Raw genomic sequence first — 230,686 nt, forward strand, 5'->3', positions numbered from 1 at the left:
AGATTAATTTTAATAAAGTAGTTTTTGTAATTATAACTACACTGTTATTTAATTAGGTAAATTTAAACTTCATAAATTATATAAACGTACAAAAAAACAATTGAAAACAATTACGGAAAACCATATTGCAATAAGATCTTTGTATTGTTGAAGTTTTCCTATGTTAGAAATCTATATAAACTTTCGCTTTTATTTTTTTGCAACATGCTTTTACTACGGGAACGTATTGTTAGTCAAATGGTAGTAGCAATTAAATTCTTATGTTATAATTAATTACAATATTAAATCAAAAGATAATTTACAATTTAACGGGATAACAACTCCAATTATATTATGTTTGCTTTATGAGTAATTTTAACCAGATAAACCTTTTAGTGCAATTTTAATGGAGTGGATTAATACAACATTTGAAAAGGAGATGCAAAGAATTATTAGAGAACGTGGCAATGGCTTAAATCATTTGATTGTAGATTTCGAGTCTATTAGAAATGCCATGTTAACTGATAATTTTTTTTCAGAAATTAAAGGTACCGAACCTGATCTTTCAGATCATAGTGACAGACATATTCGCGATGTTTTAGATAAAGCTTACATGATCATTGGTCCCGAAGAATTCAACAAGTTTCATGAATATGAAATTTATTGTTTAGCATTGATGATTCTTTTTCATGATGTAGGCAACATTTTTGGTAGAATTGGACATGAAGCTCAAGCGAAGATAGCAGAAGTTTATAATAAATATCGACCCCATATTAATTACAGGGCGGAGAGAAGAATAATACTAAGAGGGGCAAGCGCACATGCGGGAACTAACAAAGCGGGGAGTAAGGATACGCTTAGAGATTTAAGCAATGGGGATGAAAATATAGATTCAATCCCAATAAGATTACTTGAACTCGCTGCAATTTTAAGATTCGCTGACGAATTAGCAGAGGGAAAGCAAAGGACATGTACTTTTTTAATTGACACAGGAAATTATTCTGCGGAGAGTTCGATTTATCATCAGTATGCTGAGATTACGAGTATTGCGCCCGATCGTAACATGGGACGTATTTCTATCACTTATGATATTGATATATCTAATGAATTTGGAGAAGAAGAAAGGGAAAATTTAAAGGAATTATTAAAGTTCACTTATAGAAGAGCTTACAAGCTTGATGAAGAAAGAAGATATACTAAAAATTATTCATCCGTATTAAAAGCATTCAAATATGTGTCAATTGTATACAATTTTACAAGAGATGGAATACCTATAGATCTTGATCTTAAAAAGATTGTTTTTGAAGACCTATATCCAATTCCGGGCGAAGTGAAAGAAGATATAATAGAGTCAGCAGAAAAATTGATAGTGAAAAAAGACGATGACTACGAAATAGAAAAATTAATCTCATCATTAATCATAAAATAATCTGCTATGAAAAATCCTTTTATTTTTGATCGTCCTAATACTATGGATGTGGATGAGTTTTTACAATATTATATTAAAGATCATACCTACACGAGATTTCTAGAATCAACAAGAAATATTATTCTCATAGGTGTGCGAGGTAGTGGTAAGACCTCGACATTAATGTATTATTCATTTCCAGTTCAAATAAAAAATTCTCAAAACGAAAACAAATTTTCTGTAATAGGAATTCATATTCCTTGTAAAAATGCTTTATTTAATAAAAAAGAATATTTATTATATTCTAAAGAAAGTAAAAAGTATATTGTTGTAGAACATTTTTTATGTATCAATATTATTACAAGTTTATGTGAAACCTTCCTGAATACATACGAATATCTGGAGATTGACAGATCGGTAGAGTTACAGATTATTCAGAATCTTGAATTTATTTTAGACTGTGAATTTTGCGTCGGAGATAATATATTTGAAAAATTAAAACTTTACACGAGTAGAGAATCGTTGAACAGTCAAAAGAAATTGAATGGAGATGACTTCGAAAGTTTTATAAATTTTTCTTTTTCTTTTAATAATACTGTAATACCTGTACTGGAACAGTTACGAAAGATCGATAAGCTTAAAAATGCGCATTTTTCATTGTTATTTGATGACATGCAAGATTTGAGTCAAATCCATAAAGAAATAATTAATTCATGGATTTCATATAGGGATAATAAATTGTTTTCTTTCAAAATCGCTACTGCAGATATAAAGTTATTTTTACTAACATCCGCCGGAGGAGTTATATTAGAAGGTCATGATTTTATTAAAATTGATCTTACTAAAAGCTTATACAGTAAAGATTCTGAATTTGCTAAATTTGCTAAAGAAGTTATAAATAATAGATTAAAAATTTCAGGTATAAATGTTTCAGTTGATAAATTTCTTCCAATTAGTGCAAAATTTGAAGAAAATTTAATTAAAGGGAAAGAACTAGCATCTGTACAAGCAAAAATTAAATATCCGAACCCTACTGGTACACAGGTTGCAGATTATGTTACTAAGTATGGAAGAGCTATCTCTTTTAGAAGAAATGCAGGAGAAAACCTGCCTCAATATTCTGGAATAGATACAATTATTGACATTTCTACAGGCGTAATTAGAAATTTGTTAAGTCCGTTATACTATATGTTTGAGAAAGAGATTTCCAACAGTGTAGACCAAAATGTAAAGCTGATTAGAAGTTCTACACAGGCAGATATAATAAAGAAAACAAGTGAAGGATTTTGGCAAAAACTTAAAAGTATAGATTCTGAAATTGATAATTGCTCAACGGAACTTGCAAATGCTATTAATAACCTTTTTGACAATTTAATCTCTTATTTAAAAAAACGTCTTAAGGACGAAACTATTTCTGAACCAAGGGCTTTAAATTTTGTTATTACTAATAGCAATGAGGAACTTGATGAAGAAGTAAAAAGAATATTAGAGGTGTGTCTCCGAAGTACATTGTTATATAGAAGATTAGCTAATAATAAATCTACGGGCAATAAGCAGTATCTGTATGTGCCAAATAGACTATTACTTCCTACTCATGGATTAGATCCCCACGGGCAGTATTCATATTTTTCAATAACTGCTTCAGACTTTCTGGCTGCTGCCTATAAAAACAAACCAATTCCTTTCTTCAACGAAGATCCTAATGAATCTCCAGATCAATTAATTCTTGACTTATGACAATAAATAAAACTTTAATTACCGTATTAGGATGGGAAGAGAGATATTTCAGTAGTAATGTCACTATTTTGGAAAATTATAATATTGATAAAATCATCTTAATATGCTTTCAGGACTATTTTTCAATGAAAGATATGCAGGTGAATTACGATAAAACTATTTCGTTGGCAACAGATAGAGATATTGAATTAAAAAGTATTGATTTGCAATACGGGGATTCTATTAATAATTGGACTATATTAGAAACTTTCTTTATTCCCACCGATGAAAATTATCTTCTGAATATTACTACCATCCCAAGAGACACGATCTGGACTTTATTTTTCTTTTTAAAGCGAACATCTTCCTATATTTCCTATGCTTATTTCAAGCCTTTGAAATATAGCGATACATGGCTTACAAGGAATCACAAGAATCCAAGACTGCTTTTTAAACATTCTGGTCTTATTGATCTTCATAAGGATTTGGCTTTATTTATAATTAGTGGTTTTGATCTTTCCAGATTGGATCAAATAATAGCATTTTATGAACCTCATAAAGTTTTGATATTTGCCCAAATGGGAGCTCAATTTGAAAATTTACAGCGTAATAATAATTTTAATGATTATATACAAAATCATGGTGGCGATATCGAAATTCTATCTATTGATAGCTATAATGTGGAAAGTTCAAGTGAACTCCTGACATTTAAGTATAATGAATTGAAAGATAAATATAATGTTGTCATAGATTCTCAAGGACCTAAAATTTCATCCCTAAGTGTTTATAATGCTTATATGTCATCTGATGGCGCAATTGCATTGGCTTACGTACCAGTTAAGGATTTTCACAGCGAATATAGTTCAGGTATTGATAATGATTTAATTGCGGGAGATTTTTATATAAAATAGATTACTATTTACAAAAGTTTTGGTAATATGGGATCGTAGGGGATTCATTATATTTTTTTAGAATTTATTTAATTTTCCAAAAAAAAAGGTTTGTAATAATTTGGATAAGTCTCCATCAATGAATAAGTATTAACTAATTTAAAATAAAAATATGCCAACCACAGGAAACTCTTATATTGCAACTTTGAAGAATACTCATTTTAGATGGGGGCTTTTGAGATATACTTCGTCAAGACCAAAAATTAGAAACGAAGGTTTTATTCCAATACCTATCAAGTATGCTAAGTTATTTAATATTACAAATAAGGACGGGTTACGTTTAGGTCACAGCAATATCTATAAATTTAGTACTAACGATGGCTTTTTAAAAGATCTAGAGTTAAAAGCATCAGGTAGTTCAAAAAGAGGCGATATATATGCTAAAAACTTGCACGGGAATGGAAACCTAAAGCTACTTGGTACTTGGTTTGTGCATATTAAGGCGCAAGTTGGTATGCAAATTAATGTTGAATTTATAAGTCCCACAGAAATTCTCTTGACTAAATTATAATTCTATTTTTCGATTTTTTATTTATAAATTGCACCTTTAATTAAGAGAAAACGATGATGGTAGCAGAAAAAATAAGTATTGAAGAATTTGATACTAAAAATTATCCAACAAAATTAGTCGAACCTTTTGACCAAGCTCTAATAACACACTATTTGCATAATTATAGAAATGGGATTGCTGGACACTATAAGAAAGATGCAGTAAAAGTTTTAAATAATTTTGTTAAATATAAACAGTCTACAGAAAACGTTAATTTAGTGACAGAAGATGCTTTGCAACAGTTGCTGTCTGAAGTTGAAAATGTACCATTTCCAACACCCGAAAAATATACTTTTAAGTTTATCGATCTTTTTGCAGGAATCGGAGGGTTTAGGTTAGCAATGCAAAATGTCGGAGGAAAATGTGTTTTTACTAGTGAATGGGAGTTAAGTGCTCAGAAGACTTATAGAAAGAATTTTGGAGAAGTTCCTTTTGGGGATATAACAAATCAACTAGTTAAGGATTATATACCACAGGAATTTGATATTTTATGTGCGGGTTTTCCTTGTCAAGCTTTTTCCATAGCAGGAAATCAGAAAGGTTTTGCTGACACAAGAGGAACATTATTTTTTGATATTGAGCAAATTGTGCTCAAACATAAGCCAAAAGTAGTTTTTTTAGAAAATGTTAAGAATCTAGTTTCTCACGATAAGGGAAATACCTTTAAAACTATTATCGACGTTCTGGAGCAAAAACTAGGTTACAAAGTTTTTACAAAGATCTTAAATTCAATGACCCATGCAAATGTTCCTCAAAATCGTGAAAGGATTTTTATAGTGGCTTTTGATCCTCATCAGGTAAAAAACTTTGAGAATTTTAAATTTCCAGAAGAAATTAAATTAACAAAAACAATTCACGATATTCTTGAAAAAGGAAAACAAGCAGATAATTTATATTATAACAAGGATCACCGTTATTTTCCGGAACTTGAAAAAGCAATGATTTCAAAAGACACAGTATATCAATGGCGTAGAGTCTATGCAAGGGAAAACAAAAGTAATGTTTGCCCAACTCTGACTGCAAATATGGGTACAGGAGGGCATAATGTTCCACTTATAAAAGACGATTTTGGAATTAGAAAACTAACTCCAAAGGAATGTTTCTTATTTCAAGGTTATCCCGAAACTTATATATTGCCGAACTTGGCAAATAGCAAATTGTATATGCAAGCAGGTAATTCTGTAACTACAACTTTGATTGAGAGAATTAGTAGGGAAATTTTAAGCGTTTTATGAAGTCGTTCGCAGAAATAGATACACAACAAAATGGAAACTATTTAAAGTTGCTTTCTGCTGTTTCAAAACTTTCTGGATTGTTTAGTGAAAGTGCTGTGCCTTTTATAAATTATCGTGTTGCTGAAAATATTTTTTGCAGAAGCTTTCAAGCTGGAAATCTCTCTCGTTCAGATACGGCTTTTGATGCGAATTATAATTCTGTCGGGATTGGATTAAAAACGTTTGTTTGCAATGGTAATTCAAGCACAGAAAAGGTTGCAGAATTTAATTCATTATCAAGAACTTTAAAAGATTTTAAAGGAAAAGATCTTGCTTTGAAACTTGGAGAATTTAGAAATGATAGAATAGATCTAGCAAATCGTATTTATAATATTGAAAGTTCATTATATCATATTGTTGCTCGAAAAGAAAAAGAATTATTGTTGTACGAGACAGATTACAATGCAATAGATATTGCTAATATTCATTCCATTAAAGAAAATAAAGCTGGTTTACAATTCGAAGATGGAATAAATTTATATTCTTTCAATTATTCTAAAAGTACGCTTTATAGAAAGTTTATAATTCCTCAAAATGTATTCCGGTTACAAGTTGATATCATTGAAGATCCTTACTCATTGTTACTTGAGTTATTTGAAGAGAATAAAGATTTAAAATCTGCAACTGACAGACTTGTAAAGGGTGAAAATTATGTGATTTTACCACTTTACGGCATAAATAAAGGAGAAAGATTTATTTTTGAAAGAAGTGGTCTAAATCAATGGAATGCCAATGGACGGAAGAGAGATTTTGGAGAAATTTACATACCAATACCTGCGGAATTACACCAAAAGTATCCAAATTTTTTCCCAAAACGTGACCATGAATTTAGTTTGCAAATTCCGACTGGTGAAATTTTTAATGCAAAAGTTTGTCAAGAAAATTCAAAAGCTTTAATGACAAATCCTAATAAAGCGTTGTCAGATTGGTTACTGCGTAGAGTTTTGGAACTAAAAGAAGGTGAGTTGGCAACAATAGAAAAGCTTGATGCATTAGGTTTTGATAGTGTCATAATTACAAAAGACGAAAATGATAATTTCAAGATAGATATAATGAAAACAAATTCGTATTCTGAATTTAGGATTTAAACGTTTTTGTTAGTTTCAAGGATGATGATTATACATTATTAATTTATTAGAGAATCTACAGATCATTTTCAAATTATATAAAGATTTTTTTCTTTCATCTTTTCAAATGGCTGAATGTTAGCTTTGAATAAATGCCTTTGGGGTGTTCAATATATTGCACATGTCAATTTTTATAATTAAATTTGTAGGGTATAATATAAGAATAATTAAACATAAAAATCAGACTCTATGAAACCAAGTAAGGAAGGACAGATTGTGAAATTTCATACTCCGTTAGATCATGAAGATCCTAGCCAGTTATATGTGGTTTTGGAGATTATTGAAGATGGTGAAAGATCTAGAGCAAAAGTTCAGGCGCTTAATACAGGACTGAAGTTTGCTCCCGTGAATATGATAAAATTAATAGATTTGGAAGTAACTCAAGTGGATAATAGTGATTTGATAGGGCATAAAGTAACCATAAATAAAGCGGACTATTCACAAATCCAAGGAAGAGTAATTAAAGTCAGTGAACAAAAAGCAGAATTAAGCCTATCCGTTGTGGAAAGAGGTGTAGAAACAAATGTTTTGGTTACCGTTATTGATAATAATGGCATTGAACACATTGGAACGTTATTTATTGATCAGGAATAAATATTAATTATCAATTTAAACTTTCAACATGAGAAAAATGATAAATGAAGACAAATTGAAACATCCATACTACAAGCTCATGGAATTACGCGGTGATGCATTAGAAGCTGAATTAAATTCTTGGTCTAGGTTAGATTTGGTAGAATGGCTTTGTTGGAATGATCGCAATGGTGTATATAAGGATGAAGATTCCCTAAGAGAATTTGGTAATATTGTTAGCAGAGTGGAGGCTATTGAAATCATATCAAGACAAATTATAGAAGCATGATTATGATGAATGATAAAAGTACTGAGGTTATTAATCCTAAGTTTAAAATTCATGTCCATGATTGTCGCTCAACAATAGGTGATGAGATTAGAAAGATTCGTGAAAAAAAAGGATATAGTCAGGAGCATTTAGCCCACATGATGAAAATAAGCAGGACTACTATCTCTAAAATTGAAAATGGTAAGTTTAATTTCAGTATAGATTATCTTTCAAAATTTTCATGGTTTTTGGATTTCAACATAACAATATCGCCATTTAATGATGAGAGTTATTGATAACATTTAGTTTAAATTTATTTGTTAAACCTAATTTATTATAGCTTTTCATTTTTAGAATCTATTATTGCCTTTTCAATTATTAATATGCAATCTTGCAAATTTTTTTTTACAAAATTACTCCAAAATCTAATTACTTTCCATCCGTTTTCAATAAGATATTGATTGACTTTTTTGTCCCTTGATATATTACGTTCAATTTTGGGAATCCAATATTCCAGATTAGACTTTATTTGATATTTTTTTTCCTCCCAATTAAACCCATGAAAGAACTCGCCATCAACAAATATTGCTATCTTATATTTTGTGAAAGTCAAGTCAGGTTTTCCGTAAATTGACCTATTGTTTTTTCTATAGCGATAGCCCTCATGCCACAAAGCTTTGGCAAGAAGGATCTCTTCCTTAGTATTCTTGCTTTTGATAGCTCGCATAATTTTACTTCTTACCTCTTTAGAGAACTTGTCCATTTGAAAGATTTTAAAAACATACTAAATTTACGATTTAGACTTATAAACTCCAATTAAAAGAAGTACATATTGAGAAGGTTTTTCTATAATATGATTTTAATAGAAATTTTTGTTCTTTCCGTTTATAAGACTAGAATTAACATAGATAGGTCTGGTTGCTTGTAATATTTATGTAATAAAATGATTTAAGATTGAAAATGCTATTCAAAACTGTTTCTGTAGATGTCAAAACAGTATTCTTCAAAACAGAGCCAACACATAAAAGTGTAGTGGGGAAGACGATGCGTATTTTTTACAGGCTCGCCAAGTGAATCCTCGATTTCTTCGCGGATGTTTTCCAAATCATCAAGATTTTCGATATAGAATTTTTTACAGTCCACGTGGTAAATAAATTCGCAGATCATACCGCTCATGCACCCGCCATTCTGCAAATCCTCCAAAAAGGATTTGAGCTGTTCTTTTTTCTTTCCATCATACGATCCTAAATCGGACAGGATTATTTTATTGAATGCAGAGCATACTTCATACTGTTTGTACATTGATTTTTCCAAGGCTTTCATAACTCATTTCTTAGGCTTATACATTGTTTATCGGGATATTAGAAAGGGAGGTCGTCAGGTTCTTTTTCGGAACTTGCTTTAGCGCCTTTACTTATCTCAGGGGTCTGTTCCCTGTCTTTGGCAAATGCAAGGATTTTAATATGGCTGGTATGAAAGGTCAGAGCACCGTGCGCCTCGGAATCACTGCCGATATATACATTCAGACCAATGCGACCGAAAAGTTCTACAAGTGCGCCTTTTTTAAGCCATTTTGCTGATTTGGAAGAAACCTAATAAGAGCAGTTGATGTAGGTAGTAATTTTTTTCAGCTCTGTGCTGTCTTTGGGTTTATAGCTGTCGTTGACAGCTATGGTAAAGTTTACAACCTCACGGTTTTCTTTTAGTTTAAAAACTGAGGCATCTTTTACAATTCGTCCTGTAATTTCCATGACATTTAATTCTTAGTGAATACTTAATTTTAAGTTCTCTTCCACCGTTTGCGCCAAATGAATTTTTTCAAAAGAAAAAACGGGAAAAAAGAAAGCACAAGTAAAGTGTCCGGATAAGGAAGCCGGAGTGCTATAAGTCCCGAAGGGCGGCGAGAGCCGTTATGCGCATGCAGGTGACGGCGGGCACTACTTTAGCTGCCCTTTTAACCCGTTTTGAATGAAAATCAGACTATACTTTTTAAGCCTTTTGAGATTTTCAGCTAATAGTAGTACCTTAGCTAAACACAAGAAATCCCAATCAATGGAACCGCATCACTATATCAGACTCTCAGCGCTTAATGACATGATCCATGATACGATCAGTGCACGTTTTGCCTCGCAGCGTTTCTGGGTACTGGCCGATATCACCAATCATTCCTATAAGGCAGATAAAAAGATCCATTATTTTGAGCTGGTCGAGAAAGCGCAGAACGGCAATGCGATAACAGCCAAGATGATGGGCAAATCATGGGGAGGGGGAGCCGTTCGTATTGAGGAATTTGAAAAAAATACAGGACAGACCTTTACCAACAACCTGCATGTTCTTGTACAGGTGAGTGTGGATTATCACCCCTTATACGGTTTGTCTGTGAGCGTTCTGGATATCGACAGCAATTTTATGCTGGGTATCTTAGAGCAGCAGCGAAATGCCACCCTTGAGCGTCTGGTAAAGGAAAATGATTATATCCAGAAAGTGGGGGATGGTTACTCGACGTTTAACAGCCGGCTTAAACTTCCGGCAGTAATTCAGAGAGTGGCTGTAATTTCTTCGAGCAGTTCTGCAGGGAATGAAGATTTTCGCCACACGATGCAGCATAATGATTTTGGGTATGTTTTCCAGATAGATGATTATTATACCGTTGTGCAGGGAGATAACAACGCCAAACTATTCTTAAATAAGCTCATTGAAATCTATAGTACTGGAATACCATATGACGCTGTTGTCATTAACAGGGGAGGGGGCTCACAGTCTGATTTTCTTATTTTTGACAACTATAATATCGGAAGGGCAGTGGCCAAGTTTCCCATTCCGGTCATAACCGGTATAGGACACCAGAAAAATGTCAGCATAACCGACCTGATGGCCCATACCCATACCAAAACACCAACCAAGGCGGCAGAGTTTATTATTGCCCATAACCGAAGTTTTGAGCAGCATATTCTATCGTTACAGCAAAATATTTTAATAAAATCACAGCAGCTTTTTCATGGCTATTACAAGGAACTAAACGAAATCAAAAATGCCGTTTCCCGTAATGTTAAGGAACTTGTGCAACTGCACGGAGAAGAGCTGACGCGAACCAACCAGCGAATTATCAGCAGTTCAAGAGCTGTTTTGTATGGACATCAAAAAAGGCTCATTTTAACTGCACATCAAGTGGTACAGAGTCCCAAATTGCTGTTCCAGCAGAGGAAAAATGATATAGTACATATAAAAAACACTATAAGGAATTCTACAAACGAGTATCTTCGCCGGGAGAAACTTACGCTGGAACACCACCAGAAAAGTATCACGATGATGTCCCCTCAGAATATCCTTCGCAAAGGATACGCGATTGTGAAAGTCAATCAAAAAATCATCAGCAATGCCAAGAATATAGAAGCCGGGCAGGAGATAGAAGTAATACTTAAAGACGCAAAACTAAAAAGCACCGTTAAAGAAAAAATACAATACGATGGAAGAGAAACTGACCTATGAGGCGGCCCTGGCAGAGCTGACAGCCATTTCAAAAGAAATAGAAAGTGAAACAATCTCGGTAGACGAACTGGCTTCAAAGGTGAAAAGAGCATCAGAGCTTATTGAGTTCTGCCAGGCTAAGCTTAAAAATGCAGAGGAAGAAGTAAACAAGATTATTAGCAGGATGGAAAACCCTGAGAACTGATAAAAGGGATATACTACAAATAAATTCCCTCCATTTGCAGCTATATAACCCGATTAAACAGGAATATTTAAAGAACAAATTTTAATATTCAATTATATATGACTCTTACTTTATAAAGTCCCCATTACACCCGTGGGAATTTCTTATGTCTTTAAAACTCTAAAAGACAGCAAGATCTGTTATGCTTCTTTTACCTGCCGAAAGGTAAGGTTAATCCTTGGAAGTACGTCCCGGGCTGTTTTGGGAACCTGATGTTCCCAATAGGTGTTAGTGCTGCCTGCCATCAGTAAAAACGTCCCGTGATGCAGGGGAATTTCTATTGGCGGAATATGTTTTAGGGTTTTGTGACGCAGACGAAACAAACGTGTCTCCCCGAAAGTCACTGAGGCTATGTTCATATTCTTGTTGCTGCTGGAGGTTTTGTCGCTGTGCCATCCCACACCGTCGCTGCCATCCCTGTAAAGATTAAGCAGTACAGCATTAAAAGTAATTTGGGTTTCTTTTTCTATACGCTCCCTGATTTGAAGCAGTTCTATTGGCCAGTTGGGATCTGATTTTCGCTCGGGCCTGCTGGTCTGTCCATACCATGAAATCATTCTGGGAGCCGTAACGACTTTGTCGTACATCGGCATTTCATATTCCCTCCATCGCGTACCATGATATAAAACATTATAATAATAATCGGATTCTTCCTTACTGAAAAAATTATCAATCAGCAGAAGATCAGCATCAGGGACGTCAAATATTCTTTTGCCGCCTCTGCCTGATGAAAAAATTTCGGTGTCATCAAAAAGCATCATTTTGGTAAGTTTTAATTAAACAAAATTTATAAACCAAAAGGCAAAAAAAGACTTTCCTAATTGCCCATTTTGAGCCTTGGCAGGTTGATTTCATGTTCTTGGGGATAAGGCTGTCGGTCGGTCATGCTGACATCTTCGCGAATCTGCCCATGAACTTTAAACTGCCTGTCATCGGAGTTCGAATACCGAGGATCGGCAATAAAAGGCATCTTGGCCATTTTGGTAACAGTAATAGTTGGAAAGTGATAATCTACTTCAACATTACCCAGCAGGAGATAACATCCGCCTCCCTGAAATGGATATTTTGCCAGACTATCAGTAAAATGTGCCGTATCGAACATCTCACCTTCTGCATCGATCCAGGTGCCGAAATACATAGCGCCCATTTTGGTAGGCACATGTTTTCTGGATATCAAATAGGCCAGCATACGTACTGTTTTTTTATGGTGTTTCAAAAGGTCTTTTGCCATTACATCGCCGCGGAATTTGGTCTGCAGCAGATCAAAAGGGGAACAGGAAACAGGGAAGCTCAAAAGCTCAATTTCGTCAAAGGCATCTTCAAATTCGGAACGTTCCAGTTTCGGAAGTTCGTATTCCTTGACAGGCTGCTGAATCAGCATCAGGTTTCTGTTCTCAGGTTTAAAATTCACCAGTATAAGGCGGGCTATGACCAGCAACTGATTTTTTGTTTTACCTGTAAAACTAAATGCACCGATAAAGATTAAAATCTGTATTCCCTCAATGCCTATTGGAATACGGTTGATAAAATCTTCCAGTGATTTATATTCCCCATTATTCTCCCGTTCGCTCTGTATGTGCAGGGCTATTTTTGATTCCAGGCTCTGCAGGTGCATAAAACCCAGGTAAACATCTGAGCCGTAAAGGGTAGTTTCAAACTCGCTTTTGTTCACGCACGGATTGTGAATGACAGCCCCTGACATTCTTGCTTCATGCACGTAAACCTCTGTACGATAAAAACCGCCCTGATTGTTGATCACTGCCACCATGAACTCAACAGGGTAATGCACTTTCAAATAAAGGCTCTGATAGCTTTCAACGGCATAGGAGGCAGAGTGTGCTTTGCAGAACGAATATCCGGCAAAGGATTCTATTTGACGGTATATTTCCTCGCTGAGTTTTAGAGGATGCCCTTGAGCGGCACACGATAGAAAGAAATTATCCTTTACCTTTTGCAATGCGGCTTTGGAACGTCCTTTTCCTGACATGGCACGGCGAAGGATATCCCCATCTTCTGCCGGCAGTCCTCCGTAATGAAGGGCAATTTTGATCACGTCTTCCTGATAGACCATAATCCCATAGGTTTCTCCAAGCTGCTGCTCAAAGACAGTGTGGAAGTACTCGAATTTATCGGGATGGTTGTGACGGAAAATATATTCCTTCATCATCCCGGACTGCGCTACACCGGGACGTATAATTGAGGATGCTGCTACAAGTGTTTTGTAATTATCACATTTAAGACGGCGCAAAAGTCCTCTCATGGCAGGACTTTCTATATAAAAACAGCCGATAGTCCTACCAATCCCCAAAAATGCATTGCAGCTGGCCTCATTTTTTGAAATAGACGTGTCGCGTATATTGAGCCTAATACCACGGTTTTTCTCAATCAGCTTCACGCTGTCATCAATGTGGCCGATACCTCTCTGGCTTAAGATATCGAATTTTTCAAGACCGATATCTTCTGCAATGTGCATATCGAAGAGTACGATTGGAAAACCTTTTGGGGGCATTTCCAGCGGCGTATAATTGGTAATAGGCTCTTCGGAGATCAGGATGCCGCAGGAATGCATGCTTCGCTGGTTGGGATATTTTTCCAAAAGCATCCCATATTCCTGGACCTGTTTCACTACTTTATTGGTCGCATGAAGTGTCATCGGGTTTTTGGCCAGTACATCGAGTTCTTCCTTTGGAAGCCCAAAAACTTTTCCTACTTCACGGAAAATGGAACGGTATTTAAATTCGACGTTTGTCCCGCAGAAAGCCACGTGATCGTATCCATATCGTGAAAAGATATATTCCAATATGACATCCCTTTCCTTCCAGCTCCAGTCAATATCAAAATCAGGAGGGCTTTTTCGGTTCAGGTTTAGGAACCTTTCAAAATATAAATCAAGTTCCAATGGACAGATATCGGTAATACCCAAACAATAGGCAATGATGCTGTTGGCACCGCTTCCCCTTCCAATATGAAGGAATCCCTGAGAGCTACTAAAGCGGATGATATCCGCTGTAATGAGAAAGTAGCCGCTAAATTCCAGCTGATCAATTACTTTAAGTTCCTTAAACATACGGGATTTGGCCTCTGCATTATTTTTACCATAACGCCATTCAAGGCCCTGCTTTGCAAGGGAGGTTAGAAGGGTCATGTCGTCCCTCTTGCTATTGGTGTAAAATTTCTTGTTTTTGGGTGTTGTAAAATCAAATTCAAAATGGCACTGCTCAATTATCTTTTGGGTATTTGCAATAATATTCGGATACTGCTCATAACAGTTCAATAATCTTTCCGGAGAAACCATGATTTCTGAATCTTTGCAGTAATCATCCGCGGAAAGCCGTGATAAAATCAGGTTCAGGTCTATCGCCCTGAGTATTTTATGCAGGTTATATTCCCGTTTGGTACGGAAGGTAACCGGCTGGAGAATCACCATTTTTTCCTGCCTGTTTTTCCAATCTGACAGCACAAGTTTTGGCAGCTGTTCGGGGCGGATTCCAATAAATTCGTTTTCAGTAAGTGAGACAGGAGCATTCTCCAGAGGATAAATTACAAAAACATCCGAAAAACAAGGTGCCGAGAGAGGAAGCGAAGTTTTCTCATAATTATGGCTTGTCAAAAAACGATTCATTTCGGCAAGGCCTGATGCATTTTTCGCCAGTCCAATATATCGAAGTTCATGCTCTGAGCGAAATTCCATTCCCACTAAAGGTTTTATCCCTGCAGCATCGCATCCTTTTATAAAATCATAAATACCCGTTACCGTATTAATGTCGGTAAGAGCTATAGCGGTAACCCCACAGGCAGCAGCATGTGCAATTAATTCCTCAAGAGGAATAGTGCCATAACGCAGGGAGTGGAAGGAATGACAATTGAGATACATTTTACTGGGATTTACGTTTTAAAATTTCATTTTTATTGTTGGGTTTAAACGTTGCCCCGGCGCAGCGCATCACAGCATCAAAACCATAGCGGCTTTTCATTTTATCCATGGCCTGGTAAAGTGCGAGCATTTCCTCAGTGTCCTGAAAAAGATCGATCTGATAGGTACCGCGAACCAGCCCACTGAACCTTACCCCGATAAGACGGAGCCTCATGCGGCGCTGGTATAATTTTTCAAAGAGATCGGTAACGGTCTGGGTCAGGATATGATCTGCTGAGGTATACTGGACACGGCACTGTTTGGTCTCGGTATCAAAATTGGCATAACGGATTTTAACGGTAACCGTTGAGGTCAGCCACTCTTCAGAGCGAAGCTGAAAGGCCAATTTTTCCACCATACCCAATATTACCCTTTTGAGTTTTGGAATATCGATTGTATCCTGAGAAAATGTATGTTCTGTAGATATGGACTTTCTTTCGGTATAAGGCTCTACGGGATTATGATCTATGCCATTGGCTTTTTTCCAGAGTTCGGACCCGTTTTTACCAATCATCTGCTGAAGTACCTCGCAGGGCATCTCCGAAAGGGTTTGGATTTTACGTATACCGATTCGGGACAGTAATTGAAAAGTTTTGTCGCCCACCATTGGTATTTTTTGAACTGACAAAGGATTCAGGAACTGCTGTACCAGATGTTCCGGTATTTCGAGGTTCTGTTTTTGTTTGCCTTCTCCTGTACCGATTTTTGAAACAGTTTTATTGATGGAAAGCGCAAAGGTGAGTGGAAGGCCTGTTTCTTTGATTATGGTCTGGGCAAGCTCGTTTGTCCACTTGTAACTCCCATGAAATTTGTCCATGCCGGTAATGTCCAGATAAAATTCATCAATACTTGCTTTTTCCACCACAGGTGCTTTTTCCTGGATAATTTCGGTAATATCATGAGACAGTCTGGAATAAAGTTCCATGTCTCCTTTCATGATTTTGGCCTGCGGACAGAGTTTCATGGCCATATGGATTGGCATGGCGGAGCGCACTCCAAAACGGCGTGCTTCATAAGAGCATGATGCCACAACACCTCTTTCACCACCTCCGATGATAAGCGGTATTCCGTTTAATTCGGAATTTGTCAGTCTTTCGCAGGATACGAAAAACGTATTCATGTCGATATGTACAATTGATCTTCCCATATTCCTCTCATTTTTATACGAGACAAAATTAGTACGGATGGTAACAATTTTTAATTTTAATGTGTTATAAATAATAACAAAATTAAAAAACTCTTATTTTTCACTACTTATAAAATGCTGAAAAAATGAGGTCTGGAAGCTTTATTCAGAATTTACAGCATCCTAAACTAATTGATGAATTTCGTTTTGTAATACAAATATTCTTAAATACAATTACAGCTTTTTTTTACTTATTAATGTTTTGTAGCGTTCAGAAAGTGATTTTTTAAGAGAAAATATTTATATTTGTAGATTACTTGTTCCACGAAAGTAACTGATCATTTTGATTTACATAGGCTGAATGTTTTTGAAATAACACTTACAGTTTTAAATTCAATTTTAACTGTAATTAAAAATTAGAAATCATGTTAGAACAGCAGAACGCACAAAGGATGATTTATATGGCAGACGATGATGAGGATGACAGAATGTTATTTCTCGATGCAGTGCATGATTTAAATCTTCCTGCTTCTGTAACAGCTGTCGAGGACGGGATGGAACTTCTCGATAAACTTTCACAAGCTGTAAAACATCTCCCTGAAATGATTTTCCTTGATATCAATATGCCACGCAAAAATGGGTTTGACTGCCTTGAAGAAATTCGAAGCACGAAAGGAGATTTGAAAAAAGTAAAAATTATTATGCTTTCTACCAGCAGCAATCCTGAGAATATTGAACTATCCTACGCGCTTGGGGCTGATTTTTATGCTGTTAAACCAAGTACCTTTGAAGGATTAAAAAATCTTCTGCAGAAAATTTTTGAAATAGACTGGAATAGCGTTAAAAAAAGTGATAAACAATTCCTTCTGGCCTGATGCCAGTGTAGGGTTTGTTTTTTTTTCTACCACGGCGATAAAATTTAGATTTTCTTCGTTTAAGAATTTTGTTTTTTAATTACTAAATGAACTAAAGCCGGATCATTCAGAAGGCGTTCCATTTCAGAATTTACCAGTTCACTTATATCCTGTTTTACCTGCATGTAATTTCTCTGTATCATGGAATTGTCAATTTTGCGGACAGGAGCAATATCCTGATAAGAATCCTGTTCTTTTTTAAGAGCATGATGATCATTTATTATATCGCAGTGCAATGCTTTAAGCTCAATTCTGCAGTTCGGGTCATCAGCCACAATGCCGACAAATTCACCTGAACTTAAGGTTGAAATTTTGGATGCCGGGACGGCTGATTCCAGTTGTTTTGATCTGCTGATAGACGTGTCTGAACTGTTAATGGACAGACTTTCCCTGTCCTGCATTATTTTTCCAAAACGCTCGGATAACTGCTTTGCTGTATCTCCGGTGACCTGGCCGCTAATAATATTTCCGGTGATGTTAAGTATTACATCTGCCTGTTCACGTCCGTAATCTTTACGAAGCTGGCTGAAGTCCTGGATTCCAAGACAAGTACTAACTTTATTGCTTCTTGCCGTAGCAATCAGGCTGTCCATATTGTTTAGATAGATGGTTGGAAATTCATCAAAAATAAGACTGCTTTTAAGTTTGCCTTTCTGGTTGACCTGTTTGATAAGTCTGCTGACAAATAAAGACAGTACCGCTCCGTAGGTTTGGACCTTCTGAGGGTTGTTTCCCATACATACTATTTTAGGCTCCAGCGGGTTATTAATATCAAGTGTAAAATCATTTCCAGACAGTACATAATAAAGCTGTGCAGAGGAAAGTCTTGCCATGGAAATTTTGGCAGAAGCGATTTGTCCCTCCAATTGCTCCATAACGTCCTGTAAATAAGCGCTGACAAAAGGATTGATAAGGACCTCGATCTCTTTTTCGGTTCTCAGCAGTGTAAAAAGACTGTCATAATCGGTCTGCATCAGCTCAATTACATGAGGCAAAGTGCAGAATTCGCCGTCGTTACATTTTCTTAGATACCAGATTACGGCAGTTAGAAAATTGATAGGGGATTCCACAAAAAAGTCTCCCTGTTTTTTTATCCACTCCCTATTGAGTCCAAGGAGAATTGTGCGAGCAGATTCAGCTGCATCGGTTATATCAATCATGGATTTTGGATCAAGAGGATTACAGCGATGAGAGCGGTTCAGATCGTCAAAATTGATAATATAAAATTTCGGCTCAACTGCATACAAATGCTTGTATTTCTTCCATGTATTCCATGCAATAAGTGTCAAATCATCAAACTTAAAATCATAAATAAACATACTGAACTTTTTGCGTATATGCTGGGTTATGATATGGCGGATGACAAAATAGGATTTACCAGAACCAGGTGTCCCTGCCACTAAAATGCCCCTGAAAGGATTTATGATATTAACCCAGCTTTTTCTAAGTTTGTTTTTTAAGTAATACTGCGCTGGCAGGTTAACTGAATATTCATTTTCAAGGAGTCTCTCTTCCTGTGGAAAAGTTTCATTTTCCTTATTAAAAATATCATTGGAATTCAGCTTGCGGTAAATTAGTCTTGAGAGCAGTGTGCCCCCTCTTAAAATAAAAAGATAACCGGTGCAGACTAGTGTCGCATACACCAGCATTTTGGTATCAATTTCCAAATTCAATATAAAAATAAACCTTGATGCGAAGTATATAAAAAGCCCAATAAAGATAAAACCTAATGCCGTTTTATGATTGAGTTTTTCATTTTTCCTCCCTTTTGCACCCAGAAGGGAAATGAGCAAAAGCCCGAGTGCCAACAGTTTTGATTTACTGAAAGTTTTGAATAATCCAGTATGATATATATTAGACAGAATATTGTTCGTAAGACTGCTTACCAAATCCCATTTTTTAAACGCTTCATATCCGTAATAATAAAAATGGATTCCTAAAATGCAAAGGCTCATCAGCCTTGTCATATCCAAAATTTTTCTAAGTGCCTGTTCATTTTCTCCCGTCTGCATAGTTAGATTTTTTTAATGTTACTGATTATCTGACTGACCTTTTCTTTTTCGTTTTTTGCGTTTGCTTTTTAATTCTTTCGGAATATATTCACCATTATATTCCGGCGATATAATACTGTCAATTATTTTCTGTACCTGCTCTGCCGAAATAAATGATATGGCATTTTTAGTACTTTGAAATTCGTTGTGCTCTGAATTGTTTAAAGCCTTATTCTCTGATTTTATGACTACATCTTCGCATCTTTCCTGTATTGCTTTTGCCGCATATGAGATACCCAGCGTGCTCCCGTTAAAAATGCATTTTGAAGTGTGATCTATATAGGTGATGCCATATAACAGACCTTCAGTATTTTTTCTCATAACCATATTAATGCCTTCACTTCTTAGAATCTTATCGAGCTTTTCCAGAGATATTTTTTTGTTTTTTAGAAATGCAAAATCAATACAGTTTTTAATTCTTTTCATATGAGGCAAGCGCATTTTTTTATTTGCCTCAAATCTTAATTCGAGATTTTTCAAAGTTGGTTTCAAGTAGAAACTGCTTGCTTTAATTGGTACTCCGACTGGTCTTTTCTGCTCATCCAGAATTTGATACATGAGTCCTTTATGCTGATACATTTTGGATCCCTCTAAACCCCGCTCAGCCGAAATGTTATATAAATTCAAAACTGCATTAAGCTCTCCAATTGTGGTGAATTTATAGTTCGGAATTACATAATTTAAAACTTCCGAAATTGCTTTTTTGGAATCTGAATCTCCGTACCGTATCTTTTGAATGGCAGATGTTATCTGCTTTGCATCATTACTTATCTTTTTGCTTTCTGCAGGAATTAAATTGAAATCTTTTTCAATTTCCCGACGTGCATTCTCAGACTGATTCTTTCCGATATTCTGCATGTCAATTCTTTTCCCATCAGACTTTACTTTTATACTGACAATATGGATGTGCGGGTGACCTGCGTCATAATGCCTGTAAACCAAATAAGGCTGGAAACCAAAACCAATTTTTTGCATATAAACCTGTGCGATTTCAATGAGTTTTTCATTGGTTAATTCTTTTTCAGACCGATCAAAATTAAGTGAGATGTGTACACTATTCCGTGTCACATTTTTGTTTAATTCCAATTGTTTTAGAAGCGTTTTTAATTTTGCATCCAAAGTCAAACGAGCCAGATCTATTGGATAGTTTCTTTCACCGATACACTCTGCTTTTCCAAGACTGACTTTATTTTCATTATAGTTGAAAATACTTCTTATGGAATGTCCTGTATTTATGACTGCAACCATTTTTCAAAGAATATCTGCATTTGTTTTTTGATCTCGTTTATCGAATTAAACAAGATTTTTTTCTCTAGTTCAAAGGTTAAAATCCATTGTTTAAATTCGGGAATCTGATTTAAGGTATGTAGTTTTTTTACAGCCTGATTAAAGTTGTTTCCAATTGGATTTAATTGATTTTTTAGCATAATCAGCTGTGCCATTAAATCATCAAGCGATTCATTTCGGTACTTCAAAACAACCGGCTCATGCAACAGGTTTTTCCGCGCAAAATCACTGAGTCTTGGACAGGTGGATTTTTTAAAACGATTTTGTATTAGTTCAAATTCCCCGTCTGTTAATCTTAGATGAATCCACTTTGTTCTGTTTGTTTTCTGCTCTTTCATTGTATATCCTTTTCATATTTCTTTCATGTGATATCTTATAATTTCCCTGCCTGCGAGTTTCGAGCTAAAAGGCAGCAAGATATCGGTTGTGATACAACCGGACATCTTGCAGATTGCAGCAAGGCGTGGCAATCTTACTGAGTCTATGTAAAAACTCAGACTTCCTTCAAATATTCAGACGAATTTATGCAGGAAAATCGAATGCATCATATCATAGGTAAATTTTGCTTATGATGCTTTAGTCAGTCATTGCTAACTTTAGACTTTGATTTATTAATTTAAAAAAGCTGAAATTATGAGTACAAAGAATTATGCAGCCAAGGTGTTCGATACTGTATTGAGCATCCCGGGCATGAGTGAGCCAGTGAAGATTGATCTAAAAATTTCACGCAAAAATGTACTGCTGTTATGCCACTTTATCGACAGGGGAGTGTTGCTTGAAAAAGATGAAGGAAGTCTTATGGGTAGCATAGCAGAGGAGGAACTACTCGAACTGAAAAATGTTTCACAAGAATGTCTTCAGAAGGCTGGACTTGTGGAACTCAATCAAAAGCTTTTGACTTTTATAGGAGATTGAAATTCTTAAGTAAAGAGAAGCTTTAAAATTGAAAATGCTTTACGAATTTTTAATCTGTAAAGCATTTTTTATTGCATTCTATCCGAAAGTAAATTGGTATGGTTTTGATACTTTTTGGTTTGTTTTTGATGTTTTTTCTTTCAATTTAAGGTTTTAATTTTGTGTATGCTTTTTAAGAATGGTTTTTTAGCTTATAAAATAATTAATATTCAATATTATGAACATTCGTCCTCATATAAGAAATCTTATTATTGAAATCATCTGTCTTCTATTTGTACTGTTATTCGTTTATGCAGCAACAAGTAAACTAATGGATTTTCAAAAGTTCAAAATTGAGTTGGGTCAATCTCCCCTTTTGAGTGCGTTTGCAGAATGGTTTGCTGTTCTTGTTCCCACAGTTGAATTTATTATATGTACGTTGTTAATTATACCAAAGTTTAGGATTATTGGGCTGATTTCTGCTTATGGATTAATGGTAATGTTTACGGCCTATATTTTTATTATTTTAAATTATACATCGTTTGTTCCCTGTTCCTGCGGAGGAGTTTTGGAAAAACTAGACTGGAAATCACACATGATTTTTAATCTGGTATTTGTTTTTCTAGGTTTTTTAGGAATTCTGCTTTACAATCGAAGTACTAAAATGAATAGTTCTTTAATGAAAAATAAAAGCTTGGTTGTCATTTTATCTACCGTAACAATAAGTGGTATTGGGATAGTATCGACATTGTTTATGCTTTCTGAAAATATTGTACATTATCATAATAGACTTATCAGACGCTTTCCCCAGCATCCGATACTAAAGACAATTGATCTGGATCTTAAAATGAATTCGTATTACATTGCCGGACTAGACAATTCTCATATTTACTTAGGAAATTATTCAGCTCAGCTATCAATGATGGTTTTGGATTCCAAGCTGGTACAGACCAAGGAAAAGATGATAGATATAGATCGAAAAGACATTCCTTTCAGAGGTGTGAAAATTTTGGTGCAGCCTCCATACTTTTTTGTAGTGGATGGAACAGTACCATGTATTTTCAGAGGCCAGGTGTACGATTGGAAAGCCAGGATGATTCATCAAGGAGGAGAATATTTTGGAAATGCCCTAGCAATTGATTCTAGTAAAATAGCTGTTAGTACCACTAGTAAATTAAACGGTGATACAGTCTTGGGACTTATAGAAATGGGGGAAACGAACAAAACCATTTTAAATCCTGACATACTGCAAAAACAGGTGGACGGAGTCTTTGATACTGACGGACAGCTGGCATACAGTTCCCATATGAAAAATATCATTTATCTGTATACTTATCGTAATGAGTTTACGCTGGCGAATACTGAATTAAAAATCAACTACAGAGGAAATACGCTTGATACTATTTCAAAGGCACAATTACAAATTGCAAAGGATAAAAAACGCCATCAGAGAACTTTTGCAGCACCTCCATTGTATGTCAATAAAAGTAGTGCGGTTTATAATAATCTGCTGTTTGTAAATTCAGCTATCCCAGGAAAATATGAAGATGATCGGGTGTGGAAATCGGCCAGCATAATTGATATTTATGATCTTGAAAAAAGAAGTTATGTTTTAAGCTTTTATGTTTATAATATCAATGGAAAAAAAATGAAAAGTTTTGCGGTACAAAATGACAAATTGTATGTACTGCTGGGTGATTATATTATCCAGTATCATTTGGACTCTCAAATCACTTCCAACTATAATAATTCAGTTACAAACAATCTATTGGCCAAATAGCAGGAAATTGATCGAAAACCTGTAAAAAAGAGTAGATCATTAACCCTATTAATTACTATTATTATGAAAACAAATGTTTTTAAAATCGTTTTGCCAATGGCAGTGGTTGCACTGGGATTGGCTGGTGCTGCCAGCACAAATATGATGGCAAAAAATAAAGCGGCTTTTGCCGTTCAAGGCTACAGACAAGTCGCGACACCAGATAAATGCGCTATTGATCAGCAGTGTTCTAATAACGGAAATTACGATTGTCTGGCGAGTGATAATTCTACCCAATTATTTGAAAAAATAGGTAATAATTGTGATGTGCCGCTTAAGAGAAACACTCCTTAAGTAAATTATTTTAACTGATGCCGCCACCTAGATTTTACGTGGCGGCATTTTATTTACAGTGAAGGAAATTCTTATCGATTTGCATTCATCCAATCCTTACGGTCTCCATTTTTCAAATAATAGTCGAACCATTCCAAAATCCGGTTGGTCAGATCTTTCCGATTTTGCTTTTGATCTAACTGATGACCTTCGCCGGGATACACCAGTAAGGTATGTTCTTTATTTAACCTTCGCAGAGCCAAATAAAATTCCATACTTTGAAAAGAATGAATGTGTCTGTCGTTTTCTCCTGTCCAACCCAGTAAAGGTGTTTTTACATTTTGTGCCAATAAAACAGGTGAGTTTTTCAAGTAACTTTCAGTATCTTCGTACAGTGATTTTCCAATCCGAAGCTGGTCTTTCTCAGCGCGGTAGAAATCGGGTCTTTTAGAAGTCCCACTCACATACAAATAACAGCTTACTAGATCAGTCCAGGCAGCACCAGAAACTGCGGCCGCAAAGCGATCTGTCTGGGTGATAATGAGATCGGTTTCATAGCCTCCGAACGAATGTCCCATAATCCCAACCTTGGCGGGATCAACCATGCCCATCGTCACTACTTTATCAACAGCAGAAAGCACACTTTGCGTAACGGATTGAGCTAAATTTCCAAATTTATACTGAATATCTGGATACAGTATAAAATAACCTTTCGCTGCGATATGATTAACGTTAAAACCATCAGGGGAGAATTCGGAAGGGTTTTCATAATCATTCAAATAGGCAAACTGTCGCTCGTAAATGTGCACTAGCAAAGGATACTTCATCCCTGCCTTGTAATCGGCAGGATAAAATAAAATTCCTTTTGTTTTAACTCCATTCACGTCATATTCGATGGGCTGGTTTTTACTCCAATAAAAATGCTTCTGCTGGACATTACTTTGTAGAATTTCCTTTTCTTTTCCGTCAAACAGCATTAGGCGTGGTGGCGACTCAAAGTTCTGCTCTAAATACAGGTAAATATCTTTGTTTTGCGCTTTAATAAGTTGATTTATTTTTTTGTTTTTCCAGACAATCTGCGACAGTCCTGTTTTAGCATTCCATCTGAATAGTCCTGAATTCCCGGTGTCCTTATTTACTGCTTCTATTATAAAACCTTTTTCCAAATCTAGGAAACATTTTTTCGACTCTGTGTCACTGCCGTACATTGGATCGGAACTGAATTCCCTTAACCTGAATGTTATGTTCGTCTCTCTTTCCTTTGTGAGTCTTTTTGCAGTCTGCCCGTCCAACGGCATCAGCCACAGATCAAATCTGTCGTAGAGAATAACGCTTCCATTTTTAGTCCAGCCGCCAATGCCGTAGGGTTGCTTTTCGTCAGGTATATTATTGTCTTCCCTAAAAAAAGATTCGGAAATCTGATGCGTTAGATTAGTATGGGATTCTTTCTGAATATCGTATACCCACCAGTGCCCATCCTTCACGTAACACAAGTATTTCCCATCGGGCGATCCTGCGGGCTTTTTTTCGGAGGTATATTGTTTTACAATACATTTTTTCAACCCAGATTCAAGATCAAGTATGTATAAATCATAAGGACCAAAAAGATTATTTTGGGGCTCATAAGCTGTTCGATCATAAATAAAGGCATGGCGGTAATCGGAACTTAAAAAACCTTGTGTCAGTTCTTTGTCCTGAATGGGCAGAACTACGTTTTGTTCCACCGACCAGCTTGCCATTTTATCATAATATCGGATGTCTCCATAAGATTTCTTGTAATCAAATAAAACCCTGTCATTTGCATTCCAAATTTGCACGGCATTGGGATCAATCTGGGTTTTATCACCGCCTTTATTTTTTAGCCAGAAAATCAGGCGCGTACCATCTTTGGAAAGTATCAGACTGCTTGCCTGATTATCAGAAATAGTCATATCCGACGGAAAGCCTTTAGCGGTCGTAGGATCTAAAGCGTAAAGTTTTTTTAGTTTTATGTCGTAAGTATAAAGTAGCATGTGTTCAGCCTCATTTTTAATGAAAGCCACATGATTTTCTTTCCATGCCAGACTTATAAAAGGCGATTTACTTGCCTGTAAGATTGTTTTTTTTACAATTTTTCCTTTTAATTGAAATACCCCAATGCTACAGTTATCTGCGGATTTAGTACTGTATAAAATACCGTTTCCGGCAGGATCAAAATGCCAGTTTGTTACTTCCATTATACTATCCTTTAAGTTGCCGGAATCATCAATAATTTCAAGATTGTATTTGCCATCGGAACGCTTTAAAATAAGCACTGTGAATCGGTGGTCAGCTGAAAATCCCAGTGCTTGACCATGAGGAATTTTTCTCAGCAAGCCTGAGCGCAGGTTTTGCAGTATTAATGTATCACCGGTAATACAGCCAAATTCAAGCTCGGCATTGAATCGACCATCCCTTCCCAGCGGAAAAGCATACCTTTTGCCTGTAGTATTGTGCTGTACAAACAACGTGTCTTTCCTAGAAGGATATTGCAATAGATATTCACTCCAATTGCCATACTCTGACAAGTTTCGAGGTATCAGGTTACTCCACAACTTATAATCTTCAGGAGTTAACAGTCGCTTTTGGTTAGCCTGTCCCAATGAAGAAGGACAGGTTACTAACCAAAACATGAAACAGGTAAACCTGATAAAAAGACTTTTATTTGACAATCTAATATCCTTCATTTTGCGGAGAGAGATTTGGGTTTAATAGTAGCTCTGATTCGGGTAATGGCAGGAATTGATTACTGCTTTTCCATTGCAGTTTCTGCGGAGTTAAGGTGTTATCCAGTAATCCTGCTCTTTTAAGATCGAAAAATCGATGGCCGAATTCTGTAAAAAATTCAAGTTGTCTCTCTTTTAGCACTGCATCAATAATCTGAGGTGCACTAATGGCGGTCGTATTCTGAAGTCCTGCCAAATTACGTGTTTTGTTTAGGTCTTCCTTAGCGCCGATAAGGTCTCCGGCCTGTGCACGCGCCTCAGCCCTAATAAGATATTGTTCAGCCATTCTCAATACTATGGAGTATTCCATTGAAGTGCTGGTATTGGTGGCAAGCTTGTATTTGTAGGCATGATACCAAATGTTTGTCCCATCAGTTATACTCTTAATCCAATGTGTTTTACGCAGATCATTACTGCTAAAATTGCTGTATAATGTAGTGCTGATCGCCATTACTGGGGGAGGAACTTGTGAAAAATTGAAAACATTCCCCTCGTAGGTATTAGTTCCATCGGTAGCAGGCATTAATTGCCAAATGGTGGAGAGACTTTCTTTTTCAAATAAAGAATCGATCGAAGATGGCCATACGTACAGATCGGTTTGGTTCAATACAGCAGAAGCGGCGTTGGAAGCCTCTTGCCACTGTCTGAGATATAAGCAAACTCTTGCTAGAAGAGCTTGTGCTGCTCCTTTGTTTGGTCTTATCCTGTTACTTCCGTTATAGGCTGGCGGCAAAAAATCAATCGCTTTTTGTAAATCATTTTTAAGATTTTCATAAACCTGCGTTTCTGGCATTCTTTTCACAGAACCGTTAGCCCTGTAGTCAGTTGTACTGATATATGGAATTGGACCAAAAGTATTGACCAGATAAAAATGTATCAGGGCACGTACAAAAAGCGCTTCACCAGTAAGCTGCTGTTTATCAATTGCCTCTAGAGTTTTGGATAAAGCGACACCTTCCAAAACAGCGTTGGCGGCATAAATCTGACTATAGCTGCTGTTCCACCACTCCGAAATTTCCGAATCTGACGCCAGAATTGAATTATTGTAAAAATTTGCCTGTCCGGTTCCTGATTGACCATAATAGGTTAGCTCATCAGTATACAAACCAAATTGGCTTCCAGTGCCAGTGCTTTTGCCTGTAAGAAGACCGTTTTCCCTGATTTTGGAATAAATATCGATCATGGCTGCATTGGCGGTCTCTTTAGTTTCAAATACAGCTCTGGCGGTAAGCTGTGAAGACGGCAGTTCTACTTCAGTAAAATTGTCACAGGCATATACCAGTTCCAAAAAAATAACGAACAGTAGAAATATGTTTATTTTATATTGAGGTATTTTCATGATAAGAGGATTAAGATTAGAAAGTAAACTGTATGCTAGTACTGTAAATTCGTAGCGGTGGCAAATAGCCTGGCGTAATAAGTTCTGGATCAACTCCCTTATATTTGGTGAAGATTAACACATTCTGACCCTGCAAACTGAGTTTACAATTAAATTTTTTTGTCCAGTTTAGCGGTAGATCATAGGAGAGGGAAATGTTTTTCAATCGAATAAAGGAAGCATCACTAATAGCAGCATCACTCTGGGAAAGTCGTGCATTGGAAGCCCTAAGAACCGGACTATTGGTGCTGTAATATTGATATGGTCCCATATCACCTGATTGTTGCCAGTGATTGGTTACGGCACTTGCCTGATTGAACATGGTACCTGGCATTGATGCTCCAAAATTTTCATTGAAATTTTCTTTTTTTACAAACTGAAATAAGAAATCCAATGTAACATTTTTGTATTTAAATTGGTTTTGAAGCCCGCCATAGTATTTTGGGTTCAGGTTTTTAATGGTTGTTTTATCATCCGCTGGTGACAATATCCCATCGCCGTTCACGTCTTCAAACGTGTAGGCTCCTGAAACTTGGTCAAGTCCCTTATAACGATATACTTTAATTATATTGGTTGGTTCACCGATGACATATTGGTTTTTATAAGTTGAGGCCTCTAGTCCGGGAAAAGACAGCAGTTTATTTTTTGCAATGCTTATATTAAAGCTGGTACTCCATGTAAAATCGTTTTGTTTTATGTTCAAGGCTCGAATTGTAAATTCCAAACCGCTATTCTGTACTTCTGCATCCAGATTCGCTTGGAGGGTGCTAAACCCAGTCGTTCCTGCTAATGGAACCCCAACAAGCTGATTGGATGATCGATTACGATACCAAGCCAAAGTGGTGAAAATGCAATCGTTTAGAAATCCGGTTTCTAGTGCCACTTCTAATTTTCGATTAGTTTCCCAGCCAAAATCAGCATTGTAAAGCCTGGTTGGTTCCATACCCGAGATTCCCGCGTAGTTTTGACTTGAAGTACTGTAAGTATCTAGATACTGATAATCGCCAATTTGATCGTTTCCGCTGGTTCCGTAACTGGTACGCAGCTTTCCATAGCTTAAAAAAGGTAGATTTCGTTTGATGAGACTTTCATCGCTAAAAACCCATGCAGCTCCAATTGCCCCAAAGTTGGCAAATCGTTTGTCGGAGCCAAAACGGCTTGAACCATCGCGTCTACCAGTGAAATTAAAGAGATATTTACCAAGAACATTGAAATTAACTCGGGCAAAAAAGGCATTGTATCGATATAGATTTTCATCAGATTTTAAAACAAGATAGGTTGATGCTGAAGCAGGATTTTCCATCAAGCTGTTACTGGCAAACCCTCCTGCATAGCTATTAAACTGATTTCCTTTTTGCTGTTGAAAAGTAGTTCCTGCGAATGCTTCTAATTTTACTTTTCCGATGTTTTTGTTCCATACTAACTGAGGTTCAACGATCCAAGAACTGCGCACAAGATCATTGGAGTAAACACTTGAGTATTCGCTTCCAGCGCCATAGGAAGGATTGTAAATAGTGGATGGAGAAAGTGTCAGCTGTTTCTGGTTCAGGTTTGTATACCCAAAGCTGCTTTTAACGGTAAAACCTGTGCCCAAATCATACGAAAGTAGTGCATTGGCAAGCAGGTCATTTGTGTTCCCTTGAATTTTCCCCTCTAGTCTGGCTAAAGGATTCTCAAAAGTATTGTTCTCCCAGTTTAAATTTCCGTTTTCATCGTATAATGATGGCGCATTGGGAGCCATGGTTAGGGCGTTTCTGGTAATGTCAACTGAAGGCAGACTACTGGATTGCAGAGTGTATGATGCGGAGATGTTGATACGGAACTTTTTATTTGCTGATTCATGGCTGACATTTAAATGTCCACCACCTTTGATGTAATCAAAATTCCCTGGGAACACGGTAGTTTCTTTGCTGTAATTCCCACTCAGCAAAAATTGCGTCTGCTCTGAACCGCCAGTTAGTGCGCATTGAATATTGGTATACGAAGCTGCACCTCCTATAAGTTCTTTTTGCCAGTTGGTGTTACGGTTTTGGTCCCATGTTCCGTTGACATCATATGCCGATGAAGGGTAATTGACTATACCATCGTTTGCGAAAGCTTCACGACGCATGTTAAGATAGGTAGGAGTTTCCATAACATCTAGAAAACGGGTGACATGACCAATACCTCCTGCGTAGGTAGTTGTAAAGCGGGTTTTACCTATTTTGCCTTTTTTAGTGGTAATCAAGACTACACCATTTGCACCACGTGAGCCATAAATGGCGGTTGCATCAGCATCTTTTAATACTTCGATATTAGCAATGTCAGAGGGATTTATGCTGTTTAATGGGCTATTTTGTATAGGCATATTTCCTGATGTATACCTGCTTCCGATGGTCTGTGAAGAATAAGGAACTCCGTCAATAATATACAAAGGGTCATTTCCCTCTGCCCTAAGACTGTTTTGTCCGCGAACCTCTATGGTAAAACCACCTCCAGGCATCCCGGTATTCTGAATTACATTCACACCCGCCATTCTTCCCTGCATGGTTGCCACAACATTAGTGACAGGCTGTGTTTCAATATCTTTGGAGGTAATCCGGGCAATACTCCCCGTACGGTCGCGTTCCTTTACGGAATAATAACCAGCATTTACCCGGACCTCCTGTAGCGTAGTTGTATCATATTCCAGCTTAATGTCAATTTTAGTGCTGTTGTTTACTGCAATAAATTTAGTTTTGAATCCTATAAATGAGACAATCAGTGTATCCTTAGCTAAGGCATTTATTGTGTACTGTCCATTAAAGTCGCTAATGGATGAATTATTAGTTTTACCCTTTATCGAAATTGTTACGCCAGGCAGAGGATTTGAGCCATCAGTTACAGTTCCGTGTACCTGATTTTCCTGAAAAAATGTATTATACCGATCTATATTTCGGCCAAATGATGATGAAAAAGAAAAAAGAAAGCCTATAAATATTAGGCAATAAAATCCCTTTCCATCCTTGAAGAATGAAAAATAATTCATAATATTGGTTTTGGTTAGTTAAATTGATTTTGATTAGCTAAGGTCCTCTTCGCTAGTTTGGTCGCTGCCGTTGAGGGCCAATTTTATGCTTAATTTTTAAGCAAATTTGATTTTAATTCACAGGCATTTTTTTTGGTTAGTATACAGTTACTAATGCGATAGAAAAATAATGAAGGATTTGCGATGAATAGGAAAGAGGAGTTAAAGTAAAAAAGGCGTAGAACTCAGCTTAAACGATTCAGAGGTACTGGTATACCTTACGCACGAATAAGTGAGCCCACGCCTATGACGTGAGCATCTTACTTATCATCTCGTGCGTTAAAAATTACCAGTTTTCTGAAACGAGATTCAAAGCGAATGCTTCAAATATTTTAATTGAAGAGTCGCAAAATTACATTTTTGAATGTATTATTTGTGACAAATATAACAAAATATTCTATTCGATACAAATTTGTATCGAATAAATTAATCTTTTTTCTCAATTTTTACTAAATGGAAACAACAAGTGAAATAGAGTTAAATTTAATTAATCTGCAGATTGGTTGTATGCTTCGATTGGGTAGATTAAAACAAAATTTTTCTCAACATACACTTGGACTCAAAATAGACTACAGTTCAACGATGATCGGAAGAGTTGAGCGTGCTGAAAGTATTAGTGGATGGGATAAGATTTATACGATAAGTCGTTACTTAAAAATAGACTTTAAATCTTTATTTGTCTTAAAAAGTTTGGAATCGCTAATAGTGATTGTTGAAGAATCGTTTAACTTAGAGGCTAAATTAACACAGGAAAAAATTGATTACTATAATATTCTAAAAAAGACTTTAAGAATTCAATTTGATTTGCTTGAAAAGGAACGTCAGACCAATAAATAAAAAAGCCTTCATTTCTGAAAGGCTTTTTAATTGAGTATGTAGCGATTATTTTTTAGATTCCTCAATAGAAACTTTTCTAAACTCTTTTAAAAGTTTTTCAATTTCCAAAGAAGATTTACGAGCTCGAGCTCCAGCAGCTTTAACTCCTTTTTCCGATAGAGAATCAGATTCAGTTTTGAATGTTTCAATCTCTGCATTAATCTTTGCGATTAGATCTTTCATATTGTCTTTTTTTTTAATTACGGCAGCAAATGTAAAAGTTACAGATTAAAACGAGTTCAAAAAAATGAATTATTTGCTTATTTGCTCGATAAAAAAATTAACTGGCATTTGGGTCTTTTGCCTGAACGCAAGAGCAAATTGCTGCGTACTGCTGAAACCAGCCATTTCTGCTAAAGCTGAATTAGTATATTTTCTTGCCATTCTATCATTCTTTAGTAATTCTATTATATAATCTATTTTTAGGTCATTAATATATTCTACGAAACGTTTTCCTTTGTAATGTGAAATTACTTTGTAGAGATATTTTGAGTTGGTATGTAGCATTGAAGCGACCAAATTGAGGCGAAGATCTTTTCCTAGAAACTTTTTAGAATCTTCAAAATTCTGTAATGCATTTAAAATAGAAGTAATCGTCTCGAAGGGTATATCAAGTATTACTCCTTTCTCTTTTGTCGATTCTTTTGTATCTTGAGGTTTGGTGTTTAATTCAAGTATAAGTTCATCAAATTTCTTTTTATAAAACTTTTTATTCTTTTGATGCCTGTAGTTAAGATAAAAAGATACAGTAAAAAGTACCAATATAACCCCCGCAAAAATTAAGTCATAATGCTTTTCCTTTGCAAGTTCTTTATGAATCTGCTTATTTTCAGTTTGAATTTTTTCTTTCTCAATTATTAGTTCTTTGGTATCATAGCTCTTATGTATTTTAGTCACAAGATATTTGTACGTATTATTTAATATTGTATCTGCTCGGAGTAGCTGGTCGATGTAGTACAATTGCTTATTGAGATCTTTTTTATTTTTGTAATAACTAATTAAAAGCTCGTATGCCTCACGAAGATCAGGTCTTATATAGTTTTTGTCTTGAAAAACCGAATCAACTTTTACTAAATAGGGAAGGGCTCTCTCTTTATTTTTTACTGCCCAAAAACTCTTACCGATATAAAAGTAACCTACTGTTTCATTAGCAAAATCTCTATTGTCTTTTACTTTTCCAATAACTGATTCTATTTTTGACACTGCTAGATGATAATTCTTTTTGAAATATTCATTAATTCCATCCGAATGAATAAAATAGATCTCCATGTCAGGAATTCCCATAGATTTGCCTTCACTAATCCCCTTTCTATTAATATCAGAACACAGTCCGTAATTTCCAATTCTGTTGTAGCACACTCCAATTGAATGAAGTGTGTTGAGATAAGCTGTGGTATTTTCAATTTTGAAGTAGACTAAGCAATCATTAAATAATGAAATGGCTTCGTCATAAAACCCAAGATAGTATTTGATTTGAGCCATATGATATTTTACCTTATTGATAAGATATTTATCATCTGAACCAGAAATATAGCTATTTGCCTTAATGTAATACTGGAAAGCATTCTCATAATCTTTACGACCATAATACACTATTCCTTTTGAGAGATATGATGAGCCAAGCATAGTATTGTCAGCTGATCTTTTAGCACTGTAAATCATGCTATCTGCGTAAATTAGGCGTAATTTTTCAGGAGAATGATGAAGAATATTTTGGTATGCATAAATTATCTGTTTCCAGTTTTTTTCTCTTTTAGCTTTATGTAGATAACTGAAGAGATATACAGACGCTTTCGAACTGTCTTCTCGATACTTATACAATTGATCGTCTAGGTAAGTATAAGTTTTATATTTTAATGAATCAGTTGATTTTAATTCTCTTTTCTGTGCAAAACCGAATTCAGAATAAAAAACACAAAACAGCATTACAAATATTAAATTTTGTCTCATACGGGCGATATTTTTTAGAGATATTTCATTGTGATTTAATGAATCCTGAAGAAAATTTGCCACTGCAGGATTATCTTTCTAAAGCCATTTGTAAAAATAGGTTAAATAGTTGAATGTTAAGGAATTGTTATGTTAAAATGAGGTATGGATTTCCATGAAATCCATAGTGTAATTTCATGGAAATCCATACACAATGGCTTGCGCAAGGCTTTTTTACGAAATAGATTTGCTCCGAATTCAAAGGCAAAATGTTCAGCAAGGTGCTGAATTAAAGTTCTGCCAATCCGGATGAAATGGACTGGGGTAATTCCCGCTCACCGTCAAACTATTGAGAAATGAAAAGTTTTTTATTAATGAGCATGACCGCTTTTTTGGTATTTTCATGTTCAGCTGACCAAGATTATAATTCTGAAATTGTGAACACTGTGGTTCCAAATGCAAATGAAAAAGGAATAAATGCTTTTAATAAGTTTAATCCTTTTGAACAGACAGGTATTAATTTTTACAATGACCTTGATTTCTATGTTTCTAAATATGGATATCCAAGCTCTAATGAGCACTTAATTGATCAAGTATTCTTTTTACTGGCTAAACGCGGAGATAGTAAAATGACAGGTAAAAGTGTCATTACTATAACACCAGAATTGATATCATTGATTTTATCAGATCCTGAAGGAAAACTTGTAGAAATTATTAATGACTCCGATTTGAGTATAGCTGTAAAAACAAATTTAAATGAATTTGTTGCGGATTTAATTAGTAGAGCGCAGGATGATTATGATGAGGTATATGAACACATCGTATCATATGAGGCAGCTGTTGTGGTTGATTCAATTTTGGAAGAAGATGAAAAAGATACAATTTTAAAAGTTTCATCAATTTCGAGATACTCCCTATATGCCGAGGCTAGACAACGTGATCCTGATTGGAAGACATCAGTGACAAACAGGCCGTCAGTTCCCTTCCTGAAAGAGAACCAAATGACATATATTAATCTGACGGTTCTTTTAAACGCAATCAAATAAAATTGAATAGATTATTAAAATCCTATTAGAATGAAACTGCGAAGCATTTTATTTCCACTCTTGATTTTAGTAAATCTTATAGGTCTCTTTTTCATCATAGGTCTTTTTACCTATGATGAGATGGAAGCCGAAAATCATAATGTATTAAGTTTATGGAACAACCTTAGAATTTCTGCATATGTTCTATATGTAATTACTCTTTCCAATCTTTATTTCTTTTTTTTTCTCATAATTAGAAGGAAATTTAAAGATTAAATACTTGGATACATCTTAAAAATGATAAAATTAGGATAATGTTAAAGAATTTAATCAACACGAAACTGCAAAACCTTCCTATTGACGGATTCGATATTCACCTTATTAAAAAGTATGAAAAAGTCACTAATAGTGTAGATGAATTTAAGTCTGAAAATTTAGCCTTTTTGCTAATAAGATCAGGAGGATTTAAATTAAAACTTGAAGACGTTATTCAAGATTTGTCAGCACGAGATTTAATTATAATTCCTAAAGACTCAGATTGTAATATTCTTGAAATTCACGATAAACTGCAGATTTATATAGTTACATTCTCTTCAGAGTTTACGGTTAAAAACTGTCTCAAAAAAGAGCTAATCGACTCGTTTTACTTTTTTATAAGGAAAGAAACAATGAAAGCATCACTGAATGAAAACGAATATTCAGTTTTGTCTCTTATTTATAGGCTGGTATATTATGTAAATGTGAATGCACATAGAGAGGGATATGAAAGTGAGCTACACCGCATAAGTTTAAATTTATTCCTTTATGAACTTAAAGTTATTTATACGAAGTATGTTGGGAATTCGATGCCTAAGTTCACTAGAAAGGAAAGTATTGTTATGGAGTTTTTGACAATATTGTCAATTCACTATAAAAAACAGCATCACGTTCAATTTTATGCAGGAGCTCTTTTTATCACTCCAATTTATTTAAACAGAGTGGTAAAAGAAATTACCGGCAAAAGCGTCAAAATATTAATTATAGAGGCACTTATAAGCGAGGCTAAGATTCTTCTGGAAGATGGTCAGCTGAGTTTGGTAGAAATATCAGAAGAACTGGGATTCGAAAGCCTGTCAATTTTTAGGATATTTTTTAAAAAGTACACTTCTTTATCGCTTTCTGATTATCGATCTAATTCTTTTGAAAAATTCAAAGGCAGCTAGTGGTTGATGTAATTATCGAAAAAAAACTATGCTATGATGAATAATATATATCCATTAGAATGGTTTGATTCTTTGATACTGCAGACTTTTGATCCATTAAGCATGAATATTGACAGTTTGACTGATAATGATATAGCAGTTATTTCTGAGAATATTTCCAAGGAATCTATAAAAATACAGGTGCATATAAAAAATGAAGTTTTTTCATTAAAGAAGAAACGACATATACGCGTCACAGTCAGGCAATATCATTCAACACTAATTTTTCTGCTGGACAGTATTATGGAAAATCGAACGGAAAAGGTCATTCAATCTGACAAAATACGGAAGCTTGCTGATCTTCTCATTTCAAACCTGGATTATCTGATTTCTTTCATCGAGGATAGATTCTCTTATTATTTGAGCCTAGATGAAAGAGTTCCAATTACCTATCTTATGGTTTGCAGAAAGGAACTAGCATTAAAACTGCAAAGAATCAGTAAAAGGAATTTAAGTTCTGAGTCTGACAAAGTAACAATCAAGCGAGTTGTAAAAATAGTACAGAATGCAATTGAAGCAGAAAACGGAAAGAAACTAACTTATCGCCGGATCCTTTATTTCCGGGAGCTTTTAAAGCTGTTAGATGAACATAATGATGATATGGAAAATCTTTCCATTTTCAGTCCTCTTGATGAACTTCTAATCGACCATAATTTTAATTCGGTGCAATATATTTCAATTCTAACAGAAAGAATGACCGAACAGATTTACAAAACCGAGAAACAATCTTCCAAATTAAACCTGCTTCTGCTATTTTTCAAGGATTTCAAACAGCTTCACTCAAATGTGAAAATAACGTTCGATGCAAGCCATCAGAACATTAAGGATGTTTTGGAGAATTGGTTTGTATCAGAAATTAGTTTCCTTCAAAACCGAGATGAAATTGAAGCTCAAGATATTTCATCTTCTAAAAAAAATGGCAATCCCTCGCATCTTGCTGACCAAAATAAAATCCAATGCACCCTTTCTTCTGATCAAATGGGACTGATTTTGAGAGCAACCGATGAAACACGAATATTGAAAGCAAGATCAATGAGCCTAATTTTTAAAACGATTGTCCCTTATCTGTCCACGCCTTTTAAACGGAATCTATCGTATCAATCCGTCAGAAGCAAGTCCTACAATCCTGAGGAAAAGGATAAAGAATTTGTTATTAAAACATTAGAGAAAATTATCAAACATATAAAAGAATATTAATTTAATTATTGAGATTATGAAAACATTATTAAAAATAATACCAGTGCTTTTGTTTCTTATTATCTCCTGCCAGAATAAAGAATTGGATTTTAAAACTGCGGAAAACTTGATTATTAAAAAATACAAATATCCATCTGTTATAGATTTTGAAGTTTTTTGCAGTGATCCTATTCATGCAAGAAGAATGCTGGATTCGGGACTGGAAGAAAAAGGTCTTGTCAAGATAATGAAGACAAGAGAATTTAAAGATCGTGAAAAACCGTTGATCGAATTTACAGCCTTATCAAAAAACTTTCTGCTTGAAAGGACTTTAGAAGAAAAAGAATGTAAAATACAGAAGGTGAAGATCGGATCAAAAAGTTTTGATAAAATCATCCAGATAACTGCAGAAACAAACGATAAAAGAATGGCTGTTGCCGAGTACATCGTAAAATACCACATGAATGAGTTTGGGGTGTTATGGCCAGACCTTCCTGCTGAAAAAAAAGAAAAAGCATATTTTATATTCTCTGATAATGGCTGGCACCTTATTGAGAAGAAAGATGCCGAACTTATGATACTTAAGAAAATTATGGAAAAATAAATATCTAAAAACAGCAAAAATCAGCCTCCTACTAAGGAGGTTTTTTTATGGATTTAAATTAATGCCCTTTGCTTAGCTCTTAATATCATTGAGAGGTACAGGGGTACAGATGGGGTACAGAAAAAGTTGTACTTGTAGAAGTTTTATTTCCGAAGTTACTTTGGAATGTAAAATAAACCATAATTGTTCTTACTGGTTTATTCATAGTATGAGATGATGTTGAATGATAAATGAAAAATGCTATGTTAAATTCTATTTCATGGAACAGTTACCTAGTGGCTGTTGTTACTCTATTAGTTTTGTGGTATCTGTATACAGGCTTCCGCTATTATTATTCTGAAATAAAGCAGATTCTCTCGGGCAGAAAGAAAATTGGTTTTCCGTCATTAGGAAAAAAAACAAAAAATGATTCCTTGCCTTCTTCTGACCAGGAAGATGGTAAACCTACAAATCTCAATGAAGCATTTCAAGAATCTTTTGCTACACTTGATGAGGTTAAAGAACTGTCAGCAAGACTGACTGGGGCCGTTTCAGAAAGCGCCGAACTGGGCCGTCCAAAGCAGGAATTCAATAATTACATTAGATTAATAATCTCTGAATATCCTTATGTGAAGATCTCTTCCCTACGCGGCAATGTGAATAATCTGCTTGCTTACGAAACGAAAAAGCACCCGGAACTGCTTCTCACTTCAAATGAGGCAGACAAACTATGGGAAGAAAATAATTAAATGATAGCAGAGGAACTTTCCCCGTCCGCTCTAGTGCGGTATGGTAAAATGTGACAAGGAGAATAGATGATGCGACGGCGCTGTTCCTCTGCTTTTTGAATTAGTATTAATCTTTAAAATGATGTACGATGTTGAACGATGGACTAAAGTTAAAGCGTTTTTTTAAAACAAACAAGTTATTAGTAAGCACTATTCTTCTGCTTTTAATAATTCAGGTAAATGCTCATGCCCAAGATGGTGTTGCCGGAATCAATGAAGCCAACCAAAAGGTGAGAAGCTATTTTGATGCAGGCACAGAACTTATGTATGCAGTAGGAGCAATACTCGGACTCATAGGAGCGGTGAAAGTATATCAGAAATGGAATGCAGGAGATCCCGACACAGGTAAAGTGGCAGCAGCATGGTTTGGAAGCTGCGTGTTTCTGGTAGTAGTTGCCACTGTGATCAAATCTTTCTTTGGAGTTTAACCAGCATTAAAATGAGCAGTATTTATCAGATTAACAAAGGAATCAATCAGTCAATTGAATTTAAAGGCTTGAAAGCCCAGTACATATGGTATCTGGGCGGGGGTGTCGTGGGACTTATGATTGTTTTTGCAGTGCTTTTCATAGTCGGCATTCCATCTCTTGTCTGTGTCGCTTTAATTGGTACGGCAGGAACTGTGATGGTGATTAAAATTTATAAAATGAGCAGGCAGTATGGTGAATTCGGCATGATGAAAGCTTTAGCTGCGAGGCAGCTTCCTAAATGTGTTAAGGTGCGTAGCAGGGCAGTTTTTATTAAGTGATAGTTGTATAACGTTATATAGATGGAGGTGGATTATGAAGGTCTTAAATTTATATGCCGGAATCGGCGGAAACAGAAAAAACTGGGATGACGTATCGGTTACGGCAGTTGAGCTGGATCCTGGATTGGCAGCATTGTACGCGCAGAACTTTCCAGATGATAGAGTGATTGTAGGGGATGCAAACCAGTATCTTTTGGATCATTATAAAGAATTTGATTTTATCTGGTCATCACCGCCGTGCCAGTCACATTCCTCTTTCCGCCAGAATATCTGCGTGAGATTCCGAGGCACTCCCGCTGTATTTCCCGATATGAGGCTGTATCAGGAAATATTATTTCTGAAGCATAATGCCGAGTGTTTATGGGCCGTTGAAAATGTCAAGCCTTATTACACTGCGCTTATCGAACCTGATGCTGCTCTGCAGCGTCATCTTTTCTGGTCCAATTTTCAGATTCCAGAATTAGAAATAAAAACAGTGATTAAAATACGTCACGCACAGATTCCTGAACTTGAAGAGTCGTTAGGTTTCTGCTTAAAGGGTTCCAATATTTCAAATAAAAGGCAGGTGCTTCGCAACTGTGTGGACCCAGATCTTGGGCTCCATATTCTAAATACCGCCAGAAGTCTCTATATGAAAAATGTGAAGATTAGTAAAACTAGGAAAAATGGAAAAGGAGTTAGATGATGTTTTACCGATTATGGACGTGCAGCATGACTGCATTTTATCAAAGCAGGGTGATATAACAGTGGTTTTTAAGGCGGATCTGCCGGAAATTTTTACAATGTCGGACCAGGAATATGAGGCGTTTCACCAGTCATGGATAAAGGCGATAAAAATTCTGCCGAAGTTCACAGTTTTTCACAAACAGGACTGGTTTTTAGAAAGCAGCTATAAAGCGGACTTTGATAATGAAGACAGCAGTTTTTTAACCAGAAGCAGTGAGAGATTTTTCAATGAAAGACCATTTCTGGATCATTCATGTTATATAATGATTACCAAGAAACCAGCAGGAAGAAAAAGTTCCAGTTCGTTATTTTCTAATCTTATAAGAAATAACCTTGTACCTGATGAAACACTCAATATGCAGTTCCTTCAGGACTTCATTGACAGTACAGGCCAGTTCAGAAGGATTATGGAAGACAGCGGGTTCATTAAGCTCACAAGACTTCGAAATGATGAGCTGAAAAGCCAGAGCAGAAAGACAGGTCTTATGGAAAAGTATTGTTTTCTATCAGATAATGAAAATTCGTATATCTACAACGATCTCAAGTTCTCAGACGGGATGCAGATAGGGGACAAGCACACCCAGCTTTTTATGCTTGGAGATGCGGTCGATCTACCTGCTCTGTGCGGTTCAAGAATCAATTTTGACCGTTACTCAACAGACAAAACAAAGTTCAGTATCGGATTTGCTTCAACACTCGGCCAACTGCTGTCCTGCAATCACATATACAACCAGTATATTTTCATTGAAGATTCGCAGAAAACAATCCAGAAACTGGAGAGCAAAAGATTAAGACTTCAGTCATTGTCTGCTTACAGCAGAGAAAATATGATTGCAAGGGACGCAACTAACGATTTTTTGAACGAAGCTATCGCACAGCAGCGCCTGCCTGTGAAAGCGCATTTTAATGTTCTTGCGTGGACATCGGAAAAGGAAGAACTTAAAGACATAAAAAACAAAGTGTCATCTGCTCTCGCGCAGATGGATGCGGCGGCTAAACAGGAGACAGTTGGAGCTCCGCAGATTTACTGGGCGGGAATTCCCGGAAACGCAGCAGATTTTCCGATGAATGATGCTTTTGACACTTTTACCGAGCAGGCTGTCTGTTTTCTGAATATGGAGACCGGCTACCGATCCTCACTGAGTCCCTGCGGAATACGTCTTGGAGACCGCCTGACGGGAAAGCCTGTTCACGTGGATATCAGCGATGAGCCCGTGAAAATGGGAATTTGTACTAACCGAAACAAGTTTGTCTTAGGGCCTTCTGGAAGCGGGAAATCCTTCTTTACCAATCATATGGTCAGAAGCTATTACGAACAAGGAACTCATATTGTCTTGGTAGATGTTGGGCACAGCTATAAAGGCTTATGCGATATGGTAAACGGCTATTATTTTACCTATGACGAGAAGAACCCGATTCGTTTCAATCCATTTTATATCGGGGAAGGAGACAGTCTTGATACCGAGAAAAAGGAAAGCATCAAAACGCTTTTGCTGGCTTTGTGGAAGAAAGATGATGAAACGTTTAACAGAAGCGAATATGTGGCTCTTTCCAATGCCCTGCAGCTGTATTTCGAAAAACTGGATAAGGATGAATCCATCTATCCTTGTTTCAATACTTTTTATGAGTTTTTAAAACAGGAGTTTGTAACAGTTCTTCAGGGTGATAATGTAAAAGATAAGGATTTTGATGTGAATAATTTCCTTTATGTGCTTCGCCCTTATTACAGCGGCGGAGAATTTGACTATCTGCTCAATGCAACTGAAAATCTTGATCTGCTAAAAGAGCGCTTTATTGTATTTGAACTGGATAACATCAAAGACCATCCGATTCTTTTTCCTGTAGTGACCATCATCATCATGGAAGTATTTATCAGCAAGATGAGAAAACTGAAAGGCATACGAAAAATGATTCTAATTGAAGAAGCATGGAAAGCTATTGCAAAGGAAGGAATGTCAGAATATATCAAGTATCTTTTTAAAACTGTGCGTAAGTTCTTTGGCGAGGCAATAGTGGTGACACAGGAGGTTGAAGACATTATCTCTTCACCCGTAGTGAAGCAGGCAATCATCAACAACAGCGACTGCAAAATTCTGCTGGACCAGAGCAAGTATCAGAATAAGTTTGACCAGATTCAGGAACTGCTTGGGCTGACTGACAAGGAAAAAGCTTTGGTGCTTTCGGTGAATAAAGCAAATGATCCTTCCAAGAAATACAAGGAGGTTTTTATTTCTCTCGGAGGAATGCTGTCTAAGGTATACAGGACAGAAGTATCTCTGGAGGAATATCTTGCCTACACTACAGAGCAAAGCGAGAAAGTAAAAATGAATGCCTACGTCCAGAAATTTGGAGGAGACATCAAAAAAGGTATTGCCGCTATGGCGCAGGAATTAAGACACGGAACTTAAATTAGTAGAAAAATGAAAATTAAAACTCTTACATTTTTAATGTGCTTCTTTTTAGTAAGCATGCCTGCAAGACCTGCCGAAAAGACAGCAGCCCTGCCGATATTGGAGATTGTAAAAGCAGTAACTAAGAAAGTAATAAAGGCAATTGATCTGGGGATCCAGAGAATGCAGAATAAGACCATCTGGCTTCAGAATGCACAGAAGCAGATTGAAAACATGCTTTCAAAACTGAAACTCGATGAGATTTCGGACTGGACAAAAAAACAGCGTGATCTTTACAAGGATTATTACGACGAACTGCAGAAGGTAAAATCTATTATAACCTATTATCAGAGAATTAAAGAAATTTCAGAAAAACAGACCCGCCTGATTGCCGAATATGAAAAGGCCTGGAATCTTTTTAAAAGAGACGACCATTTCAAAATCTCTGAACTTGAATACATGGAAAAAGTGTATGAGGGAATTCTTGGAGAAAGCATGAAAAATGTCGACCAGATATTTTTAATCATAGAATCTTTCACCACGCAGATGAGCGATCTGAAAAGACTCGAAATTATAAATACAGCAGCAGATCAGATAGATTCAAATTACAATGATCTGAGACTTTTTAACCAGCAGAATGTACTGCTCAGCCTCCAGAGAGCAAAAACAGATGCTGATGTAAATAAAGTGAAACAATTTTACGGAATTCCGTAATCAACTCTAAAACTAATGAAAAAGATAATAATGCTTCTTGTGTCTGTATTTTTATCTGCATGCCAGCTTCAGGCTCAGCAGGCAAAACAGAAAAGGATGCTGCTGCTTCAGATAGCAGCCCTGAGAACTTATGTGGATTATGCTGCAAAAGGTTATAAGGCAGTTAAAAGCGGACTTAACTTTATATCAGATGTAAAGAAGGGTGAAGTGAACCTGCACAGCGATTATTTCACATCACTGGTATCCGTTAATCCCAAAGTAAAAAAATATGGCAGGGTGGCTGAAATAATCACTCTTCAGATCGAAATTTTTAAGATATATAAAAATACTTTAGCAAGCCTCCCTCAGGATGATTTGTTTCACGGAAATGAACTTGAATACATTGAAAGGACTTTCAGGCGTCTGGTGAACAGCTGTGATGACAATCTTGATTTACTGCTTCTTATCACAACCAGTACTTCACTTGAAATGAAAGATGATGAACGTATTGAACGCATTGATAAGCTTTATGAAGCTGCGCGGGAAGATTATTCTTTCTGTAAAAAATTCAGCGGTGAGATTAAACTTCTGGCATTATCAAAAGCAAGAGAAAAAAATGATGTCAAACAAGCCGAAGTTCTGCTTGGCTTATAAAATAACAAATCATGAAAAAGATACTTATATTTTTTGCAATGCTATTTCTGTTTTTTATGCCTTTTACTGGAAAGGCACAGTCAGCTGAAATCCAGCAGCTTATTTTAAATATCGAAAAGCTGTCGCAGTTTAAAAAGATATTAAGCGACATGAAAAAAGGATATGATATTCTCAGCGGAGGGTATAAGGCCGTCAAAGATATGTCAGAGGGAAATTTTTCACTGCATAAGACTTTCCTGGATGCCCTGATGCAGGTCAGCCCAGTTGTAAAGAATTACAAAAGAGTCGGGGACATTATCGACTATCAGTTTACACTTATGAGGGAAAGCAGAAAAGGGATAGACCTTATCATTAAAAATGAAAAGTTCAGCCGTCAGGAAATCCAGTATTTTGAAAAAGTGTATTCTAATTTAAGCAGGGAAAGCCTCAGAAATTTAGACGAACTGACTTCCATCGTAGCAGCTGATAAACTCCGAATGAGTGATGACGAAAGGCTTGCAGCTATAGATAAGATATATGAAGATATGCAGCAGAAGGTGCTGTTTCTAAATGATTTTAACGGATCAACATCAGTGCTTGCGCTGCAGCGTTCTAAGGAAGCTAATGATGTGAATGCGATGCGGAACAGTTATCGGTTTAAAAATTAACTCTGCCTTATGATAAATATTTTCAAATCAGCTGTATTAGTATTAATGCTCTTTATGTTCCCTGAAACAGTTTCTGCACAGGGACTCGGAGATAATATCGGCAGTCTTCATGCAGTTCTGGAACAGCTTTACGATGAGATGATGCCACTTTGCAGCAATCTGATTGGAGTCGGGCAGGGGCTGGCGGGATTTGCTGCAATTTTCTATATCGCTTCAAGAGTCTGGCGTCATATTGCCAATGCGGAACCGATTGATTTTTATCCGCTCTTCAGGCCCTTTGTGATCGGTTTCTGCATTATGATTTTTCCTTCTGTTCTGGCGCTCATAAACGGGGTCATGAAACCAACAGTTACTGCCACAGCTTCTATGGTTGAGGGGTCAAACAAAGCAATCGAAGTGCTGCTGAGAGAAAAAGAAAAAGCAGTCAAAGAAAGCGCACCCTGGAAAATGTATGTTGGAGTGCTGGGCACAGGCGACCGCGACAGATGGTATAAATACACCCATGACGGTGCAGATCCTTCAGATGAAGGACTTATGGAAGGAATCGGAAATGATGTAAAATTTGCAATGGAGAAAGCGTCATATAGTTTCAGGAATTCTGTAAAGGAATGGGTTAGCGAAATTCTGAGAATTCTTTTCGAAGCTTCTTCATTGTGTATTGATACGCTCAGAACATTCCAGCTTGTGGTGCTGTCCATTTTAGGACCTCTGGTGTTCGGTATTGCAGTCTTTGACGGATTCCAGCATACCCTGACAGTCTGGCTCGCAAGGTATATAAACATTTATCTTTGGCTTCCCGTTGCCAACATTTTCGGCAGCATTATCGGGAAGATTCAGGAACAGATGCTGAGGCTGGATATCTCACAGATTAATACTTCGGGAGATACTTTTTTCAGCAGGACCGATATCGGATACTTAATTTTCATGATTATAGGAATTGTGGGGTACTTTACTGTGCCTTCCGTTGCCAATTATATCGTGCATGCATCAGGAGGAAGCGCATTGGGACAGAAATTGACAAGCCTGTTTGGCGGATCAACTTCTACTGTGATTGGAGGTGCTGCCACTGGAGCAGGAATGGTAATGGATTCAATGGGAAATGCAGCAGGCAGAATGAGCCAGAGCATGTCATCTTCAGCAGCTGCGTCGCCTTATTTTGAGGAAAAAGGAAATTACATGAGCGACAAGCTCAAGGGAAACTCTAAAAATTAAAAGCACTCGATTATGTTTAGTAAAATGAAAAATATAGATACTGCTTTTCGTCATATAAGAGGATTTACCATGCTGGTTATCCTTTGCTGCGCTGCCATAACCTCTTATTCTATTTATAAAAGTTTCAGCTCCGTTGCTTTAATGCAGGACAAGGTTTATATCCTCGCAAATGGAAAGGCGCTTGAGGCATTTGCATCAGATCGTAAGGATAATGTACCTGTTGAAGCAAGGGATCATGTCAGGACATTCCATCAGTTTTTCTTCAGTCTTGACCCGGATGATAAAGTAATTAAAGCCAATGTTACCAAGGCCTTGTATCTGGCTGATAATTCTGTTAAACGCATATATGATGATTTAAAAGAAAACGGATATTATTCGGGAATTATATCAGGAAATATAAGCCAGACTGTTATTGTAGACAGCGTCCGCATTGATATTAATGAATATCCCTACCGCTTTAAATGCTATGCCCGGCAGAACATCATAAGGACAACAAGCATATTGAACAGAAATCTGATTACAGAAGGAAGGCTGCGAAATGTTTCAAGGAGCGATAACAATCCGCATGGTTTTCTGATTGAACGCTTCAATACTCTTGAGAATAAGGATTTGGGAACAGTAAACCGAAAGCCATGAGAAGTCTGATGCGAAAACAAAGACAGAATGTAAAGTCTTCAAGGTCATATTTGATGATCAGATTCTGGTGGGTAACAAAAATGAATAGGCTGACTAGAGACCTTTCAAATTCACAGCTTAAGTTTTCAGTAATCATTTTTGCGGCCCTTGGAACGATTTTATGTGTTTATAACGCATTGAGCGGTTTTCTGTCAGAAAGTCAAAAATCAATGAACATTGATGCAGTAAAAGTGCTTAAGCCTGCTTATAGTGATGAGGGAGGCCATATGCATTCTCTGGATCTGCCATTTAACAAATATGCTGAGAGATCCAATATAAGTAGATATATTGACAGTGTGATAAATGCAGCAGACTTAATCGATTTATCTAAAAATCAAAATTCCAACGCTGAAGATTTTAGCATCAGTCCGAAGCTCAAGTCAACTAATTCATCTAACTATAAAAAATAAGATTATGGAACATAAAACACTTTCAGCCAGAGAGAAAAAGAATCGCAGTATGATGCTGGTTCTTCCACTGCTTGTTCTTCCATTTATAACCATGCTTTTCTGGGTGCTTGGAGGAGGCAAAGGACCAGAAAATCCAATTTCAGGAACTGAAAAAAAAGGATTTAATATGCTGCTTCCAAATCCAAAACTAAAGGAAGATTCCAGTTTGGATAAAATGAGCTATTATGACCAGGCATCAATTGATTCGATAAAACTGCAGGAACAAAAAAAGAAAGATCCTAATTATTCGGTTGGTGCGGAAGATAATGATAATCTTGAATCAAAACGGTTTTTTGATACGGATGAGGCTGCATGGAATGATAAACAAAACGGACTGAAAACAGACTATCTAAAACCAGAGAATGAAAAGAAGATGTACCAGAAACTTGAAGCGCTCCAGAAAGCTATTGCGGAGCCTCCAAAAGAATATCAGAGCGGTCAGGATATGAGGGAATTTCAGTTCCAGAAAATGCCTCACGGTGAATCAGCCGAGTTGAAAAATCTTGAACAGCTCATGGCAGCCATGAGTGCTCCTTCTCAGCCTGATCCTGAACTTGCCCAGCTTGGCGGCATGCTGGAAAATATTCTGGATATCCAGCACCCAGAACGTGTACAGGAAAAACTGCGTCAGAACTCAAAGCTTCAAAAAGGAAAAGTTTTTTCAGTGAACAGAAAAGCTGAAGAGCAAAACCTGAGCTCTCTTCAGACCAACAAAGTAAATTATGAGCAGTCAACAAATTCATTTTATTCGCTTGATGGTGAAATCAACGATGAACAAAATCAGAACGCAGTTGAGGCAGCTGTTCATGAAACGCAGACGATTGTCAACGGTTCTATTGTAAAAATCAGACTTGCAAGTGACGTTTTTATCAATGGCGTACTAATTCCAAAAAACAGTTTCGTTTTTGGGACAGCGTCACTTAAGGGAGAAAGGCTTGAAATAAAGATCAATACCATAAAATACCATAATTCCATTTTCCCGGTTGAACTATCCGTCTTTGATATAGACGGCATTAAAGGCATTTACATTCCTGGAACCATAAACAGGGATGTAGCAAAAGCATCCGCTGACAGGTCCATGCAGAGTATTGGACTGGCAGGAGTCAGTGATTCTTGGGGAGCCCAGGCAACAGGAATGGGAGTGGAGGCAGCCAAATCACTTTTAAGCAGGAAAGTTAAGCTGATAAAAGTAGCAGTCAAGGCAGGTTACAAAGTGCTTCTCTACGATGAAAAAGAAAAGAATGATCAATAACTTTAAACTAAAAGAAAATGAAAAATTTAATGACACTAATTATCACATTTATTTTTCTGGCAGTTTTTCCAGTTTCTGCACAGTACGATGCTAAAGCCGAATTTAATAATATACAGCTTAGCTATTCAAAAACTACAAGTATTTTATTTCCTTATGCAGTAAAAAGCCTGGATATAGGAAGCCGTGATGTACTGGTGCAGAAAGCTAAGGGAGTGGAAAATATTCTGCTTCTCAAAGCTGGAAAACAGAATTTCCAACAGACTAACTTAACAGTTGTAACTTCCGATGGTAAGCTTTACAGTTTCATTCTAAACTTTGATGATCTGTGTCCAACATTAAATGTAGATGCAAGATTACGGATTGGCGACGATAAATCGCTTCTGTTTTCCCTTGAGAACGAAAACCAGAAAGAAATAAAAGAATACGCACTGCTTGCATTATCCAAGAAAAATAAGGTCAGCGGACTGGGTTCGAAAAATGCAGAAATTGAAATTAAGGTTGACGGCATTTTTATTCATCAGGACGTGTTGTACTTCAGAGTGTTTTTAGGGAATGATTCGAGGATTAATTACGATGTCGACCAGCTTCGTTTTTTTATTCGAGACCAGAAAAAATCGAAAAGAACTGCAGCTCAGGAAATAGAAATGACACCACTTTTATGCACTGGAGACTTTAGCAGGATTGCCGACAAATCTGAAACTACAGTAGTTTTTGCCTTATCTAAATTTACTATACCGGAAAAGAAGAAATTCACAATGCAGGTCTTTGAGAAAAATGGAGGCAGGCATCTGGAACTTAACATAAAAAACAGGCACTTGGTTAATCTTGAAATACTGGGTAACCTATAATCAGTACTAATTTTAAATGTGAATATCATGAACGAGAAAAATGTACAGTATCTGAAAGACCAGTTAAAATATACTGGATTCGGAGAAACTTTTGATGCTGAATTAAGAGATAATATTCAGAAAGGGGATAAGGATTTTAAATTGATGCATACTGGTATTATGAACAATGGTGTCCCTAACAAAGATACAGTCACCGTTGAACTGAATTTTAAAAAGTCCGACCAGAGCGATATGTATTTTTTTAATTCCTATCAGGTTAATCTCCAGAAAGAAGATAATAAGCCGGGATTGGAACAGACTTTTTATATTAATAATGACAATACCAGCATTACTCTCAAAGAGGCGTATAATTTGATGGAGGGCAGATCGGTCAATAAGGATTTAAAGAATAAGGACGGTGAAGCCTATAATTGCTGGATCCGTATGGACTTCAAAGAAAGTGATGACCGTGGAAATTTTAAACTTCAGCATTATCATCAGAACTATGGATATGATCTGGAAGCTTCGCTGGAAAAGCATTCTATAAAAGAACTTCTGACTCCACAATACAAGCAAGATCTGATGAACTCTCTGAAAAAAGGCAATCTGCAGTCCGTAACTTTTGTTGTAGCAGGAGAGGAGAGAAAACAGTTTGTGGAAGCTAATCCCCAGTTTAAGACAATTAAGGTTTATGATTCTTCTCTGCAGAGAATAAATGACCGTGAAAGCAAGAACGAGAAGCAGTCACAGTCCAAAGGAAAGAGTGCAGACCTAGCTGACAATGCCGATGAGAATTCTTTGAAAGAAAAAAAAAGTAATTCCCGTTCAAAAAAAGCGGGCAGATCGGTTTAAGGTGCTTAAATAAATTAAAACTGAGTTATGTCTTCTGAAAACAATCGAGTAGAAAATGAGATAAAAGTCTGGCAGTCCAAGGAAGAAAAATTAAAATTTATTTTTCAGAACAGCCCGAATATAGAACGCTCTTTTGGCATAGAGAAACTGAAATTTTTTAAGATGCTGCTTTTTAAATATGAAAAGACGAAAGCCGTAGATGAAAAAATAACTCTCAGGTTTCTTAAGCATGAATATAATAAATTGAAGCATCAAGTTTATCCCAATATAGTTGTTAGGCTTGTAAATGAAGCGTTTAGTGCTGTTGCTTTTCAAAGGATAGATAAGAGAGATTATCTTAGAGATCTGGAATTAAACAAGAAAACTTTAGAGGAACAGCTTATAAAATGCGGTTTTCATGAGGCTTATGGCAAAGTATTGGCGAATATGCAGGAACAGCTGTTAAATTTTACTGTTCCTGTTTCTTATCACATCTCAGAAAATGAGCGGCTTGAACATTCCCTGAAATTTGTAAAAGATGCGCAAGGGGCCTACCAATTTGATGGATTCAGATCAATTCTTCATACAGATTCATCGCCATCCAGTCGCAGCGTTCACTACTTTAAGAATGAAAAATCTGAAGACTTTAGTGCAGCTGAAGCATACGAAATGCTTGCGGGAAGAGCAGTTCTAAAAAGCGGAACATGGAAACAGTTTAACTTCAACGACAGGGATCTTAATGACAATTATAGAATGCATGAATTTCCAGAATCGTATGGATACAATGTAAGCGATGCTTTAAGGACTGTTCCTCTTAAAAATGATGACTATGAGACATTCGAATCCCTGGTCGATTCTTTGAAAAAGGGAAAGAGGGAAGAAGTTGCTTTTATGATACAAGGGAGAGAAATGAAGGTTTTTTTGGAAGCAAATCCACGGTTTAAAACCTTGAATTTTTATAATGACAGAATGCAGAAACTTAGTCTGGCAGAAATTAAAAGCGGCTGTAAAATTAGCCCGCTGCTGAAACCACAGCACAATATTGAGACTCAGACCGCAAAAAAATCTCATCATATGTGATGTTTATTTATCTTATAGAGTTATGGAAAATCTTAAGCTTTTATCGGGATTTTTTCAGGCAATTGAAAATGATTTCAGAATCAGCACAACTCACATTGCAATTTTTGCCGCCCTGCTTCAATTTCGCGCAAACAGGAATTTTATAAATCCAATTCAGGCATACAGTATTGAAATCCAGAATATCGCTAAGGTTGTATCTCCAAAAACTTATCATAAATGCATGCGCGAATTAGATGATTACGGTTATCTTATTTATGTCCCGACAAAGAATAAGAACAAAAGAAGCAGTGTTTATTTTTATCTGGAGTAAGCTTTGCGGCAATTTTTTTGGAATGACGATGATCTTTTTAAGTATATGATTTAATTTTTTGTAACGCATTAAGCCGGTATTTTATGGAAGAACTTATAACAAAAGACGATTTAAGGCAGTTTGGACTTTTAATGACCGATACAATCCGTAATGCGGTTTCGGAAGCTTTTAATGCAGAAAATATTGAAAGGGAATCTGAGTGGCTGAAAAGTAAGGCTGTCCGCAGGATGCTCGACATTTCTGCCGGATCTGTTCAGACTCTTAGAACATCACAAAAAGTACGTTTTAAGAAAGTGCTTGGATCCTATTATTACAATAGAGAAGATATTCAAAAACTTTTTAGGGATGAAAAAGACTAAGAAATTAAAAGAAAGCAATATCATGGAATATCTTTCAGTTTATATTGCTGATCCAAAGCTTAATGTGTGGCATTTGTCAATTTTAACGGCAATATTAGGATTGGGTTACAGACAGGGGCAGGGTAGGAGGATACAAGTCAGCCGAAGTAAAATTATGGAAATGGCGCATGTAAATACACTACCCACTTATCACAAATATTTTAAACAGCTGCAGGATTTAGGTTATATTAAATACAGCCCGTCTTATCATCCGGGTTATAAAAGTGTAGTTAAACTATATAAAAAGAGGCTATCTCAGAATTGTTGAGATAGCCTCTTTGATTTTAATTACCATCTAAAAGCAAGTTTCAAGAAGTTATGTTGTATTTCTTTTTAATTACCTGGATTTCTTTTTCAAGTCTTCCGAGAACCGCTAAATCTGGTTTTGAAATCTTGGAAGCGTTTTTGTTCAGCTTTTTATTCAGAATTGACATTTCACGACCGATTGTAGCCTGCTCAGTTATAGCATATGCCTCCGTCTGTTTTACCGATGCATGACCCAGCAGTTCTTTAACTACATTAATAGGGACGTTGTTATTTAATGTCACAGTGCTTCCAAAAGTACGGCGGGCCATATGCGTGTTTAATGTAAAAGGAAAGCCGCACAAGACTGCCACCTCTTTTAGATACTCATTCATTTTCTGGTTGGATGAAACAGGAAGCACGGTTCCACGCTGGATACACAGCGGGTGCTCTTTATATTTTTCAACTATTTTCAGTGCTTGGGGAAGAAGAGGTACATTAAATGATGAGTTTGTTTTCTGCCTTTCGGACATAATCCATAGATTTCCATCAATGCCTTCTTTGATATCAGTTTTCTTTAATTGATAAGCGTCTATGTAAGCCAGGCCAGTGTAGCATTGGAAGACAAATACATCCCTTACGACATTGAGCCTGTCAGTTGTGAAATAATGACTTTCAAGTTCGTACAATTCCTGTGCGGTGAGTGGTTTTTTTACCAGTTTTGTTTTACGTCCCTTAAAGTTCTTAAATGGGTCCTTGGTGATTAATTCCTTATCAATGGCGCGGATTACAATCTTTTTGAAATTTGCAATATACTTTAGGGTTGTGTTGTTGCTGCAGTCGCGTACAGTTCTAAGGTAAAACTCGAAGTCCTTTACAAACTCGAGATTCAAATCCGCAAATTCAAGATCGTGCTTTTTTAGCTTGAATTTTATAAAAGCAGTCAAATGGTTTTTAGTAATGGTAAACCGGTCAAGGGTGCCTTTTGCATAGCCTTTTCCAAGAAGTGCCTCCATTTCATCATTATGCTTTTGAAATTCTTCGAGCACCTTAATCTTTGGCGCTGTCCTTCCCAGAACCTCGTCCATAATTTTCTCAGCGGTTATGGTTTTGCCGCTGTACATCATTTCGGTTTTGATTTCATTGATTTTTAAAGTCAGCGAATCCAAAAAGAAGTTCAGCGACTTTGCATCTTCCTTTGAGCCGACCGCTCTTTCGAACCTTTGATCCCATCGTGTATTATCCCATTTTCTCTTAGTTGAGCTTTCCTTACGGATACCGTCAACAGTTATTCTGAAATATACGATCCATTCTTTACTTTCTATTTTGGGTCTTTTTAAAAAGAATCCCAAACCAAAACTGCTTTCCAACATAATCCTACTTTTTAAATTAATAAATGTAGAATAATATTACTATCAAATCAAGTCGTTAATCTCGTTAACCCCTATGATATAAGGGATTTTAGCTGTTTCTGGTGCACTTTTCAGCGCGCCGGAAAGTGCACCGATTCTGCACCTTTAATTTTGTGAGGATTTATAAATATTGAAAACAGGCCTAAAATAAAAAAAACCTGCAAATCGTTGAATTTGCAGGTCTTCAGACATTTTTTGTGGCTTTTTAAAAAGAATGAAAACTTTAAGTTTTCCGCCTTTTAGGCCTTTCCGTGGGGAGAGCAGGATTCGAACCTGCGAAGTTTTCACAGCAGATTTACAGTCTGCCCTCGTTGGCCGCTTGAGTATCTCCCCGATCTCAGCGTTAATGCGCTTTGTTGTTCTAAGCGGTTGCAAATATATAAACGTTTTTGATGTTTACAAACAAAAAACGCACTTAATTTTAAGTTATTTTAAAGTTATTTTTTAATTCGTTGGAATTGAATAAAATAAAAAAGATCCAATTGTGATATTTGTTTGAATTATTTTAAAAAATAAGATTATTCCTAGGTGATGATTATGGTTTTTTTGTTTTTAATTCTGGGATTCTTAGTTCGCAGCAACGACTTTTGCTGGTAAAGCAAGAACAAAAGTTTAGAAAATGTAGTGTAAATTGTTGCAATTTATTTTACAAAAATATTTTGATGAGTATGTTTTAGTTATAATGTCTTTTAATAATAGTTTTTTAAAGCCGCTATTGCATTATTTTAATAAATGCGAAATAAGTAGAGCCAGATTCATTTTAATTAGCATAAGCGTCTTTATGCTTAAAAAACTAGAACTCTATCTGATTCCAAGTTGTTTCAATTATTATAAAACAAAAAAAAATCTCCACGAGGGAGATTTTTTTATTTCATTCTGAAAATTATATTATTTAGCTAAAAGCTCTAATATTTTTGCTTTCAATTCAGGGCCTCTTAAGTCTTGAGCAACCACTTTTCCTGACGCATCAAGAATAAAAGTTGCCGGAATAGATTCTACTCCATATTGTTTAGCAATTGGCTCTTCCCAGAATTTTAAGTTAGAAACATGCGTCCATGTTAAACCATCTTTTGCGATAGCTTCAGTCCACTTGCTTTTTTCTTTATCTAAAGAAACACCAATAATATTCAATCCTTTTGAGTGTAGTTCTTTATATATTGCTACAACATTAGGGTTTTCCTTTCTGCATGGTCCACACCATGAAGCCCAGAAATCAACAATAGTAACTTTGCCTAAGCTTTCTTTAAGCGAAACTACTTTTCCTTCCGGATTAGGAGCTGAAAAATCTGCTCTTCAGTTTGGGCTACCAACAGGAGCTGCTGACGCACCAACTGCAGGCATTTTTGCTTGACCTAATTTTGCTTTAATTTCTTTTCCAGGAGTACTGTTTTTCAAAGACTCATCTAAAGCATTGTATAAGCTTTCAGTCTTTTTAATATCAGCAGTTGGATCAGCAACCATACTTTGAATAATCAAAGCAGAGATGTAAGCTTTTGGATGACTTTCAGCGTAAGCTAAATATTTCTTTTTAGAGTTTTCCTGAACTTCAGTTTGTAGCGTCATGTATTGTTTCATCAAACCATTGATAGTTGCTGTATCTTGAGCTTGTTGAGCTTGTTGCATTTTTTGAGTGTTCTTTTTCTGAAAATCAACTAAGCTTTTTTGAGTTTTAGTTAAATCCTCATTGAATTTTACATACTCATCATTGTTGTAAGTTCCAGAAACTTTAGATTTATGAATACTATCTTTATCAATAGCAATAGAAATTTCTCCTGTTTCTAATATAAACGGAATTGGTCCGTTTGCACCCTGAAGGATCAAAGTATGAAAAGCTGGTTCAGTTACTTTTCCTTTTATTTCGAATTTTCCGTTTTCAACTTTTACTGTGTCAAGAGATACTGCCATCTTTGTAGTAGGATCCTGACCTTGAAGAATGATTGTTTTTCCGTTTTCAATACCTGTTGCTGTTCCTGTAATTAGGTATTCTCCGTCTTTAACTTTGCTGCATGAAATAATCGCTACAGAAGCAGTTAGTAAAAAAAGTATTTTTTTCATTATAAAAAATTAATTAGTTAATTGATTTGTGCAACAAAAGTATCTAAAATTATAAAACATACAGAATTTTGTAACCTAAAATTTTGTTATAGTTTTTTTTAGTTTAATTCGCATCTAATCAGCATGTTTATTGACTTGATTTGATTTAAAACTCTTAATTATATTGTTATTATGAATCTAAATAGATAATTTTTTAATTTATACGCATAAAAAAAGCACTCTTTTAAGGGAGTGCTTTTGTAAATATTTTGGTATAAATCTATTCTTGATTTGTTTTCTTTCTCCAGGTAAAAGAGTTTAGAATGTGTCTTTTTGCGAATCTTCCAGGAGAATCAGCATTTACCATTTTTACGTAAGTTGCTTTAGGAACACTGATGTATTCATAAACACTTCCGTTAGAAAAATCGATGATCAAACGACCTTCAACAAATTTATAATCTGTAATTGATGAAGTTGCGATAGTCTCTGTATATTCCGGTAAATTTGCTTTAATCGTCTCAGGATTAATGCTTACCAAAAAGTGATAAGCTTCAATGATAGCTTTACTTTTTTCTTCTGCTTCTTTCAAACCTGCGTCATCACCTTGAAATTTATCAGGATGAGCTTCTTTCATCGCATTACGATAGATTGTTTTTAAATCTTTTAACTCTGCAGTTTTGTCTACGTTTAGTAACTTGCGGTATTCAACTATTTTTTTCATAAATAAGGTAACTACTTGTCTATTAGTTTGAAATTGAAATTAATTGTTCAAAAGACAAATTTTTTGCAAAGGTACACTTTTTTTTAACTTTTTAGTTTTGAACCAAAAAATATTCGAAAAATATGTAAAATATTGATTCTGAATACTAAAAAGAATATTTGTATTCGTTTAATAATAAGGAGCTATTTCCCGCTATCCGTTGCAATCTTTTATGCTGAACCCCAGCACAAAAGGATTTCCACTTCTATCGGGGCTAGGTTTCAGTATTCATGAGATATTTAGTTTTTAAAAGTTTTTACCACAGAGCACACCAAGTTTTTTTATGCATAGCTTTAAAAATAAACACAAAGTTCACAAAGCTTTGTATTGAACCAGCTTTGCGAACTTTGTGTTTTTAAACGTAACATGAGATAAAAATCTTGGCGTTCTTTGCGGTAAAACTCTCATTTCAACCCGAAACCAAATATATTTTACTGCAAAGCACGCAAAGTTTTTACTCTTAAAAAATTTTATATAAACGCAAAGTTCGCAAAGCTAAGTATTGAACCAGCTTTGCGAACTTTGTGTGTTTTAAACATAACATGAGATAAAAATCTTAGCGTTCTTTGCGGTAAAACTCTCATTTCAAACCGAAAGCAAATATATTTTACCACAAAGCACGCAAGTTTTACTCTTAAAAATTTTTATATAAACGCAAAGTTCGCAAAGCTAAGTATTGAATCAGCTTTGCGACTTTGCGTTTTTTAACGTAACATGAGATAAAAATCTTAGCGTTCTTTGCGGTTAAATTCTCATTTCAACCCGAAACCGAATATATTTTACCGCAAAGCACGCAAAGTTTTTACTGTTAAAAATTTTTATACAAACGCAAAGTTCGCAAAGCTAAGTGTTGAACCAGCTTTGCGAACTTTATGTTTTTTAAACGTAACATGAAATAAAAATCTTAGCGCGCTTTGCGGTAAAATTCTCATTTCAAACCGAAAGCGAATATATTTTACCGCAAAGCACGCAAAATTTTTACTCTTAAAAATTTTATATAAGCGCAAAGTTCGCAAAGCTAAGTATTGAACCAGCTTTGCGAACTTTGTGTTTTTTAAACGTAACATGAAATAATAATCTTAGCGCGCTTTGCGGTAAAATCTCATTTCAAAACCTGAAACAAAATCTTATTTATCCTCAGATTTTTGATTGGCCTTATGAAAGTTTTTAGATTTCTTAGGATATTTATCATAACTAATATCACTCGGATTTTCTATAACAGATTTAATAGTAATCAATTCACCTAAAGTATGGTTAGCGTGTGCGATTTTATAATCTAAAAGATATTCACCACAAAAATAATTGTTGTTTTCATCTTTCTCCATGATGCCGGTATAAACCCCTTTTTGCAACATTTTTTCTTGTGAATCTTTAGACATGACTTTTTTATTTTAAAATTGAAGGTACAAAGTTAATCAATTTATGTTTGTTTTAGGGAGTTTTAGACAATCTGAGTATATTTGCACATGCAAAAAAACTTCAAGCCACATCCTAATTCGTTCAAAAATACGTTTTGTGTTTTTCATGAAGTGCTGCCAAATGAAATAGAAGGTTTAAAGAAACAGTTTGAAAGCAAAGCCGGAAGTACCTATTATTATACAGAAACCGGAATGTATCGCGTTTCAAATCATTGGGGAAGACTCGCAAACAGTAAATGGCGTTTGGTCGCACGTGATCCTGAAACTGAATCAAAAACTAAAATAGGTTTTGCAGGCTGGAACGAGTTTTATCCGGATAATGCCGAAGAAAAGTTATATTATATTGAAGCCGATTTTGACAATAATACTGTAACGTATCAGCATAAAAAGAATCCGAAATATGATGGAAAACCTGTTTTAAGAACGAGTATTGAAACCACCAAACGAATCAAACAAATCAGAAATCTGCAACAATTAACTTCATGGGCAAAACATTTTGATTATGAAGATATAGATGATTTGCGAAAACAAATAATCACCGAATTGATTTACAGCGAGAAAACTTTAGACGAAATTAAAAGAGAAATATAATGGGACGCAACAACGAAAGGAATATCAAAAAGCACAACGACAAATTGCACAAAGCCCAAAACAAAGTAAAGCAGGCTGAAATTGCAAGAAAAGAAAAGTTGAAAGAGATTATTAAAAAGTTCAACGAAGACAAAAAGGAAGAAAAATAAAAATAGTTTCAGGTTTCAAGTTTTTTTTAGTTTCTGGTTTTCGAACTGAATAACTTAAAACTTAAAATTTACCGCAAAGCTCGCTAAGAATATATTATTGATTATGTATGGAATGCAAAGTTCGCAAAGCTTTGTATTGATCAAGCTTTGCGAACTTTGTGTTTTTTATAAGACCTTAGAGATTAAAAACTTTGCGCGCTTTGCGGTAAATTCTCATTTCAACCTGAAACTTGAAACGTGAAACAAAAAACAACAACAATATATTATGAATAAGTTCGAAGATTTAAAAGTAAGTGTACAGGAAATTATAGATTTAATTGCTGCAAAAAATAATAGAGAAGCTAATAACAAATTGCTTGAAGTAAACGAAACTTTAGACGAAATGTTAGATCATGCTGAAGAAGACGAAGACTTAAGAGAAATAAGCAGATATCAGGTTTTATTGAATCAATTACACGTTAAAATTAACGGCGAAGAGCAAGTTGATGGAGAATAAAAAATGCTTTTGTGATACTGGTTTGCTGTTTAAAGACTGCTGCGGATTGTATCTTGAAACCAATCAAAAAGCACCAACCGCTTTGGCTTTAATGCGCTCGAGATATTCGGCTTATGCAATACATAATGCCGATTATCTTTTAGAAACAACCCATGTTTCTGAACGAAAATATTATTCGAAAGCAGAAATTTTAAAGTGGGCGACAAGCAACAAATGGCAAAAACTGGAGATCTTAAGTTTTACCGATACTACAGTCGAGTTTAAAGCTTATTTTCTGGATTTAAACAATCAGCCACAAGTTCATTATGAGTTTTCGACCTTTAAATCCGAAAATTCTGCCTGGTATTACGTTGACGGAAAGTTTGAGTAATTAATATACTTCTGGCTAATTTGGGCTAATTTTATTCAAATACTTTAACTAAAAATTAATAAACGTTTCTTTTTTCGTAATTCTAAAATAGCGTAATTTTAGAATTATGAAAAACGAATTTAAAAAAGGTTTTTATTTTAAGACATACGAAGCCCCATTTCAGTCTCCGTTTGATAAACTTTTTGGGATTTTCAAAGAGCTGATCACCCATACTTCGGGCGATTTTGATGAAGCTATAGACTGGCTTCGGGAGTTGGATAAAGAATATAAACTTACCGACGAAAACTACACAATCGATGATTTTATCGAAGATTTAAAAAAGAAAGGTTACATAAAAGATGAGGTTAAAGAAGATGGAACTGGCGGTTTTGGAATCACTGCTAAAACAGAACGTGCCATCAGGCAACAAGCTTTGGATCAAATTTTCGGAAATCTAAAACGTTCCGGAGCAGGAAATCACAAAACAAAACATGCCGGAAATGGAGATGAACACACCGGAGAATTTCGGGAGTTTAATTTTGGAGATGGTTTAGAACGTATTTCGCTGACAGAAAGTTTACGAAATGCACAAATCAATAACGGAGTAGAAAGTTTCATGCTGACCGAAAATGATTTGGTGGTCGAAGAAACGCAATACAAAGCTCAAATGAGTACAGTTTTGATGATCGATATTAGTCACAGTATGATTTTGTATGGTGAAGACCGAATCACTCCGGCCAAAAAAGTAGCAATGGCTTTAGCCGAATTAATCACAACACGCTATCCAAAAGATACGTTGGATATTTTGGTTTTTGGAAACGATGCCTGGACAATCCCAATTAAAGATTTGCCGTATTTGCAAGTCGGACCGTATCATACTAATACCGTTGCAGGACTTCAATTGGCAATGGATATTCTGCGTAGAAAACGAAATACGAACAAGCAAATTTTCATGATTACTGACGGGAAACCAAGTTGCGTTCGCGAGCGCGATGGTTCGTATTATATGAACAGTAACGGACTCGACGAATATATTGTAGAAAAATGTTATACTCAGGCGCAACAAGCTAGAAAATTACATATCCCGATTACAACCTTTATGATTGCAAATGACCCGTATTTACAGCGTTTTGTCAATCATTTTACCGAAGCCAATCAGGGAAAAGCATTTTACACCGGACTAAAAGGTTTGGGCGAAATGATTTTTGAAGATTATGAAACAAATAGGAAGAAACGTGTTAGATAGTTCTTTTAGTCTCAGTCTCAGTTTGCAGCTGTCACGCTGAGCGGAGTCGAAGCGGTTTTTGACAACGCATATTCTAGAGACGCACAGCATTGCGTCTTTCGCAAAGTTGCCAAATGGTGATTTGTAAATGAATTTTTAGACATCGCATATCCGTAGAGACGCACAGCGGTGCGTCTTGTCACAGTGAAGACTGCTGTGCGTCTCTACGGAAAAAATAATAAAAACAACAAAATAGATATTTCATAAAAATGGAAATAAAAAACATAAACACATTAGGTCAATTAAAAGCCGAAGGATATAAAAGTATAAGTATCAAAGATGAATTGCGAAATAATCTTCGTGAGAAAATAAAATCGGGAAAACCTGTTTTTGAGGGCGTTCATGGTTTCGAAAATACTGTAATTCCAGAGTTGGAACGCGCTATTTTGTCTCGTCATAATATTAATTTATTGGGACTTCGTGGTCAGGCAAAAACCAGATTGGCTCGTAAAATGGTAGAATTATTAGATGAATATATTCCGTTTGTTACGGGATCAGAAATCAATGACGATCCGTTAAATCCAATTTCTCGTTTTGCAAGAGATCTTATTGCAGAAAAAGGAGATGAAACCCCAATTTCATGGTTGCATAGAAACGAACGTTTCTTCGAAAAATTAGCAACTCCGGATGTTACCGTTGCGGATTTGATTGGAGATGTCGATCCTATAAAAGCTGCAAATCTTAAATTATCGTATGCAGATGATCGCGTAATTCACTTTGGGATGATCCCAAGAGCGAACCGTTGTATTTTTGTAATTAACGAATTACCAGATTTACAAGCCAGGATTCAGGTTGCGTTATTTAATATTTTGCAAGAAGGTGATATTCAAATTAGAGGTTTTAAATTAAGAATGCCGCTTGATATGCAATTTGTATTTACAGCAAATCCGGAAGATTATACCAATCGCGGAAGCATCGTAACACCTTTAAAAGACAGAATTGGTTCTCAAATCTTAACGCATTATCCTGAAAGCGTTGCAATTGCAAGAACTATTACAGAACAGGAAGCGAAGCTGGATGAAACACAACACAAACTGGTTCATGTGCCAGGTTTGGCTAAAGATATTCTGGAGCAAATAAGCTTTGAAGCTCGTGAAAGTGAATATATTGATAATAAAAGCGGAGTAAGTGCCAGAATGAGTATTACGGCTTACGAAAATTTAATGAGTACTGCAGAACGCCGTGCCTTAAAAGCCGGAATTGATAAAACGACGCTGCGTTTGTCTGATTTTATCGGAATCATTCCTGCCATTACCGGAAAAGTAGAATTGGTTTACGAAGGAGAGCAGGAGGGAGCAGCTTTTGTGGCACAAAATCTAATTGGCTCTGCGATTAAAACATTGTTTCCAACACTTTTACCTAAGATTGAAAAACTGGAAAAACCAGATGCTAAAACACCATATTCTGATTTGATAGAATGGTTTTTTGCCGAAAGTGGTTTTGAATTATTAGATGATGCGTCTGATGAAGAATATCAAAACATATTAGATGAAGTAACGCCTTTAGATACTTTATTAAAAAAATATCAGCCACAATTAGATAAAAAAGATCAATATTTCATGAAAGAATTTATTTTATGGGGATTGGTAGAATATAAAAAATTAAGCAAAGATCGTTTTGCACAAGGACATCAGTTTAAAGATATGTACGGAAGTTATATTAGTAAGTTGTAAATTATTAATTAATTTTCATATACCATATATCAAACCCGACAGGTTAAAAAAACCTGTCGGGTTTCTTGTTTTATTTTTCGTGTAGTTTGTCATCTCGACGCAAGAGAGATTACACCAGTAACTCTACAAAGACTGACTATTTTGATTGTGTCCCGAAGCTTCGGGATAGTGTGATTTCTCATTCTTCGAAATGACAAGATTGTATCAAACCCGACAGTTTTTTTTAACCTGTCGGGTTTATTATTTTATAAAAACCCCATTGCTATTTTTATTTCATCTACCTTGCTACGTTGGCTGCATTTGCAGTTTTCCCAAAACAAAAATGGAAAATAGTTTCGAAGATTTGATTGCGAGTTATATTGAAAACAAAGTTGGAATATCGGAGCATTTTTTAAGCCCTGAGCTGGCAAATCATTTAAAACAAAATTTACTCGATTTAAACGAGAAAAGTTTATTGCAAGCAGCAGGAATTGGCAATTCAGAGAAACTTTCTTACGACGGGGCGATCAGGAGCGATTCGATATATTGGTTAGACAAAAAGCATAATAATGTATTTGAAAATGAGTTTTTTGATAAAATTGATGCCTTTATTCTTTACCTGAACGAAAGCTGTTATACCGGAATTACCGGTTACGAATTTCACTATTCCTTATATGAAACCGGAGATTTCTACCTGAAACATTTAGATCAGTTCAAAAATAATCCAAGCCGAAAATATTCCATGATTAGTTATCTTAATAGTAATTGGCAGGAAAGCGACGGGGGAGAACTGATGATTCATCAGGAAAACAACAATCAGAAAATATCACCTACTCAGGGTAAAACAGTTTTCTTTAAAAGCAACGAATTAGTGCATGAAGTGCTGGTTACGCAAAACACGAGAATGAGTATTACAGGTTGGCTAAAGAGTGATTAATTTTTAGAATATAGAATATATAATATAGAAGATAGAATATAGAGGATAGAAAAAAGAGAGTTTAACCGCAAAGAGCGCTAAGATTTTTACCAGTATTACGTTGAAAAAACACAAAGTTCGCAAAGCTAGTTCAATACAAAGCTTTGCGAACTTTGTGTTTTTGTTAAACTGCTTAATTAAAAAAAATCTTAGCGCGCTTTGCGGTAAAATCCTCATTATAAGTATTTTTAAATCTAAATAAGTTTTTTTTTTAAACAATTATTGAATTTTATATTGATATATCAATTATATTTGCATCAAACAAAAAGATATGAAAATTGAAAATCCAACCGGAACAGCTCTTTATTCAATAGAGAAAGCAATCAAGGAATATCGAAAGCTGGCACAAAAAAATATTAGCAAAGTTGTAAAAGATATTACAGTAGATCAATGTCTGGTATTAATTATACTAAATGATAATCAGAATATTTCTCAAAACGAATTAGCGAATCTTGTATTTAAAGACAATGCTTCAATTACAAGAATGATCGAATTAATGGTTAAAAAAGATTATTTAACCCGAACCATTCATATGGAAGATCGAAGAAAATTCAATCTCAAAATTACCAATAAAGGGATAAAAACGCTTGAACTAATAGAACCGGTTATTCAAAATAACAGGCAAACAGCACTTGATGGTTTATCGTTAGAAGAAATAACATTATTGGACAAAACACTCCAGAAAATAATCATTAATTGCAAAAATAAATAGCATGAAATCAGGATTAACTCTCATTGTATTGTTAGTATTTACTTTTGGATATTCACAAAAAGAACTTAGTACGAAACTAGAACAATACATGGACGCACAATTTGCCATTAACGATTTTAGTGGCACCGTATTGGTTTCTAAAAACGACTCGATATTGCTTAAAAAAGCATATGGCTTTGCTGATTACGAATGGAAAGTAAAAAATGAAATAGATTCGAAATTTAGTTTGGCTTCGGTTTCAAAGCAATTTACGGCTGTTGCCGTTTTGCAATTAGCAGAAAATAAAAAACTTTCATTAGATGATCCTCTTAGTAAGTATTTTGCTGTTTTTCCTAAAGGAGATAAGATAACTGTAAAGATGATGTTGACTCACAATTCAGGATTAGAAATGGATTATGACGAATTGTATTTGACAAAAACTGATCTCGATAAAGATTCGGTTTATACGTATCTGGCAAGAAAGCCTTTATTGTTTGAACCAGGCACTAGTACAGCTTACAGTAATATTGGTTATTATTTATTGGCGCGCATTATCGAGAAAGTATCCGGACAATCCTATTTAGTATATTTAAAGCAAAATTTATTTGATAAAGCAAAAATGTACCATTCAGGAGTTTCAACAAATGATGTAATAGTCGATAAAATGACTCACGGATATTATTTTAACGATAATAAATTAGTAAAAAATCCGTACATCAACTGGAACTTTAATCTGGGACATGATGGTATTTATTCGACTGTAGAAGATTTAAATTTATGGAATAAGGCGCTTTTTGAGAGTCAGATATTATTATCTGAAGAATCAAAAAAGAAAATGTTTACGTCCTACAATGAACAAAATTTTGGTTTTGGAGTTATTATTAATCCTTTTTACAATCAAAATCATCAGCTAATTGCGCATGACGGAGGTTTTTTTGGTGCCATGACTTCATTTAATAAATTTACTGAGGATAAAGTTTTTATTACAGTTTTATCCAATAACCAATCAAAATCATATTATATCGCTTATGGTCTCGCCGGAATATGTTTTGGGAAAGAAGTCGAGCTTCCGTACAAACACATTCAAAAAGTGATAGATACTAAAGTTTACGATCAATATGTTGGGGATTATGCAGATATCAAAATCCTGAAGAAAGATAATAAGTTGTATTATAATGATTATGATATCGAACTGCTGCCGGAATCTCCAACGAAATTTTTTCGCTCAGATAATAACAATACTACATTGGAATTTATTAAGAATAAAAAAGAAAAAATTATGCAGCTCGAAATAAAAAAGGCTGGAATAAAAGAAATAAAAAATAAAACCAAAGGAGTTTAAACACTATTTTTGTGCTCAAAATTTGATACTATGTTATTTCTTGTTTTAAGTATTTTGTGCAGTGTAATTGTTGGCGTAATTTTCAAAATAACCAGAAAATACAATACCAATCCCATACAAATTGTAGCAGTTAATTATTTGATTGCACTGGCACTTTGTTATTTTACTTTTAGTCCAAATCTGGCAGAAGTCAATTCAAATTCACCCTGGAACATTTACATAGCCATTGGCGTTTTATTACCTTTTGTTTTTCTTTCTCTGGTCGCTTCGATAAAGCATATTGGGATTGTAAAAACTGATGCTGCCCAACGCTTATCGCTGTTTATACCCATACTCGCTGCATGGCTTATTTTTAAAGAAGAATTTAATAGCTATAAAGTAGCAGGGATTATAATTGGTTTCCTGGCGTTGCTGTTTATTTTAAGAAAACAATCTGAAAACAAAGAGAATAAATGGTTATATCCTGCCGCTGTTTTAATTGGGTTTGGAGTGATTGATATTCTTTTTAAACAAATAACACTTTATACTTCTTTGCCTTACCCAACATCTTTATTTGTTGTTTTTTGTATTGCTTTTGCTGTAGCAATTTTAATTGCTATTTATGAAATTGCTGTCAAAAAAGTAAACTTAGAACTTAAGAATATACTTTTTGGAGCCTTGGTCGGAATCTTTAACTTCGGAAATATTCTCTTTTACTTAAAAGCGCATAAGGCTTTTGCCGATAATCCATCGACTGTTTTTGCCGGAATGAATATGGGAGTTATCATTTTAGGAAGTTTTGTTGGTTTGCTTTTTTTCAAGGAGAAATTATCAAAAATCAATTTTATCGGAATCTTTTTAGCTCTTATTTCTATTATTTTTATTGTTATATCACAATTTAAATAATTTATTTAACCTCATAAATCCTTAGTTTACAGGTGATTTTGTGTTATTTTTAATAATATTGAAAATAAACTCGACTAATTCTATAGAATTTATAAATTATATTTATAGATTTGCAGTAACAATGAAAAACTATAGTCTAAATATCATCCCGTTTATGTGCAGCTTCACGATGTGTTGCATGAAGAACGATGCGATGAGATGGCGTTAATAGAGAAAGTACTTGTTAGTTATTTTTTTTTTAGCCTTTCATGCACCATGAAAGGCTTTTTTTTAGAACTATTAAAAAAGGAATGAAATGAGATCAAATAGAAATACGAATATTATGATGCAATGCTGCCTTATGAAAATTCCATGTTGCAGCTGTAGCAATTATTAAAAATGATAAAAGCTTCTTTACAACTATCAAAGGAACTTTTAATGGATCAATTTCTAAACCCAATAAACCCAAATTTTAAAAAATATATATCATGAGTACAGAATTAATAAAACAGAATCCTTTTCAGTCAATGATTGATCGTTTTAATATCGCTGCAGATATTTTAAATTTAGATGAATCAATCAGGCAGAAACTACAACGACCTGAAAAACAAATTGTAGTTAATTTTTCTATTACGTTAGACAACGGAAAAGAACAAAATTTCGAAGGATATCGAGTGATTCACAATACAGCTTTAGGCCCGTCAAAAGGAGGAATTAGATATGATAATGGCGTAAATCTTGATGAAGTAAAAGCCCTTGCTGCCTGGATGACCTGGAAATCTGCGGTAACAGGAATCCCGTTTGGAGGCGCAAAAGGAGGAATTATTTGTGATCCAAGAACGCTTTCTAAAACAGAATTAGAAAAAATTACCAGAGCATATACCAAAGCTTTATCAGATATTTTTGGACCAGAAAAAGATGTTCCTGCACCGGACATGGGAACCGGGCCAGACGAAATGGGCTGGTTAATGGATGAATTTTCAATAGTTCACGGTAAAACAATTCACGCCGTTGTAACCGGAAAACATTTGCATTCAGGAGGATCTTTAGGCAGGGTAGAAGCAACCGGAAGAGGTGTAAGCATAATTACTTTACTGGCACTTCAAAAATTAAAATTAAGACCTGCAAGATCCAGCGTTGCAATTCAGGGTTTTGGTAATGTAGGATTACATTCGGCTTTGTTTTTATTCGAAAAAGGACTAAAAGTAGTTGCTGTAAGTGATGTTTCTGAAGCTTTTTATAATCCTGACGGATTGAATATTCCGGAATTAATCTTGTATTATAACCTCAATAATAAAAGTATCAAAGGATATCCAAATTCAGTTGCCATCAAACATGAAGACTTATTATTGTTAGATGTCGATGTATTGATTCCGGCTGCAAAAGAAGACGTTATCACGCAAAAAAATGCTAATGAAATACGGGCAAAAATTATAGTTGAAGGGGCAAACGGACCTGTTTCTTCTGATGCGGATCAAATATTACACAACAATAATGTTCTTGTAGTTCCTGATATTTTAGCCAATGCGGGAGGCGTTACGGTTTCTTACTTCGAATGGCTTCAAAATTCGCTTTTAGAATCCTGGAGAATTCACCAGATTAATACCCGTTTAGAGGATATTTTAGAAAAAGGTTTTGAAACTGTTTTTAGAGTTGCAGCAAAACATAACGTAACGCCGCGTATTGCTGCCTATATCATTGCTTTGCAAAAAGTAGCCGACACACAATCTGTAAAAGAAGTGGCTCTGGATACGCCAAAGTTTAAGCAGAATTAATTAGAGAGAAATTTAGAACGAGATTATTTTCATTGATTGGTATTATTCTGAAAGGGAAAAATAATATTAATCAATGAAAATATCTTTTCGTTTAAGTCAGAATGAGTTATTTATAATTTTTTACAAATCAAAAAAGTAATTTTTAAAAATGGAACATATTAATTTTCTTGCCTTCGCAATGCCAGCTTTTTTTCTTTTCTTATTTTTAGAATATAAAATAGCGCAATGTAGTAAGAGACCTGAAATTTTTAATTATGAAAGTTCGGTTTCAAATATTAGCATTGGTATTGCAGAGCGATTGATAAATTTATTTATAGCCGCAAGTTTTTATCAATTGTATTATTTGATCTATAACAACTATAGAATTTTTGATATTCCAAGTAATGTTGTTGTTTGGTTTGCCTTGATTCTCGCTACTGATTTTGTCTGGTATTGGTATCACAGACTGGGTCATGAAGTTAATTTTTTCTGGGCAGCGCATATTGTACATCATCATAGCGAAGAGTTTAATTTTACTGCTGCAGCCAGAATCACAACTTTTCAGGCAATAGTAAGAACCGGGTTTTGGTGCGTGCTTCCGTTAGTTGGTTTTCATCCTTCTATGGTAATTACGATGCTTATTGTTCATGGTGCTTATTCCTTTTTTACACATACACAGCTTATTGGTAAAATAAAATGGTTAGAATATGTTTTTGTAACACCTTCGGTTCATGGAGTTCATCATGCTTCTGACGAGAAATATTTAGATAAAAATTATGGCGATATGTTTACTTTTTGGGATCGTCTTTTTGGAACTTTTCAGGAAGAAGAAGAAAGACCAAAATATGGCTTAACACATCCGCTAAAAAGCTACAGTTTCTTGTGGCAGCACTTTCATTATTATTTTGAAATCTACGAATTATGGAAACGCTCTGAAGGTTTTAGTGCTAAATGGAAAGCCATTTTTGGAAGTCCCGCTCACATGGATCAGGATATTAGGCCAATATTAGAAAAACGTTTCCTGCAAGATAAAGAGAATCCGCATCAAAGGCTTCGCTTCAAGAATTATCTCTACATTCAGTTGGGATTATGCACGTTGTTTCTAACTGTTTTTACTTATTATTTTGACTATTTAGAACTAATTGATAAGATGTTTGTTTTATTTATTATTCTAATTACACTTGTCAATTGTGGTGCTTTGCTAGAACAGCGAAAATGGATTTATTACCTCGAATACGGACGCATTTTTATTGTTACAACCTATTTGTTATACCAGGAAAATCTAATTTCATTTTTCTTTGTTCCGGTTGCGATTATGATTTTTGCTGAGCAGTTATTCTCGTTAAGTACACGTTATCAAAATGTAGTTCTTCAATTAGAAACTTCGGAGTAAAGAGTAAAGAGTAAAGAGTAAAGAGTAAAGAGTAAAGAGTAAAGAGTAAAGAGTAAAGAGTAAAGAGTAAAGAGTAAAGAGTAAAGAGAAAAGAATAAAGAATACAGTTTTTGCCACGAATTACATCAATTAATTATCTCAATCCTATAATTTGAGAAAATTAGTGTAATTCGTGGCAAACTTTTTTATTTTTTAAATTGTCTTAATCGCCATAATCTTCTCTTCAAAAGTATCTTTAAAGTCTGATTTGCTTTTGATTCTGGTTTTATAGGTATAAATTGTAGCTACAGAAAGTTCGAGAAATTCAGCCATTTGACTGCTATCCTGAATTCCTAATCGATACAAAGCAAAAATGCGGAGTTCAGTATTTAAAAGTTCTCCTTTTTTTACCACACATTTATGATCATTTGGAAATAAATGATTAAAATCAGTCACAAAAGTTGGAAACAATTTCAGGAAGATTTCATCAAACTGATGAAAAAGGTTCTCCCGTTCTTCCTTCACATTATAACGCTTTAAACTCGCAATAACTTCATCTGTTTTTTTGGTGATGATTTTATGTAGCGTACTTTTCTGGATATGATCTATTTTGTTGATAAAAGCCGAAGTTGCCTTGATAAAATAAGTAATATATTCTTCTTTAATCGCATTTGCTTCACTCAGGCTAATATTCATTTCCTGAAGCTGCGCGTATGACGATGCCATTATTTTTCGGGCTTTATTTTTTTCTTTTAATTGTTTGAAAATAATAATCGAAAACAAAATAATAATCAATGTTAAGATCGTTAATAGAATAATGATTTTTTCGAGTTTATCGTTTTTGTCTTTTACATTATTTAATTGCGCTTTCTCGATAATGGGCAAAATAGAAGATATTTCAATTTTTCTATGCCTTGCATTATAGAAAGTCGCATCATCCATGGCAATATTAATATACTCATTTGCTTTGTCTAAATAACCCATTTTAAAGAGTTCATTGGCTAAGTTTCTAAGCGCAACAGTTTCTTTAGTCGCATTCTTAACATCGGCAATAGCGGCAAGAGCCAGATATTGAATCGCTTTTTTTGTATATCCGCGTTCTGAATAGATGTAACCAAGACTAGAAGTTGCAATTCCGTAATAATCCGGTGGTAACTTATAGTTGTTAATCCAGTAACTAAATGCAAATTCAGCACCGCGCCAATCTTGTTGTTTCAGGCGTTTTAAACTTTCTGCTGCCCAATATTCGTTTGTATTCGTACCAATTAATTCTAAAGCTTTTTGCAAGAAATGATTTCCTTGTTGTACATAGTGAATATTAAAACGCTGATCCCGGTTATAATCGGCTAAATCATAGTAGGCACGTGCTTTTATAGAATAAAATTCGAATTTATTTCTCTGGTCCAGTTTTTTATCATCAATAACATTCAAAGTATCAATTGCTTCCTTGAAAAGCCCGGAAGACAGCAATACAAAACCTTCCTTGATTCGGCTTTTAGCCAGATATTTTGGTTCTTTCAAAACAATGGCTTTGATTTTAGCCTGTTCTAAATAGTAATATGCCGAGTCATATTTAAAAGATTTATACTCTTCAAATAACAGCATATAATTCTCATAAAGATGTTCGTTGTTCTGGCTTAAAGTAAACTTTGAGACATTTTTTTTTAAGGCTTCTATTTTACGATATTTCTGTTTTAAGTAAATATCCTTTTTTAGGAGTACTTTATCTAATTCTTCCAGAACAGGATTTGTCTCCTTCGCAGTCAGAGAAAAACCTGCAATGAAAAAATATAGAATTACTATTCTTCGCATGTTTTTGATTTGGTTTAGGGGTAAAAAATAGGTTTAAGTTCTGTTGTGTTAATTCGTTTTAAATACAAAATTAATTGAAGAGCTGATGATTAGCAACTTTTAAAAATTCGGGCAGTTTCATTTCTGGATCTGTCTGGAAAAGCGGAAATAAAGGGTGAAAGTGGTTTTGAAATGTTAAAAGTAGTCTAATAACTTGCAATTATACAATAAAAACCAATTAAATATATGTATAGTGAAAAAATATTCTGCTTTAATTTACATATTGTCATTTTTACCATTATTTACATGCTTTTTTTATCTAAACAGCGTCTTGATTTTTGCTTCTGTAAAAATATTTCAAAATATTGATTTTCAATTATTTAAATCTGAAATTATGCAGATTATATCTTGATTTTTTACAGATGGTTTTTTTTAGATTTATTTAACATCTAGTTTCGTGCTGTCCTTTTGAAGGATAAAAAAAACTAACAAAAACCAAAATTTTATGAGATGTAAAAGTATTTACTGGTTAGCTGTCATGATGTGTTTGTTTGCAATTTCCTGCGATAACACAGAAGATGGCAGCTCCGTTGATCCAATCACTATTTATGAGAAAGTAAATGGAAATTGGGGATTAACAAACTTGAAAATGGTCGATGACTTTGCAAAAGCAAACAAGATCGAGCCAAGCGAAGAAAACTTGAGTACGTATTTTAACTACGAAGATTTTAAAATAAAATTCAATGTAGACGAAAAGAACAATCCAACAAGTTATGAAGTTACAGGCAATGTTCCTGCTTTATTTGCCCCAAAAGGATATTGGCAGTTAAGCTCAGACTTTCAGCCAACAAATCCCGGTAACGCTATAAAAATCTACTTGTATAGCGATGCACAAAAAACGCAAAAAACCGATGAGTTAAGATTATCATCAGTTCCGGGCAAAACTGGAGAGATGGAAATCCAGTTATCACGTACTTCCGGCGGAGCAGCGTTTATATCTTATGTATTTAAATTAAGTGCTATTAATTAAAAAGTAATATGAAGCCGCTGTGATTCTGTGTTGTAAAAAACGGAATTATAAGCCGCGAGCCATATTCCGTTAAAAATAAATATTATCTACGTATGAAAAAATTTATATATACAATTATACTTTCCCTTATGCTGGCTCCAAATTTTTTGCAGGCGCAAGAAACTGCAGGAGCTGTGGGGAGTATGTCATCATTTCCTGTAGTGTACAAATATGATGAAAAAGTAACCTGGTTTTTTGATTTGTCCGCAACAACATTTGCTGAGAATGAAGAGGTTTACATGTGGATCTGGTCACCATCTGAACCTGATGCGGGACATTGGGAAAACTCATCTGATTTTGCCAAACTAACGCATGTAAAAGATAAAATCTGGAGTTTTACATTGACCCCAACAGAATATTTTTCTAAAACTGTAGCGCAAATTGCTGCAAGTGACGGTTTTTGGTTTCGTTTAAAAAACAAAAACGGATCAAAACAAAGCGAAGTGGCGAATATGACTTATACTGATTTTTCTTCCTTTTACACGGCTAATGAGCTGATCAGAGCTTATCCAACCAAACCAACAATTGATAAAGGTGTAAGCATTTTGTTTAATGCTAATCTGGCTCCGGGATTTGCAGGAGCAACAAGTGTGCACATACACAGCGGACTAAACGATTGGGATGTTCAGCAAATGTATGAAGCTTCGAAACCTGAAATTGCAGAAAAAACAAAACTAAAAGATTTAGGAAACGGTTTTTATAAAATGGACTTAGTTCCTAAGGATTATTATAATACACCGGACGGTTACGTGATGGAAAACCTTGTTTTTTTAATGGTAAAAGACAATTGGGCAGGCACAATACCGGATCAGGTTTTATATGCGGGAGCTTATGTACCGCCACCGCCACCGGTTTTTGGATTTTTCCCTTTACAAATTAGCCAAAAAGATTTTCTTGGCATGTCCAGAAAAAATAATGAGTCGGGTGTAAACAAATTAATCTACAAGATTACAGCCGGAAGCAAAGTAATTTCTGGTGAGTTTACCGGAGGAACGGCTGAGATAAAAGGATTTGTCAACTTGGTTTCAGAGCTTAAGGATGTTCCAAATTTAAGTGAAATACATGTTTTGGTAAAAGACAATAAAGACAAAACAATTTCGGACACTACAATCCCTCTTAAAACTTTAGACAAATAATTCAAGATTAAATTAAACATCAATTCTAATGAAATGAGCATAACCAAAATTGGTCATAATAGGCTAATAGTGGATGTGCGAATTACATATGACCGATAAAAAACAATAAATAACTACATATGAATAGTAAAAATAAAAAAATAGTCCTGCATCAAATGTGGACTACTAAAAATGTGGTATTCATGATTTTCATGCTTTTTCTTTCGGCAGGAATGTTTGCTCAGGAAAAAAAGCAGGTATCAGGTACCGTTTATGATAATACAGGAAGTGTATTGCCGGGAGCAACGGTAATCGAAGTTGGTACTAAAAACGCAACCACTACAGATTTTGACGGTAAATTTTCGTTATCTGTAGCCGTAGGAGGTTCTATCGAAGTTTCGTTTATTGGTTCAACAAATCAAAAAGTTCTAATAACGGCAGCTACAAAACCTAATATTGATGTTCGTTTGCAAAATGACGGTTATATGCTTGCAGAGGTTCAGGTAGTTTCTGTAGGGTACGGAACACAAAAGAAATCAGATTTAACAGGAGCAATTTCAAGTGTAAAAGCAGATGATTTAGTAAAAGGAACAATATCTTCTACAGAGCAGGTTTTACAAGGAAAAGTAGCTGGATTGAATATTATTCATCCTTCTGGAGATCCTTCTGCAGCTTCAACGATTCGCTTGCGCGGAGGAACATCCTTAACAGCAAGCAACAGTCCGCTTATCGTGGTTGATGGTATTGCCGGAGTCGACATTAATATCGTTCAGCCATCAGATATTAAATCTGTAGATGTGCTAAAAGATGCATCGGCTACAGCCATATATGGTTCAAGAGGAGCAAACGGGGTTATTATCATTACTACAAAATCCGGTACAAAAGGAGTTTCTGTTACTTACAGCGGTTTATCAAGCGTAGGTTATGTAACGGATAATCTGGATCTTTTATCTGCAAACCAATGGAGAAATTATGTGCGTTCTACCGGAAATAAAGATGCTGTAGATTATGGCGGAAATACAAACTGGCAAAAAGCATTGCAGCAAACAGCTATTTCGCAATCGCATACTTTGAGTATCAATTCAGGAAAAACTGATAGTGGTTTCAGAACTTCACTTTCTTACCTGAATAATGAAGGCGTTATAAAATCTACGGGACTTGAAAGATTAAGCGGAAATATTAATGCATATCAATATCTTGGAGATAATAAAGAGGTGAAATTTGATATGGGTTTATTTGCCAATGTTGACAAATGGCATCCGTTAGATTACAGGATTTTTGAACGTTCTTATAATCTAAATCCAACCATTCCGGTTTATGATGCAAACGGAAAATTTTCATCTGTTTCAGGAACGCTTTACGAAAATCCTGTTGAAATTTTGACCAACAGAACGGTTGATAACGAAAGACACAGATTGTTGGGTTACTTTAAAACAGAAGTAAAATTTTTAAAAGATTTTCTTGCTGTAGCGAATATATCTTATGAACACAACGCGGTAAAAGGAAGTACTTACAAACCAAGTTATGCTGTTCTGGAAGGAATTACAGAAAACGGTTATGCTCAAAAAACATATGCAGAGTTTGCAAATGCACAAGGAGAATTGTATATAAATTATAATAAAGTAATTGATAAACACACTATTGGTGCGCTTGCCGGATATTCTTATTTAGAGAATATTTATGAAGGTTTTGGAGCACAACGAAGTGGTTTTGTTACTGATGCTTTTAGTTACAACAATCTTGGTGCAGGATATAATTACCGTTTAGGCGATGTGTATTCTTATAAAGGAAAATCGAATTTAGTTTCATTTTATGCACGTGCCAATTATTCGTATGATGGGAAATATTTGCTAACCGGTACGGTAAGAAGAGATGGTTCAAGCCGTTTTGGAGAAAATAATAAATGGGGAACATTTCCATCTGCTTCTGTGGCCTGGAAATTGTCAAGCGAAGAATTTATGAGTAACACAAAAGGCTGGCTGGACAATCTTAAATTTAGAGTTGGTTATGGAGTTACAGGAAATCAGGACGGAATTGGCGAATACAAATCGCTTTCGATCTTAGGAGTTGGAAATGATAGTTACTATGATCCAACTACAGGAACATGGAGTTTGGCATATTCACCAAAACAAAACCCGAATCCGGACTTAAAATGGGAATCAACAAAACAACTAAACATTGGTGTAGATTTTAGTTTATTCAACAGGATTACAGGTTCATTCGAATATTATTCTAAAAACACAGATGATTTATTGTATACTTATGAGGTTCCTCAGCCTCCGTATTTAGTGGGAACTATGCTGGCAAACGTAGGTGAAATGTCTAATAAAGGAGTTGAACTTACATTGAATGCTGACATCATAAAAGGCGATAAATTCTCGTGGAATGCTAATTTAACTTTAGGACACAACGTTCAAAAAATCGAAAAATTATCAAATCCAACTTATAAAACGGATGTTATTTACAGCGGTTCGCTCCACGGATTAGCAGGAATGTCCGGACAATATTCTCAAATTATTGCCGAAGGTTATGCTGTTGGAACTTTCTGGGGTTTTGAAAGTGCCGGACTTGGAGCAGATGGTAAAATGTTGTACTACAATGCTGCCGGAGAAAAAGTACTGGATAACGCTTTGGTCGATGCTGATAAAAGAGATTTAGGAAATGTACAACCGGATTTGACAATGGGTGTTGGAATGAATTTTTCTTACGGAAATTTTGATCTTGGCGTTTCAGGATACGGAATGTTTGGTCAAAAAGCATTGAATGCAACAAACATGATGCTGAACGATCCTAACAGATTACCAACTTTTAATGTTCCGGATGATTTTCTTGGCAGCGGCATAACATCTGCACCAAAATATTCTAGTTATTGGATCGAAGATGCTTCATTCTTCAGGCTTCAAACAGTTTCAGTAGGATATACTTTACCTTTAAAATACAAAAGCTCAAAACTTAGAATTTATCTTATGGGAGAAAATCTTGCCGTATTTACAAGTTACAAAGGTGTAGATCCTGAGATTGGTTTAAATGCACAAGACGGAATTAATCAAACCGGAAAATTGGATGAAACTGGCTTAGCAGCTCCGGGAATCGACAGATATAATAATTATCCTAGGCCAACAACAATTTCTGTTGGATTAAATTTTACGCTAAACAACTAAGCGATTAACTCAAAAATATAGAAAATGAAAATCAAAATAACAGCGGCAATATTAATGAGCATGCTTTTTACGATATCATGTACCAATTTAAATGAAGATTTATATGATAAAGTTGAAGATGGAAATTTTGGAAACACTCCAAAAGAAGTTGATGCATTAGTTGGCGGAGCTTATTCCTCCTTAAGAGGGTTTGCAGATGGAATCTCTAATAATTATCCAACCTCTGAGTATGTGTTCTTTTTAAACGAAACCGTATCAGACGAAGCCACAATCCCAACAAGAGGTACAAACTGGTACGATGGCGGTCAATATCAGGATGCACAAAAACATACCTGGAAAACAGATAATCGTTTGATCCTTTCGGCTTGGCGTTACAATTATACCGGAATCGCCAAGATCAATTCGATCATTTATCAGGTAGATAAATCATCTTTGACAGATGCGGCAAAAGCACCAATTTATGCAGAGTTAAAAGCATTAAGAGCTTATTATTACTATAATCTTCTGGATTTATTTGGTAATGTGCCAATTGTAGTAAATTTTGAAGACACCTCTTTGCCATCAAATTCTACCAGAAAGCAAGTATATGATTTTGTTGAAAAAGAATTACTGGATGCTATTCCGCATTTAAATTCAAGTATTGTGTATTCTAAATTTACAAAAAACGTAGCCTATTCTTTATTAGCGAGATTGTATCTAAACTCAGAAGCTTTTATTGGTACAGCGCGTTGGCAGGATTGCATCAATATGTGCCAGAAAGTTACAGGTTATACTTTAACGCCTGACTTTTTTGCCAATTTTGCGACACAAAACGAAAAGTCACCAGAGATAATATTTGCAATTCCTTACGATCAAAAAGCAGGAACAGTAGGTAATTATATGAACTCAATGTCTTGTCATTACCTGCACAAACTGACTATTTCTGCCGGAGGAAATGACTATCCGTGGAGTGCGAACGGAATGTGTGCACAACCCGGGGTTTACTCGGCTTTTGCTGAAACAGATAAAAGAAGAAAATGTATGGTTGCGGGCGACCAAATTAATCTGGCTACAGGTCAGGTTATTGTAATGGATAACGGGGAACCGCTTACTTATACAGAAGAAGTGACAAGTGTTGCTGACGCCAAAGAAAATCAGGGAGTTCGTTTAGGAAAATACGAAATGAAAGCCGGAGAACAATGGGAACGTGATCACGATTTTGTCTTGATTCGTTATGCTGAAATTTTAATGATGCAAGCCGAATGTTACGTTCGCTTAGGATCTGCAGATTTGGCAAAACCTTTTTTACAACAAATTACAGCACGTGCCGGAGAAGAAATGCCTGCAACAATCGATCTTAATTTTATAGATAAAGAATTGCTTAAGGAATTTACTTTTGAAGGAAGAAGAAGAACTGATAACATTCGTTTTGGAACATTCTTTCAATCCTGGTGGGAAAAAGGACCAACGGAGAAATACAGGGCTATTTTCCCAATCCCGAGCACCGTTTTAACGACCAATAAAAACCTGGTACAGAATCCTGGGTATTAGGTTATTGAATGTCAGTCTTCTATGTTGGTTAGTCGTAGAAGGCTGACATATTTTTAAATATATTTAATTCAACAGAGCTGTATTTGTGAAAAAAATATTTAACACATAGAAACATAGAATTTTTTTATTTACAAAATAGAATGGAAAAAGAAACTCATTTCTTACACATAGCTATGTTTGTTCATGCAAGTGAAACGCCTTTTTTCTAAGTTTTAAAAGCTATGTGTCTATGTGTTAAAATGATTAAAAAAAAATGTTTCATGCAGATTTTACAGATTAAAGCAGATCCAATTTAGATTTAGTTATAATTAATCTGCGCGAAATAATAGAATCACACTGTTAGGAAATAAAATAAGAAATCCTTTTTAATCCTGTAATCAGTGGCAAAAAAAGAAGAATATCACAAGCCAGTCATAAAGTAAATTATACATCAATATGAAAAGATCTATCACATTATTGTTTTTTGGGATCCTGAATATTTTAGTCGCCACAAGTTGCAGCAGCGATGACAAAAATTCTGATAAACCTACAGAACCGGAAACAATTGAACCTATTGCGATTGAAAAAACAAATAGCACCAAAATTTATGTTCATTATATGCCTTGGTTTGAAACCAATGAAAGTAGTGCCGATAAAAAATGGGGATATCACTGGACAATGGCCAACAAAAATCCAAACAACATTGGCGCAAACAATCGCAGGGAAATTGCGTCTTATTATTATCCGCTAATTGGTCCTTATCATTCAGGCGATAAAAATGTGATCGAAAATCATTTACTATTGATGAAATATTCAGGAATCGATGGTCTTTTGATCGATTGGTATGGCACTTTTGATGTAAACGATTATCGAATGGTAAAAGAAAATACAGAAGAGCTTATCGCCATGCTCGACAAAGTAGGATTAGAATATGCAATTGTTTACGAAGATCGATTTTTGCCAAATGTCGTAAATGCAGGAAAAGCAATTTCGGTTACCGGAGCTGCAAAAACCGATTTAGCCTATTTGCAGAATAATTATTTTGATGATAAAAATTATATCAAAATAAACGGAAAACCATTGCTGCTTAATTTTGGACCAATTGTATTGCAAACACCTGCCGAATGGACAAACGTTTTTAATACGCTGACCACAAAACCTACTTTTTTAACCCTTTGGAATGAATCTGCAGATGCAGGAGATAATGCCTCCGGAGAATATGCGTGGGTTTATAAAAACAATAGCTATCTGACTAATTTCTATACCAATAACAAACCAAAATCAGCTGTTGCAATGGGAAGTGCTTATCCGGGTTTTAAAGATTTTTATGCCGAAGGTGGAGGCGGAGCTGCAATAGGATGGACAATAGAACACAATAGCGGAGCAACGCTTGATGAAACACTTTCTCTGGCTAAAAATGCGAATTTAAATTACCTGCAACTCATTACCTGGAATGACTTTGGAGAAGGAACAATGTTCGAACCAACAGCAGAATTTGGTTATACTTATATTGAAAAAGTAAAAGCATTTGCGGGCGTAAAAAGCACCGAAAGTGTTTTTCCGGATATAAGTGCAATGTATAATCTGCGAATACAAAAGAAAGGCAATGCCGATGCCCAGAAAAAATTAGATCAGGCTTTTAATTATTTTGTTTCCATGCAGCCTGCAAAAGCAAAACAGTTACTAAACGAAATTAAATAAGAGTTGTAATTAATACAATTAAATAATGAAAAACATAAAATATAGATACTGTCTAATTGCTTTAGCATCAATTTTACTATTTGCCTGCAGTACTAAAAAAACATACAAAATAAGTTCTCCCGGAAAAAATGCCGAATTAATTTTTGAGTTAACTCCTTCAGGTCAGCCTCAATATAGTTTTGCAGCAAACGGAAAATCAGTTATAGAACCATCATTGCTGGGATTTGAGTTTAAAGGAATCCAGAAAATGACAGAAGGTTTTGAAGTGGTTTCCACCGAAGAAAAAACAGCAGATGAAACATGGGAACAACCTTGGGGTGAATTTAAAAAAGTAAGAGATCACCACAACGAATTAATTGTTCATTTGAAAGAATCAAAAGGAGAAGAACGTCTGGTAGATATTATTTTCAGGATTTTTGATGATGGGGTAGGTTTTAGATATGAATTTCCAAAACAGCCAAATTTAAATAAAGTCGAAATATCAAATGAGATTACCCAGTTTACTTTTAAATCTGAAAATGATGTTTGGTGGATTCCCGTACATCGCGAAAACAGTTATTACGAAAGTACGTATCGCAAAACAGCTGTTAGCAAAACAGATACCATAAATACACCGGCAACTTTTGAAACTAAAGAAAAATTATTTGTGGCGATTCACGAAGCCAATTTAACTGATTTTACTTCAATGACGTTATTAAAAGTAAATAATAAACAATACAAAAGCGAATTGGTGCCTTGGGCAAATGGAGTAAAAGTATATGCAGAAACTCCGTTTAAAACACCATGGAGAACAATTATAGTAGGTAAAACTCCCGGAGATGTGGCGACATCTACGATTATGCTGAATCTAAATGAACCTTCAAAAATTGAAGATCTTTCCTGGATTACGCCTTCAAAATATATAGGAATCTGGTGGGGAATGCATCTTGAAAAATACACTTGGGGACAAGGACCCAAACATGGAGCGACGACTAAAAACACAAAAGAATATATAGATTTTGCAGCAAAAAACAATTTCGACGGTGTTCTTGTAGAAGGCTGGAACGAAGGTTGGGATGGCGACTGGACGGCTGATGGATCATCGTTTAGTTTTGTAAAAGCATATCCTGATTTTAATCTGGAAGAAATTACAAAATATGCCGCTATTAAAAATGTTCGTTTAATTGGACATCACGAAACTGCGGGTGCGACCAAACATTATGAAAGCCAGTTAGAAGATGCTTTTAAACTGTATCAGAAAATGGGTGTAAATACCGTAAAAACCGGTTATGTAAACAAATATTTAGATAAAAAAGAATGGCACGACAGTCAATATGGAGCACGTCATTACAGAAAAGTAATGGAAACTGCAGCTAAATATCATATCATGATCGACAATCATGAACCTATAAAAGGAACTGGATTACAGCGTACTTATCCCAACTTTATGTCGCAGGAAGGCGGAAGAGGGCAAGAGTACAACGCATGGTCTGTTGATGGCGGAAACACACCGGAACATTTAACCACTTTGCCTTTTACCAGAATGCTTTCAGGACCATTTGATTATACACCGGGGAATTTTAATTTTGATTATAAAACACCATCCGGAGCCAGAGTTCAAACGACTTTAGCAAACCAACTGGCATTGTACGTTATTATTTTTAGCCCCTTGCAAATGGCTTCAGATTTGCCGGAGAATTATGTAGATAAACCGGAATTTCAGTTTATAAAAGATGTTCCGTGCAATTGGTCAGATACTAAAGTTCTGGATTCTAAAATAGGAGAATATACGACAATTGTGCGTAAAGACTGGGATGATAAAAACTGGTATTTGGGATCTATTACAAACAGTTCTGCAAGAGATCTTAAAGTAGATTTATCATTTTTAGATAAAGGAAAAGAATACGAAGCCGAAATTTATGCAGATGGAGCAGGAGCAAATTACAAGACAAATCCATATCCGGTGACAATTTCAAAACAAAAAGTAAATAGTAAAACGATACTGGATCTTAAGTTGGCAGCTGGAGGAGGAACAGCTATAAAATTTACCCCAATACAAAAATAAGTTAGTTCGTTTATTTTGAGTTAAGTTTAAGTTTGAGTTTTGACCAATAAACCCGATGTCCTGAAAAAGATATCGGGTTTGTTATTTTATTATTTCAAGTTTAAAGTTTCAGGTTTCAAGTTTATGACGAAGACCTTTTCAACTTAGAGCCTTAGTAACTCAGAACCTTAGCACCTTCAAAAAAAAATCAACGCTTGTTATAATTAATATGTCCGCCAAAAGTATATGCTGCGGCTAAAGTTGGACCGTTATATCCCCATTTTAAAAAACCATTGAGTCTGTTTTCTACAGCATCTACTTTAAAGTTAAGTCCGGTATATCCGGCAGTAAGGCTAAAGTTTTTGTGTACATTGTATAAAAGAGAAAGATTATAGCTGATAATTCGTCCGTCGATATCATCGATTTTCAGGGCGAGATAATTAGCATTTACATACAATCCAAAACGTTTTGTTAGTACAAATTCACCCCAGATTCCAACATCTGGCAAAGGAGCGGTGAAATTAAAATTATCTTTATATTCAGCACTTGCCTGATTAGCATTAACGCGTAAACCCACATCTGTAAAAAGTACATGTGCACCAATTAATAAACCGGCTTGATACTTTGGCTTTGCTAAAAAAGCATAGCCATAGGCAATTCTCGCAATCTGAACATCAAAAAAGGCCGTTACACTGGTGTTTATATTATACGTATGTTCTCCAAAAGTAATCTCTTTTTGAAGCGTTTTTGTAGAACTTCTGTCTAATGAGAAATATTCAAAACCTAATCTGGATCTTTTTGAAATACGCCAGTCAAATGTTGCCATAAAAGAAACACTTGATTTCGAAAACCCCAAATCGTCTTCAAGGTCTATTTTGGTACCTCTGTTTCCGTTATTTGTTCCCACTTCGATTTCAGTATTATTAACAGGGAAAAAAGCTCCGGCAGTTACTCTAAAACGTCTGTCATGCCATGGTAAATCAGTTGCGTCGTAATCCTGAAAGTCTTCTGAAACATCACTTTGTAAAGCCGGGAGAGATTTATCCAGTGGAATTTCAGCAGTAACCTGGGCCTGAATTGTCAAGGAAAAAAGGGAAACTATCAAAAAATAAAATAATTTTTTCATGAGACTTATTTTTAGATTTATTGATAAATTTTTAACAATTAAAGTTAACAAAAAAATCATTCATTTCTGTTTTTTGATTCCTTTATTTAATTAAAAATATCTGAATATCAATAAATTATGTATTTTGTTAAAATTAGTTGACATGTCACTCTTTTTTGTAATTTTGTTTTATGAAAGAAACAGAAACAGATTTAAATGCATATAAACAGGAGATGTCAGAGAGTTTTTTCTTTCAGATTCACCGTATAAAACGTGCTATCTTTCGTCATACCAATGCATTAATGAACGAAGCGGGTATTACTTTACAATTAGAACAACTCCCGTTGATTATGATTCTACAAAATAAAAGTCGTTCGCAAAGAGAACTTTCGGATGTTACAATGCGGGACAAATCGTCTATTTTAAGAAGTATAAATGCCTTAGAAAAAAAGGATTTGGTTGTGGTTAAAAAGGATAAAAGCGACAAGCGAAAAAATATTGTAAGTCTTACAGAAGAAGGAATTGATTTGGCAAAAAATATTAGAATTTTAATGAAGAGGGCAGAAGATGAGGTTTTGGCTGTTTTCTCAGTCAAAGAAAGAGCAGAAGCTTTAGAAACAATCAAAGGTTACGCCGATAAATTAGATACGCTTTAATTAATAAAAAAAAAGGTTGCCACAAATTTCACAAATTATCCCGAATCTTTACTTACGGCATAAATAAGCAGAAAACGAATTAGTGAAATTAGTGAAATTGGTGTAATTAGTGGCTAAAGAATTGAATAAAAAAAGGTTGCCACAAATTTCACAAATTATCCCGAATTTTTACTTACAGCATAAATAAGCAGGAAATGAATTAGTGAAATTGGTGTAATTATTGGCTAAAGAATTGAATAAAAAAAGGTTGCCACAAATTTCACAAATTATACCGAATCTTTACTTATGGCATAAATAAGCAGAAAACGAATTAGTGAAATTGGTATAATTAATTGCTAAAGAATTGAATAAAAAAAGGTTGCCACAAATTTCACAAATTATCCTGAATATTTACTTCCTGCAAGAATAAGCAGAAACTGAATTAGTGAAATTTGTGTAATTAGTGGCTAAAGAAAAATTTACAAAATGAACAAAAACGAATTATTAGAAGGTCCAATACTTTCTTCATTATTAAAATTGGCAGTTCCTATTATGATTGCCAATTTGCTACAAGCCGCATATCAATTAGTAGATGCTTTTTGGGTTGGTCGTTTAGGCGGAGACGCTGTCGCAGCGGTATCTGTAAGTACACCCGTAATTTTCCTGACGATTGCTCTGGGAACTGGGCTTGCAATTGCCGGATCGATACTTATTGCACAATATTTTGGAGCAGGACAACAAGAAATGGTCAATCATGTGGCGGCACAAACCTTACTGATGGTAATTTCGGCTTCGATCGTTTTATCGATTATTGGATATTTTCTAAGTCCGTATTTCCTGCAAATTTTAAAGGTCACTCCTGAAGTTTATAAAGATGCTTTGGGCTTTATGCAAATTGCATTTATCGGTCTGGTTTTTAGTTTTAGTTTCATGATTTTTCAATCGGTAATGCGAGGCGTTGGTCGTGTTACTTTACCGGTTTATATTGTATTGGGAACAGTAATTCTGAATTTTGCGTTAGATCCGCTGTTTATTTTTGGGTGGAAATTTATTCCGGCAATGGGCGTAAAAGGAGCAGCTTTGGCTACTTTATCGACTCAGAGTTTGGCGATTATAATAGGATTTGCTATTTTATTTAGAGGTAAACATGGAATTCACTTGCAGCTAAAAGATTTTAAACCGGATTTTAAGCATATTAAAAAAGCGTTCAAAATTGGTTTTCCTTCCTCTATCGAGCAATCCATGCGTGCAGTTGGATTAACTGCGATTACTTTTTTGATTGTACATTTTGGAACTACAACTGTGGCTTCTTACGGAGCAGGTTCAAATTTGATTCAGCTTGTAATGATTCCGGCTTTGGGACTTTCTATGGCGATTGCAACTTTGGTAGGACAAAATATTGGCGCTGGAAATATGCTTCGTGCCGGAAAAATAGCAAAATTAGGCGCGTATTTAGGTTTTGGATTATTAACCGGAATTGGCTTAATTGCTTACGCTTTTGCGCCACATTTAATTGCTTTTTTCGTGCCAAACGAACCTTCTGTAATTGCAGGCGGAACAACTTTTTTAAGAATCACTTGTCTTTCCTGGGGATTTTTAGGACTTCAGATGTGTTTGTTAGGTGTTTTTAGAGCGGTTGGTAATACAACATTGCCTATGATTTTGACACTGGTTTCGCAATGGGTTTTACAATTTCCGCTGGCGTATATTTTATCACATAATACCTCTTTGGGACCAATTGGTATTTGGTGGGCTTTTCCAATTTCGACTGTTATAACTGCAATAGTGACGATGCTTATTTATGCCAAAGGCGACTGGAAAAAAGAAAGATTATCCGGTAAAACAAATAAACTGATTGATAAAGTCGAAAAAGAAATTGTAAAAGAAGGATTTGAATTGAAATAGATTTCAGGTTACTAAAATGAAATAAAAAAGTAGAGACGCACAGCAGTGCGTCTTTTTTTTGTGAAATACAATCACAATATTTTTGCAATAGATCTAGCGGAAACCTAAAGTCGCGTGAGGGATAGAAGCTGGCTACCGAAGTAGCGCGGATAGCCCGACAGCATGCCAATAAAAGGGCGAATAAGCGCAAAGTATTTTTGCCCTTTTATTGGGATGGTGGCACGCCCAAATGATCAATTGATTTTTTGATATGTTATTGATTTTTAAATCTGATTTGTTATATTTGAAAGTAAATTCTCAAAACAAAACATGGATAAAAAATTAAAACAATACTTTGTAAAATCTTTCGTAGTGTTATTATTGATTCATTTAGGCTATTTTTTATATGGCTTTTTCATGTTCGAAGGAATCGCAAATACCAATAGTTATTTTGAGTTTTACAGGTTTAAGTTTTATGATGATGTATCTATTTCGCACTTTTTTATAACGGGTTTATTTTTGCTTTTCTTCTTGATATTCTTGCTGAGAAACTATTACGATCATAATTATTCTCACCTTAAAGCAATTAAAATTAGCTTTATACTGTTATTAATTTCCTTTTTGAGCTTGTCATTTTTTGTGAGTTATAGTTTTGGTTTAAATGCAAAGCTGAGGTCAGAATTGCCTGAATCTGATTTTAATAAGGACAAAACCCTTTTGAATGTTCTAAATCCGTTTTTGTATAATTATACATCTTATAGTTCTGAGAAGTTATTTAACCCGGTAAATGTTTTATACCCAAAACCTTATCCGATTATTGAGGTTGCAGATAGTACTTTTAATGGTCAATATTATGAAGTTAATCGTGAATATTACAGCATTGATACGTTAAGGGTTTTAACGACTGATTTGTATAAAATTTCGAATTCGATTTTATATAAAATAGGGTTTGATCAAAAAGAAATTACGGAGAGAATAATCAGGAAAAATATCATAAAAGACAGTACCGAACTTATATACAAAGGCATGCAGGTTCATCCTGATTATGATGATGATATTTGCATATTTCTGGAAAACAAAGAATTATTTAGTGCTATAGATGGAATTCCAATAGCCAAACAACAATATAGTAATGCCGTAAAAAGGTATAAATTATTGTATCAGTTTAAGAAAGATTCCTTACAAACCAACTTTCAGAGATTAGATACTTTATTAAAAAAATACAAAATACAGACTTATTTGAATCCTAAAGATTTAACTAAAGATGTTGAATTGTATAAAAATACCGATAAATCGCTGAACGAGATTAGAAATAATTTTGACAGGGAAGCTTTGACAGAAAAATTTGCCATGCTTAACAGATTGTTTTATGAACCCAATTATCTTCACCCATCAATTATTGAGATATTTTTTGGCGTAATAAGTATCGTTTGGTTGCTTCTGTTCCTGATTTATGTATTGTTTAATTACAGAAAAAAAACAAGAGCAAGTCAAAATTAATTTTTGAAATTTAAACCCGGTTATAATCGGCTCTCCAGTGTACGATTGCTTTTTTAATGGCATCGCCTGTCAGATTGTTTTTTAGCGCATCTTCAAGAAGCGGTAATAATTCATCGTCTGGCGCAAAGCGTAAAGCAAATATTTGATCATCTGTTAGTTTGTATTCAAATTCTTCAAATCTTTTTCCGGTCAGGGTAAAATAACGGTAACGGAGTTCGAGCCTTACAATGCGGTTTTGAAGAATTAGCGCATAATGCTGACGTAACATAAAGGCAAGGCAAAACAAGAATATAAAACCAACGCTTATAAAAGCCCAAATTAATGTATCGTTTGTAGTAAAAGCAAAGTAAATACTTGCGGCTAAGAAAATTGTTAAAACAGGGTAGTAGACAAAATGATGCGGATTATAAAATCGTATATGATTGTAATAGGTTTGAATTTTCATAACTTTTTTGTTTTTTTATTGGGGGATTAAAAAACAAAAGCTACCCTAAAAAAATAGAATAGCTTTTTTTCCAAAAATAAACTAACATAACCAATGTTCTCTTTATAATTAAACTTATTCAAAGTTCTCTTAGTAATATCTATATTTTAAAAAAAGCCTCAATTTCATGATTATCCTTTTTCATGGCTTTAATTTGATATAGTAAAATTAGTTAGATTGTAGGATTTTATGTTATATTTTAAAATACAAATGTTATAAAATTTCAATATCTGTTATAAATAACTAGCAATGATCTTCCATTCGTCTAATTTAGATTGGTAACTTTTACTGGCATTCGCCGGACTTGTAGAGGGTAAAGTTATAAGTTGATAAGGATTTTCTAAATGAACATACTTCTTGAAAAATGCTGCTGCTTTTTGTCCGTTGAATGCTATTGTTTTGATATTTGGATGTTGTTTTAAAAAAGTTTCAAAATCATTTGCGATCTCGTTTTTTATAGCACTGTCTAAACTGCCAACCCTGTCACAAAATTGAAGAACATCCCACACGGCAATTTTGTTTTTTTGCAAAAGGGCTTTTCTTGTTTCATAATCTTTCGTGAAATCTTCTTTAAGAATTGTAAACATAAATTTCCAGAAATTATTCTGGTTGTGACCATAATATTGATTTAGTTCTAATGACTTTGTTCCCGGCATTGTGCCCAGAATCAAAATGTTAGCGTCATTATTAGATATAGGTGAGAATGAAAAACTTTTCATGAAGCATTGAATTTGTAATACAGGAAGGTAATAATTTTAAATGTTAAAATCATAATGCAGAAGTAATTATAAAACAATTTCGAAAAATTATATAACATTTTTCCTGCATCATTGGGCGAACTTTGAACCGTAGATTTTATAAATCCGTTACCACAAAACGGACTTTGTTTTTTTATAAATCTATATAAAATAAAGTAGAATTTAAATCCTTGCAAAATGAAAATAGTTACTATAAATACAGAAAAAACTCAAAATATTTTTGAAGAGTTAAATACAAACTTTGGAGGAAAGGTAACTTTTGATTTAGACGAGTATACGCTTGAAATTAATAATAGTTTTGCAAAAGGATCGATTATTGGTGCCTCTTTCAACGATAATATATCATATGTGCAGTTCGACATGACTTTTTCTGTAGATGTTCGAATGGATATTATAAATGTAAAATCGTCACCAATATATTTTGCTTATTGTTCTAAAGGAAATTTATCACACAGTTTTGGTGCTACAGGCGAAGAAAGATCTTTTAAGACTTTTCAGACTGCGATTGTAACTTCAAAAGAAAGTCAGGATAATATTTTGTTTTTTGAAAAGAATATGAACACAAAATTTACTCTGATTATTGTGGGAACGCAAAATTCCGTACAAGACCAAATGCATTCCTTAAATCAAAAAGTAAAAGAAACTTTCTTTGAAGATAATGTTGCTCAGGATTTCTTTTATGTAGGTTCTTATAATTTGAAAATTGCAGAAAAAATAGAACAATTAAATGCCGTTACACAAACCGGAATCGTTAGAAATCTTTTGAAAGAAGGAATTCTAAGAATTATTCTGGCAATGGAAATCCAACAACATACAGACGATCAATGCGCCTTCTCTAAAGATACAAACTGTTTGACTTTAAGAGAAATGGAAGAAATCAAAGAGCTTTCTGAAGCTATAAAAGCCAATCCGGAAGAAGCTTTTACTATTAAATCGTTAAGCAAAAAATCAGGTTTATCGCCAAACAAACTACAAGAAGGTTTTAAACTGATTCACAATAGAACCGTAAATGATTATATCACCCATATGAGGGTTTTAAAAGCCGAAATTCTAATCAGAACTTCCGACTTAAACATCTCAGAAATTGTTTACTGTATTGGTTTTACCAGTAGAAGTTACTTTTCGAAAATATTCAAACAAAAATTCAACTGCAGTCCAAAAGAATATAAATTCAATTTGAATCCGTTGGCAATAACAGCTTAGTTTTTAAGTTGCTAAGGTAATATCCCGAAGCTTCGGGACTGAGTTACTAAGTTTTTTAGATTTAAGGAGCAAAAGATATAAGGCAACAAAGGTTTCCTGTAGAGGCGCACAGTAGTGCGTCTTTTTTTTGTATTTAATTTTTTTAGGAGTTATTTCCTGCTATTCGCTTGTATCTTTTTATTTTTAAAGAAAAAATAAAAAGGATACCGCTGCTATCAGGGCTAGGGCTCTCGTTTTTATAAGATATTTTTTGAATTTTAATGAGTTTAGTAAAAGAACCTTTGTCCCTTTGCAACTCTGTCCCTTTGAACCTTTCAAAAAAATTATTTGCTCACAAATAATTTTTTAAATACATTTGCATAACTAATTATGTAATTAATTATATATGGAATTTTATAACAAAGTAGGTAAAGTGGCTTTAGGAAGTCGTTTACGCTTAATGACAGCAATTATTACTGATGATGCTGCAAAAATATACGAATCATATGGTATGAATTTTATGCCAAAATGGTTTCCGGTTTTTTATACCCTGATGGAAGAAAAGGAAATTACCATAACAGAAATCGCTGTTCAAATTGGTCATTCGCAACCATCTGTAAGCAAGATTGTTCAGGAAATGATTGCTGCCGGATTGATAGAAGAAAGACTAAAAAGCAATGATAAACGCAGGAATATCGTAGGTTTGACCTCTCAGGGACTGGAATTTGCTGAAGAACTCAAATTGCAACTAAAAGATGTTGAAGCGGCAGTTGATGGTTTAATAGCTGATTCTACACACAATCTTTGGGCTGCACTTGAGGAATGGGAATTTTTACTAGAGCAAAAAAGTTTGTTTAAAAGAGTCAACGAAGAAAAGAAAAAACGCGAAAGCCACGATGTGCAAATCATAGATTTTGAACCTCAATATCTTGACGCCTTTAAAGCATTAAACGTAGAATGGATTTCGACTTATTTCGAAATGGAAGAAGCAGATTATAAAGCGCTGGATAATCCTCAGGAATATATTCTGGACAAAGGCGGGAAAATTTTTGTGGCTTTATATCGCAACGAACCTGTGGGAGTTTGTGCGCTTATAAAAATGAAGAATTCAAATTATGATTTTGAAATGGCAAAAATGGCTGTTTCACCAAAAGCACAAGGTAAAAATATTGGCTTTTTATTGGGTCAGGCAATAGTAAATAGTGCAAAGGAAATGGGAGCAGATAAAATATATCTGGAAAGTAATACAATCTTAAAACCGGCGATTAACCTGTATTACAAATTGGGTTTCCAGAAAGTATATGGCTTGGCAACGCCTTATAAACGCTGCAATATTCAGATGGAGTTGGTTTTATAGATTCTAAGGAACTAAGTTGCTAAGGTTCTAAGTTTTTTTACTTAGTAACTCAGAACCTTAGCAACTTAGCACCTTTCCTCAAAACCTTTCCTCAACGCCCAAAGCGATAATATTCCAGATCCTGATTCTTTTTATTATTAATCGAATCCATTATAGAATTCATTCCTATAACACTAAAAGTAATTCCGTTTCCTCCAAAACCCAGAACATAATGTTCATTTTTGTTGGGATCTGCTTTGCCAAAATAAGGTAAACCATCTTTGGTTTCTCCAAAAGTTCCAGCCCAGGAATAATCAAGTTTAAAATTAATTTTCGGAAATTTTTTCTTAAAGTGTCTTAACAGATATTGCTCTTTTTTATCTAAAAGTTTATCTCTTTTTTTAGCATCTTTAAAATCTTCATCGCCGCCGCCCATTATAATTCGGTTATCTGTAGTTATCCTAAAATAGAGATAAGGAGAAGAAGTATCCCAGAAAATGGCATTTTTAAAAGCAGTTGGTATCGCATCCAGACTTTCTGAGGCAATTACAAAAGTGCTTTTTAAGTCGACCACTTTCTCGGCTAATGTTTCGGTACTTTCGTAACCGCTGCAATGAACAATATGTTCTGCTGTAATAGTAAATTTGTTTTCAGTATGTGCTATAGATTTTCCTTTTTGATTTTGGATTGAGGTTACATTCGTGCGGTCAAAAACCTGCATTCCCTTTTTTTTACAGTAATGAATTAAATCATTAGCCAGTTTATACGGATCCATAACGGCCGCCGTTTGAGATTCTATCGCAGCAACTGCATTTAATCCCATTTTTTCAAGATGCCATCTTTCGAGCCAGTTTACATCAAATCCGTTCTCTTTCCGGCATTTATATTCGTTTCTTAAAAACGGAATATCCTTTTTTAAGGAGCAATAATAAATACTTTTTTTAAACTCGAACTGGCAGTCGCTTTTTATAGTGTCTATAATAGCCCGCAAATCAAAAATGGCTTTTTTTCCGCTTTTATAACTATCAACGGCACAATCTACTCCACGTATTTTTATCAGTTCATGCAGAGAAACGTCAATTTCATATTGAAGCAAAGCGGTACTTGCAGCAGTACTTCCGTTTGCAATGTCGCGACGGTCTACTAATATTACTTTCTTACCTTCAGTAATTAACTTGTAAGCTATTAAAGCTCCGGTTATTCCTCCTCCAATAATTAGAATTTCAGTAGATAGATCTGCATTTATAGACGGATAACTGTATTTCATGGCGCTTTTTAAGGGCCAAAAAGTTTCAGATGAGCGTAGTTTCATTTTTTAGTGATATTTCGAGTGCGTAATTTGGTTCTGTTTTTATCTTTACGTTCATGTAATTCATGTGCTTCTGCAATAGAGTGCGAGCTTCTGATGCTTTCGTCTTTCTTGGCAAGCTCACTAAGTCTGTGATAATATTTTTGTACGATAATCATTTCTTCTTCGGTCATACTTTCAATATCTACCAGACTATTACTAGAATATTCGTTTGAAGCTACTAACTCATTCAATTTTAACTGAATGGCAAGTGAATCTTTATTTTGCGCTTTCTGTATCAAAAAAACCATCAAAAAAGTAATAATTGTAGTTCCGGTATTAATAACCAGTTGCCAGGTTTCTGAGTAATCGAAAATAGGACCTGAAACTGCCCAAACCACAACAATTAAAAAAGCACCAATAAAAGCGGTCGTACTTCCGGCAGCTTTAGAGACATTAGTGGCAAATTTTTCAAAAGCACCGCTGCCTTTTGTTTTTTTTGTTTTCATTTTACTTCCCTTTTTGTTTACTTACTTTTTCTTTCTTAATTACTTTATTATTTTTTTCGTCGTAAACAGCATCTTCGATTTTGGTACCGGTTTTACTAAATATTTTAATCTTAGGATCGGTATGAGTTCCGGTAATAACAATTGGAAAACCAATAATACCAAAAGGTGGTAATCCCAATCGCATTCTTAAATCTAGCAATCCGTCGAAACTTGTAGTTCCTTTTATGGTAGGTTTAAAACTGGCAACACTAAAAGTGAAATCTTCAATATGGATCAAATTATTATCTATAGTCGAGTTGATTTCGATTCCTTTCAGGTTAGGATCATCTAAGCCTTTTTGTCCGGTTTGGGAACTAATTCCGTCAAATAATTTTAATCCTTTGATTTTTACATCTCGCAGATTCAATTTTCCGCCACCTTCCAGAGAGGCGTAAATAGGACTCATGTTTCCGTCTAAGTCGCCTTTTATTTTATAATCGACAGAAATTATTCCCTGTGCTTTTTCTGCCGCCGTAACCATATCATGAAACATAGGAATCTCTTTGTAAGCTCTTTGAACACTAAAATCTTTAGCTGTAAAATGAGCATCAAAATTCGCAGATGTTGGTGATTCGTCTTTATAAGCAGCGTCAATTCCTAAAATGCAATCAATGATATTAAACGTGGTATTTTCTAAATAAAAACCTCCTTTATTGATTCCTATTTTACCGTTTAGTTTATTTAAAACCAATCCGTTATATTCTATTTTATCTGCATTTGCCGTAAGTGCCACATTTAGGTTTTTGGGTACAATGACAACTCCGCTCATTTTTGGATGATCTTCTTTGGCATATTCTACTTCAAGATTTCTATCTGTATTTTCCCCTTTTTTAAGCGCCATAAATTCATCGACATTAATCAGTTTTGATTTCATGTTGAAGTTACCGCTCAAAGTTCCGTGTGATTCCAGAAAGTAATTAATGGTGTTTAATAAATATCCATTAATATCAAAATCTGATTTTCCGTAAGTAGCATTGAATTTTTCGAACCACATTTTTTCATTTTGAAAACGGAAATTTCCTTGTTTGATAAAAAATGATTTCGGAAAAAGCTCTGATGTTGCTTTGATGTTTTTTAGTATAATCGTTCCCCGATTATCCAATTTATCATATTGTCCGTTTGTGGCGTAGCTTTGTTTTCCTTTCAGCGAAAGATCTGCTTTTGCATAACCCGTTACATCAAGACCTTTTTGAGAAAAAACCTGATAAATACGTCCCACATTAAGTTCTCCTTTTATTTTTGCATTATAAGCTAAATCACTAAAATCTGATAATGTAGCATTTACATACATTGGATTTCCTTCAAAAACAAATGATGCGGGAGCAACGGCAACAATCAAATCTTTGAATGTTCCTGCTTTGTTAAGCACATTTGCAACAAATGTAATATCTGTAATTGGGTTAGGATACGAGTCGGTTTTTAGCCAGCCATTGTGTAATGCAATTCCGCCAATTGTTTTAGGAAATAATTTTTTTGAAGTACTAAAAATACCTTTTGCCTGAATATTCGTTTTTAGAATTCCTTTTAAGTCAATAGTTGACAAGCCCAATGCAGCATCAACTGTAGCTAAGTCTAGTGCACCTTTTACGCTTGCATCTACTGTCATTTCGTTAAAACCTTTACTGCGCAGATATGCCGTGAAATAATCTTTTTCTCCTACTTTAAATTTAAAAGTCTGTAGGTTAATTAAAAGCTTTTCGACATCAAGTGAAGGCAAAATAGCATTTAGATTCATCTGAAAATCAGTTAACGGCGCCGGCGCATTTTGATAATTGATAGCACCTTTATCAATTTTTAGATTAAAAGCTAAATCCGGTTTTAGATTTTTGGCAACATTATAATCTCCTTTAAAAGTGAAAAGTAAATCACTGTTACCGGAGATTTCGGTTTCATCCATCCAGGTTAAATATTCCGGAGGCATAACAGAAAATAAATCTTTTAAAGTCGTATTTTCAGATGCTGCTTTGATATTTATTTTATATCCGTCTCTTAAAATTGTAAATAATCCGGTAAACTTTAAAGGTAATTTGTTGATTTTTAACTCGTTTTTTTGAAGTATAAACGAAAGTGCATGTGTATTGATTCTGGTAATTAAATCAGCACGGACTTCTTTTTTTCTAAGATAAGCTGTTCTGTCGTAATAAAAATCGACATTATCAATTTGTGCATCAGTATTTAAGTCAAATATATCTTCGCTTAAATTTCCTTTTCCCACATAATTGAATCCTTTTGCATCAACAAGAATTTTTGCAGAGCGATCGTTGTATTTTATATGACAATCCTCAAGGTCAATTCGTTCTAATCGAATAGCGGTTCCTTCTTCGGGCGCATTGGGATCCTCTGGTTTTTTGTCACGATCTTCAGGAGCCACATAAATATTATAATTGGCTTGTCCTTTTTGGTTGACCATTATATTAATTAAAGCTTTGGAAACGTATAATTTATTGATTTTTACTTCGTTGTCAAAAATCAATCTTTTTAGGTTAATACCAAAAGCAACTTGTTCTGCTTTTAGTAATGTATCATTGCTAAACGGCGCTGATCCTGTCATTGACAAATCATCAAGCGAAACCGTTAACGAAGGAAAATGTGTAAAAAAAGAAAGTCGGGATTTAGAAAAATCCAGCTTTGTATCTAAACGTTCATTGGCAATTTTTTTAACTTCTGCAGCGACAGTTCCGGGAAATAGTAACGGAATCAAAAATAGTAACAGCAAGATACTTGCTATTACTATTCCGGTTACTTTTAATATTTTTAGGCTTATATTTTTATATGAGTTTTTCATATCATTGGCTTTAATGTGTTATTATTTGCCTTTTTCTGACTGAGCTTTTTTAGCGTCTTCCTCTTTTTGTTTTTCCTGCTTTTGCTTTTCTTTATCGGCTTTTTCTTTTTCTTCCTTTGCTTTCTCAGCTTTCTCTTTCTCAGCTTTTTCTTTTTCTTCTTTCGCTTTTTCAGCTTTTTCCTGCTGTTCTTCTTTTTTCTTTTCTTTTTCTTTCTCTTTTTTCTTAAAGTATCCTTTTAGTAAAAAGTTACTTTTTGCAGCTTCCATATTTTCGCTGAAACCTTTAGTACCGGATTCTAAATTAGAAAGTGTGTTAGAAACGCTGTTTGCCATTTTATCATCACGAACCAATCGTGCCAATGCACCATTTCCGGTATTCATACTATGACTAAAAATCGCAAGTTCATCTGTTATTACGGCAGCGTTGTCAACACTTTTCTTTACGCTTTTCATTAAATCCTGCATTTCGATTCCGTTTACAGATGCAATTGCGCCACCATTTTCTATCACTTTTGTTGATTTTACACCAGGAGAAATAGTTAGTACTTTGTCGCCCATTAAACCATCAGAACCAATACTTGCGCGGGCATCTGTTTTAATAAATTCGCGAACTTCATCTTTTATGACCATTCTTACTACAACAGAAGAATCGTTTATTAATTGAATTTCTTCAACCGTTCCGATATTGATTCCTGAAAAACGAACATTGTTTCCCACCTCTAAACCGCTTACGGTTTTAAACTGTGATGTGATGTTGAATGTTGAGCCAAATAGATTTTTTTGTTTTCCAATAAAATAGATTGCCATAATAAAAAGCAATAAACCTATTGTTACAAACATCCCTAATTTCCAAGTATATCCAGATTGCTTATCCATGATTTCTAATTATTTATTTTTAGTATTATTGAAAAAAAGAGCGAACCCATTCGTCTTCGTCTTTTTCTAGTTCTTCGTATGTTCCTTCTGCGTGTATAACTCCGTCTTTTAAAACCATAATTCTGTCAGCTGTAAGTTTTGCACAAGCCATATCATGAGTAATAATGATCGAAGTCGTTTTGCGTTTATGTTTTATATCGAGAATTAACTCGCTTATTTCTCTTGATGTTATGGTATCTAATCCCGTGGTAGGTTCATCGTATAATATGATTTCCGGTTTAAGGATTAAAGTTCTGGCTAAGCCAATTCTTTTTTGCATACCGCCGGATAATTCAGATGGCATTTTATCGATTGCATCACTTAATCCTACATTATCCAGGGCTTCCATTACTTCACTTTCAACTTCTTCCGGAGTTAAATCTCTTTTATGTTTTTTTAATGTAAAAGCCAGATTTTCTCTAACTGACATTGAATCGTATAATGCACCACTTTGAAACAAGAATCCAATTCGTACTCTTATTACATTAAGTTCTGGTTTACTCAGGTTTAATACATTTTCATCAAAGACTTTTATTTCGCCCTTATCAGGTTCAATTAAACCTACAATACATTTTATTGTAACAGACTTTCCAGATCCTGATCGTCCCAGGATTACTAAATCTTCTCCTTTGTTTACTGTAAGACTAACACCTTGCAGGACTTTGTTGTCTTTGCCAAAAGTTTTATGCAAGTCTTTGATCACAATTATTGGATCTTGCTTTTTAGCCTTTTTAACGGGTTCTGTATTTTCTTTTTCCTTAATCATCTTAAAAAAATAAATCGGTTATTTGAACAGCGACCATATCAATAATAAAAATGGTTAGCGAAGCTGTAACAACAGCTGAATTAGCTGCTTTACCAACACTTTCAGTTCCATTAGAAGCATTAAAACCTTTATAACAACCAATCATTCCTATGAAGAATCCAAAGAAGAATGTTTTGACTGTTGCGGGAATTATATCTAAAAATTCAAGTGATTGAAGAATTTGTGTCAGATAACGATAAAAGTTTACGTCACCATGAATATTAATACCAACATATCCGCCAAGAATACCAACTGCATCTGCAAAAAATACTAAAATAGGAACCATTAACGTACACGCTAAAATTCTGGTTACTACTAAATAGTTATACGGATTGATAGCGGAAACTTCCATGGCATCAATTTGTTCTGTTACTTTCATAGAACCTAATTCGGCACCAATTCCTGACGAAATTTTTCCTGCACAGATTAGCGCTGTAATTACTGGCGCAATTTCTCTAATCAATGATAATGCTACCATTCCTGGCAACCATGATTCGGCACCAAATTTTACCAAAGTTGGTCTTGACTGAAGTGTCAGTACCAAACCCATAATAAAACCGGTTATAGCAACAAGCGGCAAGGATTTATAGCCTATAACATAACATTGTTTCAAGAACTCTTTTGTTTCATAAGGCGGTACAAAAACCTCCTTAAAAAACTGCTTTGCAAACACGGTTGCATTTCCTATTTCTGAGAATGTATTTTTTAGAGTAAGTATCAAAATACTATAGTTTTAAGTTAAAATCTAATGCATCAAAACCAACTGTTTAGAAGGTTGTATACCCCTTGATTATTATAGATTAAAATTACTTTATAACTACAGAAAAAATCTTACACAACTTTTTTACATCTTTATATAATTAACATAATTGAACACAATAATTATAATAAAGCCACGTTGCGACGAAAGTGTTAAAAACAAAAAATCCCTTTTAGAAAGGGATTTTTAGGGTTCAATAATAGTATATTTAGTCAGTGTATATGTTTATGAGTTGATGGCAATTCCTGATTTAGGTTTATTTATCGGAATAACTTTTATCTCAGCTATTTTAAGATTTTCCATTAATAATCGTGCTGTTAAGAAACAAACTGTAGATTCTGCACCCTGGTTTAGATTTACGTTATCTTTTTCAAGTCCGTCATAACCTCCTCCGCTAATTGGGTTGTACATAATTTGTCCTAAATGATTTTTTCCTAAAAACCAGTTAAAGGCAGTTTTCATTTTAGATTTGTATTCCGGAGTTCCAAATGCACTATAAAACGAATTTAAAGTATGAATCGTGTAGGCAACATCAATTGGCTGTTCGCCATATGGGTGTACTTCTGCTTGTGAGTCTCTGTGCAACCAGCCATTATTAGAAATTACTTTAAAGTTTTTACCGTTAAACATTTTAGACATTAAAAAGTCAAGTGAGTCTAATGCTACTTTTTTATAAATAGGTTTATTGGTCGTTAAGTAAGCAAATAACATAGATTCCGGTAAAATTCCGTTTCCGTATGTCATATAGTTTTCAAACCATTTCCAGTCATTAGAAGCGTTGATTTCATAATTAGAAAGCAATTTAGCATTCAGTTTATTAATAATCGCCGCAACATATAAATTAGGAACAGCAGTATGATATAAGTATAATCCTTTTGTTGCAAAGCCAATAGAACGTGGCGACTGAATATTTTCTGCCCATTTTAAGGAATTCAATAAACATTTAGAAGCTTTTTTGGTAATCGCTTCCGGCAAAATGTTTGCGTTTGCAACCACAGTTCCCAAAGCCCAAATTGCTCTTGCATTTGAATCCTCTAAATTTACTTCGGCATTTTGTTCTACATGCTCACGGTTTTCCTGATCGACATAATTGATGAAATCTCCTTTTGGCTGCTGACAACGTAAAATAAAATCTAAATAGATTAAAATATAAGCTAAATCTTCTTTGTTCTGAGTTAGTTTATAATGCATACAAACGGCAATTAAAGCGCGTGCATTATCATCTAACGTATAACCTGATTCTAAATCAGGAACTGAGATTTTGCTAAACTGAATAATTCCTAGATCAGTTGTCATTCTTTTAATATGTGCCAATTGAATAGAAGGGTAGCTGAATTTTATTTCAGATGGATTATCAATCAATTGTTTGTATGTATTCATGTGCGTGATAGCAGCGTTTTCCCAAGATGAAGCGCGCATTTTTCTAAAAGCATTAATTCCCATTTCTTCTCTTAGATTATCATCTGAAAGTAATTTGATGGCAGCATCAGAAAATTGATCTACATTTCCAATATCAACTAATATTCCTGAATCTGGTGTAAGAACCTCTAAAGTATGCGGAATTTTTGACGCAACAATAGGGCAGGCACAACTCATTGCATAAGCAAAAGTGCCGCTTACTGCCTGATTTGGATCTTTTGAGGTAAATAAATAAACATCTGTCGCTTGTAGATATTCTAAAAGTTCATTTGTATCCAGATATTCATTTATAAAACGTACGTGATCTTTTAAATTTAAATCATTAACAATTCCTTCCAGTTTATCACGATAAGCATCAACGCCGTCAACAATTAAATTTGGATGTGTTTTGCCAATGATTAAATAAAGTGCGTTTGGCGTATTTTCGATGATTTTTGGCAAAGCCTGTAAACCTGTTTCTATATTTTTTCCTTCTCCTAAAAGACCAAAAGTTGCTAATACTTTTCTATCCTGGATATTGAATTTTTCTTTTGCTTGTTGTGGCGCTTCATAAATTACAATATGAGTTCCGTGAGGTACACAAGTAATAATTTCGTCTTTGATATCATAATCTCTCATCAAAATTTCTTTTGACTGGTTGGTCATCACAAAAACCGAATTGCTATAAGAAAGAAGCAATTTTACGAATGTTTTTAATTCGTTGTTCGGATTTGGGATCACGCTATGAAAAGTATAGGTAACCGGTTTTTTAATTACATTTAAAAAATCTAATAAGTAATCTCCATAGTTACCTCCAAATAAACCAAACTCATGTTGAATATGTACTAGTTTTACCGATTCGTCTTTATTGATTTCTTCGGCAACAAGCGTATATTCTTCTTTTTCTTTTGTGTTTAAAGTATAAGCTTGTGTAGCATTTGCTTTTGGTTTATCAACCAATTCGCAAATCTGACAAGTTATAGATTTACCAAAAACATCTGTAATTCCTTTTATGGTATCCTGCGTATATGTTGCTATTCCACATTGCGTTGGAGGAAATGTAGATAGAAAAACTATTTTTGATTTATTTGAGATCGTTTTCATTAGATTCTTTTTTATTTCAGTTATAAGTCGTTTTGGTTCAATGAGACTATGAAGTGAATTTTACCACTATTTATGGTCATTTTCATATCTCTAATAATATTTAGATAAAATTACTTTAACGATAAAGGCATGATTAATCCAATCGATCAAAAAATTGACTCAAAAGCATTTATGTGGGAATTTTGTAACGAAAAGGATGAATTATAAAAGTAACCCAAAATTTTGATTTATAGTTGATTGCGATAAAAAATTAACGTTTAGAGTCAAACGTTTTTGTACGAATTAAGGAACTTTGAGTAACAAACAAATCAGACTTGTAAAAAAGTCATTTATATAAATTAAAAAATCAGGATTATGTTAAGATGGACAGTCACATTTATAATTCTAGCTATAATAGCCGGAATTTTTGGTTTTGGAGGAATTGCTGCCGGAGCCGCTAGTATTGCAAAAGTTTTATTCTTTATATTTTTGGTATTATTCGTAATCTCATTAATTACAGGAAGATCAAAAGTTTAGCAATTATTCGTTAACCACATAAAAAGCGACCTCGTACTTTAATACGAGGTCGCTTTTTTTATTTATTTCAGGTTTTTAAATCGTAACTAAATTAATTAACGAAAAGAATAATGTTTTCTGGTAATCGATGCAATTGGAAGCCCTATACAAAACATTAAAATGAGTATTGATAAGAGTAGGGGAAAGTCTAAATGTTTTTCAGGTAAAAGCGGAAATACGATTGGCAGTACAATTAGATTCATTACAATCCAGACAAAAATTCCGTAGAGAAATCCTGACATTATAGTGTTCTTTTTAAGAAACGGGAGATACGGATAAATGATAAAGTAGAACCACGCAAAACTAAAAGCAATTATATAATGAAGTCCAAGCCCGTACCACGCCATTTGTGATCCTGCCGTATAAGCATCTTTTTTAAAAATACCACTTGCTATAGATTGTAGAATCTTAATGGCGGTAGTTTTTTCCAGTATTACAGCATAAACTATTATGGCAGCAAGAATATCAAGTGTTCCTGCTATTAAGCCCGATAAAAATATAGTTTCGGATTTTGATTTCATCTATATAATTTTAATGTTCTGTAATTTTATAATGTCGTTAGATAATGGTTGATTTTATGCAGCTGATTGGTATGTCTTTGAGTATGTACAAGGGCAAAATTAATCCATTCATAAATTGTAAAATTTTCAAAACCGGGCACATTAAAATCAAGACAGGTTAAGGTTAAATCGTGATTTTGTGATGCGTCAAGCAAATCAGATTCTATTTTAAGCAGCGATAAAGTCAGGGAGTTTTTATTGTAGTTCTTAATTTCGGGTTTTAAGAAATCCGGAGCATCCATTTTACTATTAAAATTGAGAAAAATAGCTTCAAGTTCTTTTACATGTTCGTCGTATTTGCGAATTGTTTTTTTAGTTTGTCCCGAAAACAATTCAGGATAACCGGAATTTCCCAGTATAATATGCTGTACAACCTGACCGGGAGTCCAACTTCCTTTAAACGGAACTGTATTTAATTCTTCTTCAGAAAAAGAAGAGATGATTTCGTTTAGTTCTTTAAACGTTTCAACAATATTTTTTTGAAGTTCAGTTTTCATTTTGTTGATTTTTTGAAATTGAAATTAGGGACTCACAGATGTTATCCACCATACATTTCCAAAAGGATCCGTTACACCACAGGTTCTTCCGTAATCCTGATCGCTTAATTCCATGAGATTTGTAGCACCATTTTCTAATGCTTTCTTATAAGTTTCGTCAGCATTAGGCACATAAACAAAGAGGTTGGCAGTTTGCTTTGTCCAGTCTTTTGTTTCGTCTGTAACCATAATTGTGCTTCCGTTCAGGGTAATTTCGGCATGCATAACAGTTCCGTCATCGCGTAAAACTTGTTGATTAGAATCTTTTGAATCGAAAACTTTTTTTGTAAAGTCGATAAATTGTGCGGCACCTTTTAAAATTAAATAAGGCATTATAGTCTGATGTCCTTCTGGTAAATTCATTTTTTATTGTTTAATAATTAGCACGATAAATTTACAATTTTAATTTTAATAATTTAAAAATCAGATAATTGTGTTTTTTTTGCTTATAAAAGAACTTCGCAATGAAAACCATGAGCGTTAAGAAGGTCAATGATTGTTTTATTTGAAATTGACACACTATGAATTCGCAAAATCTTATCACAATCTTCCAAATCAAAATTAATTGAACTGTTTGGAAAATGCTCAAGAAGTTTCTCGACAATCATTTTCGATTGTTGTACTTCCTGAACATTTGTTTTAAAAACTTCGATCATCATTTTGATAAATTTATAAAGCAATATTTTTATATCGCTCAATTTTATGATAATAAGTATAGGAGATGGCAAGGATTACCAAAAATATCAGCGGAAAAAAGGATTGAAAATTAACGCCGTCAACAGCTAGATGACTTATACAGGCAAATATAAAATCAAAACCAAATCCCGCATAAGCCCACTCTTTTACGTTTTTAGGAATCTGTGGAATGACTAATATCAATACGCCTAAAATTTTAAAAACGACTAAAGCGTTACCAAAATATTCAGGATATCCTAAATGTTTGATTCCCTCTTTTGCCATTTCACTCTGCGAAGTCAAAGCTGGCATAACCCCTTCGAATAAAAAAATAATAATAGTAGTAATCCAAAAAATAATTTTTGCTTTTTTCATAGGTTTGTTTTTTTAAATGGTTATTGGTTAATGTATTACAAACTTACAAATGTTATTTTTTGTATGGAATAGTTATTTGCGACTATTTTAAGGTCATTTAGGACAAAGTGAGGAAGATTTGTAGTTTTAAGAGAATAGAGTATAGATGCAAGATGCAAGATTTTGGAGAAGTTTGTCATCCTGAGGAACGAAGGATCACACTAAAAGCTCCGTAATCTGGATCTAATCTTTGTAGAATCCCGCGTGAGATCCTTCGTTCCTCAGGATGACAAGATTGCGGTTAGCTATAATAAGTAAAATAAAAAACCCGTTTTTATCCGCGCTTTCGAAAAGCGAATCCGTGTCATGCGCGTACCATTTTACTCGGTTTTCAAAATATAATTTTTAATGATAAATAAATCTTCAAAACCTAATCTGGTGTAGATATCTTTTCCCATTGCTGATGCTTGCAATAAGGCATATTCCGCTTTTAGATCTATAGAAAGATTAAGGGCAAATTTCATGATTTCTTCTGCAAAGCCTTTTCTGCGCATTTCAGGGATAACGCCGACGCCATGAATTCCGATGTTGTTTTTAGTCTGAAAAAGCATAAAAGTTCCAATAGGCTGATTTTCGTAATAAACCAGGTAGAAATGAACATTATTGTGATTGTGAACCAGGATTTCTTTGCTGATTACATAGCCAAAGGCATTTGGATATAAATCAGACCAGATTTTGGCATCTTGTTCGTTATCTATTTTCTTAAAGCTAAGTGTATTTTGAAGCGTAAATTCCTGATCTAATTTTAAAGCCATTGCAACTTGTTCGGTTTTTAAGGCAAAACCATATGCTTCAAGTATTTCATAAGATTTTGTTCCGAAGATATCCCAATACGGTAAAACCAAACCCGAATTGGATTGCATGGTTTTGATAATATCCGGCAGATTATTTTTTGTAATATCGTTGCGAAGCCACAATTTATTAGGCCAGCCTGAATTTTCGATTTTACAATATTCGAAAATATCATTTTTATGATAGGATAGGAAAGGAGTTCCTACGGTTTTCCAAAAATCGGTAAGGTTGTTAATATTGTCTTCGATGAGGTTTGTATTTTTCATTTTGATGCAATTGAGAGACAAAGATAACTTTAGGTTTTATGACAAACCTTTACATATGTTGATTTACAAATCTTTTTCGAGCGTTTTTCTAATCCGGCTTAATTGTGTTGGCGTGATTCCTAAATGCGATGCAATATGGTGTAATGCAATTCTCTCTGAAATATCAGGATGTTTCGATAAAAGGTCCAGATATCTTTCAGTTGCGTTTTCCATGACGATGGAGATTTCTCTTTGTTCTTTTTCGATTACCCAGTTTTTTTCTAAGTAAGCAATGTAAAAGTTTTTTAAATCATCATTATCAAAAATCAGTTCTCTGTATTTTTTATAATTAAGATGGATTAACGTAGCATCTTCGAGTGCTTCAATTGCAAAATCAGAAGGCGTTTGCTGTATTAATGAAGCGGTTGAACCTGCAAGATCTCCTTCGAGAAAGATGTTTTTGTTGTAAATATTTCCTTCTCTATCAGTTATAAAAGCTCTTAAAGCGCCTTTTGCTATAAAGTAAATTTCTTTTGCAATTTGTCCATTCCTTAAAAGTAGATCTCCTTTTTTTACAACTTGAAACTCGGTTATGCTTTCTATTAATTTCCAGGATTCATCAGAAATAGGAGCATAACTTTCAAATTTCAATTTTAAATCTTTGAGATATTTACTTTGTTCAGCTACCATTTTGAGTAATAATTTTTCACGATCAAAAGTATTTAATTGTGATGGATTTTTCATAAAAAAAAACCGCTAAAAACTTAAAAGTAATCTAGCGGTTAAATCAAAAAGGTTTTATACGTTTAAGTATAATTTTTTATTTCATTACAGCATTAATCTGCATAATGATAAATACTTTTCTTAATTGTATTTTTTATTTTTTCGAGCGTCACTTCGGTTACACCGCCTTCATAATTCATAGTAAGAGCAACTTTATCTTTAGTAATTTCATAATCAATTGAGATTAGTCCATTTTTATTTACTTCAACAGATTTATTTTCGGTTGGAATCGTAGTTAAATAAAACTCAGTTTCTTCTACTTCTTTGTTTTTTATAATATTTTGATACGCTTTATCAAGATCTGTACTTGCTATTATACATTCTCTTCCGGCTCCCATTTCTACTTCGATATCCTTGCAGTCTTCTTTATCTTTTAGCTCTTCTGGTTTTTCTTTTTTTATTATGGAAACTGCAGGTACAGGTTCTTTTGTTGCTTTTAATTCTTCTTCCGAATTATTTTTTTTACAGTTTGTAAAGAATAAAGCTAAGAGTGCAATGCATGCGATTTTTTTCATGGGGCTAATTTTATTAGGATTGTTTTATTTGTAGAAATGGTATTTTTCGTTCTTAAAAGAATTTGATCAAAAATAAAAAAATAAACTGAGATAATGGTACGCGGATGATACGGATTCGCTTTGCGAAAGCGCGGATATTCGCGGATTTTTTATTCTCAATCTTGTAAAGGATCGCATTAGAAATACGCAAATTAAATCGCTAATCTTTGTAGAGTTCCGTGTGTGATCCTTCGTTCCTCAAGATGATAAGATTGTGGGTAACTATAATGAATAAAAGAAAAAATCGGTTTAAATCCGAGTTTTCGCGATAGCGAATCCGTATAATCCGCGTGCCATTTCAACAGCATAAAAAAACGCTGTAAAACCTAAGTCTCACAGCGTTTTCATCTCAAAAAATAAATAATTAACGGGTAACGGGTATTATTTCCAACCACCGCCCAATGCACGATATAAATCGGTATTGGCAGATAATTGCTCTCTTTTTATGTTAGCCAGTTCCAGCTCACTTTGCAATAAATTTGCTTGGGCAGATAAAACTTCAAGATATTCTGCCATACCATTTTTGAATAACAAATTGGCATTTTTGATGGCTTGTTGCAACGTTTTGACTCTTTCTTTTAGAAAAGATTCTTGCTGTTGCAATTTTTCAACTTTTACCAGAGCATCAGATACTTCGCTAACAGCAACCAGAACTGATTGTCTAAAACTTATAACTGCTTTTTCTCTTTCGGCAACAGCAATATTATATTGCGTTCTTACTTTTTTGTTGTTTAACAATGGTTGTGTTAAACCTCCGGCAACGGTTCCGAACAATGAAGCTGGAATGTTGAACCAACTACTTGTTTCGAACGAGTTTACTCCGCCTTGAGCGGTAATTTTAAGTGACGGATACAAATCGGCTTTTGTGATTCCAACATTTGCGTTGGCTACTTTAAGCGCTAATTCGGCACTTTTTACATCCGGTCTGCGGCTTACTAATGAAGACGGAATTCCGATTGCATTATTATTTTTAACTTCCAGAACACTTAAACGTGTTGTTCTTGTTTTAGAATTTGGGAATGATCCTGTCAGAACGCTTAAAGCATTTTCCTGAATGGCAATGTTTTGTTCTAATTGTGGAATCAATTGTGCCGAAACTAATTTTTGTGCCTCGGATTGTTGAATTCCTAATGAAGTTACCTGACCAGCATCGAATTTTAATTTAATGATATTTGTTGTACTATCATTTAGTTTTAAATTTTGTTTGGCAATTTCTAATTGTGCATCTAACATTAAAAGATTGTAATATCCTTTAGAAACATTGGCTACAATATTAGTCTGCAACGCTTTTTTAACTTCTTCTGATTGAAGATAACCTGCATAAGCGCCTTTTTTCTGATTACGGATTTTTCCCCAAATATCAGCTTCCCAGGAAAGTGAAGCTCCGGCAGAATAGTCGTCAATGTGTTTTTGACCTAAAGCCTGATTCAGGTTCATTCCTGTAAAACTATTGTCAGACGGATTGCTTGTACTTGCGTTTACGAATAAATTTGCCTGAGGAACATTTCCCCATTTAGATTGTGTAAATCTGTATTGCGCAATTTCGATATTTTTAGTAGCAATCTGTAAGTCATTATTTCTGGCTACAGCACTATCGATAAGCTGAATAATATCTTGTTCTGTAAAGAAATTTTTCCACTCCAAATCTCCAATACTCGTAGTATCTTTTGAAACCGATGCACTCCTGAAATTTTCAGGAAATGCATCTTTTGGAGTTTCAATATCCTTCGAAACTTTACAGGATATTATTGTGGTGATCAAAATAGCGACCATCACGATTTTGGTTATATAATTTTTCATTTTATAGGTTGTCATTAAATTTCTGTACAAGTATCTTTTCTGGTTTCAAGATCTCTTGAGATTTTATAGGATATGTATCCAATGCCAATTATAATGGCTACGAGGATTGTCGTTATATAGTTTTCCATTTTTATTTTTCTTCGTTATGAATTACGGCTACTGGTTTTCCAGAAACCTTTTCTTGTAAATATTGGAAGATGATGAATAAAACCGGGATAATAAATAATCCCAATATTACTCCTGATATCATACCTCCGGCGGCACCAATACTAATAGAGTGGTTACCTTGTGCTGATGGACCTTTTGCGCTCATCATTGGGATCAATCCCACAACAAATGCTAATGATGTCATGATAATTGGTCGCAAACGTAGTTTTGCAGCATCGATTGACGCTTTTACTAATGCCTGACCAGATTTTCGTTTCTGTACCGCAAACTCCACAATTAAAATGGCATTTTTGGCGAGCAGACCTATAAGCATTACCAGTGCAACTTGTACATAAATGTTGTTTTCGATTCCAGTTAATCCAATGGCAACAAATACTCCAAAAATACCTGCAGGAATTGATAAGATTACAGCCAATGGCAATATGTAACTTTCATACTGTGCAGCAAGTAAGAAATAGATGAATATCAAACACAGTAAGAAAATCGTTGCTGACTGACCTCCGGACGAAATCTCTTCACGAGTTTGTCCTGAAAATTCAAAACCATAACCCGCAGGTAATTGTTGTGCTGCAACTTCCTGTATTGCTTTAATGACATCTCCGGAACTAAATCCTGGTTTAGGAATTGCATTGATCGAAATCGAATTAAATAAGTTGTATCTCGAAGCGGTTTCTGAACCATAAATACGGGTTAGTTTTACTAAAGTATTTATTGGTACCATTTCGCCTGTTTTGTTTTTTACGAAAACCCGGTCAATTGATGATGGGTCAGCTCTGTCAGCGATATCTGCCTGAACTACAACTCGGTAATATTTACCAAATCTGTTAAAGTCAGAAGCTTGCGCACTACCAAAATAAGTTTGCATGGTTTGTAAAATGTCTTTTACTTTTACGCCTAACTGATCTGCTTTTTCATCATTAATATCCAATTGCAATTGAGGATAATCGGCTTTGAAAGAGGTAAACGCTACAGCAATTTCAGGACGTTTCATCAATTCTCCGATGAAGTTTTGAGAAATTCCGCTAAACTTATCCAGTTTTCCTCCGGTTTTATCCTGAAGTACTAAATCTAAAGCTTCTACGTTACTAAATCCGGGAACGGTTGGGAAACTAAATACGAAGAAACTTCCGCCGGAAATAGCTCCAAGTTTACCACGAACCTGATTCATGATTTCATCAATGTTTTTAATATCTCCACGATCTTCATTTGGTTTAAGCAATACGAAAACAACTGCAGAAGATGGGCTTGTAGAATTCGTCAATAAGTTGAAACCTGAAATCGCTGTTACAAAACGAGATGCATCTAAACCTCTTAATGTGTTTTCAGCTTCGGTCATTACTTTTTGAGTTCCGTCAAGTGATGTTCCAGAAGGTGTATTTACTGCAATGGCAATAAATCCTTGATCTTCTGTAGGGATAAATCCTGCAGGAGTTGTTTTTACCATTACTATAGTTGCTACAGTAATTAAAGCCAGACCTCCTAAACTTAACCATTTTCTACGGATTAAAAATTTCAAACCTCCAACATAACGGTTGGTTAGGGAATCAAAACTTTTATTGAATCCGTTAAAGAATTTTTCTTTAAATCCTTTTTTCTGATACGTTGCATCACCGTGTGCTCCGTGATTGTCTTTTAAGAATAATGCAGCAAGTGCAGGACTTAAAGTTAAAGCGTTTACGGCCGAAATTACAATTGCAATTGCCATCGTAAAGGCAAACTGACGATAGAAAACTCCTGTTGAGCCTTCCATAAAACCAACCGGCAGGAATACGGCAGCCATTACCAGCGTAATCGAGATAATAGCACCCGTTATTTCGTGCATTGCTTCATGAGTTGCTACTTTTGGAGACAAATGTTTGTGCTCCATTTTAGCATGCACGGCCTCGACGACCACAATGGCATCATCGACCACAATACCAATCGCCAGAATTAATGCGAAAAGTGTCAATAAGTTGATCGAAAATCCAAATAACTGCATGAAGAAGAACGTTCCTAAAATTGCTACAGGTACAGCAATAGCCGGGATTAATGTTGATCTAAAATCCTGAAGGAATATAAATACTACGATGAATACCAATATAAACGCTTCAAGTAAAGTATGCTGAACTTGCTCTATAGATTGATCTAAGGCAACTTTTGTACTATAGAAAATGTTATGTTTTATTCCGGTTGGGAAATCTTTTGAGGCTTTAACCATCAATTTGTTGATCGCAACCTGAATATCATTTGAGTTTGAGCCTGCTAACTGGATAATACCAATTACAACTCCTTTTTTACCATTTAAACGGGTTAAACTGTTATAAGAGTAAGCACCAAGTTCTACTCTCGCTACATCTTTGAGGCGAAGTACTGAACCGTCAGGATTAGAACGTATAGCAATGTTTTCATATTCTTCAGGTTTAGTTAATTTTCCTTTGTATTTAATAACATATTCAAAAACTTCTTTACTTCTCTCTCCAAATTTACCCGGAGCAGCTTCCAAACTTTTATCCTGAATCGCGCCCATGATTTCGTTTGGAGTCACTTTGTAAGTAGACATTTGCGTTGGGTTTAACCAAACACGCATCGAGTAATCTTTTACACCTCCAAAAATACTGGCAGAACCAACTCCTGGAATACGTTTGATCTCCGGAATAATATTGATTTGTGCATAATTGGCAACAAAAGTCTGATCGTATTTTGACTCATCATCGGTATACATACCAATTGCCATAATAAAACTGTTTTGTTGTTTTGCAGTAGTTACACCTTGTTGCACAACTTCTGCTGGTAATTGGCTTGTTGCCTGAGCAACCCTGTTTTGTACGTTTACCGCAGCCTGATCTGCATTTGTTCCTAATTTAAAGAAAACTGTAATAGCAAGAGATCCGTCATTACTGGCTGTAGAACTCATATAAGTCATGTTCTCAACACCGTTTATAGACTCTTCTAATGATGGCGCCACAGAACGTAAAACCGTTTCGGCGTTCGCTCCCGGATAAACTGCCGTTACCAAAACCGATGGCGGCGCAATATCAGGAAACTGTTGTAAGGGCAACTTCGTAAGACCAAGTATACCTAATATTACCAATAAAATGGAAATAACGGTTGCCAGTACAGGTCTTTGTATAAATATTTTGAACATTTTCGTAAAAATTATTTTTTATTAATTATTTGGGCAACTTTTGCAGGTGATGATTTTTCTGGCTGAATTACTTGTCCGTCCTGAAGTTTATCGATACCGCTTAATACAATTTGGTCACCAGATTTTACACCGTCTTTGATTAAGTAGTTTGTACCACTTTTTCCAATAACCGTGATTGGCATTTTAGCTACTTTGTTTTCTTTATTTACTGTGAAAACAAATACTTTATCCTGCATTTCTACCGTAGCAGATTGAGGAACCAAAAGCGCATCATCATGTTGAAGACCTAAACGAATTTTTCCTGTGTTTCCTGAACGTAAAGTCCCGCCAGTATTAGGAAAAGTCGCTCTTAAAGTAATTGCACCTGTAGTTTTATCAAATTGACCGTCTACCATATCAATTTTTCCGGTTTGAGGATAAGCGTTGTTATCTGCCAAAATCAAAGTAACCGGAGGTAATTTTTTTAGTTTATCACCTAAACTGTTTCCGGCGTATTGTGCTTTAAAGTTGATGAAATCTGTTTCGCCTAAAGAGAAATAAGCAAAAACTTCATGAACATCAGATAAGTTTGTTAATGGTTCAATATCGCTTGCAGAAACTAAACTTCCTTGTTTTTTAGGTAATCTGCCAATATAACCACTCACTGGAGCTGTAACATTGGTATATCCCAAATTAATTTTAGCAGATCCTACCATGGCTTTTGCCTGTTCGATATTTGCAGCAGCAATTTTTTGTGAAGCCTTCGCTGTTTTTAACTGATAATCAGAAACTACCTTGTTTTGTACTAGCGGCGTTAATTTGTCAATTTCTAACTGAGCGTTTATCAAAGCAGCTTCGGCAGCATGAAGATTTGCCAATGCATTGTTTAATTGTTCACGAAACGGACGCTCGTTTATTTTAAATAAGGTCTGACCTTTACTTACATAAGCTCCTTCGTCTACAAAAACTCTTTCAAGATTTCCGCTTACTTGCGGGCGAATTTCAACATCTACAGTTCCTTGTATAGAAGCTGGATATTCAGCATCTGTAGTAGTGTTTTCGCTTGTTACAGCTAGAACTGGTAATAATGGGGGAGCCGGAGCTGCAGGAGCTTGTGACTTATCTGCACAACTGCTTAGCACTAGTGCCAGAATAAAACTGGTTATAATTACATTTTTCATTTTAGTATTGGTTTTAATTTGTTGGACATTCTTGTTGTTTAAAAATTGTGGTATTATGGCATTCTCAAAATTCATATTTAATTATATTAAATTATCTAACGTTGTTAAGTAAATTGGTACAGAAATCCATATAATGATGCCTTCCAATTCTATTTCATAATTGGTATTAAATTATTTATCACTGTTAAGTAAAATAGAAAAAAGCTTCTGTATTACTGTATTAAATTTTCTAACAGCGTTAAGTAAAGCAGTAAAAAAATAGTTGCTAAATTACTTCATTAAATCATTTACCACTGTTAAGTTAAAATGAAATTTTTTTTATTGTATTGATTTTATAATTCCTCCAATCGCATCTTTTAAGATTTGATTGTTAATAGTTTCCATTATTTCACTTTTGTTAATGATATTTATGGCGATCAAACCATGAATAACAGAAAAAAATGTAAAATATTTTTGCTTGATAACTTCATCAGTAGGATTGCTTTTTTGCATGATCTCAGCAATTACCGAAGTAAATAATTTATAAGGTCTTTCCTGAGCTGAACATTGTTGTGAGCAGCAATTCATTTGTACACCAAACATTACCTGATACATTTCAGTATCTGTAAATGCAAAATCCCAATACGCCATCCACATGGCTTCTAATTGTTCTTCCGGCTTTTCAAATTTATCACGGGCTTCCTGCAGTTCTTTTGCTAACTTAATAAAGCCTTTTCCAGTTAATTCATTTAAAATTGCTTCTTTATTCGAAAAGTATTCATAAATGATTGGGGCAGTATATTCAATCTTATCAGCAATTTTTCTCATACTCAGACCTTGCCATCCTTCTTCTTTGACGATAGCATAAGCAGCCTCAAGAATATTAGTTCTTGTCTCTTCTTTTTGTCTTAAAATTCGATCTTTACTTGCCATTTTTAATGAGTATTAAATTGTTTAACACCGTTAGGCAAATGTATGGCGGTTTTTCTAATTATGAAATGAAATTATCATAATATTTTCTTATTGTTGTATAGACAAGTATTAAAAACCGCCAAAAGCCTTTAGTTATAAGGAGTTTTGTAATTTGATATTTTTTGAGGAGCAGATCATTTTTTGTATTCAAGATCATTTTTCCCGCTCTTCACTATATCTTTTTATGGTAAACCCTACCATAAAAAGGATGCCGTTTCGATCGGGGCTAAGCGAGAAGTTATTTTTTTTATGAGATTTGTAGTTTAATAAAGCGATAAATTTCCAGAGTAATTATACATATTGTAGGCTGAATTTTAATCTGATTAAATTATATTGGTTGCGCCCAAAATGATGCTGGATTAAAATCCAGCCCTACAAAATAATTCGAACCTACAGCTCTCTTTTTTATCTGAGATTAAAAACACAAAGATTTTAAAATTCCGAAGGAATGATTCATATTGTAGAGCTGGACTTTAGTCCAGTTTTAATATAAAGTTGCATTAGGAAACCCCATAAAGAGTATTTATTTTCTCATTTACACCATTATAATATGGAGTTTCAATTCCGTGCTTAATGGCGTTTTCAATCACATAATCTACTAAAAATTGTTTCTCGGTTTGATTGTGGTTTTCAAAATCCAATTGTAACGATGATTTAGATTCAAACGGAAATTTAGTCAACAAGTCTTTAGCCGTTTCAATATCTTCGTTTGTTAAACCAATATTGTTTTTGCTGTCAAGTGAATGAATTTCTTTCATCATATTTTCCAGAATGTGCATTAGATTTTGATCTTCAAGAAGTTGACCAAAAGTAACTTTATAAGCAGAAGTTATCGCAGCAACTGGCGCAACAAACAAATATTTCTTCCATAATATTTCGTTGATATTAGCAATATACGTAATGTCTAAACCTCCGGCAGTTAATAAATCAATTAAGGTTTTGTTTTCTTTTCCGCCAACGAAAATTTTTCCAGGTCCGCCAATGTGTTGTACATGTCCGGGTTTCTTTACATTCGAAGCTACATAAATGCAGCCTTCCATAATGAGACCAACTTCAGGTAACGTTTGTCTAATTATTTCTTTGGCATTTACAACATTTTGCAAAGTGATTATGATTGTTTCATCGTTTATACAATCTTTATAAGTCGATAAAATACTGCTTATCGAATAGGATTTACAGGTAAGGATTAATACATCCAGAATTCCAATTTCTGTTGGATTATCTGATACAAGATCCGGAAATATAGTTTCTGTCGTGCCTTTAGATTCAAATAATAAACCATCGTTTTGAATCGCTTTTTTTATTTCACCTCTACAAATGAATATAATTTTAGTGTCACTATTTTTATATTTTTTAGCCAATGGAGCACCAACAAATCCGCCGATTCCACCAAGTCCAAGAATTCCTATTTTTGTTGTCTCTGAGTTCATATTGTAGTATTTTGGGTTCTAATTTCTGCTGCAAAGTAAATAGGTTCAGGATCATTAATTGATGTAAAAATATAGGTTATATTTGTAAAAATTAAGGATTATGAAAGACACGTTTTTTATTTACAAAGATTTCGAAATTTATTCTGTCGAAGAACTTACCTGGAAGAAAGAACTTCACAGGCATAATTTTTTTGAATTGTTATATATCGAATACGGAACGGGCAATCATATCTTAAATTCAATTCCTCACCACTATAAACAAAATGATATTTATTTGCTTACGCCAAAAGATTATCATTCTTTTAAAACACTTGAACCAACGAAGTTTCATTGCCTGCGTTTTCTGCCTAATTTTTTTTCGAACAAAAAAGAGATCGAAGAAATCGAGAAGTTGTTTTATTACCACAATCAGACCAATGGAAATTTGATTTTTCTTGAAGACGATAAAGCTTTCTGCGAAGTACTTATTTTAAAAATACTAGAAGAAGTTGATAAGCAAAAAGGACAAAACGAAATTATAATCAAAAGTTTGATGATGTCGCTTATCCAGATTATTCGAAGAAACACTAATATAGATAATAGCAATTTAAATATTCAGACAACCGAGGTTTTGAAGATTGATACTATTTTAAGTTACATTAGGTCAAATATCGCTAACCCGCATTTGTTAAAGAAAAAAGAAATGGCGAATCATTTTAATGTTTCTATCCATTATATAGGAGAGTATTTTAAAAACAATTTGAATATTACGCTGAGGGATTATATAGAGCAGACAAAACTGAAAGTGATTACCGAAAAACTGAGCAAAAGCAATTTGACTTTTTCAGAGATTAGTAATGATTTGGGGTTTATTGATAGTAGTCATTTTAATAAATTTATGATGCGAAGTACCGGAACTTCTCCATCTCAATTTAAAAAATCCCTTAGCATTTCATAATAAAACTATGCGTCTATTAAACTGGACTGAAGTCCAGCTCTACAATATAGGATGAGCCTTTGGCTCTTATTTACAAGCATAAACACATAAATCGTAAAATTCCGAAGGAATGATAAATATTGTAGAGCTGCACTTTAGTCCAGATTTATGATCAATGATGTTTTTAATGTTTATTTTACAAAATCCATTTCGACATGCTCAATTCCGGCATCGAGAAAATAATTCTCAGTTTGTCTGAATCCGTTTTTGATATAAAACTGACTTGCATTTACCTGAGCGTAGAGATAGACTTTTTCTTCGTTTTTTAGATCGTCTAATATTTTCAATAAAATAGCTTCGCCAATTCGTTTTCCTCTAAAGGAGTTTAAAACAGCAATTCTTTCAATTTTTGCACCTTTTTCCATTTTACGGTATCGCGCCGCTCCGGCTGGTTCTCCGTTTACCGTTGCTAAATAATGTACCGCAACTTCATCATCCATAGATTCGCGTTCTTGCGATACATTTTGTTCTACCACAAATACTTGTTTTCTAATTTCGAATGCAATTTCTATTTGTTTTTGATTGTCGACTTTCTCGACTATAATAGTTGTATTACTCATTTTGTTTTGACGTTTGATATTCTGGATTTGTAGTAAAAATAATTTACGTACAAATATATGTAGTTAACTACATATATTCAAAATGAAATTTGATATTTAAGTTTTTTTTATAACCAATTTGAGTAATAATTGTTTTCCGGAGCAGAAAAATTTCATTCAGTATAAGTTTAGTCCCGCTGTACACTATATCTTTTTCTGTCTAAAAAAAGCCAGAAAAAGGATGCCGTTTCCATCGGGGCTAGAAGAGAGGTTTAGGGATTTAATCGCATTTTATACAGATGCTTAATAAATGTCCCTAAAACAATTAAACTGATTTATTCAATTCAGTCAATTGCATAATTTTGTATTATTACAAAAAAAAGATGAAAACGATAATAGCTTTAAAAGTTGCAATTGTTACGATAATGATGCAACAATCGGTACAATCTCAAGAGGTGAAAAAAGATACAAAAACACCAGAAGTAAAATATAGCATCGAAAACTGTGTCAATCATTTTGACTTAAGTAAAGCAACAAAAACAAAAGTTGGTTATCAATATTGGTTCGCAGATAAAAACTTTACTCAGGAAAACACGCTTAAGATAAGTATAGTAGAACCCGGGAAATCAACTCATGCACCACATCATCATGAAGAAGAAGAACTTTTTTATATTCTGGAAGGTAAAGCGCAATTTTATCTTGACGGAAAAACAGTTACAGCCGGTCCTAATACCAGTTTTTATTGTCCGCCAAATGTCGAACACGGAATTAGTAATGTTGGCGATACAGATTTGAAATATTTGGTTATCAAAAAGGATTTGAGATAATATTTTCTATACAAAAAGTGGTTTTATAGTACTATATTTCTGGAATAGCCCCGATGGAAACGACATCCTTTTTCTGGCTTTTTAGACAGGAAAAGATATAGTGTACAGCGGGAGTGTATTTGTAATGAATACAATTTATTTGCTCTTGAAAAATCAAAATAAAAAAAACACCTCTAAACTTTGCTTTTAAAGGTGTTTCTAAAATTATTCGTTATTTAGTAAATAAGCTTTATTACTTTACATAGTTTGGTGAAACACAAGTTTCCCAATAGCTTACAATTGTTTTTATGGTTTTTTTAATTTCTTTATAATCCGTAGGTTTAACAAAAAATCCCTGAATTGATTTTGAATAGGCGTCAACAACGTGTTTTTGTTCTGCGCTGGTAGAAAAGAACAAATAGGGGATCGACTTAAGTCTTAAATCCTCGTTTTCATGAATTTTATCCCGCAATTCCATACCACTTAGTTTTGGCATATTGATGTCAGAAAAAATGATAAAAGGTTCTACTTGTGTAGAGGTTAAGTATTCTAATGCTTTTTCGCCTTCGGTAAAAAAGATAATTTCATTTTTATAATCAAGCTCTTTAAAAACATCAGTTAAAATGTCCTGATCATCCAGATCGTCTTCGATTATAATAATTGGTCCGCCTTTGTTCATTTATATTTTTTATAAAGGTAGCTGATTAATATTAGCTATTTAATGTTTTCGTAAATAACTGATAATCATAAAAGCAAAACACCTTTAAACATTATGTCTAAAGGTGTTTTTGAATTAAAATATAGTAGGATAATTATGAATCTAATTTGCTGGTATCTTTTTTACGATATACCAAATAAAATACCTGAGGCAAAACGGTTAATGATAAAAACATACAGGTAATCAAACCTCCAACAATCATGATGGCAAGAGGTTTTTGAACTTCAGATCCCATTCCGGTAGACAATGCTGCGGGTAATAATCCTAAAGATCCCATAAGGGCAATCATAACAATAGGACGAATCCTGCTGTAAATACCGTCTGAAATAGCTTCTTTTAATGGCATTCCGGATCGCATATTTTCTCGAATCATTCCAATGAGGACAATACTGTCAATGGCGCTGACTCCAAACAGAATGATAAAACCAATTCCGGCTGATATTCCAAACACAGTTCCTGTTGCCCATAATGATAAGAAACCACCAATAAAGGCATATGGCATGGCGCTAATCGCAACCAATGTATCTTTGAAATTACCAAAGTTAAAATACAAAAGACATAAAATCAAGATCAATACCACTGGAACAATCATTGCTAATTGTTTCGATGCTCTTTCTTTACTCTCAAATTCTCCGGCCCATTTCATTATATTCTCTTTAGGAAGTTTTACTTCTGCAGCTACTTTTTTCTGTGCTTCATCGATTGTACTTCCCAAATCTCGGCCTTCGATACTAAAACCTACGGCAATATATCTACTGTTTCCTTCGCGATAGATAAATGTTGGTCCTGTTTTATATTCTACGGTAGCAATTTCTTTTAAAGGAACTTTTTTGCCATTCATAGTCGGAATCAGGATATCTTCGATTTTTTCTTTTGAGTCACGATATTCTTTTTCGAAACGTAACGTGATATCAAATATTTTTTCGTCGTCGTAAAATTTCGTTGCCGCTTGTCCTCCAATCGTCATTCTGATTACGGCTTGTGCATCTGCAGTTGTAATTGCGTAACGTGCCATTTTTTCGTCGTCAAGCTGAATTCGTAATTCCGGTAAACCAATGTTTTTATAAACGTTGATATCTTCAATTCCTTTTACATCTTTGATCGATTTGGCGACTTTTGCTGCCATTGCTTCCAGTTGAAAAAGATCATTTCCGAAAATCTTTATTACGAGCGGACTTTTTACTCCGGCAACATATTCTTCGACATTATCCTGAATAGGCTGACTAAACCCAAAGCCAATTCCGGGATAAACGTCGAGTTCTTTTTTGATTTCGGCAATCAATTCTTCTTTACTGATGTCGCGTTTCCATTCGTCCTGATGTTTTAATTCGATATGTAATTCGATATTAAAAAATCCGGTTGGATCTGTTCCGTCATTTGGTCGTCCGGTTTGTGTCAGGACAAATTTTACTTCTTCGAATTTCCTTATTTTGGCTTTCATTTCTTTTGTAAGTCTTACCGCTTCATCAAGATTGATGCTGTTGGGTAAAGTGGCTCTCACGTAAATTGCTCCTTCATTCAGCTTCGGAATAAATTCTGAACCATAAAAAGCAAACTTTGCACAACATACTGCCAGTAAAACAAGGAAACCATATAAGGTTGCTTTTCTATGTCTGGTACTCCAGTTAAAAAGTCTAAAAAGATTTACTCTGAAGAAACGCGAAATCATATTTTCTTTTTCGACAATATTTTTTGTCAACATCACTTTACACATTGCCGGAACATAAGTAAGCGATAGAATCAATGATCCTAATAGCGCATAACTTAGGGTAAAGGCGAGGGGAGAGAACATTTTTCCTTCTACTTTTGTAAATGAGAAAATAGGCATCAGGGCAACGATTAAAATAATCAGGGCAAAGAAAATATAAGTCGCTACACTACCCACACTTTTCTTGATAAGTCCCATTTTGCTCATGCTGTTAAAGCGTTCCATTCCTACCTTATGCGCTTTCTTTTCGAGCGATACAAAGACTTGTTCGACAATAACCAGTGTTCCTTCGAGCAATAGTCCAAAATCCAGCGCTCCCATAGAAATTAAGTTCGCAGGTAATCCCTGAATTCTCAACATTATAATAGCAAACAAAAACGAAAGCGGAATCACAGAAGCAACAATCAATGAGGTTCTCCAGTTATAAAGAAAAATAAACACGATTAACGATACCAATAAAATCCCTTCTACAAGGTTTTTAGTAACGGTTTTTACAGTTGTATCAACCAATTTTGTACGGTCGATAAACGGAACTATTTTTACATTATCCGGTAAAACTCTTTCGTTAAGTTCTGTCAAACGATCCTTAAGTCTCTTAATTACTTCACCCGGATTTTCTCCGCGCAGCATGACTACAATACCTTCTACAACATCATCATCACCATCTAAACCTACCTGACCTAATCTTGGTTTGGCAGATATAGAAACTTCGGCAACGTGTTTTACCAATATTGGCGATGAACCTTTGGTTTCTATCAAAATATTACCAATATCTTCTACTTTATTGATAAGTCCAACACCTCGTACAACATAAGCCTGATCACCACGCTGGATCACGTCTCCACCAACATTTACATTACTTTTTGATACGGCTTCGTAAACATCTAGTGCTGAGAGATTATAATTTTCAAGTTGTGTGGGATTGATTTTTATTTCGAATATTTTTTCTTCTCCACCAAAACTTACTACGTCAGCAACACCAGGAACTGAGATTAGTTCTCTTTCGATTACCCAATCCTGAATGGCTTTGATTTCGCGTATTGGCAAATCACTTTTGATAACATATCTGAATATCTCGCCCGTTGCTCCGGATGGCGGTTCAATATCTACATCTGCACCTTCCGGAAGATCTAATCCGTTAAGGCGGTTTGAGGCATATTGTTGTGCGTAAAAATCCTCTACATCATCATCAAATAATACGGTTACCACAGATAATCCAAAAAGCGAAATAGAACGTACTTCGGCTTTTTTAGGAATCGTATTCATTTGTTTTGAAATAGGAAGTGTGATGAATTTCTCTACTTCTTCGGCACTTCTTCCCGGCCATTGCGTAATGATTCTTGCTCTTGTATTGGTTACATCCGGGAAAGCTTCGATAGGCGTGTGGATATAGCTAACTATTCCGGCGACTAGTAGTATGGCTGTCAGGAAAAAAACTATAAGGGAGTTTTTTAACGAGAAAGCAACCAGACCTTGTACAAATTTTTTCATGTCTTGTCTTGTATTTATCCGTTTTTAGGGATAATTAGTTTTTTAATCTTTCGTGAATCAGCAAGTGATTTTTGGTAATAACCATTTCACCTTCTTTAACTCCTTTATTAAAATAAATCCAGTTGTTGTTTTTTATTACCGGATTAATTTCTCTGGTTTCGATCGTACAATCGTCTTTGTAAATCAGGATATAATCACGATTATTATCAAAAATGGCTGCTTTTGCAGGAAGAGAAGCCAGCATTTCGCCGCCAAGGCTTTTATCGATAATAATATCTGCCGTCATTCCTGGTTTTAGCTTTAAGTTTTTGTTTTCCATTACAATTCTTGCTTTTAGAACATGTTCGTCAGCATCAAAAACTTTGGCAAGCATGGCTATTTTTCCTTTAAAAATTTCACCCGGATAAGCTGGAGTAGTAACATCTACAAGCATATCCTGAGTTACATTTTTCAGGTTACTGGTATATACGTTTACCAAAACCCAGATTTCTTTAAGATCAGAAATAGTAAAAAGAGGTTCGCTTCCTTCTGTAATCTGCATTCCGGGGCTAATATTTTTTGCTACAATATAACCTTCAGTTGGGGCTTTGATCTGAAAAACCGCTCTTTCGCTGCTGGCACTAAACATGGCAAGATTTGCTTTTACATTTTCAAGAGAAGATCTTAAAACATCTAATTCGCTTTGTGCCTGCAAAAGGTCTTTTTGAGAAGCGATTCCGTCCTCAAACATCGATTTGCTGGATTGTAACTGACGTTGCGCAACAGAGATCTGAGATTGCAATGATTTACTTTCTGATTGCATGCTGTTTAGTTCTGTACTTTTTATTTCTGCCAGAACTTGTCCTTTTTTTACATAATCACCAAGAGAGAATGTAGTTTTTGTAATAATTCCTTCTACAAGACTATTAAATTGCACAACATGGTCGTTGTTATAAGTAATGTTTCCGGTAAGGTTTATAGATTCGCTAACGGCACGTTTTTGTACTGCTTCGATTGTAATTTTTTCTTTTAATTCTTTATCAATACAAAATTTTTCGTCTTTTGTATCTTTGATTTCTTCTTTTTTGCCACATCCGTAAACGAGCATTAACCCAAGTATTGGGATTAAAATAAATTTCTTCATTGTATTTTTTATTATTTTCAGAGAATGTGAGTAGTATTTTCAGTTAAGATTTAATTAATTTCTTCACCGGCGATATAGCGCAATTCTTCCAGGTTTTTATTCAGATCTTTTTTAGAGTTTATCAATATTGCTTTGTTTTCAAGATAGGCGTCTACAAAATCAAGATATTCTAGCATACTTGTGTTTCGCTGCATAAAGTTTTTACGATAGCTTTCGAGAAGTTTATCCAGATCAGTTTCGTAATTGGCATCGACACTTTCGTATAATTTTTTGGTAACAATCAGGTCTTCATAAGCTTGTAATACTTCTGCCTGTACACTTATTGTTTTCTCTTCGGTCAATAATTTGCCTTGGTCGATGGCGACTTTTGCGGCTTTTATATTTCCTTGATTTCTACTAAAAAACGGAAGGTCTAAAGAAAAACCAAGTCCCACAAAGTCATTCATCGTACTTGCACCACGGTCATAGCTAATACCAAGAGTAACATCTGGTGTTCGCATTGCTTTTTCGTATTTGTATTTGTTATCGTTATAGTCATTTCCCAGTTTGATAACCTTCATATCTGGTCGGTTTTCTACTGCCGAAGCCATAAGATTACCTAAATTGATATTGTCGATATTTTTTTGATCGGGAACAAAACCTTCATCCGTAAGTTTGATGAAACTTGTTGCAGGCAGATTCATTAAGACTTTAAGTTCTTTTTGGAGTGCGTTATTTTCTTTTTGCAAATCACTTATTTCTTTCAGGAAATTAAGTTCAGATGCTTTTAGCCTGATATATTCGCCTCTGCCAATATTGCCTTGCGAAACCTGATTGCTATATCCTTTTAACATGGTTTGCATCGACGAAACTTGTTTTTTATAGATAGCTCCTTGAGCCTGATTGTATTGCAGTTCAGTAAGATTACCTCTAAACTCAATTTTTAGATTACGCAAAAAGGTTTTAAAGTATTCTTTGGCGATATCTACGCCAACTTTTTCCATGGCAATCATCTTTTTTCGTTTTCCGGCAGTCTGAACAAGCTGTTCAAGTTCTGCGGTAACCTGAGTTGTTTTACCAAAATTGCCCCACAAAGCAGGAACTTCTCCCGCTGTAGCATTATGCCAAAGATTGATTTCGCCGATTGTAAGTGTAGGATTTGGCCATAATTTTGCCTGAATAACTTGTGCATCAGCGATGTCGATGTTTAGTTTTTCGGAAATTATAGAAAGGTTCTTGTCCAGAAATAAAGCCTCAGCCTGAGTTCGGGAAAGAACAATAGTATCGTTTATTGTTGCATTTTGTGCCACACTTTTGTGTGATACAATAACGAGAAGGGTTAGAAGTATACGTTTCAAATTAAGGTGTTTTAATATGATGCAAAGCTACCTGCGGCATATTAAGTGGTAATTTGATGTGTATTATAAAGCGGTTAGAGCAACATTAGAAAACGATTAGAGTTTAGGAAATAACAACGTAACCGTAGTTCCTTCGTCTTTTTTTGAAGCAATCGCAAAATCAATATTATTTTGTTTAAAGATAATGTTCGCCAGAGAAAGCCCAACGCCGCTGCCTTTTATATGGTTTACATTTTTGCCCCTGTAAAAAGTTTGTTTGATAAATTTGAGGTCTTCTTTTGTAATTCCCGTTCCATGATCTTCGATCACAATTTTAAGCTGATTGTCTTGTTGCAGTAAACTTATCTTTATAGGATTTCCGTTAGAGTATTTTACGGCATTTTCTATAATATTGTATAAGGCAATTTTAATTTCGTTGCTGTTTCCTTTTATCGAAAGCAGTTTATCATTCTCGATTTCGATCGCAATTTGTATCTGGGAATTCTTTAGCCTGTAAACATCCGGTAATTGATCGTTGATATCCCAAACCAATTCATCGACCCTGAAAATTTCAGTAAGTTCAGTATTGTTCCTTAATCCCGAAAGCATCATAAGCGTGTTCATAGTATCTTCGATCTGATATACATTCTCTAATACTTTTTCAGACATTTCTTTATATTCAGCACTTGTTCTGTCTTTTTGGGCAAATACCTCCAGATTTCCGGAAATTGCAGTTAAAGGCGTTTTAAATTCATGCGACACATAATTAATAAAATTCTTCTGAATGATAAATGTATCCGAAAGTCGTTTAAACAAATTATTATACGTCTCAATCAATTCCTGAATATCATCTTTTGTATTAGGCGAAACAATATGGCGATCCAGCGACGAAGCTTCGATCTCATTTACCTGATTAATAATGTTTTTTATAGGACTGTAGGCAAGATTCGAAAGCAAACGGCTCACAATATATATAATGATTAATCCGCTTAATAAAACCAGAATCATAATAATCAACAATCGATTGGTAATGGTTTTAAATTCCTGATCATTTTTTTTAACGAAAACCACAAAATCTCCCTGATTGTCATGGTAATAACTTCCAAAATAAAAATGATGATTTGATTTAAAATTCAGCTTACGGTTCTTTCTTATATAATCCAGCTTTTCTGCATTTATATTTGCATCTATCTGTTTTTCGCCATATACAATCTGATTTTCCTTGTTGTAAACGCGCGTTATAATCTCAAGTGAATTTTCTTTGAATTGCTGACCAATTATCAAATGTTGATTTTGAGGTAATTCATCTTTTTCAAGATAGAAAATCCCCGTCAGCAAACACGTTTTTTGAAGTTCGTTGTAAATAATTTTTTCAGAATAACTGTAGAAAGAAAAATAAGTAATCACCGAAGCAATAACAAATACAATGCTAAAAGTAAAAGAAGATATTAAGGTAAACCTGTTGCGTATTTTCATAACTATTCTTTAAGCATATATCCCGTTCCTTTTATGGTATGGATAAATTTATGGTTTTGCTCGATTTTGTTTCTCAGATAAGAAATATATACATCGACCACATTTGTATTATTATCATAATTAATGCCCCAAACAGCGTTTAAAATCTGCGTTCTTGACATTACCTTATTTCGGTTTTCTAATAAAAAAAGTAACAGTTTATATTCTCTTGGCGACAAATCTATCAGCGTATCATTTTCTGTAACCTTATGTTCTTCAGGATTTATGGTCAGACTTCCTAAAGTGTATAAGGTTTCTTCATTATCATAATTAAATTTTGTTCTGCGCGTCAAGGCGTTTACTCTCGAAATTAATTCCTTAAAATGAAAAGGTTTAACCAAATAATCATCGGCGCCAGAATCCAGCGCATTTACCTTATCATCAGTATCGCTCAGAGCGCTAAGCATTAATATAGGAGTATGAATTTTCTTGAAACGCATTAATTTCGTTAGCTGAATACCATCAATTCCCGGAAGCATGATATCCATCAGGATAATATCCCAGGTATTATCCTGAACTAATTCTCTTGCAATCTCACCAGTTTCAGCCAGATGTACCGTAAAATTGTTTTCTTCCAGACCTTTTATAATAAATTCGCTAATGCGTTTATCATCCTCAATGAGTAGAACATTCATACTTAAAAATCTAAGATTATAATAGTGGTTTTTGTATTGATCAGGAAGTGCTAATAAACTAAAGTTGAAATTGCCTGATAAATCTTTTTAAAGAGAAACTCAAAAATAGCAATTAATTATTGCAATTGCTGTTAAAATTGAATCTTAGAAAAGAGGAGGTTTAATCAAACTTATTATAATCTAATATTCAATCATTTTTTGGATAACGTTTCTAATACCTTTTCCAGATTATCAATACTCATTTTAAAGCCTTCAGAAAAGCCCATTTCGATCATCTTTTCTAAACGTTCCAGAGATTCATTAAAAATAGCAATATTCACTTTTGTAATGCCGTTTTCTTCGCTAAAAGTATGATCCCAGTCAGAACCCGGCAATTCGCGATTCTCGTCTTTATCAGCAAAAGTATTATACATTTTAAAGTTTGTTTTTGGCGTAATCGAAGTATATTCCTGAACCGCCCAGCGCTCAAGACCTTCCGGACTTACCATGGCGTAGAATCTTTTTCCGCCAACTTCAAAATTCATATATTTTGTTCTGGATGACCACGGTTTTGGCGCAACCCATTGATCCAGAATTTCCGGTTTTGTAAAAGCGTCCCAAACCAAACCAAGTTCTGCATCAAACTCTCTCGTTATATATACCGTTTTTATGGCTTTGTCAACGGTAAAATCAAATTTCAAATCTTTTTTCATTTTTTCTGATTTTTAAGTGTTAATAGTATTTCGTCAAGCTGATTAAATTTGGTTTCCCAGATCTCCCTAAATTGGTTAATCCATTTATCGATCTCTTTCATTTTTTCGATTTCAAGCGAATAATAAATTTCCCTGCCTTGTTGTTCCTGTTTTATCAAGTCACATTCTAAAAGCACCTTAAGATGTTTAGAAACAGATTGTCTGGTTGTGCTAAAATTCTCTGCAATGGCATTTGGAGTCATTGCATGCATTGCAATCAAGGTAATAATAGATCGCCTTGTTGGGTTGGCTATTGCCTGAAAAATGTCTCGTCTCATAATGTTTCGTTTTAATTACGAAGCCAATTGGTTGCGAATATACGTGCAACTATTTGGTTTCGCAAATTTTTAAGCAATTATTTTAAAAAATAATATATATAAGAACTTTAATTATAGTGTTTTAGAGGTTTATTTCGGATTGGATTGCTAATGAATTTAGATATTTAAATTCTATCCAAATGTCTACGAACTCAGGAAAATTCACCTTTAAGTATATTTTGCTTTCTGAAAGACTTTCTGAAAAAGGATTTTTAAAGTTGAAGTTTTTTTAGGAGCTATTTCCCGCTGTACGTTCCAATCTTTTGTGCCGAACACCGGCACAAAAGGATTTCTACTTCCATCGGGGCTAGGACAATAGGTTTCATGAGAGAGATTTGTATTTCATCAAAGAGTATTTTTCATGTTAATCATTTTAATTTTTTATATTTGAGAATAACACTGTATTAATTGTAAGAAAAAGAAGATTTTTTAGCTATATTTGTTTTTCCTATTATTACGACGTTACGGCTAAATGAAATTTGCCCTTGTATTATGTGTACAGTATCGGAAACGACTGTAAATGCTGTCGTAAGCATTTAGGACACTAATATACAAGGGTTTTATTATTCCTAATTTTTACGACATTATGAGTGCAAACACAATTTCCAAAGAAGCCCAAATCAGGCTTATGAATTTTTTCAACAACACAATCGATCCACAAGAAATGGCTAAATCGATAAGGCAAGTAAATTATGTTCTTGCTTTAGGAGCTTTAAGACAACATGCAACCCTGCAAAATGAAATGGACAATTTACAAAACAGCTTTTATTGGCTAAATGAATTAGCTGAGGTTTTAAATCCTTATCTGGATGTAGAATAGAATCTTTAGAATTATTAAATAATGTAAAAACCTCGATTTTATAAGTCGAGGTTTTTTTTGTTAAGTACATTATTATTTAGTTTTCATCCTATAAAATAATTAAGCAATTTGACATCAATCTTATATAATTTTAGTTTATTTTTTCATATGAATTTGAAATTCAATTAATTAACTTTTATTAAAGAAAGGTTTAACATGTTCGGTTTTCGCTGGCTGTCTGAAATTATTAATTTTAACTAAATCAAAATTAATAACATTTTAAATACTTAAAATTATGAAAAAGAATATAGCCATATTAGCCACAGACGGTTTCGAAGAATCAGAATTATCATCGCCAAAAGCTTATCTTGAAGAGCAAGGTTGGAATGCAGATATTATCAGTTTGAAATCAGGAACAATCAAATCCTGGAAAGACGGTAATTGGAGCAACGAATACAATGTTGATGTAGTATTAGATCAGGCAAATGAAGCCGATTATGATGCTTTGGTTCTTCCTGGAGGAGTTATAAATCCTGATTTATTGAGAAGAGAAGAAGCAGCAGTAAATTTTGTACGTTCTTTTTTTGAAAGTAAAAAACCTGTAGCAGCTATTTGTCATGGACCACAAATTCTGGTAGATGCAGATGTTTTACAAGGTCGAAAAGTAACTTCGTTTTTCTCAGTTAAAAACGATTTAAAAAATGCCGGAGCCCAATGGGAAGACTCAGAAGTAGTCGTAGATAATGGATTAGTAACCAGCCGCAACCCGAATGATTTACCCGCTTTTAATAAAAAAATGGTAGAAGAAATTAAAGAAGGAAAACACGAGCGTCAAACAGTGTAAAAAGATATTTTTATTTATCAAGTTACAAAAAATGCAAGATCAATTTTGGTCTTGCATTTTTTTTGTTTTTGCCAGTTTAATTATTTATGCTGTGTGAAGTCTCCTGAATTCATACACGTTACAATGAGACATTGCAAATCTAGATAGGAATGGAATATAGGGATGTGTACAAAGTCGGGAGACTTAGCACAGCTTGGTTTTAGATAGATGCATTTTTGGTTTGTAAATTATATTGTAGTTGTATTTACTATTTTTCTTATGTTTGTTGCACCAAAAATATACTATGACAATAGCCGATTTAATTAAAGATTTTATTGATTCTACCAAAGAGAGATTAAAAACTCCAATATCAGGTGCATTTTTATGGTCTTTTATAGTTTATAATTGGAGACCAATTTTTTTGTTAATTTTTTCAGATACTTCTATTGAAAACAAGATCGTAGTAATTAATTATGAATATTGTTCTTTTTGGGCAATATTTTGGCCTTTAGTTATTGCAACATTTTATACCTTATTAATTCCTAAAATCATGTTACTTATTGATATCGATTAGCTCCCACTAAAAATGAAAGAGTTACAAAACGTTATCAAGCGAAAAAACATGAAGTTAAAGAAAAAACTAGTGTTGCTAAGGAAGAATTTTTGTTAAAAAGTGAAGAATCTGGAAATCAAACAATACAAGAATTTATGAGCCAAATAGATGCTCTTAAAGAAAACAATAATAGTTTACAGGATAGTATTAAACAAATTAACGAATCAAATAAAGTTACGGTGGATGGTCTTAATAATTCACTTAAAGTTGCAAAAGAAGCTATGTCTGAAAAGGAAACTCAAATTACTAGATTAAGAAGAATAAATGAAATTGTATATGAGAATGGATCTAATATTCATATACAAGATGACGATGTATTGGAATATAAAAGTCTTGTCAAAAGAATTTTAAATAATTCAAAACTTGAAAAAGAGTTGCTTTCTAATGTTTTAAAAATTTCAGATACTTTATCAACAAAGGATTTTATAACTATTGAAAAAATTAAGGTTAATACTAAGAATGAAATATTGGTTGGTGATCTGGATGATTTTCAAGCATTAGACAATTTATATATTAAATCTGTAGTTGCACGAATAATATCTCATAACAAAGTTACTTATCTTTTTACTGAAGCTGGAGATATAATTTATAATATGTTTTTAACCAAAGTAAAAGTATCGCAGCAAAAGCTTTAAAAACAAATAAATAACCTTTTTTATGGATAGAGTTCTTTTTTGTTCATATTTGGAATGCTCTAGCCGGTCTGTAGATTTGTGAAATAAAGGTTATATTAAATACTCTTTAATCACTCTCAGTATTTCCTTAATATTTGAGACATCATTAGTTCCATGCTGACTTACTCTGCTGGCGCGAGCATCTTATTCGTGCGCTCAATCTACATCAATAAAGCTAATTTTCATGAAGTAAATATCTTTTCAATAGACTATTTTTTATTTAGAATAGGTTACTAGTCATATGTTCACGAGCGAGACGCTCGCGCCAGCAGGGGATTATAATTCATTCACTGTTTTTCTTACTTCATCATATCTAAATGTTATATGATGTTTTTTTACATTCAATATTGTATCATTATTTTCATCAATTGATCCATATACAAAAACGTACAACCCTACATTAATGTCATTTAATTGATCTTTTAAATCTGTAAGTGCTTTGTTAAATAGTACGTTATAGTTGTTTTTTAGCCTTGATAAAACCCATTTAGACATTGATTTTTTATCAATTTTTATTGAATAATTTGAATAACTCTGCATTGAGTTTTTTGATTCATCATTATCTTTAAATCCAAGTAACTTAAAAAAAACGCTGTCGGGATATTTATCAAAAACATCTTGATTTACTTCTGATAATCTTATTCTGCCATAAAATATTCTATCATTTTGCAAACTTGATGGATCCGTATGATTTTCTATACGTTTGAAAAAATATCTATATTGGATTTTATTACCATTTATTTCGATTTGAACATCCCTATTGTATGGAAATCCTAAATACCAATCAACTATTCGATCGATGCTTTGAACTCTGTTTTTTTTATCAAATCTGAGGTTTTCACCATCAAACTCATACACTTTAGTTATCCCTCCAAGACCAGTTATTCCCTCATCATCATTATTTTTTGCTTGTGATGTTTTTTTTTCTTCTGCTTTACTATCATCTTCATTCAAATTAAAAACTGAAGGATAACCAATTTTCTTAATCTCTGTTTTATTTAATTTTCCACCTTTGCCTTTTATATAGAGATCATTTAAAATTGCGTATTCGCAAGTTTCGATATGTTCTTGAGTTCTATATTTTTTAAAATGAGGCTTTCTATGATTTCTTTTTTTTATACAACTTGGTGCCATTCGCACGGAACATTTTTCGTCAATACAAACAAATTCGAGTTCTTTATAGTTTGGATAAAGTTTAAGTAGAGTATCAGCCATAACAATTTCTTGAGTACTAACAATTCTTGCTCTATTCATAATTCAAAAATTTAGTTGGTTTTTTACATAAAATCTAATTTGTAAATTTGCATATATGCAAGATAAATCTCCGCTTGCTGGCATGAGCTTGTCGTTTATGAATGGAATCTTATCTTGCCAAAAAGATTTGCATACTTAGTCATAGAAATAAATTATTATTTGCAATCAAATAATTATATAAATTATTTAATTTTCTTAAGAACGGTAAGCAATTTTGGAATTTTGTCAACTTGTGTTTCTGTCCAGAAAGTATAGTTCAAAATCTTATCGTCGTCATAACTATTTAGTTTGATGCTAATTCTTCGATCTTTTTCATAAATAAAATATGACAAGGTCATTTCTTTAGCTTTAAAAATAAACTCGGAAGATTTGTCTTTGAATTTTAAGTCTAAATTTGGAATTACGTTATCTTCTACAATACTTATAAATTCTTCAATTTCATCAATTCCAATCCAAGCCGTCTTACGAACATCCGGATTCTTAATATACATATCCAATTGCAAAGCATTAGTTTTTGTACCTGATTTTAAATCAATAACTTCTATTGGATAAAAAATTACAGATTCTCCTATTCCTGATCTAAACTCTGCGGTTGTATTCCAGTCTTTATTAATTCTTGTAAATTGTGTTTTATCAATTAATATTCGAGTTGATGATTCGATATTTTCTTTTTGAGAATAAGTTAAAAACGTTCCAAGAAGTAAAATTATTGATAATAGATTTTTCATATTTATTTCCTTTTAGTTATTCAATACAAATATTGCAATTAATAATCAGGCACTTTACGGAAATCCATAATCCGTAAAAAAAAATATTTTGAACAAGTATAACAATGAATAAAAATTAAATACCCCGTAATTATACGTGTTTTTATTTCCTTGGAAATTAAATATGTGATGAAGACCTGATTTTTAGCCCTGATAGAAGGGAAAATCCTTTTTTATTGTTTTTCACAATAAAAAAGATTGGAATGATAGCAGGAAATAGCTCCTTAAAAAATCTAAGAGTTTTCATTTAAGTAAAAGTTTAAAAGAATATAACCGCAAAGTCTGTCATTTCGGGGAACGAGAAATCTTTGCAACTAACTCCGCATGTAAAATCGCCAATCTTTGTCGAGCTACTTGCGAGGATTTCTCCTGCGTCGAAATGACAATATTGGGTTACTTTGCGATTCAAGGGATTAATCCCGAAGCCTCGGGACCTTGTTACAAAATGAATCATTAGAACGTAATTTTATAGAGAGTTCCGGAGGAACGTACTATATTGTAGGGATGGATTTTAATCCATTCTACGCATGCAAAATCGTCAATCTTTGTCGAGCTTCTCGCGAAGATTTCTCGTGCCTCGAAATGACAAAAAAATGCTTAATCGTTACTAAAAAAACTTTGTGTCTTAGCGCCTTCGTAGCAAAAACAAAAGCATTAAAAAAAGGACGATACTATATCAAGTATCGTCCTTTAAGGTGAATTTAATTCACATTCTAAAATTAGATTTCAGAATGCCGCATTAAGCGTACAGTTTTTGGTAATCACTAAAAATGAAGACTAAACGCAGGTTATTAATGCCGATATAGTATGAAAACAGTCTAATTTTTATTAGACTGTATTGAATACATAATCGGTATTATTCGTTTATGATATCGCCTTCTTTAGTTTCTTCGCTGGCAATTTTCACCAGTTTATCTTTCAGGTTCAAATCTCCGAAGATTTCAATTTTATCGTCGATTTCTCTTCCTCTTTTTACGTTTACTCTTGTTGCTTTGTGGTCGATCACTTTAATTACATACATACCTTCAGCAGAGCTCACCAATGCCGATTTTGGAATTACAAATGTGCTGTCTTTTGCGTTAAGCGGTAAAAGCACTTCGGCAACCATTCCTGGCAAAAGATCTTTTTTGGTATTAATAACGTCCATTTCTACACGCTCAGAACGTAACTTTAAATCTAATGCTCCAGACATTCTGGTAATTTTAGCTTTAAAATTTTCAGGCAATGATTTTACATTAAAATTCATTTCGTCGCCCTCATGTAAATATCCTGTGTAAAGCTCAGGAACAGAAACCGCCAAACGCAATTTATCCTGCTGCTGAATCGTCAATAAAGGCAAATCAGATCCTTTTCCTGCCGGACCAACAAACGTTCCTAAGTTTACGTTTCTTGCTGCTACAACTCCGTCAAAAGGAGCACGAATTTCAAGATAACCTCTCATAATCGACACTTCTTTGTGTGCTGCAACTGCGGCTTGATATTGTGCGTAATCTGAGTTTTTCTTTCCGTTTGCCATTTCTAAGTCATTTTTAGAAATAGTTCCTTCGACTTTGCTCGTTTCATACAAACGGTTGTAAGTACTTTTGCTTGTCGCATAAATGGCTTCCATTGATTTTAGTCTTGATTCGGCAGCAGCCAACTGAGAGCTGATTTCCGGTGCTTCAAGAACGATCAAAAGCTGTCCTCTTTTTACTTTGGTACCAATATCTACTTTTAGCAATTTTACAAAACTGCTTACTTTAGCATATAAATCTACTTGTTGAAAACCAGTTAATTCGGCTGGTAAACGCAACTCTGTCGTTAGTTTTTCTTTCTCTAAAGAAATGGTTTCTGTTTTAGGTTCAATTTCTGCAACAGGAGCTTCTTCTTTCTTAGAGTTACAACTAGTTAGAAAAAATACGGCTACAAAAAATAATGCGGTCGATTGTATAATGTTATTTTTCATTTTTTGGATTTAATGATGAGATATAATGGATGCTTTCTTCGTCTTCAGGATCTAAGGAAACAGATTGTGTTGTTGTTTTTTCTTGTGCCCATGCAAAGATAAGCGGCAGGATTAGCAATACGGCAAAAGTCGAAAATAATAATCCGCCAATTACGGCTCTACCTAACGGAGAAACCTGATCGCCGCCTTCGCCATGACCAATTGCCATAGGCAACATTCCGGCAATCATCGCAACAGATGTCATGATAATAGGACGAAGCCTTAAAGCCGCAGCTTCACGTGCCGATTCTAATGCATTACCATTTCGTTTTCGAAGTTGTTCAGCATTCGTAACTAATAAAACGGCATTTGCGATCGAAACCCCAACAGACATGATAATACCCATATACGATTGTAAGTTTAGCGTAGAACCTGTAATAGTAAGCATTAATAAAGCGCCTAAAACTACTGCCGGAACTGTTGTTAAAATCACTAACGAAACCTTGAACGATTGGAAATTAGCGGCTAACATTAAGAAGATTACAAAGATGGCAACCAATAATCCGACTTGTAAACTGCTTAATGTTTCAACCAATACCTTACTCATTCCAATTGGGGTAATAAACAAACCACGTGGTAACTCTCCCAATGAACTAATTGTTGCATCTACATCTTTTACTGCCGTACCTAAATCTGTCTGGCTAATGTTTGCTGTAACGGTAATGTATGGCATAGCCCCTAAATTGTCATTTTCACCACTTACAAATCCGGGTGTAATTTTTGCAACGTCGCTTAAAACCGGACGAAGCGAATTTCTTAATACCGGAATTTCTCCAATATCGGTTTTGCTTTTCATCTGGTTTAGCGGTACCTGAACCTGAACATTGTATGATAATCCGGCTCTTTCATCGACCCAGGTATTTTTCTCTGTATATCGTGATGATGAAGTCGACGCAACTAATGATCGTGATATATCGTTCATGTCAACGCCCAGTTCAGCTGCACGGGTTCTGTCGATATCAATATTCATTGCCGGATAATGAATGGGCTGACCAATTTGTACGTCTCTGAAATAAGAGATTTTCTTTAGTTTCTCTACTATCTGAGTTGCATATAACTCATTTCGTTTCTTGTCTTTTCCGGCAATACGAACTTCGATTGGAGTAGGAGATCCCTGGCTCAAAACTTTATCCGTCAATTCGATTGGCTCAAAAGAAAGTTTTACATCCGGAAGTACTTTTTTAATTCTCGCTCTAAAGTCATCCTTAAAGTCATCCATATCCGTATGATATTCTTTTAAACTCACCTGAAATACTGCTTCATGCGAACCTGCCATGAACAAATAAATTGGGTTAATCGAGAATAAAGATGGGTGTTGTCCCACATAAACAGACGAAATTCCGATATGTTCTTTGCCCACCATTTTTTGCAATTCTTTCAAAACAATGATTGCTTTTTCTTCGGTACGTTCTAAACGGGTTCCGTCGGGAGCGCGCATTCTTAATTGAAACTGACTTGAGTTTACTTTTGGGAATACATCTTTTCCGATGAAATTAATAAAGAGAACAGCCAAAAGTGTAATTCCGATAAGGTAAACTAAAGCGGTTAATTTTTTATAAGGAAATAATCGATCCAGCGTTCTCATAAAACGGATTCTGAAACGCTCAAAAGCACCAATTTTTCCGTTGTTATTAGTATCTACTTTTTCAACATATCCTTTTTTCTGCGTAATCAGGTCTTTTTCAGATTCCGGTGTTAATCCGCAGGCATTAAATTCTGCTTCATCATCCGTAATAGTAGGTTCATGTTCGTGTTTTTCATGTCCTTTCATCAGCCAGTTTGCCATTACAGGCACAAAAGTCTGAGAAAGTAAAAAAGAAATAACCATCGAGAATCCAATTGCTAAAGCCAATGGCAAGAACAACGCTCCCGGAATACCAACCATTGTAAAAGCTGGTGCAAAAACTGCCAAAATACATAGTAAGATCAATAATTTTGGCAAGGCGATTTCCTGACACGCATCCCAAATGGCGAGCGCCTTGGGTTTGCCCATATCGAGATGCTGGTGAATATTTTCGATTGTTACCGTACTTTCATCCACTAGAATACCAATTGCAAGAGCTAATCCGCTTAAAGACATTAAGTTGATCGTTTGTCCGAATAATTTTAGAAATAAAACCCCTGATATAATCGAAATTGGAATCGTTAAGATTACAATCAAAGCCGCACGTTTGTCGCCAAGGAAAAGCAATACCATTAATCCGGTTAAAACCGCTCCGATAATACCTTCTGTAATCAAACTTTTTACCGAATTAATCACATAAACGGACTGGTCAAATTCATAAGATAATTTTACGTCTTCCGGTAATGTACTTTGAATTTTAGGCAACTCAGCTTTTAATTTCTGAACTACATCCCAGGTCGAAGCATCTCCGGCTTTTGCAATACTAATATAAACCGAACGTTTTCCGTTTACCAAAGCATAACCCTGCGTAATATCGGCACCATCTTTTACAGTGGCAACATCACCTAATTTTAAGTTTTGAACACTTCCTTTAAATAACGGAATATTCTCAAAATCCTTAACTTCTTTGATCGTATTATTGGTTGGTGTAATGTAGTTTACATCGCCCATTCTCACGTTTCCTGACGGCGCCGTCTGGTTGTTGATACGAATCGCTTCTACAACCTGATCCGGCGTCATATTGTGCGAACGCAATAAATCCGGATCTACGTTAACCTCAATAGTTCTTGGGCTTCCGCCAAAAGGAGCCGGCGATAATAAACCGGGAATCGAAGTAAACGAAGCACGAACATAAACGTTGGCTAAATCCTGCAATTCGTTGTTTGAGCGTATTTTACTGCTCAAAACCAATTGACCAATTGGAAGAGAAGAAGCATCAAAACGAATGATAAACGGAGGTTGGGTTCCCGGAGGAAATGCTGCCTGAATCCTGTTCGAAAGTGAACTTAATTCGGCTGCAGCCTGCGCCATATTTGTGTTTTCATAATAGGTTAATTTCATGATCATTAACCCTTGAATATTTTTGGTTTCTACCGATTTTACACCATTGGCAAACGGTAAAATGTTGACATAAGTCTTAGCAAAATAAGCTTCCATCTGGTCTGGCGTATAACCTCCAAACGGATGCGCAATGTAGATAACCGGCAAGTTCATTTTTGGCAGGATATCTACCTTAATGTCCTGGATGGCACCAATTCCGAAGAAAAATAGACCCGCAACCAATACTAATATGGAGATGGGTTTGCGGAGTGCAAAACGTATTAAATTCATTAGGATCTATAATTAAAATTCATTTATAAATAAGTCAAAATTGCCAGTAGCAGCTACTTTTAGCAAAAACGATTGCCATACATTATTATTCACGATATCGCGGTCGATTTCGGCACGGTTTAACGTATATAAAGTTTGGGTAATATCTGTAAGATCAGTCAATCCGTTTTTGTATAAAGTCGATTTTTGTAAATACGCTCTTTTTGCTGCATCGACCTGAATTGGCGCTTCGGCAAAGTTTTCAAGCGTGATTTGTATTTTATCGTCGGCTAATTTCAATTGAGATTTTAGTTCTCTGTCCGCCTGATTGTATTCTTCCTGTAATCCTTGCGAAACAAACTTTTGAGCACTTACTTGTTTGCTTGCCCTAAACGGAGTCGTCAGGTTCCAGCTAATTCCAATTCCGACTAAATAATTGGTGCGATCCGGATTTACGCCATCCCAATAATTTCTATTAAAGGAAGTTTGATCCGTAATATAATCGCTATTAAATCCTGAAGCACGCGTTTGCAAAACACCAAAAGCGCTCATCGTAGGATAATAAAAACGTTTGTACAATTTTGCCTGCTGATTGCTGTAATCAATCTTCGTTTTGTAGAATTGCAATAAAGGATGCAAACTGTCTGAGGTTACAGTTCCTCTAAGAACTTCTTTCGGGATATCGTTTACAAACAAGGTATCCGTTACAAAATCCTGAGGCGCAACGCCCATTAAATCAACTAGTTTGTTGTTTTGTTCCTTAACGAAGTTTCTCGCCAGATTCAGCGCAATTTTTGCTTTCGAAACTTCGGCTGTAGCCAATGTAGAATCGACTCCCGCCAATAATCCGTTTTTAACTCGTGCAACGGCAGTTTTCTTAAAAACTTCGGCACGGCTTAAATTCTTTTGTTGCGAAATCAATAATCTTTGGCTTGCAAGCAGATTCAAATAAGCAGCAGAAATTTTGATTTCCTGTTGAAATTGTTCTTGTTTCAAGTCATTTTCTTTTGCCTGAACATCTACTTTAGCTAAGTTGATTCTTTCTTTTGTTTTTCCAAAAGTGAAAAAATCCCAGTTCATATTGACCAGATACAATGCTCCAAAAGCAGAGTTCCAGTTTTGATCCGGCAATGCAGGTCCGGACGAAGCGGTTCCTAAACCATTAAAACCATACAAAGCACCATTTTGCCCGTTGATGGTTCCGTAATCTTGTTGTGCCGATAAGTTAAGGTTTGGCAAATAATCACGCTTGGATTGCTTGAGGCTCTCGCGTGACGCATTCGTGTAATTGCTTTTTGCTTTAATGGAACCGTAGTTTTCTAAACCTGTTTTTATTGCTTCTTTTAAAGTCAGGTTTTGAGCATAACTACCACAAGCAAAAATCAAGAAAACTAACAAAGTAATTTTTCTGAAGTACATAAAATTAGTGGTATCAAATTATCTAACAAAATTATTTGTCTTGCTTGAATTTGGGCGTCAATAAATGATGTACTGCGATTATAAATGACCAATTGAATTTGTCATTTATTGGGAATTTAAATTAAAAATTAGTGGTTAATTTGTAGACTATTTAAATTTTAAAAATGAATAAAAAATTCGATAACATATTGGATAACAAATGGTGGCAGGAAATTGCCGTTGTTGCTTTTTCCTTTACCATCTATACGTTAAAAAATGACTGGATGTTATTTAGTTCTTTAGCGTCCATATTAATGGGTGTGTTTTTCTATTTTATTTTATACATGCACGCTCAATTCAACCGTTTTTTTCTTTTGCCAATTCTATTTAAAACACAACGTCCTTTAACTTATATTTTTTTAACGCTTTTTGGAGTATTCGTTTTCTCTGTAGTTTTATACGAGATTATGATGCTCGATATGTTTAGTAATTGCCGTTTGTATCAAAACTCGCATCAACGCAGTTATATGTATCAATTGGCAAGTGTTTTGGGAACTTTGGTTTGTATTTTAAGTCCTATAATTGTATTTAAATTCTACAGGATTCATAGAAAACAAACAGATGAAGCTTTATTGTTTAATGAAATGCAGCTCAATTCGTTGAAAGGACAATTAAATCCTCATTTTTTATTTAATACCTTTAATACGCTTTACGGTATAAGTCTTGAATTTCCGGAAAGAACACCGGATCTAATTATGAAAGTTTCACAGTTAATGCGTTATCAATTAGAGAGTAACAGCAAAAAATGTGTTTCGCTGGAGGATGAACTGGAGTTTATAAACAGTTATGTTCAGCTGGAAAAAGAAAGGGTAGGATACCGTTGCGAAATCACATACGATTGCAAAATAGATAACGAAAACGCCTATAAAGTTTCACCAATGCTGTTGATTGCTTTTATCGAAAATGCCTTTAAACACGGAACTTGCGCGATAGAAAAATGTTATGTGAGAATTATAATTACAGTAGAAAATGGGTTGTTGCATTTGCATGTTGTAAACTCAATTCCCACGAAAAAAACAGACGTGGTTTCGACCAAAATTGGATTAAAAAATACTATTGAACGTTTGAATCTTATTTATGGAAAAGACTATAAATTAGATATTCAGGACGAAAATAAAAACACTTACATTGTAGATTTGAAATTGCAATTGAAAAAGTTTGTAGAATGAGAGAACCCAAAAAATGTATAATTGTAGATGATGAACCGGCAGCGCATTATGTGTTGGCGAATTACATCAAGCAAAATCCGCAATTAGAGTTGGTTTTTCAAGGCTATAATGGCATCGAAGCAATGGATTATCTTCGGGAAAATCCTGTAGACTTAATGTTTCTGGATATTAATATGCCGGAGATTTCAGGAATGGAATTGCTAAAGATTATCCCAACACATCCTAAAACAATCCTGACAACAGCTTATTCTGAATATGCGCTTGAAAGTTATGATTATGGTGTAATAGATTATCTCTTAAAACCTATCTATTTTCCGAGATTCTTAAAAGCAATTGATCGTTTTTTTGCAACAGAAAGTACAAAAGCAAAAGCAGAAACAGAAGAAACAATTGTAAATTCTGTGAGTGTAAAAGTCGATGGTTATTTTATGGATATCGAATTAGACCAGCTTTTGTTTGCGCAGAGTTTTGGTAATTATGTGAAGTTGCACACGATAAAAAGAACATATCTGGCATCGATTACAACAAGTGAATTTGAGAAATGTCTGCCAGAGAAAAATTTCATGCGCATTCATAAATCATATATCGTAGCACTGGATAAAATAGAAACTACAGACAAAGATTTTGTGGTCATTAAAAATGAAAAATTACCGGTTGGGATTACCTATAAAAGAGAATTATCTGACCGATTGAAGAAATAAACGTTAGAAATAAATTTGCTTACTAATTCAATTATTTCAAAAAAAAGAGCCTGCACAGATGAATTTCTGGCAGGCTTTTTTGATTTTTGTATAATAGACAGATAAGTGAATTTTTCGCTACGAATTCACGAACTATTATTTTTTATAAGATTCGTGAATTAGTGGTGTTTTTTATTATTTCAAACAGTTATGAAGTTATGATATAACTTGTTGTTTCCAGACAGGAAGATTAACACCTTTAAAAACCAACCATAAACTAAGAGATAACTCAGCAAGTAAACAAGGCATTAATATCGCAATACTCGAAAGTTGCGGGAATAGAATTAAAGCAAAACTGTTGAACAAGTAACAGATTCCTGCAATTGTCATTAAAACCCCAATTGCTTTAGGAAAATAACCTGATTTAAAAATCAAATAACCTTCAAACAGACATACAAATCCAAAAAAGATTAATCCTACGCCAAAACCAAAATCGTGCAGTTTGATAGAAAGATAAGACAATGTATGCAACTGATCTGGTGTAAAAGATTTTAGATATGCAGCATCTCCAAGAAAAAATAATGCGGCTAAAAGATTTAATTTATTGGCAACCAATACGGCAGTTTGTATCAAATTAAAAGACAAATTAAGCAAAGCGAGTTTCTTGCTTACAGGTTTTAAAAGATAATAAAGAATAATCATTACCGGAAGATCGCAAATTTGCATGATGAGATCCGCTGTGATTCCTATTTTCCATAAAAATTCGGCATGTATAATATTGTTTGCTGTGGCAGTTGCGTCTCCGGAAACGAAAAGTTTATTTCTGACAAATGTTTCTGCACAGAATCCCATTACTATGATAACGAGATATAATAGTCCGGCAATACGGGCATAAAGTTGTGGTGAATTTTGAAAGTTCTTTAGGTTAAATTTCATTTTTTTAAGGTTTGGTTTTAACGTAAGACGCCTGACATTTAAAATTGTTACTGCCTATTTTAACATTTTTTTATAATTTGATTAATACTTTAAAATAAAGTAGTAATTTTAATACGTTATTTTAAAGGTTATTAATTTAAAATTGGAATCATGAAAAATATTTTCTTTGTTATTACCTTTTTATGCAGTAGTTTTTTGATAGGACAAAATGGAGTTTCTCCTGATAAAATAGTTACTCCGCCAGAAAAGGTTTTATATACTTTTCAAAATGAATATCCTGGCAAAATACCGGTTTGGACTATGAAATATGTGGGTGATGACGATGACGAAATTCGTTATGAGGCTAAATATGTTACCGATAAAAAGGCAAAAGCACTAGCGGTTTATGACAATTTGGGTGTTCTTAAAGCCTATGAATTGCAGATTCCGTTAAGCCAGCTTCCGCAAAAAGCGCAGGCATATCTCAAGAAAAATTATCCTGCATCGGCAATTAAGGAAATAGCGGTTGTAGTAGACGACAAAAGCAAAACAACATATGAAGTAGGAATACAAAAAGATTCCAGATTTTATGATGTTGTATTCGATAAAAATGGCGGTTTTGATGTCATAGTCGAAAAAGATTAATCCTGTATACTTACTAAATTCAATATATTTAAAACGAGAAACCCGACATATTCTAAATGTGTCGGGTTTTGTTTTTATTGTTTTATCGTAAAAAATCACCTTCAAATTCATAATTATTTGAATATCAAACAAAATATTATTATAAGATTTTACCTACTTATAATTAGTGTGTTTGATTTTTTATTGCGTTATTTACGGAGATTAAATTTATGTATTTACTACTATGAAAAACGTTCTTCTATTCGCATTTTTTTTATGCAGCAGTTTGTTGCTGGCACAGTCAAGTGTACTGATACCGCCGGAAAATGTAACAATAGCTTTTAAAAAACAATATCCTAAAAAAGTGGCAAGTTGGTCTGTAGAATATGACAAAAGTGATGACATTAAATTTGAAGCAGAATTTAACGTGGCATCTAATATAAAAGCATTTGCATTATATTGGAGCGACGGTGTTTTTATATCCTATAAAGTGCAAATTCCCAAAACTAAATTACCTCTCAAAGCACAAAATTATCTGGCTAAAAATTATGCGGTAAAAACAATTATTCAGAATTATTTAGTTCTGAATGATAAAAATGAAGAAACTTTTGAAACTGGTATAAAAATAAGTAAGCAATTATATAAAGTTGTCTTCAATAAAGAAGGTGAAGGGATTGCTAAAATTAGAGTGAAATTTATTTAAGGATTTAATCATTTTCTCTGTTTCACTATTTTAGGATGTATTTAAAATAATAAACCCGTGAGATTTTTTTAAATCTCACGGGTTTACTTAAAAGGTAAAAGGACTTACAACATCATTCCGCCGGAAACTTCGATACGTTGTGCGTTGATCCATTTTGCATCTTCGGTACATAAAAAAGCAACTACGCCACCAATATCATCAGGCAAACCAACTCTGCCTAAAGCAGTTACTGATGCGATTTGTTGATTCATTTGATCATTATCACGAACAACTCCGCCACCAAAATCAGTTTCAATAGCTCCCGGAGCCACAACATTTACCTTGATTTTTCTTTGTCCTAACTCTTTTGCCTGATATTTTGTTAGTGTTTCAATTGCACCTTTCATAGCAGCATAAGCAGCATAGCCAGCAAATGAAAAACGAGCCAAACCAGTAGAAATATTTACGATTCCGCCACCGTCATTTATAATATTCAATGCTTTTTGAGTTAAGAAAAACGGTCCTTTAAACTGAATATTAGTCAATTGATCAAATTCTGCTTCAGTTGTTCCAATAAAAGAATTATGAATTCCGATTCCTGCATTGTTTACTAAAAAGTCAAACTTATCCGTTTTGAATGTATTTTTTAAAGCTTCTGAAACATTTGTAAAAAAAGCATCAAAAGTACCTGATTCAGCTACATTTAGTTGTAATGAAACTGCTTTTTGTCCCAGATTTTCAATCTCTTTTACAACAGCATCAGCTTCGTCTTTTTTACTGTTGTAGGTAATGATTACGTCAATTCCTTTTTTTGCGATTGCAATTGCCATATTTTTCCCTAAACCTCTGCTACCACCTGTAACAAGAGCTATTTTTGTATTTACTGCCATGATTATTTAATTGTTAATTGTTGATTGTGAATTATTAATTGTTGATTGTGAAATGCTTTTGCATTGTGCTGAAAATCTATTCGCCATAGATTAAAGGATTTAAAAATATGCTCAATCTGCCGCCCGAGCAATAGCGAACAGGCGAAGCAAATCTGCAAGAAAAATTAAACACATAAAAAGATTGTAAAAAGAAACTGGTTTCTAAAACATAGTTTAGCGATCTGTTTTCTATGATTATTTAAATAAAATGAAATGCCTTTTTTTAGCATTTACAATATCTATGATTCTATGTGTTTAAATATTTGTATTTTATAAATTAGAATGTAAAGCCTCAAAAGATGCTTTTAATTCCGGAACACTTGCATTTATTCTTGTCTCACTGGTTCCAAAGGTTAATTCTGATTTTCCTTCTTTTAGTTGTTCAAAAATAGATACGATAAAATCACTTACGCTTGGATGTGCATCATGTAAACCTACGCCGCCAAGATCTGTGTTTAATGCAGGTGGAACAATTTCGATCACTTCAATGTTTTTTGCTTTCAGGATATGACGAAGTGAAATCGTAAACGAACGGAAAAATGCTTTTGTAGCTGAATATACGGGAACTTTTGCAAAAGGGGAAAAAGCAAGTCCGGATGTTACATTCATTACCGTATTCAGCGATTCCAGCTGAACAAAAAGTGAAGTTAAATGCAATGGCGCTTCAATATTAGTAGCGATTTCGGCTTTCATACTTTCATAAAAGTCAGCATCAGTAACTGAAACCCATTTTTGAATTCCGGCATTGTTTACCAAAACATTCAAATCGCTATGGTTTTCTGCAATCCATTTGTATAGTTCAATGCGTTCTGCTTCGAGAGATAAGTCGCATACTTTTGTAATTACTGTTGGGAACTTTGCCTTAACCTCATTTAATACAGATTCACGTCTGCCACAAATAATTACAGTATTATTTTCTTCAATAAATCTTTTAGTTAATCCAAGTCCAATACCGCTTGCGCCGCCTGTTATTAGAATTTTGTTGTTTGATAAGTTCATCTTTTTCGATCTTTTAAATTGATAAGACAAAGGTAGGAGCGAAGTAGGGTTGGGGATTTGTAAATTTCAAATCGATGTTTGCGAAATTCAAATCAGATACTATAAATTTAAAAATCTACAATCTACAATCTAAAATCTAAAATCAACTCCTGAAAGCCAAAGGCGTAAAGGTGGTTTGTTTTTTAAAGAAATTAGAAAAATGGGCGAGTTCTTCAAAACCTAAGGAAAACGCAATTTCTGAGATGTTCCAATCTGTTTGTTTTAAAAGAATCTTTGCTTCATTTGTTAATCGGCTGCTAATTAATTCGGTAGTAGTTTTTCCAGTGTTTTCTTTTAGAACTTTATTCAAATGATTGACATGAACTGATAATCGTTCAGCAAAATCTTTTGCAGTTCTAAGTTCTAATCGCTGATTGGGAGATTCAATAGGGAATTGTCTTTCCAGTAATTCGGCAAATAAAGAGGAAACCCTCGCTGCTGAATTATGTTTAGAATACAAAGCGGTAATTGGCTGTAATTTTTGTCCAAAGTGAATTAACTCGGCTACATAATTCCGAATCAAATCATATTTATAAATATAATCAGAGTTGATTTCTTTTTGTATTTTGTTGAAAATCAATTCAACTTCGATAACTTCTTCATCTGCAAGCTGAAAAACAGGATAACCGTCTGAAGCAAAAATAGGAAGTTCGTCTAAGTCAATTCCGCTTTTATTTTTGGATAAAAACTCACTGGTAAATACACAAAACTGTCCGGATTGATTGGTGTCTTGCGGAATATAATTATAAGGAATTTTGGGTGTTGCGAATAAAAGTCCCTGCTTTTCGATATTGATGATTTTATCAGCATATTCGGCACGATTATTACCTTTTATGAGACTTATTTTATAATATGCACGTCGGTCATAAGGCATATTAGGCTTTTCTTTCATCCTTTCGTAAAGCTCTTTAATATCAAATACATTAAAATGTCCAATTTCTTTTTTAATGTCGTTTGGTAATAATGAACTTGGTTCAACGGTTGAGCCTTCGGTAATGTCTTGGTAAAATGAATCCAGTGATTTCATATGTGTGAATTGTAAAATTCAAATATACGAAAATTTATAAAAGGTTTTTTTAGTTTAAAGTTTCAGGTTTGAGGTTGTTTGACTTTGTGTTTATTTAACCGCAAGGAGCGCTAGGTTTTTTCGCTGAGTTCGCAAAGAATTATTCGAATTTTGTGTCATTTCGAAGAATGAGAAATCTTCGTAAGTGGCCCTATAATGTAAATCGACAATCTTTGTAGAGTTTCTTGCGAAGATTTCTCATTTTTCGAAATGACAAACTGTATGTTTAATTTGCTTAAGAACCTTTGTCTCTCAGCATGACAAGATTGTGCTTATAATTTAAATATGTTTAAAACAAACTTCCCTGAATTAATTCTGGTTGTGGATTACTGCCAAATGCAAAAGTATCTATTACTACAAATTGTTTTTTAATTGGATCTAATTCGCGTAAAACAATCTCTTTGCAGGAAAAATTGATATCTATTATAGTAAATAACTCTGATGCTATTTTAAGATTTTCGGGTGTTAGCTTTCTACCGACAGACATATGTGGATCATCGCTTTTTTTTAATTTTAAAGCTTTTAAAGTTTCCTGTGTTTTTTTTAGAATATTTTTTAAATCAATTTTCGATTCTTCATTAGGAGTTATAAAGAAAGCGCCGCTATTTTCATATGCTTCAAAATGATCTAAATAAGCCCGAAAAGGAGTAAACGTATCAGAAATTTTTAAAAGCTTCAATTTTATTTTTTCGATATCAGATTCTTCAATTTTAAATTCGCAAATAGTAATATGAGCTGTAGAATTGCAACTGTTATACCATTTTATTTTGCTTTTTAAATAATCCTTCATCGTTTTGACTGAAGCAATAACATCTTGTGAAGGATAAATGGCAACTGAATATTTTTTCTCCATTGTGCACTTTTGATTTACACAAATTTAAAATTTAAATTGAGCAGTCAAAGCAGCATAAAAATAATCTTTTCCGGTGCCAACTTCTTTTAGGAATGAACCGGCATTAAACCATCCGGTTTCTAAGGTAAAGGATAAGAAATCATTCATGGAATAATCTAAATTAGAAATCAATTGAGAACCTACAAAACGTTCTGTTGTATCTTTTCCGGAATATAAAAGCTGCATGTTTGGTGCATATAAACCATCGCTTATGGTTTGTCTCCAAAAGATGTCATAATCAATTCCGAGTCCAAGTTTTTCTGTTAAACTAAAATTAATCGACGGATGAATATCTATTAAGTTTGATGGACCAATCAAAGCTACTAATCCAAAATAAGCACCTCGTGGATATAACGGATTAAAGGTTTCTAAATGACCATCGCCGGAGTTTTTATCACCGGAAATAATTTCTGTTTTAAGTCCTATTTCAGGGCTGAATTTTACGTTTTCAAAAGTATAACAGGCAAAGGATGAAAGTGTCCAGGCAGAAATGGTTTTTTCATTTATTTTTCCAAATTGATAAAGACCTTCAAAATCGTATTTCCAGCTTCCTTTGTTTTTCCAGATTCTTGTTCCAATAGATTGTCTGTTCTCTTCGCCAATAGCGTCATCAAAAACGGCACGGCTTTTCCAGAGACCTAAATAATATAAATCGATATTCTGAATAAAAGGCACTTTGTGAATTACGGTATAACTTCCCCAGAATTTGGCATTTTCATTGAATTTATCATTAAAAGTTCCGGTTTTATTCGCAATCGGGTGGGTGAAAAAAGCATCTGTCTGCCAGTTTTTATTTTTATAAAACAATTTAACTCCGTCAAAAGCAAGTCGGCTGTTTGGACCTTCCCGAACAGCGACCAAACGCTGTGAACCGTACATCATTTCCTGTCTTCCGGAACGCAATGTAAGTTGTTCATTTTCATTTCGAATAAAATCAATGTCCAGAAATGCCTGATGAAAATCGAGTTGGTTTTCATCTACCGGACTGGGATCAATTTTGCTGTTTGCCAAGCTGCTTTGCAATTCAAAAAAAGTTCTGAAAACACCTAAATGCATATCGGCGTGAAGCAAATAACGAGAAAGTAAATAGCCATCACCTTCATCAGAATCATCGCCCCATTTATCATTTACGGTATAAGTGTACTGCAATCTGGCTTCGCCACCAATAGTGGCGAAGTAATTGCTGTTTTTGCCTAGCGGAATATATTTTATTTTCTCGTACAGGTTTTTAGTCGAATCTGTTTTTAAATACGTAACATCATCGTCATACCGCAACTTTTGAAATACAGGTTTTTGTTGTGCATTTGCTATTGAAATAAATCCAAAAAGCAACAATAATCGGAATAGCGTGTTCATAATTAGTTTTTTTGATAACCTCCAAAATAGTTCACCGGGCTCCAATCCGGAATTGCTTTTGGAGTTGGTTGTGCAAAGGTTCTAAAATCTGTATCAGCATAAACTACTTTACCGTTTACAACTGTAAGTTTCGATTCTATGTTTAAGATTTTCTCTTCGGGAGTATTAAAATAATCGTCAGAAAGAATCGCAAAATCAGCCAGGTTATTTGCTGTAAGCATACCGCGATCTTTTTCTAAATTGATCAATTGGGCACTTCCGTAAGTAAATAATTTTAGTGCGGTTGTTCTGTCCTGAATATTTTCATCTGCCATATATTTAAGTCCGCCTAAAGTTTTTCCGGTTGTTAACCAATACAAACCAACCCATGGATTGTAGCTGGCAACACGGGTTCCATCGGTCCCCATTCCGACTTTGATTCCCATTTCGAGTATCTTTTTAAGCGGAACCGTGTTTGCAGCAGCTGTTTTTCCGTATCTTTTTATAAAACTTTCTCCCTGATATGCCATTCTATGCTGAATTGCTAATCCGCCGTTTAAAGCTTTAATACGTTTTAAGTTTTCTACAGAAACAGTTTCTCCGTGATCAAAGAACCATAAAAGCCCGTTTAGTGGTGTCTCTTTGTCGATTGACTCAATTACATTCAGGAATCTTGTTATGCTTTCGTTGTAAGTGGCATGAATTCTAAACGGCCATCTTTTTTTAATCAGTAATGATAAAACTTCTTTTAATTGCCCTTCCATTGCGGGACTTAATTCCGGTCTTGGTTTATCGAAATTTTCAAAATCCCCGGCACTCATTACCAAATTTTCTCCAGCACCTTGTGCGTGATATTCAACTTTAGAGTCGTCGTGATCGTCACAACCTTCTCCAATTTCGACTGTACTAACCCATTTACTGTAATCATTTAGTTCGCTTCCTGCTTTTTGGGCAAATAAGTAATAAGGCATTCTTATGGTAAGATCGCTGTCTTTGCATAAACCGTTTGTTACGCCATAATCGTCAGGAAAGTTCTGGAATCCGCCACCGGCATCGATAATGGCAGTTACGCCAAGACGATTCATTTCTGTCATAAATTGTTTGGTCGAATTTATTTTTTCATCAGGCGTTAATTCCGGAAGTTTAGAAAGTATCGAGTATAAAATAAAAGCATTTGGCTCCGCTATTAATAATCCGGTTGGATTTCCGTTTGCATCTTTTTCTACAAGTCCGCCATTTGGATTAGGTGTATTGGCATTAATTTTTAAAGCTGCTATTCCTGCTTTATTCAAATAAGCGTGACCGTATAAATGCAATATAAATGTTGGTACATCGCCTGTTGCTTCATTGATTTCTTCAAGAGTTGGTAATCTTTTTTCTTCAAACTGATAAGCGTTCCAGCCTCCAACTACGCGAACCCATTGTCCTTTTGGTGTTCTTTGGGCTTGCTCTTTTAACATCGCCAAAGCTTTTTTAAGTGAGCGAACGCCATCCCAGCGCAATTCGGTATTAAAGAATCTTCCGCCACGGATAATGTGCATATGAGAATCGAATATTCCGGGAATAATCACTTTTCCTTTGGCATCGATTATAGTTGTTTTTTTGTTTTTTAATTTTAAAATTTCGCTGTTTTTTCCGGTTTTAAGGATTTTTCCATCGGCAATAGCCATTGCTTCTACAATAGTATTTTTATCGTCTAGTGTATGAATAACAGCGTGATGAACGATAAGTGTGGCACTTTTGCTTTGAGCGAAAATAGGCAGGGAAATAATTAAAAGTAATGCTGAAATTATAATTTTTGGTTTCATAATAGTGGTTTTATTAAGGTTTTAAGAAAAAAAAGGCTGTGACTTAACACAGCCTTTTAAGGAACCAATCGAGAATAATCTTATAATTAATGTTTTAGCATTTCGTGTGCATATTGAACACCAACACCGTAAGCACCACCATATTTTTTAACTAAATCTGTTACAGGTACATAAGTTTCCTGACGAGCCCAGTCACGTTGTAATTCTAATAAATATTGTAATGAAGTTACCGGATGTGCACCCGCCTGAACCATACGTGTTACGGCCATTTCGTGTGCTTCTTTAGAAACATCGCCGCTTGCATCTGTAATTACATAAACATCATAACCTTCATTGATTGCTGATAACGCTGGCCCAACGATACAAACGCTTGTCCATAAACCTGCAAAAACTAATTTCTTTTTGCCTTTTGCAACTATAGCTTTGTGAGCAGGAACATCTTCCCAGGTATTCATTGATGTACGATCTATGTAGTTTGAAGTTGCTTTAGGATAGAATTCTTCGATTTCACGGAAAACGGGTCCGCTAAATGATTTTTCGGCAACTGTTGTTACAATAGTAGGAACTTTAAATATTTTTGATGCACCTGCAACCAGAGCTGTGTTGTTACGAAGCTGATCGATTGGAATGTTATTTACTGCAAATGCCATTTGGCTTTCGTAATCAATAAGTACTAATGTATGGTTGAAAGGATCTAATTGTGCCGGACTTGGTTTTTGAGCGAATCCTATAAAAGTTACAAATAATAATGCTGCTGTTAAAAGTATTTTTTTCATGATAATTTATTTTTGTTGTGAATAAAAGGGTTTTTAAAAATTATTTTTTTGTTTGATTTTCAATGTTTTGCATTCAAATAAAATGCCTTGTTTGTAATGTGTTGGTTTTAAAGGGTTTTTCAAAAAAGGCAATAAGGGTTCTAACGATATATCGTCAATTTGTTATTGGATATTCGTGAATGAATTATTTTAAAGCTTTTGCTGAATTAAAAAAGGAAAGTTTTGGTACCTAAATTTTTCCTTTTAGATGTAATCGGTGTAGGATTTCTGATTTTAATAATCCGCTTCCTCCTCCAAAATGTTCAATTACTTCTACTTCTGGTTGTTGTTCTAAGCAAAAAGCAGTGAACTTTTTTTCGACATGATCTTCGATTCCGGAACTCAACAGAACGATGTCAATTTTGTGATTTCGAAAGTATTCCTGAGCTTCGTCCTCGTGATCGAAAGCAACCGCATTCCAATCTTCATTTGCGTTTACAAGTCGAAGTAATATGGCCAGAATCGCTTCGTTTTTTCCGAGTAATAAGAATTCAAGAGTTTTCATAATCGTTTTTTTTAAGGTTCTGTCTCAATACTTTGAGAAGTAGAACTTGTAATTTATTTTACAAATGTATTAGTTAATTAAAAGGTCTTCGCTTAATCTAGGACAAGAAATTATTTTATTATTTAATGTCTTTTCGAGAATATGTTTCGATTTTTTAAGAACTGTAATTTGTTTTACAAATGTATTGGTTCGTTAAAAGATCTTCACTTAATCCAGGACAAGATTTTTTTTAATTAGAAAATTTCTTTTTTGTCTTTTCAAGATGCTTCGGTTTTTTAAAGAACTGTAATTTGTTTTACAAATGTATTGGTTCGTTAAAAGATCTTCACTTAATCCAGGACAAGATTTTTTTCTTTATTAGAAAATCTCTTTTTGTCTTTTCGAGAATATGCTTCGGGTTTTTTAAAGAACTATAAATTTGTTTTACAAATGTATTGGTAAACTCAAAGAGCTTCACTTAATCTAGAATAAGAAAAATGTATTTGGAGATTTATTGTAAATAATAGATTTCAAAAAATTAATTAAGCAAAAACTTAACATTTAAATCGCTTGATAAAGTAAAGCGTAACTTGATCTAACACAATAAATTAAGATTGAATGATTATAAATAAGAAAAAAAAGTTGCTGTGAATGAGGAAAGCCGTAATGTTTTGTCTAAAGTAGAAACTAGTTTTGTGGTATAGAAATCGATGTAGATCCTGTTTTTACCTTTTTAAACAGCGTTTTTTTTAGATTTTCTATGTGCAACTGTTTTTGGAGAAACAATTTTTTTTTTACAATGAAAGTTTGACATATTCACTTTAAGGTGAATAGATTTGTATAAGTTTGCAAGCATACAATAGTCTAATTTTTATCGGGTTTTTAGTTTTGGTTGTTTACAACTAAATCTAAAAACCCTTTTTTTTAGCTTAATAATAAAAGACCTGTGACCCAGAAATTGATAAAATCCCAATTGATCTTGAACTTTTGAGGAGAAAATCCGTAGAAATTTTTAAATGCTGCTGAAAAATGTGACACATCTTTATAACCACATTTATAAGCAACTTCGCTTACAGTTGATGCTTTATTCTGGAATAACTCTTTTGCACGTTCCATTCTTAGTTTTATGATATAGCTTTTTACGGTTGTGCCAAAACAGGCTTTGAATCCTTTTTTAAGCTTAAATTCATTTAGCGAGATCAATCTTGAAAGTTCTGCTAATGTTGGGGCATGAACATAATCTTCGTCTAATATAAGTTTTGCCTGTTGTAATTTATTATAATCATCTTCGTCGATTTGGTCCTTTTGTACGGGCAAAGTAATTATTGCTTCAAGCTGATGTATTAATAATTCCCTGACTTTTGTTTCGATATACATCTTTTTTAAGGCACCCTGACGGTTACAGTTTTTAATTTCGTGAATTACCCATTGAATCGCAGGTGTAAACGGAAGATATTTTGACGTAAGATAACTCGATTTTTTTAGCAGGATATTTTTCGAAAATTTTTCATGAAGTTCCCAATCTTCATTTATTATCTGGTAATAAAAGTCTTTTGATAAAATAACAGACAAATAATTGATTTGCTCAAAAGCCGGAATTTTAAAAGTGGCTTTGTAGTTTGTGGTATAAAAAATATTGTGTGTATTTTCTTTAGAATATTTTTCAGATTCTAATTGATCGATCTGCGTTTCGACATTATTGCAGCAAATAAAATTCATGACTACGGACTCTTCATCAATTTCGAATACAATAGTTTGCGGTGTCAAAAAATACATCTGAGTATCAAGTATAACCATTCCTTCTTTAATCAAATGGTGGCTTTTTATAGATTCTGAATCATTGCTTTCAATGTTGATATTTTCCTCTGTCAATTGATTTTTTGGGTAATATTTATCGCCAATTTCAATTTTGATAATGGCGTTTTCGTGTGCTAAAATTTTCGATCTGATTTTCAAAATATAATCCGTTTTTACAAAATAATAATCCGTTTTTCCCTATCTTTTTTCGAGTTGTTGATGGTACTTTTGCGGCAAAGTTATTTATAATTAGTCTAATTAAAGATATGACAGCTCACAAATTTTTATTTTTTAGTATATTTTTTCTCTTTTCACTGGTATCATTTTCTCAGCAAAATCAAGGAGTTTCGGTTTCCGGACAAGTTCTTGAAAATTCCGGACAAACAATTCCTTATGCTTCAGTTGCGATCGAAAAAACGGATTTAAGTATGATTGCAGATGAAAACGGAAAGTTTGTTTTCAAAAATGTAAAACCGGGAAAGTATACTTTAAAAATTACAGCAATTGGTTTTGCAACTCAAAAAAAACATGTCGAAGTTTCGGATACTAATTCAAATTTTTCATTTCAGTTAGAAAGCGAATTAAATGAGCTGGAAAACATAACTGTTTTAGGTCGTTCCCAAACGGATAAAGTAAACAAACAAGCGTATAGCGTAACAGCAATCGATGCTAAAAAGCTTCATAATTCTACACTCGATTTAGCCCATGCCTTAGACAGGGTTTCCGGAGTTCGTGTTCGTGAAGCGGGCGGAGTAGGTTCAAGATCAGAGCTTTCGATCAATGGTTTTCAGGGAAATCAGGTAAAAGTATTTATCGACGGTGTGCCTATGGATAATTTTGGTTCTTCTTTTCAAATGAATAATATCCCTATAAATCTTGCAGATCGTGTAGAGGTTTACAAAGGAGTTGTGCCTATTTGGCTGGGCGGAGATGCGCTTGGAGGTGCTGTAAATATCGTTACCAATAGCAAACCAAGAACTTTTGTAGATGCTTCTTATTCTTTTGGATCTTTTAATACGCACAGAAGCAGTATTAATGCAGGTTATACGTCTAAAAGTGGTTTTACTACTGAAATCAATGCTTTTCAGAATTATTCTGATAACAATTATTGGGTAAATGTAGATGTGGCTAATTTAAATACGGGCGCTTATTTCCCTAATCAGCGTGTTAGGAGGTTTCATGATAAATACCGCAACGAAACTGTGATCTTAAATATTGGTCTTACCGGAAAAAAATATGCTGATAAATTATTATTTGGTTTTACAGCGGGAGAAAATAAGGCAGATATCCAGACGGGAGCCAGAATGGTTAGTGTATTTGGTCAGGTATATCGAAAAGGAAATATTTTGATGCCTACTTTAAAATATCAGGTTAAAGATCTTTTTACAAAAGGGCTTAATTTAAATCTTACCGGAAATTTCAATTTTGGAGAAGAACAAAATGTTGATACCGTTTTCAGGAGATATAATTGGTTTGGTGAATATAGAGAATATGCCGGTTTGGGTGGAGAAAGAAGCCGTACACTTCGAAAATTTAAAAACAATAATGGGGTTACCACTGCCAATGCAACTTATGCTTTGGGCGAGAGACACTCTTTTATGCTTAATAATACGTTTACCACTTTTGATCGTAAGGAAAGTGATGAATTAGTTCCGGAATCATTGGTTTATAAACAGCCTAAAAAAACGCAAAAGAACGTTTTAGGAATGGGATATAAATTTGATTACAATGAAAAATGGAGTACATCGGTATTTTTAAAAGATTATTCCTTAAAAACTACGTATTCCAGAAGTTACAATCCCTCAGGAAATGCGGGTGATATTGCCTATCAACAATATGTAGATCATACTACAACTACAGGTTATGGCGCTGCAACAAGTTATTACTTAAAGCATAATCTGCAATTGAAAGCGTCGTTTGAAAAAAGTTACCGATTGCCAACTCCGGAAGAAATTTTTGGAAATGTCAATGATAACTTAGAAGGAAATCTTGCCTTAAAGCCTGAAACCAGTAATAATTTTAATGTTGGTGCAAGTTACCAAACTAGTTTTAATAAAGTAAATGCCTTATCATTTGATGTCAATCTTTTGCATCGAAATGCTACAGATTTTATTCGTCCAACGCTAAATAACAATCAAACGATGACGACGAATGTTAATCAGGGCAAGGTGACTAATTATGGTATCGATGGAGAAATTAGATACTCATACAGAACCAGATTTACAGCGGGATTGAATGCAACCTATCAAAATATTCGAAATATGACGGAATATGAGCCCAATCAAAATTATGTGTCTCCTTTTTATAAAGACAGAATCCCAAATATGCCTTTCCTTTTTGGAAATGCTGATGCAACGGTATTTTTTAATGACCTGATTAAAAAAGGAAATAATTTATCTGTTGGTTACAACCTGCTTTATGTACACACGTATTATTTGTCATGGCCAAGTATGGGAAGCAAGGATAGCAAATTAGAAATTCCGCAGCAATTCAGTCACGATATAAACGCTGTTTACACTCTTGCAAACGGAAAATATAATATCGCACTGGAATGTAAAAACCTTTTGGATAATAAGCTTTATGATAATTTTTCGCTGCAAAAACCAAGCAGGGCTTTTTATATAAAATTTAGATATTTTTTTACCAAATCACATAATTAATTTTAATACAAACACCATAATAACATGAAAAAAAATAGCAAATTAGCTTTATTAGCTTTGGTAGCATTTACAACATTCTCTTGTAGCAGTGATTCTGAAAAATCAGGAGATGAAACAGGAGGAGTTGATACAGGAAAAACAAAATATATCATTACAGCTACTACAGGAGCAGCAGGAATTGCTGATTATTTGTTAACGACAGATGATATTTCTAAAGGATCTATCACTACTACAGGAAACGGAATTGAACAAGATGGTTCTTATCGTTATTATATTACGGCTCAAAATAACTTTTTTAGTTTATTATACGGACAGGGAAATCCGGGAGCTGTAACTACTTATAACTTAACTACTGAAGGGAAACTGGTTAAAAAATCTGATTTTCAAGCTGAAACAGTACACGTTTTCGCGGCTGTAAACAAAGATATCTTAACGATTAAAGTACCAAGAAGTGGTGCTGCTTCGATTGCTTCTATGTATAAAATTGATGCCGAAAAATCTCTGATTACCGGAGAAGCACAACAGGATACTAAAAAATTAGCAGGAAACGGTGAGAGAGCCTTTTTTACGTGGGCAACTCAGGTTGGTGATAAAGTATTTATGCCGTACATGAGTATAAAAGGGGACGGAGTTGATAATTTTGGTACAGTAAACCCAGACAGTACGTGGGTTGCGGTATACAATTATCCGGAACTTAAATTAGAGAAAGTAATCAAAGATAACCGTACAAGTTATTTGGGTGCTTATTTTACAAACGGTTTGTATCAGGACGAAAACGGAGATGCTTACGGTTTCTCTAGTGCAGCGGCAACAAGTAATGCTGTTTTAACATCTACTAAACCATCTGCAGTTGTAAAAATCAAAAAAGGGACTACAGAATTTGATAAAACATATTTCTTTAATGTAGAAGAAAAATCAGGTGGATATAAAATTGCTTCCTCAAGCTATATCTCAAAAGGAAAAGTTTTATTGCAAATGTATGGTACTCCGGGAACGAATAAAGGAGCGGCAAAACTTGCTGTTGCAGATGTGTATGCGCAAACATTTACATGGGTAAAAGATGTACCGCTAGAAATTAGCTTTACAACAGTAAACAGATATAATCTTGTTTCTGAAGACGGAAGTTCAGCTGTTGTAGGTATCAATACGCCTGACGGAAACTGGATTTATACTATTAATGGTACAACTGGTGTAGCTACAAAAGGTATAAAAGTTGAAGGTGGTCAAATTACTGCAATTGCAAAATTAAAATATTAAAAATTGGTTTCTTTTGAGCCGTAGGCCTTTCGGGGCTTGCGGTTTTTTTATTTATCCTTTATACGCTGTTAAATATGTTTTCTTTTTCAAAATCAAATCCTAATAAGAAAAAAAGTAAAAAGTCGCTTTTTAAGCGCGTGATGGCCTGGCTGCATTTATGGCTTGGGCTGGCATCCGGAATTATTGTAGTTATCGTAAGTTTAACTGGCTGTATTTATGTTTTTGAAAATGAAATTAAAGATTTTATCGAAGACTGGCGTTTTGTAGAACCTCAGGAAAAAGCATTTTTACTGCCTTCGCAATTAATTACAATTGCAGATAATGCCATGAAAGGCAAACATGCCACAAGTGTTACTTTTGGTGCAAAAGACGATGCGGCTATTGTGGGTTATTTTACTCAGAAAAAAGAAGGAGGTAAGGATAAAGAAGGCAAGGGCGATGGTAAAAAAGGAGAACGAAAAGAAAGAAAACAGGATCTGGCTAAAAATGACGGTGAGAAAGTAAAAGCACCAGAAAAAGGTCAGGGCAAAGGAAAAGAAAAGGGAAAAGAAGAGAAATCCAAAAGAAGAAGAGGAGGGATTTTTACAAGCGTTTACATGAATCCTTATACAGGAGAAATATTAAATGTAAAATCTGTTTCGAGAGGAGATTCTCCTGATTTTTTCAGATTTATTCTAAATGGCCACCGCGCTTTGTGGCTGCCTTATGATATTGGACGACCAATTGTGGGTGTTGCAATTTTGATTTTTGTCTTTTTACTAATCTCAGGCATTGTTTTGTGGTGGCCCGTAAAATGGATCAAATCAATCCGTGATAAAAGTTTTAAGATCAAATGGTCAGCAAGTTTTAAGCGTGTCAATTATGATATGCATAATGTACTTGGTTTTTATAGTATGATTTTTCTTTTGTTTATATCAGTTACGGGTTTGGTTTGGAGTTTTGGCTGGTGGAGTAAATCCTTATATTGGGTAACATCTGGAGGAAAACCTTTAGTAGAAAGCCGTGAATCTCCAAAATCTGATACGACTCATGTTAAAACATTTGAATTGTCTACCGTTGATAAAGTGTTACTGAATATAGCAAAACAAAATCCGGAGGCTTCAGGAATTTTAGTGACTGTACCGGAAAAACCTGCAGATGTTATTGGAGCTTTTGTTTACAAACAAAAAAATACGTTCTATAATATGGACCGTTACAGTTTTGATCAGCAGACGCTTAAAGAAATTTCGATAAAAACACCTTTTTCAGGCAAATATATAGAAGCGAATATTCCGGATAAAATTCGCAGAATGAATTATGATATTCATGTAGGAAGTGTTCTGGGACTTACCGGGAAGTTTATGGCATTTTTTGCCAGTTTAATTTCGGCTACTTTGCCAATTACGGGATTTTTAATCTGGTGGGGAAAACAGAAATTTGGTAAAAAGCCGGCTTCAAAACCAAAGGTTACAGCAAAAGCAGTTCCCATAAAAGCAAAGGCAATTCCTGAAAAGGAATTATCTCTTTAAGTATCTTTTACAGATACCGTTTTTGAATTTTTTTTTGATATTAAAAAGGCGAAACTCGTAAAGTTTCGCCTTTTTTATTTCTTGTTTCTATTAAAGATAACCGTGAGTTTTAAGCCATTCTTCGCAATCTCTCGTCCAGAATTTACTGGTGTCTTTTACGCCTAAACCAAAACCGTGTCCGCCTTTTTCATAAATATGTAACTCAGCCGGAACTGCATTTTTTTTCAGCGCTAAATAAAAATTAATGCTATTTTCTGGTAAAACAACAGTATCATCTGTGGCATGCACCAAAAATGTTGGCGGAGTCTGAGCGTTGACTTTTTTCTCGTTAGAAAATGAATCTAGTAATTCCTGAGAAGGTTTATTGCCTAATAAACTCACTTGCGAACCTTTGTGCGTAATGTCGTTTTGCATGGATATTACGGGATAAATCAAAAGCGAAAAATCCGGACGTGCACTTATTTTAGAAGCTTCATATACTTTATCGTCATAATGAGTGGCTAAAGTCGAGGCTAAATGTCCACCGGCAGAGAATCCCATAATTCCAATTTTAGTGGGATCAATATTAAATTTTGCTGCATTTTGTCTCACATATCGCACTGCTTCCTGAGCATCCTGCAAGGGACCAATATTTTTATTTTTCATAATTTTATCACTCGGCAATCTGTATTTTACAACAAAAGCAGCGATTCCTAAACTATTAAACCATTGGGCAACTTTAGTCCCTTCCTTATCAATTGCCAAATGTTGATATCCTCCACCAGGAAAAATTAAAACTGCAGCCTGATTGGGTTTGCTTTGTGCCGGTAAAAACACACTTAAAGTTGGTATTGTAACCAGACTGGTACTTTGTACTTTACCATCTGTAATACTTTCGTTTTCCTTGTAATCAGACGCTTTTATTTCGTCAGGTATTTTATCCCAAAGCGGGATTATTTGGTTCTGCGTTTGTGCCTGAGTTGTAATTCCTGCAAATAACATAAGAATTAGGAAGGCTTTTTTCCAGTGGTGATTTTTTAAAGTTTTCAATTTTATAATGAATTAGTTGAATATTATTTTTTTGGACTGACTTTCAAAAATAGAACTTTTTATCGATTGAAGGAGTTAAATAAGGCTAAAACATCCTTTTTATTTTAAATCAAAATAAGAATTGGTAATGATTTGAAAGTATTGATTTCAGTACAATTTTACCCCTAAATAAGGACAAATTTCGCATGATGGCTTTTAACAAATATATTGTTTAATGTGTAATTTTGCATTAGTTTTTTTACTTGATATGTTTATTTAATAGGTTAAAATAATTTTTTTTACAATTTATTTGGAATATAAAGATTAAAAACTATATTTGTGCAATCGATTACATTAATTTGATTTGTTATATTTAATGCATTGATTCTAATGTCTTTGTATTGGGTTTTGATTAACGATTTAAATGACCAAAAAAACATCAATTTTATAATACACTTTACTATGAACCAACCACCAGAAGCAATTATCAGCCAAAACAAGAAATCTACCGGAAGCTATCGATGGAGTATTTGCGCATTATTATTTTTTGCAACAACTATTAATTACTTAGACAGACAGGTTCTTTCCTTGACATGGAGTGATTTTATTGCGCCTGAATTTCATTGGACAAATAATGATTACGGAAATATTACAGCATTATTCTCTATTTTTTATGCTGTTTCTTTATTGTTTGCGGGTCGATTTGTAGATTGGTTAGATACTAAAAAAGGGTTTCTTTGGGCGATTGGTATATGGTCTTTGGGAGCTTGTCTGCATGCATTTTGTGGTATTGCAACAGCCGGAATCATTACAGGAAACTGGTTTGTAGGTTTTGAAGGTGCAAAAGATGCCATTGATTTGGTACAAGATACAGGAATGGTAATTAATGTAAGTGTTACATTATTCATTTTTGCCCGTTTTGTTCTGGCAGTAGGTGAGGCAGGAAATTTTCCAGCAGCGATTAAAACAACTGCAGAATATTTTCCTAAAAAAGACAGAGCATTTTCTACCAGTATTTTTAATGCAGGTGCAACTGTAGGAGCTTTAGCAGCACCAATATCGATTCCGTTTATTGCAAAATCTTTTGGCTGGGAAATGTCCTTTATTATCATTGGAGCTTTAGGTTTTGTCTGGATGGGATTTTGGATTTTTATGTATGACAAACCAGAAAGACACCCAAGAGTTAGTCCTGAAGAATTAGAATATATTCGACAAGATGATGTTGCAGATAGTAAGTTAGTAGGTTATGTGCCTGAAACTACGACTAAAGTATCATTTGTAGATTGCTTTAAATACAAACAAACGTGGGCTTTTGCTTTCGGTAAATTTATGACAGACGGTGTTTGGTGGTTCTTTTTATTCTGGACTCCGGCTTATTTAAGTTCTGTTTACGGCATGGATTCTACGCAAGCCGCCTTGCCATTGTTTGTTTTATATATGATTACATTACTTTCTATAATTGGAGGCTGGCTTCCAACTTATTTTGTAGAGAAAAAAGGAATGAATCCTTACGAAGGAAGAATGAGAGCAATGTTAATTTTTGCGTTTTTTCCGTTATTAGCCTTAATAGCACAGCCTTTAGGATATATTAGTTACTGGATTCCGGTAATTATTATTGGTATTGCAGGAGCAGCACACCAATCCTGGTCAGCAAATATTTTTACAACCGTTGGAGATATGTTTCCTAAAAAAGCAATTGCAACAATTACAGGAATTGGTGGTCTTGCCGGAGGTGTAGGTTCTACTATAATCAACAAAGGTTCCGGAGTTTTATTTGATCATGCTAAAGAAACAAATATGTCATTTATGGGCTTTCATGGAATTGAAGCCGGATATTTTATCATTTTCTCAATCTGTGCCGTTTGTTATTTAACAGGCTGGATCGTAATGAAAACATTAGTGCCAAAATACAGTCCAATTACTAATCTTTAATACTATAATGCAATAATACCACCAACTGACTAACCCAACCAAAAACCAACCAACATCATGAATCAAGCTAATGCAGCAATCGGTAAATACCGCTGGACTATTTGTAGTTTAGTATTTTTTGCAACCACTGTTAATTATCTGGATCGAAATGTAATAAGTTACCTGCGTCCTTTTTTAGCAGAAGCTTTTCACTGGACTCCGGAACAGGAAGTGATTGATTATTCGAATATTGAGTTGGCTTTTAAAATTGCGTACGCAATGGGAATGCTTGTTGCTGGTGGAATTATAGATAAATTAGGAACAAAATTAGGGTATGCAATTGCAACCGGATTGTGGAGTTTGGCTGCTATTGGTCACGCATTTGCAACCGGAACGGGAGGTTTTTTAATAGCGCGTGTATTTTTAGGAATTACGGAAGCCGGAAATTTTCCTGCAGCGATAAAAGCAACAGCCGAATGGTTTCCGCAAAAAGAAAGAGCCTTGGCAACCGGAATTTTTAATTCAGGAAGTAATATCGGAGCCATTATTGTGCCGTTATCTGTTCCTTTTATAGCAGAAAATTACGGCTGGCAATGGGCTTTTATACTTACCGGAATCGTTGGTTTTGTATGGCTGGCTTTATGGTTTCTTTTTTATGAAGTACCTCAAAAGCAAAAACGTTTGTCTCAGGCAGAACTCGAATATATTACAGCTGATCAGGTTATAACAGAAGAAGTTGAAGATACTGAAAAAGTCTCCTGGTTAAAATTGCTTTCATTTCGTCAAACCTGGGCATTTGCTATTGGTAAATTATTGACAGATCCGGTTTGGTGGTTTTATTTGTTCTGGTTGCCGGATTTCTTAATGAAACAATATAAATTGACGGCTACAGAAATTATCTGGCCTTGTGCGTTGGTTTATGTAATAGGAAGTGTGGGAAGTATTGGCGGAGGCTGGTTGCCATTAAAACTAATTAATAACAATTGGCCGGCTTATAAAGCCCGTAAAACAAGTATGTTGCTTTATGCATTTGCGGTTTTACCGGTTTTATTTTCTCAATATTTAGGAACAATAAATATGTGGTGGGCAATTTTAGTTATTGGTTTTGCGGTTTCTGCGCATCAGGCGTGGAGCGCTAATATTTTTACAACAGTGTCTGATATGTTTCCTAAAAAAGCCACTGCATCCGTAACGGGAATTGGCGGAATGTTTGGTGCACTTGGAGGAATCTTATTGACCTTGGTGGTTCAAAAAAATATGTTTGTTTATTATACCAGGATAGGTAAAATAGAAACAGGATATTTTATTATGTTTTGCATTTGCGGAGCAGCTTATTTACTGGCATGGCTCATCATGCATATTTTAGTTCCAAGAATGAAAAAGGTAGAATTGTAAACTTTATATCTTAAAAATAAAATAAATTTTGGTTTCAATTATGGTTTTTAAAGATAAAAATCTAATTTTGTGCAATCGATTACATTAAATTAAAAATTATGACAAAATATAGTTCAAGATACGCGTCAAGCCCCGAAGCAGTAAAAAAATATGATACTCAGGAATTACGAAATGAATTCTTAATTGATGATTTAATGCAAGAGGATGAGATTGTATTAACGTACTCTCATTATGACAGATACATTGCAGGATCTGCAGTTCCGGTAAAAGGAGATTTAAAATTAGAAAGTATTGATCCGCTTAAAGCACCTTATTTTTTAGAAAGAAGAGAAATAGGAATTATCAACGTTGGAGGAAGCGGTTCTGTAGTTGTTGAAGGAACTGTTTATCAACTTGGATTTAAAGATGCTTTGTATATCGGAAGCGGTAATAAAGAAGTAATTTTTAAAAGCGATGACAGTAGTAATCCGGCTAAATATTATATCAACTCTGCACCGGCACACACTACTTACCCAACGGTAAAAGTGAGTCTTGCAGAAGCAAATAAATTAGAATTGGGTACAGTAGAAACAGCCAATCACCGTACGGTAAACCAAATGATTATTGGAAGTGTTGTAACTACTTGCCAATTGCAAATGGGAATGACGGAATTAAGAACCGGAAGTGTCTGGAATACTATGCCGGCTCACGTACACGATCGTCGTATGGAAGTTTATTTCTATTTGGACATTCCGGAAAATCAGGCCGTTTGCCATTTTATGGGACAACCGCAAGAGACAAGACATATCTGGATGAACAATCATCAGGCAGTTATTTCGCCGCCATGGTCGATTCACTCAGGTTCAGGAACCAGTAATTATACTTTTATCTGGGGAATGGCTGGAGAGAATTTAGATTACGGAGATATGGATGTTTGTAAAATCACAGATTTAAGATAAGAACCATGACAAACTTATTTGATATAAAAGGAAAAATTGCCCTGATTACAGGAAGTACACACGGACTGGGAATGGCAATGGCAAAAGGATTAGGTCAGGCGGGAGCAACAATTGTTGTAAACGGAAACTCTTCTCAACAAAAAATAGATGATGCCGTAGCTGAACTTAAAAGCGAAGGAATCAATGCTGTTGGTTATAAATTTAATGTAACTGATGAACAGGAAGTTATTGCTGCTGTAAAGAAAATTGAAAGTGAAGTAGGACCAATTGCAATCTTGATTAACAACGCAGGAATCATTAAGAGAATTCCGTTAATCGAAATGGAAGTTGCTGATTTCAAAGAAGTAATTGATATTGATCTTGTTTCTCCTTTTATTGTTTCTAAGCACGTTGCAAAAGGAATGATCGAAAGAAGACAAGGAAAAATAATCAACATTTGCTCGATGATGAGCGAATTAGGCCGTAATACAGTTGGTGCTTATGCTGCTGCAAAAGGCGGATTGAAGATGCTGACTAAAAATATGGCGACAGAATGGGCAAAATATAATGTTCAGATCAACGGAATTGGACCTGGTTATTTTGCTACAGAACAAACAAAACCTATTCGTGTAGACGGACATCCGTTTAATGATTTTATCATTAGCCGTACTCCGGCTGCAAAATGGGGAGATCCGGGCGATTTAGCCGGAGCAGCAATATTTTTATCTTCAAAAGCAAGTGATTTTGTTAATGGTCATATTTTATATGTAGATGGAGGAATCCTGGCTACAATTGGTAAACCATCAAACGAAGAATAATTCTCAATTATATAAAAAGACATGAGCGCAAATCAAACATTCATAAACGATAACTTTTTACTTGAAAATAAATTCGCTGAAGAGTTATACCACAATTACTCAAAAAATCAACCTATAATAGATTACCACAATCACCTTAACCCGCAGTTTATTGCCGAAGATAAAATTTTTGACAATATTACTCAGGTTTGGATAAACGGAGATCACTACAAATGGCGTGCAATGCGTACATTGGGAATCAACGAGCAATTTGTTACAGGAAACGGTTCAGATAAAGATAAGTTTATTAACTGGGCAAAAACGGTTCCGTATACGATGCGTAATCCATTATACCACTGGACGCACTTAGAATTAGCGCGTTATTTTGATATCTATGATTTACTAAATGAAAAATCAGCAGAAAAAATTTATATCGAAACTACTGAGAAAATTAATTCTCAGGCTTACAGCACACAAAACCTGCTTAAAAAAGTAAACGCTGAATTGGTTTGTACTACAGAAGATCCGATTGATAGTTTGGAGTTTCACCAGAAACTGACAAAAAATCCTATTGGAACTAAAATGAGTACGGCTTTCAGACCTGATAAAGCTATCCTGATTTCTAATGATGGATATAATGCATATCTGGACACATTAGGGGATGTGTCCGGAGTTGCAATTAATACGTATGCAGATTTATGCAGCGCATTAAAAAACAGAATTGAATTCTTTAATCAAAATGGTTGCAAATTAAGTGATCACGGTTTAGACCAGATTTACTTTGAAGAATTTACAGAAAGTGAAGTAAATGGAATCTTCAAAAAGAAAAGAGAAAACGGAATTATTACTCCTGAAGAAGCGTTGAAATTTCAAAGTGCTATATTGTTATTCTTATCTGAAACGTATCATCAGTTTGGCTGGGTACAACAATTTCATTTAGGAGCTTTACGTAACAATAATGCTCGTATGCACAGGATTTTAGGACCGGATACAGGTTGGGATTCTATTGGAGATTATCCGCAGGCGCAAAAATTATCAAGCTTTTTAAATGCTTTGGATAGTAAAGATAAATTGACTAAAACGATAATTTATAACTTAAATCCTGCTGATAACGAAGTAATGGCAACGATGATTGGAAATTTCAATGACGGAAGCGTTCGCGGTAAAGTTCAGTTTGGTTCTGGTTGGTGGTTTTTAGATCAGAAAGACGGAATGACTAAACAGTTAAATGCCTTGTCAAACATGGGATTAATTAGCTGTTTCGTAGGAATGTTGACGGATTCAAGAAGCTTTCTGTCTTTTCCAAGACACGAATATTTCAGACGTATTTTATGTAATCTTTTAGGAGATGAAATCAAACGCGGAGAATTGCCAAACGATATGGAATGGATTGGGAAATTGGTTTCTGATATTTCTTATAACAACGCAAAGGAGTATTTCAAGTTTTAGTTAAGAGGAAAGAGTAAAGAAGAAAGAGTAAAGAAGAAAGAGTCAAGAACATAGAATAAAGAGGAAAGAAGAGAGAGTTTTAGCATTAAGGCTTACAATCTTTTTAATCATTAGAATCTGTGGCAAAAAAAAATCATTAATATATTGAGCTTAATTTTTCTTAATTTCTTAATGGTAAAAAAAGAAAATTTTACTGGTAAATACAATAAAATAATATGAGTAAAGTAGTTGCATTCGGCGAAATTATGCTGCGTTTATCAACAGAAAGACACTTACGTTTTTCGCAATCTACAGCATTTGGTGCTACGTATGGAGGCGGAGAATTTAACGTATGTGTTTCTTTAGCAAATTATGGTTTAGATGCTGAATTTGTTACCAGATTACCGGAGAATGAAATTGGTTTTTCTGCATTAAGAGAAATCCGAAAAATGAATGTAGAATCCAAAAGCATTGTTTACGGAGGAGAACGTTTAGGAATTTATTTTCTGGAAACTGGCGCAGGAACACGAGGAAGTAATGTTGTGTATGATCGTGCACATAGTTCGATGGCAACGATTCAAAAAGGTACAATTAACTGGGAAAAAGTATTAGAAGGTGCAACTTGGTTTCATTGGAGCGGAATTACGCCGGCTATTTCTCAAAGTGCTGCCGAAGCCTGTTTAGAAGCTATTAAAGCAGCTCATAAACTGGGAATTACAATTTCATGTGATTTAAATTACAGATCAAAATTGTGGCAATATGGTAAAACTCCAAGCGATGTTATGCCGGAAATGTTATCGTACAGCAATGTTATTTTAGGAGATATCGACACCGCTTATTTTATGTTAGGAATTGCGAAAGTGAATCCGAATTATCAGGATGAAAAATCGCTTCCAACATTATATACAAAATTGTTTGATTTGATTCCGAATTTAAAAACGGTAGCAACAACTTTACGTTATTCTGTAAGTGCATCGCACCAAAGAATTGGAGGTATTTTATTTGACGGAAAAGCGATTTATCAGGCAGCTGTAAAAGAAGTTACTCCGGTCGTAGATCGAGTAGGAAGTGGTGATGCATTTATGGGAGGATTAATTTACGGTTTACAGCAATACGAAAATAATAACCAGAGAGCACTTGATTTTGCAGTTGCAGCTTGTTGTTTAAAACATACAATTGCAGGAGATTATAATCTGGTTACTTTAAAAGAAGTTGAAAATATGATTGATGGTGATGGTTCTGCATTAGTATCAAGATAATTTATATAAAATGGCAAAATATTCAAGAATTGAAGTGGCATTACAAATGAAAGAAAACGGTATGGTTCCGTTGTTTTTTCATTCAGATTTAGAAATTAGTAAAAAGGTGTTAAAAGCTTGTTACGATGGTGGTTCCAGATTAATGGAGTTTACAAGCAGAGGTGATTTTGCCCATGAAGTTTTTGGTGCATTAAACAAATATGCTCTGGCAGAATTACCCGGAATGATGTTGGGTGTAGGTTCTATTACAGATGCTGCCGCGGCTTCATTATACATGAGTTTAGGAGCTAATTTTATTGTAACTCCTGTTTTTAGAGAAGATATTGCAATAGCTTGTAATCGTCGTAAAGTACTGTGGTCACCAGGTTGCGGAACTCTTACAGAGATTGCAAGAGCAGAAGAATTAGGATGCGAGATTGTGAAATTATTTCCTGCAGATATTTATGGACCCGAATTTATAAAAGCAATAAAAGGTCCTTGCCCGTGGACGAATATCATGCCAACAGGAGGTGTTTATCCAACGGTAGAAAGTCTGACTTCATGGATCAATGCAGGTGCAACTTGTGTAGGTATTGGTTCACAGTTAATCTCTAAGGATATACTGGACAATCAGGATTTTGAAGGTTTAAAAACGAAAGTAAGTCAGGTTCTTGACATTATAAAAAATATTAGAAATAAATAAGGAGTAATCATGCCAATTCCTTATTTAAGATTGCGTTTTTTTTAGATTTTAGAAATTGTAATTGAGCATTACGCTTGCAAAATTAAACTTGTCATTCCTCACAGCAAGATTTATTTTCCTCACACAAGTGTAATGTTTCTTTTACAAGTTTAAAAAAGTTTCAAAAGGAAGAATAAGGTTTTTAATGTGATTATTTAGAACACTTTAAAGAAAATTTAAAATGAAAAAATTAAATAGAATAAATACAGGATTAGAAAAGTTACAGCCAATTAAGGTAGTTCAGTTTGGAGAAGGTAACTTTTTAAGAGCTTTTGTTGATTATGCTTTTCACAAACTAAATAAAGAAGTTGATTTTAATGCCGGTATTGCAATAGTTCAGCCTTTAAAAGATGGTATGGTAAACCTGATTAATGAACAGGACGGTCTTTATACTTTGTTTATGAACGGAATTAAAAAAGGCGAGAAAATACAAGATATTGAGTTAATTACTAATATTGTAAAAACGATAAACCCATATACTGAATTTGCAAATTATTTGGCTTTAGCAAAAGAAGAAGAACTTCAGTTTATTGTTTCTAATACTACTGAAGCTGGAATTGAATTCATTGAAAGTGATACTCCGGACATGCAGCCGCCAGTGTCATTTCCTGCAAAGCTGACGGTTTTATTATATGAAAGATTTAAACATTTTAATGGAGATGCTTCTAAAGCGGTAACAATCATTCCTTGTGAATTGATTGATTATAACTCAGAGACGCTAAAAAAATATATTTTGCAATATTGCGATACATGGAAGTTAGAAGATGCATTTAAAACTTGGGTATCAGATGCTTGTACATATCACAGTACTTTGGTTGACAGAATTGTTCCTGGATATCCAAGAGCAGAAATTGAAGAATACAATAATAAATTAGATTATCAGGATAATTTAATTGTTGCTGCTGAACCTTTTTTCCTTTGGGCTATTGAAGGTGGAGACGCTTTAAAAGCAAAATTGCCTTTTCATAAAACACATTTGAATGTAAAAATCGTTGATGATATTCGTCCTTTCAAAATGATTAAAGTTCGTATTTTAAACGGTGCGCACACGGCAATGGTTCCTTTTTCACTTTTGTTTGGTAACAAATTAGTGATGGAAACGGTTAACGGAGATTTTACCGGAAAATTTGTAAATAGCGTTATTAGTGAAATTAGTGAAACGCTGGATATGGACAAAAATGAAATTACAGCCTATACTGAAGAGGTAATGGATCGATTTAAAAATCCATTTATTAAACATGCACTTGCTGATATTGCATTAAATTCTGTCTCAAAATTCAAAGTAAGGGTTTTACCTAGTTTACTGGGATATTATAATGCTAACAAAAAATTGCCTGTTAATTTGACTTTTTCATTAGCGAGTTTAATTCGTTTCTACAAAGGAACATGGAATGGTCAGAGTTTACCGGTAAAAGATGGTGAAGATATTGTTTCTTTCTTTGACGGACTTTGGAAATCTGATGATTATGAAAAAATAGCGAGACTTACTTTGCAAAATAAAAGTTTCTGGGATGAAGATTTAACGCTTATTCCGGGATTAACAAAAGCAATTACTGTCGCATTAGAAGAAATTGATGCAAATGGTATAGAAAATGGTTTCGCCAATTTTCAAAAACAAATAAATACAACAACACAGAAAGCTTAGTTATGGCAACGCAAAAAAAATTAATAAAAGTTCATCCTACTGATAATGTAGCAGTAGCTCTGGTAAATCTTTCGGCTGGTGAGGTGATTAACTTTGAAGGTGAAGATGTTACTGTTGAGACTGATGTAAAAATGAAGCATAAAATCGCAATGGTTCCTTTTAATGTAGGAGACAGGATTATTATGTATGGTGTTTTGGTAGGTAAAGCGAGTGCAAGAATCGAAAGAGGAGGATTGCTTTCTACATCAAACGTGAAACATGAAAGTGATAAGGTAACCGGTAAAACGGAAACTATTGGTTGGAATGCTCCAAATATTGACAAATGGAAAGACAGAACCTGGCAAGGATATCACAGAGAAGACGGACAAGTTGGAACTGAGAATGTTTGGTTGTTTTTTCCGTTAGTATTTTGTGAAAACAGAAATATCGAAATTTTAAAAGATATCTTCGAGAAAGAATTAATGAAGCCAAAAGAGAACGATTATCAGTTATTGCTTCGCTCTTTGGTAAAAACGGAAACTGGTGGTGCAGGAAATGAAGCAGCGTCTAATGATGCTAATTTATTCAATAATATCGAAGTAAAATTCATAACACATCAAGGTGGTTGCGGTGGTATTCGTCAGGATTCTCACAGTCTGGCTAAATTATTGGCGGGATATGTAAACAATCCTAACGTGGCTGGAGCAACTGTATTGAGTTTGGGATGTCAGAATTTACAAATCCAGATCTTTAAAGATGCACTGGATGCGATAAATCCAAACAGTAAAAAACCGGTATTGATTTACGATCAGCAACAAATAGGAACTATTGAAACCATGTTGAGCAGTGTTGTAAAAGATACTTTTGAAGCGATTAAAAAAGCAAACGAAATAAAAAGAGAACCAGCTCCATTATCTAAATTAAGAATTGGATTGGAATGTGGAGGATCTGATGGATTCTCAGGAATTTCTGCTAATCCAACATTGGGAGTGTTATCAGATCATTTAGTTGCTTTAGGAGGAACTACAATTCTTTCTGAATTTCCTGAATTATGTGGAGTAGAACAGGAATTAGTAAATCGTTGTGTAGATGATAAGGACGGAAAACGTTTCTTAGACTTAATGCAATGGTACGAAAAAACAGTTGTAGATGCAGGTTCAGGATTTGACATGAATCCTTCTCCGGGTAACATTAAAGACGGTTTGATCACAGATGCGATGAAATCTGCCGGTGCTGCTAAAAAAGGAGGTACTTCGCCAATTACAGGTGTTTTCGATTATGGAGAATATATTAATGAACCAGGTTTTACATTGCTTTGTACGCCAGGAAACGACGTTGAGTGTACAACTGCAATGGTAGGTTCCGGAGCAAATATGGTATTGTTTACAACAGGTTTAGGAACTCCAACAGGAAACCCTATTGCGCCTGTAGTAAAAATTTCATCAAATACACAGTTAGCGACTAAAATGTCTGATATTATTGATATTGATACTGGTGGAATTATCACCGGAGAAAAATCAATCGATGAAATGGCTGATGAAATGTTAGAATTCATTATAGAAGTTGCAAGTGGTACTATTAAAACTAAAGCAGCAATTTTAAACCAAAATGACTTTATTCCTTGGAAAAGAGGGGTTTCACTTTAAGATTTTTAATATAATATAAATGTAGAGACGCACAGTAGTGCGTCTTTTTTTATGTTTTTTTTTTTGCCACGAATTACACTAATTTGCACTAATTAATTATTGAGACGTAAACTATAAAGATTGGTTTAAGAATCGCTAATTATAAAAATTCGCGATAATTCGTGTAATTTGTGGCAAAAAATCATAAGCTTTACATGATGTTTTACTTTGGCTATCATACACAGCTTATATTTCCTTATATCACTTATATATTTTAAAATAAAAAAGACGCACTATTGCGCGTCTCTATGGTGAAAAATATATTGTAAAACTATGTTGTACTTCTTGAAGAGGATTTACGAATGTATAATTCCGGAGCAAGAACCACCTTTTTTTCGATTTTAATAGTGTCGGTTTTGTCTACTTGTTCCAGGAAAACGCGTGCAGACATTTTTCCCATTTCAAGCGGTGACTGATCTACAGAAGTTATTGATAATTCCATGAATTTAGTAAAAGGCTCATTACTAAAACCTGCAACACAAAAATCCTTTGGAATACTAATGTTTCTTTCTTTTAATTCCTGAATGGCACCCAAAGCAGCAAAATCACTCGAAGAAAATATAGCGTCAGGAGGAGTTTCGAGTTGTAATAAAATATCAACTGCTTCTTTACCGGCTTCTACCATACTTTTAACCGGAATCACGTATTCTTCCTTGAAAATCATTCCGTTGTCCAGTAAAGCTTGTTTGTAGCCTAAAAACCTGTTTTTGAAAATCTCAAGCGATTGATCTCCTGATAAATGCGCAATACATCTGCAACCTTCGTTGATCAGATGTTTTGTAGTAAGATATCCGCCTTTAAAGTCATTGATGGTTACAGAACTTACGCCGTCAATATGTTTGCTACGGTCAAAAAATATTAAAGGGACATTTTTTTCTAAAACATTCCTGAAAGCACCGTCATTTTCTGTGGTAACATCCGTGACTGACATTAATATTCCGTCAACTTGGGCATCTATTAAAGTATATAAATTCTCGTTTTCTCTTTTTGGGCTTTCATGAGTCTGGCAAATAATTACCTGATAGCCATGAGGATGAAGTTCTTCTTCAATTCCTCTAATGACAGATGCAAAGAAATTGCTGTCTATACGAGGAACAATAACCCCTATATTATTACTTCGGCCGCTTTTTAATGCTAAAGCAAGTTTGTTTTGCTTATAATTCATTGCAGCCGCAGTTTTAATAACCAACTCACGCGTGCTCTCTTTTATCTTAGGATTGTTGTTTAACGCTCTTGAAACCGTAGCAGCAGTGATATTTAATTTCTCAGCAATATCGTAAATGGTTATTTTTTCGCTCATTAATATAGGTTTTTCAATTAAATTCCAGACAAAAATACATTTTTTTTTATAACGTTACACAAATTGTTATCGATTACCATAATTTATAATTAAAACGTTTTCGGTTATACAATGATAATAAATTATATGTTTTTTTACATTAAGTGTAATTATAATTCCTAATAAAAATTAAATATATAATTTTTTTCTAAATAAATTTGGTGTGTAAGAACTTATTTTATACTTTCGTGTAATCGATTACATCTATGTATTGATTTGAATGCTAAACAATAAATTCTACACAAATGATTGTAAATAAAATTATAGCACTTAAAACTCTTTTCATTTCCAGCGCAGTTGCTATAATAGTTTCTTCATGTGGTACGCAAGCTTCAAAAGTTTCTGATTCTGATCCCTGGAAAAAAATGGAATCAATCATAAAAAGTATTCCTTTAACTCAATTTCCAGATAAAACATTTAATATTAATGACTTTGGTGCTGTAGCAGATGGAAAAACATCAAATACACTTGCTTTCGAAAAAGCGATTAAAGCATGTGTTCAAAATGGTGGAGGAAAAGTTTTAGTTCCTAATGGAAAATACCTTACTGGTCCAATACATTTAGAAAGCAATGTCAATTTGCACTTAGAAGATAAAGCAGAAATACTTTTTAGTATTAATCCAAAAGAGTATCCAATAGTTCATACTTCTTGGGAAGGAACGGAATTAATGAATTATTCTCCTCTTATATATGCTAAAAATAAGACCAATGTTGCCATAACCGGAAAAGGAACTTTAAATGGTCAGGCAGATAACACAAATTGGTGGATTTGGTCAGGAGGAAAAGATTACGGTTGGAAAAAAGGAATCCCGTCGCAAAATGACCCGCAAAATCGTGAAGTACTTGTTGATATGGCAGAGAAAAATGTTCCGGTTACTGAAAGGGTTTTTGGCGAAGGACGTTATTTACGCCCCAACTTTATAGAGTTTTTTGAATGTAATACTGTATTGGTAAAAGATATAACCGTAATAAATGCTCCGTTTTGGATATTGCATCCTATAAAAACAAGCAACATTATTATTGATGGTGTTACGGTAAACAGCCACGGACCAAATAATGATGGTTGTGATCCTGAATATTCACAAAATGTACTCATTAAAAACTGCACTTTTAATACAGGAGATGATTGCATAGCTATAAAATCAGGACGTGATGCAGATGGAAGAAGAGTCGCAATACCTAGTAAAAATATCATTGTTCAGGATTGTAAAATGATCGACGGTCATGGCGGAGTCGTGATGGGAAGTGAAATATCTGCGGGTGTCAATAAAGTTTTTGTAGAGAATTGTGTAATGGACAGTCCTAATCTGGATCGCGCTATTCGCATTAAAACAAATTCAAGAAGAGGCGGAGTCATAGAAGATGTATTCGTTAGAAATCTAAAAGTAGGAACAGTAAAAGAATGTGTGTTGCTGGTAACGATGTTTTATAATGTTTACGGCTCACAAACCGGAAATTTTATACCAACAGTAAGAAATATAAATCTGGAGAATGTTACGGTAAAAAACGGAGGTAAATACGGTGTTTGGGCAGAAGGTTACGAAGAATCTCCGGTAGAAAATATTACGCTTAAAAATATAGTAATAGAAAAAGTAGGCAAACCCTATTTATTAAAAAATGCAAAGAATGTGAATTTTATAAATACAACTGTGAATGAAAAAAAAGTAGAAACTTTTAAAAATTAAAACTATCAATTAACCAAACTATTAAAACCAAATTATGAACTTTAAACAATTATCAAAGAAAAAAATAAAATACAATTATGTATTTTTATTTTTCCTGAATTTCCTGTTGAGCTCCACAATTTATGCTCAGTCGACTACGATAGAAGGAAAAATTACCGATGCGGCAGGATTATCACTACCAGGTGTAAATGTCCAGGAAAAAGGAACTAAAAATGGTACCTCTACAGACTTTGAGGGAAGTTTTAAAATGAATGTAACAAACAATAAAGCTATTTTAATTATTAGCTATTTGGGCTTTCAAACGCAGGAAGTTAGTATTGCAGGAAAATCTAAAGTAAATGTTAGCCTTGCTGAGCAATCAAACTCACTAAACGAAGTTGTTGTCGTGGGTTATGGATCTGTGAAAAAAACAGATCTTACAGGTTCAGTAAGTACAATTAATGCTGCTACAATTACAGAAAGAAATACAACAAGTGCACTGGAAGCAATTCAGGGAAGCACACCGGGAGTCCAGATTTCATCAAGTTCAGGACGTTCTGGTGACGGATTTAAAGTAGTTATTAGAGGAAATAACTCTCTGATAGGATCTTCTCCTTTATATATTGTTGATGGTGTACCAACTGACGGAATTGACTTTTTGAATCCACAAGATATTGCGAGAATGGATGTCTTGAAAGATGCTTCTTCGGCTGCAATTTATGGTTCAAGAGGTGCTTCAGGAGTTATTATCGTAACGACTAAAAGTGGTATAAGTGCAAAATCAGGTATTAGTGTTACTTATGATACTTCATATGGAACTAAAACCGCTGCAAGATTACCAAAAATGATGTCAGGTGAAGAATGGTGGAAATTTCATCAGGTAGCTTATATGAGCGCTACACCGGCAACTCAAACTCCGGCACAATTAGCAACACTGGCAGGAAATCAAAGCCCTTTGTTAGTTTCAAGAGCTAATAGTGGTTATAACTATGATTGGTATGATGCAGTACTAAAATCAGGAATGACAGAGAATAATTATTTAAATATTTCCGGACGTTCAGACTCAGGTTTGAGTTATAATTTAGGTTTTGGTGTTCAGAGTGATAAAGGACTTATAGACAATGATTCGACGGATAAATATTCATTTAAAATAGGTTTAAATCATAAGATAAATGATAAGTTTTCTACAGGAGCAAATGTTACCATTGCGCGCCTTGATACACAATTAGGGAGTGATTTAGCCATGCAGGATGCCTTCAGGTTAAGTCCGCTTATGTCTCCTTGGGCTGTTGATGCTGCAGGAAATGAAAAAGTAGGTACTTTGTTTTTTCTGCCTGGAAAATTAACGTATCCTGATGGTTCCTGGGCAATTAATAAAACAAGTACAGTGAACCCGTTAGTTGAGATTGCAAATTCATCTCAAACAGAAAAAACATGGCAAACAGTAGGAAATGTTTATTTGCAATACCAACCTATCAAATGGCTTACATTTAAAACAACATTTGCTGCAGGAATCGAAAATACCGTTACAAGTACAGCTTATGGAGCACAAACAAATGCAGGAGTTACCTTAAATGGTAAAAACTCAGCATCTATTAAAAACTTCAATAACTTCAATTATACGTGGGATAATCAAATAGATTTAAAACACACGTTTAATGATGTACATGATTTTAGTGTATTATTATTGCAAAGTATCTATTCAAATGTTGATGAAACTTCTTATTTATATTCTAACAATCAGCCTTTTGATGTTGGATCAAACAATTTGGGTTCAGGAGTTCAGACAAGTTATAATTTGAGCTCAGGTTATGCAAAAAATACGTTGAGTTCATATGCAGTTCGTTTAAATTATACATTTAGAGACAAATATTTATTGACCGCATCAAATAGATGGGATGGTTCTTCAGTATTATCAGAAGATAATAAATGGCAAAACTTCCCATCAGTTGCTTTAGGATGGAAAATAAGTAAAGAATCATTTTTAGAAAATAATACTGTAATTTCTGATTTGAAACTTAGAGCGAGTTTAGGATATACAGGAAATGATAACGTAGCGCCTTATACTTCTCAGGCTTTATTAAACCAACAGACTTTTTATGCAAACGGAGCAAATGTGGTTTCTGGATGGCAGTCTGAAAATTTAGCAAACCAACAATTAACCTGGGAAAAAACAAGAGAACTTAACTTTGGTCTTGATTATGGATTCTTGAAAAACAGAATTTCGGGTAGTGTAGATGTTTACGACAGATTATCTGATAAGTTAATTTACAAACAACAATTACCATCTGAATCAGGTTGGAAAAACACGTTCTCAAATGTTGGTTCTGTTAGTAACAAAGGAGTAGAGGTTTTATTGACTACTAAAAATATTGTGTCTAAAAACGTAAATTGGGAAACCACATTTACATTTACTAAAAACGTAAATAAACTAGAGTCAATTTACAACCAGGATCAGGTAAGTGATATTGGTAATAAATTGATTTTAGGATCAGAATTAAACCCAAATTACAACTATGTTTATGATGGAGTTTGGCAGGAAAGCGAAGCAGCTCAGGCAGCATCTTACGGTATGGCTCCGGGTCAGGCAAGACCAAAAGATTTAAACGGAGATGGTAAATTTAATCAGGATGACAGAACTGTAATTGGTAATGCAAATCCGGAATGGCAGGGAAGTTTATATTCTAAATTAACAGTTGGTCAGTTTGATTTTAATTTCTCCGTGCTTACAAGTCAGGGACAAACGGTTTTGAGTACTTTTCATCAAAACTTTGCTGATGTAAGCGACAGAGGCCGTCAAAAATTGGCTATGGATTATTTTATTCCAACAAATGGTACAGGTATTCCCGCAAATGCAAATAATTCAAACCCAAGACCGGGACCAGTTGCAACTGGCGCGGGAGCGTACTGGACTTCATTATTTGGATATTACAGAGATGTATCTTACGTTAAAATTAAAAATATCTCCTTAGGATACACTTTCAATTCAGATTTACTTAAAAAATTGAAAATGAGTAATTTTAGAATTTACATAAATGTTCTTGACCCATTTGTATTTACAGATTTTGATGGATATGATCCGGAATGGGCCGGTTCTGCTTTTGGTGTAAACCGTCCGGCATCTGTTACTACGCAATTGGGATTAAGTGTTAAATTTTAATTAAGATATAAAATGAAAAAGATACTATTAATTTTAGGAATAATCATTACTGCTTTTAGTTCATGTAGTGACTATATTGAAGAAGAGAGCCTTTCTAACGTTCCCGCAGATGCTACTTACAAAACAGCATCAGGGTTTCAGTTATTGGTAAATTCAAACTATGCCTGGCTTAAAGGAATTTATGGAGGAAATCCATGGTTGTTTGAATCAGGAACAGATATGTATGCTGAAGGAAGAACCCCTGAACCAGCGGGCTTAAGCCAATATACGTTATTAATTCCGTCGTCAAGTAATGTTGATGAGTTGTATATTTCATGTTACCAACAAATTCAGTCCGTAAATAAAACATTATATTATTCGACTTTGACTGAGCAAACATCAAACTTAAATACGCTTGTTGGTGAAGCACGTTATTTAAGAGCCAATGCTTATTTTTTATTAGTTCAAACTTACGGTGGAGTTCCAATTGTATTGGATAATATTACTACTCCTGTTTTATCTTTTAAAAGAAATACAGCCGAGGAAGTTTACGCACAAATTATTACAGATTTAGATGCTTCGTTGGCATCTGTAGGAACTGCGGCGTATGCTACATCAGGAAAAGTAAATAAAAGAGCTGTAAACGATTTGTTGGCAAAAGTTTATTTAACAAGAGGTTATGAAACTTTTGGTACTCCGGCTGATTTTACAAAAGCAGCAGCATATGCCGATGCAGCAATTGCAGGACAAGCTTTAAATATTGCTTTTAATCAATTATTTGTTACGACTGCAACCAGTGATAACGATTTGAATGCAGAAACCATTTTCTCTGTTCAATATGATAAAAATTCTACAAGCACAAGTCCTACAACATTAGGAAATAACCAGTTTTATTATTTCAGTTCTTATTTAGGAGGAGCAGAAACAGGAGCTCCTCTAAGAAGCTACAATTTATGCCCAACTGATTATACATTAGGATTATATGAAAAAGGAGATAAAAGATGGGATGCTACTTTTATGACAGAAATTCTGGAAGAAACAGTAACTGTTGATGGTAAAGCAAAAACAACTCTATATTATCCTTATTATAGACCTACAAATGCAAGTGCGGTAAAAGTGAGACATTTTTATGAGCCAAAATGGTTCACACCAGCTGATAAAGCAGCATGGAACACTGCAAATGCTTCCAGAAAATCGGCCACATTTGTATATCATCCGTGGGGAGAATATTCTGCAGCACATACTTTAATCCAAAATCTGGATTGTTATACCATTCCGGTTAAGAAATTTGATGATGCAAATCCAACAACACCTTCTAGTACAGGTCCGGTAAGTACAAGAGACATTATTGTAGCCCGACTTGGAGAAACATATCTAGTAGCTGCAGAAGCATATTTAAAAGCAGGAAATCCGGCAACAGGTTTAGATCGTTTAAACGAAGTCAGAAGAAGAGCTGGAGTTGCAAATGCTACAGCTGCTCAATTCAATATTGATTATATTTTAGATGAAAGAGCCAGAGAACTGGTAGGAGAATATAAGCGTTGGTTCGATTTAAAACGTACCGGAACTTTAGTTGCCAGAGCTTCTGCATATAATTACAGAATTAAACCTGCTAATTTTGTGGGAGTAGATGGTAAACTTAAAATTTTAAGACCAATACCACAAACGGCATTAGATTTAAATCAAAATAAGGATTTCCCTCAGAATCCTGGTTATTAGTAATTTTAAAATTTTTGAGGCTTAGTTTTTTGAAGAAGTTAAAAAGGAGTTCGATCAGGAATCGGACTCCTTTCTTAACTAAATAAAATAGATGATTTTAATGCGAAAAGTTGTATTCCTTTTATTGTTGTTTTCATGTGTAGTTTCAGCGCAGCAATCGTATAGTGTAGATACATCATATACGGTAAAAAGCACGTACAATAAATTGATAAAAAAATATCCTGCGATCATAATTCCTGTTGTAAGTAAAAACAAGAATGTTGATGAAATTTATGATATTGTTTATTTTAAAGAAAAAGAAAGAACATTGCATATTGATGCTTTTATCAATAAAGCAAAAAAGCAAAATCCGGCTGTAGTTATGATTCACGGCGGCGGATGGCGATCCGGAAATAAAAACCAGATGAATCTTCTGGCTCATGAAATCGCTTCAAAAGGTTATTCTTGTTTTACAATAGAATACAGGTTATCGCTGGAGGCAAAATATCCAAACGGAGTTAACGACGTAAAAAATGCGATTAAATTTATAAAAGATAATGCAAAGAAATTCAAAGTAGATCCAGACAAAATTGCGGTTTTAGGATGTTCTTCGGGAGGTCAAATGGCAGCTTTGATTGGTACTACAAACGGAAATTCGGCTTTTGATGATCCTTTAAATAAAAGTAAATCATCATCAAAAGTAAATGCGATTATAAATGTAGATGGGGTTTTAGCATTCAGGCATCCGGAATCTTCAGAAGGAGAAATGGCATCGTTTTGGCTTGGAGGTTCTTATGAAGAAAAAACAGAAAATTGGAAACAGGCATCGGCACTAAATCACACCGATAAAAATACACCTCCAGTACTATTCATTAACAGCAGTATTCCAAGATTTCATGCAGGACGAGATGATATGATTGCGATTTTAAATCAAAATAAGATTTATAACGAAGTGCATACCATAGAAAATTCGCCACATTCTTTTTGGTTCTTTCAACCTTGGTTTAATGAAACGGTACAATATACCACACAATTTTTAGACAGAATATTTAAATAATTTACAATAAAAGATGAAAACGAAAATCACATTAGCAACCTTATTTTTAGTAGGTATTACAGCAGTAAATGCTCAAAAATACGATATAAAAACCGCTAAAACATATGCCGAAATATCTGCAAAAACAGACGGAAAATGGGAGGGACGTAAATACATTGGAGGAACGGTTTTTAAAAACGTTGACAGACTAAAACTGGCTCCGGAACATACAGATCATTCATTTGATATTCGTTACGAAGGTCCGGGTTGGGAAAGCAACCGAATTGGATATCGTTTATACTTAGACTGGAGAAATGCGATTGATATTTTTGGAAAGAAAACTTCAGCCAATATTTTGCCACTAGTAGGACAGGATAATTTTGATTCGTATCATAATATGAGCGATTGGGGAGCTGATATCCTTAAAGCCGGAAAAGGAATTGGGATTGGATCTATTGACCGTTATTTAAACAATGAAAAATTACATTTCCGTGAAGTTGATTCTACAATTGCAACTGTGGTTAATAAAACAAACGAATCTGGTGTAAAAGTGAATTATTACGGGTGGAAAACAGCTTCTGATAAAATCGATTTTACATCTGTATTGACCATCAAACCAGATCAGCTTTATACACAACATACGATTCAGGCATCAAAAGAAATTAAAGGAATTTGTACCGGAATTGTAAAACAAAAAAATACAGAAACCTTCAAAAAAGAAAGTAAAAATAAAAAATGGGCATATTTAGCTACTTACGGTGAACAATCATTAGTTCCGGATAAATTAGGAATGGCAATTTTTTATCAAACCAAAACAATCGAAAATCTTGCAGATACAGATTTGGATTATCTTTTGGTTTTTAAACCTACAAAAAAAGCAACTTCTTTCTACTTTTTAGGCGCATGGGAACAAGAACCAAACGGAATTAAATCTAAAGAAGAGTTTGTAAAATATTTAGACTCACAATTAGAAGTGCTGAATAAAAAGGGTAAAATGTAGTTAGAGGAGAGAGGAAAGAGAATAGAGAATAGATGCAAGAGAATAGATGCAAGATAAAAAAGTGAAAATCTGCTCGATCTGTGAGAGAAAAAAAGCCAAAGATCAAAAATAAAATGTATGTCTAAATCGTCTTTTAAGAATATCAATTTAATCGTTTTGCTACTGATTTTTAGCATTAAAACAATTGCGCAGACGAATGAAAATCCCATTCTGGCGGATAATATGAAATGGTCAGAAAGAACAGCTCTTACTATTTTGAATAAGTATCCAAAAGCATATCAGATTGACGGAACCGAGAAACCAAAATGGGATTATAAAATGGGATTGGTATTGTCTGCTTTCGAAAAATTATATCAAAAAACAAACGATAAAAAGTACTTCGATTACATCAAAGAATATGCAGATGAAATGATCGATACAGACGGAAATATCAAAAAATATGATATAAAAGAATACAATATTGATTGTGCAAATCCGGGAAAATTACTCTTTAATTTATATGATGCTACAAAAGACAATCGCTATCTAAAAGTAATACAACAATTAAGAGCTCAGCTTGAAACGCAACCCAGAACAGCAAGCGGTGGATTTTGGCACAAACAAATTTATCCCAATCAAATGTGGATTGATGGTTTGTTTATGGCTGAACCATTTTATACCCAATACACTGTAAAGTATGAAAATGGAAAAGCATTGGATGATATTGCCAAACAATTTAAATTGGTACAAAATCATCTTGTAGATAAAAAAACAGGTTTGGTTTATCAGGCTTGGGATGAAAGCAAAGAGATTGCGTGGGCAAATCCTGAAACGGGAAATTCACCAACAATCTGGGGACGCGGAATTGGCTGGTATATGATGGCATTGGTAGAAACGCTGGATTATTATCCAAAAAATCATCCAAAACAAAAAGAGTTAGTAGCATATTTAAATCAAATTGCGAAAAGTGCAGTTGAGCATAAAAGCCCTTCAGGTTTATGGTATCAGGTGGCAGATAAACCGGAATTAAAAGGCAATTATTTAGAATCTTCGGCATCAGCCATGATTATTTATAGTTTAGCAAAAGGCGCAGACAAAGGATATTTGGCTTCATCGTACAAAAAGATAGCCCAGAAATCATTCGATGCCTATCTAGAAGAGTTTGTTAAAAAAGACGATAAAGGACAAATTGTTATTTCGAATGTTTCGTCGAATGTTGGTCTGGGAGGAAAACCTTTCCGCGATGGTACAAATGATTATTACAGCAACAGTAAAACAAAATACAATAGTTCGCCGGCATTAGCAGCATTTTTATTAAGTGCAATCGAATTGAATAAATAACCGTTAAGCATTTTAAAATGATAAATTATAGAAACAAAGTTTATTCTGCTTCAATCCTTTTAATAGGACTGATTGTATTTTCGGTTGGAGAAATTAAAGCACAGGAATCTTCAAAGAAAGAAGTTGTAATTTCTAAAGATTTAAAATGGTCAGAAAGAATGGCACTTTCTATTATTAAACGAGCTCCAAAAGCCTGGCAAATAGATAATAACGAAAAACCAAAATGGGACTATAAACTTGGTTTGGTAACGATGTCATTTGAAGAGCTTTATAAAAAGACAAAAAATCCAGCCTATTTAAACTACGCAAAAGAATATGGCGAAACGGTTATAAATAGTTCAGGAGAAATTATGAACTATAAGCTGGAAGATTATAATATTGATAATGTAAATGCCGGTAAAATACTTTTTGATCTTTATAAAACAACAAAAGATAATAGGTATTTAATTGCGATGCAAACGCTAAGAAAGCAATTAGAAACGCATCCAAGAACAAACTCAGGCGGATTTTGGCATAAAAAAATCTATCCGTATCAAATGTGGCTTGATGGTTTGTATATGGGAGCTCCTTTTTACGCCCGTTACAGCACAGAATTTAATAAAGGAAAAGATTTTGATGATATAGCCAAGCAGTTTGAACAAATACAACTGCATACAATTGACAAAAAAACAGGCTTGCTTTTTCATGCCTGGGACGAAAGCAAACAAATGCCTTGGGCAAATAAGGAAACCGGAACTTCACCTAATTTTTGGTCAAGATCTATTGGCTGGTACATGATGGCATTGGTAGATGTATTGGATTATATGCCAAAAAATCATCCAAAAAGGAAAGAACTAATCCGCTATCTAAATGAAATTTCTACAGCTGTTGCAAAATTTCAGGATCCTTCGGGATTGTGGTATCAGGTAACAGATTCCGGAACCAAAGAAGGCAATTATCTCGAAGCATCAGGATCAGAAATGTTTGTGTATGCTTTTGCAAAAGGAGTAAAAAAAGGATATCTGCCATCCAGTTATAAAAAGCTTGCTGAAAAAGGATTTGAAGGCTTAATTAGTAAATTAGTGACCGTTGATGCTGACGGAGAAATTCATATTACACAAGTTTGTGCCAGCGCAGGATTAGGAGGAAATCCATATCGCGACGGATCTTATGAGTATTATATAAAAGAAAAAATAAAAGTAGACAATTCACACGGTTTAGGGCCTTTTATTCTGGCTGCACTTGAATTAGAAAAATAGTAAAATTTAAATATATTTTAAAATGAAAAATAATAGAAGACAAGGTTATTTTGCATCGGTTGCTTTAGTTTGTTTAATGGCTTTTACAAGTTGTAAAGTTATTTCGCAAGAACCGGCGAAAAAAGAAATCGTTATTTCTAAAGATTTAAAATGGTCTGATAAAATGGCTTTGACCTTAATGAAACGTCATCCTGAAGCGTATATGATCGACGATTCTAAAAAGCCAAAATGGGATTATGTTCATGCCTTGGTTTTACATTCAATAGAAGAATTGAATAAAAAAAATCCGGATCCTCGCTACAAAGCTTACATAAGAGGTTATGTAGATGAATTGGTACAAAATGACGGAACCATAAAAACTTACGAATTCGATAAATACAATATTGATTTGGTGGTACCGGGACGTTTGCTTTTTGATATTTATGCTACATCAAAAGAAGAAAAATACCTAAAAGCAATGCAATTAGTGCGCAAACAAATTTCAGAACAGCCACGTACACAAAGCGGGGGATTCTGGCACAAACAAATTTATCCCAATCAAATGTGGTTAGATGGTTTATATATGGGAGAACCATTTTATGCACAATACACACTTACATTCGAAAACGGAAAAAGTTTTGATGATATCGCAAAACAATTTGAGTTGATTCAGGCACATGCAACAGACCCAAAAACAGGATTATTATACCACGCCTGGGATGAAAGCAAACAAATGCCGTGGGCAAATAAAGAAACAGGAAATTCACCAAATTTCTGGTCAAGAGCTTTAGGTTGGTATGTTATGGCACTTATTGATGTTTTAGATTATATGCCAAAAGAGCATCCAAAACAAAAAGAATTAGTGAAGTACTTAAATAATGCTTGTGAAGCCTTAGCTAAAGTTCAGGATAAATCAGGTTTATGGTATCAGGTAACAGACAAAGGAGGAAAAGATGGAAATTATCTTGAAGCTTCAGGATCATCAATGTTTGCTTATGCTTTTGCAAAAGGTGCAAACAAAGGGTATTTGCCTGCAAAATATAAAAAACTAGCCAATAAAGCTTTCGACGGATTGACTAAAATCTTAATTAAAAAAGTAGACGAAGATGGAGGTATTACTTTAACAAACTGCTGTCAGGTTGCAGGTTTAGGAGGAACTCCTTATCGTGACGGAACTTACGAATATTATGTAAACGAAAAAAAGAAAGACAATGATCCTAAAGCAACCGGACCTTTTATTTTGGCAGCATTAGAATTAAACAGATAATTTAAAATAACTTTTTAAGTTCAAAAGAAACCCGACAGATTTTTAAAACCTGTCGGGTTTAACTAAAGTAATTATTAAAAAATGAAAAACTTAAAAGTCCTTTTTTTCTTACTATCCTTTTTCGCGATACAACAGAATTCTGCACAAGTTTGGGTGCCGGATAACGGAGACGGAACGTATACAAATCCTATAATCCACGCTGATTATTCAGATCCTGATGTCGTGCGTGTAGGAGATGATTTTTATATGACGGCGTCGTCTTTTAACTGCATTCCGGGATTACCCATTTTGCATTCTAAAGATCTCGTAAACTGGAAGATTTTAAGTTATGCTTTACCAAAACAGCCTCCATTTGAAATTTTTAATACCGTGCAGCATGGTAACGGAGTTTGGGCGCCAAGTATTAATTTTCATAATAATGAATTTTATATTTATTATCCAGATCCTGATTTTGGAATTTATATGATAAAAGCCAAAAAAGCAGAAGGACCCTGGTCTGAACCGCTGTTAGTAAAAGCAGGAAAAGGACTTATAGATCCAAGCCCTTTATGGGATGACGACGGTAAAGTATATCTGGCTCATGCCTTTGCGGGCAGCCGCGCACAAATAAAAAGTTTATTGGTAGTTTGCAGCATGAATGCCGAAGGAACAATAGCCAATAATGACGAAGTAATGGTAATTGACGGGCACGAAAGTGAAGGTACAATTGAAGGGCCAAAATTCTATAAACGCAATAATTACTATTACATTTTTGCACCTGCAGGAGGAGTTGCTACAGGCTGGCAAACAATTTTAAGATCCAAAAATGTATTTGGTCCTTATGAAACGAAGAAAGTTCTCGAACAAGGAAAAACAAATATAAATGGTCCGCATCAGGGTGCATGGGTGCAAACACAAACCGGAGAAGATTGGTTTATTCATTTTCAGGATAAAGGAGCTTACGGCAGAATCGTGCATCTTCAGCCTATGAAATGGGAAAAAGACTGGCCGGTTATGGGGCAGGATTTCGATAAAAACGGAATTGGAGAACCCGTTACGACATTCAAAAAACCAAATGTAGGCAAGCAATATCCAATAGAAACTCCTGCAGAATCTGATGAGTTCAATAACCCTAAGTTAGGTTTACAATGGCAATGGCAGGCAAATTCTCAAACAAATTGGGGTTTTCCTACGAGTCTGGGATATTTAAATCTATTTTGTCAAACCACTTTAAAAGACAATCAGAAAATTTTTGATGCGCCTAATTTATTGCTTCAAAAATTCCCTGCTGAAGAATTTACTGTAACAACCAAACTAACTTTTAACACAAGGTTAAACGGCGAATCGACAGGACTTATAATAATGGGACTAGATTATAGTTATTTGAACCTTAAAAATGATAACGGAAAATTATATCTCAATCAGAAAACAGGGACTTTCGATAAAAAAGTTTCAGAAACAGAAACAACACCCGTTTTAATAGCAAACAATACACTTTATCTAAGAGTGAAAATTAAAAAAGGAGGTATTTGCAGTTTCTTTTATAGCATAGACGACAAAAAATACCAGCCAATAGGAACTGATTTTGTATCTAAAGAAGGAAAATGGATTGGTGCCAAAGTAGGGCTTTTTGCCTTGAGTCAAAAAGTAACAAACGATTCCGGAAATGTAGCAGTAGACTGGTTTAGAGTTACGAAGTAGGTTTAGAAAAGAGGGACAAAGGGGCAAAGTTACAAAGGGACATAGTAAGTAGAAATAACGAATAAAGTTTTTCAAAAATGCAAAGAATAACCGTAGTTAAATAAAAAATCTGCCAAATCTGCGAGAAAATAAAATACTTAAAGTAAAACGACTTATTTTAAAGTTTACAAAAACGATGTCTCTATGTGTTTTAAAAAATTGGCAAACCAAAATAAAATATAAAAAATGATTCAGCTTAAAAAATATATAGCATTCGTTTTCTTCAGCATTTGTTTTAGTATTAATGCTCAAAACACCTATAAAAACTGGTCAGATATAATTCGTAAAAATGATGCAGTCTGGTTTGGTACAGATGAAGCAAAAAAAATAGCCGAAAATGTTTTGCTTTACCAAAGAAACATTGGCGGATGGGCAAAAAACATCCAGATGCAAAATCCGCTAAATGAAACAGAAAAACAAAAGCTGATTGCATTAAAAAGTGACTTACATGAAATTACCACAGATAATGGAGCAACATCTCAGGAAATGCTTTTCATGTCAAAAATGTACGCACAGACTAAAGACGATCGTTATAAAGAATCTTTTTTAAAAGGGCTAAATTACTTACTTGAAGCACAATATGACAACGGTGGATGGCCTCAGTTTTATCCATTAAAAAAAGGATACTACACACATATTACCTATAATGATGATTCGATGGTAAATATCATGAACATCATGAAACAAGTGAGTGAACAAACAGATTTTTACAGCATAAAACCAACAAAGGAAATTGTAGAAAAAGCCAAAAAATCGTTTGATAAAGGAATAGATTGTATCTTAAAAACGCAATACAAACAAAACGGGGTTTTAACGGTTTGGTGCGCACAGCATGACGAATTTACACTGGCTCCGGCAAATGCAAGAGCTTTTGAACTGGCGTCGCTTAGCGGATATGAATCTGCTAAAATTGTATTGCTACTAATGTCAATAGAGAAACCATCAGCAGAAATAATTACGGCAGTTAAAAGTGCATACGCCTGGTTTGAAAAAACAAAAATAACCAATCTCGAAGAGAAAAGAGTACTGAATGATGCCGGAAAAATCATAGACAAAAAAATGATTCCTACCCAAAATGCAGCTCCTCTCTGGGCTAGATTTATGGAATTGGATAACAATGAACCATTCTTTTGTGATCGTGACGGAATCAAGAAAAAAACACTTGATGAAATTGGTGCTGAAAGACGAAACGGCTATTCATGGTATACAGATGCTCCTAAAGAAGTCCTGAAAAAATATGCGGCATGGGCAATTAAAAACGGTACAAAAGTTCCCGATTCAGAAAAAAAAAATAGTAGTCTAATTACTGTTGCACAAGATGGTTCCGGAGATTTTACTAAAATTCAGGATGCTGTTTACGCGTGTCCCGCATTTCCTTATGAGAAAGTTACTATTTATGTCAAAAACGGAATCTATAACGAAAAAGTCCGAATTCCAGAATGGAATACCAAGGTCGTTTTACAAGGAGAAAGCAAAGAACAAACAATTATAACTTTTGATGATAATTTCTCGAAAGTCGGTTTAGGGCGAAACAGTACTTTTTACACCCCAACGGTTTTAGTTGAAGCAGACGATTTTTCAGCTTCCAACTTAACCATTAAAAACACTTCAGGAGATAAAGGTCAGGCAATTGCATTATCAGTTGTAGCAAATCGTGCTAAAATTTCAAACTGTAATATTTTAGGAAATCAGGATACTCTATACTTATCAGGAAAAGAAGCAAAACAATATTTTAAAGATTGTTATATCGAAGGAACAACTGATTTTATTTTTGGAAGTGCGACGGCATTATTTGAAAATTGTGAAATTCACAGCATAAAAAGTTCTTATATCACAGCAGCTTCAACACCTCAGGATACAGCTTTTGGTTTTGTTTTTATAAATTGCAAACTTACAGCAGAACCTTTAGCAACAGCAGTTTATTTAGGAAGACCTTGGCGTATTTATGCTAAAACCGTTTATATAAATTGCGATATGGGAAAACATATCAAACCCGAAGGCTGGGAAAACTGGTCAAAACCTGAAGCCGAAAAGAATACTTTCTATGCTGAATACAATTGTAAAGGCGAAGGATTTCAGCCTAAAAAAAGAGTAGTTTGGTCACACCAGCTTTCAAAGAAAGAAGCCCAAAAATATACTATAGAAAATATTCTAAAAGATTCAATTTTAAATTGGTATTCGAAATAAGAAAAAAAGGGCAAGCTGGGTTTATTTTGAAATAAAAAAATAATAGAAATGGCTCAATTTGCGCAACAATTTTCAGCTTCAGGTTTTTCAATGATGAAGCAAATTGATACAGTCTTGTTTTATAAAGTAAAAAAAGATCCGCGAAAACCAGTTCAATCCGTTAAAACCCGTGGGCAAAATATAAAAAAACAATTATGAATTTTAAGTATCTTATTTTTCTGTTCGTTGCATGGACTTCTTTTGCTCAGCATAACGAATTTCCATCAGCAAAAGTAGATTCTATTGTTAATAGAATTCAGCTTCCTGTGATTCCTTCGTATCAAATCAATGTTTTAAAATTGGGAGCTAAAGGAGATTCTGTAACGAATAATAAAGCTGCATTTGACAAGGCGATGGCACTGTGTAAAAAGAATAATGGCGGAACTATAATTGTACCCAAAGGCATTTATAAAATTAATGGACCAATACATTTTGTTAGCAATGTCAATCTTAAAATAGAAAAAGGCGCAAAGATCAAATTCAGCGACAAACCAGAAGATTATTTACCAATGGTTTTAACCAGTTGGGAAGGTACAATGCTGTATAATTACAGTCCGTTAATCTATGCATATCAATGTACTAATATTGCCATAACAGGCGAAGGTACCATTGACGGAGAAGGAGGAAAGACCTGGAAAAGTTTTAAAGCCAAAGAAACGGCAGGGAAGAATTTAAGCCGTGACATGAATCATAACAATACCCCGTTAAAAGACAGAAAATTAGGCGACGGTTATTTTTTACGTCCGCAAATGATACAGTTTTTCAATTGTACCAATATTTTGGTCGAGAATATCCGCATAGAAAATTCCCCTTTTTGGTGTCTGCATTTACTAAAATCGCAAAGTATTACCGTTCGTGGAGTCAGTTATAAATCATTAAATTATAATAATGACGGAATCGATCCTGAATATGCAAAAGATGTTTTAATCGAAAATGTGACCTTTGATAATGGTGATGATAATGTCGCTATTAAGGCCGGAAGAGATCATGAAGGAAGAGCAAATTCAGCAACACCAAGCGAAAATATAATCATAAGAAATTGTAATTTCAAAGGACTTCACGGCGTTGTAATAGGTAGTGAAATGTCAGCCGGAGTGCAAAATGTATATGTAGAAAATTGTAAAACAACTGGCTATTTAAAAAGAGGAATTTATTTAAAAACCAATGCCGACAGAGGTGGTTTTATCAAGAATATTTTTGTCCGGAACATCAAACTCGATGAGGTAGAAGATTGCTTGTACATTACAGCTAATTACCACGGAGAAGGAAATGGTTTTCAGTCTGAAATATCAAATGTTTCTTTTTCGAATATAACTTGTAATAAAGCTACAGCATCCGGAATTGTAATTCAGGGATTTCCAGAAAAGAAAATTCGTAATATCTCCTTAAACAATATTGATATTAAATGGGCAAAAAATGCAATTTCAAGCACAAATGCGGAAAATGTAATATTAAATGAAGTTTTTATAGGAGAAAAAGCCACAGTTCCATCAGCAGCAAAATAGTTTTTTTTAGGTTCTAAGGTCCTGAGGTTCTGAGTTGCTAAGTTAAATAAAGAAGATAAAAGCGACAAAGATTTTCCGTAGAGAGACACTGCAATGCATCTATTGTGGGTAAGAAGATTTTTCATAGAAGCACACTATAATGCGTCTAACATCGTAAAACACAATCTTGTTCATCCCATTTTCGCATTTTTGTCATCTTGAGGGACGAAAGATCAAACCCGGAACTCGTTAAAGCATCTACACAGATTCCTCCTCCAGAAAGATTCAGTGGTTCGGAAAAGGGCAAATAAGTAACTCGAAAAAAGAAATAAAAGAAATAAAAATAACAGTGAAAATCTGTTTTAATCCGTAAGATCAGTGTGCTATTAATTAATCATATTATAAAAATGAAATACTACATAATAACCCTTATGCTAATCGCTACAGCAAGTTTCGCGCAAAAAACAACATTATATACTATTGGAGACTCTACAATGGCAAATAAAAAAGATCCGGATCGCAACCCTGAACACGGTTGGGCACAAGTTCTTCAGCCTTTTTTTAAAGACAATCTTATAGTCGAGAATAAGGCAGTAAATGGTAGAAGCACAAAAAGCTTTATTAATGAAAAGCGTTGGGATTCTATTTATAAAAAGCTTAAAAAAGGGGACTATGTCTTTATAGAATTTGGACATAATGACGAAAAAATAGAAGACTCAACACGATACACCAATCCGCATACAAGCTATAGACATAATTTGATTCGGTTTGTAAAAGAAAGTCGCGAAAAAGGGGCAACCCCTATATTATTTACCTCTATCGCAAGACGCAATTTTAATGAAAAAGGAGTGTTGGTTCCAACACACGGAGACTATCCACTTGAAACCAGATTAGTAGCACAGGAATATAAAGTTGCTTTTATTGATCTTGAATATTACACAGAATTACTCGAACAATCTTTTGGACCTGAGAAATCAAAGCAATTACATTTACACTTTAAAGCAGGAGAAAATTCGTATTATGATAAAGATAAAGCAGATGATACCCATTTATCTTTAAAAGGAGCAACTGCTATTGCACAGATTGTTGTAAATCAAATAAAAACGTTAGAAGATCCGAATGTTGGGAAACTTAAAAAAAGTATAAAGTAAAAAATCCATGGATTAGGATTTTCTCTAATTTAAAGAAAAACTAATCTATAAGTAAATGTCTTATAGTGTAAGATTAAAAACTTTTAGAAGCTAATTAAGTCTGTATTGATCAATAAATTTGCAATTGATATTAAGAGTTGTTAGTAGGTTAATTGTTTTTTTTCTTAATATTCTATTTTAAATATTTTGATTATTTTTTTTAGAGAAAGAGAGAACTTAGGTTCTCTCTTTTTTTGTTTTGTATAAATATTAAGAGTTTTATTGAATAACTAAGTCTGAAGTTTTTTATTTCCTTAATTTAAAAATGTCTTAATCTGTTATTTAAAAAACTTTTAAGAGTAATTATTGCAGCCATTTAGATGGAAATTTGACTTAATTATTTTAAGTGGATTTGATGAAAATTCATTACAAGATTTGCAGTTATTTTGTTGTTGTTTTAGGCAGTACAAAACATGTTTACAATTTATAGTAGGATAGATGTTTTAGACAATGTTTTGTTTTTGGGACTCGTACTGCCTAATCAACAACTACTTCGATATTGAGTATAGTAGAAATATAAAAAATAAGGAAAATGAAAGAAGATCATAATTCTTTTTGGCACGGTACAAGAATAATGCTGTATAGCCTCATTTTTATTTTGTTGATTCTTAATGTAATCCAATTCTTTTTGAGATAATCTTTAAGTTAAATTGTTTAGAATCATACATATTACATAACATCTCTTTCTATGTTATAGAGTAGTTTCTTTTGTAGTAAAGTACAAAGCTTTTATAGCATTAATCATTATATGTTTTCGTGCTTTTTACTCATTTTTAATTCTTCCCTTGATATAACGCTTTCAAATGTTTATGTTATTGATTTAAAATAACAAACTAAACTATTTCACATTCTTTAAAAGGTATTTTTAGGATTTATATTTTTGAAATATTTAAGTTGAATTAGTTAAAAAGATTTAGTTCTAAATCATGTCTTAATCTAATACTTTAAAAACATTTAAAGGTCACGAACATTGTTTTAAATCCAGAAATTTGCACTTGAAGATTTGTAAATGATTTTCACATAAACGATTTCATTTGGTTGTGATAATTTGTTAGTAAATGAGGAAACTACGGTTTCCTCATTTTTATTTAGGACAATTAGGTTTTTAAATGCACGGTTAATTTAAAAACTCTACTTAGACTTTTTAAATCTTAAGTGCTATAATTAGTTTTGCCTGCTATTACAACACTATTTATTATTCCTCAACAGATAATTTATCGTTCTGCTTTTTTCAATTCAAATCTCTAAAACTGAACCGAAGAGCTCTTTACTTCTAAAACTATTTACCGCAAAAGGAATGTCTTAATCTACAAGTTTAAAAACTTTTACGGGCAAAAAAAAGTTGGCTTTAACTAGACCTTTGCATCCTAAAACTGAGGTGTTTTAAATTGATTTTTATGTATTCGCCTGAAAGTTAGATTAATATAGTTAAAATAAATAATAACCCATAATATTAAAGTTATGAAGAATAAATTACTCCCATTATTTGTTGTGCTAGGTTTAGGTAGTTTTTCAGCTTACTCGCAAGTAGGTATTGGGACAAATAATCCTGATCCTTCAGCGCAATTACATGTTCAGGCTACAACTAGAGGTGTTTTAATTCCTAATGTTGAGTTAACGAATACTACATCTGTTAGCCCAATTAATAATCCTGAAGGTCCTGCTGAAAGCTTATTAGTTTTTAATACAAAAGCTATAAATGATGTTACTCCTGGTTATTACTACTGGTATAAAGGTAAATGGAATAGAATGGCTCTTGCTGGCGAAAGTTCAGGAAACGCAGGAATTACTGGTGGAAACGGAGCACCGGGAACACGATAATAAAGGAATTTTTCTAAAAATGTTTAAAAGGAATTTCAGATCTGAATTTGATTTTTTTGAAAATTCATTCCTGACTGAAAATGAAAACGAATCAGCAAAATTTGATCGTTCTATATTTGTTATTTATGATAAGTTTGAATTGATGCAGTTTCTGAGATTAGAAGAAAAAGGTTCAAATGTTTTGTTGTGTTTGTTTAATAAACAATTATATGACAGTTTGATTTTTTTAGAAGAAATTAAAAATTTTGCCCTATTAGAAGGTTCCAAAAACAGAAGTGAATTAATAGCAGAATTGAAACGATATTTTAATACAAAATACGATTCAGGATCACAGATGTCCAGTCTGAATTTTCCCAACCCGAATGCTGTTTCATCACAGTTTAATAATTTTTATAAGTCATTGTTTTTCATGATGTAGTTTGTTTATAAAATAAGTTGTGATTTGTAATAAAAAAAGTAGCCTACATAAATAATCGTGTAGGCTACTTTTTTTTTGGGTAATAAATAATTACCGGAATAATTTATTTTATTTTATAAATTTCTGAACCTGCCAATAAAAAGCAGCCTAATCCGTAGTCTTCAAAATCCGGAATTTTATCATAGGATAATGGCTGACCATCTTTGGGCTCTTTCCCTGTTGATTGTAAATAGCCCAGAAAACCATTAGAATGCAAACTCTCTGTTGTAATTGCATTCCATGCTTTTTGAATTATGGGTAAATAAATCTCCTTTTTCAAAATCCCGCTATTGATTCCGTAAGTTATTCCATAGACAAACAAAGCTGTTCCTGAAGTTTCTTTTTCTCCAAAATTAGTTGGATCGTGTAGACTCACATTCCAGAAACCATCGGCTCTTTGTATAGGTACGAGAGCTGCAGCCATTGTTTTTAGATCTTTTACATATTGCGCCCTGTGAGGTGCATTTTCAGGAATAATAGTCAACACTTTTGCAAGCGCGGCAATTACCCATCCATTTCCCCGGCTCCAATAACAATCTTCTCCATTAGGTTCTTTATATGGCGGATCAAAATCTGCATCACGCCACCATAAGCCATCTTTAGGATTAAAAAGACCATGATCTCCATGTTTATTTCTGGAGTACATATACATATCATACATTTTTTCGAAATAACGATTGTCTTTTTCTAAAACCCCCAGTTTGGCAAAAACTGGCATTCCCATTTGTATCGCATCAATCCAGGACCAATCGTCAAGTTGAGGCGTGTTTAAAAGCATATTGATATTTGCCTTTGTATTCTTTAGTTTTTTAGGATCAGGTTCTAAATTATACAAATCGATATAGGTTTGTGCAGCACAATAGTTATCAGCATTTCTTGTTGTATTACCGCTGTTAAATCCCCAATTATGAAACTCTGACCAGGAATAGGCATAATCGTAATAAATATCTTTTGGGAAAATTTCATGCAATGCCATTAATCCTTCATAATATACGCCACGTGTCCAGATATTACTGGGACGTTTTTTATTCGTGATAATAGTTTTGCCGGTTTCAGGCCATTTTTGCATGAAATAATCGTTGGCAAGTATCATTTGTTTCAGTACCAGCTTTTTGTCAAACGGTTGCTGTGCGTTTATCGAAGTAATATATGAAAAGCATATGGCGAAAAATAAAAGTAATTTATTCATTTTTAATACTGGTTATTTAATAATTAGTTTTGTTTTTTTAATGGAATCAGAGTAACAGGACCCAATAATCCGGAAGGAGTAGGATTCCATTTTGTGGCATCGAATTTTTTATAATCTTTATCGACCATATTAATTTCGTAGAAAATCTTCCATTCCTGACCTTTCAGTTCCATATCCCGGATTCTGTTGGCAGATAAATTAGTAACCTGAATTTTAAGATTGTTCTTTCCTGACTTTAGTTTGCTCAAATTCAATTGATAAGGAACAGACCATGCCGTACCTATAAATTCATCGTTAAGCCAGACTTTTGCACTTTCGCGAACATCACCCAGATCTAAAATCCAGTCGTTTGTTTTAGAATCTGGATTGTCAAAGTTTAATGTGTAAGTGGCAGTTCCTGAAAAAGCTTCTGCATCAGCACTTATTTTTGTCCAGGATCCTAAATTGGAAACAGTTGCATTTGCGGGTAATTTAGGACCGCCTTTATCAAAAGTAATATTCCATTTTCCTGTTAAGGAAACAGTATTACCAGAAGGCTCATAATACTGCCATTTTTTTTGCGAAGCGTTGTTTTCAGTCTTTAAAAAATAAGATTTTCCGGGTTCAATTCTAAGTTTTACAGCTGTTGTTGTGGCGCTTTTGGTCACAATAGCGTTGCCATATTCTTTGTTTAGCGGATCGAAAATAATGACTTCTTTATTGCCAATTTGCAACGGAATAAAAGCATCAATTATTTTGGGTGTATGATTGACGAGGTAATATATTTTTTCGCCATCAATATCTCTTCTTGTGTATTTTAAACCTGAATTGACCAGACTTTCGGGATATAATTGGGCATTTTCTAAAGCTTTAAAAATATCAGAAACAGGTTGTATAAACTCTTTATTCTGAGTTAAAACAGATTGAAGTTTTTGCTCTTGTTTTTTATAATCATAAAAACCGGGAACAGATTCAGGCAAACCTTCAAAAATAATAGTTGCACCTTCTTTTTTTAATTCGATCAATTTTTGCAAAGTAGCGAGTGGCATTTTTTTACATGACGGAATAATTAATGATTTAAAAGTTCCTCCCGGAAGTACGATAATTCCGTTTGTAACTTTGGCCTGAGCTATAAAATTATCAGATATAAAATCTACTCCGTAACCTTTATTCATCAAACTTTTGGTGGTGTTATAAAAGGAAGTTTCATATAGCCATTCTGATAAAGAATGAATTTTGAACTGAACAAATAAATTTCCTTTTAGATATTTATCCCAAACATCATAAACAGGCCAATAGAGCAGGATTTCATTATCAGATTTCCCTTGTTGCAACAGCGACTGACAGTTTGATATATACGAAAATAGAGCAGGAGCATCTTCCCAAATAGTATTATTGGCATTGAAATTTACCGAAGCATAAAATTGCCATCCCGGCCAGACGGCGCGGGTTGGAGAATAGGTAGAACCGTGAAGAAAAACATGATTTACGCCATTGAGCATTAAATCTTCGACTTCAGGTTTACATTGTGACAATGCTGTTTTAAAATGTTCTCTGAGCCATGTAAATGTTTCTGATGAAACTAGGTTTTTGCCGGATATATGAGCTGCAGATGAGGAGAATTTGAGCATTACAGGATCTGCATCGCCTTCGCGAATGTCTTCTTTTTCACGTCTGAAACCCGGAATATCAAATGGCATCGAACCAAAAGTCTCACATTCAGGAATATCTGCAGACGCATATAAATCGATCAGGTTTCCCGGCGATCCATGCGCCTGAAGTTTGGTTTTAAAGTTTTTAGAATGTGCCCATTTTGTCCACGACTGATCAAATTTGTTCAATAGCAAATCTGCAATAGTTTCGCGATAATCACTTCTGATCCGGTTGCCGGTTTCAGTATCGGTTTCATTCAATAAAACGGGTAATTCTTTTTTTAAATCATATCCTCTTCTGGCCTGGAATTCTTCAAAAAAATCAGGTGTAAAATCAGTTCCGTAAACTTCAAAACTGTCATTAAAAATAGCACGAATCTTTCCATCACGATTTTTAAAAGCAGTGTTAAAAGGTACTACATAAGCATTAAAAGCTTGTTCAGAATAATGATCTACTGTATATCCTTTTCCGCCCGGCGCAGCTCTTTTTACCTGCTGTCCGGTTTTGCCGCTAAACATCGCATAGATTGTATAATCTGTTTTACGGGCTTTCCAGTTTAGTTTATTAGGTTCAATGTAGGGTAATGCAACATGGTTTCCTTCAATTCCTTTATCAGCAGTATTGGCTTTATTTTTTTTAAGTGCACTAGTTAAATTTATATAACTGCCATCAGTTCCGTATGCTACAACATATAATAAATCTGCAGGAGTCTTTTCTTTACTGCTGTCGAGAACTATGTTTTTATTGAAAGTTTCGTTTTTTTTAAGAGGATATTTTTCCACGATTAATTTTGTTGCCGCATATGGCAGCGTAACCTGAGAACCTCCATAAGGCCAACCGGTTCCCAAAACCATATCTACCTGCATGTTAAGACTGTCAGCAATATGAATTGTATAGTCTAACATTTCCATCCATTTGGGAGACAGATAATCTATAAAGTTATTTTCTTCTCCTTTTACACCATAAATAGGGGTTATTTCGACACCTCCAATTCCTGCTTTATGAAAATCTATCAGGCTTTTTTTGAGATTAGGTTTGTCTACAGCACTTCCCATCCACCACCAGCGTGTCCATGGCTGATTGGTATTAGTAGATTTTGGCCAGGGAGAAAGTCTTGTTTCCTGAGCAAAAGAACTAAAAGCACAGCAAACGAATAGTAAAATAAAGAGATTTAATCTGGTTGATTTCATTATTTATTCAAAGGTTTTAGTTGCTGTGTATAAAGATTTTTTCAGAATTAAAAATTAAGAAAATACCATTTATTGTTTTTGTAATAAAGTAAAAGTAGCTGTCGTGCATTAAAATGCTATCCTGTAGCATCCTGTTTTTTATAAATATATTAAAAAATGAAATGCTTAGTAAAATCGCACAGTTATTTAGTAATTCATATTTTTTTATATAAATAAATATGAAATACTAAAAAACATTTTAATAAAATTTTTGATATGATATTTGTTATTTTCTCAATGAATTAAGGATTGTAAATCAGGGAGTTGTGTGAGTTTTTTGTTAAAATAAATATAAAATAATTCATAAGATGTTGAAATCTAACAGGATACTACAGGATACTGCGAATAGTTGTTCTGGATAAATTTGGAATAACTATTAAACTAACCAAAATTTAACTTTTATGAAAAACAAACTTAATCTTTTGCTGATTATGGCCTTCTTTGCATTATTGCATGCATCGGGTTATGCGCAAGAAAAAACAGTTACAGGAACAGTTACTGATCCGGCAAAACTTTCGATTCCGGGAGTCAATGTAATTGTTAAAGGAACCAATCGTGGAGCAAGTACTGATTTTGACGGAAAATTTAGTCTGAAAGCTTCTGAAGGAGAAACATTAGTTTTTTCGTTTGTAGGATTTATAAAGAAAGAAGTAAAAATAGGTGCCGCAAAAACGTATTCTATTTCTTTAGATGCAGAAAGTGCTAACTTAAATGAAGTTGTTGTGATTGGGTACGGAACTCAAAAGAAAAAATTAACCACAGGGGCAATATCCGGAATCAAAACAGAAAATTTTACCGAAAGACCTATTTCCAGAATTGATCAGGGGTTAATTGGGCAAGTTGCCGGAGTTCGTGTCAAACAAACAACCGGATTACCCGGACAGCCTTTTAGTATAGAAATCAGGGGAGCCGGATCTATTACTGCAGGAAATGAGCCTTTGTATGTTATAGACGGATTTCCTATTTATACAGAGGGATCTAACAGTAATGGTGCTTTTTCAAACGGAAGCCCGCTTGACAATATGAACCCTAATGATGTAGCGTCGATAGAAGTATTAAAAGATGCTGCCGCGGCTTCTATTTATGGATCAAGAGCATCAAACGGTGTAGTTTTGATTACCACTAAAAAAGGAAAAAAAGGAAAACCAAAATTTACTTTTAATACTTATGGAGGTGTAAATAAAGAAGCCAACAGGGTCGATATGCTTTCTTCTCAGGGATGGATCGACAGGGCAAAAACCATGATCGATGCACAATGGGTAGGTTCTGGTATTGCAGGCGCATCTGCCACTCAAAACAATGCAGAAAGAATTGCAGCTTATAATGCAAAAAATCCAACAGCGCCTCTTAACACTGCCAATACCAGATATTATACGTATTTGTATGATGAAAGATGGGATATTCCTGGACATCCGGGATTAGATTATATCGATTGGCAGGATAAAGTTTTCCGTACAGGAGAATTTAGCAACTATCAATTATCTGCCTCAGGAGCGACTGATGTTGTGAATTATTATGTATCTGCAAATTACCAAAAAAATACAGGATATATTATTGGCACAGATTATACTTTGTTTTCTGCCAGAGCGAATGTTGACGTTAAACTGTCTGAAAGTTTTAAAATGGGAATTAACATCGCGCCTTCTTATTCTATTAAAAATGATCCGGGCGTAGAAGGAAAGGATAATACTTTGTTTAAAGCACTTACGGCAACACCGGTTTTTGAAAGTGCTTCTAATGCTGCCGGAGAAAAATATACCACGAGATATGCCTGGGGAAGCAGCACAACAAATATGTTGAATGCATTGGCAAGAACAGGAAAAAATTCGATGTACAGAACTTTGATTTCTACATATGCGAGTTATCAATTTGCGAAAGATTTTACTTTTAAGAGCACTATAAACTTTGATAACTCAGACAATACGAACGAAAGTTACACGCCAAATGATGTTCAGGCGAGTATTAGAGGAGCTTATAATACGTACAGAAGACAGAATTTAGTTAATGAAAATACCCTTAATTATGACAAATCTATTGGCGATCATACTATTAATTTGCTTTTGGGACAATCATTCAGTTCTTATGAAATCATGAGATCTACACTTTCTTCAGGTGCGCTTTATAACAGTTCAACTGTAGAAACATTGCCTACAGGATCACTTGGTTCTACGAATGCTGAAAAAAGCACTTTGCTGTCTTATTTTGCCAGATTACAGTACAATTACAAAGAAAGATATTTGATATCTGCGAGTATCAGACGTGATGGTTCTTCAAAATTTGGAACTGACAGACAATGGGGCGTTTTTCCTTCGTTGTCATTAGGATGGAGAATCAAACAAGAGGAGTTTATGAAAAATGTAGACTGGCTTAGTGATCTAAAACTACGCGCAAGTACAGGTATTAACGGTAGTAATAATATTGGCAGTTATGCCTCTTATGCAACGCTGGCAACTTACAATTACTCGATTGGCGGTGCGGCTGCAATAGGGCAGGGAGCCTCATCTATACCAAATCCATCTTTGCATTGGGAAGAATCACGAAGTGTAGATTTAGGATTGGATTTTGGAATTCTAAAAAACAGAATTTCAGGAACAGTAGAGGTTTATAGAAAAAATAACAGCGAATTACTTTTAAGAGTTCCTATTGTTGCTGCGACAGGATTTCAAAGCTATTTGACCAATGTTGGAGAAGTACAAAATCAGGGAATTGAATTCGAATTAAACTCCCTAAACATTAAAACGCCAAGTTTTGAATGGAGAACATCTGCAAATATTAGCCATAACGAAAACAAAGTTTTGGCATTAGGCCCGGATCAGTCAAAAATTGAAATTAGCAATGCATATGACGGAGGAGTTCCTTTTATAAAATTAGAAGTAGGAAAGCCAATGTATACGATCTTCGGATTACAACAAAATGGCGTTGTTACTCAGGCAGATATTGACACTGGAGGAACTACAATTGGAGGTAATAAACTTGTTCTGGGAGATCCAAGATATATTGACCAGAATGGCGATAAAAAAATTAACTCAGATGATCGCGTAGATTTAGGAAATCCTACACCAAAATACACTTGGGGAATCACCAATAGTTTTAAATATAAAGCATTTGATCTGAATGTATTAGTTCAGGGACAAAATGGCGGAACTGTTTACGGATTAACAGGAAGAGCCATTGACCGTACCGGAATGGGATCTGTAGAAAATTCCTTAAACGTAGATCCTGCTGTAAGAGGAAACTGGAGAACATCTTTTGGATATCAGGCAAATTCAGACTGGTTGTATAAATCAGATTATGTAAGCATAAGAAGTATCTCGATAGGATATAACTTAAAAGAAGCCATTAAAGGATTAAGCAGAATCGATAATATGAGACTTTATGTAACAGGCGAAAACTGGTTCTATTGGAACAAGTATAAAGTTGGTTTTAACCCGGAAGCTGTAAATACATCAGCGAGTTCTAACAGTGATTTTTCTGTACCGGTAGATTATGGTGGAGCGCCTTTAGCAAAATCTTTAGTGATAGGACTTAACATTAATTTTAATTAAAATAAAATGAAAAAATATATTTATTTACTAGCAGTACTATTCGCCCTTACAGCTTGTGAGGATGAATTGACCCAATTGCCATTATCTCAGGGAACAATCGAGAATTTCTATGCTACACCCGGTGATTTTGTTCAGGCAAGAAATGCGACTTATTCTGTAGCTTTTCACGGAGCAGGAACTTACGGATACGCAAACAGGGTTTTAAATTTAAGCGAAACCAGATCTGATAATTTGATGGCTACCACACAAGCTTCAAGAGATTGGGAAGGAATCAACAGTTTCTACACTTCTATAAGTTCGAATACCTATGTAAAAGAAGCATATACAAGCAACTATAATGCGATTAATAAAGCGAATCAGTTATTGGAGAAAATAGCCGAAAAAGGAGATCAGATTTTTACCAGCCCTGCTGATAAAGCTGCTATGGTTGCAGAAGCCCGTTTTCTTAGAGCGTTTTGTTATTTTGATCTGGTAAGATGGTTTGGCAGAGTTCCTTTAATCGATAAAACAATGACAGCTCCAGAAGCCGCAAAAATTGCAAGAACTCCTGTTGTTGATGTTTATAAACTGATCATTTCAGACCTTGAATTGGCGATTCCGGATCTTCTTCCTACTTATGATGCGGCAAATTACGGCAGAGTTACTAAATACGGAGCAAAAGCATTATTAGGTCTTGTTTACATGACGCGCTCCAGTCCAACATACGGAATCAACGGCGCTACACTTGGACTAAACGAATGGGACAAAGCATATCAACAACTAAATGATATCAAAGCCAGCGGATTATATGCGCTAGGTACAGATTATGATGCTATTTTTAAGGTCGAAGGATTGGCTAATAAAGAGAATGTATTAACGATTCCGTACACACAAAGTCTCCCGCTCACTGTAGGAGGTAATTTTATGGTCGAGTTAGGATATGAGCCTTATTTTGCTTCAGTAAATTTATCAGCACAAGGCGCATTAGAAGCACGACCAATTTCAACTGGTTTTTTAAACCTTTTTGCAGCAACTGATAAAAGAAAAATTGCTGGTATTGCGACCAGTTATACAGTTGCTTCCGGTACTTATAAAGGAAGTTATACTTTGCCCGTTTTTAAAAAATATATTGATCCTGCAAGATACGGAAACGGTCGTGAAGACTGGGGTGTAGATTTTATGGTTACCCGATATACAGATATCCTGATGATGATGGCCGAATGTACACTTCACGGTGGAGGTGGTTCTCAGGCTGAGGTTGATGATATTGTGAACAAAGTAAGAACAAGAGCAGGCGTTCCTGCAAATGCTGCAAATATTACCTTAGATCAATTGTTTACAGAAAGAAGAAAAGAATTTTTCTCAGAAGGAACAAGATGGTTTGACCTGATTAGATCCGGTAAAGCATTAACAATTATGAATGACTGGAAAGCGGCAGAAGATACAGAAGGAAAAATCAGAACAATCGAAAATAATTCATTATTATATCCAATTCCATTGTCAGAAATCTTAGCCGTTCCGGGACTTTACGATCAAAACCCGGGTTACGACTAATTCAAATTGTCCCCAAGTTTTTTTTTGTTTTTTTGAGAGGAGCTGTCTTTTTTTAGACAGCTTCTCTTTCATTTTTTAATTCAAAAACAAACAGGAAAGCACAGGATGCTTTTAAGGTTTAACTATTTTAAATTTAAGGTTTTAGTATCTAAAAATAATCCCAATGATTTACTGCAAAAGAGTTCTCTTATTTTTATTTGTTTTAAGTGCTTGTTTTTCCATATCTGCACAAGTAAAATTACCCGCTTTAGTAGGTGATAATATGGTTTTGCAGCAAAATGCAAAAGTTAATTTATGGGGATGGGCATCTCCAAACGAAAAAATAACAATTAGGTTAGGATGGACAAATCTTCCGATTGAAATTATCGCCGATGCCAATGGAAATTGGAAAACCGCAGTAAATACTCCAAACGGAAGCGAAAAAGCATACGACATCACAATCGATGCCCTGAATACGATCACATTAAAAAATATTCTAATTGGCGAAGTCTGGCTTTGTTCCGGTCAGTCGAATATGTTTTTTCCTGTAGGAAGAGAAGATAAAACATGGAAAACAGGCGTTAAAAATTATGAAGAAGAAGTAAAAAATGCTACTTTTCCCAATATTAGATTGTTTACAGTTGCCCTAAATGCTTCGCCAACACCGCTTGAAGATGTTACAGGAAACTGGAAAGTATGTACGCCACAAAATATCCAGACATTTTCTGCCGTAGCCTATTTCTTTGGAAGAGATTTATATCAAAAATTAAACGTGCCAATAGGTTTAATCTCAACTTCATGGGGAGGAACAAAAGCAGAAGCATGGACCGCTCAAAATGTTTTAGAAGAAGAAGTTACCTTTTTGCCTATTCTTCAGGAAGATGCAAAAAACGAAAAAATACATCAGGAAAAACTCGAAGCGTATTATTTAGCTTTAATAAATGAACGAATTGCAAGCGCTGAAAACGCACCCAAAGGGCAATTAAAAAAGCCTAAAAAAGAACCCAATAAAACATCCTATGTTTTATACAATGCAATGCTGCATCCAATTGTAAATTATACCATAAAAGGAGCAATTTGGTATCAGGGAGAAAGCAATTCCGGAAAAGCCTATTTATACCGAACACTATTTCCTGCAATGGTAAAAAGCTGGAGAGCAGAATGGAATCAAGGTGATTTTCCGTTTTATTATGTTCAGATTACGCCCCATAAAGGACAAAATGCCGAAATACGAGAAGCACAATTAATGTCTTTAAAAACAATCCCCAATAGCGGAATGGTAGTAACGACAGATGTTGGTGACGCACAAAATATTCACCCAATCGACAAACAAACCGTTGGTTACAGACTCGCTTTGATTGCACGCGCTAAAACCTATGGAGAAAATCAATTAGTATATTCCGGCCCCATTTTTAATCATATGAAAATTAAAAAGCAAAAAGCACAGTTGTTTTTTGATTATGCCGAATCTGGTTTAAAACAGAATGGTGATGTTTTGAAAGAATTTGAAATAGCAGGAAACGATCAGGTTTTTTATCCTGCCGAAACCAAAATTGAAGGAAAGACAATCGTAGTTTCTTCGACCAAAGTAAAAGAACCCGTTGCCGTTCGTTTTGCGTGGAAAGCTATTCCGGAACCTAATTTATTTAATAAGGAAAATTTGCCTGCATCACCTTTTAGGACAGATGATTGGGAAATTAAAACAGAGAAAAAGTAAGTTAAAGAATTGGGATTATTTTTAAACACATAGAGGCATAGTTTATTGAACTTAAAAAAGGCGTTTCACTTGTTTAAATAAACATAGCTATGTGTTTAAATATTTTCACGCAGATTTGGCAGGTTTTTATTTTAATCTTTTTAATCGTAATAATCTGTGGCAAAAAATTAAGCGGCTACGTTCAAATAAATCTTAATTAAATTAAACCAAAATGAATAGAAGACAATTTATAATCGGAAATTCTCTGGCTGTTATGGCACTGTGTCTTCCATTTTCGGCAGAAGCCAGTAATTTATTTGATGATCCAAAGTTGTCTGATTTCGAAAAAAGACTTCGACCAGTTGGACGTGCCTTAGAATTGGAAGATTATTATGTTTGGTGCAACAGTCCAATTGAAGCTCCTGATGGAAAAATACACGTCTTTTTTTCCAGATGGCCAAAAGCAAAAGGAATGAGCGGCTGGATCAACAGTTCTGAAATTGCGCATGCCGTGGCGAATAATCCGGAAGGACCGTATGAATATGTAAGCACAATTTTAGCGCCACGCGGAGAAGGTTTTTGGGATGCAAGAACCTGTCATAATCCCAGTATTCATTTTGTTGACGGAAAATATGCCTTATTTTTTATGGGAAATTCAAACGGAAAAATGAATACAAAACGGATTGGTTTAGCCACTTCAGATTCTCTTTTTGGACCTTGGCAAAGACCGGAAAAACCTTTACTGCTTCCCGGGAAAGATGGTTCTTGGGACGATCTTTTAACTACAAATCCATCATTTTTAAAACATCCAAACGGTGAATACTGGCTCTATTATAAATCATTGGATACTGAAAATTATGAACATCCAAAATTTCCCGTAAAAGGCAACAGAAAATACGGACTGGCAATATCAAAATCGCTTCACGGACCTTATGAAAAATATGAAAATAATCCGGTGATTGATTTCTCGAAATTAGGAGACAACAAACAATGCGAAGATGCTTTTGTGTGGTATGAAAACAAGAAATTTAAAATGCTGGCAAGAGACATGGGCGTTTTTGGAATCGATTACGGATTGTATATGGAGTCAGATAATGGAAAAAACTGGAGTAATCCTCAAATTGCGTATCAGCCTTTAAGCAAATACATTACGCAACCAGAAGCACCTAAACACCTGAACAGATGCGGTCGTGTAGAGCGTCCGCAGTTATTGTTTCAAAACGGAAAACCAACGTATTTGTTCACCGCTTCGCAAGGCGGTAAATATGAAACCGCTTCGGCATTTATTTTTAAAATAGTATAAAAGAAAATCTTTTAAGCTTAAATTAATTCACATCATTAAAATGGAAGATAATGCTACAGTTAGAAATGCTTTTACAATGAAACTAAAGGCTGGTTTTGAAGCAGAATATAAAATTCGGCACGATCAAATCTGGCCAGAATTACAGACATTGCTTTCAGATACCGGAATTCAGGACTACACTATTTTTTTGGATGAAAAAACATTAACACTATTTGCAGTTCAAAAACTGAGTAAAGATTTCGATTCGTCTCTTTTGCCCAATCATCCTATTGTAAAAAAATGGTGGCAATATATGGCAGATATCATGGAAACAAATCCGGATCATTCGCCTGTAACAAACCCGTTAAAAGAAGTTTTTCATTTAGATTAAATGATTAAATTGTTTTTGAAATAAAAAAATACTTAATAATGAAAAATAAGATCAAATTTTACGCGCCAATTGTATTATCAGCATTGATTTTTGCAAGCTGTAATGCCCAGAAAAAAGCAACAGGAAATACCATTATTTTAAAAAATACTTCTACTATAGAATTACCTCAAAAAGCGATTTCGATAAAAAGAAACCAACTTTCATTACAAAATGATCTAGGAAATTATCCGGTTTTAATTTATAAAAACGATACGATTCCTGCGCAGGTAAATGATTTAGATGGAGACGGAAAATGGGATGAACTTTTTCTGGTAACTGATTTTTCTCCAAAAGAAGAAAAAAAAGCAACACTAAAATGGTCTCAGACAGATCCTAAATTTCCAATAAAAACAAGTGTAAGATTTGGAAAAAGAGAAGCCAAAAACCTTCCTGTTCATCCTGATACCCAAGAAATTTTACTAGCTAATCAGGTACATAAAAAGTTAGGTTACCAGAAATACCAAACAGATGGACCAACCTGGGAAAATGATAAAGTAGGTTTTAGACACTATTTAGACGGAAGAAATTCTAAAGATGTTTTTGGTAAAAAGATTCCCGCTATAACGCCCGAAGATGTTGGAATTAACAGCAAAGGCGCCGTCGAAGACAATTACCATGTTATGTACGATTGGGGAAGAGATATTTTTCCTGTTGGGAACTCTGCCGGACTTGGCGGTTTCGCTTTATCAGTCAATAATAAAATCACCAGACTTGGAATCATTGCCAGTGATACTTTAAACAATATCGAAAAAACAACCTTTAAAATTGTGAGCGAAGGTCCTGTAAATTCGGTTTTAAGTTACACCTATCAAAATTGGGAAGCATCAGGAAATAAATATCAGGCACAGGAAACAGCCTCAATCTGGCCGGGAATTTATGGTTACAAAAACACCATTTCGCTAAGCGGATTAAAAGGAAATGAAACACTTTTAGTCACACTTTCGAACCTGAACAATCAAAACCCATTGCAGGTAATCGATGCCGGAGATTTTGTGTGTTTTATACAACATGATAAACTAACATACGAGCGTCAATGGATTTTAGGAACCGCTGTAATCGTGCCAAAAGAGGTTTATAAAGGATATATAGAAGCACCAAAAACAGGACAACTAACAGATTCATATTTGATAAAACTCTCTGTAAAAAACAATCAACAAGTTAGTTATTACCCAATAGCAGGCTGGGAATTAAGTGCAGACAAGAACTTTAAGGATTCGGCTTATTTTACAAATTATGTAACCACATTAGCCAAACAACTATCTGCAACAATTAAAGTTGATGTCAAATAACTTAACGTAATAGTTTGTCATTTTGAGAAACGAGAGATCACAACAGAAACCCGAAGATTGCACAAACAGTTTTTAGAATAAAATAACTAACACTAACCAAACCAAAATGAAAAACATATTCAAATTTATAGTCTGCATTGTGACATTCACACAAGCAATCTACTCGCAGAATTACAGTAAGGACAAATTTCCTGATGGCAGTGAAATTACTAATTGGTTTAAGGATTATTCTAAAATTCAGTTAAAAGATCTGGGAAAACAATATACAATTACAGATTTTGGAGTGGGGAAAGACAGTACCAAAATTCAGACCGTAGCAATCCAGAAAGTGATTGATAAAGCGGCAGCAAATGGAGGAGGAGTTATTGTGATTCCAAAAGGGGTTTTCCTGAGCGGAGCTTTATTTTTTAAACCCAAAACGGCTTTGTACGTTTCTGAAGGTGGCGTATTAAAGGGATCTGATAATATTGCCGATTTCCCAATAATGCCATCCAGAATGGAAGGACAGAATCTGGATTATTTTCCGGCATTGGTAAATGCATATGGAGTCGATCATTTTTCTATCTCCGGAAAAGGAACTATCAACGGAAACGGAAAAAAATATTGGGAAGCATTTTGGCAACGTCGCAAAGAAAATCCAAAATGTACCAATCTCGAAGTTTCAAGACCAAGATTGGTTTTTGTGTGGAACTCTAATAACGTACAGTTTCAGGATGTAAAACTTATTAATTCAGGTTTCTGGACCAATCATTTTTATAAATGTAATAATGTAAAATTGCTTGACCTTTATATTTTTTCGCCACATATTAGTATAAAAGCGCCTAGTACAGACGCTATTGACATTGATATTTGTACCAATTTTTTAGTAAAAGGCTGCTATATGTCCGTTAATGATGATGCTATTGCCTTAAAAGGAGGAAAAGGACCTTATGCAGATCAGGATAAAAACAATGGTCCAAATGCTAATATTATTATCGAAGACTGCACTTTTGGATTTTGTCATTCGGCATTAACAAACGGAAGCGAATCCATTCATAATAAAAATGTCATTATGAGAAACTGCAAAATAGACGGAGCTTCGAGATTATTATGGCTAAAAATGAGACCCGATACGCCACAGCGATATGAATATATTAGAGTCGAAGATATAAAAGGAGAAGCAAAAACATGTCTTGCAATTTTTGCCTGGAAACAATTTTTTGATTTAAAAGGACGTCCCGATGTTCCGTTATCTTATGGAGATCACGTTACTTTAAAAAATATAGAGCTTATATGTGACACTTTTTACGGAGTAGAAAATGATCCAAATGTGCGCTTATCAAATTTTACTTTTGAGAATTTAAAGATAGAAGCAACCAAAACAAACATTGATAAAAGCATTATAAACGGTGTTAGTTTTAAAAATGTTTACGTTAATAAGCAGTTAGTTGAGTAATTTTTCCTCATTTTCTGCTTTTATTTACAACGTTTTGAGGCTTAAAAGTTAAAAATATAAAGTGTTTCTGATATTTTTTTAAAGTTAATCTCAATTATTTTAGACTGCTTCTTACACGGTATAAAAGCATCTTGTTTTAGGATTTTGCAAATAAGTATCTGATTAGTAATAGGTTGATTATTCTGGGATGAGCTAAAAAAAGTGAGGTAAATTTAATGTTAAATAGAAGCACAAAAAACAGTGATAATTTTAACGTGAAATATGTTGTAACTATCAATCAAACTTTTATTTTTGCGGCTTAATTTAATAATTATAAGCATGAAAGATCTATTAGTAAAAATCAACGCCGAAATTGACACATTTAGAGCAGAAGCTGAATCTTTAACAGAAAAAGGTGTAAAAGCTGCTGGACCAAGAGCTCGTAAAGCTACTTTAGAAATTGAAAAACTTTTGAAAGAGTTTAGAAAAGTTTCTATCGAAGAATCAAAAAAATAATACGTTTATTCAAAATAAAACCTCGTTTAAGTAATTAAACGAGGTTTTTTTATGCGTGAAAGTTTTTTATAAGAGAAAAGAGTATAGAATATAGAGTAAAGATAATAGAATATAGAGAATAGATACAAGAAGCAAGAAGCAAGAAGCAAGAGAATTGAAGTTATACTTAGTGATGAGTATTTGTTTTTGCTTTTCATTCTGATTGTACTTCTTACTCCTTAGTTATATTTTCTATTTTGCAATCTAATTTCTTTCTTCTATACTCTTTACTCTTTACTCTTGCCTCTTGGCTCTTGCCTCTATTCTCTATTCACATTCTCACAACTAAGACCACAGTTTTTTAATTTATTAATGCTTTCTGCAACTGTCAATGCATTTAGAGTTGCGCCTTCTAAACCAGTATGAGTGTGATCTTTTGGAAAAAATGCTTTCACTTTTTCTTTTCCTAACGCTTCATATTTTAGCGCAACGATTTCATTTAGATCTATAAAAAAGACATTCTCTTTTTCGGCAACTTCTTTAGACCATTTGCCGTAAGAATCATTTCTGCGTTCTACTTTGTTATTTGGCCATTCGTTTCTTGGTGTTTGGCTTAAAACAATTGGTATTGCTCCTTTTTCTTTTGCTTCACGAATGAATTTTGTCATGTACCACCCAAAAGTATGTACCGTTTCTTTTGAGCCGTCTGCGAGAATTACCTCCTGACTTTCGTCGCCGGTTCCTTTAAGAGAACCTCTAAATTTTTCTTTATCAATTGCCCCCGCATCGTTATGCCCAAACTGAATCAGGATAAAATTCCCCGGTTGCAATTCGTTTTTAACTTCATTCCAGAGCCATTCATGATCAAAAGTTCTGGAACTTCGCCCGCCTCTGGCTTTATTAATAACTTCAGTTGTAGTAGTGTCGCAATAAGCAGGAAAAGCGACTCCCCAGCCCACAGCATTGGAATCATTGTTATTAGCCATAGTCGAATCGCCAATTAAAAACACTTTTTTCTTAGTTGGAAGAGTAATTTTCGGATCTTTTAATATAAAGCTCTTCAAAGAGTTTTTACTCTCTTTCAATTGATTGATAATGACCGAAGCCGAAAGTACAGCTCCTTTTGCAGAAGTATGTGTATGGTCTTTTTTATAGAAATAAGTTCCTGTTACTTTTTGTTCGCCCAACTTTTCCATTTCAACTGCCATTTTTTCATTCAAATCAATAAATGTAACTTTTTCCTTCTCTGCAATTTGTTTCGCCCATAATCCGTATGATTTGTCGTTGTGGGGTACTTTTCCGTCATTCCAGTCGTTTCTAGGAATTGGAGAGCAAACAATCGGAATTGCTCCTTTTGATTTTGCCTCACGAACTATTTTCTGAATGTACCAGCCGTAACTGTGAACCGTTTCCTGTTTTTTGGTCAGGATATTATCAATTTCCTCCGTTTCATTTCCTATCCCTTTAATCGTTCCTCGCGCACGAAGACTATCGTTTAAGGGGCCATCGTCATTATGCCCAAACTGAATCAGGACATAGTCTCCTTTTTTAAGTTTGCTTAAAACAACATTCCATAACCCTTTATCCTGAAAAGTTCGACTGCTTGTTCCGCCCAAAGCATGATTTTCGATCTTAACTTTTGTAGTATCCAAAAACTGACCAATATAATCGCCCCAACCCCAAAGTCCGCCAGAGCCATCGCCTTTGCCATTTTTTACCGTAGAATCGCCCACCATAAAAACAGTTGGTTTAGAATCTTGTTTTAAGGTGAAGTTGAAAAAGAGCACAGCCAGAAATAAGAAAGAAAGTATTTTTAATGTTTTCATAGTAAATTGAGAATTGTAAGAAGTAAAAAGTAAAGAGTAAAATCCAATTATCAAGCTTTGTCAAAGTTGAAAACTTTGACAAAGCTAACCTGAAACCTGAAACCTGAAACCTGAAACCTGAAACCTGAAACCTGAAACCTGAAACCTGAAACCTGAAACCTGAAACCTGAAACCTGAAACCTGACCTGAAACCTGAAACCTGAAACCTGAAACCTGAAACCTCTAGTTTCTAAAATCAAACCACAAATTCATCATAATCCCGTCATCGCCGCTTTTAATCCTGATATTCGTGGGCTGACTTTGTGGACCTTGTTGTTCCAGAGGTTTAAAATCTCTCATTGCCGGAATTTCATACATAAACGAAATATCTCCTTCCGGAAATGCCGGTTGAGGATAACTTCCGGCGAAAGCATTTTTAGGTAAATCCGGAGTAAAGAGTCTCAAAAACAAATTATCAGATTCGCTAAAAACTTTAAACGATGAATTTCCCGCTTTTAAATTTGCTCCCAACAAATTCGCGTGATATCCTTTAAATTCGGGATAAATTAAATTTTCAAAACTTTCGCCCGTTATCGTGTTATTATAATCCTTTTCCCAAAAGCCGTAAGTCGTACCTTTAATTCGGTTTTTCCAGACATGATACGGACCTCGCCCAAACCATTTTATTCCTGTAACTTCTTTTTCAGGAAAACTAAAAGTGACACCAAAAGCGTTGATTTTATCTTCAAAAAAAGCACCATCAAAACCCTCTCCGCCCGAAGCATTTTTTAAGGCAAGTAACTCCATTTTAAACCTTCCGTCAGGTTCCATAATCCATTTTATAGAAGATAATCCACCCGAATAATTGACTTTGCAAATCGCTTTATCACCTTCTTGAGAAATCTGAATGTCTTTTAATTTGGCTTTCATACCAATAGGTCGTGGACCATTTGTAAGCGGAATTGTAGATGTTTTGTTTTTAATCGTTACAATTTCTCCTGTCAAAGCATCTAATGAAACGCTAATCTCATTTCCTTTCAACGTTATTTCGTTTCCTGTTTTTGTAACCGAAGCTTTTGCTTTTGTATCTTGAATCGCCAAAAACTTTTCAGCATAAAATTTAGCTTTATGAATAGCCCATGTCCAGGTATAAATTTCTTTATGGAATGCATCATAAGCCGAAATAGATAAAATATCTCCTTCAGAAAAATTAGCAGGAACATCGAACTTTATCTTTCGGGTTTCACCCGGATCAATACTCGGAATTTCAATTTTGCCGGAACTTATTTCTTTTGCAATTTCATTAGTATAAAGAACATTTTTTTCAGCCTTTATTACTTTAAATTCCATTTTACAAGAATTTAGATTGCTAAAAAGATAATCGTTTGTAATTAAAAAAGAGCCGTCAAAATTTCCGTTAACTTGTTGAGGCTTAAATTGAATTGGTGCCCAAACTTCCTTTACGGTATAATAACTTCCTTCTCTTTCGCGATGAGGTCCCAGGATTCCATCTGCGGCAAGCGAACCTTTCGAATCAAATTTAGTATCACCCGTCCAATCAGAGCGTTTTACTGCTTCGTCTAACATCGCCCACATAAAACCTCCGGCAAACAGCGGACTTTCTTTATAGCGGTTCCAGAAATCTTCCAGAGCAGCTCCGTGTCCGTTATCATAAGTTCCGTGCATAAATTCTGTTGGAAAAAATACATTTTCGCCTGCATTAAAACGATGCATTCCGGTTAAATAAGTTGGGTAATGATGCGTGTCCCAACCATTAAAATCTGCCCAAGGATGAATTACAATTCTTTTTTGCGGATCATTTTCTGCAAAAACTTTATCAACATTATAATTCCAACCGCCTTCATTACCATTATCCCAAATAATTACCGACGGATGATTGACATCGCGAGTCACCATTTCGGTCACTAATTTAGTTCCGGTTTCTGTATCATACGAGTTTTGCCAGCCCGCCAATTCATTCAAAACAAAAAGACCCAACGAATCGCAAACGTCTAAAAAATGATCGTCCGGCGGATAATGCCCGCGAACCGCATTCATATTCATGTCTTTGATTAATTTAACATCTAATTCGCTTATTCGCTTGCTTGTACTTCGCCCGCCCTCAGGCCAGAACGAATGGCGATTAATCCCTTTCATGATAATTTTTGTACCATTTACATAAATTCCGTCCTGTTTTTTAAACTCCAAAGTCCTAAAACCAATGCGTTTATGATATTGATGAAGTATAGTTCCGTTTTGTTTTAAAACCAATTCTAACTCGTATAAATTAGGAGATTCAGGATTCCAGGGTTTTACATTTTTCCATTGTACCGCAATCGATTCGCGGGTACTTTTTGCTTTTACAGGAAAAGTAAAAGTTTGAAAATTATCTCCGCTTAAACTTTTAAGCGAAACTTCGAGAACCGTATTTTTTGAAATGTTTTTTAAATTCAGGTCAACTGTCAAAGAACCATCCATTTTTGGATTCACGGCAATATTGTCAATATGAGTTTTAGGAGAAACTTCTAACCAAACCGGACGATAAATACCGCCAAACAACCACCAATCGGCTCGACGTTCTGCAGCATTTACTGATTTATTAGCAGAGTGTTTCCAAACATGAACCTCTAAAATATTTTTAGAACCAAACTTTAATAAAGAAGTAATATCATACTTAAATTCATAAAAACCACCCTGATGAATCGCTCCGGCTAATTTTCCGTTTATCTTCACTTCGGTATCCGTCATGGCACCTCCAAAAGCAATTAGAACATCTTTGTCTTTATAATTTGCAGGAACTTCAAATTCATATTTGTACAAACCTTCTTCTTTGCTAGGTTCTTTTTGGTTCAGTTCCTTATACCAGCGACCATAAGTATATTCGCCAAAACCTTCTAATTCCCATTGCGACGGAACATTTATTTTTGACCATATTTTACTATTGTTTCCTCCCGTACAATAAAAATCCCATTGTACAGGATGTTCAAAATCTTGTCCGGAGAGATAAATTTTATCAGTTTGTTGCGCACTGATTTTACAAATGATGAAAAATAGTACTAAAACACTATAAATTTGAATTTTGTTTTTTGATAGCATAGTTAATTTGATGTTATTTCAAAACTAGCAGTTCTGTTTTTATATAGTATCCTGTACTATGATGTTAAAATATTGAAAAATTATAAATTATGATTTTGCTAAAATCAGGTAGGTACAGGATACTTTACCATTAAAAAACAAAGAAATTGCATCTATATTGAAAGATTGATATTAATAACACGATTTAGTATACAATTCCTGTTTTATAAGTTCAATAAAATTCAGGGATAATTCATTTAAAGCTTTATGAAAATTAAACAGTACTTTATTCAAACTCTGACCTTCTTGTTTTTAATATGTTCCTCTGTAATATTTGGACAAGAAAATAAAGCGCCTCGCAAAATACACTATGCGCCGGAAGGAAACAGTTTTGTTTTAAAAAATGGTACGAGAAAATTCAACAGAGCATTATATGGTTCTAATACAGGATTTAGAGTCGAGACTGGCGATTTGCCTGAATTTGCGATGTATATGCCGGGAATGGGTGGGAATTTTAAGCTGGGTTTAATAAACGGAAAAGAAAGTAAATGGATTACAGAAACGGCAAAAATTGCTACGCGATATGTTTTAGGAACGATGCAGTACACCATTGAAGATCCAATTTTAGGAAACGGAAAATTGTTTATAGACGTTGTAGCTTTAAAAGAAAGTGAGGGTTTTATTGTAAAAGTATATAGCAAAAACGTATCAAAAAATATCAATTTAATATGGGCTTTTGGCGGAGCAACTGGAAAAAAGTTTAGTCGCGACGGAGATATTGGTGCTGATCCGGAATCTGTTTTTTATTTACAGCCAGAGTATTGTATCAATAACAAATACACGATAAACAAACAATCTTTTCTATTAGAATACGGTTCTGAAAGCAATAAGCAGAAAACTGGAAATAATAAAAAACTGACCGGATTTTTTCCGGAATCAGTAACACATTTGGCAAATGCAACAATGCAAATCAAGCCATTACAACTGTATAATTCTAACCCGGAATCCTTGATGCTTATTACAGGAAAAATAAAATCTGTTTCTGAGAAAGAGAATTATTTTTTGTTTCTCGCAGAAGATTCCAAAACAAATTACAATCAAAAAAATATCGCCCAACTTTATCAAAAAGCGGTTCAGGAAACCCAGCTTTTGGCGAACAGAGTTAAGGTTTCTACTCCGGATCCTCATATCAATACGCTGGGAGCTGCACTCTCGATAGCCGCTGACGGAATATGGGAAAGTCCTGCTTATCTTCATGGTGCAATTGCCTGGAGAATGTATCTCAATGCTTGGCGAGGCGCTTATACAGCTGATCCTCTGGGCTGGCACGATCGGGCAAAAACGCATTTTACCAGTTACAGCAATTCGCAGGTTACAAGTCCTGAAAATGGTCCGATTGTGCTGGATGAAGAAAGAAATTTAGCGCGCCAAAAAGAAGAAATAGGAACATCGATGTTCAGCAGCGGATATATTAGCCGAAGTCCGAACAAGAATACCGTCGCGCATCATTATGATATGAATCTGGTTTTTATAGATCAAATGCTGCGACATTTTAAATGGACAGGCGATACAGCATTTATAAAAGAAATGTGGCCTACAATTCAACGACATTTAAAATGGGAAAAAAGAAATTTTGATCCTGATGGCGACGGATTATATGATGCATACGCCTCAATTTGGGCAAGCGATGCTTTGCAGTATAGTGGGGGTGGAGTCATTCATTCATCGGCATATAATTATTATGCGAACAAAACCGTTGCGCAAATTGCAAAGAAAATCCAGCAAGATGAAAACCCATTTACAAAAGAGGCAGACAAAATTCTAAAAGCCACAAACAGCCAGCTTTGGGTTGCCAACAAAGGAATTTTTGCCGAATATAAAGATGCTTTAGGAAACAGATTATTACACGATACGCCCGGAATCTGGAGTATTTACCACACAATAGATTCAGAATTATCGAATCCCTTTGAGAGTTACCAAATGCTGGATTACGTTAATAATCAGATTCCGCATATTCCAATTTCGGCAGAAGGATTAGACAAAAAAGATCTGTATGTAATTAGTACCACGAACTGGCAACCTTATACGTGGTCGACAAATAATGTGGCTTTAGCCGAACAATTGCATACTTCACTGGCTTTCTGGCAAGGCGGACAATTAGAAAAAGCGTTTACCATGTGGGAAAGTGCTTTGGTCGAAAGTATGTATTTAGGCGCTTCGCCGGGAGGTTTCGAGCAGCTTTTGTATCAGGATGCTATGCGTGGCGAATTGTATCGCGATTTTGCCGACCCAATTGGTATGGCTTCGCGAACATTGGTCGAAGGACTTTTTGGCATTCAGCCCGATGCATTAGACGGAGTTTTAACCATTAAACCAGGTTTTCCTGAAAAATGGAATCAGGCTTCTCTGGAAATTCCGGATATTTCGATTGATTTTAAAAGAGAAAATAAAGCAGAAAAATACCAAATCAAAAATCATTTTCAGGCCAAAATGAATTTAAATCTGGTTCTAAATTCTTCTTATGAAGCAGTAGAAAATATTACAGTAAATGGAAAATCAGTTTCATGGAAAGCGGTTCCGGAGAATATCGGAAATCCAAAAATAAGTATCGAAGTTCCGTATAATAGCGTTTATAATATTACCATTAAATGGAAAGGAGATTCGATAGAAAATATTCAGTCAAAAGAAAATTATTCTGTAAATGAAATACTGGATTTAAAAATATCTAAAGCTAAAATCATTTCTATATATGATCCGCAATTGGTTTTAACCGAAATTTCGAAAACGGAGAATTCGCTCAAGGCAAAAGTGAACTCAGTGGGTAATAAACTCTTTTTTGTAGAATTGAAACAAGGCGAATTATCGTGGTGGAAACCCATTCACGTGAATACAAAACCTGAAACCCAATTAAATGCAGCAATTACAAACTGGGATCTGCTATTGGATAAATCAAAACGAGCAGAAACAATCTCGCTTTCGTCATTTTTTAACTCAAAAGTTATTGATATTTTTAATTATGAATATTTGTCACCAAGACCGCAAACTGTGACTTTACAATTGCCAAAGCAAGGAATTGGAAATTGGTGTTATCCAAATGTTTCCGTAAAAATCGATGACAAAGGCTTGCGCGAAAAAGCAAAAGCAAACGGGCAAATTACAACCCTAAACGGAATTCCGTTTCAGACACCTTCGGATGAAAATCAAAAAAATATTGCCTTCACATCCATGTGGGATAATTTTCCTGAAAGTATCAATATTCCGTTAAACGGAAAAGCATCTCATGCTTATTTTATGCTCGCCGGAACCACAAACCCAATGCAAAGCCGAATCACAAACGGAGAAATTAAAATCAATTATACTGATGGAACTTCGGAAATCCTGCCTTTAAAAAATCCGGAAAACTGGTGGCCAATAGAACAGGATTATTTTATCGACGGCTTAGCTTTTACAACTAATGCTCCAAAACCGCCAAGAGTTTATTTTAAAACAGGAGAAATAATAAGGGATTTCAAAGATTTCAAAACCATAAAAGGATTTACAAGTTATGGAGTTGATGGCGGCGCAGGAACGATTCTGGATTTATCATTAGATAAAAATAAAACACTTAAAAGTTTAACTTTAAGGACGATCGCAAATGATGTTGTGATTGGTTTGATGAGTTTGACTTTGATTAGATAATTTTAGAACATAGAATACAGAACATAGAATATAGATTTTGAAATAGAAATTTTAAGCTCAAAAGGAGCGATATATTTATAGAAACATTTACCCCGGCTAGCATTTGAGTTCCATATGGATGATATATAAATAAAAGCAATTAGAAATTAGATAACCTATAAAAATAAAAATATGAAACCGCTTAAAATTTTACCGCAAAGCACGCAAAGCTTTTTGTGCTTGCGTGATTTATTACAAAGCAAAGTTCGCAAAGCTTTGTATTGATAAAGCTTTGCGAACTTATTTTTTGCAAATTTATAGATAAAAAAACTTGCGTGCTTTGCGGTTAATTTTTTTATTCTCTCAACCTGAAACTATCATAAACTATTCAACCAAATGAAAAAATATCAATTAATAACTGCATTCCTGTTTACCATTTCCATTTTTGCCCAACAAAAAATTGATCGGAAAGCATTGGTAACAAGGCATAATGTTCAAATTACGGCTATCGATACTTTGGCTTCGTTAACTGTTGGTAACGGTGCTTTTGCATTTACCGTTGATGCTACGGGATTGCAGACCTTCCCTAAAAAATATCAAAACGGAATCCCGCTAGGAACCCAGTCAGAATGGGGTTGGGATAGCTATAAAAACACCAATAATTATAAATTCTCAGAAACACTGAGAGATTACAAGCAATACGGAAGAGATATTTCATACACGGTTCAGATTAAAGAACCAGCGAGAAAAGTCGAGGCTGTAAACTGGTTTCGCCAGAATCCGCATTTATTGCAATTAGGAAATTTAGGTTTTGAGATTACAAAAAAAGACGGAAGTGCTGCTAAACCTGAAGATATTAAAGCGATTGCTCAAAAATTGAATTTATGGACAGGAGAAATCGAAAGTTATTTTGAAGTAGAAGGAACTCCAGTAACCGTTATTACAGCTTCGCATCAGGAAAAAGATGCTATTGGTGTAAAAGTAAAATCGGATTTATTACAGCAAAAGCGTCTCAGAATTAGTTTGAGAATTCCGTTTCCAACAGGCGATTGGTCAGATATGGGAACCAAATATGAAGGGAAACAAGATTACAAAAGCACACTGGTAGAAAAATCTAAAACCGAAGCTGTTGTAACGCACATAATGGATAGTATTTCATACAACGTCAATTTAAGCTGGAAAGGAAATGCGCAAATTAAAAAAACGGGAGATCATTATTTTGTGGTCGAAGCATCTAATACAAATATCTTAGAACTGAGTTGTCTTTTTGCTTTAGCAGATAAAAAAACACCCAATTCTTCTTTCGCAGAAATTGAAAACAGCAGTATAAAAGGCTGGGAGCAATTCTGGAAAAGTGGAGCAGCTGTAGATTTTTCAGGAAGTACAGATCCTCGTTCCAAAGAATTAGAGCGAAGAGTTATCTTGTCTCAATATTTAACCAAAGTGCAATGTACAGGAAAAGTACCGCCGCAGGAAACTGGTTTGACTTATAACAGTTGGTACGGAAAACCGCATCTTGAAATGCATTGGTGGCACGGCGTTCATTTTGCCCTTTGGAACCGACCGGAATTGCTGGAGAAAAGCTTACCATGGTATCAGAAGGTTTTTGATAAAGCAAAAAATATTGCTAAAAGACAAGGTTTTGAAGGTGCAAGATGGCAAAAAATGGTTGATGCAGATGGTAATGAAAGTCCGTCGTCTGTAGGTTCATTTTTGATTTGGCAACAGCCACATTTTATTACTTATGCAGAATTAATATATCGCGCCAGACCCACCACAACTACTTTAAATTTATATAGTGAGGGTGTTTTCGCAACTGCTGATTTTATGGCTTCGTTTGCCAATTACGACCCTAAAACAGATCGTTATGTTTTAGGCCCCGGCGTTATTCCGGCGCAAGAACGTTTTAAGGCGATGGAAACTTTTAACCCAACTTATGAATTGGCATATTGGAACTGGGCTTTGAAAACAGCAATTGCCTGGAAGAAAAAACTAAACCAAAAAGTACCTGAAAAATGGGAAACAGTTTTAGCTAAATTATCTCCCTTGCCAATATTAGATCAGGTATATCTGGCAACAGAAAGTGCAAAAGATTCCTATACCAATCCGGAATTTATAACGGATCATCCATCAGTATTAGGAACTTTTGGGATGTTGCCGGAAACTTCGCTTTTAGATAAAAAAATCATGAAAAACACTTTCGATTTGGTCTGGAAAACATGGTCTTGGGATAAAACATGGGGATGGGATTTCCCTATGACGGCAATGTCGGCAGCACGTTTGCAAATGCCCGAAAAAGCGGTTGATGCTTTGTCTATGAACGTAACAACGAATACTTATTTAAAGAACGGACACAATTATCAGGCAGAAAGATTAACATTATATCTTCCCGGAAACGGAGGATTGTTAACCGCCGTTGCCATGATGTGCGCCGGTTGGGACGGAAACACAGAACAAAATCCGGGTTTCCCAAAAGACGGAACCTGGAAAGTGCAGAGTGAAGGATTTAAGAAAATGTTTTAAAATGATGGCACACGGGTTATACGGATTTTACTGATTGGCGCGGGTTTTTATTTCTATTGCTATGATAATTTTTAGGAGCTAATCCCGCTATCCGTTCCAATCTTTTATTTTTTTAAAGAAAAAAAATAAAAGGATTTCCACTTCTATCGGGGCTAGGACATTCGTTTTCATAATAATATCGTATTTTATTTTGTCATTTCGACGGATGAGAAATCACACAAGAGATTCCGTATAGAATGTAGCCAATCTTTGTCGAGTTACGAGTGTGATTTCTCCTCTGTCGAAATGACAAATTTGATTTGAAAAACTTTGCGCAAGAAAAAAATCAGTGTAAACCAGCCAAAACCCGCCCAATCCGTGGGTCAAAAACAACAATAAACTTACCATTATGAAGAATAAAATTTTAATATTATTTCTTTTATCAACTTTAGTTTCATTCGCACAAAGGCAAATGGAAAACTTAGATCGTGGTATAATTGCCGTAAAAAACAAAGGTCAGTTTTTTGTTGGTTGGAGAGTTTTAGGAACAGATTCTGATGAACTTGCTTTTAATTTATATAGAAAAAGCGGCACGAAAAAAGCAATTAAATTAAATGAAAAACCTATTCTGGGCGCAACAAACTTTGTCGATACCAAAGCAAATAGTCAGGAAGAAAATACGTGGTTTGTAAAAACGGTTTTAAACGGAAAAGAAATTGATGCAAAAGGAAGTTTTACGATTCCTGCCCAAAGTCCAGATAAAAATTATTTATCGATTAAACTCCAACCAGTTGCAGGATATATTCCCAATGATCTTTCGGTTGGTGATTTAGATGGAGACGGACGATATGATTTGGTTGTGCATATGACTGGAAAAAGTTTAGATAATTCTTTTAAGGGAGTTACTGATCCGCCTATATTTCAGGCGTATACATTAGACGGAACTTTTTTGTGGCAAATAAATCTAGGGAAAAACATCCGCGAAGGCGCACATTACACCCAGTTTATGGTGTATGATTTAGATGGCGACGGAATTTCGGAATTTGTCTGTAAAACTGCCGATGGTACAACAGACAGTCAGAACAATGTTGTTGGCGATGCTTCGAAAGACTGGCGGGATGTCGATCCCGATTCTGTTACTTACGGAAAAATTCTAAAAGGTCCTGAATATCTTTCTGTTTTTAACGGTAGAACCGGAAAGCTCATTACAACAACAGCCTATATTCCGGAACGCGGCGATCTTGCAGGTTGGGGAGGAAGAGGCGGAAGCGGAGGAAATGACACCAAAGGAAACAGAATTGATCGTTTTACGGCTTGTATTGCGTATTTAGACGGCGTTCATCCCAGCGTAGTAATGTGCAGAGGATATTACGGAAGAACGGTTTTAGCCGCGTGGGATTTTAAAAATAATAAACTCAATTCGAGATGGGTTTTTGATAGTAAAGATGCTGAAAATCCATATTCCGGAATGGGAAATCACGGACTCACGGTCGCGGATGTTGATAACGACGGAAAAGACGAAATCATTTACGGATCGATGTGCGTTGACGATAATGGGCAAGGATTATATACAACAGGTTTCAGGCACGGAGATGCCTTACACGTTTCAGATCTGGATCTTGATATTCCGGGTTTAGAAGTTTTTGGAATTCATGAAATCGAAAACGGAACTACTGGTCCGGGCGTAACTTTATTTTCAGCAGCAGACGGGAAAGTTTTATTTACCGCTTCGCTAAATGAAGATGTAGGTCGTGGTGTGGCTGATAATATTGATCCAACGCGAAAAGGTGCGCAATGCTGGTGGTCAGGATCTCCGTATTTGCATGATATGAAAGGAAATGAAATTGGGAAAGCACCAACTTCTACAAATTTTTTGATTTATTGGGATGGTGATTCTTCAAGAGAATTGCTGAATTCTAATTATATTGATAAATATAATGTTGGCAGATTGTTTACCGCAACGGGAGCAGCATCTAATAATGGCACAAAATCTACACCGGCACTTTCTGCGGATATTCTGGGAGACTGGCGCGAAGAATTAATTTTGAGATCAGATGATAATACAGAGTTACGGATTTATTCAACCACAACTCCCACACAAATTAGGCAATATACTTTGATGCACGATCCGCAATACAGACTGAGTATTGCATGGCAAAATGTAGGATACAACCAGCCGCCACATACCAGTTTTTATATGGGAGCAGAGATGAAACCTGCGCCAAAACCTAATATTATTTTAGTAACTAAGAAATAAGGATTAATGAAGTAATTGAATTACAAACAAAAAGTTTTGAATATTTAAACGAGACATTATCAGTCGATATTGCTTAGTTTTTCTGCTTTGTAAATGTGTTTTTTAACACTGTATTTTTTTACAAATTAAGTAAAGAAGAAGTTTAGATATGTTAAAATTTAACATATATTTACAAAAATATTTAATATGAAAAAACTTTACTTTCTGATTCCCTTTTTCTTTATTTTTAGTATAAATGCTCAGAATTCTGCTGATAGGGATCCCACATTTAATGATCAATTTACGCTACCTGTTGGAAGTGCTTTTATTAATGATCCGGTAAGACAAACTGTCGTACAGCCTGATGGTAAAATTTTGTTACTTGAGCAAAATACAGATACTGGTAGTCTTGAATTAAAGAGGTTAAAAAATAATATACTTGATAATACTTTGAATACCGGAATCGGTTTTGACAAGACAATTGATGAAATTATACTTCAACCTGATGGTAAAATTATTGTCTTAGGTGATTTTACAACCTACAATAATGTTAGTGTCAATAAAATAGTACGTTTGAATTCTGACGGAAGTTTAGATAAAAGCTTTTCTGCCAGTACACAACCTATTATAAGTGGTTATTTTCAGAGCGAGATCGAATTACAGACAGATGGTAAAATTGTGTTTACAGGAACTATTAATTCTAAATTAGCTGTTATCAGATTAAATAGCAACGGAAGTTTGGATACTTCATTTTCAAGTGGAGCACTATTTGAAAGATCAATTGAAAAACTTGCTATTCAGCCTGACGGAAAAATTATAGTTTCAGGTGTTGCAACCGGAAGTGATGGATATCCTGAGGGTAAAATGCTTCGATTAAATGTTAATGGAAGTTTAGATACTAATATAAGTCCTTTAATAAGAAAAACGAATGGTGTATATAAAATTGCTCCTCAAAAAGATGGTAAGATTATAATTGCCGCAGGTTTTTTGGATGCTAATAATTATACTACAAATGAAATAATCAGACTAAATGCGGATTGTACCTTAGATACTGGATTTGCTACTAATAAGATAGATTTTGGTTCTTCTAATGGAGTGCAAGATATAGTTACTGATTCTAGTGGTAAATTAATCGTTATAGGTTCTATCTACAGAATTAATAATGTTAACTGTGATGGTATTGCAAGACTAAATTCAGATGGATCGCTTGATACTACTTTTAAAAGTACGGGTGCTGATAATGTAGTTAGAAGTTTATCAATGCTTTCAGATGGAAGAATGGTAGTTGCAGGTGATTTTAGATCTTTTAATAAAGTAAGCCTGAATTATATTACCATCTTACGTAATGATGGTATAATAGATCCTAGTTTTAACAATATTCGTGTTGGATTTGATACATCATCTGCTGTGGTATTTGCAGTTCTTCCAGATGATAAATTGATAGTATCAGCATATCCATATGTTAATGCTTTTAGATATTATAATGGCGTTAGAAACAAAGGTTTTATTCGATTAAATAGCGATGGAAGTCAGGATAATACACTAACTTTTGGAGGTGCAACGCAATTCTTTATAAGTGAGACAGAGCGTCTATACTCAGTAGGATTGCAAAAAGATGCAAAGATGATAATTGGAGGTAATTTTACATCCTTATTTAATAGAAGTGCCAATAGAATAGCCAGATTAAATTATGATGGTAGCATTGACAATTCCTTTGTCACAGGAACCGGATTTGATAATGATGTAAGAAAGATACTTGTTCTGGAAGATAACAAAGTACTTGTGGGTGGTTTTTTTAATACTTACAAAGGAGTTGCTAGCGGCGCTGTAGTTAGATTAAATTCTGATGGTTCAGTTGATGCTACATTTAATGCTAAATGGTTAAAAAGTTCAACTGGCGGTAGTATTTTGATACGAGATATTATACTGCTCTCTGACGGTAAAATCTTAATCTCAGTAGAAGGCTATGATAGTAATATAGTGCGATTAAATAGCGACGGATCAAAGGATAACTCCTTTAATCTGGATACTCAGATATCTCGTTACGGATATGATATATCAGCTCAAAAGGATGGTAAAATACTTGTTGTGGGGTATAAAGGGAACTTTGGAGTAGTTTTAAGATTGCTTTCTGATGGTAGTGTGGATAACTCATTTAAATATGCATTAGATAATAGCACTATGGTTTATTTTGCAGGAAAACAATTAGATGATAAACTTTTAATAACAGGATATCAGAACAAGAATACTAAAAGTAACTTTTTTGCCAGATTAAATTTGGATGGAAGTCTTGATGAAAGTTTTAACAGCTCGTTTAATATTTCTGAAATAAATTATAGCGGCGAGGTAGTAACACAATCAAACGGAAAACTGATTTATTTTGGAACTTTTGAAAATTATATGGGCGTACCAGCGGGTGGATTTATACGTTTATTAGGTCAGGATTATAAATTTGTTCAGGGACAAAACAGGCTGGATTTAGATAATAATGGCTGTGATTTGAATGATGTACCATTCAAAAATTTAAAAATGAACATCCAGTCAGGAACAAGCACGAGTAGTTTAATTACCAATACAACAGGAAATTATACAATGACGTTTCTTAAAGGAACTCATACTATAACACCTGTATTAGAAAATCCTTCTTATTTTAATATTAGTCCGGCGAGTTATACAGTAGATTTTCCTGCAGAGGCAAGTCCTCGTATATCTGACTTTTGTATCACTGCAAATGGAGTACATCCTGATCTTGAAATTAGCATTTTACCATTGACTGTGGCGCGACCAGGTTTTGATGCGAAATATAAGATCGTATATTCAAATAAAGGAAACCAGCCACTTTCAGGAACAATATCATTAAATTTTGATGACACTATTACTGACTTTATCGAAAGTTATCCTGCAGTTTCAAGCCAGTTGGTGAATAACTTAAAATGGAATTTTGCTAATTTAAACCCAACAGAAACAAAAGAAATTACTTTTGTATTAAATGTAAATTCACCTATGGAAAATCCTCCTGTAAATGGTGGGGCAATCTTAAAATACCTGGCAGAAATCTCATCATCACAAACAGATGAAACTCCGGCTAACAATAAATTTGTTTTTGATCAGGTTGTCGTTAATTCGTTTGATCCAAATGATAAAACATGTATCGAAGGTGATAAAATTTCGAAAACTAAAATAGGCGATTATGTGCATTACATTATTCGTTTTGAAAACACAGGAACATATGCAGCACAAAATATTACTGTAAAAGACGTAATAGACCTTACTAAATATGACATTAATAGCTTATATCCTTTAAGCGGAAGTCATTTGTTTTCTACAGAAATTACAGATAATAATAAAGTAGATTTTAAATTTGAGAATATCAATCTTCCTTTTGACGATGCAAATAATGATGGTTATTTAGCTTTTAAAATCAAAACAAAATCAACTTTAGTCGAAGGAGATTCATTTGGAGGATCGGCAAATATCTTTTTTGATTACAATAGCGCTATTACGACAAATGTTCCAACAACCACAATCGAACAAGCGCTTGGAGTTAAAGATTTTTCATTTGGTCAATATTTTGTTGTGTATCCAAATCCGGTAAGTGATGTTTTAAATATTACTACAAAAGAAGATATTCAATTGTCATCAATCCAGATTTACAATGTTCTTGGGCAATTAATACGAGTAATTCCTAATGCCAAAAATGTAGAAAACATTGATGTTTCTGGTTTGAATTCAGGAAATTATTTTATAAAAATTATTTCTGATAAAGGAAATTCAAGCACGAAATTTATCAAAAAATAGAGATAAAACACATTTTAATATTTTAATAAAAGCCTGAAAATTAAATTTTTCAGGCTTTTTATTTTATAGCAGGATTTCTTTTTGATTGATGTTGCAGGAACAGATTTAAAATCAAATAGATCAGGTTATCATGAGTTTGCAAAACTCTTAAAAATATGCTGAAAGCCCTAAAAGCAACAGCATAGTGCGAAGCGCTATGAATTAAAAATGAATTAAAAAATGATTTCTATTTTAAGCCCTGAAAGGGCGAAAGCCTAATTGTAAACTGTGTATTTTCTTTTGCCCTTACAGGGCAATTTCAATTTTGATTTAATTCGTAGTGCGTTGCACTACGCTATTTCTAGGGCTCTTTCAGAGCAAAAAAGATTTTGAACACTTGTAATCTTTTCGATACCGTCAAATAATGTTGTAAAACAAAAAAGAGACTCGAAAGTCTCTTTGTGAATAATATATCTTATATAAATGAGAATTATTTATTAATTAATTTTTCAAGCCTTGCCATCATTTCATCTTTCTCTTTCAACATACGCTCGTACAATGCAATCTTTTCTTCATGAAGTTTTAATAGTTGGTCAATTGGATGAAAAGTGCAATTATCATTTCTTTGATAACCATACAATACTGAACCATTATCAAAAGTATTTGCAATTACATTCACCGCGTGCTCTTCATCAAAATTCTTAAACGCTTCAACAGGAATTTTCAATGAATTTGAGATTTGATTAAGTATCTCTTCTTCAATTACATCTTTTTGCTCCAGCATAGAAATTTTCTTCTGATTCCAGTCATTTCCCAAATCAAAAGCCAATGCTTCTTGTTTAATGCCAAGCATTTCTCTAAAACGTTTTACGTTTCTTCCCTGATGTATTTTCTGTTCCATAATGAATATCAATTTTCTAAAGACTCAAAGATAAAGCCATTTCGATTATAAAATCTGAGATTCAAAGATAATTACAAAAAGACAGGTTTACAATCTAAATCGAATTTCGATCAATAAAATTAAAAGGAACCTTAACCTGACCTTTCTCTTTATTCAAAATCATTCTTGCAACGGTTTCCCCCATTACATTAAAATCTGTAGACATTACCGTTATTCCAAGCAATTCCTTTAGTGGCGTATCATTATAGGATATTACGCCAATATCTTTGCCCAGGACATATTCTTCGTCCCTGATTTGCTTCATTAAATTCACAAGGTCAGATTCTTCGATCGTGATAAACAAATCTCCTTTTTTAAGGATCATATCGTCGTAAACTTCGCTCAGGATTTCAAAATTAATTTCATGCTCGACACAAAACTTTTTAAATCCGTGTAAAATTCGGCGCGGATAAGGATAAACAGCCTTCTCAGGATATATCAAAATTAGTTTTTTGTATTTGTTTATTTTCGAAAGTCCCTCTTTTAAGGCATTATAAATATCATTTTCAAAATCCTGATAAATCTTGATGATTTCGCCTTCCATTCCTAATTTAATATTGTCCATTAAAATTAGTTTTTCTTCCGGAATTCTTTGGATCGCCTTTGCAACTTCATCTGTAAAACTAAGGTGTTTTAGTTCATCGGTTTTAAAATGGGTTGTAATTACATAATAGTCATAAGCGCCTTCAAACTTGTCTAATAAGTTCAAAAACAAGGTTTCATCGCAATGATAAATATGTAAATCAGTATGTGCATTTGCTCCAATTGTATCAATAAAAGAGTTGTACGTTTTCATTTTATACGCACTCAGTTTATTCAATACAAACAACACGTTTACTTTAGACTCTAGTTTTGTACGGGTAATATAATATCCTTTTCCGCGGATAGACGATATTATTTTTCGCTCTTTTAGAATATTATAAGCCTTTTCGACTGTATCTCGTGACATATAAAACTCTTCACTAAAACTGTTTATCGAGGGAATTTTTTGATTTATTTTTAAATTTCCGTTGGCAATATTATGCAAGATCGAGTCTACAATTTGTTTGTATTTAGGAACCCTTGAATCTTCATCTATTTTAATAAGTTTAATCATTTTTATGGCTTATAAATTATGCTACAACCTTCTGCAAGATCATTTTAACTATAATTCGTATCAAAAAAATCATTTCAAAACATATAAAATCTTCGGCTTGGTACTTTTCTCACAAAAGCTTTCAAATTAAATAAGGCTTATTTTATATTTTTTATTGATTTGTTTATTTCTGACAAATTGAGGATATAATAATTACGAAATCGATTGCTAAAATAGAAATTTTAAATCTATATTTCTAATATTACACGGCTGTTCTTTGCAATAATCCTTAGTTTTAACATAAATAACAAAAGCATAAAGGATAGTACAGGACAGTTTTCTTTTTTACATTCTATTATTTTACAAAACCAAAATAACTATCAATTAACCAAAACAAAATTATTAATGGAATCATTATTAGGAATCATTTTTCATTCTATCGGAGGATTCTCTTCAGGTAGTTTTTATATGCCTTTTAAGAAAGTAAAAGATTGGGCTTGGGAAAGCTACTGGATCGTTGGAGGATTTTTCTCCTGGCTAATCGTTCCGCCAATTGCTGCTTATTTAACGATTCCAAATTTTGTTGAAATCATCGCAACTGCTTCACCTTCAATAAAAGCATTTACGTATTCAATGGGATTGATTTGGGGAGTTGGAGGATTAACATATGGTTTAGGCGTTCGTTATTTAGGAATGTCTTTAGGAAACTCAATCATTCTGGGATTCTGTTCTGCTTTTGGCGCTTTGGTTCCTTCGATCTATTATGATTTATACCCAACGGAAGGTAAAATTTCGTTTTCTGATATGCTTTCAAATCCGGGCGGACGTCTTGTTCTGGCAGGAGTTGCAGTTTGCCTTATTGGTATTGCCATTTCCGGAAAAGCAGGAATATTAAAAGAAAGAGATTTTGCCACAGGACACGAAGACAGAGACAAAGACTTTAGTTTAGTAAAAGGTCTGGTTATAGCGGTTATTTCCGGAATTTTAAGTTCGTTTTTTAACTACGGAATCGAAGCCGGAAAACCTATGGCAGAAACCGCTGTAAATTATGGTTGTAATCCATTATTTCAAAACAATGTTACTTATATCGTTTTGATGTGGGGAGGTTTAACTACCAATTTTATCTGGTGTATGTACCTTAATTTCAAAAATAAAACGTTCTCAGATTATACGAATAAAAAAACGCCAATTTCTAAAAATATACTTTTTTCAGGTATAGCCGGAACGATGTGGTTTTTACAATTCTTTTTTTACGGAATGGGAGAAAGTAAATTAGGAAACGGTGCAAGTTCATGGATTTTACACATGGCAACCATTATCCTGACAGCAAATTTTTGGGGATTTTATTTGAAAGAATGGGCGGGAGTTTCTAAAAGAACCATTAGAACTTTTGCATGGGGAATTGCATTAATCATGCTATCTATTGTTTTAGTAGGAATTGGAAATTCATTATAAATCAAATAACATAACAACAATGTCGAATATAAATATAAATAATATGACTTTTAAGCATGTAAGCTATCTTTGGGATGAGGCTAAGGCAGCAGCATTGGCAGGAGATGAAGTAGGGCTTTTCATTTATCGATCTAATTTATTAGGAGCCGATTTAAGATTAACAAACTATGGTGGAGGAAACACATCGGTAAAAATTACTGATAAAGATCCGTTAACCGGAGAAAGTTCTGAAGTGATGTGGATTAAAGGTTCTGGTGGAGACATTGGTACGCTTACAAAATCAGGTTGTGCAGCACTATATTTAGACAGACTTCGCAATCTTGAAAATGTATACAGAGGCATTGAGTTCGAAGACGAAATGGTCGAATTATTCAATCACTGTATTTTCGATTTAGCTTCAAAAGCGCCTTCTATAGATACGCCTTTACATGGATTTTTACCCTTTAAACATATTGATCACTTACACCCGGACGCAGCAATTGCAATCGCTGCTGCAAAAGACGGAGCTAAAATTACCGATGAATTATTCAACGGCGAAATTGGCTGGGTAGGATGGCAACGTCCTGGTTTTGACTTAGGACTTCAGTTAAGAAGTTGTCTGGAAGAAGCTGCGAAAAAAGGAAAAAAACTTCGCGGTATAATGTTGGGTTCTCACGGTTTGTTTACATGGGGAGATACTGCATACGAAAGTTATATTAATACGCTTGAAGTAATCGAGAAATGTGCGGAATATTTAGAAAGTAACTACGGAAAAAAACGTGCTGTTTTTGGAGGTAAAAAAATCGAAAGTTTACCGGAAACAGATCGTAAATTAAAAGCAGCAAAAGTAGCACCAATTTTAAGAGGTTTTTGCTCATCAGAACGTCAGATGATTGGTCATTATACAGATGATGCAAGAGTTTTAGAATTCATTAATTCTAATGATTTATCAAAATTATCTCCTTTAGGGACTTCTTGTCCGGATCACTTTTTACGTACCAAAATCAGTCCTTTGGTTTTAACATTAGAACCAAACGAAGATTTATCAGATGTTGCGGCTATCAAAGCAAAATTAACACCTGCTTTTGAGGCGTATCGAGAGCTGTACAAAGATTATTATAACGCTTGCAAAAAGTCTAATTCGCCTGCAATGCGTGACCCAAATCCTGTTGTGATTTTATATCCCGGAGTTGGTATGTTTACGTTTGCCAAAGATAAAACAATGGCGCGTTTAGCATCAGAATATTATATCAACGCAGTGAATGTAATGAAAGGTGCAGAAGCCGTTTCAGAATATACTTCGTTGCCACATCAGGAAGCTTTTGATATTGAATATTGGTTGCTTGAAGAGGCAAAACTGCAACGTATGCCTAAACCAAAAGCATTGTCAGGAAGAGTAGCTGTAATTACAGGTTCTGCTGGCGGAATTGGTAAGGCTATCGCTAAAAAGTTTGCTCAGGAAGGGGCTTGCGTAGTAATTAACGATATCAACGAAGAGCGCTTAGAGCAAGCAACAGATGAGTTTATTAAATTATTTGGTAAAGATGCTGTTTCAAGTACATTACTAAATGTTACTGACGAAAAAAGTACAGAAAAAGCATTAGACGAAGCTTGTTTAGCTTTTGGAGGTGCAGATATTATAGTGAATAATGCAGGAATTAGTATTTCTAAATCTATTGCAGAACACACATTAGAAGAGTGGGACAGATTATATGACATTTTGGTGAAAGGACAATTTATTGTCTCAAAAGCCGGAATCGAAGTAATGCGCAAACAAGGTTTTGGCGGAGACATCGTAAATATCGTTTCTAAAAATGCAGTTGTTGCAGGCCCTAATAATCCAGGTTACGGTTCAGCAAAAGCAGCTCAGGCACATTTAACACGTTTAATGGCTGCCGAATTAGGAGCAGATAAAATTCGTGTAAATACAGTAAATCCTGATGCAGTAATCTCAGACTCTAATATTTGGTCTGGCGGTTGGGCAGAAGGTCGTGCAAAAGCATATGGCGTTACAGTCGAAGAGTTACCGGCTTATTATGCAAAACGCACCTTATTGAATGAAATTATATTGCCTGATGATATTGCAAACGCATGTTTTGCATTTGTTGGTGGTTTACTCGATAAATCAACAGGAAACGCCCTGAATGTAGACGGTGGAGTATCAATGGGCTTTTACAGATAGATTGTTTAAGTTTTTATAAGTTTGTTTAAAGCAAAAGTGGTTTTTTGTGATCTAACGTTCGATATCTTTCGGACGTTAGATTTTTTTAGCAAGTAATAAACCCTGTAAAATCAAACAAAATAGCATAAAATAGTAACGTTAAACCAGAGACGAATTTATATAATTTATATATTGTAATCTCTATTAAAGATAAAATAATATGTTAATCGGATCAAACAATATAGAATCTCATAACGAGGAATTATTAAAAAAACATCAAAATAAATTTGCTTTTACAGTATCAGAAATTGGTGATACAGAATCGATTATTCAAAAATTAATCGATTTTCAAATTGCAATTCCGTC

General features: G+C 34.4%; 188 protein-coding genes, 1 tRNA gene and 1 pseudogene (1 of these 190 cut by a window edge). 113 read left to right on the forward strand and 77 right to left on the reverse strand.

All coding sequences use genetic code 11. The features are described 5' to 3' along the window. The first annotated feature begins 385 nt into the window (after window positions 1-385). The 9 genes from ASF10_RS21070 (at window position 386) to ASF10_RS21110 (ending at window position 8,141) form a co-directional block, all read left to right on the forward strand. Window positions 386-1,408, forward strand: a complete 1,023-nt coding sequence (locus ASF10_RS21070; protein ID WP_056253821.1) for a hypothetical protein — start codon at window positions 386-388, stop codon at window positions 1,406-1,408. A gap of 6 nt (window positions 1,409-1,414) precedes the next feature. After that, complete coding sequence (locus ASF10_RS21075; protein WP_056253823.1) at window positions 1,415-3,124, forward strand: hypothetical protein; 1,710 nt, start codon at window positions 1,415-1,417, stop codon at window positions 3,122-3,124. After that, entirely contained in the window at window positions 3,121-4,014 is an 894-nt protein-coding gene (locus tag ASF10_RS21080; protein WP_056253826.1) for a hypothetical protein, read from the forward strand. Before ASF10_RS21075 ends, ASF10_RS21080 begins: the two co-directional genes overlap by 4 nt. 151 nt (window positions 4,015-4,165) lie before the next feature. After that, on the forward strand, window positions 4,166-4,564 hold the full coding sequence (locus ASF10_RS21085) for a hypothetical protein (protein WP_056253828.1): 399 nt from the start codon (window positions 4,166-4,168) through the stop codon (window positions 4,562-4,564). 53 nt (window positions 4,565-4,617) lie between these two features. Continuing rightward, window positions 4,618-5,838 (forward strand): DNA cytosine methyltransferase, encoded by a 1,221-nt coding sequence (locus ASF10_RS21090; RefSeq protein WP_198529620.1) that lies wholly within the window; start codon window positions 4,618-4,620, stop codon window positions 5,836-5,838. After that, on the forward strand, window positions 5,835-6,965 hold the full coding sequence (locus ASF10_RS21095) for a restriction endonuclease (RefSeq protein WP_056253832.1): 1,131 nt from the start codon (window positions 5,835-5,837) through the stop codon (window positions 6,963-6,965). Before ASF10_RS21090 ends, ASF10_RS21095 begins: the two co-directional genes overlap by 4 nt. 228 nt (window positions 6,966-7,193) lie before the next feature. Then, on the forward strand, window positions 7,194-7,598 hold the full coding sequence (locus tag ASF10_RS21100; RefSeq protein WP_056253835.1) for a hypothetical protein: 405 nt from the start codon (window positions 7,194-7,196) through the stop codon (window positions 7,596-7,598). Window positions 7,599-7,626: 28 nt separating this feature from the next. Then, window positions 7,627-7,866 (forward strand): hypothetical protein, encoded by a 240-nt coding sequence (locus tag ASF10_RS21105; protein WP_131726566.1) that lies wholly within the window; start codon window positions 7,627-7,629, stop codon window positions 7,864-7,866. 2 nt (window positions 7,867-7,868) lie between these two features. Beyond that, window positions 7,869-8,141 carry a multiprotein-bridging factor 1 family protein gene (locus ASF10_RS21110; protein ID WP_157849076.1) on the forward strand — a complete coding sequence of 91 codons (273 nt, stop codon included), beginning with the start codon at window positions 7,869-7,871 and terminating at the stop codon, window positions 8,139-8,141. 38 nt (window positions 8,142-8,179) lie between these two features. Here ASF10_RS21110 and ASF10_RS21115 read toward each other — a convergent pair whose 3' ends face one another. The 3 genes from ASF10_RS21115 to ASF10_RS24595 all read right to left on the reverse strand — a co-directional run bounded on the left by ASF10_RS21115 (window position 8,180) and on the right by ASF10_RS24595 (window position 9,596). Next, on the reverse strand, window positions 8,180-8,608 hold the full coding sequence (locus ASF10_RS21115) for a very short patch repair endonuclease (RefSeq protein ID WP_056253843.1): 429 nt from the start codon (window positions 8,606-8,608) through the stop codon (window positions 8,180-8,182). Window positions 8,609-8,808: 200 nt separating this feature from the next. Then, complete coding sequence (locus tag ASF10_RS21120) at window positions 8,809-9,168, reverse strand: hypothetical protein (protein WP_056253845.1); 360 nt, start codon at window positions 9,166-9,168, stop codon at window positions 8,809-8,811. A 269-nt stretch (window positions 9,169-9,437) separates the two neighbouring features. Then, window positions 9,438-9,596: a single-stranded DNA-binding protein gene (locus tag ASF10_RS24595; RefSeq protein WP_241774994.1), complete on the reverse strand. Its 159-nt coding sequence runs from the start codon at window positions 9,594-9,596 to the stop codon at window positions 9,438-9,440. Window positions 9,597-9,813: 217 nt separating this feature from the next. Between ASF10_RS24595 and xseA the strand changes: the two genes are divergently transcribed. Then, window positions 9,814-11,334, forward strand: a complete 1,521-nt coding sequence (gene xseA / locus ASF10_RS21130; RefSeq protein ID WP_241774995.1) for an exodeoxyribonuclease VII large subunit — start codon at window positions 9,814-9,816, stop codon at window positions 11,332-11,334. Then, window positions 11,312-11,518, forward strand: a complete 207-nt coding sequence (gene xseB / locus ASF10_RS21135) for an exodeoxyribonuclease VII small subunit (RefSeq protein ID WP_056253851.1) — start codon at window positions 11,312-11,314, stop codon at window positions 11,516-11,518. Before xseA ends, xseB begins: the two co-directional genes overlap by 23 nt. Before the next feature lie 179 nt (window positions 11,519-11,697). Here xseB and ASF10_RS21140 read toward each other — a convergent pair whose 3' ends face one another. From ASF10_RS21140 to dinB, 3 genes are read right to left on the reverse strand one after another with little or no spacing between them, the layout of a single operon-like run. Then, complete coding sequence (locus tag ASF10_RS21140) at window positions 11,698-12,318, reverse strand: alpha-ketoglutarate-dependent dioxygenase AlkB family protein (RefSeq protein ID WP_056253854.1); 621 nt, start codon at window positions 12,316-12,318, stop codon at window positions 11,698-11,700. Window positions 12,319-12,374: 56 nt separating this feature from the next. Beyond that, window positions 12,375-15,431 carry a DNA polymerase III subunit alpha gene (locus ASF10_RS21145; RefSeq protein ID WP_056253856.1) on the reverse strand — a complete coding sequence of 1,019 codons (3,057 nt, stop codon included), beginning with the start codon at window positions 15,429-15,431 and terminating at the stop codon, window positions 12,375-12,377. A 1-nt stretch (window position 15,432) separates the two neighbouring features. Next, window positions 15,433-16,617, reverse strand: coding sequence for a DNA polymerase IV (dinB, locus tag ASF10_RS21150; protein WP_198529621.1), 1,185 nt, complete (start codon window positions 16,615-16,617; stop codon window positions 15,433-15,435). A 404-nt stretch (window positions 16,618-17,021) separates the two neighbouring features. On the opposite strand from dinB, the gene ASF10_RS21155 reads away from it, so the two are divergent. Continuing rightward, on the forward strand, window positions 17,022-17,471 hold the full coding sequence (locus ASF10_RS21155; protein WP_056253860.1) for a response regulator: 450 nt from the start codon (window positions 17,022-17,024) through the stop codon (window positions 17,469-17,471). Window positions 17,472-17,530: 59 nt separating this feature from the next. Here ASF10_RS21155 and mobC read toward each other — a convergent pair whose 3' ends face one another. Genes mobC through ASF10_RS21170 form a run of 3 tightly spaced genes read right to left on the reverse strand, consistent with a single transcriptional unit; the run spans window position 17,531 to window position 21,186 of the window. Then, window positions 17,531-19,522 carry a conjugal transfer protein MobC gene (mobC, locus tag ASF10_RS21160; protein WP_056253862.1) on the reverse strand — a complete coding sequence of 664 codons (1,992 nt, stop codon included), beginning with the start codon at window positions 19,520-19,522 and terminating at the stop codon, window positions 17,531-17,533. An 18-nt stretch (window positions 19,523-19,540) separates the two neighbouring features. Continuing rightward, window positions 19,541-20,809: a relaxase/mobilization nuclease domain-containing protein gene (locus ASF10_RS21165; RefSeq protein WP_056253865.1), complete on the reverse strand. Its 1,269-nt coding sequence runs from the start codon at window positions 20,807-20,809 to the stop codon at window positions 19,541-19,543. Continuing rightward, window positions 20,794-21,186: a plasmid mobilization protein gene (locus ASF10_RS21170; RefSeq protein WP_056253868.1), complete on the reverse strand. Its 393-nt coding sequence runs from the start codon at window positions 21,184-21,186 to the stop codon at window positions 20,794-20,796. Before ASF10_RS21170 ends, ASF10_RS21165 begins: the two co-directional genes overlap by 16 nt. Window positions 21,187-21,481: 295 nt before the next feature. Here ASF10_RS21170 and ASF10_RS21175 point away from each other — a divergent pair, with 295 nt between their 5' ends. The 3 genes from ASF10_RS21175 to ASF10_RS21185 all read left to right on the forward strand — a co-directional run bounded on the left by ASF10_RS21175 (window position 21,482) and on the right by ASF10_RS21185 (window position 23,855). Then, window positions 21,482-21,763, forward strand: a complete 282-nt coding sequence (locus ASF10_RS21175; protein ID WP_056253869.1) for a hypothetical protein — start codon at window positions 21,482-21,484, stop codon at window positions 21,761-21,763. A gap of 217 nt (window positions 21,764-21,980) precedes the next feature. Continuing rightward, window positions 21,981-23,522 (forward strand): MauE/DoxX family redox-associated membrane protein, encoded by a 1,542-nt coding sequence (locus ASF10_RS21180; protein WP_117611397.1) that lies wholly within the window; start codon window positions 21,981-21,983, stop codon window positions 23,520-23,522. A 96-nt stretch (window positions 23,523-23,618) separates the two neighbouring features. Continuing rightward, on the forward strand, window positions 23,619-23,855 hold the full coding sequence (locus ASF10_RS21185; protein WP_131726567.1) for a hypothetical protein: 237 nt from the start codon (window positions 23,619-23,621) through the stop codon (window positions 23,853-23,855). Between the two features lie 71 nt (window positions 23,856-23,926). On the opposite strand, the gene ASF10_RS21190 is transcribed toward ASF10_RS21185, so the two are convergent. Genes ASF10_RS21190 through ASF10_RS21200 form a run of 3 tightly spaced genes read right to left on the reverse strand, consistent with a single transcriptional unit; the run spans window position 23,927 to window position 30,963 of the window. Further along, window positions 23,927-26,539 carry a S9 family peptidase gene (locus ASF10_RS21190; protein WP_082472482.1) on the reverse strand — a complete coding sequence of 871 codons (2,613 nt, stop codon included), beginning with the start codon at window positions 26,537-26,539 and terminating at the stop codon, window positions 23,927-23,929. Then, on the reverse strand, window positions 26,526-27,917 hold the full coding sequence (locus ASF10_RS21195) for a RagB/SusD family nutrient uptake outer membrane protein (RefSeq protein ID WP_056253883.1): 1,392 nt from the start codon (window positions 27,915-27,917) through the stop codon (window positions 26,526-26,528). Before ASF10_RS21195 ends, ASF10_RS21190 begins: the two co-directional genes overlap by 14 nt. Window positions 27,918-27,933: 16 nt before the next feature. Beyond that, on the reverse strand, window positions 27,934-30,963 hold the full coding sequence (locus ASF10_RS21200; protein ID WP_056253885.1) for a SusC/RagA family TonB-linked outer membrane protein: 3,030 nt from the start codon (window positions 30,961-30,963) through the stop codon (window positions 27,934-27,936). Between the two features lie 492 nt (window positions 30,964-31,455). On the opposite strand from ASF10_RS21200, the gene ASF10_RS21205 reads away from it, so the two are divergent. Next, window positions 31,456-31,839 (forward strand): hypothetical protein, encoded by a 384-nt coding sequence (locus tag ASF10_RS21205; protein WP_056253887.1) that lies wholly within the window; start codon window positions 31,456-31,458, stop codon window positions 31,837-31,839. Window positions 31,840-31,884: 45 nt separating this feature from the next. Here ASF10_RS21205 and ASF10_RS21210 read toward each other — a convergent pair whose 3' ends face one another. Beyond that, window positions 31,885-32,061 carry a histone H1 gene (locus tag ASF10_RS21210; protein WP_056253890.1) on the reverse strand — a complete coding sequence of 59 codons (177 nt, stop codon included), beginning with the start codon at window positions 32,059-32,061 and terminating at the stop codon, window positions 31,885-31,887. Window positions 32,062-32,130: 69 nt separating this feature from the next. Then, window positions 32,131-33,828 (reverse strand): AraC family transcriptional regulator, encoded by a 1,698-nt coding sequence (locus ASF10_RS21215; protein WP_056254319.1) that lies wholly within the window; start codon window positions 33,826-33,828, stop codon window positions 32,131-32,133. A 335-nt stretch (window positions 33,829-34,163) separates the two neighbouring features. Between ASF10_RS21215 and ASF10_RS21220 the strand changes: the two genes are divergently transcribed. From ASF10_RS21220 to ASF10_RS21325, 22 genes are all read left to right on the forward strand, one after another. After that, the gene (locus ASF10_RS21220) at window positions 34,164-34,853 is read left to right on the forward strand and encodes a hypothetical protein (RefSeq protein WP_131726568.1); all 690 of its coding nucleotides are present in this window, start codon (window positions 34,164-34,166) and stop codon (window positions 34,851-34,853) included. A 293-nt stretch (window positions 34,854-35,146) separates the two neighbouring features. Then, window positions 35,147-36,034, forward strand: a complete 888-nt coding sequence (locus tag ASF10_RS21225; RefSeq protein WP_056253897.1) for a helix-turn-helix domain-containing protein — start codon at window positions 35,147-35,149, stop codon at window positions 36,032-36,034. Window positions 36,035-36,067: 33 nt separating this feature from the next. Further along, the gene (locus ASF10_RS21230) at window positions 36,068-37,270 is read left to right on the forward strand and encodes a hypothetical protein (RefSeq protein ID WP_131726569.1); all 1,203 of its coding nucleotides are present in this window, start codon (window positions 36,068-36,070) and stop codon (window positions 37,268-37,270) included. Window positions 37,271-37,286: 16 nt separating this feature from the next. Then, the gene (locus tag ASF10_RS21235) at window positions 37,287-37,853 is read left to right on the forward strand and encodes a hypothetical protein (protein ID WP_056253902.1); all 567 of its coding nucleotides are present in this window, start codon (window positions 37,287-37,289) and stop codon (window positions 37,851-37,853) included. A gap of 242 nt (window positions 37,854-38,095) precedes the next feature. Continuing rightward, complete coding sequence (locus ASF10_RS21240) at window positions 38,096-38,581, forward strand: hypothetical protein (protein ID WP_131726570.1); 486 nt, start codon at window positions 38,096-38,098, stop codon at window positions 38,579-38,581. Between the two features lie 128 nt (window positions 38,582-38,709). After that, complete coding sequence (locus ASF10_RS21245) at window positions 38,710-39,048, forward strand: DUF4134 domain-containing protein (RefSeq protein ID WP_056253907.1); 339 nt, start codon at window positions 38,710-38,712, stop codon at window positions 39,046-39,048. Between the two features lie 11 nt (window positions 39,049-39,059). Then, the gene (locus tag ASF10_RS21250) at window positions 39,060-39,368 is read left to right on the forward strand and encodes a DUF4133 domain-containing protein (protein ID WP_056253910.1); all 309 of its coding nucleotides are present in this window, start codon (window positions 39,060-39,062) and stop codon (window positions 39,366-39,368) included. 34 nt (window positions 39,369-39,402) lie between these two features. Further along, entirely contained in the window at window positions 39,403-40,053 is a 651-nt protein-coding gene (locus ASF10_RS21255) for a DNA cytosine methyltransferase (RefSeq protein ID WP_056253913.1), read from the forward strand. Beyond that, complete coding sequence (locus ASF10_RS21260) at window positions 40,034-42,502, forward strand: TraG family conjugative transposon ATPase (protein ID WP_056253916.1); 2,469 nt, start codon at window positions 40,034-40,036, stop codon at window positions 42,500-42,502. The genes ASF10_RS21255 and ASF10_RS21260 overlap by 20 nt, the downstream gene beginning before the upstream one ends. A 12-nt stretch (window positions 42,503-42,514) precedes the next feature. Continuing rightward, window positions 42,515-43,198, forward strand: coding sequence for a hypothetical protein (locus tag ASF10_RS21265; protein WP_056253918.1), 684 nt, complete (start codon window positions 42,515-42,517; stop codon window positions 43,196-43,198). 15 nt (window positions 43,199-43,213) lie between these two features. Next, entirely contained in the window at window positions 43,214-43,831 is a 618-nt protein-coding gene (locus ASF10_RS21270; RefSeq protein WP_056253921.1) for a hypothetical protein, read from the forward strand. An 11-nt stretch (window positions 43,832-43,842) separates the two neighbouring features. After that, entirely contained in the window at window positions 43,843-44,478 is a 636-nt protein-coding gene (locus ASF10_RS21275) for a hypothetical protein (RefSeq protein WP_056253925.1), read from the forward strand. 45 nt (window positions 44,479-44,523) lie between these two features. Further along, complete coding sequence (traJ, locus tag ASF10_RS21280) at window positions 44,524-45,690, forward strand: conjugative transposon protein TraJ (protein ID WP_056253928.1); 1,167 nt, start codon at window positions 44,524-44,526, stop codon at window positions 45,688-45,690. A 12-nt stretch (window positions 45,691-45,702) separates the two neighbouring features. Further along, window positions 45,703-46,326 (forward strand): conjugative transposon protein TraK, encoded by a 624-nt coding sequence (gene traK / locus ASF10_RS21285; RefSeq protein WP_056253930.1) that lies wholly within the window; start codon window positions 45,703-45,705, stop codon window positions 46,324-46,326. A gap of 53 nt (window positions 46,327-46,379) precedes the next feature. Then, window positions 46,380-46,775 (forward strand): hypothetical protein, encoded by a 396-nt coding sequence (locus ASF10_RS21290; protein ID WP_131726571.1) that lies wholly within the window; start codon window positions 46,380-46,382, stop codon window positions 46,773-46,775. A 4-nt stretch (window positions 46,776-46,779) separates the two neighbouring features. After that, window positions 46,780-48,066: a conjugative transposon protein TraM gene (gene traM, locus ASF10_RS21295; protein ID WP_056253935.1), complete on the forward strand. Its 1,287-nt coding sequence runs from the start codon at window positions 46,780-46,782 to the stop codon at window positions 48,064-48,066. 17 nt (window positions 48,067-48,083) lie between these two features. Then, on the forward strand, window positions 48,084-48,914 hold the full coding sequence (gene traN / locus ASF10_RS21300; RefSeq protein ID WP_056253938.1) for a conjugative transposon protein TraN: 831 nt from the start codon (window positions 48,084-48,086) through the stop codon (window positions 48,912-48,914). Window positions 48,915-48,941: 27 nt separating this feature from the next. Further along, window positions 48,942-49,745: a hypothetical protein gene (locus ASF10_RS21305; RefSeq protein WP_056253939.1), complete on the forward strand. Its 804-nt coding sequence runs from the start codon at window positions 48,942-48,944 to the stop codon at window positions 49,743-49,745. 27 nt (window positions 49,746-49,772) lie between these two features. Beyond that, window positions 49,773-50,804 (forward strand): hypothetical protein, encoded by a 1,032-nt coding sequence (locus ASF10_RS21310; RefSeq protein WP_056253941.1) that lies wholly within the window; start codon window positions 49,773-49,775, stop codon window positions 50,802-50,804. Between the two features lie 22 nt (window positions 50,805-50,826). Further along, on the forward strand, window positions 50,827-51,114 hold the full coding sequence (locus ASF10_RS21315) for a hypothetical protein (RefSeq protein ID WP_056253943.1): 288 nt from the start codon (window positions 50,827-50,829) through the stop codon (window positions 51,112-51,114). 83 nt (window positions 51,115-51,197) lie between these two features. Then, window positions 51,198-51,473, forward strand: a complete 276-nt coding sequence (locus tag ASF10_RS21320; RefSeq protein WP_056253946.1) for a hypothetical protein — start codon at window positions 51,198-51,200, stop codon at window positions 51,471-51,473. Beyond that, a complete protein-coding gene (locus tag ASF10_RS21325) occupies window positions 51,460-51,780 on the forward strand; it encodes a hypothetical protein (RefSeq protein ID WP_056253948.1) in 321 nt (106 codons plus the stop codon). The genes ASF10_RS21320 and ASF10_RS21325 overlap by 14 nt, the downstream gene beginning before the upstream one ends. 40 nt (window positions 51,781-51,820) lie before the next feature. Here the strand turns inward: ASF10_RS21325 and ASF10_RS21330 are convergent, their stop codons facing one another. The 6 genes and pseudogenes from ASF10_RS21330 to ASF10_RS21360 all read right to left on the reverse strand — a co-directional run bounded on the left by ASF10_RS21330 (window position 51,821) and on the right by ASF10_RS21360 (window position 57,340). Further along, window positions 51,821-53,128, reverse strand: coding sequence for a site-specific integrase (locus ASF10_RS21330; protein ID WP_056253951.1), 1,308 nt, complete (start codon window positions 53,126-53,128; stop codon window positions 51,821-51,823). Window positions 53,129-53,419: 291 nt separating this feature from the next. Further along, window positions 53,420-53,500 (reverse strand) — tRNA-Tyr (locus ASF10_RS21335). 555 nt (window positions 53,501-54,055) lie between these two features. Then, window positions 54,056-54,442 (reverse strand): annotated as a pseudogene (locus tag ASF10_RS24285) (peroxiredoxin family protein); the annotation flags it as partial. 18 nt (window positions 54,443-54,460) lie between these two features. Beyond that, entirely contained in the window at window positions 54,461-55,222 is a 762-nt protein-coding gene (locus ASF10_RS21345) for a DUF4369 domain-containing protein (protein WP_056253957.1), read from the reverse strand. 259 nt (window positions 55,223-55,481) lie between these two features. After that, on the reverse strand, window positions 55,482-55,922 hold the full coding sequence (locus ASF10_RS21350; protein WP_056253960.1) for a KTSC domain-containing protein: 441 nt from the start codon (window positions 55,920-55,922) through the stop codon (window positions 55,482-55,484). Between the two features lie 1,166 nt (window positions 55,923-57,088). After that, entirely contained in the window at window positions 57,089-57,340 is a 252-nt protein-coding gene (locus ASF10_RS21360) for a hypothetical protein (protein ID WP_055091562.1), read from the reverse strand. Between the two features lie 87 nt (window positions 57,341-57,427). Here ASF10_RS21360 and ASF10_RS21365 point away from each other — a divergent pair, with 87 nt between their 5' ends. The 12 genes from ASF10_RS21365 to ASF10_RS21415 all read left to right on the forward strand — a co-directional run bounded on the left by ASF10_RS21365 (window position 57,428) and on the right by ASF10_RS21415 (window position 68,921). Beyond that, the gene (locus tag ASF10_RS21365) at window positions 57,428-57,970 is read left to right on the forward strand and encodes a hypothetical protein (protein ID WP_056253963.1); all 543 of its coding nucleotides are present in this window, start codon (window positions 57,428-57,430) and stop codon (window positions 57,968-57,970) included. Next, on the forward strand, window positions 57,970-58,119 hold the full coding sequence (locus ASF10_RS24390) for a hypothetical protein (RefSeq protein WP_099708336.1): 150 nt from the start codon (window positions 57,970-57,972) through the stop codon (window positions 58,117-58,119). The genes ASF10_RS21365 and ASF10_RS24390 overlap by 1 nt, the downstream gene beginning before the upstream one ends. Before the next feature lie 265 nt (window positions 58,120-58,384). Further along, window positions 58,385-58,615: a hypothetical protein gene (locus tag ASF10_RS21370; protein ID WP_056253966.1), complete on the forward strand. Its 231-nt coding sequence runs from the start codon at window positions 58,385-58,387 to the stop codon at window positions 58,613-58,615. Beyond that, a complete protein-coding gene (locus ASF10_RS21375; RefSeq protein WP_056253969.1) occupies window positions 58,605-58,985 on the forward strand; it encodes a YchJ family protein in 381 nt (126 codons plus the stop codon). Before ASF10_RS21370 ends, ASF10_RS21375 begins: the two co-directional genes overlap by 11 nt. A 106-nt stretch (window positions 58,986-59,091) precedes the next feature. After that, complete coding sequence (locus ASF10_RS21380; protein WP_056253971.1) at window positions 59,092-60,210, forward strand: vWA domain-containing protein; 1,119 nt, start codon at window positions 59,092-59,094, stop codon at window positions 60,208-60,210. 248 nt (window positions 60,211-60,458) lie between these two features. Further along, window positions 60,459-61,922 carry an AAA family ATPase gene (locus tag ASF10_RS21385; protein WP_056253974.1) on the forward strand — a complete coding sequence of 488 codons (1,464 nt, stop codon included), beginning with the start codon at window positions 60,459-60,461 and terminating at the stop codon, window positions 61,920-61,922. Window positions 61,923-62,244: 322 nt separating this feature from the next. Next, window positions 62,245-62,838, forward strand: coding sequence for a 2OG-Fe(II) oxygenase (locus ASF10_RS21390; protein ID WP_056253976.1), 594 nt, complete (start codon window positions 62,245-62,247; stop codon window positions 62,836-62,838). A 310-nt stretch (window positions 62,839-63,148) separates the two neighbouring features. Continuing rightward, on the forward strand, window positions 63,149-63,589 hold the full coding sequence (locus ASF10_RS21395) for a MarR family winged helix-turn-helix transcriptional regulator (RefSeq protein WP_056253979.1): 441 nt from the start codon (window positions 63,149-63,151) through the stop codon (window positions 63,587-63,589). A 1-nt stretch (window position 63,590) separates the two neighbouring features. Beyond that, window positions 63,591-64,910: a serine hydrolase domain-containing protein gene (locus ASF10_RS21400; protein WP_056253982.1), complete on the forward strand. Its 1,320-nt coding sequence runs from the start codon at window positions 63,591-63,593 to the stop codon at window positions 64,908-64,910. A 30-nt stretch (window positions 64,911-64,940) separates the two neighbouring features. After that, window positions 64,941-65,795 (forward strand): DMT family transporter, encoded by an 855-nt coding sequence (locus tag ASF10_RS21405; protein WP_056253985.1) that lies wholly within the window; start codon window positions 64,941-64,943, stop codon window positions 65,793-65,795. A 467-nt stretch (window positions 65,796-66,262) separates the two neighbouring features. Beyond that, a complete protein-coding gene (locus tag ASF10_RS21410) occupies window positions 66,263-67,549 on the forward strand; it encodes a Glu/Leu/Phe/Val family dehydrogenase (RefSeq protein ID WP_241774996.1) in 1,287 nt (428 codons plus the stop codon). 148 nt (window positions 67,550-67,697) lie between these two features. Then, window positions 67,698-68,921, forward strand: coding sequence for a sterol desaturase family protein (locus tag ASF10_RS21415; RefSeq protein ID WP_056253987.1), 1,224 nt, complete (start codon window positions 67,698-67,700; stop codon window positions 68,919-68,921). 192 nt (window positions 68,922-69,113) lie between these two features. Here the strand turns inward: ASF10_RS21415 and ASF10_RS21420 are convergent, their stop codons facing one another. Further along, a complete protein-coding gene (locus ASF10_RS21420; protein WP_056253990.1) occupies window positions 69,114-70,712 on the reverse strand; it encodes a DUF6377 domain-containing protein in 1,599 nt (532 codons plus the stop codon). A gap of 484 nt (window positions 70,713-71,196) precedes the next feature. On the opposite strand from ASF10_RS21420, the gene ASF10_RS21425 reads away from it, so the two are divergent. From ASF10_RS21425 to ASF10_RS21450, 6 genes are all read left to right on the forward strand, one after another. After that, the gene (locus ASF10_RS21425) at window positions 71,197-71,721 is read left to right on the forward strand and encodes a DUF5004 domain-containing protein (RefSeq protein WP_056253993.1); all 525 of its coding nucleotides are present in this window, start codon (window positions 71,197-71,199) and stop codon (window positions 71,719-71,721) included. A gap of 92 nt (window positions 71,722-71,813) precedes the next feature. Then, complete coding sequence (locus tag ASF10_RS21430; RefSeq protein ID WP_056253995.1) at window positions 71,814-72,896, forward strand: hypothetical protein; 1,083 nt, start codon at window positions 71,814-71,816, stop codon at window positions 72,894-72,896. Window positions 72,897-73,015: 119 nt separating this feature from the next. Continuing rightward, window positions 73,016-76,036 (forward strand): SusC/RagA family TonB-linked outer membrane protein, encoded by a 3,021-nt coding sequence (locus ASF10_RS21435; RefSeq protein WP_082472485.1) that lies wholly within the window; start codon window positions 73,016-73,018, stop codon window positions 76,034-76,036. A 24-nt stretch (window positions 76,037-76,060) separates the two neighbouring features. Next, entirely contained in the window at window positions 76,061-77,566 is a 1,506-nt protein-coding gene (locus ASF10_RS21440) for a RagB/SusD family nutrient uptake outer membrane protein (protein WP_056253997.1), read from the forward strand. A gap of 435 nt (window positions 77,567-78,001) precedes the next feature. Beyond that, window positions 78,002-79,246, forward strand: coding sequence for a glycoside hydrolase family 71/99-like protein (locus ASF10_RS21445; protein ID WP_056254000.1), 1,245 nt, complete (start codon window positions 78,002-78,004; stop codon window positions 79,244-79,246). A 25-nt stretch (window positions 79,247-79,271) separates the two neighbouring features. Next, window positions 79,272-81,290 (forward strand): glycoside hydrolase family 97 protein, encoded by a 2,019-nt coding sequence (locus ASF10_RS21450; protein ID WP_056254002.1) that lies wholly within the window; start codon window positions 79,272-79,274, stop codon window positions 81,288-81,290. 187 nt (window positions 81,291-81,477) lie between these two features. Here the strand turns inward: ASF10_RS21450 and ASF10_RS21455 are convergent, their stop codons facing one another. Further along, window positions 81,478-82,395: a hypothetical protein gene (locus ASF10_RS21455; RefSeq protein WP_056254324.1), complete on the reverse strand. Its 918-nt coding sequence runs from the start codon at window positions 82,393-82,395 to the stop codon at window positions 81,478-81,480. Window positions 82,396-82,565: 170 nt separating this feature from the next. Here ASF10_RS21455 and ASF10_RS21460 point away from each other — a divergent pair, with 170 nt between their 5' ends. The 3 genes from ASF10_RS21460 to ASF10_RS21470 all read left to right on the forward strand — a co-directional run bounded on the left by ASF10_RS21460 (window position 82,566) and on the right by ASF10_RS21470 (window position 86,393). Then, window positions 82,566-83,030, forward strand: a complete 465-nt coding sequence (locus ASF10_RS21460; RefSeq protein WP_056254006.1) for a MarR family winged helix-turn-helix transcriptional regulator — start codon at window positions 82,566-82,568, stop codon at window positions 83,028-83,030. A 465-nt stretch (window positions 83,031-83,495) separates the two neighbouring features. Continuing rightward, complete coding sequence (locus ASF10_RS21465) at window positions 83,496-84,914, forward strand: MATE family efflux transporter (RefSeq protein WP_056254009.1); 1,419 nt, start codon at window positions 83,496-83,498, stop codon at window positions 84,912-84,914. A gap of 309 nt (window positions 84,915-85,223) precedes the next feature. Then, complete coding sequence (locus ASF10_RS21470) at window positions 85,224-86,393, forward strand: hypothetical protein (RefSeq protein WP_056254010.1); 1,170 nt, start codon at window positions 85,224-85,226, stop codon at window positions 86,391-86,393. A gap of 10 nt (window positions 86,394-86,403) precedes the next feature. Here the strand turns inward: ASF10_RS21470 and ASF10_RS21475 are convergent, their stop codons facing one another. Both ASF10_RS21475 and ASF10_RS21480 read right to left on the reverse strand, forming a co-directional pair. After that, window positions 86,404-86,838, reverse strand: coding sequence for a DUF6526 family protein (locus tag ASF10_RS21475; RefSeq protein ID WP_056254013.1), 435 nt, complete (start codon window positions 86,836-86,838; stop codon window positions 86,404-86,406). A gap of 272 nt (window positions 86,839-87,110) precedes the next feature. After that, on the reverse strand, window positions 87,111-87,596 hold the full coding sequence (locus ASF10_RS21480; protein WP_056254016.1) for a DNA-deoxyinosine glycosylase: 486 nt from the start codon (window positions 87,594-87,596) through the stop codon (window positions 87,111-87,113). 216 nt (window positions 87,597-87,812) lie between these two features. On the opposite strand from ASF10_RS21480, the gene ASF10_RS21490 reads away from it, so the two are divergent. Then, entirely contained in the window at window positions 87,813-88,838 is a 1,026-nt protein-coding gene (locus ASF10_RS21490) for a helix-turn-helix domain-containing protein (protein WP_056254020.1), read from the forward strand. Window positions 88,839-89,223: 385 nt separating this feature from the next. Continuing rightward, a complete protein-coding gene (locus ASF10_RS21495; protein ID WP_056254022.1) occupies window positions 89,224-90,174 on the forward strand; it encodes a bifunctional helix-turn-helix transcriptional regulator/GNAT family N-acetyltransferase in 951 nt (316 codons plus the stop codon). 91 nt (window positions 90,175-90,265) lie between these two features. Here the strand turns inward: ASF10_RS21495 and ASF10_RS21500 are convergent, their stop codons facing one another. The 7 genes from ASF10_RS21500 to ASF10_RS21530 all read right to left on the reverse strand — a co-directional run bounded on the left by ASF10_RS21500 (window position 90,266) and on the right by ASF10_RS21530 (window position 99,756). Continuing rightward, window positions 90,266-91,465 (reverse strand): NAD(P)/FAD-dependent oxidoreductase, encoded by a 1,200-nt coding sequence (locus ASF10_RS21500; protein WP_056254025.1) that lies wholly within the window; start codon window positions 91,463-91,465, stop codon window positions 90,266-90,268. Continuing rightward, on the reverse strand, window positions 91,462-91,950 hold the full coding sequence (locus ASF10_RS21505; RefSeq protein ID WP_056254030.1) for a low affinity iron permease family protein: 489 nt from the start codon (window positions 91,948-91,950) through the stop codon (window positions 91,462-91,464). The genes ASF10_RS21500 and ASF10_RS21505 overlap by 4 nt, the downstream gene beginning before the upstream one ends. A 1-nt stretch (window position 91,951) precedes the next feature. After that, a complete protein-coding gene (locus ASF10_RS21510; RefSeq protein WP_056254035.1) occupies window positions 91,952-94,774 on the reverse strand; it encodes an AsmA family protein in 2,823 nt (940 codons plus the stop codon). Window positions 94,775-94,795: 21 nt separating this feature from the next. After that, the gene (locus ASF10_RS21515; protein ID WP_056254039.1) at window positions 94,796-95,650 is read right to left on the reverse strand and encodes an MlaD family protein; all 855 of its coding nucleotides are present in this window, start codon (window positions 95,648-95,650) and stop codon (window positions 94,796-94,798) included. 25 nt (window positions 95,651-95,675) lie between these two features. After that, entirely contained in the window at window positions 95,676-96,455 is a 780-nt protein-coding gene (locus ASF10_RS21520; protein ID WP_056254042.1) for an ABC transporter ATP-binding protein, read from the reverse strand. A gap of 1 nt (window position 96,456) precedes the next feature. Continuing rightward, the gene (locus ASF10_RS21525; protein WP_056254044.1) at window positions 96,457-97,215 is read right to left on the reverse strand and encodes an MlaE family ABC transporter permease; all 759 of its coding nucleotides are present in this window, start codon (window positions 97,213-97,215) and stop codon (window positions 96,457-96,459) included. 264 nt (window positions 97,216-97,479) lie between these two features. Beyond that, the gene (locus ASF10_RS21530; RefSeq protein WP_056254046.1) at window positions 97,480-99,756 is read right to left on the reverse strand and encodes a glycosyltransferase; all 2,277 of its coding nucleotides are present in this window, start codon (window positions 99,754-99,756) and stop codon (window positions 97,480-97,482) included. Window positions 99,757-100,110: 354 nt separating this feature from the next. Between ASF10_RS21530 and ASF10_RS24000 the strand changes: the two genes are divergently transcribed. Further along, complete coding sequence (locus tag ASF10_RS24000) at window positions 100,111-100,272, forward strand: DUF1328 family protein (protein WP_082472486.1); 162 nt, start codon at window positions 100,111-100,113, stop codon at window positions 100,270-100,272. A gap of 95 nt (window positions 100,273-100,367) precedes the next feature. On the opposite strand, the gene ASF10_RS21535 is transcribed toward ASF10_RS24000, so the two are convergent. The 13 genes from ASF10_RS21535 to ASF10_RS21595 form a co-directional block, all read right to left on the reverse strand. Next, a complete protein-coding gene (locus tag ASF10_RS21535; protein ID WP_056254049.1) occupies window positions 100,368-100,832 on the reverse strand; it encodes a hypothetical protein in 465 nt (154 codons plus the stop codon). A gap of 26 nt (window positions 100,833-100,858) precedes the next feature. Continuing rightward, complete coding sequence (locus tag ASF10_RS21540; RefSeq protein ID WP_056254051.1) at window positions 100,859-101,368, reverse strand: DinB family protein; 510 nt, start codon at window positions 101,366-101,368, stop codon at window positions 100,859-100,861. A 24-nt stretch (window positions 101,369-101,392) separates the two neighbouring features. Then, entirely contained in the window at window positions 101,393-101,770 is a 378-nt protein-coding gene (locus ASF10_RS21545) for a VOC family protein (protein ID WP_056254053.1), read from the reverse strand. Between the two features lie 83 nt (window positions 101,771-101,853). Next, window positions 101,854-102,066 carry a hypothetical protein gene (locus ASF10_RS21550; RefSeq protein WP_241774997.1) on the reverse strand — a complete coding sequence of 71 codons (213 nt, stop codon included), beginning with the start codon at window positions 102,064-102,066 and terminating at the stop codon, window positions 101,854-101,856. Between the two features lie 10 nt (window positions 102,067-102,076). After that, window positions 102,077-102,457 (reverse strand): DoxX family protein, encoded by a 381-nt coding sequence (locus tag ASF10_RS21555; protein ID WP_056254057.1) that lies wholly within the window; start codon window positions 102,455-102,457, stop codon window positions 102,077-102,079. Window positions 102,458-102,816: 359 nt separating this feature from the next. Continuing rightward, the gene (locus ASF10_RS21560; RefSeq protein WP_056254058.1) at window positions 102,817-103,554 is read right to left on the reverse strand and encodes a GNAT family N-acetyltransferase; all 738 of its coding nucleotides are present in this window, start codon (window positions 103,552-103,554) and stop codon (window positions 102,817-102,819) included. Between the two features lie 63 nt (window positions 103,555-103,617). After that, entirely contained in the window at window positions 103,618-104,277 is a 660-nt protein-coding gene (locus ASF10_RS21565) for a Crp/Fnr family transcriptional regulator (RefSeq protein WP_241774998.1), read from the reverse strand. A 92-nt stretch (window positions 104,278-104,369) separates the two neighbouring features. Continuing rightward, on the reverse strand, window positions 104,370-104,831 hold the full coding sequence (locus ASF10_RS21570; protein WP_056254061.1) for a hypothetical protein: 462 nt from the start codon (window positions 104,829-104,831) through the stop codon (window positions 104,370-104,372). A 420-nt stretch (window positions 104,832-105,251) separates the two neighbouring features. Further along, a complete protein-coding gene (locus ASF10_RS21575) occupies window positions 105,252-106,670 on the reverse strand; it encodes a TolC family protein (protein WP_056254333.1) in 1,419 nt (472 codons plus the stop codon). 130 nt (window positions 106,671-106,800) lie between these two features. Next, window positions 106,801-109,962, reverse strand: a complete 3,162-nt coding sequence (locus ASF10_RS21580; RefSeq protein WP_056254065.1) for an efflux RND transporter permease subunit — start codon at window positions 109,960-109,962, stop codon at window positions 106,801-106,803. An 11-nt stretch (window positions 109,963-109,973) separates the two neighbouring features. Further along, window positions 109,974-111,197, reverse strand: coding sequence for an efflux RND transporter periplasmic adaptor subunit (locus ASF10_RS21585; RefSeq protein ID WP_056254068.1), 1,224 nt, complete (start codon window positions 111,195-111,197; stop codon window positions 109,974-109,976). A gap of 243 nt (window positions 111,198-111,440) precedes the next feature. Continuing rightward, the gene (locus ASF10_RS21590; RefSeq protein WP_056254071.1) at window positions 111,441-112,034 is read right to left on the reverse strand and encodes a TetR/AcrR family transcriptional regulator; all 594 of its coding nucleotides are present in this window, start codon (window positions 112,032-112,034) and stop codon (window positions 111,441-111,443) included. Between the two features lie 539 nt (window positions 112,035-112,573). After that, window positions 112,574-113,503 carry a ketopantoate reductase family protein gene (locus ASF10_RS21595; RefSeq protein WP_056254074.1) on the reverse strand — a complete coding sequence of 310 codons (930 nt, stop codon included), beginning with the start codon at window positions 113,501-113,503 and terminating at the stop codon, window positions 112,574-112,576. Between the two features lie 100 nt (window positions 113,504-113,603). Between ASF10_RS21595 and ASF10_RS21600 the strand changes: the two genes are divergently transcribed. Further along, entirely contained in the window at window positions 113,604-114,440 is an 837-nt protein-coding gene (locus ASF10_RS21600) for an AraC family transcriptional regulator (RefSeq protein WP_056254077.1), read from the forward strand. 170 nt (window positions 114,441-114,610) lie between these two features. Here the strand turns inward: ASF10_RS21600 and ASF10_RS21605 are convergent, their stop codons facing one another. Continuing rightward, window positions 114,611-115,039, reverse strand: coding sequence for a GNAT family N-acetyltransferase (locus ASF10_RS21605; RefSeq protein ID WP_056254082.1), 429 nt, complete (start codon window positions 115,037-115,039; stop codon window positions 114,611-114,613). A gap of 362 nt (window positions 115,040-115,401) precedes the next feature. Between ASF10_RS21605 and ASF10_RS21610 the strand changes: the two genes are divergently transcribed. Continuing rightward, complete coding sequence (locus ASF10_RS21610) at window positions 115,402-115,845, forward strand: cupin domain-containing protein (RefSeq protein WP_056254083.1); 444 nt, start codon at window positions 115,402-115,404, stop codon at window positions 115,843-115,845. Window positions 115,846-116,077: 232 nt separating this feature from the next. On the opposite strand, the gene ASF10_RS21615 is transcribed toward ASF10_RS21610, so the two are convergent. The 8 genes from ASF10_RS21615 to ASF10_RS21650 form a co-directional block, all read right to left on the reverse strand. Beyond that, complete coding sequence (locus tag ASF10_RS21615; protein ID WP_056254085.1) at window positions 116,078-116,503, reverse strand: response regulator; 426 nt, start codon at window positions 116,501-116,503, stop codon at window positions 116,078-116,080. A 133-nt stretch (window positions 116,504-116,636) separates the two neighbouring features. Further along, complete coding sequence (locus ASF10_RS21620; RefSeq protein WP_056254088.1) at window positions 116,637-119,741, reverse strand: efflux RND transporter permease subunit; 3,105 nt, start codon at window positions 119,739-119,741, stop codon at window positions 116,637-116,639. 34 nt (window positions 119,742-119,775) lie between these two features. Beyond that, the gene (locus tag ASF10_RS21625; RefSeq protein WP_056254092.1) at window positions 119,776-120,864 is read right to left on the reverse strand and encodes an efflux RND transporter periplasmic adaptor subunit; all 1,089 of its coding nucleotides are present in this window, start codon (window positions 120,862-120,864) and stop codon (window positions 119,776-119,778) included. Between the two features lie 50 nt (window positions 120,865-120,914). Further along, entirely contained in the window at window positions 120,915-122,201 is a 1,287-nt protein-coding gene (locus tag ASF10_RS21630) for a TolC family protein (RefSeq protein WP_056254095.1), read from the reverse strand. A 96-nt stretch (window positions 122,202-122,297) separates the two neighbouring features. Next, complete coding sequence (locus ASF10_RS21635) at window positions 122,298-123,656, reverse strand: sensor histidine kinase (protein ID WP_056254097.1); 1,359 nt, start codon at window positions 123,654-123,656, stop codon at window positions 122,298-122,300. A 2-nt stretch (window positions 123,657-123,658) separates the two neighbouring features. Continuing rightward, the gene (locus tag ASF10_RS21640) at window positions 123,659-124,330 is read right to left on the reverse strand and encodes a response regulator transcription factor (RefSeq protein ID WP_056254100.1); all 672 of its coding nucleotides are present in this window, start codon (window positions 124,328-124,330) and stop codon (window positions 123,659-123,661) included. A gap of 191 nt (window positions 124,331-124,521) precedes the next feature. Next, on the reverse strand, window positions 124,522-125,022 hold the full coding sequence (locus ASF10_RS21645; RefSeq protein ID WP_056254103.1) for an SRPBCC domain-containing protein: 501 nt from the start codon (window positions 125,020-125,022) through the stop codon (window positions 124,522-124,524). Further along, window positions 125,019-125,339: an ArsR/SmtB family transcription factor gene (locus tag ASF10_RS21650; RefSeq protein WP_056254106.1), complete on the reverse strand. Its 321-nt coding sequence runs from the start codon at window positions 125,337-125,339 to the stop codon at window positions 125,019-125,021. The genes ASF10_RS21645 and ASF10_RS21650 overlap by 4 nt, the downstream gene beginning before the upstream one ends. A 625-nt stretch (window positions 125,340-125,964) precedes the next feature. On the opposite strand from ASF10_RS21650, the gene ASF10_RS21655 reads away from it, so the two are divergent. The 4 genes from ASF10_RS21655 to ASF10_RS21670 all read left to right on the forward strand — a co-directional run bounded on the left by ASF10_RS21655 (window position 125,965) and on the right by ASF10_RS21670 (window position 128,248). Further along, window positions 125,965-126,198 carry a hypothetical protein gene (locus tag ASF10_RS21655; protein WP_056254109.1) on the forward strand — a complete coding sequence of 78 codons (234 nt, stop codon included), beginning with the start codon at window positions 125,965-125,967 and terminating at the stop codon, window positions 126,196-126,198. 274 nt (window positions 126,199-126,472) lie between these two features. Then, the gene (locus ASF10_RS21660) at window positions 126,473-127,021 is read left to right on the forward strand and encodes a type 1 glutamine amidotransferase domain-containing protein (protein WP_056254111.1); all 549 of its coding nucleotides are present in this window, start codon (window positions 126,473-126,475) and stop codon (window positions 127,019-127,021) included. A 283-nt stretch (window positions 127,022-127,304) separates the two neighbouring features. Further along, window positions 127,305-127,574, forward strand: coding sequence for a hypothetical protein (locus tag ASF10_RS21665; protein WP_056254113.1), 270 nt, complete (start codon window positions 127,305-127,307; stop codon window positions 127,572-127,574). Between the two features lie 134 nt (window positions 127,575-127,708). After that, window positions 127,709-128,248 carry a hypothetical protein gene (locus ASF10_RS21670; protein WP_131726572.1) on the forward strand — a complete coding sequence of 180 codons (540 nt, stop codon included), beginning with the start codon at window positions 127,709-127,711 and terminating at the stop codon, window positions 128,246-128,248. Between the two features lie 315 nt (window positions 128,249-128,563). Here the strand turns inward: ASF10_RS21670 and ASF10_RS21675 are convergent, their stop codons facing one another. From ASF10_RS21675 to ASF10_RS21695, 5 genes are all read right to left on the reverse strand, one after another. Beyond that, window positions 128,564-129,541, reverse strand: a complete 978-nt coding sequence (locus tag ASF10_RS21675) for a hypothetical protein (protein WP_056254118.1) — start codon at window positions 129,539-129,541, stop codon at window positions 128,564-128,566. Between the two features lie 182 nt (window positions 129,542-129,723). After that, on the reverse strand, window positions 129,724-130,269 hold the full coding sequence (locus tag ASF10_RS21680; RefSeq protein WP_056254121.1) for a hypothetical protein: 546 nt from the start codon (window positions 130,267-130,269) through the stop codon (window positions 129,724-129,726). Between the two features lie 895 nt (window positions 130,270-131,164). Continuing rightward, window positions 131,165-132,253: an efflux RND transporter periplasmic adaptor subunit gene (locus tag ASF10_RS21685; RefSeq protein WP_056254124.1), complete on the reverse strand. Its 1,089-nt coding sequence runs from the start codon at window positions 132,251-132,253 to the stop codon at window positions 131,165-131,167. Further along, the gene (locus ASF10_RS21690) at window positions 132,243-135,527 is read right to left on the reverse strand and encodes an efflux RND transporter permease subunit (protein ID WP_056254127.1); all 3,285 of its coding nucleotides are present in this window, start codon (window positions 135,525-135,527) and stop codon (window positions 132,243-132,245) included. Before ASF10_RS21690 ends, ASF10_RS21685 begins: the two co-directional genes overlap by 11 nt. A gap of 12 nt (window positions 135,528-135,539) precedes the next feature. Then, window positions 135,540-136,925: a TolC family protein gene (locus ASF10_RS21695; protein WP_056254130.1), complete on the reverse strand. Its 1,386-nt coding sequence runs from the start codon at window positions 136,923-136,925 to the stop codon at window positions 135,540-135,542. Window positions 136,926-137,089: 164 nt separating this feature from the next. Here ASF10_RS21695 and ASF10_RS21700 point away from each other — a divergent pair, with 164 nt between their 5' ends. Together ASF10_RS21700 and ASF10_RS21705 are read left to right on the forward strand one after the other, a co-directional pair. Further along, the gene (locus ASF10_RS21700) at window positions 137,090-138,133 is read left to right on the forward strand and encodes a sensor histidine kinase (RefSeq protein ID WP_056254133.1); all 1,044 of its coding nucleotides are present in this window, start codon (window positions 137,090-137,092) and stop codon (window positions 138,131-138,133) included. Beyond that, entirely contained in the window at window positions 138,130-138,834 is a 705-nt protein-coding gene (locus ASF10_RS21705; protein ID WP_056254137.1) for a LytR/AlgR family response regulator transcription factor, read from the forward strand. Before ASF10_RS21700 ends, ASF10_RS21705 begins: the two co-directional genes overlap by 4 nt. A gap of 195 nt (window positions 138,835-139,029) precedes the next feature. On the opposite strand, the gene ASF10_RS21710 is transcribed toward ASF10_RS21705, so the two are convergent. Next, window positions 139,030-139,749: a DUF4386 domain-containing protein gene (locus tag ASF10_RS21710; protein ID WP_056254139.1), complete on the reverse strand. Its 720-nt coding sequence runs from the start codon at window positions 139,747-139,749 to the stop codon at window positions 139,030-139,032. Between the two features lie 150 nt (window positions 139,750-139,899). On the opposite strand from ASF10_RS21710, the gene ASF10_RS21715 reads away from it, so the two are divergent. Next, window positions 139,900-140,373, forward strand: a complete 474-nt coding sequence (locus ASF10_RS21715) for a PepSY domain-containing protein (protein WP_056254140.1) — start codon at window positions 139,900-139,902, stop codon at window positions 140,371-140,373. Window positions 140,374-140,596: 223 nt separating this feature from the next. Further along, window positions 140,597-141,055: a hypothetical protein gene (locus ASF10_RS21720; RefSeq protein WP_056254142.1), complete on the forward strand. Its 459-nt coding sequence runs from the start codon at window positions 140,597-140,599 to the stop codon at window positions 141,053-141,055. A 104-nt stretch (window positions 141,056-141,159) separates the two neighbouring features. Here ASF10_RS21720 and ASF10_RS21725 read toward each other — a convergent pair whose 3' ends face one another. The 9 genes from ASF10_RS21725 to ASF10_RS21765 all read right to left on the reverse strand — a co-directional run bounded on the left by ASF10_RS21725 (window position 141,160) and on the right by ASF10_RS21765 (window position 151,357). Next, window positions 141,160-141,924, reverse strand: a complete 765-nt coding sequence (locus ASF10_RS21725; RefSeq protein ID WP_056254146.1) for an SDR family NAD(P)-dependent oxidoreductase — start codon at window positions 141,922-141,924, stop codon at window positions 141,160-141,162. 309 nt (window positions 141,925-142,233) lie between these two features. Further along, on the reverse strand, window positions 142,234-142,962 hold the full coding sequence (locus tag ASF10_RS21730) for an SDR family oxidoreductase (RefSeq protein ID WP_056254149.1): 729 nt from the start codon (window positions 142,960-142,962) through the stop codon (window positions 142,234-142,236). A 142-nt stretch (window positions 142,963-143,104) separates the two neighbouring features. Continuing rightward, window positions 143,105-144,028 (reverse strand): helix-turn-helix domain-containing protein, encoded by a 924-nt coding sequence (locus ASF10_RS21735; RefSeq protein ID WP_056254152.1) that lies wholly within the window; start codon window positions 144,026-144,028, stop codon window positions 143,105-143,107. Window positions 144,029-144,356: 328 nt separating this feature from the next. Continuing rightward, complete coding sequence (locus ASF10_RS21740) at window positions 144,357-144,920, reverse strand: 2'-5' RNA ligase family protein (RefSeq protein WP_056254157.1); 564 nt, start codon at window positions 144,918-144,920, stop codon at window positions 144,357-144,359. Between the two features lie 24 nt (window positions 144,921-144,944). Continuing rightward, the gene (locus ASF10_RS21745) at window positions 144,945-146,315 is read right to left on the reverse strand and encodes an alginate export family protein (protein ID WP_056254158.1); all 1,371 of its coding nucleotides are present in this window, start codon (window positions 146,313-146,315) and stop codon (window positions 144,945-144,947) included. A gap of 2 nt (window positions 146,316-146,317) precedes the next feature. Further along, entirely contained in the window at window positions 146,318-148,102 is a 1,785-nt protein-coding gene (locus ASF10_RS21750) for an amidohydrolase (RefSeq protein WP_056254161.1), read from the reverse strand. Window positions 148,103-148,188: 86 nt separating this feature from the next. Further along, on the reverse strand, window positions 148,189-148,878 hold the full coding sequence (locus ASF10_RS21755) for a hydrolase (protein ID WP_055091413.1): 690 nt from the start codon (window positions 148,876-148,878) through the stop codon (window positions 148,189-148,191). Between the two features lie 229 nt (window positions 148,879-149,107). Next, on the reverse strand, window positions 149,108-149,422 hold the full coding sequence (locus ASF10_RS21760; RefSeq protein WP_056254164.1) for a hypothetical protein: 315 nt from the start codon (window positions 149,420-149,422) through the stop codon (window positions 149,108-149,110). A 903-nt stretch (window positions 149,423-150,325) separates the two neighbouring features. Then, window positions 150,326-151,357, reverse strand: coding sequence for a helix-turn-helix domain-containing protein (locus tag ASF10_RS21765; RefSeq protein ID WP_056254166.1), 1,032 nt, complete (start codon window positions 151,355-151,357; stop codon window positions 150,326-150,328). Window positions 151,358-151,464: 107 nt separating this feature from the next. Here ASF10_RS21765 and ASF10_RS21770 point away from each other — a divergent pair, with 107 nt between their 5' ends. The 3 genes from ASF10_RS21770 (at window position 151,465) to ASF10_RS21780 (ending at window position 156,623) form a co-directional block, all read left to right on the forward strand. Further along, window positions 151,465-153,858: a TonB-dependent receptor gene (locus tag ASF10_RS21770; protein WP_056254168.1), complete on the forward strand. Its 2,394-nt coding sequence runs from the start codon at window positions 151,465-151,467 to the stop codon at window positions 153,856-153,858. 24 nt (window positions 153,859-153,882) lie between these two features. Then, on the forward strand, window positions 153,883-155,115 hold the full coding sequence (locus tag ASF10_RS21775; protein WP_056254171.1) for a DUF4374 domain-containing protein: 1,233 nt from the start codon (window positions 153,883-153,885) through the stop codon (window positions 155,113-155,115). Window positions 155,116-155,189: 74 nt separating this feature from the next. After that, the gene (locus ASF10_RS21780; protein WP_056254174.1) at window positions 155,190-156,623 is read left to right on the forward strand and encodes a PepSY-associated TM helix domain-containing protein; all 1,434 of its coding nucleotides are present in this window, start codon (window positions 155,190-155,192) and stop codon (window positions 156,621-156,623) included. 90 nt (window positions 156,624-156,713) lie between these two features. Here the strand turns inward: ASF10_RS21780 and ASF10_RS21785 are convergent, their stop codons facing one another. Further along, a complete protein-coding gene (locus ASF10_RS21785) occupies window positions 156,714-157,604 on the reverse strand; it encodes an alpha/beta hydrolase (protein WP_056254177.1) in 891 nt (296 codons plus the stop codon). Window positions 157,605-158,093: 489 nt separating this feature from the next. On the opposite strand from ASF10_RS21785, the gene ASF10_RS21790 reads away from it, so the two are divergent. The 9 genes from ASF10_RS21790 (at window position 158,094) to ASF10_RS21830 (ending at window position 169,329) form a co-directional block, all read left to right on the forward strand. Then, window positions 158,094-159,563: an MFS transporter gene (locus ASF10_RS21790; protein ID WP_056254335.1), complete on the forward strand. Its 1,470-nt coding sequence runs from the start codon at window positions 158,094-158,096 to the stop codon at window positions 159,561-159,563. A 57-nt stretch (window positions 159,564-159,620) separates the two neighbouring features. Continuing rightward, the gene (locus ASF10_RS21795) at window positions 159,621-160,937 is read left to right on the forward strand and encodes an MFS transporter (protein ID WP_056254181.1); all 1,317 of its coding nucleotides are present in this window, start codon (window positions 159,621-159,623) and stop codon (window positions 160,935-160,937) included. Window positions 160,938-161,035: 98 nt separating this feature from the next. After that, window positions 161,036-161,875, forward strand: coding sequence for a 5-dehydro-4-deoxy-D-glucuronate isomerase (gene kduI / locus ASF10_RS21800; protein ID WP_082472487.1), 840 nt, complete (start codon window positions 161,036-161,038; stop codon window positions 161,873-161,875). A gap of 5 nt (window positions 161,876-161,880) precedes the next feature. Next, on the forward strand, window positions 161,881-162,672 hold the full coding sequence (locus ASF10_RS21805; protein WP_056254187.1) for a gluconate 5-dehydrogenase: 792 nt from the start codon (window positions 161,881-161,883) through the stop codon (window positions 162,670-162,672). 21 nt (window positions 162,673-162,693) lie between these two features. Beyond that, the gene (gene uxaC / locus ASF10_RS21810; RefSeq protein ID WP_056254188.1) at window positions 162,694-164,100 is read left to right on the forward strand and encodes a glucuronate isomerase; all 1,407 of its coding nucleotides are present in this window, start codon (window positions 162,694-162,696) and stop codon (window positions 164,098-164,100) included. 215 nt (window positions 164,101-164,315) lie between these two features. Next, the gene (locus tag ASF10_RS21815; RefSeq protein ID WP_056254191.1) at window positions 164,316-165,338 is read left to right on the forward strand and encodes a sugar kinase; all 1,023 of its coding nucleotides are present in this window, start codon (window positions 164,316-164,318) and stop codon (window positions 165,336-165,338) included. Between the two features lie 10 nt (window positions 165,339-165,348). Further along, window positions 165,349-166,020 (forward strand): bifunctional 4-hydroxy-2-oxoglutarate aldolase/2-dehydro-3-deoxy-phosphogluconate aldolase, encoded by a 672-nt coding sequence (locus ASF10_RS21820; RefSeq protein ID WP_056254192.1) that lies wholly within the window; start codon window positions 165,349-165,351, stop codon window positions 166,018-166,020. Between the two features lie 220 nt (window positions 166,021-166,240). Then, window positions 166,241-167,704 (forward strand): tagaturonate reductase, encoded by a 1,464-nt coding sequence (locus ASF10_RS21825; RefSeq protein ID WP_056254196.1) that lies wholly within the window; start codon window positions 166,241-166,243, stop codon window positions 167,702-167,704. A gap of 2 nt (window positions 167,705-167,706) precedes the next feature. Next, window positions 167,707-169,329, forward strand: coding sequence for a UxaA family hydrolase (locus ASF10_RS21830; protein ID WP_056254199.1), 1,623 nt, complete (start codon window positions 167,707-167,709; stop codon window positions 169,327-169,329). Between the two features lie 310 nt (window positions 169,330-169,639). On the opposite strand, the gene ASF10_RS21835 is transcribed toward ASF10_RS21830, so the two are convergent. Next, window positions 169,640-170,668 carry a LacI family DNA-binding transcriptional regulator gene (locus tag ASF10_RS21835; protein ID WP_056254202.1) on the reverse strand — a complete coding sequence of 343 codons (1,029 nt, stop codon included), beginning with the start codon at window positions 170,666-170,668 and terminating at the stop codon, window positions 169,640-169,642. Between the two features lie 284 nt (window positions 170,669-170,952). On the opposite strand from ASF10_RS21835, the gene ASF10_RS21840 reads away from it, so the two are divergent. From ASF10_RS21840 to ASF10_RS21905, 14 genes are all read left to right on the forward strand, one after another. Then, on the forward strand, window positions 170,953-172,392 hold the full coding sequence (locus ASF10_RS21840; protein ID WP_056254205.1) for a glycoside hydrolase family 28 protein: 1,440 nt from the start codon (window positions 170,953-170,955) through the stop codon (window positions 172,390-172,392). Between the two features lie 34 nt (window positions 172,393-172,426). Further along, window positions 172,427-175,531 (forward strand): SusC/RagA family TonB-linked outer membrane protein, encoded by a 3,105-nt coding sequence (locus ASF10_RS21845; protein WP_056254206.1) that lies wholly within the window; start codon window positions 172,427-172,429, stop codon window positions 175,529-175,531. 12 nt (window positions 175,532-175,543) lie between these two features. After that, entirely contained in the window at window positions 175,544-177,229 is a 1,686-nt protein-coding gene (locus ASF10_RS21850; RefSeq protein WP_056254209.1) for a RagB/SusD family nutrient uptake outer membrane protein, read from the forward strand. A 100-nt stretch (window positions 177,230-177,329) separates the two neighbouring features. After that, complete coding sequence (locus ASF10_RS21855; RefSeq protein WP_056254338.1) at window positions 177,330-178,265, forward strand: alpha/beta hydrolase; 936 nt, start codon at window positions 177,330-177,332, stop codon at window positions 178,263-178,265. Window positions 178,266-178,278: 13 nt separating this feature from the next. Further along, on the forward strand, window positions 178,279-179,244 hold the full coding sequence (locus tag ASF10_RS21860) for a DUF4861 family protein (protein ID WP_056254212.1): 966 nt from the start codon (window positions 178,279-178,281) through the stop codon (window positions 179,242-179,244). Between the two features lie 117 nt (window positions 179,245-179,361). After that, window positions 179,362-180,564, forward strand: a complete 1,203-nt coding sequence (locus ASF10_RS21865) for a glycoside hydrolase family 105 protein (RefSeq protein WP_056254215.1) — start codon at window positions 179,362-179,364, stop codon at window positions 180,562-180,564. Window positions 180,565-180,581: 17 nt separating this feature from the next. Next, window positions 180,582-181,802 (forward strand): glycoside hydrolase family 105 protein, encoded by a 1,221-nt coding sequence (locus ASF10_RS21870; protein ID WP_056254219.1) that lies wholly within the window; start codon window positions 180,582-180,584, stop codon window positions 181,800-181,802. A 22-nt stretch (window positions 181,803-181,824) separates the two neighbouring features. Then, window positions 181,825-183,048, forward strand: coding sequence for a glycoside hydrolase family 105 protein (locus tag ASF10_RS21875; protein ID WP_056254220.1), 1,224 nt, complete (start codon window positions 181,825-181,827; stop codon window positions 183,046-183,048). An 81-nt stretch (window positions 183,049-183,129) separates the two neighbouring features. Continuing rightward, a complete protein-coding gene (locus ASF10_RS21880; protein ID WP_056254226.1) occupies window positions 183,130-184,728 on the forward strand; it encodes a glycoside hydrolase 43 family protein in 1,599 nt (532 codons plus the stop codon). 225 nt (window positions 184,729-184,953) lie between these two features. After that, the gene (gene pelA / locus ASF10_RS21885) at window positions 184,954-186,954 is read left to right on the forward strand and encodes a pectate lyase (protein ID WP_056254228.1); all 2,001 of its coding nucleotides are present in this window, start codon (window positions 184,954-184,956) and stop codon (window positions 186,952-186,954) included. 194 nt (window positions 186,955-187,148) lie between these two features. After that, window positions 187,149-188,498 (forward strand): glycoside hydrolase family 28 protein, encoded by a 1,350-nt coding sequence (locus ASF10_RS21890; RefSeq protein WP_056254231.1) that lies wholly within the window; start codon window positions 187,149-187,151, stop codon window positions 188,496-188,498. A 386-nt stretch (window positions 188,499-188,884) separates the two neighbouring features. Next, window positions 188,885-189,628 carry a rhamnogalacturonan acetylesterase gene (locus ASF10_RS21895; protein ID WP_056254233.1) on the forward strand — a complete coding sequence of 248 codons (744 nt, stop codon included), beginning with the start codon at window positions 188,885-188,887 and terminating at the stop codon, window positions 189,626-189,628. A gap of 1,500 nt (window positions 189,629-191,128) precedes the next feature. After that, window positions 191,129-191,488: a hypothetical protein gene (locus ASF10_RS21900; protein WP_056254236.1), complete on the forward strand. Its 360-nt coding sequence runs from the start codon at window positions 191,129-191,131 to the stop codon at window positions 191,486-191,488. A gap of 19 nt (window positions 191,489-191,507) precedes the next feature. Beyond that, entirely contained in the window at window positions 191,508-191,906 is a 399-nt protein-coding gene (locus ASF10_RS21905) for a hypothetical protein (RefSeq protein WP_056254238.1), read from the forward strand. A 103-nt stretch (window positions 191,907-192,009) separates the two neighbouring features. Here ASF10_RS21905 and ASF10_RS21910 read toward each other — a convergent pair whose 3' ends face one another. Together ASF10_RS21910 and ASF10_RS21915 are read right to left on the reverse strand one after the other, a co-directional pair. Then, window positions 192,010-193,134, reverse strand: a complete 1,125-nt coding sequence (locus tag ASF10_RS21910) for a glycoside hydrolase family 88 protein (protein ID WP_056254241.1) — start codon at window positions 193,132-193,134, stop codon at window positions 192,010-192,012. A 23-nt stretch (window positions 193,135-193,157) separates the two neighbouring features. Beyond that, on the reverse strand, window positions 193,158-195,956 hold the full coding sequence (locus ASF10_RS21915; RefSeq protein ID WP_056254245.1) for a glycosyl hydrolase: 2,799 nt from the start codon (window positions 195,954-195,956) through the stop codon (window positions 193,158-193,160). 440 nt (window positions 195,957-196,396) lie between these two features. Between ASF10_RS21915 and ASF10_RS21920 the strand changes: the two genes are divergently transcribed. The 8 genes from ASF10_RS21920 (at window position 196,397) to ASF10_RS21955 (ending at window position 207,679) form a co-directional block, all read left to right on the forward strand. Beyond that, window positions 196,397-199,540, forward strand: coding sequence for a SusC/RagA family TonB-linked outer membrane protein (locus tag ASF10_RS21920; protein WP_056254248.1), 3,144 nt, complete (start codon window positions 196,397-196,399; stop codon window positions 199,538-199,540). Between the two features lie 6 nt (window positions 199,541-199,546). Further along, complete coding sequence (locus ASF10_RS21925) at window positions 199,547-201,073, forward strand: RagB/SusD family nutrient uptake outer membrane protein (protein ID WP_056254252.1); 1,527 nt, start codon at window positions 199,547-199,549, stop codon at window positions 201,071-201,073. 163 nt (window positions 201,074-201,236) lie between these two features. Further along, complete coding sequence (locus ASF10_RS21930) at window positions 201,237-202,769, forward strand: sialate O-acetylesterase (protein ID WP_056254255.1); 1,533 nt, start codon at window positions 201,237-201,239, stop codon at window positions 202,767-202,769. A 211-nt stretch (window positions 202,770-202,980) separates the two neighbouring features. Then, window positions 202,981-204,051 (forward strand): glycoside hydrolase family protein, encoded by a 1,071-nt coding sequence (locus ASF10_RS21935; RefSeq protein ID WP_082472489.1) that lies wholly within the window; start codon window positions 202,981-202,983, stop codon window positions 204,049-204,051. Window positions 204,052-204,091: 40 nt separating this feature from the next. Beyond that, complete coding sequence (gene rhaM / locus ASF10_RS21940; RefSeq protein ID WP_056254257.1) at window positions 204,092-204,421, forward strand: L-rhamnose mutarotase; 330 nt, start codon at window positions 204,092-204,094, stop codon at window positions 204,419-204,421. Window positions 204,422-204,459: 38 nt separating this feature from the next. Next, window positions 204,460-205,749, forward strand: a complete 1,290-nt coding sequence (locus ASF10_RS21945; RefSeq protein WP_056254260.1) for a DUF4861 domain-containing protein — start codon at window positions 204,460-204,462, stop codon at window positions 205,747-205,749. 106 nt (window positions 205,750-205,855) lie between these two features. Continuing rightward, the gene (locus ASF10_RS21950; RefSeq protein WP_056254261.1) at window positions 205,856-207,184 is read left to right on the forward strand and encodes a glycoside hydrolase family 28 protein; all 1,329 of its coding nucleotides are present in this window, start codon (window positions 205,856-205,858) and stop codon (window positions 207,182-207,184) included. 318 nt (window positions 207,185-207,502) lie between these two features. Continuing rightward, window positions 207,503-207,679 carry a histone H1 gene (locus ASF10_RS21955; RefSeq protein ID WP_055095391.1) on the forward strand — a complete coding sequence of 59 codons (177 nt, stop codon included), beginning with the start codon at window positions 207,503-207,505 and terminating at the stop codon, window positions 207,677-207,679. A 299-nt stretch (window positions 207,680-207,978) separates the two neighbouring features. Here ASF10_RS21955 and ASF10_RS21960 read toward each other — a convergent pair whose 3' ends face one another. From ASF10_RS21960 to ASF10_RS21970, 3 genes are read right to left on the reverse strand one after another with little or no spacing between them, the layout of a single operon-like run. Then, window positions 207,979-209,484, reverse strand: a complete 1,506-nt coding sequence (locus ASF10_RS21960; RefSeq protein WP_056254342.1) for a rhamnogalacturonan acetylesterase — start codon at window positions 209,482-209,484, stop codon at window positions 207,979-207,981. A gap of 50 nt (window positions 209,485-209,534) precedes the next feature. Next, a complete protein-coding gene (locus ASF10_RS21965; RefSeq protein ID WP_056254264.1) occupies window positions 209,535-209,723 on the reverse strand; it encodes a hypothetical protein in 189 nt (62 codons plus the stop codon). Then, the gene (locus ASF10_RS21970) at window positions 209,707-212,559 is read right to left on the reverse strand and encodes a glycoside hydrolase family 2 protein (protein ID WP_056254266.1); all 2,853 of its coding nucleotides are present in this window, start codon (window positions 212,557-212,559) and stop codon (window positions 209,707-209,709) included. The genes ASF10_RS21965 and ASF10_RS21970 overlap by 17 nt, the downstream gene beginning before the upstream one ends. A gap of 246 nt (window positions 212,560-212,805) precedes the next feature. Between ASF10_RS21970 and ASF10_RS21975 the strand changes: the two genes are divergently transcribed. The 4 genes from ASF10_RS21975 (at window position 212,806) to ASF10_RS21990 (ending at window position 224,731) form a co-directional block, all read left to right on the forward strand. Next, on the forward strand, window positions 212,806-216,216 hold the full coding sequence (locus ASF10_RS21975; protein ID WP_056254269.1) for a DUF4450 domain-containing protein: 3,411 nt from the start codon (window positions 212,806-212,808) through the stop codon (window positions 216,214-216,216). 375 nt (window positions 216,217-216,591) lie between these two features. Next, window positions 216,592-218,718 carry a hypothetical protein gene (locus ASF10_RS21980; protein ID WP_056254272.1) on the forward strand — a complete coding sequence of 709 codons (2,127 nt, stop codon included), beginning with the start codon at window positions 216,592-216,594 and terminating at the stop codon, window positions 218,716-218,718. 388 nt (window positions 218,719-219,106) lie between these two features. Next, on the forward strand, window positions 219,107-220,954 hold the full coding sequence (locus ASF10_RS21985) for a rhamnogalacturonan lyase (RefSeq protein WP_056254275.1): 1,848 nt from the start codon (window positions 219,107-219,109) through the stop codon (window positions 220,952-220,954). Window positions 220,955-221,140: 186 nt separating this feature from the next. Beyond that, on the forward strand, window positions 221,141-224,731 hold the full coding sequence (locus ASF10_RS21990; protein WP_056254277.1) for a T9SS type A sorting domain-containing protein: 3,591 nt from the start codon (window positions 221,141-221,143) through the stop codon (window positions 224,729-224,731). A gap of 469 nt (window positions 224,732-225,200) precedes the next feature. Here ASF10_RS21990 and ASF10_RS21995 read toward each other — a convergent pair whose 3' ends face one another. Together ASF10_RS21995 and ASF10_RS22000 are read right to left on the reverse strand one after the other, a co-directional pair. Further along, window positions 225,201-225,611, reverse strand: a complete 411-nt coding sequence (locus ASF10_RS21995; RefSeq protein WP_056254279.1) for a helix-turn-helix domain-containing protein — start codon at window positions 225,609-225,611, stop codon at window positions 225,201-225,203. Window positions 225,612-225,705: 94 nt separating this feature from the next. Next, window positions 225,706-226,746 (reverse strand): GntR family transcriptional regulator, encoded by a 1,041-nt coding sequence (locus tag ASF10_RS22000; protein WP_056254281.1) that lies wholly within the window; start codon window positions 226,744-226,746, stop codon window positions 225,706-225,708. A 384-nt stretch (window positions 226,747-227,130) separates the two neighbouring features. Here ASF10_RS22000 and rhaT point away from each other — a divergent pair, with 384 nt between their 5' ends. The 3 genes from rhaT to ASF10_RS22015 form a co-directional block, all read left to right on the forward strand. Continuing rightward, window positions 227,131-228,180, forward strand: a complete 1,050-nt coding sequence (rhaT, locus tag ASF10_RS22005; protein ID WP_056254284.1) for an L-rhamnose/proton symporter RhaT — start codon at window positions 227,131-227,133, stop codon at window positions 228,178-228,180. A 19-nt stretch (window positions 228,181-228,199) separates the two neighbouring features. Next, on the forward strand, window positions 228,200-230,341 hold the full coding sequence (locus tag ASF10_RS22010) for a bifunctional rhamnulose-1-phosphate aldolase/short-chain dehydrogenase (RefSeq protein WP_056254344.1): 2,142 nt from the start codon (window positions 228,200-228,202) through the stop codon (window positions 230,339-230,341). Between the two features lie 199 nt (window positions 230,342-230,540). Further along, a protein-coding gene (locus ASF10_RS22015) for a TIM barrel protein (protein WP_056254287.1) crosses the window boundary here: on the forward strand, window positions 230,541-230,686 show its beginning. 1,129 nt of this gene lie beyond the right edge of the window; the window shows 146 of its 1,275 coding nt (coding positions 1-146); it begins with the start codon at window positions 230,541-230,543; its stop codon lies off the right edge, out of view.

It is taken from the genome of Flavobacterium sp. Leaf82 (genome assembly GCF_001422725.1).
In the GTDB taxonomy this organism is placed as follows: domain Bacteria; phylum Bacteroidota; class Bacteroidia; order Flavobacteriales; family Flavobacteriaceae; genus Flavobacterium.

Coding starts and splice junctions, on each gene's coding strand:
- ASF10_RS21070 (WP_056253821.1), top strand. CDS start 386: ATGGAGTGGATTAATACAACATTTGAAAAGGAGATGCAAAGAATTATT.
- ASF10_RS21075 (WP_056253823.1), top strand. CDS start 1,415: ATGAAAAATCCTTTTATTTTTGATCGTCCTAATACTATGGATGTGGAT.
- ASF10_RS21080 (WP_056253826.1), top strand. CDS start 3,121: ATGACAATAAATAAAACTTTAATTACCGTATTAGGATGGGAAGAGAGA.
- ASF10_RS21085 (WP_056253828.1), top strand. CDS start 4,166: ATGCCAACCACAGGAAACTCTTATATTGCAACTTTGAAGAATACTCAT.
- ASF10_RS21090 (WP_198529620.1), top strand. CDS start 4,618: ATGATGGTAGCAGAAAAAATAAGTATTGAAGAATTTGATACTAAAAAT.
- ASF10_RS21095 (WP_056253832.1), top strand. CDS start 5,835: ATGAAGTCGTTCGCAGAAATAGATACACAACAAAATGGAAACTATTTA.
- ASF10_RS21100 (WP_056253835.1), top strand. CDS start 7,194: ATGAAACCAAGTAAGGAAGGACAGATTGTGAAATTTCATACTCCGTTA.
- ASF10_RS21105 (WP_131726566.1), top strand. CDS start 7,627: ATGAGAAAAATGATAAATGAAGACAAATTGAAACATCCATACTACAAG.
- ASF10_RS21110 (WP_157849076.1), top strand. CDS start 7,869: ATGATGAATGATAAAAGTACTGAGGTTATTAATCCTAAGTTTAAAATT.
- ASF10_RS21115 (WP_056253843.1), bottom strand. CDS start 8,608: ATGGACAAGTTCTCTAAAGAGGTAAGAAGTAAAATTATGCGAGCTATC.
- ASF10_RS21120 (WP_056253845.1), bottom strand. CDS start 9,168: ATGAAAGCCTTGGAAAAATCAATGTACAAACAGTATGAAGTATGCTCT.
- ASF10_RS24595 (WP_241774994.1), bottom strand. CDS start 9,596: ATGGAAATTACAGGACGAATTGTAAAAGATGCCTCAGTTTTTAAACTA.
- xseA (WP_241774995.1), top strand. CDS start 9,814: ATGAAAATCAGACTATACTTTTTAAGCCTTTTGAGATTTTCAGCTAAT.
- xseB (WP_056253851.1), top strand. CDS start 11,312: ATGGAAGAGAAACTGACCTATGAGGCGGCCCTGGCAGAGCTGACAGCC.
- ASF10_RS21140 (WP_056253854.1), bottom strand. CDS start 12,318: ATGATGCTTTTTGATGACACCGAAATTTTTTCATCAGGCAGAGGCGGC.
- ASF10_RS21145 (WP_056253856.1), bottom strand. CDS start 15,431: ATGTATCTCAATTGTCATTCCTTCCACTCCCTGCGTTATGGCACTATT.
- dinB (WP_198529621.1), bottom strand. CDS start 16,617: ATGGGAAGATCAATTGTACATATCGACATGAATACGTTTTTCGTATCC.
- ASF10_RS21155 (WP_056253860.1), top strand. CDS start 17,022: ATGTTAGAACAGCAGAACGCACAAAGGATGATTTATATGGCAGACGAT.
- mobC (WP_056253862.1), bottom strand. CDS start 19,522: ATGCAGACGGGAGAAAATGAACAGGCACTTAGAAAAATTTTGGATATG.
- ASF10_RS21165 (WP_056253865.1), bottom strand. CDS start 20,809: ATGGTTGCAGTCATAAATACAGGACATTCCATAAGAAGTATTTTCAAC.
- ASF10_RS21170 (WP_056253868.1), bottom strand. CDS start 21,186: ATGAAAGAGCAGAAAACAAACAGAACAAAGTGGATTCATCTAAGATTA.
- ASF10_RS21175 (WP_056253869.1), top strand. CDS start 21,482: ATGAGTACAAAGAATTATGCAGCCAAGGTGTTCGATACTGTATTGAGC.
- ASF10_RS21180 (WP_117611397.1), top strand. CDS start 21,981: ATGAACATTCGTCCTCATATAAGAAATCTTATTATTGAAATCATCTGT.
- ASF10_RS21185 (WP_131726567.1), top strand. CDS start 23,619: ATGGCAGTGGTTGCACTGGGATTGGCTGGTGCTGCCAGCACAAATATG.
- ASF10_RS21190 (WP_082472482.1), bottom strand. CDS start 26,539: ATGAAGGATATTAGATTGTCAAATAAAAGTCTTTTTATCAGGTTTACC.
- ASF10_RS21195 (WP_056253883.1), bottom strand. CDS start 27,917: ATGAAAATACCTCAATATAAAATAAACATATTTCTACTGTTCGTTATT.
- ASF10_RS21200 (WP_056253885.1), bottom strand. CDS start 30,963: ATGAATTATTTTTCATTCTTCAAGGATGGAAAGGGATTTTATTGCCTA.
- ASF10_RS21205 (WP_056253887.1), top strand. CDS start 31,456: ATGGAAACAACAAGTGAAATAGAGTTAAATTTAATTAATCTGCAGATT.
- ASF10_RS21210 (WP_056253890.1), bottom strand. CDS start 32,061: ATGAAAGATCTAATCGCAAAGATTAATGCAGAGATTGAAACATTCAAA.
- ASF10_RS21215 (WP_056254319.1), bottom strand. CDS start 33,828: ATGAGACAAAATTTAATATTTGTAATGCTGTTTTGTGTTTTTTATTCT.
- ASF10_RS21220 (WP_131726568.1), top strand. CDS start 34,164: ATGAAAAGTTTTTTATTAATGAGCATGACCGCTTTTTTGGTATTTTCA.
- ASF10_RS21225 (WP_056253897.1), top strand. CDS start 35,147: ATGTTAAAGAATTTAATCAACACGAAACTGCAAAACCTTCCTATTGAC.
- ASF10_RS21230 (WP_131726569.1), top strand. CDS start 36,068: ATGATGAATAATATATATCCATTAGAATGGTTTGATTCTTTGATACTG.
- ASF10_RS21235 (WP_056253902.1), top strand. CDS start 37,287: ATGAAAACATTATTAAAAATAATACCAGTGCTTTTGTTTCTTATTATC.
- ASF10_RS21240 (WP_131726570.1), top strand. CDS start 38,096: ATGTTAAATTCTATTTCATGGAACAGTTACCTAGTGGCTGTTGTTACT.
- ASF10_RS21245 (WP_056253907.1), top strand. CDS start 38,710: ATGTTGAACGATGGACTAAAGTTAAAGCGTTTTTTTAAAACAAACAAG.
- ASF10_RS21250 (WP_056253910.1), top strand. CDS start 39,060: ATGAGCAGTATTTATCAGATTAACAAAGGAATCAATCAGTCAATTGAA.
- ASF10_RS21255 (WP_056253913.1), top strand. CDS start 39,403: ATGAAGGTCTTAAATTTATATGCCGGAATCGGCGGAAACAGAAAAAAC.
- ASF10_RS21260 (WP_056253916.1), top strand. CDS start 40,034: ATGGAAAAGGAGTTAGATGATGTTTTACCGATTATGGACGTGCAGCAT.
- ASF10_RS21265 (WP_056253918.1), top strand. CDS start 42,515: ATGAAAATTAAAACTCTTACATTTTTAATGTGCTTCTTTTTAGTAAGC.
- ASF10_RS21270 (WP_056253921.1), top strand. CDS start 43,214: ATGAAAAAGATAATAATGCTTCTTGTGTCTGTATTTTTATCTGCATGC.
- ASF10_RS21275 (WP_056253925.1), top strand. CDS start 43,843: ATGAAAAAGATACTTATATTTTTTGCAATGCTATTTCTGTTTTTTATG.
- traJ (WP_056253928.1), top strand. CDS start 44,524: ATGCTCTTTATGTTCCCTGAAACAGTTTCTGCACAGGGACTCGGAGAT.
- traK (WP_056253930.1), top strand. CDS start 45,703: ATGTTTAGTAAAATGAAAAATATAGATACTGCTTTTCGTCATATAAGA.
- ASF10_RS21290 (WP_131726571.1), top strand. CDS start 46,380: ATGATCAGATTCTGGTGGGTAACAAAAATGAATAGGCTGACTAGAGAC.
- traM (WP_056253935.1), top strand. CDS start 46,780: ATGGAACATAAAACACTTTCAGCCAGAGAGAAAAAGAATCGCAGTATG.
- traN (WP_056253938.1), top strand. CDS start 48,084: ATGAAAAATTTAATGACACTAATTATCACATTTATTTTTCTGGCAGTT.
- ASF10_RS21305 (WP_056253939.1), top strand. CDS start 48,942: ATGAACGAGAAAAATGTACAGTATCTGAAAGACCAGTTAAAATATACT.
- ASF10_RS21310 (WP_056253941.1), top strand. CDS start 49,773: ATGTCTTCTGAAAACAATCGAGTAGAAAATGAGATAAAAGTCTGGCAG.
- ASF10_RS21315 (WP_056253943.1), top strand. CDS start 50,827: ATGGAAAATCTTAAGCTTTTATCGGGATTTTTTCAGGCAATTGAAAAT.
- ASF10_RS21320 (WP_056253946.1), top strand. CDS start 51,198: ATGGAAGAACTTATAACAAAAGACGATTTAAGGCAGTTTGGACTTTTA.
- ASF10_RS21325 (WP_056253948.1), top strand. CDS start 51,460: ATGAAAAAGACTAAGAAATTAAAAGAAAGCAATATCATGGAATATCTT.
- ASF10_RS21330 (WP_056253951.1), bottom strand. CDS start 53,128: ATGTTGGAAAGCAGTTTTGGTTTGGGATTCTTTTTAAAAAGACCCAAA.
- ASF10_RS21345 (WP_056253957.1), bottom strand. CDS start 55,222: ATGAAAAAAATACTTTTTTTACTAACTGCTTCTGTAGCGATTATTTCA.
- ASF10_RS21350 (WP_056253960.1), bottom strand. CDS start 55,922: ATGAAAAAAATAGTTGAATACCGCAAGTTACTAAACGTAGACAAAACT.
- ASF10_RS21360 (WP_055091562.1), bottom strand. CDS start 57,340: ATGTCTAAAGATTCACAAGAAAAAATGTTGCAAAAAGGGGTTTATACC.
- ASF10_RS21365 (WP_056253963.1), top strand. CDS start 57,428: ATGCAAAAAAACTTCAAGCCACATCCTAATTCGTTCAAAAATACGTTT.
- ASF10_RS24390 (WP_099708336.1), top strand. CDS start 57,970: ATGGGACGCAACAACGAAAGGAATATCAAAAAGCACAACGACAAATTG.
- ASF10_RS21370 (WP_056253966.1), top strand. CDS start 58,385: ATGAATAAGTTCGAAGATTTAAAAGTAAGTGTACAGGAAATTATAGAT.
- ASF10_RS21375 (WP_056253969.1), top strand. CDS start 58,605: ATGGAGAATAAAAAATGCTTTTGTGATACTGGTTTGCTGTTTAAAGAC.
- ASF10_RS21380 (WP_056253971.1), top strand. CDS start 59,092: ATGAAAAACGAATTTAAAAAAGGTTTTTATTTTAAGACATACGAAGCC.
- ASF10_RS21385 (WP_056253974.1), top strand. CDS start 60,459: ATGGAAATAAAAAACATAAACACATTAGGTCAATTAAAAGCCGAAGGA.
- ASF10_RS21390 (WP_056253976.1), top strand. CDS start 62,245: ATGGAAAATAGTTTCGAAGATTTGATTGCGAGTTATATTGAAAACAAA.
- ASF10_RS21395 (WP_056253979.1), top strand. CDS start 63,149: ATGAAAATTGAAAATCCAACCGGAACAGCTCTTTATTCAATAGAGAAA.
- ASF10_RS21400 (WP_056253982.1), top strand. CDS start 63,591: ATGAAATCAGGATTAACTCTCATTGTATTGTTAGTATTTACTTTTGGA.
- ASF10_RS21405 (WP_056253985.1), top strand. CDS start 64,941: ATGTTATTTCTTGTTTTAAGTATTTTGTGCAGTGTAATTGTTGGCGTA.
- ASF10_RS21410 (WP_241774996.1), top strand. CDS start 66,263: ATGAGTACAGAATTAATAAAACAGAATCCTTTTCAGTCAATGATTGAT.
- ASF10_RS21415 (WP_056253987.1), top strand. CDS start 67,698: ATGGAACATATTAATTTTCTTGCCTTCGCAATGCCAGCTTTTTTTCTT.
- ASF10_RS21420 (WP_056253990.1), bottom strand. CDS start 70,712: ATGCGAAGAATAGTAATTCTATATTTTTTCATTGCAGGTTTTTCTCTG.
- ASF10_RS21425 (WP_056253993.1), top strand. CDS start 71,197: ATGAGATGTAAAAGTATTTACTGGTTAGCTGTCATGATGTGTTTGTTT.
- ASF10_RS21430 (WP_056253995.1), top strand. CDS start 71,814: ATGAAAAAATTTATATATACAATTATACTTTCCCTTATGCTGGCTCCA.
- ASF10_RS21435 (WP_082472485.1), top strand. CDS start 73,016: ATGAATAGTAAAAATAAAAAAATAGTCCTGCATCAAATGTGGACTACT.
- ASF10_RS21440 (WP_056253997.1), top strand. CDS start 76,061: ATGAAAATCAAAATAACAGCGGCAATATTAATGAGCATGCTTTTTACG.
- ASF10_RS21445 (WP_056254000.1), top strand. CDS start 78,002: ATGAAAAGATCTATCACATTATTGTTTTTTGGGATCCTGAATATTTTA.
- ASF10_RS21450 (WP_056254002.1), top strand. CDS start 79,272: ATGAAAAACATAAAATATAGATACTGTCTAATTGCTTTAGCATCAATT.
- ASF10_RS21455 (WP_056254324.1), bottom strand. CDS start 82,395: ATGAAAAAATTATTTTATTTTTTGATAGTTTCCCTTTTTTCCTTGACA.
- ASF10_RS21460 (WP_056254006.1), top strand. CDS start 82,566: ATGAAAGAAACAGAAACAGATTTAAATGCATATAAACAGGAGATGTCA.
- ASF10_RS21465 (WP_056254009.1), top strand. CDS start 83,496: ATGAACAAAAACGAATTATTAGAAGGTCCAATACTTTCTTCATTATTA.
- ASF10_RS21470 (WP_056254010.1), top strand. CDS start 85,224: ATGGATAAAAAATTAAAACAATACTTTGTAAAATCTTTCGTAGTGTTA.
- ASF10_RS21475 (WP_056254013.1), bottom strand. CDS start 86,838: ATGAAAATTCAAACCTATTACAATCATATACGATTTTATAATCCGCAT.
- ASF10_RS21480 (WP_056254016.1), bottom strand. CDS start 87,596: ATGAAAAGTTTTTCATTCTCACCTATATCTAATAATGACGCTAACATT.
- ASF10_RS21490 (WP_056254020.1), top strand. CDS start 87,813: ATGAAAATAGTTACTATAAATACAGAAAAAACTCAAAATATTTTTGAA.
- ASF10_RS21495 (WP_056254022.1), top strand. CDS start 89,224: ATGGAATTTTATAACAAAGTAGGTAAAGTGGCTTTAGGAAGTCGTTTA.
- ASF10_RS21500 (WP_056254025.1), bottom strand. CDS start 91,465: ATGAAACTACGCTCATCTGAAACTTTTTGGCCCTTAAAAAGCGCCATG.
- ASF10_RS21505 (WP_056254030.1), bottom strand. CDS start 91,950: ATGAAAACAAAAAAAACAAAAGGCAGCGGTGCTTTTGAAAAATTTGCC.
- ASF10_RS21510 (WP_056254035.1), bottom strand. CDS start 94,774: ATGAAAAACTCATATAAAAATATAAGCCTAAAAATATTAAAAGTAACC.
- ASF10_RS21515 (WP_056254039.1), bottom strand. CDS start 95,650: ATGGATAAGCAATCTGGATATACTTGGAAATTAGGGATGTTTGTAACA.
- ASF10_RS21520 (WP_056254042.1), bottom strand. CDS start 96,455: ATGATTAAGGAAAAAGAAAATACAGAACCCGTTAAAAAGGCTAAAAAG.
- ASF10_RS21530 (WP_056254046.1), bottom strand. CDS start 99,756: ATGAAAACGATCTCAAATAAATCAAAAATAGTTTTTCTATCTACATTT.
- ASF10_RS24000 (WP_082472486.1), top strand. CDS start 100,111: ATGTTAAGATGGACAGTCACATTTATAATTCTAGCTATAATAGCCGGA.
- ASF10_RS21535 (WP_056254049.1), bottom strand. CDS start 100,832: ATGAAATCAAAATCCGAAACTATATTTTTATCGGGCTTAATAGCAGGA.
- ASF10_RS21540 (WP_056254051.1), bottom strand. CDS start 101,368: ATGAAAACTGAACTTCAAAAAAATATTGTTGAAACGTTTAAAGAACTA.
- ASF10_RS21545 (WP_056254053.1), bottom strand. CDS start 101,770: ATGAATTTACCAGAAGGACATCAGACTATAATGCCTTATTTAATTTTA.
- ASF10_RS21550 (WP_241774997.1), bottom strand. CDS start 102,066: ATGATGATCGAAGTTTTTAAAACAAATGTTCAGGAAGTACAACAATCG.
- ASF10_RS21555 (WP_056254057.1), bottom strand. CDS start 102,457: ATGAAAAAAGCAAAAATTATTTTTTGGATTACTACTATTATTATTTTT.
- ASF10_RS21560 (WP_056254058.1), bottom strand. CDS start 103,554: ATGAAAAATACAAACCTCATCGAAGACAATATTAACAACCTTACCGAT.
- ASF10_RS21565 (WP_241774998.1), bottom strand. CDS start 104,277: ATGAAAAATCCATCACAATTAAATACTTTTGATCGTGAAAAATTATTA.
- ASF10_RS21570 (WP_056254061.1), bottom strand. CDS start 104,831: ATGAAAAAAATCGCATGCATTGCACTCTTAGCTTTATTCTTTACAAAC.
- ASF10_RS21575 (WP_056254333.1), bottom strand. CDS start 106,670: ATGAAAAATTATATAACCAAAATCGTGATGGTCGCTATTTTGATCACC.
- ASF10_RS21580 (WP_056254065.1), bottom strand. CDS start 109,962: ATGTTCAAAATATTTATACAAAGACCTGTACTGGCAACCGTTATTTCC.
- ASF10_RS21585 (WP_056254068.1), bottom strand. CDS start 111,197: ATGAATTTTGAGAATGCCATAATACCACAATTTTTAAACAACAAGAAT.
- ASF10_RS21590 (WP_056254071.1), bottom strand. CDS start 112,034: ATGGCAAGTAAAGATCGAATTTTAAGACAAAAAGAAGAGACAAGAACT.
- ASF10_RS21595 (WP_056254074.1), bottom strand. CDS start 113,503: ATGAACTCAGAGACAACAAAAATAGGAATTCTTGGACTTGGTGGAATC.
- ASF10_RS21600 (WP_056254077.1), top strand. CDS start 113,604: ATGAAAGACACGTTTTTTATTTACAAAGATTTCGAAATTTATTCTGTC.
- ASF10_RS21605 (WP_056254082.1), bottom strand. CDS start 115,039: ATGAGTAATACAACTATTATAGTCGAGAAAGTCGACAATCAAAAACAA.
- ASF10_RS21610 (WP_056254083.1), top strand. CDS start 115,402: ATGAAAACGATAATAGCTTTAAAAGTTGCAATTGTTACGATAATGATG.
- ASF10_RS21615 (WP_056254085.1), bottom strand. CDS start 116,503: ATGAACAAAGGCGGACCAATTATTATAATCGAAGACGATCTGGATGAT.
- ASF10_RS21620 (WP_056254088.1), bottom strand. CDS start 119,741: ATGAAAAAATTTGTACAAGGTCTGGTTGCTTTCTCGTTAAAAAACTCC.
- ASF10_RS21625 (WP_056254092.1), bottom strand. CDS start 120,864: ATGAAGAAATTTATTTTAATCCCAATACTTGGGTTAATGCTCGTTTAC.
- ASF10_RS21635 (WP_056254097.1), bottom strand. CDS start 123,656: ATGAAAATACGCAACAGGTTTACCTTAATATCTTCTTTTACTTTTAGC.
- ASF10_RS21640 (WP_056254100.1), bottom strand. CDS start 124,330: ATGAATGTTCTACTCATTGAGGATGATAAACGCATTAGCGAATTTATT.
- ASF10_RS21645 (WP_056254103.1), bottom strand. CDS start 125,022: ATGAAAAAAGATTTGAAATTTGATTTTACCGTTGACAAAGCCATAAAA.
- ASF10_RS21650 (WP_056254106.1), bottom strand. CDS start 125,339: ATGAGACGAGACATTTTTCAGGCAATAGCCAACCCAACAAGGCGATCT.
- ASF10_RS21655 (WP_056254109.1), top strand. CDS start 125,965: ATGAGTGCAAACACAATTTCCAAAGAAGCCCAAATCAGGCTTATGAAT.
- ASF10_RS21660 (WP_056254111.1), top strand. CDS start 126,473: ATGAAAAAGAATATAGCCATATTAGCCACAGACGGTTTCGAAGAATCA.
- ASF10_RS21665 (WP_056254113.1), top strand. CDS start 127,305: ATGACAATAGCCGATTTAATTAAAGATTTTATTGATTCTACCAAAGAG.
- ASF10_RS21670 (WP_131726572.1), top strand. CDS start 127,709: ATGAGCCAAATAGATGCTCTTAAAGAAAACAATAATAGTTTACAGGAT.
- ASF10_RS21675 (WP_056254118.1), bottom strand. CDS start 129,541: ATGAATAGAGCAAGAATTGTTAGTACTCAAGAAATTGTTATGGCTGAT.
- ASF10_RS21680 (WP_056254121.1), bottom strand. CDS start 130,269: ATGAAAAATCTATTATCAATAATTTTACTTCTTGGAACGTTTTTAACT.
- ASF10_RS21685 (WP_056254124.1), bottom strand. CDS start 132,253: ATGAAAAATAACATTATACAATCGACCGCATTATTTTTTGTAGCCGTA.
- ASF10_RS21690 (WP_056254127.1), bottom strand. CDS start 135,527: ATGAATTTAATACGTTTTGCACTCCGCAAACCCATCTCCATATTAGTA.
- ASF10_RS21695 (WP_056254130.1), bottom strand. CDS start 136,925: ATGTACTTCAGAAAAATTACTTTGTTAGTTTTCTTGATTTTTGCTTGT.
- ASF10_RS21700 (WP_056254133.1), top strand. CDS start 137,090: ATGAATAAAAAATTCGATAACATATTGGATAACAAATGGTGGCAGGAA.
- ASF10_RS21705 (WP_056254137.1), top strand. CDS start 138,130: ATGAGAGAACCCAAAAAATGTATAATTGTAGATGATGAACCGGCAGCG.
- ASF10_RS21710 (WP_056254139.1), bottom strand. CDS start 139,749: ATGAAATTTAACCTAAAGAACTTTCAAAATTCACCACAACTTTATGCC.
- ASF10_RS21715 (WP_056254140.1), top strand. CDS start 139,900: ATGAAAAATATTTTCTTTGTTATTACCTTTTTATGCAGTAGTTTTTTG.
- ASF10_RS21720 (WP_056254142.1), top strand. CDS start 140,597: ATGAAAAACGTTCTTCTATTCGCATTTTTTTTATGCAGCAGTTTGTTG.
- ASF10_RS21725 (WP_056254146.1), bottom strand. CDS start 141,924: ATGGCAGTAAATACAAAAATAGCTCTTGTTACAGGTGGTAGCAGAGGT.
- ASF10_RS21730 (WP_056254149.1), bottom strand. CDS start 142,962: ATGAACTTATCAAACAACAAAATTCTAATAACAGGCGGCGCAAGCGGT.
- ASF10_RS21735 (WP_056254152.1), bottom strand. CDS start 144,028: ATGAAATCACTGGATTCATTTTACCAAGACATTACCGAAGGCTCAACC.
- ASF10_RS21740 (WP_056254157.1), bottom strand. CDS start 144,920: ATGGAGAAAAAATATTCAGTTGCCATTTATCCTTCACAAGATGTTATT.
- ASF10_RS21745 (WP_056254158.1), bottom strand. CDS start 146,315: ATGAACACGCTATTCCGATTATTGTTGCTTTTTGGATTTATTTCAATA.
- ASF10_RS21750 (WP_056254161.1), bottom strand. CDS start 148,102: ATGAAACCAAAAATTATAATTTCAGCATTACTTTTAATTATTTCCCTG.
- ASF10_RS21755 (WP_055091413.1), bottom strand. CDS start 148,878: ATGAAAAAAATACTTTTAACAGCAGCATTATTATTTGTAACTTTTATA.
- ASF10_RS21760 (WP_056254164.1), bottom strand. CDS start 149,422: ATGAAAACTCTTGAATTCTTATTACTCGGAAAAAACGAAGCGATTCTG.
- ASF10_RS21770 (WP_056254168.1), top strand. CDS start 151,465: ATGACAGCTCACAAATTTTTATTTTTTAGTATATTTTTTCTCTTTTCA.
- ASF10_RS21775 (WP_056254171.1), top strand. CDS start 153,883: ATGAAAAAAAATAGCAAATTAGCTTTATTAGCTTTGGTAGCATTTACA.
- ASF10_RS21780 (WP_056254174.1), top strand. CDS start 155,190: ATGTTTTCTTTTTCAAAATCAAATCCTAATAAGAAAAAAAGTAAAAAG.
- ASF10_RS21785 (WP_056254177.1), bottom strand. CDS start 157,604: ATGTTATTTGCAGGAATTACAACTCAGGCACAAACGCAGAACCAAATA.
- ASF10_RS21790 (WP_056254335.1), top strand. CDS start 158,094: ATGAACCAACCACCAGAAGCAATTATCAGCCAAAACAAGAAATCTACC.
- ASF10_RS21795 (WP_056254181.1), top strand. CDS start 159,621: ATGAATCAAGCTAATGCAGCAATCGGTAAATACCGCTGGACTATTTGT.
- kduI (WP_082472487.1), top strand. CDS start 161,036: ATGACAAAATATAGTTCAAGATACGCGTCAAGCCCCGAAGCAGTAAAA.
- ASF10_RS21805 (WP_056254187.1), top strand. CDS start 161,881: ATGACAAACTTATTTGATATAAAAGGAAAAATTGCCCTGATTACAGGA.
- uxaC (WP_056254188.1), top strand. CDS start 162,694: ATGAGCGCAAATCAAACATTCATAAACGATAACTTTTTACTTGAAAAT.
- ASF10_RS21815 (WP_056254191.1), top strand. CDS start 164,316: ATGAGTAAAGTAGTTGCATTCGGCGAAATTATGCTGCGTTTATCAACA.
- ASF10_RS21820 (WP_056254192.1), top strand. CDS start 165,349: ATGGCAAAATATTCAAGAATTGAAGTGGCATTACAAATGAAAGAAAAC.
- ASF10_RS21825 (WP_056254196.1), top strand. CDS start 166,241: ATGAAAAAATTAAATAGAATAAATACAGGATTAGAAAAGTTACAGCCA.
- ASF10_RS21830 (WP_056254199.1), top strand. CDS start 167,707: ATGGCAACGCAAAAAAAATTAATAAAAGTTCATCCTACTGATAATGTA.
- ASF10_RS21835 (WP_056254202.1), bottom strand. CDS start 170,668: ATGAGCGAAAAAATAACCATTTACGATATTGCTGAGAAATTAAATATC.
- ASF10_RS21840 (WP_056254205.1), top strand. CDS start 170,953: ATGATTGTAAATAAAATTATAGCACTTAAAACTCTTTTCATTTCCAGC.
- ASF10_RS21845 (WP_056254206.1), top strand. CDS start 172,427: ATGAACTTTAAACAATTATCAAAGAAAAAAATAAAATACAATTATGTA.
- ASF10_RS21850 (WP_056254209.1), top strand. CDS start 175,544: ATGAAAAAGATACTATTAATTTTAGGAATAATCATTACTGCTTTTAGT.
- ASF10_RS21855 (WP_056254338.1), top strand. CDS start 177,330: ATGCGAAAAGTTGTATTCCTTTTATTGTTGTTTTCATGTGTAGTTTCA.
- ASF10_RS21860 (WP_056254212.1), top strand. CDS start 178,279: ATGAAAACGAAAATCACATTAGCAACCTTATTTTTAGTAGGTATTACA.
- ASF10_RS21865 (WP_056254215.1), top strand. CDS start 179,362: ATGTCTAAATCGTCTTTTAAGAATATCAATTTAATCGTTTTGCTACTG.
- ASF10_RS21870 (WP_056254219.1), top strand. CDS start 180,582: ATGATAAATTATAGAAACAAAGTTTATTCTGCTTCAATCCTTTTAATA.
- ASF10_RS21875 (WP_056254220.1), top strand. CDS start 181,825: ATGAAAAATAATAGAAGACAAGGTTATTTTGCATCGGTTGCTTTAGTT.
- ASF10_RS21880 (WP_056254226.1), top strand. CDS start 183,130: ATGAAAAACTTAAAAGTCCTTTTTTTCTTACTATCCTTTTTCGCGATA.
- pelA (WP_056254228.1), top strand. CDS start 184,954: ATGATTCAGCTTAAAAAATATATAGCATTCGTTTTCTTCAGCATTTGT.
- ASF10_RS21890 (WP_056254231.1), top strand. CDS start 187,149: ATGAATTTTAAGTATCTTATTTTTCTGTTCGTTGCATGGACTTCTTTT.
- ASF10_RS21895 (WP_056254233.1), top strand. CDS start 188,885: ATGAAATACTACATAATAACCCTTATGCTAATCGCTACAGCAAGTTTC.
- ASF10_RS21900 (WP_056254236.1), top strand. CDS start 191,129: ATGAAGAATAAATTACTCCCATTATTTGTTGTGCTAGGTTTAGGTAGT.
- ASF10_RS21905 (WP_056254238.1), top strand. CDS start 191,508: ATGTTTAAAAGGAATTTCAGATCTGAATTTGATTTTTTTGAAAATTCA.
- ASF10_RS21910 (WP_056254241.1), bottom strand. CDS start 193,134: ATGAATAAATTACTTTTATTTTTCGCCATATGCTTTTCATATATTACT.
- ASF10_RS21915 (WP_056254245.1), bottom strand. CDS start 195,956: ATGAAATCAACCAGATTAAATCTCTTTATTTTACTATTCGTTTGCTGT.
- ASF10_RS21920 (WP_056254248.1), top strand. CDS start 196,397: ATGAAAAACAAACTTAATCTTTTGCTGATTATGGCCTTCTTTGCATTA.
- ASF10_RS21925 (WP_056254252.1), top strand. CDS start 199,547: ATGAAAAAATATATTTATTTACTAGCAGTACTATTCGCCCTTACAGCT.
- ASF10_RS21930 (WP_056254255.1), top strand. CDS start 201,237: ATGATTTACTGCAAAAGAGTTCTCTTATTTTTATTTGTTTTAAGTGCT.
- ASF10_RS21935 (WP_082472489.1), top strand. CDS start 202,981: ATGAATAGAAGACAATTTATAATCGGAAATTCTCTGGCTGTTATGGCA.
- rhaM (WP_056254257.1), top strand. CDS start 204,092: ATGGAAGATAATGCTACAGTTAGAAATGCTTTTACAATGAAACTAAAG.
- ASF10_RS21945 (WP_056254260.1), top strand. CDS start 204,460: ATGAAAAATAAGATCAAATTTTACGCGCCAATTGTATTATCAGCATTG.
- ASF10_RS21950 (WP_056254261.1), top strand. CDS start 205,856: ATGAAAAACATATTCAAATTTATAGTCTGCATTGTGACATTCACACAA.
- ASF10_RS21955 (WP_055095391.1), top strand. CDS start 207,503: ATGAAAGATCTATTAGTAAAAATCAACGCCGAAATTGACACATTTAGA.
- ASF10_RS21960 (WP_056254342.1), bottom strand. CDS start 209,484: ATGAAAACATTAAAAATACTTTCTTTCTTATTTCTGGCTGTGCTCTTT.
- ASF10_RS21970 (WP_056254266.1), bottom strand. CDS start 212,559: ATGCTATCAAAAAACAAAATTCAAATTTATAGTGTTTTAGTACTATTT.
- ASF10_RS21975 (WP_056254269.1), top strand. CDS start 212,806: ATGAAAATTAAACAGTACTTTATTCAAACTCTGACCTTCTTGTTTTTA.
- ASF10_RS21980 (WP_056254272.1), top strand. CDS start 216,592: ATGAAAAAATATCAATTAATAACTGCATTCCTGTTTACCATTTCCATT.
- ASF10_RS21985 (WP_056254275.1), top strand. CDS start 219,107: ATGAAGAATAAAATTTTAATATTATTTCTTTTATCAACTTTAGTTTCA.
- ASF10_RS21990 (WP_056254277.1), top strand. CDS start 221,141: ATGAAAAAACTTTACTTTCTGATTCCCTTTTTCTTTATTTTTAGTATA.
- ASF10_RS21995 (WP_056254279.1), bottom strand. CDS start 225,611: ATGGAACAGAAAATACATCAGGGAAGAAACGTAAAACGTTTTAGAGAA.
- ASF10_RS22000 (WP_056254281.1), bottom strand. CDS start 226,746: ATGATTAAACTTATTAAAATAGATGAAGATTCAAGGGTTCCTAAATAC.
- rhaT (WP_056254284.1), top strand. CDS start 227,131: ATGGAATCATTATTAGGAATCATTTTTCATTCTATCGGAGGATTCTCT.
- ASF10_RS22010 (WP_056254344.1), top strand. CDS start 228,200: ATGTCGAATATAAATATAAATAATATGACTTTTAAGCATGTAAGCTAT.